The sequence below is a fragment of the Streptomyces sp. NPDC101160 genome (assembly GCF_044768205.1).
Lineage (GTDB): Bacteria > Actinomycetota > Actinomycetes > Streptomycetales > Streptomycetaceae > Streptomyces.
This window is the reverse complement of record NZ_JBIWPJ010000006.1, coordinates 280091-507218: the sequence shown is the minus strand read 5'-3', so window position 1 is coordinate 507218 and position 227128 is coordinate 280091. Positions and strand designations below refer to the sequence as shown.

The following is a 227128-nucleotide window of genomic DNA, read 5'->3' as shown; positions in this document are numbered from 1 at the left end:
ACACCAGGCCCTGGCCGAACATCTCGGTCTGGTCGGCGAAGTCCATCTTGGCGAGCAGCGATCCGATCCAGAGGATCAACAGGGGGGAGGCGGTCAGGATGAAGAGCGCCGAGCTCATCGCGGCGAACTTGGCGAGGACGTAGTCCACGCGCTCGATCGGGCGGGCGAAGTACAGCGGCACGGTGCGGAAGCGCAGGTCGCGGGAGACGGACTGCGGGGCCTGGGCGGCCACGAAGATCGCGATCACCATATGGAGGAAGATCGCGTACTGCGTGTACTCCATCACCAGCTTCGGGGCCTTGGTGAAGACCGCGACGGCCACGACGACCAGGGCGGGCACGCACATCACGGCGAACAGCAGCATCGGCAGCACCTTGGACTTGGCGCTGCGGCCGAGCCCGTACGCGCCGCGCAGCGACTGCGAGAACAGCGCCCGGCGGGCGGCGGCGCGGCCGAGGCGCGGTCCGTCGTAACTGCGGTATCCGATGTTGTGGATACGGGTGTCCGCAGAGCTGGTCGCCGAGCCGTTCGCCGAGTTTTCGGTGGCGTGGGTGCTCATCGCGCCGGCACCTCCTCCTGCTGCTGGTCCTTGGCCTGGAAGACCTCGGCGATGTGGTGGCGGCGCTGCTCCATGCGGACCAGGCCGAGGCCGAGGCCGGCGACGGTGTCGCGGACGAGGTCGTAGGTCTCCTCGCCCGCGGCGTCGAGGAGCAGGATGTGCCCGGCGCCCGGCAGCCCGTCCTCCACGCCCGCGTGGAGCTGGACGCCGGCGGCGGTGAGGGCCGCGCGCAGCGCCTCCGTGCCGTCCGGGTGCTCGTCGGTGTCGGTGACCTCGACGGCGAGGGTGGTCGTGCTGCGGGTGAAGTCACGGGTGGAGCTGGAGCGGAGCAGCTTGCCGCCGTCGATGACGACGACGTGGTCGCAGGTGCGCTCCAGCTCGCCGAGCAGGTGCGAGGTGACCAGGACGGAGATGCCGAAGTCCGTCCATACGCGGCGGATCAGGCCGAGCATGTCGTCGCGGCCGACCGGGTCGAGGCCGTTCGTCGGCTCGTCGAGCAGCACCAGCTGCGGGTCGTGGACGAGGGCCTGGGCCAGCTTCACGCGCTGCTTCATGCCGGTCGAGTAGCCGCCCATGGGGCGGTAGCGCTCCTCGTACAGACCGACGTGGCGCAGGGTGTCGGCGGTCCGCTCGCGGGCGGCGGTCGGCGGCAGGCCGGACATGCGCGCCATGTGGACGACGAACTCGGTGGCCGAGACGTCGGGCGGCAGGCAGTCGTGCTCCGGCATGTAGCCGACGCGCTCGCGGATCCGGTCGCCGGCGGTGGCGACGTCGAGTCCGAGGACCTCGGCGCGGCCCTCCGTGGCCGGGGACAGACCGAGCAGGATCTTGATCATCGTGGACTTGCCGGCTCCGTTGGCACCCACCAGTCCGGTCACACCGGGCCCGATGTCCAGGGAGAGCCGGTCGAGAGCGGTCACCCGGGGGAACCGCTTGCTGAGGCTTTCGGTGGCGATCACAGTCACGTTTCGAAGGTAGTGGCGTGCGTCACGGCAGTCGTCAGCCCAACGGGTCGATTCCTCTCCGACTCCAGATGTACAAGCCCGTAGGGGAGCCGCGACGAAGGTCTCGTTTTCCACAGGCCCGTGCACACCCCTTGACGCAGCCGCCAGGCATTGTCACATTCATCGATGTCAAGTTACGGACGCGTAGGGCTACCGGACGCTCACGCGCGCTCACACACGGACGGGCGGGGTGGCATGGCATCGGCAGGTACGGCGGCGGGCGCGGCGGCGGGTACGGCGGCGACGCGGGAACTCACCGAGGAGCTGCGCGGCTTCAGAGAGGTGCAGCGGCTCTCGTACGCGTGTGCGGAGGCCGTCGCGGCCCAGCTCAAGCCGGGCGTGACGGAGCGCGAGGCGGCGCGGATGCAGCGCGAGTGGCTGTACGAGCGCGGGGTGCGGGACTGGTTCCACCGGCCCTTCGCCTGGTTCGGCGACCGCACGGCCTTCGTCGACTTCAAGATCCCGCTCCAGTTCTTCCCCACGAACCGGAGGCTGGAGGCCGGGATGCCGTTCATCCTGGACATGGCCCCGGTCCACAAGGGCTACACGGCGGACATCGGCTACTCCGGCTGCCTCGGCCTCAACCCCGTCCACGACAAGCTGCTCGCCGACCTCAAGGACCACCGCGAGCTGATCCTGCGCGAGGTGCGCGAGCGCCGCACGCTGCGGGAGATCTACGAGGACGTGGACCGGCTCATGGTCCGCCAGGGCTACGCGAACCGGCACCGGGCCTATCCCTTCGGCGTCATCGCCCACAAGATCGACCGGGTCAGGGAGCGCCGCTGGGCGCCCACCCTGTTCGGCTTCGGCACCCAGTCCCTCAAGGGCCTGGCGAGCGACGCCCTGCACGGCCACCGCGACGGCTGGTCGCCGCTGTGGTCCCCGTACAAGTTCTCCGACCACCCGCCCAGGCCGGGCCTGTGGGCGGTCGAGCCGCACCTCGGATTCCGGGGTACGGGCGCGAAGTTCGAGGAGATCCTGGTCGTCACCGACTCCAGAGACCCCGAGCAGAGCGCGTTCTGGCTGGACGACGACCTGCCGCACGTGCGGCGCTGGAACGAGGAAGGGACGGCGGCCTGATGGCGGGCATCGCGGGACTCACGGGGGCGCGGGAGCGCTGGGTCCGTACCGGCGGGATCGAGCTGTGCGTGGCCGAGCTGGGCGACGAGAGCCGGCCGACCGTGCTGCTCGTGCACGGCTATCCGGACTCCAAGGAGGTCTGGTCGGAGGTCGCGGTCCGGCTCGCCGAGCACTTCCACGTGGTGCTCTACGACGTACGCGGCCACGGCCGGTCGACGGCGCCGACACCGCTGCGCGGCGGGTTCACGCTGGAGAAGCTGACGGACGACTTCCTCGCGGTCGCGGACGCGGTCAGCCCGGACCGCCCGGTCCACCTGGTCGGCCACGACTGGGGCTCGGTGCAGTCCTGGGAGTTCGCGACCGTGCCGCGCACCGAGGGCCGGATCGCCTCCTTCACCTCGATGTCCGGGCCGTCGCTCGACCACTTCGGGCACTGGATCAAGAACCGGATGGCCAGGCCCACCCCGCGCCGGGTCGGCCAGCTCCTCGGCCAAGGCGCCAAGTCCTGGTACGTGTACCTGCTGCACACGCCGTCGCTGCCGGAGCTCGCGTGGCGCGGGCCGCTCGGGAAGCGCTGGCCGCGCATGCTGGAGCGGGTCGAGGGGATCCCGGCCGGCGACTACCCGACGCCGTCCCTGCCGACCGACGCGGCGCACGGCGCCTGGCTCTACCGGGACAACGTGCGGGCCCGGATGCTCCGCCCCCGCACCGACGCGTACGCGCACGTGCCGGTGCAGCTCATCACGCCGACCGGTGACGCCTTCCTCTCCGAGCGGCTCTACGACGACCTGGCCGCCTGGGTGCCGGACCTGACCCGGCGCACGCTGCCGGCCAAGCACTGGGTGCCGCGCACCAGGCCGGACCAACTGGCGGCGTGGATCCGCGAGTTCGTCGAAGCCAACGAGGACCCGGCGGCCAAGGCCCCGAAGACGGCGGCGAAGAGCGGGGTGCGCCCGGAGTACGCGGAGCGCTTCGGCGGCCAGCTGGTCCTGGTGACCGGCGCCGCAAGCGGCATCGGCAGGGCCACCGCCTTCGCCTTCGCCGAGGCCGGCGCCCGGGTGGTAGCCGTGGACCGGGACGCCGAGGGCGCGGCCCGTACGGCGGAGATGTCCCGGCTCATCGGGGCGCCCGCGGCCTGGGGCGAGACCGTCGACGTCGCCGACGAGCAGGCGATGGAGAAGCTGGCCGCGAAGGTGGCGAGCGAGTACGGCGTGGTCGACGTCCTGGTCAACAACGCGGGGATCGGCCTGACCGGCTCCTTCTTCGACACCACGAGCGAGGAGTGGAAGCGGGTCCTCGACGTCAATCTGTGGGGCGTGATCCACGGCTGCCGGGCCTTCGGCGCGCAGATGGCCGAGCGCGGCCAGGGCGGCCACATCGTCAACACGGCGTCGGCGGCGGCCTTCCAGCCCTCCCGCGCGCTGCCCGCGTACAGCACGTCGAAGGCGGCGGTGCTGATGCTCAGCGAGTGCCTGCGGGCCGAGCTCGCGGGGCAGGGCATCGGGGTCTCGGCGATCTGCCCGGGCATCGTGAACACGGGCATCACGTCGACCGCGCGGTTCGCGGGCGTCACGGACGAGGCCGAGGAGAAGCGCCGCCAGAAGAAGGCGTCGCGGCTCTACGGGCTGCGCAACTACCCGCCGGAGAAGGTCGCGGACGCGATCCTGCGCGCGGTGCTGCGCAACGAGGCCGTGGTTCCGGTGACCCCGGAGGCCCGCGGTGCCCACGCCCTGTCCCGGCTGGCGCCGGGCCTGCTGCGCGGCCTCGCGCGCTGGCAGCCGCCGGCGTAGGGGACGGCCGGGCGGGGCGTGGCGGGTCGTACGATCCCTCGACGGGTGAAGGGAGCGGTCGGTGGGAGCGGTTTTGTCGGAGCAGTCAGCACATCCGGGGTCCGGGTCGGGGTCGCATCCGGAGTACCGGATCGAGGACCTGGCCCATCGCAGCGGGGCCACCGTGCGGACGATCCGCGCCTACCAGGACCGCGGTCTGCTGCCCCGCCCGGAGCGCCGCGGCCGGTCGAACGTGTACGGGGACACGCATCTGGCCCGGCTGCGGCAGATCGCCGACCTGCTGGACCGCGGCTACACGCTGGCCTCCATCAAGGAGCTCCTGGAGGCCTGGGACGCCGGGCGGGGGCTCGGCGGGGTGCTGGGTCTCGTCGCCGAGGTCGACGGGCCGTGGACGGACGAGGAGGCCGACCGGATCTCGCGCGCCGAGCTCGACGCGCGGTTCGGCGGCCGGCCCGACGAGGACGCGGTCCGCGAGGCCATAGAGCTCGGTGTCCTGGAGCGCATCCCGGACCGGGAGACCGAGGAGTACCTCGTCCCGAGCCCCCAAGAGCTCGCGGTGGCCGCCGAGTTGCACGCGGCGGGCGTGCCGCTCGCCGCCATCACCGGCCATCTGAGGGAACTTCGCGGCCAGGTCGAGCACATCGCCGCCCGTTTCCTGGAGTTCACCAGCGAGCACGTCTTCGCCCGCTATCTGGAGCACCGGCCGCCGACGGACGCGGACGCGGAGGAGGCGACGGACCTGGTGCGCCGGCTCCGCCCGCTCGCCCAGCAGACCGTGGACGCCGAACTGGCCAGGGCGATGCGCCTGTTCGCCACCGCGCACCTCCAGTTCCACCTGTCCCCGGACGCGCCCCCGCCGAGCGGCCGGGAGCCCCGTACGGTCGCCCTGCCGCCGGAGACGATCCGGGCCGTACAGCGGCTCGTTGGCCAGGAGAACGTGTCGGCGTTCATCGCGGCGGCCGCCGAACGCGAGGTACAGACCAGGACATTGGATGCACTCGCCTCAAACAACCGAAAAGATAACCAAGTCGGTCAATCTCTCTGATTTTCCAGGCTTGTTGTCCACAGAAACGTCAACTTGCCTGTGGATAAATACAGTTGGCTGTGGATCAAACCTGGAGCTTCAATGAATTCATGAACGACGAGAAACGCACCGTGAAGGTGTCGAAGTACCTCTCGAAACACCTGCGCCACCAGCCCGAACGCATCGGGCTCGTGCTCGACGCGCACGGCTGGACCGAGATCGACGCGCTCCTGCGGGCCGCCGCCGCGCACGGCTTCCCGATCACCCGCGCCGAGCTCGACCACGTCGTCGCCGCCAACGACAAGAAGCGCTTCGCGATCGAGGGCACCCGGATCCGGGCCAGCCAGGGCCACACGGTCCCGGTCGACCTCGGTCTGCCGGCCGCCGAACCGCCCGCGTACCTCTACCACGGTACGGTCGCCGGCCGGCTGCCCGCCATCCGGGCCGAGGGCCTGCGCCCCATGAGCCGGCACCACGTCCACCTCTCGCCCGACCGCGAGACCGCCACCCGCGTCGGCGCCCGCCGCGGCCGCCCGGTGGTGCTGAGCATCGACGCCGGCGCGATGCACCGGGCCGGGCACGTGTTCCACGTCAGCGCCAACGGCGTCTGGCTCACCGACGCCGTACCGCCGGAGTTCATCCGCTTCCCCGGCTGAGGCCCGCACCGGCAGCAGTCGGGCATGATCGTCCCCATGGGAGCCCACCACCCGCACCTGCCCACGACCGAATCGGCCGTCGCCGCCATCCGCGAGGTGGCCCGGGAGTACAACCTGGAGATGCTGGTCACCGACGACATCGGCGCCGACCAGACCTCCCGCCGCACCTCCGCCGGCGCCTTCGCCGTCCTCGACCCGGACGGCACCCTCCCCCACGAGGCGTTCGTCGAGCTCGGCGGCACCCCGTCGGTCACCGTCCGCCTCTACCCCGAGGACGACGCGCAGATCACCGTCGAAGGCGTCGTCTTCGACGACGTCCCGCGCGACTCCGTACCCGCCTTCCTCCGCTCCGCCTTCGGCGGCCTCGCCCACGTCAAGGGCCGTTTCTTCCCGCCCGGCTGGTGGCTGGTCGTCCCGCTCCCCGGCGACGAGACCTACAAGGAGCCGGTCGCCCTCCGCATGCTCTCCCCCTGGCTCTCGGGCCGGGTCCGGAAGTAGCTTCCCGCGGGGGATGATGTCCGGCAGGGAGGTGGCCCGTGGAGTTGCGCCGGCTCACATACTTCTGCGCCGTCGCCGAGGAGGAGAACCTCGGGCGGGCGGCGCAGCGGCTCGGCCTGCGGTCCCCGTCGCTGAGCCAGCAGATCCGCGCGCTGGAAGCGGAGCTCGGCGCCCGCCTGTTCGTGCGCTCCCCTGCCGGGATGACCCTCACGGCCGCGGGCGCGGCCCTGCTGCCCGAGGCGCGGGCGACGCTGGCGGCGGCGGAACGCGGCAGGCGCGCGGTGGCGGCGGCGGCATCGGCCGCGCGGGCGTGGACGGTGGGAGTGCCGCCCGGGGTGCCGCCCGAACTGCCCCGACGGTTCCGCATCGCCGCCAGGGAGGCCGGTGTGGCGCTGACGTTCGCGGACGCGGGCTCCGCCGAGCAGCTCGCGCGGCTGCGCCGCCGGGAACTCGACTGCTGTGTGCTGACGCTCCCGGCCGACACGGACGGGCTCGAGTCGGTGGTGATCCACGACGAGCCACTGGGTGTGCTGCTGGCCCCCGGGCATCCGCTGGCCGCGCACGGCGCGATCGACTGGGCCGACCTGGAAGGGCAGGAACTGCTCTGGTTCCGCCGGGAGCTGGCCCCCGGCTACCACGATGCCGTCCTGGCCGCCTGCCACACCGCCGGATGGCGACCCGCCGTGCGCGCCGTGCCCCCGCGCCGGGCGCTGCTTCTGGCCGAGCTGGTCTCGGGCGAACCGGTGGTCGCGCTGCGGCCCCGACCCGCCGCGGAGGAGCCGGGCCTGACATGGCGCCCGCTGGCACCGGACCCGCCCCGACTGCGCCTGGCACTCGCCTGGTCGAGTGACCTGCCTCACTCCGGCCTGCGTGCGATCGCCCGCACGCTGGCCTGTTAGGCAGCGGCTCAGCCGCATGAGGCGCTGCCTCGTGGACGGCCCGCGGCGATCAGGCGTTACCTGCCGACATGTTCCTTCTGCTGCTGACCTACCGGGACGGGGTCCTGGACCGGCTCGACGCACTGCTGCCGGAGCACTACGAGTACGTCGACCGGAACATCGCCGACGGCGTCTTCCTCCTGACCGGACGCCGGGTGCCGAGGACCGGCGGCGTGATCCTGGCCCGCGCCGACAGCCGGGAGACCATCGAGAAGGTCATCGCCGAGGACCCCTTCCTCCGCACCGGCGCCGTCACCTACGAAGTGATCGAGTTCGAGCCGACGCGTACCGCGCTCCCCGGCCTGTGCGCCTCGGGACGCCGGTGACATCGCGCTGTCGTACGTGCCGTGCCGGGTGGTTCGGGGCCGGCTCCGCCCGGCGGCGCGGACGGAGCCGGTCTGCCGCTCAGGAGGAGAGGCGGTTCAGTGCCGCGGCGGCGATGCCTTCGACGGAGGCCGGGGCGCCGGCGGGCCGGCCGGAAAGCTCGACGACGGCGACCCTGGTGCCGCTGCGCAGTACCGCGACGCCGCCGCTGACGGCGCCGTCTCCGTTGTGGGCCGGGTACCAGCGGGCGGTGCCGCCGGCGGTGGTCAGGGTGTGGGCCGCGCCGTAGTACCAGTGGCCGGCGGGCTCGTTCTGGCAGTCCTGGACGAGCCCGACGAGCTGCTTCTCCCAGGTGGCGGCCGCGGCCTTGGTGGGGGCGCTCGCGGCCGACTCGGTCAGCAGGCCGTCGGTGGTGAAGGTCCAGGTCACGGACGCGTACCCGGTGGCCTTGCCCTTGGTCAGGTCGCGCATCGTCTCCTCGCCTGAGCACGCGGACAGCGCCTGGCGTCCGTTCAGCGCGACGGTCGCGCCGACCGGGTTCAGGCCCGGCCGGGAGAAGTCCTCGCTCTGGACGAGGTCGGCGGAGCCGAGTCCCGGCGCGACGGCCGCGACCGCGGCCGGGTGGGCGGCGGCGGTGCGGTGGGCGGCCCCGGCGGCGGTGGCCGACTGGGTGCCGACGACGGTGGCCGTGATCAGCGCGGCGGCGAAGCAGGCCGCGGCGGCGACCCGGTTGCGGCGAACGGACTTCTGCTGGACGGTCTTGTTCTGGTTCATCTGGTCCCCCTGCTGGTCGGGACGCCTGCTGCGTCCTCGTACAACCGGGGTGATGCCGCCGGCGGAGGGAAAGTTGGAGCCCTGACCGGCTGTTTCACAGCTGTGACAGAGCCGTCCTGACGACGCGGTCCATCGCGGCCGTCCCCAGGCAGGCGTCGACCTCCAGCACCCCGTAGTGGGTGCCGCTGCGCAGCACGGCGATGCCGCCGCAGGGCTCCTCGCCCTCGGGCGCTGTGCCGGTGGTGTTGCGGGATCCCTGGTAGACGCCCATCCAGCTCGCGGTGACGTCCGGGGCGAGCCGCACTGTCGTGGTCCTTCCGTAGACCCAGTGCCCTGGCGTCTCCTCCTGGCAGGGCACCTGCTCCAGCAGCAGGCGCTGGGCGAAGTTCTGCGCCAGGGAAGGGCTCCGGGCCTCGGCGGCGACCTCGCGGGCGACCTGGTCGGCGCCGTCCAGGGCCAGCGTGGGGTCGCTCGGGTCGGTGCGGGTGCTGGTCGTCAGTCCGCGGAAGTGGGCACCGGGCCCGCCCAGGGTCTCCTCGAGGGTCTTCTCCCCGGTGCAGGCCGCGTTGGCGTAATGCCCGTCGCCGTACCGGTCGGTGACGTGGATCTTCCCGACGCCGACGTCCGGGCCGAAGGCCGCGGGTGCCAGAAGGTTCGCCTTCGTCACCGGCCCGGTCGCACCGGTCGGCGAGGCGGAGCCGGAGGCCGAGGACGTGGGCGTCGGAGCGGACCCGCCGGGCGTCGGGAGGGCGGACGTGCCCCGGGATGGCCCGCCGACCGCGGCGCCCGGCCGCGCGGCCGGGCGCGCGTCGGCGCCGGGGGGCGGCGGCAGGACGAATCGGCCGGTCACCAGCCCGAGCGCGGCGGCTGTCAGCAGAGCGGCCACGGCGGACCGGTACCGGATGACGGCGCGACCGCCGCCCTGAGCGGGACCGCCGTTCACCGACCGGGGACCAGGCGCTCGCGCATGAAGCGGCGGGCCTGGTGGATCCGGTCCTTGACCGTGCCCAACGGGGCGTCCAGCTGCTCGGCCACCTGGACGTAGGTCAGGTCGCCCAGGTCGCGCAGCACGAAGGACTCCACCAGGGTGGGGTGCTGCCGCTCCAGCGCGGCCAGCGCCTCCATCAGGTCGAGCCGGGTCCCGGCGATGACGCTGGTGGTGCGCGGGTCGACGGACTCGGGGAGGTCGGCGTGGCTGTCCTCGGCGCGCCGGCGCATCGAGCGGTAGGTCGACCGGGCGGCGTTCGAGGCGATCACCGTCACCCAGCCCAGGAAGGAGCCGTGGCCGCCGTACTCGCCCAGGTGCTTGCTGATGGACAGGAGCGCGTCCTGCGCGGCCTCCTCCGCGTCGGCGTGATGGGGCAGGAAGCGCGAGCAGCGGCGCAGCACCATCGGCCGCAGTTTGGCCAGCAGGTACTCCATCGACCCCGGGTCCCCCGCCTGAGCAGCCGCCACGAGCCGCTCCAGCTCGCCTTCCCCGAACATCCGGATCCCCCCGTTTGGTCCCGCCCGGCATTCCGCCTCAGTCGAACGGAAGTTCCCCACTCCCTCCGACTCCGGCAGAATGCTGCCACATGCGCAAGCTCGGCCGTTACCTCCTCCTGGAGCGGCTCGGTGCCGGCTCCTTCGCGACGGTCTGGAAGGCCTACGATCCGGAGCTCGACACCGAGGTCGCGGTGAAAGTGCTGGCCGAGAACTGGGCCGCCAACGCCGACGTGCGCGAGCGGTTCCTGGCGGAGGCGAGGCTGCTGCGCCGGATCGCCAGCCCGCGGGTGGTCCGGGTGCACGACGTCGGGGTGCAGGAGGACCGGCCCTACTTCGTCATGGACCTCGTCCGCGGTGGCACCCTGGCGGACCGGGTCGGGCAGTGCGACCCGCAGGAGGCGCTGCGGCTGGCCGCGGAGGCGGGCTACGCGGTCCAGGTGCTGCACGAGGCGGGTGTGGTGCACCGCGACGTCAAGCCGTCCAACCTGCTGCTCGCCACCGGCCCCGCGTCCGCCGAGGTGCTGGTGGCGGATCTGGGCAGCGCGAAACAACTGGCCGACGCGTCCGGGCTGACGGTGACCACCGGCACGCCCGCGTACATGGCACCGGAGCAGGCCTTCCAGACCGGCGGGTTCGACGGGAGGGCCGACGTGTACGCGCTGGCCGTCGTGGCCTACGAGCTGCTGACCGGGCAGAAGCCGTTCGGCCCCGGCGGGCGCGCCACGGCTCTGATGACCGACCAGCCGTCCGCCTCGACGCTGCCGGCGCTCCCAGCCGGAGCGGAGCTCCCACCGAACGTCGCCCTGCTGCTACGGGCCGCGATGTCCGTCGAGCCGGCGGACCGACCGCCGACCGCCCGGGCCTTCGCGGACGCGCTGCTGGCTCCGGTGCCGCAGTCCCAGCCCGTGGCGGGCCCCGCGTGGCTGACCCGCGTCACGGTCTGTCTGGCGTCGGCCACGGTGTTCACGGCGACGACCCTGCTGAGCTGGCTGCAGCGTTGAACCGGACAGGGAGCCGGTCCGCACCGGCGGGGCACTGACAGCCGACGGCTGTCGTAGGGTCGATGACATGCGTCTGAGCACCGTGATCCTCCCCATCCACCGGTGGAGCGAGGGCCAGAAGACCTGGCGGCAGGCCGAGGACCTCGGTTTCCACGCCGCGTACACCTACGACCACCTGTCCTGGCGCAGCTTCCGCGACCGCCCCTGGTTCGGGGCGCTGCCCACGCTCACCGCCGCCGCGACGGTGACCGAGCGGATGCGCCTCGGGACGCTGGTGACCTCGCCGAACTTCCGGCACCCGGTCACCCTCGCCAAGGAACTGATCTCCCTCGACGACATCTCCGACGGCCGCGTCACCCTCGGCATCGGCGCCGGCGGCAACGGCTTCGACGCCACCGTGCTCGGCCAGGAGGCGTGGACGCCGCGCGAGCGCGCCGACCGCTTCGCCGAGTTCGTGCCGCTGCTCGACCGGCTGCTCACCGAGGACGCGGTGACCGAGCGCGGCACCTTCTACTCGGCCGACGAGGCCCGCAACGTCGGCGGCTGCGTCCAGCGGCCGCGGCTGCCGTTCGCGGTCGCCGCGACCGGCCCGCGCGGGCTGAGGCTCGCCGCCCGCCACGGGCAGGCGTGGGTGACCACCGGCGACCCGAAGCTGTACGAGACGGGGACGCCCGAGCAGTCGGTCGAGGCCGTCGCCGGGCAGCTCGACAAGCTCGGCAAGGCGTGCGCCGAGATCGGCCGCGACGCCGCCGAACTGGACAAGATCCTGCTCACCGGCTTCACCCCGGAGCAGAACACGGTCCTCGGCTCGCTCGACGCCTTCGTCGACTTCGCCGGGCGCCACCAGGAGCTGGGCTTCACCGAGCTGGTGATCCACTGGCCGATCCCCGACTCCGTCTTCGCCGCCGACCAGGCCGTCTTCGAGAAGATCGCCACGGAGGCCGTCGCCCAGCTCGGCTGAGCCGACCTGACACAAAGCGTGGCGAGGGGGCCACATACAGGCACTCAAATGTGCGCTCCCTCGCACGCCCGTGCACGTTGTACGGAACAATGACGAGGTGACCTCATCTGACACCGTCCGTCTGATCGCCACCGACCTCGACGGCACCCTGCTGCGGGACGACAAGTCCGTCTCGGAGCGCACGGTCGCCGCCCTCGCCGCCGCCGAGCGGGCCGGCATCGAGGTCTTCTTCGTCACGGGCCGCCCGGCCCGCTGGATGGACGTCGTCAGCGAGCACGTCCACGGCCACGGCCTGGCCATCTGCGCCAACGGCGCCGCGGTCGTCGACCTGCACGCGGGCGGCACGTTCCTGGAGGTCCGCCCGCTGGAGCGGCCGATCGCCCTGGACGTCGTCCGGGCGCTGCGCGAGGCCGCCCCCGGCACCACCTTCGCCGTCGAGCTCACCACCGGCATCCACTACGAGCCGGAGTACCCGCCGTTCTTCCTCGACCCCGGCGCCACCGTCGCCACCGCCGAGAAGCTCCTCTTCGAAGAGGCGCCGGGCGCCGCCGCCCCGGTCCTGAAGCTGCTCGCCCAGCACCCCGAGCTCGACCCGGACGTCTTCCTCGCCACCGCCCGCGCGGCCGCCGGCGACCTGGCCTCCTTCACCCGCTCCAGCCCCACCGCGCTCATCGAGATCAGCGGCCTCGGCGTCTCCAAGGCGTCCACCCTCGCCCGCTGCTGCGCCGCGCGCGACATCGCGCCCGAGCAGGTCGCGGCCTTCGGCGACATGCCCAACGACATCGAGATGCTCAGCTGGGCCGGCCGCTCGTACGCCATGGGCAACGCCCACCCGGACGTGATCGCCGCCGCCTCCGGCCGGACCGTCGGCAACAACGAGGACGGCGTCGCCGTCGTCATCGAGCAACTGGTCGCCGAGGCCACACGGACAGAGGCACAGGGCGCGCGCTAGAGAGTGGCCGCGCGGGCAGAAGCGCGGGGCACACGCTAGAGCGAGACCGCACCGGCAGAAGCGCACGGCACGCGCTGGGGCACGGCACGCATGGGCAGAAGCGCACGGCACGCACTGGGGCACGGCCCGCATGGGCGGAAGCGCACGGCACGCGTGAGGCACGGCCCGCACCGGCAGAAGCGCAGGGCGCGCGCTAGAGCGGGGCCTCCCACACCACCGTCGTACCGCCGCCGTCCTCGCCGATGCCCGGGCCGACCCGGCTCGCGCCGCCGAGCGACTCGGCGCGCCGGGCCAGGTTGCGCAGCCCGCTGCGGCGGCCGCCCTCCGGGATGCCGACGCCGTCGTCGGCGACCGACAGCCGCACGCCCCGGCTGCCGTCCGGCAGGGTGACGGTCGCGTCCACGACCACCTCGATCCGGCCGGCCCCGGCGTGCCGGAAGGCGTTCGACAGCGCCTCGCGCAGCGCCGCGACGAGGTTCTTGCCGGTGAGGTCGCCGACGGTCGTGTCGATCGCTCCGACGAAGCGGTGCGCGGGCTTGAAGCCGAGCGGCACCGCCGCCATGTTGATCTCCCGCAGTACGCGGGTGCGCAGCCCCGAGGGGGCCTCGGCCGGTCCCTGCTGGAGCGCGAAGATCGCCGTACGGATCTCCTGGATGGTCACGTCCAGCTCGTCCACGGCCTTGCCGACGCCCTCCTGCACGGCCGGCACGACCGACTTGCGCTGCGCGCTCTCCAGCATCATCCCGGTGGCGAACAGGCGCTGGATGACCAGGTCGTGCAGGTCCCGGGCGATCCGGTCGCGGTCCTCGAAGACGGCGAGCCGCTCCCGGTCCCGCTGCGCCTCCGCCATCATCAGCGCGAGCGCCGCCTGCGAGGCGAACTGGGTGGCCAGGGTCCGCTCGGCCTCCGTGAACTGCCGGGCCCCGCGGGCCCGCGGGGTGGCGAGCGCGCCGAGGACCCGGCCGCCGCTCTGCAGCGGCAGCAGCATCGCGGGACCGTACTGCTCGGACATCCGGTGCAGCATCCGCGGGTCCGTGGAGGCGTCGGCGAGGAACACCGCCTCGCCCGCCATCAGCTGCTGCACCACGGCGCTCTCGGGCCCGATCACCACGCCGAGCCACCTGGTCGGCCCGGGCGAGGAGACGGCGACGATCTCCAGACCGCCGTCCTCCGCGGGAAGCAGCACGATGCCGGCGGCCGAGTCGGCCAGCCTGCGGGCCTGTTCGGCGACGACGGTGAGCGCGTCGTCGGCGTCGCCGCCGGAGAGCAGGGCGGTGGTGACGGCGACGGAGCCGTCGATCCAGCGCTCGCGCTGCCGTGCGGCCTCGTACAGACGCGCGTTGCCGACGGCGATCCCGGCCTCGGTGGCGAGCACCCGGACCATGTGGACGTCGTAGTCGCTGAACTCCCCGCCGCCGTTCTTCCCGGCAAGGTAGAGGTTGCCGAAGATCTCGCCCTGGACCCGGATCGGTACGCCGAGGAAGGTCCGCATCGGCGGGTGCCCGGGCGGGAAGCCGGCCGCGCGCGGATCCGTCGCCAGATCGGCGAGCCGGATCGTCCCCGGCTCCCGGATCAGCGCGCCGAGCAGACCCGCGTGCCCGTCCGGGCGGCGCCCGATCCGGCGGGCGACGTCGTCGCCGACGCCGTACGTGACGAAGTCGGAGAGGCCCTCGCCCTCGTCGTCGACCACGCCGATGGCGGCGTAGCGGGCGTCGGCGAGTTCGGCGGCGGTCTCGCAGATCCGGTCGAGCGTGGAGTGCAGTTCGAGGCCGGTGCCGACCAACCGCATCGCCTCCAGGAGCTGCGGCACCCGGGCGGTGAGCTCGGTGGACAGGCCGTGCAGGCTGCGCGTGGCCCGGGTCGCGGCTTCGAGCGGGTCCGGGGCGTCCGGCACGGCGGCGGTCATGGGGACGAGCCTAGTAAGTCCCATTTGGCGAGGAAAGTCGGCTACGGGTGGCGGGCTGCGAGGCGGTCACGGGGCGGGGACCAGGTGGAGGTCGCTCGCCCGCTCCTGCTCCAGCATCCGCCGCAGCGGCCCGTCGACCGCCGCCAGCTCCGCGTACGTCCCGCGCTGCACGGTCCGGCCGCGGTCGAGCACGACGACCTCGTCGACGGCGTCGAGGCCGTGCAGCCGGTGCGTGATGAGGACGGTGGTGCGGCCCTCGGTGGCCCGCAGCAGGTCGTCGGTGAGCGCGTCGGCGGTGGCCAGGTCCAGGTGCTCGGCCGGCTCGTCGAGGACGAGGACCGGGAAGTCGGCGAGCAGCGCGCGGGCGAGCGCGAGGCGCTGCCGCTGACCGCCGGAGAGCCGCGAGCCGTGCTCGCCGACGAGCGTGTCGAGCCCGTCGGGCAGCCCGTCCACCCAGTCGAGGAGCCGGGCCCGGCGCAGCGCCTCGCGCAGCTCGGCGTCGTCCGCGCCGGTCCTGGCCAGGCGCAGGTTCTCGCGCAGGGTGCTGTCGAAGAGGTGGGCGTCCTGCGCGCAGAGGCCGACGAAGCGGCGTACGTCGTCGCCGTCCAGCTCCGCCCCGTCCGTGCCGCCGAGCCGGTACGTGCCCCGCTGCGCGTCCAGGAAGCGCAGCAGCACCTGCGCGAGCGTGGTCTTGCCGGAGCCGGACGCGCCGACGACGGCGACCCGGCGCCCGGCATCCAGGCGCAGCCCGAAGCCGTCGAGCGCGGGCCGCTCCTGCCCGGCGTACCGCGCCGAGAGCCCGGCCAGCTCCAGCGGGAACGGGCTCGCCGGGGGAGCGGCGGGCGCGACCGGCTCGGCCACGGGGACGGGCGCGTCGAGCACGTCGAGGACCCGCTCGGCGCTGCGGCGCACCCGCTGGCGGTACTGGACGGCGAGCGGGAGTCCGTTGACGGCCTCGAACGCGGCGAGCGGGGTGAGCACGACGACGGCGAGCGCGACGCCGTCGAGCCGCCCGTCCCGCACCGCCTGGACGCCGACGAGCGCGGCTCCGGCGACCGTGAGGCCGCAGACCAGGGCGGAGAGCCCGGCGCCGAGCGCGGTGGCGGCGGACTGCCGGGAGGCGATGGCCGTGAGCGTACGGTCGGCCGCCGCGGCCCGCTGGACGCGACCCTTCAGCGCGCCGGCCACGGTGAGTTCGGCGCAGCCGCGCAGCAGGTCGACGACGGCGGTGGTGAGCGTGCCGCGCGCGGGGGCGAGCTGCCGCTCGGCCCGCCGGGCGAGCGCGCCGCCGGCCAGCGGCACGGCGACCCCGGCGAGCAGCAGGCCCACGGCGAGCACGGCCCCGGCCTCGGGCAGCAGCCAGACCGTGAAGGCGACCGACCCGGCACCGACGACGAGCGCCGCGCCGACCGGGAGCAGCCAGCGCAGCCAGTAGTCCTGCAGCGCGTCGACGTCCTGGACCAGCCGGGCGAGGAGATCACCGCGCCGGGTGCGGCGCAGCCCGGCGGGCGCGATCCGTTCGAGCCGCCGGTAGACGGCGACCCGCAGGTCCGCGAGCATCCGCAGCACGGCGTCGTGCGCCACCAGCCGCTCCGCGTACCGGAACACGGCCCGCCCGATGCCGAAGGCGCGGGTCGCGGTGACCGCCACCATCAGATACAGCACGGGCGGCTGCTCGGACGCCCGGGAGATGAGCCACCCGGACACCCCCATGAGCCCGACGGCCGACCCGAGCGCCAGACTCCCGAGCAGCAACGCGAGCGCAAGCCGCCCCCTGACCTGCCCGGCCATGTCCCGAACCCGCCGAAGGGCACGGCGGGCGGGGGCGGTGCCGGTGGCCGGGCCGTCGCCCTGCGGGGCGCGCCGGCCGACGCCGTCGGCCTGGCGCGGCACGACCCCGGCGCCCCTGGCCTCGGCCGCCGCGGGCAGCGCCTCCGGTCCGCCGGAGGCGGACGGTCCCGGGAAGCCTCCGGCTTCCGCGTCCGACGGCCGGCCGCCGGCAAGGTCCGGCCCTGAATCGACGCCACCGAACCGGCCCACGGCCGACGACGTACCAGCGCTGGGCGCGCCCGCGTCAGCCGCCAGGGCGACGGCCGCCTCGGGCTCCGCCGGGGTCAGCCGCACCACTCGGTCCGCCACGGCGAGCAGCGCCGGGCGGTGGACCACGAGCAGGACCGTCCGGCCCACCGCGAGGCGGCGGACCGCGTCGACGACGGCTGCCTCCGTCTCGCCGTCGAGGGCGGCGGTCGGTTCGTCGAGGAGGAGGACCGGGCGGTCGGCGAGGAAGGCGCGGGCGAGCGCGAGGCGTTGGCGCTGGCCGGCGGAGAGGCCGGCGCCGTCCTCGCCGAGCAGGGTGGCGGCGCCGTCCGGGAGTTCGGCGACGAAGTCGGCGGCGCCCGCGTCGCGCAGCGCGGCGCGCACGGCCGCGTCGGTGGCGTCCGGGCGGGCCAGGCGCACGTTGTCGGCGACGGTGCCGGCGAAGAGGTAGGGGCGCTGGGGCACCCAGGCGATCCGGGAGCGCCACTGTTCGAGGTCGAGCGCGTCGAGGTCGGCGCCGCCGACCCTGACCGTGCCGCCGGCCTCCGGGGCGGTGAAGCCGAGCACCACGTCGAGCAGGGTCGACTTGCCGGCGCCGCTGGGCCCGACGAGGGCCACGGTCTCGCCGGGTTCGACGGTGAGCGAGGCCGCGTCGAGCGACGGCCGGGCGCGGCCGGCGTGCCGTACCGTCACCCGGTCGAGCTCGATCCGTACGGACGCGGGCGCCGCTCCCGTACCGCCGGCCGGGACCGGGTGTTCCAGGACCGCGAAGATCTCCTCGGCCGCGGCGAGCCCCTCCGCCGCCGCGTGGTACTGCGTCCCGACCTGCCGCAGCGGCAGATACGCCTCGGGCGCCAGGACCAGGATGACGAGTCCGCTGTAGAGGTCGAACTCGCCGTGGACCAGGCGCATGCCGATGGCGACCGCGACCAGCGCGACCGAGAGGGTCGAGAGCAGTTCCAGGGCGAAGGAGGAGAGGAAGGCGATCCGCAGCGTCCGCATGGTCGCCTGCCGGTAGTCGCCGGTGATCTTCCGGATGCTGTCGGCCTGTGCCTTCGCGCGGCCGAAGACCTTGAGCGTGGGAAGCCCGGCCACCACGTCGAGGAAGTGCCCCGAGAGCCGGGAGAGCAGCTGCCACTGCCGGTCCATCCGGGCCTGCGTGTACCAGCCGATGAGGATCATGAAGACCGGGATGAGCGGCAGTGTCACCACGATGATCGCGGCCGAGACCCAGTCCTCGGTGACGATCCGGGCGAGGACCGCGACCGGTACCACGACCGCGAGCCCCAGCTGGGGCAGATAGCGGGCGAAGTAGTCGTCGAGCGCGTCCACGCCCCGGGTCGCGAGCGCGGCCAGCGAGCCGGCCTTCTGCCCGCTGAGCCAGCCGGGCCCTAGCTGCGCGGCCTGCTGGAGCAGTCGGCCGCGCAGCTCGGACTTGACCGCCGCGCTCGCCCGGTGGGCGGCGAGTTCGGTGAGCCAGGAGACGAGCCCCCTCCCCGCCGCCACCGCGACGAGCAGCAGCAGCGGGGTGCCGAGACCGGAAACCGACAGGCCTCGCTGGAAGGCCCCCACCACGACCTCGGCGACGAGCATCGCCTGGGCGATGATCAGCAACGCCCCGACGAAGCCCAGGCCGACGACCGCCGCCAGGAAGAAACGGGTGGCCCTGGCGTACCGCAGCAGTCGCGGATCGATCGGTTTCACGTGAAACATCTCCCCACTCGTGGGTGCTGGCTAGTGGGCGTCGGCGAGGTGCTGCGTGCCGATCCGCTTGCGGAAGACCCAGTAGGTCCAGCCCTGGTAGAGCAGCACCAGCGGGGTCGCGATCGCCGCACACCAGGTCATGATCCTGAGCGTGTACGGCGTCGACGACGCGTTGGTCACCGTCAGGCTCCACGCCGGGTTGAGCGAGGACGGCATGACGTTCGGGAAGAGCGTCAGGAACAGCATCGCCACCGCCGCGACGATCGTGATGCCCGAGAGCGCGAACGACCAGCCCTCGCGCCCGGCCCGGATCGCCCCGATCGCGCCGACCAGCGCCACCACGGCGATCACCAACGCGACCAGGCTTCCGCCGTCGCCCTTGTCGAGCTGCGTCCAGACGAGGAAGGCGAGCGCGACCACGGCCGTGACCAGACCCAGCTTGAGCGCGAGCGCCCGGGCCCGGGTGCGGATGTCGCCGACCGTCTTGAGCGCCGCGAACACGGTGCCGTGGAAGGTGAAGAGGGTGAGCGTCACCAGGCCGCCGAGCAGGGCGTACGGGTTGAGCAGATCCCAGAAGCCGCCCACGTACTCCAGGTTCCGGTCGATCTTCACCCCGTGGACGATGTTGCCGAAGGCCACGCCCCACAGGAAGGCCGGAATGAGCGAGGCCCAGAAGATGGCCTGCTCCCAGTTGCGCTGCCACCTCTCCTCGGGCCGCTTCACGCGGTACTCGAAGGCGACACCGCGGACGATCAGACAGACCAGGATGATCAGCAGCGGCAGGTAGAAGCCGGAGAACAGCGTCGCGTACCACTCGGGGAAGGCGGCGAAGGTCGCGCCGCCCGCGGTGAGCAGCCACACCTCGTTGCCGTCCCAGACGGGACCGATGGTGTTGATGAGCACCCGCTTCTCGGCCCGGTCACGGGCGAGCAGCTTGGTGAGGACTCCGATCCCGAAGTCGAAGCCTTCGAGGAAGAAGTAGCCGATCCAGAGGACGGCGATGAGTACGAACCAGACGTCGTGGAGTTCCATGCCTCGATCTCCTGAGCCTCAGTACGAGAAGGCCATGGGCCGGTCGGCGTCGCGGTCCCCGCCGATCCGGGTGGGCGGGTTGAGGTCGTCCTCGGTGAGCTCGGGCGGGCCGGCCTTCGCGTACTTGGCGAGCAGCCTCACCTCGACCACGGCGAGCACGGCGTAGAGGACGGTGAAGACGATCATCGAGGTGATCACCTCGCCCTGGGAGACCCCGGGGGAGACGGCGTCACGGGTGCGCAGCACGCCGTAGACGACCCACGGCTGACGGCCCATCTCGGTGAAGATCCAGCCCCAGGAGTTGGCGATCAGCGGGAAGGCCATCGTCCACAGGGCGACGAGCCAGTACCACTTGCCGATCCTCGGGCTGAGCGCCTTGTTCTTGAAGAGGACGAGATGCGGTGCCTCGTCCTCGCCCACCCTCAGGGCGGGGGCCAGCATGAACTTCTTGCGGGTCAGCCAGAGGCCGAGCAGGCCGAGCGCGAAGGACGCCATGCCGAAGCCGATCATCCAGCGGAAGCCCCAGTACGCGACGGGGATGTTGGGCCGGTAGTCGCCGGGCCCGAACTTCTGCTGCTCGGCCTTGTTGACGTCGTTGATGCCCGGGACGTACGAGCTGAAGTCGTCGTTGGCGAGGAAGGACAGCAGACCCGGGATCTCTATGGCCACCGTGTTGTGGCCCTTCTCGACGTCGCCGTAGGCGAAGACCGAGAAGGGAGCGGGTGCCTCGCCGTCCCACAGCGCCTCGGCCGCGGCCATCTTCATCGGCTGCTGCTTGAACATGACCTTGCCGAGCAGGTCGCCGCTGACCGCGGTGAGCATGCCGGCGATCACGACGGTGACCAGACCGAGCCGCAGCGAGGTCTTCATCACCGGGATGTGCCGCTTGCGGGCGAGGTGGTAGGCGGCGATGCCGACCATGAAGGCGCCGCCGGTGAGGAAGGCCGCCGAGAGGGTGTGGAACACCTGGTTGAGGGTGGTGTTCTGGGTGAGCACCAGCCAGAAGTCGGTGAGCTCGGCCCGCCCGCGCGCCCCGTTGATCTTGTAGCCGACCGGGTGCTGCATCCAGGAGTTGGCCGCCAGGATGAAGTACGCCGACAGGACGGTGCCGATCGACACCATCCAGATGCAGGCCAGGTGGATCTTCTTCGGCAGCTTGTCCCAGCCGAAGATCCACAGGCCGATGAAGGTCGACTCGAAGAAGAACGCGATCAGCGCCTCGAAGGCGAGCGGGGCGCCGAAGATGTCACCGACGAAGCGCGAGTAGTCCGACCAGTTCATGCCGAACTGGAACTCCTGCACGATGCCGGTGACCACACCCATCGCGATGTTGATCAGGAAGAGCTTGCCCCAGAACTTCGTCGCCCTGAGGTACTTCTCGTTATCGGTGCGCACCCAGGCCGTCTGGAGACCGGCGGTGAGCGCCGCGAGCGAGATCGTCAGAGGGACGAAGAGGAAGTGGTAGACGGTGGTGATACCGAACTGCCAGCGCGCCAGTGTCTCTGGCGCCAACGCGAGGTCCATATGGTCCACGTCGCCTTCTCCTTACATCGCCGTGGTGCACAATCGGCAGTTTGCCCGCTTGATCCCACCCATTCCGGGAGGAACAGGGACACGCTTGTGAACGCGTTCACATTCACAAGCATTATGGCTCATACGAAATCCGTACCTTCGATTGGGGTCCCGTACCGAAGGTCGCCTCTTCCCAAGACCTTCAACATATTGTTGAATCCGGGCCATGAACCTTCGGATACGCATCTCCTGGCCGGCCGGACACACCACGGCCACCCTCGACGAAACCCCCACGAGCAAGGCGCTCGTGGGGGCTCTGCCGATCTCCGCCACCGCCCGGACCTGGGGCGAGGAGGTCTACTTCGACACTCCGGTCTCGGTCCCGCTCGAGTCCGACGCGCGCCAGGTCGTCGCGCCGGGCACGGTGGCGTTCTGGACGGAGGGCGACGCGCTCGCCCTCCCCTACGGCCCCACCCCGATCTCGACGGACGACAAGCCGCGGCTCGCCAGCCCGTGCAACCTCCTGGGCGCGCTGGACGGGGACCCCCGGATCCTGGCCACCGTGAGGTCCGGCGACCCGATCCGGGTGGAAGTCATCGACTGATCAGGCCCGGCGGAAGCCCTCCGCCGTCTTCAGGAACAGGTCGTTCGCCTCGCACTCACCGATCGTGACGCGCACGCCCTCGCCCGCGAACGGCCGCACCACCACTCCGTGCCGCTCGCACTCCGCCGCGAAGTCCATGGTCCGCTCGCCGAGCCGCAGCCAGACGAAGTTCGCCTGGGTGTCCGGCACCGTCCAGCCCTGGGCCACGAGCCCCGCATGGACCCGCTCGCGCTCGGCCACCAGCGAGCCGACCCGCCCGAGCAGCTCGTCCTCCGCCCGCAGCGAGGCCACCGCCGCGTCCTGCGCGAGCTGACTCACGCCGAACGGCACCGCCGTCTTGCGCAGCGCCGCCGCCACCGGCTCGTGGGCGACCGCGAAGCCCACCCGCAGGCCGGCGAGCCCGTACGCCTTCGAGAAGGTCCGCAGCACCGCCACGTTCGGCCGGTCGCGGTAGAGCTCGATGCCGTCCGGGATGTCGGTGTCGCGGACGAACTCCCGGTACGCCTCGTCGATGACGACCAGGACGTCGGAGGGCACCCGGTCCAGGAAGCGCTCCAGCTCGGCGCGGCGCACGGCGGTACCGGTGGGGTTGTTCGGGTTGCAGACGAAGATCAGCCGGGTCCGGTCGGTGATCGCCGCCGCCATCGCGTCGAGGTCGTGCACATCGCCCTCGGTCAGCGGCACCTGCACCGGGGTCGCGCCGCTGATCTGCGTGATGATCGGGTACGCCTCGAAGGAGCGCCAGGCGTACATCACCTCGTCGCCCGGGCCCGCGGTCGACTGGATCAGCGACTGGGCGACACCGACCGAGCCGGTGCCGGTGGCGATGTGCGAGACCGGGACGCCGAAGCGGTCGGCGAGCTCGGTCATCAGCCCCGTGCACGCCATGTCCGGGTAACGGTTGAAGTTGGCGGCCGCGGCGAGCGTGCTCTCCATCACGCCCGGCAGCGGCGGGTACGGGTTCTCGTTGGAGGAGAGCTTGAAGGCGACCGGTCCGCCCGCGGCGGCCGGCTTGCCCGGCTTGTAGGTGGGGATGCCGTCCAGCTCGGCGCGCAGCTTCGGGCCCGCCGTGCCCGCCGTGCCGACCCCGCTCGTCCCGCTGGTCTCGCTCACTGTGGGTCCTCCTCGACCGTACGTACCACCAATACTCCTCACCTTATGAGGATTCGGCTCTCCTGCGAATGGGCTGTGGACAACGGAGCGGCAACGAGGGGAGCGCGCGCCGGGGTGGCGCGCGCCGGTGGCGAGCGCCCTGGCGCGCATCCCCCGTAGAGGTGAGTTGAGACCTCTTCGAGACCTCCCACCCTCGCCAGGTGCATGGCGGCCAGGGACCACGGCTCTTCCGGAAACCCCCTGAATACCCTTGGTTTCCCAGGCCGTTGGTACTTTTTGATCTTGCAGAAACGTGCCTGTCAATGCCTGCATATGCGACCGGCTCGACCCACCCCCTTCGCCCTACTATCGGCTCGCCATGACAGCAGCAGGGAAGCACCAGGTGAGCCGGGCACAGACCCGGGGAAGCCGGCAGGGCCGGGCGGGCATCCGGGACGTGGCCGCCGCCGCCGGAGTCTCGATCACGACTGTCTCCGACGCGCTCAACGGCAAGGGCCGGCTCCCGGACGCCACCCGCCGTCACGTCCGCGAGGTCGCAGACAGGCTGGGCTACCGCCCGTCCGCGGCCGCCCGCACCCTCCGTACCGGCAAGTCGGGACTCATCGGCCTGACCGTGACGACGTACGGGGATGAACCTTTCACCTTCACCGAGTTCGCCTACTTCGCGGAGATGGCCAGAGCCGCCACCTCGGCCGCGCTCGCCCGCGGCTACGCCCTGGTCATCCTGCCCGCCACCTCCCGTCACGACGTCTGGTCGAACGTCGCCCTCGACGGCACCGTCGTCATCGACCCCTCCGACCACGACCCCGTCGTCACCGAGCTGGTCCGCCAGGGCCTGCCCGTCGTCTCCGACGGGCGCCCCGCCGGCACGCTCCCGGTGACCGCCTGGGTCGACAACGACCACGAGGCCGCCGTCCTCGACCTGCTCGACCACCTCGCCGCGGCGGGCGCCCGCCGGATCGGGCTGCTCACCGGGACGACGACCGACACGTACACCCGGCTGTCCACCACCGCGTACCTCAACTGGTGCGAGCGGGTCGGCCAGGATCCCGTCTACGAGGCATATCCGGCGCACGATCCGTGCGCGGGCGCCGTCGCGGCCGACCGGCTGCTCGCCCGCCCGGACCGCCCCGACGCCGTGTACGGGCTCTTCGACCCCAACGGCACCGACCTGCTCGCCGCGGCCCGCCGCTACGGGCTGCGGGTCCCGGACGACCTGCTGCTCGTGTGCTGCAGCGAGTCCACGATGTACGCCAACACCGAGCCGCCCATCACGACGCTCTCGCTCAAACCGCGCCGCATCGGCACGGCCGTCGTGCAACTGCTCATCGACGCCATCGAGGGCATCGAGACGGACGGACCGGTCGAGCAGGTGATACCGACCGAGCTGATCGTCCGCACCTCGTCGCAGCGCCGCTCGCCGCGGACAACGGTGAGCCCGCCACGGTCTCCCTCGAAGGACTGAACCGGGAGCGGGGGCGGAGGGGGCCGGAAACGGGTCGGGGGCGAGGTCGGGGGACGGGGGCGGGGAGGGCCGCGGAAAGCCGCGGCTCTTGTGGTCCGGCAGGCGCAAACCATTCGGCGCCCCGGGCCCGCCCCTGGTCCGGACCTTCCCAATTCGGGCGAAACACCCGGTGAACCCGGAGTGGACCCGGATTCACCACCCCTGGTGCGTCACACAGGCGGACCCTCATTCCTATGATGGATGGACGACACCGCGGACCACCACGACCAGGCCGGTCCGCGATGTGCAGGGCATCGCGACGGTGGTGGAGGGGTCGATGACACAGGGGGCCGGGCAGGAACCCGTGGTGCGCACAGCGACGTTGCGTGACTTCCGTGTACCTCCGTACGCCCGGGTGCCGGTCCAGGGCCATGCTTCCGAGCCGCTTTCCACCGACGCTCCGCCCTCCGCCACGCCCGCCGCCGGGCCCGCCGACGCCACGCTCCACCTGGCCCAGGCGCCCGAGGCGTACGAGCCCCGCGGGGCCTACGAGTCTTCGGAGCCGTACGAGGCTTCCGAGCCGTACGAGTCACCCGCCCCGTACGAGTCCCGCGACCCGTACGACTTCTTCGCCGCCGGTGCCGTCAGCGCCGGCCACCCGGGCCACCCCGGCAACGCCTTCCCCGACGACGAGCCGCCCGAGGGGTACACCCCGACCGAGCGCGACCTCCCGGTCATCAACCGCGGCGACACGGTCCAGGTCCACGTCGCCCCGGTGCCCCAGCCGGCCGCCGCGGCGCACCCCGACGGCCGCGGCCCCATGTACGTGGTGGGCGACGTGCACGGCTATCTCGACGAGCTGCTCGAAGCGCTGCGCGCCCAGGGCATCATCGACGAGAACGGCGGCTGGGCCGCCGGCAACACCCGGCTGTGGTTCCTCGGCGACTTCACCGACCGCGGCCCCGACGGCATCGGCGTCATCGACCTCGTGATGCGCCTGTCCGCCGAGGCGGCGGCCGCCGGCGGCTACTGCAAGGCCCTCATGGGCAACCACGAGCTGCTCCTCATCGGCGCCAAGCGCTTCGGCGACACGCCGGTCAGCTCCGGCGCCGGCACCGCCACCTTCCAGGCCGCCTGGCTGCTCAACGGCGGCCAGAAGCACGACATGGACCGCCTCCAGGACGTCCACATCCAGTGGATGTCCCGGCTCGACTCCATGGCGGAGGAGGACGGCCACCTGCTGCTGCACTCGGACACCACCGCGTACCTCGAGTACGGCGACACGATCGAGGACGTCAACGAGACGGTCAAGGAGACCCTCAACCGCAACGACGCCGACGAAGTCTGGGACCTCTTCCGGAAGTTCACCAAACGCTTCGCCTTCCGCGACGAGGAGGCCGGCCCGCCGGCCGTCCGCGAGATGCTCGGCACCTACGGCGGCAGCCGGATCGTGCACGGCCACAGCCCCATCCCGTACCTTCTCGGCCAGGTCGGCACGGAGGACGGCGAGGAGGGCGAGCGCCCGCTCGTCGAGGGTCCGCACGTCTACGCGGACGGGCTCGCCATCGCGATGGACGGCGGAGTGACCATGGCCGGAAAGCTGCTGGTCGTGCAACTCCCGCTGCCCGCCTGACGCATTAACCCTACGCATCCGGGGAAGGCGATTTCCCGAAACACCCTGTCACCGCGTGCCGTAACCGCAATACCATCGGCTCATCCGTAGCAGGCTCTCCTCCGTTTCCGCCCGAACCGCCGTTTCCCCACGGCCGGTTCCGGCCCCTACGGAGCATCGGGGGATGCACATGAACGTGGCTCCGCACCTGCTGACCGAGGACCGCGCCGAGTTCGAGCGGGTCCTCGACGACGCACTGCGCACCGCGCACGACCATCCGGATCTGGCCGGAATCGGCACCCGGCTGACCACCGCACAGCTGCGCTCGATGGCGCTGAACGCCACGACGCTGATCACGACCGCCGCCGCGGCCGAGTACGACCACTTCGTGAAGGTACGGGAGCAGGTCCGCGAGCAGACGCGCACGGCGAGCGGCACGGGTGCCACGGACGGCGCGGCCGACGAGGGCGGCGCGGGCGTCTTCGCCGTCGTCACCGTCCTCGGCCCGCTCCTCGCGGGCACCGCGGCCGTGATCTTCCTGCTGGTCGGCGCGGTCCTGAAGATGCTCGACCCGGCCCCCGCGTTCGCCGACACCCTGCTGACCGCCGGCCTTCTCTTCGGCGCCGTCGCCGCGGCCGGACTGCTCTGCGCGGCGGCCGGACTGCTGCTCACGGCCCTGCGCAACAGCGCCACCGAAGTCCCCGCCCAGGCCCCCGACGACGAGCTGACGCGCGCCAGGGACGCCTGGTGCCGGGCCCTGGCGGACCGGGGCATCCACCCTTTTCTCCGCGACGCCCTCGCCGCGTCGCCGCCCCTGCCGCGCCAGTCGCCCGCGCCGCCCACCGGCCGCATACCCAAGGTCGGCTACAGCGGCCCGGACTTCACCAGCCCGAACGAGGGCGGCGCCCCGGCCCCACGCCCGACCTACACGAGCCCGGACTTCTCCAGCCCCGACTTCACGAGCCCGGACTTCACGAGTCCCGACGCCACAAGTTCCAACTCCACGAGCTCAGGCTCCACGAGTTCAGGCCCCACGAGCTCCGACCTCGCAAGTCCTGACGCCGGCACGCCGGAGCACCGTCCGGAGTGACCGGCATGCCACCCACGCGCCATGGGTGGCATGCCGTCAGCCACGGGCGTCAGTCGGCCAGCGGCAGGTACACCCGGTTCCCGGACGCCGCGAACTCCGCCGACTTCTCGGCCATGCCCGCCTCGATCTCGTCCGCCTTCAGGTCACCGCCGTGCTCGCGCCTGATGTCCTGCGAGATCTTCATCGAGCAGAACTTCGGCCCGCACATCGAGCAGAAGTGCGCCGTCTTCGCGGGCTCCGCCGGCAGCGTCTCGTCGTGGAACTCGCGGGCCGTGTCGGGGTCGAGGGCCAGGTTGAACTGGTCCTCCCAGCGGAACTCGAACCGCGCGTCCGAGAGGGCGTCGTCCCACTCCTGCGCGCCCGGGTGCCCCTTGGCGAGGTCCGCCGCGTGCGCCGCGATCTTGTACGTGATGACACCGGTCTTCACGTCGTCGCGGTTGGGCAGGCCCAGGTGCTCCTTGGGCGTGACGTAGCAGAGCATCGCGGTGCCCCACCACGCGATCATCGCCGCGCCGATGCCCGAGGTGATGTGGTCGTACGCCGGGGCGACGTCCGTGGTCAGCGGGCCGAGCGTGTAGAACGGCGCCTCCTCGCAGATCTCCTGCTGGAGGTCGATGTTCTCCTTGATCTTGTGCATCGGGACGTGGCCCGGGCCCTCGATCATCGTCTGCACGTTGTGTCGCTTGGCGATCGTGTTGAGCTCACCCAGCGTGCGCAGCTCGGCGAACTGGGCGTCGTCGTTGGCGTCCGCGATCGAGCCGGGCCGCAGGCCGTCGCCGAGCGAGTACGTGACGTCGTACGCCGCGAGGATCTCGCAGAGCTCCTCGAAGTTGGTGTAGAGGAAGTTCTCCTTGTGGTGCGCGAGGCACCAGGCGGCCATGATCGAGCCGCCGCGCGAGACGATGCCGGTCTTGCGGCGCGCGGTGAGCGGCACGTACGGCAGCAGCACGCCGGCGTGCACCGTCATGTAGTCGACGCCCTGCTCGGCCTGCTCGATGACCGTGTCCTTGTAGATCTCCCAGGTCAGCTCCTCGGCCTTGCCGTCGACCTTCTCCAGGGCCTGGTAGAGGGGGACGGTGCCGATCGGCACGGGGGAGTTGCGCAGCACCCACTCGCGGGTGGTGTGGATGTTGCGGCCGGTGGACAGGTCCATGACCGTGTCGGCGCCCCAGCGGGTCGCCCAGGTCATCTTCTCCACCTCCTCCTCGATGGAGGAGGTCACGGCGGAGTTGCCGATGTTGGCGTTGACCTTCACCAGGAACCGCTTGCCGATGATCATCGGCTCGATCTCCGGGTGGTTGACGTTGGCCGGCAGCACCGCGCGCCCGGCCGCGATCTCCTCGCGGACGACCTCGGGGGAGACGTTCTCGCGGATCGCGACGTACTCCATCTCCGGCGTGATCTCGCCACGGCGGGCGTACGCGAGCTGGGTGACCGCCTGTCCGTCGCGGCCCCGGCGAGGCAGCCGCGGCCGGCCCGGGAAGACGGCGTCGAGGTTCTTCAGCCCGCCGCCGCGCGGCGAGGTGTGCTTGATGCCGTCGTCCTCGGGGCGGACGGGGCGGCCCGCGTACTCCTCGGTGTCGCCGCGCGCGATGATCCAGTTCTCGCGCAGCGGCGCGAGACCGCGCCGCACGTCGGTGTCGACGGCGGGGTCGGTGTACGGGCCGGACGTGTCGTACAGCGTCACGTCCTTGCCGTTGGTGAGGTGCACCTGGCGAACCGGCACCCGGATGTCGGGGCGGGAGCCCTCGACGTACCCCTTGTGCCAGCCCGGCGTGCGCTCCCCCTGGCCGCTCTGCGGGTCGTTCTGGTCGGAGGCAGACGTGCGTGCATCCTGAATGGTCATGAGACCGAATCTCCCTACGCCGGCATTACCCGGTAACAGGTTCGGCGGTCGGCGCAGCGAAACTTCAGCGCCCTCTCAGCCCGGTGCTCCGAGCTCCCGCGTGTGCAAAGGTGCCACCACGCTAGCGTCATTCCTGGCGTGCTGAACAGTGGGCCCCTTGACGTTGTTGCGATGATCGGGCGGTGACTTCGACGCACCAGACCCCCGAACCGCCTGGTCACGAGGGCCATGGCGGCCACGACCACCCCCACTCCCCCGGGCATTCCCACGGCCACGGCCACAGCCACGGGCCGGCCGCGCCCGTCTCGCGGCATCTGCGGAAGGTCATCGCCGCGGTCCTCATCCCGTTCGGCGCCGCCGTGCTCGTCGGGCTCGTGATGCTGTGGCCGGGCGGTACGCCGGCGCACCAGCGCACGGGCGTCGGCTTCGACCGGCAGACCGAGCAGGGCCGGGTGGTCTCCGTCGCGCACGTCGACTGCAAGGAGGTGCACGTCAGCTCCCCGGGTCAGTGCGAGAAGGCCACGGTCGAGGTCACCACGGGCCCGGACAGGGGCCGCACCTTCACCGAGGTCGTACAGCCCGACGCGCCGCGCCAACTCCACAAGGGACAGGGCGTGGTGGTCGCGTACGCCCCCGACGCGCCGCCCGAGCTGCAGTATTCGGTCACCGACATCAACCGGAAGCTGCCCGTCGCGCTGCTCGCCGGAATCTTCGCGCTCGCCGTCGTGGTCGTCGGCCGGATGCGCGGGGTGATGGCGCTGGTCGCGCTCGCCGCGAGCTTCCTGGTGCTGACCTTCTTCATCCTGCCGGCGATACTCCAGGGCTCGAATCCCCTGGTGGTCGCGGTCGTCGGGGCGAGCGCGATCATGCTGATCGCGCTCTACCTGTGCCACGGGCTCTCGGCGCGGACCTCGGTCGCGGTGCTCGGCACGCTGGTCTCGCTGCTGCTGACCGGTCTGCTCGGTTCGCTCTTCATCGGCTGGGGCTCGCTCAGCGGGAACACCGACGACAACACCGGTCTCATCCACAGCCTCTACCCGGACATCGACATGTCGGGACTGCTGCTCGCCGGCGTCATCATCGGCTCGCTCGGCGTGCTCGACGACGTGACGGTCACCCAGACCTCGGCCGTCTGGGAACTCCACCAGGCCGATTCGGGCATGGGACCGCGGGCGCTCTACCGGGCCGGCATCCGGATCGGCCGGGACCACATCGCCTCGGTGGTGAACACCCTGGTGCTCGCCTACGCCGGCGCGGCGCTGCCGCTGCTGCTGCTCTTCTCCATCGCGCAGAGCAGCGTGGGGACGGTGGCCAACAGCGAGCTGGTCGCCGAGGAGATCGTCCGCACGCTGGTCGGCTCGATCGGTCTGGTCGCGTCGGTGCCGGTCACCACCGGCCTCGCGGCCCTCGTGGTCGCGGCCGACCGCCCGGGTCCGGCGGGGCGGGTGGCACGCGGGGGAACGTCACGAGGGGTACGGGGCGGCCGGCGGCGCCGGGCGAAGTGACGGTACGGGGCGGGGCGAAGGAACCGTAGGGCGCCGGGCCGGGGGCGGGTCGGCGCGGGTCGGGCGTGGGGTGAGGCGCTCGGTCGGGACTCGGGGACCCGGCCGGGGCTCAGCCCGCGTTCTCCTCCGCGAGGATCCGGCCCAGTGCCGCCTCCAGGTGGTCCTCGAAGTCACCGAGCGTGCGTTCCTGACCGAGCGGTACGAGCTTGTCCGTACGGTCGAGGAAGGCGACGAGCGGCGGGGCGCTGGCCCGGAACAGGGCGCGGTCACCGCCGACCTGAAGCCGGATCATCACGTCGGACAGGCCCTCGGGTTCGGTCGGCGCGATGTGCACATCGCCGTCCCCGCTCGGCCTGTTGATCCCGTCGAGCAGCAGCTCGCGGCCGAACGCCCAGGTCACCGGCGCGTCTCCGGGGAGGTGGAAGGTCATCCGCACCGCGTACGGGTCGCGGGTCTCGTACCGCAGTTCCACCGGGATCCTGAAGGAGAGCTCCTCGGAGACGAGGAAGCTCATCAGGACCTCGGCCTGAACCGTCTCTCGCATCATGTACCCCGCAGTAAGTGGAAGTTTTGACGCAATCGTGCTGTAAGCCCTAGCAGATCACAAGGAGTGATTTTTCAGATACTGATAGAGAAGGCGAGCGAACTGAAGAGCCTTCCGATCTCGCAGCGTAGCCATTCGACTGCGGGCAGCAACCGTTCTTGCTGGTGAAGCGGGAGGGAAATCGCCATCGTGGCCGCCGTGGAGCCCGCCGTGATGGGAATGGCGGCACAGACCGTGCCGAGCGCATATTCCTGACGCTCCACCAGGGGCTCCATTCGCCCCAAACCTTCCAAACGGTCCAAAAAGGCACGCCGATTACGCACCGTATACGGGGTGATGGATTCCACCGGGTGGCGATCGAGGTGGTCTTGACGGCTCTTCGGATCGAGTTGGGAGAGCAGGCACTGCCCGATGGCGTGCGCGTGGCCGGTCTCCTTGAAGTTCGCCCACTCCTCGACCGCGGGGTTCGCGGGAGTGTCGGCGACGGAGACGAGCTCGATCTCGCCTTCGCGGTAGATCGCGAAGTAGACGGGGACGCCGATGACGTCCCGCCAGCGGGCGAGAGAGTCCTCGACCTTGGTGCGACGATTCTGCACAGCTCCGCCACCGACCAGACGGGCGACGGCGTCGCCGAGGACGAACACGCCCTTCTCGCGGCGCAGATAGCCCTCGTGCGTCAGGGTGCGGAGCAGGTGGTACGCGGTGGGAAGCGGGAGTCCCGCCTCGCGCGCGAGCTGTTTGGCGGGGGCCCCGTCCTCGTGGGAGCCCACGGCCTCGAGGAGTCTCAGCGCCCGCTGCACCGAGCCGATCAGAGTAGGAGCAGCGGGCTGCGAAGCAGTGGCCAAAGGTCACCCCCAGGCGTGTCGACGAGTGCGTCGCACCCGCCCGCGGGGGCCGCCCCCGCGCGCCCGCCGCGGCCTGGGACCGCGGAGGTTTCGCCTGTGGTTCCCGGGGCGGCAGAGGTCTGCCACTCTAATGGCAGGCCCCAGGGCCACATGGGTTTCTACCTGCGCGTTCCCCCGGCCGGGCTAACGCCCGGCGAGGCGTGCTACCAGTCCCCCCGCGAGGTGTTCGACGCCGTGAACTTCTTGACGACGTAGATGAGGCCGCCGACCAGCGCCACGAAGACCAGCACCTTGAAGAGCAGCCCGAACACGATGCTCAGCACCGTGGTGATCAGACCGCCGAAGACGGCCAGCGCGATGACGGGTATGGCGATCCACTTCACCCACCACGGCATCCCCGCGAGAATCTCCTTCACCGCCATTGCGCTTACCTCATCTCCGAAGAGCCCGGGCCCGTTGACCCGGTCGGCGCGCTCTGCGCCGGACACACTTCGATGCTAGGGGCGCACCCCGTGCGAGCGGGGGCCTCGCGGCCCCTGCTCTTCCCTGATCCGACCCCTAGGGGTCGGGGCGTTCAGGGAGCCGATCGGGTCGGGCGACCGGGGCGGGCGGCCGGTGTCATGCCTCCGGCGGCGAGAACACCACCAGGACCCGCAGGTCCTCGCTGATGTGATGGAACCTGTGCGTCACCCCCGCCGGCACGTAGACCACGCTGCCCCGCGCCACCGAGGTCGTCTCGTCCCCGACCGTGATCGAGGCCCGGCCGCTCACCACGAAGTACACCTCGTCCTGCCCGTGCGGCCCCTGCGGATCGGTCTGGCCCGCGTCGAGCGCGTACAGCCCGACCGACATGTTCCGCTCACGCAGGAACTGCAGATAGGCGCCTTCGTTGGCCGCCCGCTCCGCGTCCAGCTCGTCCAGCCGGAATGCCTTCATCCTTCGCCCGTCCTTAGTCCTTGGCTGTGGCCGGATCGTGCTGCCACGATCTGACACATGAAGAATTTCGTCCTCAAGACCCTCGCGAACGCGGGTGCCCTCGGGGTTGCCGTTTGGCTCCTCCAGGACATCACACTGACGGGTGACAGCACCGCGAAGAAGGCATGGACGCTGATCCTGGTCGCCCTGGTCTTCGGCCTGGTGAACTTCCTGGTGAAGCCGGTCGTGAAGCTCCTGACCTTTCCCCTCTTCGTCCTGACGCTCGGTCTGATCACCCTGGTCGTCAACGCCCTCATGCTGCTCCTGACGTCCTGGCTGGCCGACCAGCTCGACCTCAGCTTCCACGTCGAGGGCTTCTGGACCGCCGTGCTCGGCGGCCTGATCATCTCGGTCGTCTCCTGGGCGCTGAACGTCGTCCTCCCCGAATCCGACTGAGGCGGCCGTGACCTACCGCGTCTGTTTCGTCTGCACGGGCAACATCTGCCGCTCGCCGATGGCCGAGCACGTCTTCCGGGCCCGCGTGGCCGAGGCCGGTCTGGCCCACCTGGTGGAGGTGGACAGCGCGGGCACCGGAGGCTGGCACGAGGGCGACGGCGCCGACCCCCGCACGGTCGCCGTCCTGGACGAGAACGGCTACGGCTCCGCGCACACCGCCCGGCAGTTCCGAGCCTCCTGGTTCCCCGCGCTCGACCTGGTGATCGCCCTCGACGAGGGCCACGCGCGGGAGCTGCGGCGGCTCGCCCCGACACCCGAGGACGCCGCGAAGATACGGCTGCTGCGCTCCTACGACCCCGGAGCGGGAGCCGGTGCGGGGGCCGGAGCAGGGGCTGGTCTCGACGTGCCCGACCCGTACTACGGGGGCCGGGACGGCTTCGAGGAGTGCCTGGAGATGGTGGAGGCGGCGAGCGAGGGACTGCTCGCCGCCGTGTGCGAGCAAGTGAAGGAGCGCACGGCATGAGCAGCGCGGACGGCACGGCCGACGGCGGCATCGGCGACGGCACCCGGGCGGTACGGGCCGGCCTGCCCGAGCCGGTGAAGTACGAGCCCACCCTGCCGGGCCCGGTCTTCGCGGCCCACTTCCACCTGCCCGGCGAGCCCACCGGCCCGTACACCTACGGCCGCGACGAGAACCCCACCTGGACCCATCTGGAGCGCGCCGTCGGCGAGCTGGAGGCGCCGGGGGAGAGCGGCGTCGAGACGCTGGTCTTCGCGTCCGGCATGGCCGCGATCTCCGCCGTGCTGTTCTCTCAGCTCAAGGCCGGCGACGCCGTCGTCGTCCCGTCCGACGGCTACCAGGCCCTGCCGCTGGTTCACGAGCAGCTGCGCGCGTACGGCGTCGAGGTGCGCTCCGCGCCCACCGGCGGCGACGCCCAGCTGTCCGTCCTCGCCGGGGCGAAGCTGCTGTGGATCGAGACCCCGTCCAACCCGGGGCTCGACGTGTGCGACCTGCGCCGGATGGCGGCCGCCGCCCACGAGGCCGGCGCGCTCGTCGCCGTCGACAACACCCTGGCCACCCCGCTCGGCCAGCGCCCCCTCCAGCTGGGCGCCGACTTCTCGGTGGCCAGCGACACCAAGGGCATGACCGGGCACGGCGACGTCCTGCTCGGCCACGTCAGCTGCCGCGATCCGCGGCGGGCCGCCGAGGTCCGGCGCTGGCGCAAGATCGTCGGCGCCATCCCGGGCCCGATGGAGGCCTGGCTCGCGCACCGCTCGCTGGCCACACTCCAGCTGCGCCTCGACCGGCAGTGCGCCACCGCGCTCGCCCTCGCCGAGGCGCTCGCCGCGCATCCGGACGTCACCGGGCTGCGCTACCCGGGCCTGCCCGGGGACCCCTCGCACGAGGTGGCCGCCCGTCAGATGCGGCGCTTCGGCTCCGTCGTCTCCTTCGAGCTGCCCGACCGGGAGTGGGCCGAACGCTTCCTGGGCGCGCTGCGCCTGGTCGAGGAGGCGACCAGCTTCGGCGGGGTGCGGTCCACGGCCGAGCGGCGCGGCCGCTGGGGCGGGGACGCGGTGCCGGAGGGCTTCGTCCGCTTCTCGGTGGGCGCGGAGGACCCCGAGGACCTCATCGAGGACGTCCTGCGAGCCCTCGACGAGACCGCCAAGGACGCCGGACAGCGGCGGCCGGACAGCGGCCCCCGGACGGCGTGACAGGTGACAGGGGCGCTCCGAACCTCCCCCCTCGTGGCTCGGAGCGCCCCTGTTCCCCTTGCGGGTTCCTCTGCGGACAACCGCCCGAACAAGGCTAGTTGACTCTGCGTCAGTGTCCAATCACGGTAGCGACAGCGACCTATCGACTTATTTATAGTTGGACAGTTCAGTCGAACGGACGCAGGGCCGGGAGGGGGCGGACATGGATCTGACCCTGCTGCGCACCTTCGTCGCCGTGCACCGGGCCGGCTCCTTCACCCGCGCCGCGGCGCTCCTCGGCCTCTCCCAGCCGGCCGTCACCAGCCAGATCCGCACCCTTGAACGACAGCTCGGCCGCCCGCTCTTCCTCCGCCGGGCCCGCGGGGTCACCCCCACCACCATCGGCGACGAGCTCGCCCACCGCGCCGCCCCGCACCTGGACGCGCTGGTCGAGATCACCGAGACCGGCCTGGACGAGCAGAACGGCGTGCGCACCCTGCATGTCGCCGGGCCGCCCGAGTTCACCTCGGCACGGGTGCTGCCCGCGCTCACCCCGCTGGTCACCCAGGGCCTCGCCGTCCGGGTCTCACTGATCGGCAACGCTCCGGAGACCCTGGACGGGCTCGCCGCCGGCCACCACGACCTGGCCGTCGCCACCGCCCGCCCCCGCGGCGGGCTCCTGTCGGCCACCCCGCTCTGCGACGAGGAGCACGTCCTGGTCGCCGCCCCGCGCTGGGCCGCCCGGCTCTCCCCCGACGTGCTGCTCGGCGAGGGCGCGCTCGTCCTGGAGCAGCTGCCGGTGGTCGAGGTGCACGAGTCGCTGCCCTTCGTCTCCCGCTACTGGACGGCCGTCTTCGAGACCAAGCCGGCGGCCGCCGCGACCGTGATCGTCCCGGATCTGCGGGCCGTCCTGGAGTCCGCCGCCTCCGGTGCCGGTCTCGCCGTGCTGCCGCGCTATCTGTGCGAGCCGGAGCTGGCCCGGGGCCGTCTGGTGGCGCTGCTCGACCCGCCCGTGCCGCCGCTGCGCACCTACTTCGTCGTCGTCCGCACCGGCACCCTCGCCCTGCCGCACCTCGCGCGGGCCCATGAGCGGCTGCTCGCGGCCGCGGGGGAGTGGTGAGCGGCGGGACCGCCGCGTACTCCAGGACGGCATGCGTGTCAGGCCGGCATGCGTGTCAGGACAGCACGTGTTCCAGGACAGCACGTGTTTCAGGACAGCGAGGACGGGCCATTTTCCTTCCATGACCGAACGACCAGTGGTCAAGCGCACCGCACGCGCCATCCTGCTCGACGGGAACGACCTGATCCTCATCAAGCGCACCAAGCCGGGAGTCGATCCCTACTGGGTGACGCCCGGCGGCGGGGTCGAGCCCTCCGACTCGACGGTCGTCGAGGCCCTGCACCGCGAGGTCCACGAGGAACTCGGCGCCAAGATCACCGATGTGGTCCCCTGCTTCGTCGACACCGTCGAGCACATCGTCGACGGCGGCGTCTCCGGGGTGAAGGTGCAGCATTTCTTCGTCTGCCGCCTGGAGTCCATGGACCCCGCGCAGCGGCACGGCCCCGAGGTCGACGAGCCGACGGGCGAGTACGAGATCGTCCGGGTGCCGTTCACCCGGGTCGGCATCGCCGCCGTCCACCTCGTCCCGCTCTCGCTGCGCCACTACCTGGACGGCAACATCGAGGGCGTCCGCGCGATGCACGCGCCCGACCTGGGCTGACGGCACGTTTCTTCGGACGGTCTCGGCTCAGGCTCCGGTTCAGGCCGAGGTGACCAGCTCCCCCAGGTAGTCGTGGCGGATCCGGTCGGTGGGGATGCCGGCGCCCTTCAGGGCGTCGACCCCGCTGCGGATCATGCCGAGCGGCCCCGACAGATAGGCGTCGTACTCGGCCCAGGGCCCATAGCGGCACACGGCGTCCGGCAGGCGTCCCTGGTCCTCGGTGACCGGACGGACGGAGAGCCAGGGAAAGGTCTGCTGGAGCCGCAGCATCGTGTCGATGTCGTAGAGGTCGTGGCCGTTGCGGGCGCCGTAGAACACCTCGACGGGCCGCCGGTCGCCGTGCTCGGCGACGTCCTCGACCAGCGCCTTGATCGGCGCGATACCGGTCCCTCCGCCCAGACAGAGCAGCCCGTTGTCGGTCGAGTGGTCGACCGTCATCGAACCTGCGGGCGGGCCGAGCCGCAGCACGTCCCCGGGCCGGGCGCGATGGACGAGGGCGTTCGACACCCACCCCGCCGGCACGGCCTTCACATGGAGCGAGAGCAGCCCGTCCGGCCGGGGCGCCGAGGCGAAGGAGTAGTGCCGCCATATCCGCGGCCACCACGGGGTCTCCAGGGTCGTGTACTGCCCGGCGAGGAACGGGTACGGCTGGTCGGGCCGGAGGGTGACCACGGCGATGTCCGGGGTGCGCAGATCGTGGCTGACCACCTCGGCCTGCCACCAGGCCGGTGCCTCTGCCTCGTTCTCGGCGGCGGCGTCGATCATGATCTGCGAGATCGTCGTGTACGTACGGACCCAGGCCGCCTCGGTCTCGGCGTCCCAGACGCCCTCGGCGTACCGGGCGAGAGCCCCGATCAGCGCCTCGCCGACGGCCGGGTAGTGCTCCGGCCGGGTGCCGTACTTGCGGTGCCCGCGGCCCAGGTTCTGCAGGTACTCGGTCAGGACCCGGGTGTTGTCGAGGTGCTCGGCCGCCGTCAGCAGCGCCTTGAGCAGCCGGTCGCGCTGGGTGTCCATGGCCGGCGGGAACATCTCGCGCAGCCCTGGGCTGCCGATGAACAGCAGGGCGTAGAAGTACGAGGTCACCCGGTCGGCGACGGGGGCGATCTCGCTCAGGGTGCGCCGCACCAGGACGGCGTCGGGCGAGGGACCGCCCGCCGGGGCCGCGGCCGACGGCCCCGGAGGCTCAGCCTGTGCCGGTGGTCCGTCCGGCATCGGTGGTCGGTCCGGCACCGGTGGTCCGTCCGGTGCCGCTTCCGCCCCGGCCGGTGGTGCCGTTATTCGGGGCAGCGGCGCGTCCGTGGCCGCGGCCGGAGCTTCCTTCATGCCTTGCCTCCCCGCAGTCGGCCTCCGTGCTCGCAGGATGGCAGTTCTGAGGTCGCCCCGGACAGAAAGTGGGAATTCCGGTCAATCGGCGCCCGCGGAGGGCTAGGCTGCGCTGTTTCGGACCAGTGCGTAGGCCTCGCGCAGATCGGCTCCGCCGTAGCGGTGCGTCGCCAGGCCGGCCAGATGGTGGTCCGCGTTCACGGCCACGCTCTCCGGGACGATCGCGAAGAGCTCGGCGTCCGACATCGAGTCGCCGTACGCCACGCAGTCGGCGAGATCGAGCCCGAAGCGCCCGCAGAGCTCCCGGGCGATCCGCACCTTCGCCGAGGCGTTGAGGATGCCGGGCCGGTGGATCGGCTCGGTGAAGGGGACGGCCGGCCAGCGGGAGCCGTGGGCCGCGTCGAGTCCCCAGTCCAGGAGCCGTTCGACGAAGAAGTCGGGCGAGAGGGAGATGACCGCGCAGCGGCCGCCGCCGGCCCGGATCTCCGCCCACACCTCGCGGATGCCGGCCAGCCACGGTGCTCCCTCGAAGGCAGCCGTGACCTGCTCCGGGGTGAGTTCGGCCCACAGGGCATGGGCCTGTACGGCGAATTCGTCGGGGGTCATCCCGCGCACCAGGAAGTCCTGCTCCAGCCGCTCGATCTCCTCGCTCAACCCGAGCTGCCGGGAGATCTCCACCGCGGCCGCCGAGCCACGGATCAGCGTGCCGTCGAGATCGAAGAGATGCAGTCTGTGCCCGTCACGGGCGTGCGTCAGGTCAGCCACATGTGCCGAGGCTAGTACGAGCGAGGCGGCGGGAGGGGTGCGGCCACCCGGCGGCGGGGTGGCGCAGCCACGGGCTGGCGTTGTTTCACGTGAAACAACGCCAGGTCAACCCCGCTCCGCCGCGGTCCCTGTCAGGCCCGTAAAACCGGTGGACGCCTCCTCGGCACGTCGGCCAGCCTGGCCGTCATGCCGATCTCGCAGACCTCGCTCGACCAGCTCCCCATCCGGCGCCTCACCTCGGACGATCTCCTTGCCTGTGCCGATCTCTCCGAGGACCGGGGATGGGACCGGGAGGAGCACAAGTGGGGCCTGCTGCTCGCGGCGGGCACGGGTTACGGCGTCGACGACCCCGACGGCAAGGGACTGGTGACGGCCTGTGTCGTCACCTCGTACGGACCCGGGCTGGCCGCGATCGGCATGGTCCTGGTCGCCGAGCGGTACGCCCGCCGAGGCGTGGGCCGCCGGCTGATGCAGCACGTGCTCGGCGAGTACGACGGCACCCCGCTGACGCTGTACGCCACGCCCAACGGACAGCCGCTCTACGAGAAGCTGGGCTTCGCCGAGATCGGCACGTCGGAGCTGCTCAAGGGCCGCTTCAGCTTCGCCGAGCCGGCCTCCGAGGCCCCGGCCGGCACCTCGGTCCGGCCCGCGACCGCGGAGGACCTCCAGGCGATCCTGCGTCTCGACCGCGAGGTCTTCGGCGTCGACCGCACCCACCTCATCACCCGGCTGCCGGCCTTCGCCGACCAGTTGCGGGTCGCGGAGCGGGACGGCGAGCTCACCGGCTTCGCCGCCATCTGGCCGAACATGGACACCCATGTCGTCGGCCCGCTGATCGCCCGCGACCCGGCGACCGCCCAGCACCTGGTGACCTCCCTGGCCGACGCCACCGACCGCCCGCTGCGCACGGACGTCGACTCGGGACACACCGCCCTGCTCACCTGGCTCGAGGCGAACGGCGTGGGCCGGATCTTCACCACGGCCCTCATGGTCCGCTCGGTGCCCGGCCTGCCCGGCGACGGAAGCCGCCGCTTCGCCCCGCTGACCGTCGCGGCGGGGTGACGTGACGACCGGGCCTGGCCGCCCGGGGAAAATTAATTGCACACGCGGACTTTTGCGTCCCTTCGGCTACGCTGGTAGACACCGCTCCGGACCGAGGAGAGACCGAGGAAGCGAGGAGAGACCATGACCGCGACGGACCCCGCCCTGACGGCCCTCGCCCAGGGCTGGTGCGCCCTCTCGCTGCTGCACGGCAGGATCGAGTCGCACGTCGAGCGCGCCCTGGAGTCCCAGCACGGTCTGAGTGTCCGCGAGTACTCGCTGCTCGACGTGCTCAGCCGCCAGCACGACGGCCCCGGCGGCCATCTCCAGATGAAGCAGGTCGCCGACGCCGTGGTGCTCAGCCAGAGCGCGACCACACGGCTTGTCACCCGCCTGGAGGACCGCGGTCTGCTCACCCGGTATATCTGCGCCACCGACCGGCGCGGCATCTACACCGACGTCACCGAGGCCGGCCTGAAGCTGCTCGCCGAGGCCCGCCCCACGAACGACAAGGCGCTGCGCGAGGCCCTGGACGAGGCCGCCAGGAATCCCGAGCTCGCGCCGTTCGTCCGCGTCGTCGAGGACCTGGGCGTCCCGGCATGAGCGATCTGACGATCCGGCCCGCGGAGCGCGGCGACCTCCCCGCCGTCGTGGCGATGCTCGCCGACGACCCACTGGGCGCCCTGCGCGAGTCGCCCGACGACCTCACCCCGTACGCCGCCGCCTTCGACCGGCTCGACGGGGACCCTCATCAGCATGTCGTCGTGGCCGAACGCGCGGGGAAGGTCGTCGGCACGCTCCAGCTCACGATCATCCCCGGGCTCTCCCGGCGGGGCATGACCCGCTCGATCATCGAGGGCGTCCGCATCCACGCGGAGGAGCGCGGCAGCGGCCTCGGTACCCAGCTCATCGAGTGGGCGGTGGCGGAGTCCCGGCTGCAGGGCTGCGGCCTCGTGCAGCTGACCTCGGACGTCACCCGCACGGACGCCCACCGCTTCTACGAGCGGCTCGGCTTCGAGCCCTCGCACCTCGGCTTCAAGCTGAGCCTCTGACCAGGACGTCACGGGCGCGCTGTTTCACGTGAAACAGCGCGCTTCGCCGTCGTGCCGGCCGCGGGACCGTCAGAGACCGCGCCAGCCGCCCTCGTCCACACCGCCCGGCACGGCGTCCCCCTGCTCGTACGGCTCCCGGGTGAAGACGAAGGAGCCGAGGTCGAGATGGCTCACCGAGCCGTCCGGGCGCCGCACCACACGCAGCGTCTCGCCCTGGTAGTAGCCGTCGAGACCGACCCAGCCGCCCTCGGGCAGCGGCCGGAACTCGGCCCGCCGCCCGGCGCCCTTCAGCGGCTCCAGGCTCACTCCGCGCCCGGCGCCGACCCGCAACCCGTACGCGTAGGTCCCCCAGTACCAGGGCCCGGCGAGCGCGAGCAGCTCCGTGTCGACCTCGGCCTCGGGAAGGGGCCGCCACGGCTCCGGCAGCCGCGGCTCGGCCTCCGCCACGATCCGTACGAGATCGGCGGCCACGACGGACGGCAGAGGCCCGGAGGTGGCGTTCGCGAGGCACACCGCGGCCAGACCGTCCTCGACACTCACCCACAGCGTGGCGACGAAGCCCGGCAGCGAGCCCGTGTGGCCGACGAGCGTGCGGCCGTCCCTGCGCAGCAGCTGGAGCCCGAGGCCGTAACCCCCGTCCGGGTCACCGGCGGCCGGTGGCACCGACGGCACCCGCATCTCCTCGACGGACGCCCGGGAGAGCACCCGGTCGTCACCCTCGGCCAGGAACGCGGCGAACCGGCACAGGTCACCGACCGTCGACCACAACTGCCCGGCGGGCGCCATGATCCCCAGGTCCTCGGCCGGCTCCGGCATCATCACATCGGCCCACGGGTGCACCGCCCAGCCGCCTGCCGCCGGGGCGACCGGCTGAACGGTCGTCCGGCCGAGACCCAGCGGCTCCAGGATCCCGGTGCGCAGCGCCTCCTCCCACGGCACCCCGCGGACGGCCTCGACGAGCGAACCGAGCAGCGTGTAGCCGGGGTTGGAGTAGTGGAAGAGCCGCCCGGCCGGATGCACCGACGGCCGCTCCCCCAGCACGTCGGCCAGCTCCGGCCTGGTCGTCCCGGGCGTCCGCTCCCACCACGGCGCGGGCGTCTCGGCGGCGAGCCCGGAGCTGTGGCCGAGGAGTTGAGCGATCGTCACCTCGCCCACCCCGGTGCCCGGCAGGTGCTTCTCCAGCGGGTCTTCCAGACCGATCAGTCCTTCGTCCCGGAGCCGCATCACCAGAACCGCGGTGAACACCTTGGTGATCGAGCCGATCCGGAACTGCGTCCCGTCGTCGGGCGCGTGTCCGTCGACACAGCTGCGGGAGCCGAACCAGACCGTCCTGCCGTCCCGCACCACACCACCGACGAACGAGGGCGAGCGGCCCTCGGTCTGGGCGACGGCGATGCGGTGCAGCAGGGCACGTTCGGTGCTGGGCAGCGGGGCTTCGAAGGATGAGGTCATGCGACGATCATGCCGCGCGACCGCGCCGAACTCGATCAGGTTTGTGCCATGTCCACGAAGCGCGAGTAGTGGCCCTGGAAGGCCACGGTGATCGTCGCCGTCGGACCGTTACGGTGCTTGCCGACGATGATGTCGGCCTCGCCCGCGCGCGGGGACTCCTTCTCGTAGGCGTCCTCGCGGTGCAGCAGGATGACCATGTCGGCGTCCTGCTCGATCGAGCCGGACTCACGGAGGTCGGAGACCATCGGCTTCTTGTCGGTGCGCTGCTCGGGGCCTCGGTTCAGCTGGGAGAGCGCGATCACCGGGAGCTCCAGCTCCTTGGCGAGGAGCTTGAGGTTTCGCGACATCTCCGAGACCTCCTGCTGCCGGCTCTCGGCGCGCTTGGAGCCGCCGGCCTGCATCAGCTGGAGGTAGTCGATGATGACGAGCTTGATGCCGCTGCGCTGCTTGAGGCGGCGGCACTTGGCGCGGATCTCCATCATCGACAGGTTCGGCGAGTCGTCGATGTAGAGCGGGGCCTGCGAGACGTCCGGCATCCGGCGGGCGAGCCGGGTCCAGTCCTCGTCGGTCATGGTGCCGGAGCGCATGTGGTGCAGCGCCACCCGGGCCTCGGCCGAGAGCAGACGCATCGCGATCTCGTTGCGGCCCATTTCGAGGGAGAAGATGACGCTGGGCAGGTTGTGCTTGATGGAGGCGGCCCGGGCGAAGTCCAGCGCGAGCGTGGACTTACCCATGGCGGGACGGGCCGCGATGATGATCATCTGGCCGGGGTGCAGGCCGTTGGTGAGCGCGTCGAGGTCGGTGAAGCCGGTGGGCACACCGGTCATCTCGCCGCTGCGGGAGCCGATCGCCTCGATCTCGTCGAGCGCGCCCTCCATGATGTCGCCGAGCGGCAGGTAGTCCTCGGTGGTGCGCTGCTCGGTGACCTGGTAGATCTCCGCCTGGGCCCGGTTGACGATGTCGTCGACGTCGCCGTCGGCCGCGTATCCCATCTGCGTGATCTTCGTGCCGGCCTCCACGAGACGGCGCAGCACGGCCCGCTCGTGGACGATCTCCGCGTAGTACGAGGCGTTGGCGGCGGTCGGCACCGACTGGACGAGCGTGTGCAGATAGGAGGCGCCGCCGACCCGGGTGATCTCGCCGCGCTTGGTGAGCTCGGCGCCGACCGTGATGGGGTCGGCGGGCTCGCCCTTCGCGTAGAGGTCGAGGATCGCCGCGTAGACGGTCTCGTGGGCCGGCTTGTAGAAGTCGTGGCCCTTGATGATCTCGACGACGTCGGCGATGGCGTCCTTGGAGAGCAGCATGCCGCCGAGGACGGACTGCTCGGCGTCCAGGTCCTGCGGGGGAACACGCTCGAACGCGGACACGCCGCTGTCCCAGCCGCCCTCGCTGCCGCGCTCGTGCTGGTCCTCTCGGCCGCGGCCACGACCCCGGCCCTCGCCACCACCGCGGGTGCGCACGGGCAGCCGGTCACTCGGTCCGCTCTCGGCCCAGGGATCGTCCATGGGCTCGGGCATGCTCACCAAGCCACCTCCTCCCGTCCGCTCCGCGGACAACCGTTGCCACTCTCGCGCGTCGGGCGCCGGACCACGGTAGGCCCGCGGGCACCGTCAGCCAATCTGGTTATCCACAGGGCCTGTGGGTGAAGGCCCAGATGCTGTGGAGAACTCCGCGGAACCTGTGCACGGACCAGGGGACAGCTATGTGGACAAACTCATAACGCAGCTCACCCGACACCGCTGACCTGGTCTTTTTCCGTCCACGGGCTGTGGGGGAGAAAAACTTCCACACCCGGCTCAAGATCAGAACAAACGGCGCACACACGAAGGCGCTCTCGTAGGAAATGTAAGGACCTCCGAGCCATTGCATCTCTTACCTGTGGACGATTAGATTGAGCGCATGCATCAGGCTCCCGCGACCCTCAAGACCGCCCGGCGGCAACACGACCGCGAGATCCTCTCACTCGCCGTCCCGGCCTTCGGCGCACTCGTCGCCGAGCCTCTCTTCCTCATGGCCGACAGCGCCATCGTCGGCCACCTCGGCACCCCCCAGCTCGCCGGACTCGCCATCGCCTCGGCCCTGCTCTCCACCGCGGTGAGCGTGTTCATCTTCCTCGCCTACGCCACGACCGCGGCCGTCGCCCGCCGCGTCGGCGCGGGCGACCTCCAGGCCGCCATCCGCCAGGGCATCGACGGCATCTGGCTCGCCCTGATCCTCGGCGCCGCCGTGGTCGCCCTCACCCTGCCCACCGCGCCCTGGCTCGTCGACCTCTTCGGCGCCTCGGACACCGCCGCCCCCTACGCCGTCACCTATCTGCGGATCTCCATCCTCGGCATCCCCGCCATGCTCGTCGTGCTCGCCGCCACCGGCGTGCTGCGCGGCCTCCAGGACACCCGCACCCCGCTCTACGTCGCCATCGCCGGCTTCGCCGCAAACGCAGCCCTCAACCTCGGCCTCGTCTACGGCGCCGGACTCGGCATCGCGGGATCCGCCTGGGGTACGGTCATCGCCCAGCTCGGCATGTGCGCCGCCTATCTGTACGTGGTCGTCCGCGGCGCCAGAAAGCACGGCGCCTCCCTGCGCCCCGACGCCGCCGGCATCCGGGCCTGCGCCCAGGCCGGCGCTCCGCTCCTGGTCCGTACGCTCTCGCTGCGGGCCATCCTGATGATCGCCACCGCCGTCGCCGCCCGGCTCGGGGACGCCGATGTCGCCGCGCACCAGATCATCCTGTCCCTCTGGAGCCTGATGGCCTTCGCCCTCGACGCGATCGCCATCGCCGGACAGGCCATCATCGGGCGCTATCTCGGCGCCGACGACGCGGACGGCGCCCGCCAGGTCTGCCGCCGCATGGTCCAGTGGGGCGTGGTCTGCGGTATCGGCCTCGGCGTGCTGCTGATCCTCACCCGCCCGCTCTTCGTGCCGCTCTTCACCGACGACTCCGCGGTCCGCGACGTCCTGCTCCCGGCCCTGCTGGTCGTCGCGCTCTCCCAGCCGATCTCCGGCGTGGTCTTCGTACTGGACGGCGTCCTCATGGGCGCGGGCGACGGCCCCTATCTCGCCTGGGCCATGCTGCTCACCCTGGCCGTCTTCGCTCCGATCGCCCTGCTCGTGCCGAGTCTCGGCGGCGGGCTGACCGCGCTGTGGGGCGCGATGACCGTGATGATGACCGTCCGGATGGCGACGCTGTGGTGGCGCACCCGCTCGGGCCGCTGGCTGGTCACCGGCGCCACCCGCTGACCGCTCTGTGCTGTTTCACGTGAAACGACGGAGATGTTTCACGTGAAACAGCGGAAGGGCCGCACCCGAGGGGTGCGGCCCTTCTTGCTGCTGAGATCAGCGTTACGCGGCGACGACCTCGACGCCGAGCTTCGCGACAACCTCGGCGTGCAGACGCACGGACACCTGGTGCGAGCCCAGGGTCTTGATCGGCGAACCGAGCTCGACGCGACGCTTGTCGACGTCCGGGCCACCCGCGGTCTTGATCGCGGCGGCGACGTCGGCCTGGGTCACGGAACCGAAGAGACGGCCGGCCTCGCCGGAGCGAACGGCCAGACGGACCTTCGTGCCCTCGAGCTTGGCCTTGACCTCGTTGGCCTGCTCGATGGTCGCGATCTCGTGGATCTTGCGGGCGCGGCGGATCTGCGCCACGTCCTTCTCGCCACCCTTGGTCCAGCGGATCGCGAAACCGCGCGGGACCAGGTAGTTGCGAGCGTAGCCGTCCTTGACGTCAACGACGTCGCCGGCAGTGCCGAGGCCGGAGACCTCGTGGGTGAGGATGATCTTCATTTTTCGGTCACCCTTCCCTTAGCGCGCGGTGGACGTGTAGGGCAGCAGCGCCATCTCACGGCTGTTCTTGACGGCCGTGGCGACGTCACGCTGGTGCTGCGTGCAGTTGCCGGTCACGCGACGGGCACGGATCTTGCCGCGGTCGGAGATGAACTTCCGCAGCATGTTCGTGTCCTTGTAGTCGACGTACGCGACCTTGTCCTTGCAGAACGCGCAGACCTTCTTCTTAGGCTTGCGCACAGGCGGCTTCGCCATGGTGTTTCTCCTGTGTGATCAAGAAGTTTGGGTACGAGCTGCTTCCAGGGCGCAGGCCCTAGAAGGGAGGCTCGTCCGAGTAGCCGCCGCCGGAGTTGCCACCCCAGCCACCGCCGCCGCCCTGCTGGCCGCCGGACGGGGCGCTGGAGGCCCAGGGGTCGTCGGAGGGAGCTCCGCCGCCCTGCTGGCCGCCGCCGGAGTTGCCACCCCAGCCACCGCCGCCGCCACCCTGCTGACCGCCGCCGCCGTAGCCGCCCTGACCACCGCGACCGGTGGTACGGGTGACCTTGGCCGTGGCGTTACGCAGGCTGGGACCGACTTCCTCGACATCCAGCTCGTAGACCGTGCGCTTGACGCCCTCGCGGTCCTCGTAGGACCGCTGCTTCAGACGGCCCTGCACGACGACGCGCATGCCCTTCTGAAGGGACTCAGCGACGTTCTCCGCCGCCTGACGCCAGACCGAGCAGGTCAGGAACAGGCTCTCGCCGTCCTTCCACTCGTTGGTCTGACGGTCGAAGGTGCGGGGAGTGGACGCGATGCGGAACTTCGCGACCGCCGCACCGGACGGGGTGAAGCGCAGCTCGGGGTCTTCGACAAGGTTGCCGACGACCGTGATGACGGTCTCGCCTGCCATGGGTGAACCTCTCGGCGGGATTGCTTACGGCTGCTTACTGCTACTCGGACCCGAGAACCTTTGAGCGGAAGCTCAGTGGGTCTCGGGGCGGAGGACCTTGGTCCGGAGGACCGACTCGTTCAGGTTCATCTGGCGGTCGAGCTCCTTGACGACCGCAGGCTCGGCCTGCAGGTCGATGACCGAGTAGATGCCCTCGGGCTTCTTCTTGATCTCGTAGGCGAGACGACGACGGCCCCAGGTGTCGACCTTCTCGACCTTTCCGTTGCCCTCACGGACGACGGAGAGGAAGTTCTCGATCAGCGGGGAGACAGCGCGCTCCTCGAGATCGGGGTCGAGGATGACCATCACCTCGTAGTGACGCATGTGGAACCCACCTCCTTTGGACTCAGCGGCCACGGTCGTTCCGTGGCAGGAGGGTCGTGATGCGTAAGCAACGGTGCCGAAGACCGCGGGTCCTGGACGGACCTGGGCAGACACCGGTGCAGATCGTACAGAGTACCTGCACATCGCCCTGCGGTTGAAATCCGGTGGTGAGGGGACGCAATCTGTACACAACGGATGTCGGCGGCGTCACGGACGCCGCCGTCCGGCAGCCACGCCAGGAGGTGCCACATGGCCCAGGCAATGCGACCCGATCCCGGACACTCCCTGTTCGCCACCGACGGCAAGCCCCATCCGCTCCAGGACACCCTGATGGCCGTGACCCTGGCGCTCGGCGTTCTCTCCTTCGTCACGGGGTTCTTCGACAACCTGCACCTGCTGGCTTCGTGGACCGGACTGATCGGCATCCTCACCGGCGCCTACGGCCAGTTCATCTCCGCCACGACCCGCGAACGCTTCCTCCTGGTCATCGGACTGGGTGCCGCCGGGGTGGGCTTCTACCTCGGCATGGCCCACGGCGGCCTCTTCGGCGGAGTGATCAGCTAGACGTGGACATTCGGGGTGCTCCAAGGTCGCAGTAGGCTTCGGCGCGAGAGCCGGAGCCCCTGACCGATGGGGACACACCTGCCGAGGAGCGCCCCGACATGAGCCTGACCCTGAGGACCATCAGCCGAGAGCAGCATCTGGCGTTCATCCAGAGCCAGCCCGCGGCGAGCCACTGCCAGGTCCCGGCGTGGGCTGACGTGAAGACCGAGTGGCGCTCGGAGAACCTCGGCTGGTTCGACAAGTCCGGCGAACTCGTCGGCGCCGGCCTGGTGCTCTACCGTCAGCTGCCGAAGATCAAGCGCTACCTCGCCTATCTGCCCGAGGGCCCGGTCATCAACTGGTACGCGCCGAACCTGGAGGACTGGCTGCAGCCGATGCTGGCGCACCTCAAGAACCAGGGCGCGTTCTCCGTGAAGATGGGCCCGCCGGTCGTCATCCGCCGCTGGGACGCGGCCGCGATCAAGTCCGGCATCCAGGACCCGGACGTCAAGCGCCTGCGCGACGTCGAGGCCACCCACATCGAGCCGCGCGCCTTCGAGGTGGCCGACCGGCTGCGCAAGATGGGCTGGCAGCAGGGCGAGGACGGCGGCGCCGGCTTCGGTGACGTCCAGCCCCGCTACGTCTTCCAGGTGCCGCTCGCGGGCCGCTCGCTCGACGAGGTCCTCAAGGGCTTCAACCAGCTGTGGCGCCGCAACATCAAGAAGGCCGAGAAGGCCGGCGTCGAGGTTGTCCAGGGCGGCTACGAGGACCTCGCCGAGTGGCAGCGGCTGTACGAGATCACGGCCGTCCGCGACAAGTTCCGGCCGCGCCCGCTGTCGTACTTCCAGCGCATGTGGACCGTCCTCAACAACGAGGACCCCAACCGCATGCGGCTCTACTTCGCCCGCCACAACGGCGTGAACCTCTCCGCGGCCACCATGCTCGTCGTCGGCGGCCACGTCTGGTACTCGTACGGTGCCTCCGACAACATCGGCCGCGAGGTCCGGCCCTCGAACGCCATGCAGTGGCGGATGCTGCGCGACGCCTACGCGATGGGCGCCACCGTCTACGACCTGCGGGGCATCTCGGACTCGCTGGACGAGACCGACCACCTCTTCGGCCTGATCCAGTTCAAGGTCGGCACCGGCGGCGAGGCCGTGGAGTACGTGGGCGAATGGGACTTCCCGCTCAACAAGCTCCTGCACAAGGCCCTGGACATCTACATGTCGCGCCGCTGACGCACCCGTCGCCCGGCTGACGACGCGGCGAGGCTTGCGTAGTCTCGTCACCCAGCCTCGTACACACTTTTGACCCATCGCAGCCACCAGAAAGGTCCCGGGCCGGCCATGGCGCTCTCCCTCTACGTCGACACCGCTCGCTGGCGGGCGCACCAGAAGACCGTCATCGACCAGTTCCCGGGGCTCATCCCGGTCTGCAAGGGCAACGGCTACGGCTTCGGCCACGAGCGGCTCTCGGACGAGGCCGGCCGCTTCGGCGCCGACATGCTCGCGGTGGGCACCACGTACGAGGCCGCCAGGATCAAGGACTGGTTCAGCGGCGACCTGCTCGTCCTCACCCCGTTCCGGCGGGGCGAGGAGCCGGTGCCGCTGCCGGACCGGGTGATCCGCTCCGTGTCGTCCGTGGACGGCGTGCGCGCCCTGGTGGGCGCCCGGGTCGTCATCGAGTGCATGAGCTCGATGAAGCGGCACGGCGTCCACGAGGAGGAGCTGCCGCAGCTGCACGCGGCCATCGAGGACGTGCGCCTGGAGGGCTTCGCCCTGCACCTGCCGCTCGACCGCCCGGACGGCACGGACGCCGTCGAGGAGGTCATCGCCTGGATGGACCGGCTGCGGGCCGCCCGGCTGCCGCTGCACACCATGTTCGTCAGCCATCTGCGCGCCGAGGAGCAGGCCCGGCTGCAGCAGCAGTTCCCGCAGACCCGGTTCCGCGCCCGCATCGGCACCCGGCTGTGGCTGGGCGACCACGAGGCCACCGAGTACCGCGGCGCGGTCCTCGACGTCACCCGTGTCGCCAAGGGCGACCGCTTCGGCTACCGCCAGCAGAAGGCCGCCTCCGACGGCTGGCTCGTGGTGGTCGCCGGCGGCACCTCGCACGGTGTCGGCCTGGAGGCCCCGAAGGCGATGCACGGTGTGATGCCGCGTGCCAAGGGCGTGGCCCGCGCCGGTCTCGCCACCGTCAACCGCAACCTGTCGCCGTTCGTCTGGGCCGGCAAGCAGCGCTGGTTCGCCGAGCCGCCGCACATGCAGGTGTCCATCCTGTTCGTGCCGGCCGACGCCCAGGAGCCCCGGGTCGGCGACGAGCTGGTGGCCCACCTGCGGCACACCACCACCCAGTACGACCGGCTCGTCGAGCGCTGAGCCGGCCGGCACCTGACACGGCAGCGGCCCCCGGGGACATCCCGGGGGCCGCTGCTCGTTCCTGGGGTCACTCGCGGGGCAGGCCCCATTCCACGCGCGGCCCCTCTGCCAGCGGCGCCGCGTGCCGGGCCGGGTGCGCCGCCCTGCCGAGCACGAAGGCGTCCTCCGCGCCGTCCAGGACGCCGCCCGAGGGGTCGTCCGAGCCGTCCCGCCGCACCCCGTCCCGGTCGGGCACCAGGATGTCGCGGACGACGAGTGCGCACAGGTAGAGCGTGCCGAGCACGTGCAGGACGATCGCGAACTGGTAGCCGTCGGTCGGCAGGCCCTGCTTGTTGCCGCTGCTCGTGTACGCCAGGTAGAGCCAGATGGCGAGGAAGTACATGACCTCGCACCCCTGCCACACCAGGAAGTCCCGCCAGCGCGGCCTGGCCAGCACCGCCAGCGGGATGAGCCAGAGCACGTACTGCGGCGAGTAGACCTTGTTCGTGAGGACGAACGCGGCCACGATCAGGAAGGCGAGCTGGGCGAGCCGGGGCCGGCGGGGCGCGGTGAAGGCCAGATAGGCCAGCCCCAGGGCGGCAAGGATCATCAGGAACAGCGCCCAGTAGTTGGCCGTCCCAGGTCGGATCACGGCGCCCGTCGTCTGGCTGATGAACAGCCACACGGAGCCGAAGTCGACGTTCCGCTCCGTGCTGAAGACGTAGAACTGCTTCCAGCCCTCCGGAGCGAGCAGCATCACCGGCAGGTTCACCACCAGCCACGACCCGGCCCCGCCGAGCACCGCCGCGCCGAACGCCCGCCACTTCGCCGCCCGCCAGCACAGCAGGAAGACGGGCACGAGCAGCAGTATCGGGTAGAACTTGGCGGCCGTCGCGAGCCCGAGGAGGACACCGAAGCCGAGCGGGCGGCTCCGCGACCACAGCAGCAGCGCGGCGGCCGTGAGGGCGACGGCCAGCAGGTCCCAGTTGATCGTGGCGGTGAGCGCCAGGGCGGGCGCGAGCGCCACGAGGAGGCCGTCCCAGGGGCGCCTACGGTGCGTCCGGGCCACACAGACGGCCAGGACGGCCGTGCAGACCATCAGCAGGCCGGCGTTGACCAGCCAGTACGCCTGCTGCCGCTCGGTCAGGTCGGCGCCGCCGGGCGTCAGCCACGCCGCGACCTGCATGAACAGACCGGTCAGGACCGGGTACTCCAGGAACGGTATGTCGCCGCCGATCCGGTCGAAGTACGGGACCAGGCCGTCCGCGAAGCCGCGCCCGGAGAACAGGTGCGGGATGTCGGAGTAGCAGGCGTGGGTGTACTGGGAGGTGGAGCCCCGGAACCAGGCCCAGTTGTAGCAGGGCAGCTTCTGCACCATGCCGAGCGCGAACATCCCGAGGGCCACCAGGGCGACGACCCGGACCGGCGTGAGCTGCCCGGAGCCGAGCAGCGCCCGGCGTCCGATCGGCCCGCCGATCAGCTCGCTGCCCTTGGCCGCCACGTCGTCCGTGCGGGTGGGGCGGACCACTGCGTCCTGCGGAGGGCTCGTCTTCTGGAGGCTCGGCATGGGGGACATCCTGCCGTACGAGCCCGGGAAAACGCCGAGGGCCGCCGCGCCCGGTTCCGTACACGGGGTACGGAGCGGGTGCGGCGGCCCTCGAAGGCGCCGGTGCGGCGGAATGCCGTCAGGCGGTGGGCGGGATCAGCCGATGCCGCCCCAGGTGCCGCCGTTCGGTTTTCCGGTGCCGTTGGTGGGATCGACGGTGGCGGTTCCCGTCCCCGTCGGGGTCGGGCTGGTGGACCCGCCGGTGGTGCCACCGTTGGCGCCGCCGCCGTTGCCGTTTCCGCCGGTCGTGTCGCACGGCCAGTCCCAGACGCTGCAGGTCTTGCCGGGCTTCCCCGTCTTGGTCGGGTCCGCCGTCGGCGACTCGGTCGACGGGGTGGAGGACGGCGTCTGCGACGGGGTGTCGGTCGGCGTCGGGGTCGGGCTGACGGCGCCACCGCCGAAGACCGCCTCGCCGCCCAGGTCCTCGGGCGCCGGGAAGGTCGACGGCTCGGTGCCCTCGAGCACGGTGCTCATGTAGTCGCGCCAGATCCGCGACGGGAACGAATTACCGTGGATCTTCGGCTGGTTACCGGTGCCGTACATGGACTCGAACTTGCGGTCCTTGAGCGTCTCGTCGTCGGCGAAACGGTACATGTCGACGGCGGTCGACAGCTCGGGGGTGTAGCCCACGAACCAGGCCGAGTTGTTGCCGTCGGTCGTACCCGTCTTGCCGGCCGCCTCGCGGTCGGGGAGCCGCGCCGGCGTACCGGTGCCCTTCTTGACGACGTCCTTCAGCACGTCGGTGACGTTGCTGGCGACGGCGGTCGAGAAGGCCCGCTGGGGCTTGGCCTGGTGCTCGTAGATGACCTCGCCCCTCTGGAGCACCTTGGTGACGGAGTAGACGTCGTTGCGCTCGCCGTTGTTGGCGAAGGTGGAGTAGGCGCCGGCCATGCGGATCGCGCTCGGGGAGGAGATACCGAGGGAGAACGACGGCACGTCGGCCTTCACCAGCGAGGACTCCAGCAGACCCGCGTCGATGGCGGCCTGGCGGACCTTGTCGATGCCGACGTCCATGCCGAGCTGCACGTACGGCGAGTTCGCCGAGTGCTCCATCGCCTCACGCAGGCTGATGTTGCCGTAGCTCGAGTCGTCGTCGTTGGTCTGCTGCCACTCGTTGCCGTTCTCGTCCTGCCAGATCGAGCCGTCGTAGTTCTTGATCCTCAGCTTGTTCTTGCCGTTGTACCGGCTCTTGTCCGGGTCGACGATCCTGCGGCTGCTGGGGCCCTGCACCTTGCCGAGCCTGGGGTCACGCACACCGTCGCGCATCGCGGCGGCCAGCACGAAGGGCTTGAAGGTCGAGCCGACCTGGGCACCGGTCTGGTCGGCGTTGTTGGTGAAGTGCTTGGTGGCGTCCGTGCCGCCGTAGATCGCCACGATCGCGCCCGTCTTCACGTCCACCGACGCACCGCCGAACTGGACGTGGGTGTCGGTCTTCGGGCGCTTCTCCGGGTCGATGTACTCCTTGTTGATCTTCTTGACCGCTTCTTCGAGCGCCTTGACGTTCTTCTTCTTGAACGTGGTGTGGATCTCGAAGCCGCCCTTGGCGAGCTGCTGCGCCGTGATGCCCCGGTCGTTGTTGTTGAGGAAGTTCGCCTCGGCCGTGCGCACCAGGTAGCCGACCTGACCACCCAGCTGCGCGCCCTGCGTCCGCCCCTTCGTCTTGGGGAACTCGGTGTACTTGGCCCGGTCGGCGGCGCTGAGCTTCTGGTCCTTGACCATCTCGTCGAGGATCCACGACCAGCGCTTCTTGGCGCGGTCGGTGTTCGCCGCCGCCGTGGCCGCCGGGTCGATCTCGGGGTAGCCGGCCGGGTCGTAGTACGTGGCGCCCTTGAGCACGGAGGCGAGCAGGGCGCACTCGCTGGGGTTGAGCTTGCTGGCGTCCTTGCCGAAGTACGCGCGGGCCGCCGCCTGGAGACCGTAGGCGCCACGCCCGTAGTACGAGGTGTTGAGGTACCCCGCCATGATCTCGTGCTTGTCCTTCTCGTTGCCCACGCGCATCGAGATGAAGAGTTCCTTGACCTTGCGGGTCACCGTCTGCGACTGGTCGTCGAGGCGGTTGTTCTTCACGTACTGCTGGGTGATGGTGGAGCCGCCCTGGGTCTGGCCACCCTTGGCCATGTTCCACACGGCGCGGGCGATGCCCATCGGGTCGATGCCGGAGTCGGTCCAGAAGGTCTTGTTCTCGGCCGAGACCACCGCGTCCTGCATGGCCATCGGGATCTGGGCGTAGTCGATGATCTGGCGGTTGACCTCACCACCGCTCGCCGCCATCACCGAGCCGTCGGCCCAGTAGTAGACGTTGTTCTGCTGCTTGGCGCTGAGGGCCTCGTCGGGGATGCCCACCATGGCGTACGCGATCGTCGCCGCGCCCATCAGGCCGCCGAAGAACGTGAGGAACAGGCCCGTCACGAGCTTCCACGAGGGCATCCAGCGGCGCCAGCCGTACTTGCCGTACCGCGGATAGTCGATGAACCGCTTCTTGCCGGGACCGCGGCCACCGCCGCCGCCACGGCCGGGACCGGTACCGCGGCCGCCCCCGCCGCGCCGTCCGCCGCCCGCACCGCCCTCGGGCGCGCGCCTGCGCCCACCGCGCTGCGCCGCGCGCCGGGCTTCGGCACGTCCTCCGTAAGGGCGCTGTTCCTCTCCATAAGAAGAGGGCGCCCCGTAGGAGGCGGACGGTGACCCCGTGTCGGCATCATGGCCGGGAGCCGACCTGCGGCCCATTGGCTGCTGGGCGGCGCGCCGGGCCGCAGCGCGGCCGCCAGTCGGCGGCTGCTGCGGCATTTTGCGACGGTGCTCGCTCATCGAACGACTACTCCTCGGGCAGGCGCGTACGCCTGGAAGCGGCAGTTGAGTTCCGGTCCCCCCGAAATGCACACGGCGTGAGCTCGGACCAAAGTCGCGCCGTGCCGCAGCCGGTCACCGGGTTGACTGACGCCCTGCGGCGTCGCTCGGTTCCCGGTGGTCTGCATGCCGCACAGACTACGCACGGCCAAAACCTGCGTTGATGCCGACTTCATCCCAAATCCGGCAAGTCGATTACTGAGAATTGACGATGTGACGCCGGTCACCCGAGTCCCACTTGTCGCAACAGTGAGGCCGTTCTATCGTCGGGATGTATCGAGTCGATACATCAGTACGGCACATCGACTCGGCATAAGAGTTTTCACGAGGTCCGAGAGACGATCCGAGAGCGGAGGAGGCGGCGAATGAGCAGGCGCTCAGGAATCCTCGAGTTCGCCGTCCTCGGCCTGCTCCGCGAGGCCCCGATGCACGGGTACGAGCTGCGCAAGCGGCTCAACACCTCGCTGGGGATCTTCCGGGCGTTCAGCTACGGGACCCTCTACCCCTGCCTCAAGACGCTGGTCGCCAACGGCTGGTTGATCGAGGAGCCGGGCAGCGCCCCCGAGGAGGCCGTGGCGGCTTCACTCGCGGGACGCCGTGCCAAGATCGTCTACCGGTTGACGGCCGCCGGTAAGGAGCACTTCGAGGAGCTCCTCTCCCACACCGGCCCGGACGCCTGGGAGGACGAGCACTTCGCCGCCCGCTTCGCCTTCTTCGGCCAGACGGAGCGCGAGGTGCGGGTGCGGGTGCTGGAGGGCCGCCGCAGCCGGCTGGAGGAGCGTCTGGAGAAGATGCGCGCCTCCCTGAACCGGACGCGCGAGCGCCTCGACGACTACACGCTTGAGCTGCAGCGCCACGGAATGGAGTCCGTGGAGCGCGAAGTGCGCTGGCTGAACGAGCTCATCGAGAGCGAGCGGGCGGGCCGGGATCAGCGATCCCGTTCCGACGCCCCCGAGGGCACCGCTCAGCAGCAAGGAAATTCTGGAGAAACGGGCGGCCTGCCCCGGCACGGGGGCAGTACCCGGCCGGATCCGTCCGACGACACCGCCAAGTGAAACCCTGCTCACCGCAGGGCTTCCACGACACACAGGGAGCAACCGGAAATGGGTTCGGTTCGCGTAGCCATCGTCGGCGTGGGCAACTGCGCCGCCTCGCTGGTGCAGGGCGTCGAGTACTACAAGGACGCCGACCCGGCGACCAAGGTGCCCGGCCTGATGCACGTCCAGTTCGGCGACTACCACGTCCGTGACGTCGAGTTCGTGGCCGCGTTCGACGTGGACGCGAAGAAGGTTGGCCTCGACCTGTCGGACGCCATCGGCGCCAGCGAGAACAACACCATCAAGATCTGCGACGTCCCCAACAAGGGCGTCACGGTCCAGCGCGGTCACACCCTCGACGGTCTCGGCAAGTACTACCGCCAGACCATCGAGGAGTCCGCCGAGGCCCCGGTCGACGTCGTCCAGGTCCTCAAGGACAAGCAGGTCGACGTTCTCGTCTGCTACCTGCCCGTGGGCTCCGAGGACGCCGCGAAGTTCTACGCGCAGTGCGCCATCGACGCCAAGGTCGCCTTCGTCAACGCCCTCCCGGTCTTCATCGCCGGCACCAAGGAGTGGGCCGACAAGTTCACCGAGGCCGGTGTCCCGATCGTCGGTGACGACATCAAGTCCCAGGTGGGCGCCACCATCACGCACCGCGTGATGGCGAAGCTCTTCGAGGACCGCGGTGTCCGTCTCGAGCGCACCATGCAGCTGAACGTCGGCGGCAACATGGACTTCAAGAACATGCTCGAGCGCGAGCGCCTGGAGTCCAAGAAGATCTCCAAGACGCAGGCCGTCACCTCCCAGATCCCCGACCGGGACCTCGGCGACAAGAACGTCCACATCGGCCCCTCGGACTACGTGGCCTGGCTGGACGACCGCAAGTGGGCGTACGTGCGCCTCGAGGGCCGCGCCTTCGGTGACGTCCCGCTGAACCTGGAGTACAAGCTCGAGGTGTGGGACTCCCCGAACTCCGCGGGTGTCATCATCGACGCCCTGCGCGCCGCGAAGATCGCCAAGGACCGCGGCATCGGCGGCCCGATCCTCTCCGCGTCGAGCTACTTCATGAAGTCCCCGCCGGTCCAGTACTTCGACGACGAGGCCCTGGCCAACGTCGAGAAGTTCATCAAGGGCGAGGTCGAGCGCTGACCTGACGGTCCCGCAGACCGTTCGACGGCTCGATGACGAGGGTCCCCGTGGCACTGCCCGGGGGCCCTCGTCGTATGTGAGTCTTGCTGCCATGTCCGTCGTGCGTGATCTGCGCGTCCTGCTGCGCCTGCACAACTTCCGTCGCCTGCTCGCGGTGCGGCTGCTCTCCCAGTGCGCCGACGGCGTCTACCAGGTCGCCCTGGCCACCTATGTCGTCTTCTCCCCCGAGAAGGAGACGAGCCCCGCCGCCATCGCCTCCGCCATGGCCGTCCTGCTGCTCCCCTACTCCTTCGTCGGCCCCTTCGCCGGAGTCCTGCTGGACCGCTGGCAGCGGCGTCAGGTCTTCCTCTACGGCAACCTGCTGCGCACCGTCCTGGCCGCCGGGACCGCGGTGCTGATGCTGGCCTCGGCGCCCGACTGGCTCTTCTACGCCTCCGCCCTCTCCGTCACGGCCGTCAACCGCTTCGTCCTGGCCGGACTCTCCGCCGCGCTCCCGCGCGTGGTCGACGACGAGCGGCTGGTCGTCGCCAACTCTCTCTCCCCGACCGCCGGCACCCTCGCCGCGACCCTGGGCGGCGGACTGGCCTTCGCGATGCGGCTGGTCGCCGACGACTCCGACGCCGCCGTCGTCCTCCTGGGCGCCTTCCTCTATCTCTGCTCCGCCCTCACCTCGCTGCGGATGTCCCGCGAGCTCCTCGGACCGGACCCGGAGCTGGTCCAGCCCCGGCTCGCCAGCGCACTGTCCTCCACCGCGCGCGGACTGGTGCAGGGGCTGCGCCACCTCGCCGAGCGCCGCCCGGCCGCCCGCGCCCTCGCCGCGGTCACCCTCATGCGCTTCTGTTACGGCGCGCTGTTCGTCACCGTGCTCATGCTCAGCCGGTACGCCTGGAGCACCACCCAGGCGCAGGGTCTGGCCGTGCTCGGCTTGGCCGTCGCCGCCTCCGGCGCCGGCTTCTTCGCCGCTGCGGTGCTCTCGCCCGCGGCGGTCGGGAGGCTCGGCCCGTTCGGCTGGATCACACTCTGCGCGGCCGCGGCCGCCGTGCTGACCCCCGCCCTGGGACTGACCTTCGCCCGGACGCCGTTCCTCGTGGCGGCCTTCTTCCTCGGACTGATCACCCAGGGAGCGAAGATCGCCACGGACACGGTCGTCCAGATCTCCGTGGACGACGCCTATCGCGGCCGGGTCTTCTCCCTCTACGACGTGCTCTTCAACGTCGCCTTCGTCAGCGCGGCCGGGGTCGCGGCCCTGATGCTCCCGCCGGACGGGCGATCCCCCGCCATCGTCCTGCTTGTGTCCGCCCTCTACGCGCTCATCGCGCTGGCCCTACGGCGAGCGGGGCGACGTTTCACGTGAAACATCGCCCCGCTGGTGTCGCATGCCGGTCCCGGTCCGCCGTGTTTCACGTGAAACATCGACCGTGAAACGCCGGCGTCCGCATCAGGCGTCCTGGGTCGCCCACCACTCCTTGAGCGCGGCGACGGCGGCGTCGTGCTCCATCGGCCCGTTCTCCAGGCGCAGCTCGAGCAGGAACTTGTAGGCACGGCCGACACCCGGCCCAGGACGGATGCCCAGGATCTCCTGGATCTGGTTGCCGTCGAGGTCGGGACGGATCGAGTCCAGCTCCTCCTGCTCCTGGAGCTTGGCGATGCGCTCCTCCAGGCCGTCGTAGGCGCGGGAGAGCGCGGCGGCCTTGCGCTTGTTGCGGGTGGTGCAGTCGGAGCGGGTCAGCTTGTGGAGACGGGAGAGCAGCGGTCCCGCGTCGCGGACGTAGCGGCGGACGGCGGAGTCGGTCCACTCGCCCGTGCCGTAGCCGTGGAAGCGCAGATGCAGCTCCACCAGCCGCGAGACGTCCTTGATCATCTCGTTGGAGTACTTCAGCGCGGTCATGCGCTTCTTGGTCATCTTCGCGCCGACCACCTCGTGGTGGTGGAACGAGACCCGGCCGTCCCTCTCGAAGCGGCGGGTGCGCGGCTTGCCGATGTCGTGGAGCAGGGCGGCGAGACGCAGCACCAGGTCCGGGCCGTCCTCCTCCAGGTCGATCGCCTGCTCGAGGACGGTGAGCGAGTGCTCGTAGACGTCCTTGTGCCGGTGGTGCTCGTCGCTCTCCAGGCGCAGGGCCGGAAGCTCGGGGACGACGTGCGCGGCCAGGCCGGTGTCGACGAGGAGCCCGAGGCCCTTGCGGGGGTGCGCCGAGAGCAGGAGCTTGTTGAACTCCTCACGGATGCGCTCGGCGGAGACGATCTCCAGCCGGCCGGCCATCTCCGTCATGGCGGTGACGACCTCGGGAGCCACCTCGAAGTCCAGCTGCGCGGCGAAGCGCGCGGCCCGCATCATGCGCAGCGGGTCGTCGGAGAAGGACTCCTCGGGCGTGCCGGGGGTGCGCAGCACCCGCTCGGACAGGTCTTCCAGACCGCCGTGCGGGTCGATGAACTCCTTCTCCGGGAGCGCGACGGCCATGGCGTTGACGGTGAAGTCGCGCCGGACCAGATCCTCCTCGATGGAGTCGCCGTAGGACACCTCGGGCTTGCGCGAGGTGCGGTCGTACGCCTCCGAGCGGTACGTGGTGATCTCCACCAGGAAGTTCTGATCAGCGTCTCCGACGCGGGCCTGCTTCTGGCAGCCGACGGTGCCGAACGCGATCCCGACCTCCCAGACGGCGTCGGCCCAGGGGCGGACGATCTTCAGGACTTCCTCGGGGCGGGCATCGGTGGTGAAGTCCAGGTCGTTGCCGAGACGGCCGAGGAGGGCGTCCCGTACCGAGCCGCCGACCAGCGCGAGGCTGAACCCGGCCTCCTTGAAGCGGATGGCGAGGTCGTCGGCGACGGGGGACACGCGCAGCAGCTCGCTGACGGCGCGGCGCTGCACCTGGCTCAGCGCGGTGGGGGTCTCTTCATTGGCGTTCGGCACAACAGAAAAGGGTACGTGCCCCGGCTCACCGCCATGCCCTCGTTTTCGCGCGGGCATGCCGGGCCCCGGCCCGGGCCGTGCTTCCGTGCGCGCCTTCGCCTGGAGCAGTCCCCGGCACTTGGCCCCCGCGTGCATCGTTACCATGCCTGGACACAGCAACCGGGAACCACCGACACCACTGGCACCACTGACAACGACGAGGACGGGCGACGCGTGGCCGAGGCGGCAGCTATCCAGGGGACCACTCCCTCACCTGCCCGCCGCTGGCTACGGCGCATGGCCTCACTCGCCGTAGCGGCCCCGCTCCTCGCCGGGCTCCTCCAGGGCCTGCCCGCGCCCGCCGCACAGGCGGCCGAGAGCGCGGGCGGAAACAACGGCGTGGACGTGTCGGTCGACACACTGACGCCGAACGCCCCTGTGGAAGGCGACACACTCACCATCACGGGCACGGTCACCAACGAGACCAAGCAGTCCGTGACCAATGCCACGGTCGATCTGCGGGTCGGCCCGCGGATGACCAGCCGGAGCGAGATCGACGACGTCGCCGACCGGGACGGCGTCCGCTACGGCAGCGACCCCGCCCCGCTGGGCGGTCCCTACACGGTCAAGATCCCCCAGCTGGGTGCCGGGCTCAGCCGCGACTTCACGCTCTCGGTGCCGGTGTCCAAGCTGGGTCTCGACGACGCGGGCGTCTATCAGCTCGGCGTCTCGCTGTCGGGCCAGACCGCCGGCCAGCCCTACGAGCGGCTGCTCGGCATCGAGCGGACCTTCCTGCCGTACCAGCCCGACGAGGCCGAGAAGAAGACCAAGCTCACCTATCTCTGGCCGCTGATCTCCACGTCGCACGTCTCCGCCGAGACGGGCGCGAACCTCCAGCAGACGCCGGTCTTCGAGAACGACGACCTGGCCGCCGATCTCGCCCCCGGCGGCCGGCTCCACGAGATGGTCTCGCTCGGCAAGGACCTCCCGGTCACCTGGGTGATCGACCCGGACCTGCTCGCCGGCGTCACCGCGATGACCGAGCCGTACATGGTCAAGAGCGGCGCGACCGAGGTGCCGGGCCGGAACCAGGACGTCGCCGAGCGCTGGCTGGACGCCCTGGAGAAGGCCGTGCAGGGCCACAAGGTCGTCGCCCTGCCGTTCGCCGACCCCGACCTGGCCTCCCTCGCCCACCACGGCAAGGAGGTGCCGGGTTCGCTCAGCCACCTCCAGCAGGCGTCCGCGCTGACCTCGACCACGGTCGAGACGATCCTCCATGTGAAGCCGTCCACCGACTTCGCCTGGCCCGTCGACGGGGCCGTCGACGCCTCGATCATGGCCGTCGCCACCTCCGCGGGCGCGCACAACGTGATCGCCCGCAGCGACAGCTTCCGCGACGACCTCTCGTACACGCCGACCGCGGCCCGCCCGGTCGGCGGCGGCACCACCGCCGTGGTCAGCGACGCCGGCCTGTCGAAGGCGTTCCAGGGCGACCTCATCAGGGCCGACAACTCCACCCTGGCCGTCCAGTCCTTCCTCGCCCAGTCGCTGGCCACGACCCTGGAGCTGCCCGAGAAGCAGCGCAGCGTCGTGGTCGCCCCGCAGCGCATGCCCACGATCGCGCAGGCGCAGAGCATGGCGACGGCGCTGCAGGCGCTCGGCGCCAAGCGCTGGACGGAGCCGGAGGACCTGCCGGCCGCCGCCGCGGAGACGCCCGACCCGGACGCCTCGACGCGGATCCCGAGCAGCCGCTCGTACCCGAAGAAGCTGCGCGCCCAGGAGCTCGACACCAAGGCCTTCCTCAAGATGAAGGACACCCGGGACGAGCTGGACGACTTCCGGGTCATCCTGACCGCCCCGGACCGCGTGGTGCCGCCGTTCACCAACGCGATCAGCCGCGAGATGTCGACGTCCTGGCGCGGGGAGGCCCCCTCGGCCGCCCTCTACCGCGAGGAGGTCCTGCGCTATCTGCAGAGCCTCACCGAAGAGGTGCAGCTGATCAAGAAGTCGGACCTCACACTGTCCGGGCGGAGCGCCACCATCCCGGTGACCGTGCAGAACCGGCTGCTGCAGGGCGTCGACCATCTGGTGCTGCGGCTGCAGTCCGGCAACAAGAACCGCGTCAAGCTGGACGGCGAGGGCACCGCCGACCAGCCCGTGAAGATCAACGGCGGGCACAGCCAGTCGGTGAAGTTCAACGCCTCGGCCAACGCCAACGGTCCGGTCACGATGACGGCCCAGCTCTACACCGAGGACGGCACGCCCTACGGCGCTCCGATGACGTTCACCGTGAAGGTCTCCGAGATCACCCCGACGGTGATGCTCGTGCTCGCCGGCGGTGTGCTGCTGCTCGTCCTCGCCGGCATCCGGATGTACTCCCAGCGCAAGCGGGCAGCCGCCCGGAACGCCGAGGCCGAGGCCGCCGACGAGGCCGCCGACGACGCCGAAGCGGAGGCGGAGACCGGTTCCGCCGCTGCCGACACCGCCGGCGAGACCCGCGTCGGCAGCGCCGAAACGGAACCCGACGACGGCCCGGAGACGGCGCAGCCGAGTGACCCGACGCCGGACACCGGGCCCGAAAGCGGCGACCCGTCCGGCACGGGTGAGAAAGTGGACCGTTGAGCGATGTCGTGGCCGGTCGGCCGGGGACGATGAGGTGGGGTAACCATGAACGCGCCGTACGACGGTGACCGCGGCCAGGGCGCGGGCAACGCGCCGTCCGGTGGGACGCCCGCGACCCCGGCACCCGGCCACGGGCCGGTCCCGCCGCCGCAGCAGGCCGCCCCGGACCCGCGCGCGCCGCAGCAGCAGAACCCGTACGCCCCGGACGCCTACGGCCAGGATCCGTACGTCCAGGACGCCTTCGCCCACGACCCGTACCAGGCGCGTGACCTGTCCGCCCAGGACCCGGTGGGCGAGGCGCTCTACGACCGGGCCGCGCATCCGCCGCCCCCGCCGGGCACCTACGCGGAGCCGCAGCCGCTCTACCAGCAGCCGGCCGCGCCCGCGCACGCCCCGGACCCGCGCGTCTGGGCCCAGACCCCGGCGCCCGAGCCCGACGGCCCCTCGCGCCACCTGCCGTACGGCGACGACGCCCGCACGGTCCAGTTCACCGGCGTCGACGACCTGGTGACCGCGGCGGGGGAGGAGGAGCCGGAGCCCGACGCCTTCGCCCACCTCTACCGGGACCAGCAGGCGCCCGGCCAGGTGCCGCCGCCGGCCCCGGAGCCGAACCCCATGCCCGCGCCCGCCCCGAAGAAGGCCGGCCGCGCCTCCGGGCTGCTCAAGTCGAGCGCCGTGATGGCCGCCGGCACCCTGGTCTCCCGTCTCACCGGCTTCGTCCGCAGCCTGGTGATCACCGGCGCCCTCGGCGCCGCGCTGCTCGGTGACACGTACACCGTCGCCTACACGCTGCCGACGATGATCTACATCCTCACCATCGGCGGCGGCCTCAACTCGGTCTTCGTACCGCAGCTCGTCCGCTCGATGAAGAACGACGAGGACGGCGGCGAGGCGTACGCCAACCGGCTGCTGACCCTCGTCATGGTCGCGCTCGGCGTGATCGTCACCATCGCCGTGTTCGCGGCACCGGTGCTGATCCGGCTCATGTCGAGCACCATCGCCGACGACGCGGCCGCCAACAGCGTCGCCGTCACCTTCGCCCGCTACTGCCTGCCCACCATCTTCTTCATGGGTGTGCACGTGGTGATGGGTCAGATCCTCAACGCCCGCGGCAAGTTCGGCGCGATGATGTGGACCCCGGTCCTCAACAACATCGTCATGATCACCACGTTCGGCCTGTTCATCTGGGTCTACGGCACCTCCGCCGAGTCCCACATGGGCGTCCAGACGATCCCCGACGACGGTGTCCGGCTGCTCGGCATCGGCACCTTGCTCGGCCTCGTCGTGCAGGCCCTGGCGATGATCCCGTATCTCCGCGAGACCGGCTTCCGCTTCCGTCCCCGCTTCGACTGGAAGGGCCACGGCCTCGGCAAGACGGTCAAACTGGCCAAGTGGACCGTGCTGTTCGTGCTCGCCAACCAGGCCGGTGTCCTGGTCGTCACCCAGCTCGCCACCGCGGCCGGTGAGGAGTCCGGCAAGAACGGCGCCGGCTTCCTCGCCTACTCCAACGCCCAGCTGATCTGGGGCATGCCGCAGGCCATCATCACCGTCTCCGTCATGGCCGCCCTGCTGCCCCGCATCTCCCGCGCCGCCTCCGACGACGACCCGGGCGCCGTCCGCGACGACATCTCCCAGGGCCTGCGCAACTCGGCCGTGGCCATCGTCCCGATCGCCTTCGCCTTCCTGGCCCTCGGCGTCCCGATGTGCACCCTGCTCTACGCCTCCAGCGGCGTCGAGGCCGCCCAGGGCATGGGCTTCATCCTGATGGCCTTCGGCCTCGGTCTGATCCCGTTCTCCGTGCAGTACGTGGTGCTCCGCGGCTTCTACGCCTACGAGGACACCCGGACGCCCTTCTACAACACCGTCATCGTCGCCGCCGTCAACGCGGCCGCATCGGCCGTCTGTTACGTCGTGCTGCCGGCCCGCTGGGCGGTGGTCGGCATGGCCGCCTCCTACGGCCTGGCCTACATGGTCGGCGTCGGTGTCGCCTGGCGCCGGCTGAGCAAGCGCCTCGGCGGCGACCTGGACGGCGCCCATGTCATCCGCACCTACGCCCGGCTGTGCCTGGCCTCGCTGCCGGCCGCCGTCGCCGCCGGAGCCGTCGGCTTCGCCCTCCTGAAGGTGCTCGGCGAAGGGGCCCTGGGCTCGCTCGCCGCCCTCGTCGTCGGCAGCGCGGTCCTGCTCGGAGTCTTCTTCGTGGCGGCCAAGCGCATGCGGATCGCGGAGCTCAACTCCATGGTGGGCATGGTCCGCGGCCGTCTGGGACGCTGATCGAACGACAGGTGCGCGGGGTTCGCACAACCATCGTCTGCCGACGCGTGTCGTGCATAGCGCCGGACTGTGGGCACAATTGGCATGGCTGTTGGATGTGGCGCAACGGATGGGGAGGCAGGAACGACGGTGGCGGAACGTAGCACGGCTGCCGTCGACGTGGCCGACAACAGCGGTGACGACCCGCTGACCGCCAAGGCGGACACGGCCGCGACCGACGGGGTGGCGGAAGCGCAGAAGAAGGCGGGCACGTCCGCCGAGGCCACGAAGAGCAAGGCGGTCGAACGACAGAACGGCGAACAGTCCTCCATCACCGCACCCGAACTGCACAGCGGCCACAAGCTGGCGAGACGGTACCGGCTGGAGGAGTGCGTCACCCGACTGGACGGATTCAGCAGCTGGCGTGCCGTCGACGAGAAGCTGCGGCGCGCCGTCGGCGTGCACATCCTGCCCGCCGACCACTCCCGCGCCCGCTCCGTCCTCGCCGCCGCCCGCTCCGCCGCGCTGCTCGGCGACCCGCGGTTCGTACAGGTCCTCGACGCGGTCGAGGAGAACGACCTCGTCTACGTCGTGCACGAGTGGCTGCCCGACTCCACCGAGCTGACCGCGCTGCTCGCGGCCGGCCCCATGGAGCCGCACGACGCCTACCAGCTCGTCAGCCAGGTCTCCCAGGCCATGGCCGCGGCACACCGCGAGGGCCTCTCGCACCTCCGGCTCACGCCGAGCGCCGTGCTGCGCAGCTCCACCGGCCAGTACCGGATCCGCGGCCTCGCCGTGAACGCCGCCCTGCGCGGCATCAGCGCCGAGCGCCCGCAGCGCACGGACACCGAGGCGATCGGAGCCCTGCTCTACGCGGCGCTCACGCAGCGCTGGCCGTACGAGAACGACGCCTACGGGCTCTCCGGGCTGCCCAAGGGCGTCGGGCTGCTCTCCCCCGACCAGGTGCGGGCAGGCGTCCACCGGGGCCTCTCGGAGATCGCCATGCGCGCCCTGGCGAACGACGGGGCCACGGCCTCGCGCCAGGAGCCGCCCTGCACCACGCCGGACGAGCTGGCGAAGGCCGTCGCGGCGATGCCGCGCATCCGGCCGCCGGAGCCGGAGTTCCCGCTCCCGACGCCGCCCGAGTATCAGCGCACCACCTACCAGCAGGGCACCTACGGGCGCCCCCAGCCGCGCCCCGTGGTCACCCAGCCGGTCATGATCCCGCCGCCGCCGCTGCAGAGCCGTACCGGCAAGGTGCTCAAGTGGGCCGTCTCGGCCCTGCTGATCGCCGCCCTCGGCCTCGGCAGCTGGCAGATCGCGGACCGGCTCCTGGACCAGAACAAGTCGGCCGAGACGCCGCCGACCCAGCCGCAGCCGTCGGGCGACGACAACAAGGAGCCGACCGCCAACGGCAAGCCGGTCGCGATCGAGGACGCATGGGACTTCGACCCGCAGGGCAGCGACGGCGGCGAGAACCCCCGGGACATAAAGAACGCCTACGACGGTGATCCGAACACCTCGTGGACGACCAGCAGTTACAAGGGTTACTCGAAGTTCGGCAACCTGAAGGACGGGGTCGGGATCATCCTCGACCTCGGCAAGGTCCAGCAGGTCGCCAAGGTCGAGGTCGCCTTCCATGGCGCCACCTCGGTCGAACTGCGGACGACCCCCGAGAACTTCACCTCGCAGCCCAGCCGGCTCGACGACTTCCGCAAGCAGACCGCGGGCAACGGGACCACAGTGGCCCTCACCCCCGGCAAGCCGCTGAAGACGCGCTACGTTCTCGTCTGGCTGACCGATCTGCCGGCCGGCGGAGACGGCTATCGGGGTGAGATCTCGGAGATCAAGGTCACCAGCTGACGTCACCCCGGGGGAGGGGCTCACCGTTGGACGACGTCCCACGCGACGAACGGAGCGACCAGGATCTGCTGGCCGACCATGTGGCCGGCGATCCTGACGCCTTCGGTGAGCTCGTACGGCGCCACCGCGACCGGCTGTGGGCGGTGGCCCTGCGGACGCTGGGAGACCGCGAGGAGGCCGCTGACGCCGTCCAGGACGCCCTGGTGTCGGCCTTCCGGGCCGCCCATACCTTCCGGGGCCAGTCGGCCGTCACGACCTGGCTGCACCGCATCACGGTGAACGCCTGTCTCGACCGGGCCCGGAAGACTGCCTCCCGCCGGACCTCGCCCATGGACGACACCGCACGGTTCGAGCAGCTCCTCGAACCGCACGAGTCGGCCGAGGCCCCCGCCGAGCGGCAGGATCTGCACCGCCAGCTGCTCGCCGCGCTCGCCACGCTGCCGGCGGAACAGCAGGCGGCGCTCGTCCTCGTCGACATGCAGGGATACCCGGTGGCCGAAGCCGCTCGTATCCTCGATGTCCCCACCGGAACCGTGAAGAGCCGCTGTGCGCGCGGGCGGGCGAGGCTGCTGCCGATGCTCACTCATCTGCGCGGGGACACGGTGGGTAACGAAGGCCCCGACGGGGGAAGGAACCGGACGCCGGGGGCATCCGTCCCACCGGTGCCGGGACCGACGGATAGCGGACCGAGCAATGCAGCTGCTGTGAAGGGCGGAGGTGGGCGCGCGTGACTTCCACGGCCGACACGACTCAGCACCCGGACGTCGCGGAGATCTCCGATCTCACCGAGGGCCTGCTCTCCCCCGCCCGCAGCGCGGCCGTACGGCAGCATCTCGACGCCTGTCCCCTCTGCGCGGACGTACGGACCTCCCTGGAGGAGATCCGCGGGCTCCTGGGCACCCTGCCGGGGCCGCCCCGGATGCCCGCCGAGATCGCCGGACGGATCGATGCCGCCCTCGCCGCGGAAGCCCTGCTGAACGCGACCGCGCCGGAGGCCGACGCGCCTGTTTCACGTGAAACATCGCGCCCCCGCCCCGCGCCGTCCGTCCCGGCCGATCGCCCGGCGGACCGGCCCGCCGGGCGTCCCTCCGCCGCCACCGGCCCCGGCCGCCCGCGCCGCTCCCGGCGCCGGATCGCCGCCCTCGGCGCCGCTTTCGGCGCCGCGGCCCTGGGCCTGGGCCTGTTCTTCACCCAGTCGGGCGCACTCGGCGGCGCCACCGCGGCCGGCGACAAGAAGGCCGATGCCGCCGTCGCCGCGAGCGCCGCCCGGTTCGACGGCCGACCCGTCGAGTCCACCGTGCAGGACCTGCTGCGCCACAACAGCAGCTTCAAGGCGCCCCAGGACCGCAGTGGCGCTCCCGAGTCGCTCTCGGCCGAGAGCGGCGGTGACGGGCAGACGCGCACAGCGGGCCCCGCCCTCCCCGACTGCGTGAGGGCCGCTACCGGCCGCACCGACCCGGTCCTCGGCTTCCAGCAGGGCGACTACCAGGGGACGCCCGCCTATCTCGTCGTCCTCCCCGACCCCACGGACAGCGGCCGGGTGCAAGCGTTCGTCGTCGACGGCTCCTGCGCGGCCGGCGGCGGGAACGGCAAGTCCGAGGTGCTTCTGGACGAGTCCGTCCCGCGCTCCTGACCTCGGGCTCCGTCTCTGCACGTGCCGCGTGGCCGTCTCGGGAATGCTCGCCCCTTAGGATCCGTTGGGTGGGGTGAGAGTCACCCATCCGAGCCCGCCCCGTAGGCAGTAGGCAGTCTGCAGAGACGAGGAAGAAACCCGTGAGCGACGTCCGTAATGTGATCATCATCGGCTCCGGTCCCGCGGGTTACACCGCTGCGCTGTACACCGCACGCGCGTCGCTGAAGCCGCTCGTCTTCGAGGGTGCGGTCACCGCCGGTGGCGCCCTGATGAACACGACCGAGGTGGAGAACTTCCCCGGCTTCCGCGACGGCATCATGGGCCCGGACCTCATGGACAACATGCGCGCCCAGGCCGAGCGCTTCGGCGCCGAGCTCGTTCCGGACGACGTCGTCGCCGTGGACCTCACCGGTGACATCAAGACCGTCACGGACACCGCCGGCACCGTCCACCGTGCCAAGGCCGTCATCGTCACGACCGGCTCCCAGCACCGCAAGCTCGGCCTGCCGAACGAGGACGCCCTCTCCGGTCGCGGCGTCTCCTGGTGCGCCACCTGCGACGGCTTCTTCTTCAAGGACCAGGACATCGCCGTGGTCGGCGGCGGCGACACCGCGATGGAGGAGGCCACCTTCCTCTCGCGCTTCGCCAAGTCCGTGACGATCGTCCACCGCCGTGACACGCTGCGCGCCTCCAAGGCGATGCAGGAGCGTGCCTTCGCCGACCCGAAGATCAAGTTCGCCTGGGACAGCGAGGTCGCCGAGATCCACGGCGACCCGAAGCTCTCCGGTCTGACCCTGCGCAACACCAAGACGGGCGAGACGAGCGAGCTGCCGGTGACCGGTCTCTTCATCGCCGTCGGCCACGACCCGCGCACGGAGCTCTTCAAGGGCCAGCTGGAGCTGGACGAGGAGGGCTACCTGAAGGTCGACGCCCCGTCCACCCGCACCAACCTCACGGGTGTCTTCGGCGCCGGCGACGTCGTCGACCACACCTACCGCCAGGCGATCACCGCCGCCGGCACCGGCTGCTCCGCCGCCCTCGACGCGGAGCGCTTCCTGGCCGCCCTCTCCGACAGCGAGAAGCTGGCCGAGACCCCCGCGGTCTGACCCCTACGCCTTCCTCACCCACACCCCGCCAACCAAAGGAGGTCGCCGTGGCCGGCGCCACCGTCATCGTCACCGACGCTGATTTCGACGAGAAGGTCCTCAAGAGCTCGAAGCCCGTCCTCGTGGACTTCTGGGCCGAGTGGTGCGGCCCGTGCCGCCAGATCGCCCCGTCGCTGGAGGCCATCGCCTCCGAGCACGACGAGATCACCATCGTGAAGCTCAACATCGACGAGAACCCGGAGACGGCTGCCAAGTACGGCATCATGTCGATCCCGACGATGAACGTCTACCAGGGCGGCGAGGTCGTGAAGACCATCGTCGGCGCCAAGCCGAAGGCCGCGCTGGAGCGCGACCTGGCGGACTTCCTCGAGGCGAAGTAACGCTCTCGCTGTTTCACGTGAAACATCGGCGGCCCGCCCCCCTTCCGAGGGGGCGGGCCGCTGTCGTCCGTCCTGCCGGCTCTCGTCAGAGCGGCCGCAGCACCGGCTCCTTCTGCACGGCGCCGAGAAGCCGGTCCAGAGCCATCTCGACGTCCTCCTTCCAGGAGAGCGTCGTCCTCAACTCCAGCCGCAGCCGCGGATACCTCGGGTGCGGGCGCACCGTCTTGAAGCCCACGGCCAGCAGATGGTCGGCCGGAAGCACACAGGCGGGCTCCTTCCAGCGGGCGTCCCCGAACGCCTCGATCGCCTTGAAGCCACGCCGCAGCAGATCCTTCGCCACGGTCTGCACCATCACCCGCCCGAGCCCCTGCCCCTGGTAGCCCGGCATGATCCAGGACGTCATCAGCTGCACGGCGTCCGCGGCGACCGGGCTCGTGGGGAAGGCGGTGGAACGGGGCACATAGGCCGGAGGCGCGTAGAGCACGAAGCCGACGGGCACGTCGTCGACATAGACCACCCGGCCGCAGGACCCCCACTCCAGGAGCACCGCGGAGATCCAGGACTCCTTCTCCAGCTCCGGGCGGCCGGCCTTGACGGCGGCCTCCCCGCTCACCGGATCGAGCTCCCAGAACACGCAGGAGCGACATCGCTTGGGGAGGTCCGGAAGGTTGTCCAGCGTGAGCGGTACGAGCCGACGCCCCACGGCTGCTCCTCGCTTCTCTCGGCCTTCGCTGTACGCATATGCCTCAAAGAATCGTAACGACAACCCGCCGGATGGCCACCCGACTTACCCGTCCTGCTCGGCGCTGCCCTGCTCCATCACGCGCCCCTCACCCGGGGCCAGCGTCGAGAGGATCCGCTCCAGGTCCTCCATCGAGGCGAACTCGACGACGATCTTGCCCTTCTTCTGACCCAGGTCGACCTTCACCCGGGTCTCGAAGCGGTCGGAGAGCCGGCTCGCGAGATCACGCAGCGCCGGGGAGACCCGGGCACCCGCCCGCGGCCCCTTGGGCTTGACCGGCGAGGAGGGCTCCGAGCCCATCAGCGTCACGATCTCCTCCACCGCCCGCACCGAGAGTCCCTCGGCGACGATCCGGTAGGCGAGCTTGTCCTGGGCCTCCGGGTCCTCCACGGACAGCAGGGCACGGGCGTGCCCCGCAGAGAGGACGCCGGCGGCGACCCGGCGCTGCACCGGCGGGGAAAGCCTCAGCAGACGCAGCGTGTTGGAGACCTGAGGACGCGAACGCCCGATGCGGTCGGCCAGCTGGTCATGGGTGCAGTTGAAGTCCTTGAGGAGCTGGTCGTAGGCGGCGGCCTCCTCCAGCGGGTTCAGCTGGGCCCGGTGCAGGTTCTCCAGGAGGGCGTCGAGAAGCAGCTTCTCGTCCTCGGTGGCCCGCACGATCGCCGGGATCCGCTCCAGACCGGCCTCGCGGCAGGCCCGCCAGCGGCGCTCACCCATGATGAGCTCATAGCGCTCGGGACCGATCTGGCGGACGACGACGGGCTGGAGCAGACCGACCTCCTTGATGGAGGTGATCAGCTCGGCCAGGGCGTCCTCGTCGAAGACCTCGCGCGGCTGGCGCGGGTTCGGCGTGATGGAGTCCAGCGGCAGCTCGGCGAAGTGCGCCCCGGCAGGGGACTCCGGCTCGGGCTCGGCCACCGGCACCACGGAGTCCGGGGACTGCGGGCTCGCGGGAAGCGTGGCCAGCTTGGCCGCGGCCACACCCCGGTCCGAGCCGAGTGCCGGAATGGCTCCGGGGGAGCTGGTGACCGTGGCGGCGCCCACTCCGGCGGCCGGCACCTGTCGCTCCTGGGGAGCAGCCGGAATCAGCGCACCGAGCCCACGCCCCAATCCCCTACGTCGCTCGCTCACTGGATCCCCTCCGACATTCGCTGGTTGTTCTGGTGGCCCACATGCGGGTGTCCCCCATGGGCCTGACTGGCGTCATAGGCGATGTCGACGCCACGCAGCGCGATCTCGCGCGCCGCTTCGAGATACGACAGGGCACCACTGGAACCCGGGTCGTAGGTGAGCACGGTCTGCCCGTAGCTCGGGGCCTCCGAGATGCGGACGGACCTCGGGATGCTGGTCCGCAGCACCTCGTTGCCGAAGTGGGTGCGCACCTCGTCGGCGACCTGCGAGGCGAGCCTCGTGCGGCCGTCGTACATGGTGAGAAGGATCGTCGACACATGCAGCGTGGGGTTCAGGTGACCCCGCACCAGATCGACGTTCCGCAGCAGCTGGCCGAGACCCTCCAGCGCGTAGTACTCGCACTGGATGGGGATCAGCACCTCGGCTCCGGCCACCATGGCGTTGACCGTGAGCAGGCCGAGCGAGGGCGGGCAGTCGATGAGGATGTAGTCGAGCGGCTGCTCGTACGCCTGGATCGCCCGCTGCAGCCGGCTCTCGCGCGCCACCAGCGACACCAGCTCGATCTCCGCACCGGCGAGGTCGATGGTGGCGGGGGCGCAGAAGAGTCCTTCGACGTCCCGGACGGGCTGCACGACCTCGGAGAGCGGCTTGCTCTCCACGAGGACGTCGTAGATCGAGGGGACCTCGGCGTGATGGTCGATGCCGAGCGCGGTGGAGGCGTTGCCCTGCGGGTCGAGGTCGATGACCAGGACCCGGGCGCCGTGCAGCGCGAGAGAGGCGGCCAGATTGACGGTCGTGGTGGTCTTGCCCACGCCGCCCTTCTGGTTGGCGACCACCATCACACGGGTCTGGGCGGGCCGGGGAAGTCCTTCTCCAGCACGGCCCAGGGCCTCCACGGCCAGTTGGGCCGCACGGCCGATGGGGGTGTCGTCCATCGGAGGCGGTGTTTCACGTGAAACATCCGCCTCTACCGATTCGGTTCGGGGACCGGGGACCGGTTCGGTCATCGGTCCCGCGGTGTTGGCGTCGGACCGCAAGGACTCACTCTCCTCGGCTTCAGACTCGCGATGGACAGAGCCTGCCATGCCTTCGGGGTCCTGAACCAGCGAGGCCCGTGGTTCTGTGGATGAATCCACCTCTGTGGACAACCCCGTGACCCTCACGGGGGGTTTCGTCGGAGGTTTGCGGTCCCGGGGCGTGGCGGCCGCGCGGCCGCGGCTGATGATCCCCTGCAGCAGTGAGCGACGTTTCACGTGAAACACGATGCACGCGCCGCAGAGCCGGGACCGCCCGACACTCCGAAATCAGCCCATATCGCAGCAGCCGCTCGCATGGATCAGCGGTGCCGGCTCAGCGAGGTGCCGGCTCAGCGAGGTGCCGGGCTCGGCGAGGAGAGCAGCAGTACCGGATCAGCGGCTGCGGCGACGGGGCCGGCTGGTCCGGGCCGCCTTGGCCCGCTTGGCCGCGAAGCGCACACCGCCGGGGCTCTCGCCGACCTCGACCCGGACCACGGTGGTCAGCGGGTCCACGATCCCCTCGCCCGCGTGCAGCACGGACGCCTCCACCACACCGAGCTTGGAGAGCGCGGCGCGCGCACCGGCGATCTCCTCCTCGGCGGTGTCGCCCTTGAGGGCCAGCATCTCGCCGTAGGGACGGAGCAGCGGAACGCCCCAGCCGGCCAGTCGGTCGAGCGGTGCCACGGCCCGGGCGGTCACGACGTGAACGGGGCCGAGCTTGCCCAGCATCTCCTCGGCACGGCCGCGGACCACGGTCACATGGTCGAGGCCGAGCAGCTCGACGGCCTCCTGGAGGAAGGTCGTCCGGCGGAGCAGCGGCTCGAGCAGCGTGATCTTCAGGTCCCGGCGGACCAGGGCCAGCGGGATGCCCGGCAGGCCGGCACCGGAGCCGACGTCGCAGACCGTGACGCCCTCGGGGACGACCTCGGAGAGCACGGCGCAGTTCAGCAGGTGGCGCTCCCACAGACGGGGGACCTCACGCGGGCCGATGAGGCCGCGCTTGACCCCGGCGTCCGCCAGGAGTTCGGCGTACCGGACCGCCTCCGGGAAGTACTCGCCGAAGACTGTCCGCGCCTGCTCCGGCGCCTGGGGAAGCTCCGTTGCCTCCGTCACGGGGAACCGTCCTTCCGTACCGCGCGCGTACCGTCCGAGCGCACTGGGTGCTGACTATCAGGCTGACAAAACGCGGCCCCGTCTGCGAACAGACGGGGCCGACGTCAGATGGGGTTCAGGCAGGGAGCACGACGACGAAGCGCTGCGGCTCCTCGCCCTCGGACTCGCTGCGCAGACCGGCGGCGGCGACCGCGTCGTGCACGACCTTGCGCTCGAACGGCGTCATCGGGTCCAGCTTGACCGGCTCGCCGGTGGCCTTGACCTCGTCGGCGGCCTTGGCACCCAGCCGGGCGAGCTCCTCGCGCTTCTTGGCGCGGAAGCCCGCGATGTCCAGCATCAGACGGCTGCGGTCACCGGTCTCCCGGTGCACGGCGAGCCGGGTCAGCTCCTGAAGAGCCTCCAGCACCTCGCCGTCGCGGCCGACGAGCTTCTGCAGGTCGCGGCTGCTGGAGTCGCTGACGATCGAGACCGAGGCCCGGTCCGCCTCGACGTCCATGTCGATGTCGCCGTCGAGATCGGCGATGTCGAGCAGGCCCTCGAGGTAGTCGGCCGCGATCTCACCCTCCTGCTCCAGGCGGGTCAGGGTGTCGCCACCCTCGGCGGCGGAGGTGGTGCCTTCCGTCACGGATGGACTCCTTCTAGCTTCGTGGAGGCTTACTTCTTGGAGGAGGGGTGCTTGGGCCGCTGCTGGCCCTTGCGCTGGCCGGAGTTGGCGCGGCTCGGCCGGGCCGGCTTGTCGCCCGCGGCCTGGTTGCCGGGCTTGGCGCCCTTGGCCGACGACTGCGGCTTCTTCTCCAGCGAAGGAGCGGCCTGGTCGGTCTTCCCGTCCGAGCCCTGCGCGTCCTCGGCCTGTGCGTCCGAAGCCCGCTCGTCCGAGGACTTCGCCTCGGCCTGCTGGCCGCCGGCGGCCGCCTGGCGCTGGGCCTTGGTCTGGCGCTTGGGCTGCTGGCGCCGCGCGGCGGCACCGCCCTCGGCCTCGACCGAGACGCTGTCGCTCTTGATCACGGTGCCGTCGGTCTGGGCGGCGAAGCCGGCCTTGGCCAGGCCCGCGAAGAAGCGGCGCTCGTTGTCGTTGCGGTCGGCGCCCTTGGCGACGATCGCCTTGACGATGTTCTTCCGGCGCCGGCCGCGGACCTCACCGTGCTGCCCGATGCTCTTGAGCAGGCGCTGCAGGTAGGCGTCCTGGGCCTTGCTGCCCGGGGTCGGGTTCTGGTTGATCACGTACATCTGCTGGCCCATGGTCCACACGTTGGTGGTCAGCCAGTAGACGAGGACACCGACGGGGAAGTTGATGCCCATGCCCGCGAAGATCAGCGGGAAGATGTACATCAGCATCTTCTGCTGCTGCATGTACGGGGTCTTCACCGACAGGTCGACGTTCTTCATCATCAGCTGGCGCTGGGTGAAGAACTGCGAGGCCGACATCATCACGATCATGATCGCGGTGACGACGCGCACATCGGTCAGCGAGGCGCCGAGGGAAGCGACCTTGTCGGCGCTGTCCGTGAACTTCGCGGCCAGCGGCGCACCGAAGATGTGGGCCTTACGGGCGCTGGCCAGCAGGTCATCGTTGATGACGCCGATCGTCTGGCCGTTGGCGATGCTGGAGAGCACGCGGTACAGGGCGAAGAAGAACGGCGACTGCGCCAGGATGGGAAGGCACGAAGAGAGCGGGTTGGTGCCCGTCTCCTTGTACAGCTTCATCATCTCTTCGGACTGACGCTGCTTGTCGCTCTTGTAGCGCTCCTGGATCGCCTTCATCTTCGGCTGGAGCGCCTGCATGTTCCGCGTCGACTTGATCTGCTTCACGAAGAGCGGGATCAGGCAGATGCGGATCAGCACCACCAGGGACACGATGGACAGACCCCAGGCCCAGCCGGTGTCAGGGCCGAAGATCGCCCCGTACATACTGTGGAACTGGACGATCACCCAGGAGACGGGTGTGGTGATGAAGCTGAACAGACTGGCAATCGTGTCCACTAATCAGGCTCCTTGAGCATTGGGCGAGGTCTCTGCGGCAGGGCTCGTCTCGCCGGAGAACCCGCCCTTTTCGCCACGAAGGGCGGCGCGCAGCATCTCGTGCCAGCGCGGCCGCTTGCGCGGGGGAACATGGTCCACGCCGCCCGGCGACCACGGATTGCACCGCAGGATGCGCCAGGCGGTCAGGGCTGTGCCCTTGATCGCACCATGCCGGTCGATGGCCGTGAATCCGTAGCGGGAACACGACGGGTAGTACCGGCAGACGGGGCCCAGAAGCGGGCTGATCGTCCACTGGTACAGCTTGATGAGAGCCAGCAGCGGGTACTTCATCGCGTGCCCCCTCCCAGCAACCGCTGGAGAGCGGCATCCAGGTCTCGGGCCAGCTGTGCGTGGTCGGCGTCACCGGCTCCGGGCAACGCCCGTACGACCACCAGGCTACCGGGGGGCAGCTCGGTGATGCGGTCGCGCACGAGATGGCGGAGACGACGCTTGACCTGGTTGCGGACGACCGCGCCGCCAACGGCCTTGCTCACGACGAAACCCGCACGCGTCGGGGGAGCGCTCTCCCCAGGCGCGTGCGGGTCCGTTGCACCGCTGTTGCGTAGGTGGACGACGAGGAGCGGGCGTCCGGCCCGGCGTCCTCGGCGTACCGCGGTCGCGAAGTCCTCGCGCCGCCTCAGCCGATTCTCGGTAGGCAGCACGTCATGACCTGTTTAGACAGATCAGGCGGACAGGCTCGCGCGACCCTTGGCACGGCGGTTCGCCAGGATGGCGCGGCCGGCACGGGTGCGCATGCGCAGGCGGAAGCCGTGGGTCTTGGCGCGACGACGGTTGTTCGGCTGGAAGGTGCGCTTGCTCACTCGGGGACTCCAGAAATGAATCGTTGGTGGCGGGACATCGCCTGGCTGTCACCGTGCGCCCACGATTAGCTCGCATACGCTCGAGTGCACCGCTTCGCGATCACATAGAGTGATCTTCGCCCATCGGTAGGCAGGCGGCAGCAGCCATCGACAACTCGACCTGGTTACGGTACGCGCGGCTACGCCATCCGGTCAAACCGGCCCGTCGCCGGGGCCCCCTTGTGCACAGGCTGTGGACAACAACTTGAACCACGTCAGCCGCCCCGACTACCGTGGCTGAACTCCACAATCTTTTCCGATCTGTCCTTACCTGTCCTTACGGACTTCGACCGACCGTCCCCGAGAACCACACCATCGGTGGACCTGCGAGGAAGCGTGCCCCGTGGCTGACGTACCTGCCGATCTTGCCGCAGTGTGGCCGCGTGTACTCGAACAGCTCCTCGGCGAAGGCCAACAGGGCATCGAGTCCAAGGACAAGCAGTGGATCGAGCGCTGCCAGCCGCTCGCACTGGTGGCCGACACGGCGCTGCTCGCCGTGCCCAACGAGTACGGCAAGCAGGTCCTCGAAGGCCGTCTCGCCCCCCTGATCAGCGACGCGCTCAGCCGCGCCTGCGGCCGCCCGATCCGGATCGCGATCACCGTCGACGACTCCGTCGGCGAGCCGACGCCCCCCGCGCCGCCGGCCCAGCCCATGCGGCCGGCCCCGCAGCCGTACGGCAAGCGCGAGACATACGACACATACGAGAAGTACGACGACTACGGCCGGCCGATGCCGGAGGACGGGCTGCCGACGGCCCGCCCCGCCTACCCCGAGTACCAGCAGCAGCGCCCCGACCCGGGCGTCTGGCCGCGCGCCCAGGAGGACGTCACCTGGCAGCAGCAGCGGCTCGGCGGCTTCCAGGAGCGCGATCCGTACGCGACGCCCCGCCCGCAGCAGCCCCAGCCGACGCGGTACGACGAGCGCCCCGCGTACGAGCAGCCGCAGCGCCCCGAGCGGGGGGAGCTGCCGGACACGGAGGGCCCGGTCCCGGGCCGCGGGCCGCGTCCCGGCGTCCCCGGCGGCGGCGTGTCCGGGCCGTCCGGCTCCGGCTCGTCCGGCCAGGGCGGCGGCACCGGCGCGCCCGGTGAGCAGCACGCCCGGCTGAACCCCAAGTACCTCTTCGACACCTTCGTCATCGGTTCCTCGAACCGCTTCGCGCACGCGGCGGCGGTCGCCGTCGCGGAGGCGCCGGCGAAGGCGTACAACCCCCTCTTCATCTACGGCGAGTCCGGGCTCGGCAAGACCCATCTGCTGCACGCGATCGGGCACTACGCGCGGAGCCTCTACCCGGGCACCCGGGTGCGGTACGTGAGCTCGGAGGAGTTCACCAACGAGTTCATCAACTCGATCCGCGACGGCAAGGGCGACGCGTTCCGCAAGCGCTACCGGGATGTGGACATCCTGCTGGTCGACGACATCCAGTTCCTCGCGAGCAAGGAGTCGACGCAGGAGGAGTTCTTCCACACCTTCAACACGCTCCACAACGCCAACAAGCAGATCGTGCTGTCCTCGGACCGGCCGCCCAAGCAGCTGGTGACCCTGGAGGACCGGCTCCGCAACCGCTTCGAGTGGGGCCTGACCACGGACGTGCAGCCGCCGGAGCTGGAGACGCGCATCGCGATCCTCCGCAAGAAGGCGGTGCAGGAGCAGCTGAACGCGCCGCCGGAGGTGCTGGAGTTCATCGCGTCCCGGATCTCGCGGAACATCCGCGAGCTGGAGGGGGCGCTGATCCGGGTGACGGCGTTCGCGAGCCTCAACCGGCAGCCGGTGGACCTGGGGCTCACCGAGATCGTCCTCAAGGACCTGATCCCGGGCGGCGAGGACACGGCGCCGGAGATCACCGCCGGAGCGATCATGGCGGCGACGGCCGACTACTTCGGTCTGACGGTGGAGGACCTGTGCGGCTCGTCCCGCAGCCGGGTCCTGGTCACCGCCCGGCAGATCGCCATGTACCTGTGCCGCGAGCTCACGGACCTGTCGCTGCCGAAGATCGGCGCGCAGTTCGGCGGCCGCGACCACACCACGGTGATGCACGCGGACCGCAAGATCCGCGCGCTGATGGCGGAGCGGCGCTCCATCTACAACCAGGTCACCGAGCTGACCAACCGCATCAAGAACGGCTGACGACGGCCCCTCACAGGGCTCCGAAGGGCGCTCCGGACACCTCCCGGGGCGCCCTTCGGCGTTCCCGGAGGGCTCCCGCACAGGCGTCGGCGCGAGGCAGCTGTTCGATTACTCCGTTCCGGTGGCGGGTTCTCCACAGATTGGGGGATGATCTTCCGTCCACAGGGTGGGGACTTCCGAGTTATCCGGATTGCATCCACAGGCAGCCCTGGTGACAGGGCATCATCCCAGCTCAGAGCCTTGTGGAATTGTTGGCAACCGATCTCCACAGCCTGTGGACGAAAGATCCGTCCACAGGAGCCCCGCTCGGTTGTCCACCGGCAACCCACAGGGCGGTGGCGGTTGCCCACAGCTTCTCCACACCGCTGTCCACTGTTCGGCAACGAAACACCCGCGCTCACTGGGGCGAGTGAAAGCCGTCACACCAAGGGAGACGTTTGGGCTGTGGGGAACCTGGGGAAAGCTGGGGACAGCACTGGGGAGAACTCCCCATGCCCTGTGAATCGGGTGTGCAGAACTTTGCTGTGTCCACAGCGCACCCCGGTTGTCCACCGGTCCCATGCACAGGCGCAGTGGACAAAAAACGGGCCTTGACCTGCGCAGACGGCGTTATCCACGGTTTCCACAGGCCCTACTACTACTCCCACTCATAGTTAGCTCGGAATCCGCTTCGAAGTGGGGTGTGTGGACAACTCGAGCCCGGAGCCTCGGCGACCTCTTGTCGCGACTTGACCCCGAGCCGCACCGAGTGTCGGTGGCGTACGTCAGACTGGATCCCGCAGTCGACGAAGAGCCAGCAACAAGCAGGAGGCGGTTCCGGTGAAGATCCGGGTGGAGCGCGATGTACTCGCGGAGGCGGTGGCGTGGGTGGCCCGCAGCCTTCCGGCCCGTCCGCCGGCGCCCGTTCTCGCGGGCCTTCTGCTGAAGGCCGAGGACGGCGCGCTGAGCTTCTCCAGCTTCGACTACGAGGTCTCGGCCCGCGTCTCCGTCGAGGCGGAGGTCGAGGAGGACGGCACCGTCCTGGTCTCCGGCCGCCTGCTCGCCGACATCTGCCGCGCCCTCCCCAACCGTCCGGTGGAGATCTCCACGGACGGTGTACGGGCGACCGTGGTCTGCGGCTCCTCCCGCTTCACCCTCCACACCCTGCCTGTGGAGGAGTACCCGGCGCTGCCCGAGATGCCCACCGCGACCGGCACGGTCCCCGGTGAGGTCTTCGCCTCCGCCGCCGCGCAGGTGGCCATCGCCGCCGGCCGTGACGACACGCTGCCCGTCCTCACCGGTGTGCGCATCGAGATCGAGGGCGACACCGTCACCCTGGCCTCCACCGACCGCTACCGCTTCGCGGTCCGCGAGTTCCTGTGGAAGCCGGAGTCCCCGGACGCCTCCGCCGTGGCCCTGGTGCCCGCGAAGACCCTCCTGGACACCGCCAAGGCGCTGACCAGCGGTGACACGGTGACCCTGGCGCTCTCCGGCTCCGGCAAGGGCGAGGGCCTGATCGGTTTCGAGGGCGCGGGCCGCCGCACCACCACCCGCCTGCTCGAGGGCGACCTGCCGAAGTACCGGACGCTCTTCCCCACCGAGTTCAACTCGGTCGCGGTGATCGAGACCGCCCCCTTCGTCGAGGCCGTCAAGCGCGTCGCCCTGGTGGCCGAGCGCAACACCCCGGTCCGGCTCAGCTTCGAGCAGGGCGTGCTCATCCTGGAGGCCGGCTCCAGCGACGACGCACAGGCTGTGGAGCGCGTCGACGCGCAGCTCGACGGCGACGACATCTCGATCGCCTTCAACCCGACCTTCCTCCTGGACGGCCTGAGCGCGATCGACTCCCCGGTCGCCCAGCTCTCCTTCACGACCTCCACCAAGCCGGCCCTCCTGAGCGGCAAGCCGGCGGTCGACGCCGAGGCGGACGAGGCGTACAAGTACCTGATCATGCCGGTGCGCCTGAGCGGCTGACGCCGGGACACGGGCCGTCGACTGAGCGGCTGACCCCACAGGTGTGCACGCGGGTCCGGGCGTAGGCTCGGACCCGGGTAAACCGCACACGACGCTTAAGGAATCTCTGATGGAGCTCGGTCTCGTCGGTCTCGGCAAGATGGGCGGCAACATGCGCGAGCGCATTCGCCGCGGCGGCCACACCGTCATCGGATACGACCGCAACCCGGACCTCGCCGATGTCCACAGCCTGGAAGAGCTTGTGGGCAAGCTCAAGGGTCCGCGCGTCGTGTGGGTCATGGTCCCCGCCGGTGCGGCGACCCAGTCGACCATCGACGAGCTGGCCGAGCTGCTCTCCCCCGGCGACATCGTCGTGGACGGCGGCAACTCCCGCTGGACCGACGACGAGAAGCACGCCGAGGAGCTGGCCGCCAAGGGCATCGGGTTCGTCGACTGCGGCGTCTCCGGCGGCGTCTGGGGCCTGGAGAACGGCTACGCGCTGATGTACGGCGGCGACGCCGAGCACGTGGCCCGCGTCCAGCCGATCTTCGACGCGCTCAAGCCCGAGGGCGAGTTCGGCTCGGTCCACGCGGGCAAGGTCGGCGCCGGCCACTTCGCGAAGATGGTCCACAACGGCATCGAGTACGCGATGATGCAGGCGTACGCCGAGGGCTGGGAGCTCCTGGAGAAGGTCGACTCCGTCACCGACGTCCGCGAGGTCTTCCGCTCCTGGCAGGAGGGCACCGTCATCCGCTCGTGGCTGCTGGACCTCGCGGTCAACGCCCTCGACGAGGACGAGCACCTGGACAAGCTGCGCGGCTACGCGGAGGACTCCGGCGAGGGCCGGTGGACCGTCGAGGCCGCCATCGACAACGCCGTGCCGCTGCCGGCGATCACCGCGTCGCTCTTCGCGCGGTTCGCCTCGCGGCAGGACGACTCGCCGCAGATGAAGATGATCGCCGCGCTGCGCAACCAGTTCGGCGGCCACGCGGTCGAGACGAAGAAGTAATCCACAGGCTGTGCACCCCGCGGTGCACAGCAGCCGGGGGAAGGTCGGCGCCCACCATGCATGTCACGCATCTGTCGCTGGCCGACTTCCGCTCGTACGCCCGGGTCGAGGTCCCGCTCGACCCGGGCGTCACCGCTTTCGTGGGCGCGAACGGCCAGGGCAAGACCAATCTCGTCGAGGCCGTCGGCTATCTCGCCACCCTCGGCAGCCATCGCGTCGCCTCCGACGCCCCGCTGGTGCGGATGGGCGCGGAGCGGGCGGTCATCCGGGCCGCCGTCACCCAGGGCGAGCGCTCCCAGCTGGTCGAGCTGGAGCTCAACCCGGGCCGGGCCAACCGCGCCCGCATCAACCGGTCCTCGCAGGTCAGGCCGCGGGACGTGCTGGGCATCGTCCGGACCGTGCTGTTCGCGCCGGAGGACCTGGCGCTGATCAAGGGCGACCCCGGCGAGCGCCGGCGCTTCCTCGACGAGCTGATCACGGCGCGTGCGCCGCGCATGGCGGGCGTGCGCTCCGACTACGAGCGGGTGCTCAAGCAGCGCAACACGCTCCTCAAGTCCGCCGCCATGGCCCGGCGGCACGGCGGCCGCTCCATGGACATGTCCACGCTCGACGTCTGGGACCAGCACCTGGCCCGGGCCGGTGCCGAACTGCTCGCCCAGCGGCTCGACCTCATCGGCATGCTGCGGCCGCTGGCCGACAAGGCGTACGAGCAGCTGGCGCCGGGCGGCGGGCCGGTCCAGCTGGAGTACAAGCCGTCCGCGCCCGGCGACGGGCACACCCGCGAGGAGCTGTACGGGCAGCTGATGGCCGCGCTCGCCGACGTACGCAAGCACGAGATCGAGCGCGGCGTCACGCTCGTCGGACCGCACCGCGACGACCTGCTGCTCAAGCTCGGCGACCTGCCGGCCAAGGGGTACGCGAGCCACGGCGAGTCCTGGTCGTACGCGCTGGCGCTGCGGCTCGCCTCGTACGACCTGCTGCGCGCGGAGGGCAACGAGCCGGTGCTCGTGCTCGACGACGTCTTCGCGGAGCTGGACGCGCGGCGCCGGGAACGGCTCGCGGAGCTGGTGGCGCCGGGGGAGCAGGTGCTCGTCACGGCGGCGGTGGACGACGACGTGCCGGGGGTGCTGACGGGGACGCGGTACGCGGTCTCCGGCGGCGAGGTGGAGCGGCTGGTGCAGGGATGAGCGACGAGATTTCCCCACAGCCTGTGGACAAGCCCGCGGCCCCGGCGACCCCTGCGGTCCCCGAGCCCTCCGGCGTCGACCTCGCGCGGGTCGCGCTGCGCGCCGCCAAGGAGCAGGCGAAGGCCCGGGGTGCCGCCGCGGCGCAGAAGAAGCAGGCCCGGCGCGGCGGCGGCCTGCGCTCCGGCGCGCGCGCCGACGGGCGCGACCCGATGGCGCTCGGCGCCGCGATCAACCGCCTGATCACCGAGCGCGGCTGGGAGACGCCGGCGGCGGTGGGCGGGGTCATGGGGCGGTGGCCGCAGATCGTGGGCGAGGACCTCGCGAAGCACTGCGTACCGCTGAAGTACGACGAGGACCCGGAGGAGCGGGTGCTCACCGTGCAGTGCGACTCGACGGCGTGGGCGACGCAGCTGCGGTTGCTGGCGCCGAGGCTGGTGGCGCGGCTGAACGAGGACCTCGGGCACGGCACCGTGCGGATGATCAAGGTGCTCGGCCCCGGCGGCCCCCGCCGCGGGTACGGGCCCCTGCGCGCGCCCGGGTCCACGGGGCCCGGGGACACGTACGGCTGAGCAGGTCCGTCGGGGCGCGGGTCCAGGCGAAGGGCACGGCTGTGCCCACCCTCCCCCGGACTCCGTCCGGGGGCGCCCCCAGCCCCGGCGGAACGCATGCCCACAACGCGGAACCCCGCCCGCCCACTCGCCGTCACCGCTCGAAGCGCTAGGTGGCCGTCAGGGGCGTCTGGAGCCCCTCTCCGGATATGGGGAGTCGTCTCGGGCCCGGCTAGGGCGGCACATGAGCATTCAGGGACCGGCAAACCCCCATGACTGTCAGTGGTACCGGTAGACTGGGAGACAATCCCGCCACACTGCGGAACATGTCGAACGACGCAGCCGCTCCCGTACGTCCGGAGAACGGCCTGTGCTGTGCCAGAAAGGGCGCTTCGTGGCCGATTCCGGCAACCCCAACGAGAACAACCAGTACACCGCCAGCAACATCCAGGTCCTCGAGGGCCTGGATGCCGTGCGCAAGCGCCCTGGCATGTACATCGGCTCGACCGGTGAGCGCGGTCTGCACCACATGGTGCAGGAGGTCGTCGACAACTCGGTCGACGAAGCCCTGGCTGGGCACGCGGACACCATCGACGTGACGATCCTCGCCGACGGCGGCGTGCGCGTCGTCGACAACGGCCGTGGCATCCCCGTCGGCATCGTCGAGTCCGAGGGCCGGCCGGCGGTCGAGGTCGTGCTGACCGTGCTGCACGCCGGCGGCAAGTTCGGCGGCGGCGGTTACGCGGTCTCCGGCGGTCTGCACGGCGTCGGCGTCTCCGTCGTCAACGCCCTCTCCACCAAGGTCTCGGTGGAGATCAAGACCGACGGCCACCGCTGGACGCAGGACTACAAGATGGGCGTCCCGACCGCGCCCCTCGCGAAGCACGAGGAGACCGACGAGACCGGCACCTCGGTCACCTTCTGGGCCGACCCCGACATCTTCGAGACGACCGAGTACTCCTTCGAGACGCTCTCGCGCCGCTTCCAGGAGATGGCCTTCCTCAACAAGGGCCTGACGATCGCGCTCACCGACGAGCGCGAGTCCGCGAAGGCCACGGTCGGCGCCGACGACCCGGACGCGGAGGCGGCCGCCGAGCCCACGGCCCGGACGGTGAAGTACCACTACGAGGGCGGCATCGTCGACTTCGTGAAGTACCTCAACTCGCGCAAGGGCGAGCTGGTCCACCCGACCGTCATCGACGTCGAGGCCGAGGACAAGGAGCGCCTGCTCTCGGTCGAGATCGCGATGCAGTGGAACTCCTCGTACAGCGAGGGCGTGTACTCGTTCGCGAACACGATCCACACCCACGAGGGCGGTACGCACGAGGAGGGCTTCCGCGCCGCGCTGACGACGCTCGTCAACAAGTACGCGCGCGAGAAGAAGCTGCTCCGCGAGAAGGACGACAACCTCACGGGTGACGACATCCGCGAGGGTCTGACCGCGATCATCTCGGTCAAGATCGGCGAGCCGCAGTTCGAGGGCCAGACCAAGACCAAGCTCGGCAACACCGAGGCGAAGACCTTCGTCCAGAAGGTCGTCTTCGAGCACCTCACGGACTGGTTCGACCGGAACCCCAACGAGGCCGCGGACATCATCCGCAAGGGCATCACCGCCGCCACCGCGCGCGTGGCCGCCCGCAAGGCCCGTGACCTGACCCGCCGCAAGGGTCTCCTGGAGTCGGCGTCGCTGCCGGGCAAGCTCTCCGACTGCCAGTCGAACGACCCCACCAAGTGCGAGATCTTCATCGTCGAGGGTGACTCCGCCGGCGGCTCGGCCAAGTCCGGCCGCAACCCGATGTACCAGGCCATCCTGCCGATCCGCGGCAAGATCCTGAACGTCGAGAAGGCCCGGATCGACAAGATCCTGCAGAACACCGAGGTCCAGGCGCTGATCTCCGCCTTCGGCACCGGTGTGCACGAGGACTTCGACATCGAGAAGCTCCGCTATCACAAGATCATCCTGATGGCGGACGCCGACGTCGACGGCCAGCACATCAACACCCTGCTGCTGACCTTCCTCTTCCGCTTCATGCGCCCGCTGGTCGAGGCCGGTCACGTCTACCTCTCCCGCCCGCCGCTCTACAAGATCAAGTGGGGCCGGGACGACTTCGAGTACGCCTACTCGGACCGCGAGCGCGACGCGCTCGTCGAGCTGGGCAAGCAGAACGGCAAGCGGATCCGCGAGGACTCGATCCAGCGCTTCAAGGGTCTCGGCGAGATGAACGCCGAGGAGCTGCGCGTCACCACCATGGACATCGAGCACCGCGTGCTCGGCCAGGTCACCCTGGACGACGCCGCGCAGGCCGACGACCTGTTCTCGGTGCTGATGGGCGAGGACGTCGAGGCGCGGCGCTCGTTCATCCAGCGCAACGCCAAGGACGTTCGTTTCCTCGACATCTGAGTCGGTCTCAGCTGACCGTACGAAAGGACTGACGACCAGCAATGGCCGACGAAAACACTCCCGTGAACACCGAGACCGCGGAAGAGGAAGAGCCGCAGCTGCGGATCGAGCCGGTCGGGCTCGAGACCGAGATGCAGCGCTCGTACCTCGACTACGCGATGTCCGTCATCGTGTCCCGCGCGCTGCCCGACGTCCGCGACGGTCTCAAGCCGGTGCACCGCCGCGTCCTGTACGCGATGTACGACGGCGGCTACCGGCCCGAGAAGGGCTTCTACAAGTGCGCCCGCGTCGTCGGCGACGTGATGGGTAACTACCACCCGCACGGCGACACCTCGATCTACGACGCCCTCGTCCGCCTCGCCCAGCCCTGGGCCATGCGGATGCCGCTCGTCGACTCCAACGGCAACTTCGGCTCCCCGGGCAACGACCCGGCGGCCGCCATGCGCTACACCGAGTGCAAGATGGCGCCGCTGTCGATGGAGATGGTCCGCGACATCGACGAGGAGACCGTCGACTTCACGGACAACTACGACGGCCGCTCCCAGGAGCCGACCGTCCTGCCCTCCCGCTTCCCGAACCTGCTGATCAACGGCTCCGCCGGCATCGCGGTCGGCATGGCGACCAACATCCCGCCGCACAACCTGCGCGAGGTCGCCGCCGGCGCCCAGTGGTACCTGGAGAACCCCGAGGCCAGCCACGAGGAGCTGCTCGACGCGCTCATCGAGCGCATCAAGGGCCCCGACTTCCCCACCGGCGCGCTCGTCGTCGGCCGCAAGGGCATCGAGGAGGCGTACCGCACCGGCCGCGGCTCCATCACCATGCGCGCGGTCGTCGAGGTCGAGGAGATCCAGAACCGCCAGTGCCTGGTGGTCACCGAGCTGCCCTACCAGGTCAACCCGGACAACCTCGCGCAGAAGATCGCCGACCTGGTGAAGGACGGCAAGATCGGCGGCATCGCCGACGTCCGCGACGAGACCTCCTCGCGCACCGGCCAGCGCCTGGTCATCGTGCTCAAGCGGGACGCGGTCGCCAAGGTCGTCCTCAACAACCTCTACAAGCACACCGACCTGCAGACGAACTTCGGCGCCAACATGCTGGCGCTCGTCGACGGCGTGCCGCGCACCCTCTCGATCGACGCGTTCATCCGCCACTGGGTGACGCACCAGATCGAGGTCATCGTCCGCCGGACGAAGTTCCGGCTGCGCAAGGCCGAGGAGCGCGCCCACATCCTGCGCGGTCTGCTCAAGGCGCTCGACGCGATCGACGAGGTCATCGCGCTCATCCGGCGCAGCGACACGGTCGAGGTGGCCCGCGAGGGCCTCATGGGCCTCCTCCAGATCGACGAGATCCAGGCCAACGCCATCCTCGAGATGCAGCTGCGCCGGCTCGCCGCCCTGGAGCGCCAGAAGATCGTCGCCGAGCACGACGAGCTCCAGGCGAAGATCAACGAGTACAACGCGATCCTGGCCTCGCCCGAGAAGCAGCGCGCGATCGTCAGCGAGGAACTCGCCGCTCTCGTCGCCAAGTTCGGCGACGACCGCCGCTCCCAGCTGGTGCCCTTCGACGGTGACATGTCCATCGAGGACCTCATCGCCGAGGAGGACATCGTCGTCACCATCACGCGTGGCGGCTACGTCAAGCGGACGAAGACCGAGGACTACCGCTCGCAGAAGCGCGGCGGCAAGGGCGTGCGCGGCACGAAGCTGAAGCAGGACGACATCGTCGACCACTTCTTCGTCTCCACCACGCACCACTGGCTGCTGTTCTTCACCAACAAGGGCCGGGTCTACCGGGCCAAGGCGTACGAGCTGCCGGACGCCGGCCGGGATGCCCGCGGCCAGCACGTGGCCAACCTGCTGGCCTTCCAGCCGGACGAGCAGATCGCCCAGATCCTCGCGATCCGCGACTACGAGGCCGCGCCCTACCTGGTGCTCGCCACCAAGGCCGGTCTGGTGAAGAAGACCGCCCTGAAGGACTACGACTCGCCGCGCTCCGGCGGCGTCATCGCGATCAACCTGCGCGAGCGGGAGGACGGCAGCGACGACGAGCTGATCGGCGCCGAGCTGGTGTCCGCCGAGGACGACCTGCTGCTCGTCTCGAAGAAGGCGCAGTCGATCCGCTTCACCGCCACGGACGAGGCGCTGCGCCCGATGGGCCGGGCGACGTCCGGCGTCAAGGGGATGAGTTTCCGCGCGGACGACGAGCTTCTCTCGATGAATGTCGTCCGCCCGGGTACCTTCGTCTTCACCGCGACCGACGGTGGCTACGCCAAGCGCACCCCGGTCGACGAGTACCGCGTCCAGGGCCGCGGCGGCCTCGGCATCAAGGCCGCCAAGATCGTGGAGGACCGCGGTTCGCTCGTGGGCGCGCTGGTGGTCGAGGAGACGGACGAGATCCTCGCCATCACCCTGTCCGGCGGTGTGATTCGTACGCGAGTCAACGAAGTCAGGGAGACCGGCCGTGACACGATGGGCGTCCAGCTGATCAACCTGGGCAAGCGCGACGCCGTCGTCGGTATCGCTCGCAACGCCGAGGCCGGCAGCGAGGACGAGTACGTCGAGGGCGCCGCCGACGGCGTCGACGCTGCCGACGCTGTGGAAACGGCCGAGACGGCCGTGACGGCTGAGTCGGCCGAGGGCACGGAGCCCGCGGCCGGGGAGTGACGAGGAGCAGAGCGTGAGTGGAGCCACGGGCACCGGTCCGGTCGACGGACGGTCCACAGGATCGAGCGGTGCCCGTGGCTCCGCCACGGACTCCCAGGGGGTTTCGGTGACGGACACTCGGGGGCAGCGGCCCCCGTACGACACGTACAACGGGCCGCTGCCCGGTGAGCGCGGTGGGACGCAGCCCCAGGGCCCGTACCACCCGCCGCAGGCGTACGGCACCCCGGCGCAGGGCACGCCCACGGGCGGCTCCGCGGCCGGTCACACGGCGGGCGGGCAGAACGGCGCCGCCGCCGCGCGCAAGCCCCGCACCGGGGCGCGCACGACCCCGCGGACGCGCAAGGCGCGGCTGCGGGTGGCCAAGGCCGATCCGTGGTCGGTGATGAAGGTGAGCTTCCTGCTCTCCATCGCGCTCGGCGTCTGCACGGTGGTGGCCGCGGCCGTGCTGTGGATGGTCATGGACGCCATGGGCGTCTTCTCGACCGTCGGCGGCACGATCAGCGAGGCGACCGGCTCCAACGAGTCGAACGGCTTCGACCTGCAGTCCTTCCTGTCGCTGCCGCGCGTCCTGATCTTCACGTCGGTGATCGCGGTGATCGACGTCGTCCTGATGACCGCGCTGGCCACGCTGGGCGCGTTCATCTACAACCTCTCCGCCGGGTTCGTGGGCGGTGTCGAGCTCACGCTCGCCGAGGACGAGTGACCCGCGGGTGACCCGCGCATGACGCCCGGGGGGCCGGTCCAGGGATCGGATTTTGGGACTGGCCCCCACGTGCGCTAATCTTCAGGAGTCAGCGAGCGGGACACACACCGCGAAGCACGGCGGGGCTATAGCTCAGTTGGTTAGAGCGCATCCCTGATAAGGATGAGGCCACAGGTTCAAATCCTGTTAGCCCCACACAGAAGATCGGCCCGGACGGTTCACCCGTCCGGGCCGATTGCTTTGTTGATCACGACCCATGTGTAGAGTGGGCGTCAGAAGTCTCCTACGTCAATGAAAGACGAGGTCGCGCGGTGAAGAAGCTTCTCCTGGTCGCACTGGCCGCCATCGGCGGGCTCCTCGTGTACCGCCAGATCCAGGCGGATCGCGCCGAGCAGGATCTGTGGACGGAGGCGACCGACTCCGTGCCCGCAGGTTCGGGTGTGTGAGACGAAACCGTCTGGGCGAGGCCCCGGTCGCGAGAAGCGGCCGGGGCCTCGCCTTGTTCGCGCCAGCGAACGGAATACTTGCTTTTGCGAAGGCTGTGCCCGCGTCTATGCCTGGATGAGCGCCCAGATCCCCACCGCGAAGCACACCAGCGCGGTCACCAGCACCGGCACCGCCACCTTCGCGGGAGGACCGGAGCGGCGCACGGGGACCGTCGGCGCGGTGAGGGTGGCGTACGCGGTCACCGTCGGCGCGTACGACGGAGGCGGCGGTACGGGTACGGGCGAGGGCCCGGGTTCCGGTACGGGTGCGGGTGTGTGCTCCGTTACGGGCGCGGTCTCCGGTACGGGTGCGGGCGCCGGCTCCCGTACGGGCTCCGCGCCGGCAGCCTGTGGACCGGCAGCCTGTGGAGCCGCGGCCCGCGGGCGCGCGGCCAGGGGGCCGTCGGGGCCGAAGCCGGGTGGCAGCGGGCCGATCTGGTCGAAGATCTCGACCGGTTCCTCGCCGGCCGCCGGGCCGGGCAGCAGCTCGGCCGCCGCGTGCAGCGCCTTGCGCGCTCCCGTGGCCGTACGGAACCGGTTCCGCGGGTCCGGCTGGAGCAGGCCCGCCAGGACCTGCCAGAGGGGCTCAGGGACGCCCTGAGGGGCTCCTGGGGTCCCGTGGGCCTGGAAGAGCCGTACGAGGGCGTGGGAGTCCGGCTTGCGGCCCTCGAGCAGATAGAGCCCGACCAGGCCGACCGCGAACAGGTCGGCCGTGAAGTCGGGCTCGGAGCCCGTCAGTTGCTCGGGCGCGAAGTAGCCGGGCGTCCCCATCACGTGGTGGGTCTCGGTGAGCCGGGGCTCGCCCTTGCGCATGGAGATGCCGAAGTCGGAGAGCCGCAGGTGCGGCCGCCCGGTACCGGTGGCCTCCATGAGGATGTTGGCCGGCTTGATGTCCCGGTGCACGACCCCCTCCGCGTGCACCGCGGCCAGCCCGGCCAGCAACTGGTCGAGCAGCACGCACACCAGCCGGGGCGGCAGCGCGCCGTAGTCCCCGATGACGTGTGCCAGGGAGCCACCCGCCACCAGGTCCATGGTGAACAGGACCTTGTCGTCGTCCGCGGCCCAGCTGGCCGGGGCGAGGACGTGCGGGTGGTCGATCCTGAGCGCCTGCTCGCGGACGAAGCGCAGCAGGGTGTGGGCGTCGCTCTGCTGGAGCACCTTCGCCGCCACGTAGCGGCGGCGCCGGTGGTCCCAGGCCCGCCACACCGCGCCTATGCCGCCGCGGCCGACCGGATCGACCAGCTCGTACCGGCCCGCGAACACCTCACCCATCGTGCTGCGCCCGCCCCCCGCCCCCGTACTACGGCGTCAGTTCCGGTGTCAGTTCTGGTGCGACTCGTAGTGGGCGACCGCGTCCGCCGTGCGCCCGGCGCCGTACACCCGGAGGAACTCTGCCAGTTCGGGGTGGGCGGGCGCGAGGGAGTCGGCCGCTTCGAGGATGTCGCCGGCGGCGGCCACGGAGCGCAGCAGGGACTGGATCTCCCGGACCACGCGGCGCACGGTGGGCGCGCCGCTGGAGCCGGTGGTCGTGCTGTTGGCGGTGAGCACCGAGCCTCCCTGGGACTTCTTGATCTCGTCCATCCGGTCGGTGGCCTCGGCGGCACTGACGCTGCCGTCGGCGACCTGGCCGGCCAGCTCCTGCAGGGCCTGCACCCGCTGTACGACGGCGGGGTTGCCGATCTTGGCCCGCTGGCCGCTCATCAGCTGGGAGAGCATGGGCGCCGAGAGCCCGAGCACGGCCGCCAGCCTGGCCTGGTTCAGCCCGAGATCGTCGATCAGCCGGCGGAAGAGCGCCCCCAACGGCTCCCCGTACCAACTGCGCTGAAGCTCCCGGGCTCTGGCCGTGGCTTCCTGCTGCGCTGTATCCATTACCACTTCTCCCCATCCCTGGGTTCGCCACTGCGAACCCCGGTCAGCATCTTACGGAGCGTGGTCTTCTCGGGGGAGTCCCAATCCTTTTGCGGGATACGGGGGGTGACCCGGTACTCTGGTCTCGTTCCGGGGCCTTAGCTCAGTTGGTAGAGCGCTGTCTTTGCATGGCAGATGTCAGGGGTTCGACTCCCCTAGGCTCCACTCCGAGACGCCCTCTCTGACCTGCGGAAACGCGGTCGGAGGGGGCGTTTTTCGCGGTCAGGACCCGGCCGAGGTCGAGGACGCTGAGGCCGAACATCAGGACGCCCAGCGGGACGTGCAGCGCGGGCTTGTGGGCGATGCCGAGGACGACCTGGGCGGAGGCGAGGACCAGGAAGCCGGTGGAGTAGAGGACCGGGCGGGGCGAGCCGCCGCCCGGGCGCCAGGCGAGGACCGCGGCGAGGACGTAGAGCATGGTCGCGCCGTACATCACCCGGGCTCCGACGCCGTGCACCGTCTCCCCGTAGGAGGTGGAGAGCAGCAGTCCGGCGCTGGTGGCCTGGAGGAAGAGGGTCAGGGTCTGCAGGGCGATCGAGACCTTGAGGAAGGTCCCCGTCTTTCCGGTCATGTGGCGTCCTTTCGATGGTGGGTCCGGGATCGGCTCCGGTGGCGGCCCGGTGGCCGCTCGGTGGCCGCTCTGTGGTCAGCGGAGGGTCAGCGGGGTCCCGGAGGTGACCGCGGTGAGCTTCTCGGGGTTGCGGACGAAGTAGATGCCGGTGATGAGACCGTCCTCGACGCGCAGCGCCATGACGCCGTCGAATTCGCCGTCGAGGTGGACGGCGAGCGCGGGGCTGCCGTTGACGAAGGTGGGCTCGCAGGTGAACGTCCCGCCGAGCTTGCGCGAGCGGCCGAGGTAGAAGCGGACGAACTTCTCCGCGCCGACGACCGGGCGCAGCGCGGCCCGCTTGAGCCCGCCGCCGTCGGCGAGCAGGACGACGTCGGGGGCGAGCACGTCGAGGAGGCCCTGCGGGTCGCCGGTCTCGACCGCGCGGCGGAAGGACTCCATGGCCGCCCGGGCCTCGCGCACGGAGGCGGTCTTGCGGGGGCGGCGGGCGTCGACGTGCTGCCGGGCGCGGTGGGCGATCTGCCGGACGGTCGCCGGCGTCTTGCCGACGGCGGCCGCGATCTCCTCGTATCCGACGTCGAAGACCTCGCGCAGCACGAAGACGGCCCGCTCGGTCGGGGTGAGCGTCTCCAGGACCAGCATCATCGCCATGGACATGCTCTCGGCGAGCTCGACGTCCTCGGCCACGTCGGGCGCGGTGAGCAGCGGCTCCGGCAGCCACTGGCCGACGTACGCCTCCCGGCGGCGCTTGACCGCCCGCAGCCGGTTGAGCGCCTGCCGGGTGGTGATCCGGACCAGGTACGCGCGCGGGTCGCGCACCTGGTCGAGGTCGACCCCGGCCCAGCGCAGCCAGGTCTCCTGGAGCACGTCCTCGGCGTCGGCGGCGGAGCCGAGCATCTCGTACGCGACGGTGAAGAGCAGATTCCGGTGCGCGACGAAGGTCTCGGTCGCCTGGTCGGCGGCTTCGGCGGCGGCGGTCTGGTCGGCGGCTTCGGCGGCGGCGGTCTGGTCGGCGGCTTCGGCGGCGGCGGTCTGGTCGGCGGTTTCGGCGGCTTCGGCGGCTTCAGCGGCCGGGTCCGGGGCTTCGGCTGCCTGGTCGGGGGCTCCAGCGGCCTCGTGGGGTGCCTCGGAGGGATCCACGGCAAGGTCCTTTCCGTCAGGGGCGGTTGACCGGGTCAGACTGCCCGCTCGGCGGCAGGCTCCGCCATCTCGCCCCGGCCCCGCAGGAGTTCGCGCCGGTGCGGGCCCTTCGGCCAGTGGTGCGAGCCGGGCTTGCGGGCCTCGTTCACCAGGTGCTTGACGCTGAACTCGCAGGCGAGCTCCTTGAGTCTGGCACCGGGGCGGCCGCCGACGTAGAGCCGCTTCGCGGTGTCGTCCTTGTTCGCGAGCTGGAAGACCGCGGCCCGCCGCCCCAGGCTGATGCACATGGCCGCGTACGACAGGTCGACCGGCGTCGGCCGCTCGCCCGCGATGCGGTGCAGCACGGTGTCGGCGGCGTGCGCGCCGAGGCAGCCCGCCCCGTAGGCGCTCATCCGGAACGGCAGGTCGGAGGGGGCCGCCGCGTCGCCGGCGGCGACGATCCGCTCGTCGTCGACGCTGGTCAGCGTCTCGTCGGTGAGCAGCCGCCCGGCCCGGTCGGTGCGCAGGCCGCTGTTCGTCGCCAGGTCGGGGACGGCGAAGCCGGTCGTCCAGACGGTGACCGCGCTGCGCAGCTCGCGCCCGTCGGCGAGCGTGACGGCGTCGCGGGTCACGGCGGTCACCCTGGTGCCGGGGCCGTCGAGCACGGTCGTGCCGAGCGCGGCAAGCCGCCCCGCCGCCGAGGCCCGCGCCTTCGGGTGCAGATACGGGCCGAGCACCCCGCCGCACACCAGGGTGACGTGCCGGCCCTGCTCGCTGAGCTCGGCGGCCGTCTCGATGCCGGTCGGCCCGCCTCCGACGACGGTCACCGGGGCCTCGGCCGGCGTGGCGTCCAGGACCGCGCGCAGCTCCCGGGCCGTCTCCAGGGTGACCGGCTGGTGGGCGAACTCGGCGGCGCCGGGGACGCGCGGCTCGGCGCCGTGGCTGCCGACCCCGTAGACCAGGTAGTCGTAGCCGAGCGTCCCGCCGCTCCACAGGTTCACCCGGCGGGCGGCCGCGTCGATCCGGGTCACCTCGTCGACGACGAGCCGTACGCCGGCGGCGAGGACCTCGTCGTACGCGACGACCGCGTCGTGCGTCCCGCCCACCAGCTGGTGCAGCCGGAGCCGCGGGACGAAGACCGCGCGCGGGTTGACCAGCGTGACGCGCACGCCGGGCCGCTGGGTGAGGCGGTTGGCGGCCATGACGCCCGCGTAACCGCCGCCGATCACGACCACGTCGGTGGTGCCCTGCTCGATGTCGCTCATGGTCTCTCTCCTCCGTCTCCCGGTCCGTTTCCGGGGGGTCGGCCTCAAGACACCGGGGGACCTCCCGGCGTGACATGCTGTGACCCGGATCACTTCTGCGGGGGTGGGAGCACACTGGCAGGAGGGGGCAGCTTCGGAAGAGGGTGCTCGGATGGCCAGAACGCGATCAGGGTCGCGCTACGCCCCGGACCGGGGGCTCGCCACGCGCATGGCGACGACGATGTTCCTGATCGGACTGCTGTACGTGGTGTTCGTCGGTGTCCTGATGGTGCTGCTGCGCGGATCCTGGCCCGTCATCCTGCTGCTCGCGGGCGCCCTGTTCGTCGCGCAGTTCTGGTTCAGCGACAAGATCGCCGCCCTGGGCATGGGCGCGCGCGAGGTCACCCGGGAACAGGCCCCGGAGCTGCACGGCACCGTGGACCGCATCTGCGCCCTCGCCGACATGCCGAAACCCAAGGTGGCGATCGCCGACAGCGACGTGCCCAACGCCTTCGCGACCGGCCGCGGCGAGAAGACGGCGCTGGTCTGCGTCACGACCGGGCTGCTGCGCCGCCTGGAGCCGGAGGAGCTGGAGGGCGTCCTCGCCCATGAGATGTCCCATGTGGCGCACCGCGACGTCGCGGTGATGACCGTCGCCTCGTTCCTCGGCGTCCTCGCCGGGATGATGACCCGCGTCGCCCTCTACAGCGGCCTCGGCCGCAGCCGGGACAGCAACACGGCCGTCGCGGTGATCCTGATCCCGGTCGTCAGCGGCTTCGTGTACGTGATCAGCTTCCTGCTGACCCGGGTGCTCTCCCGCTACCGCGAGCTCGCCGCCGACCGGGCCGCCGCGCTGCTCACCGGCCGCCCGTCGGCACTCGCCTCCGCGCTCACCAAGGTGACCGGCCAGATGGCCCGGATCCCGACCGAGGACCTGCGCAAGGCGGAGCCGTACAACGCCTTCTGGTTCGCGCCCGCCTTCTCCTCGAAGGAGAGCCTGGGCCGGCTGCTCTCCAGCCACCCCACCCTGGAGCAGCGGCTCGACCAGCTGGCCCGGATCTCGGCCCAGCTGGGCGAGGGCTGAGGGCTGAGGGCGGGGACCAGGCCGATGGGACTCCTCGACAGCATCCTCGGACGGAGCAAGCCGGTACGGCCCGACCTCGACCGGCTGTTCGCGCTGCCGGCCGCCGCGCTCACCCTCCAGGCCGGCACCGGCTACGTGCCCACGGGCGCCGGGTCGGTCTGCTTCGCGGGGGTGGAGGGCGGCGCGTTCACACAGTTGAAGGAGGAGGTACGGGAGCTGCTCGACGTGGACAAGAGGGACGCGGGCTCCCGGGTGGCGTTCACGCAGGACGCGTACGGCTACACCTGGCTCGCCGCGCACCGCCCGGCCGACGACCTCGTGGCGCTGGTCAACGACCTCCACGCGGTCAACACGCTGCTCGAGGAGGCCGGGTTCGGCCCGCACCTGCTGTGCTCCCTGACCGCCTTCCGCGACACGGGGGCCGCACACGACCTGGCGCTCGTCTACCTCTACAAGCGCGGCACCTTCTACCCCTTCGCACCCCGCTCGGACGGCTCCGAGAACCGCGACAACACCCTGGAACTCCAGGTCAGGGCGCTGCTCGCGGGTGATCTGGCGATGGAGCCGGAGCTGGAGCGGTGGTTCCCGGTCTGGGGCGCGCCAGGGCTCGGCGGGACCTAGGGCCGGTCCGGCGGTCACTCGAAGTGGCCCATGGGATCAAGGGTCGAATGGACCAGAATTCCTGGGCCACTGGCCCATAAAGTCGTGTCCATGGCGAAAACTCAAGAGGCGACTCCGCGGGCGACTCCCCGGGCCACGCACCGGGTCCTGCTCCTGGCCCAGCTCAGCAACTCCGTCGGCGACGGAGCCTTCTACACGACCTCGGCGCTCTACTTCTCCAAGATCATCGGCCTCTCCGCCCCGCAGATCGGCGCCGGCCTCGCCGTCGCCTGGGGCGTCGGCTCACTCGCCGGGGTGCCGCTCGGCGCCCTCGCCGACCGGCGCGGACCGCGCGGCAGCGCCGTACTGCTCGCCCTGGCGACCTCGGCGGCCGTCGCCTCCTTCCTCGTCATCCGCTCCTTCCTGCCCTTCCTGCTCGCCGCCGTCGCCTACGCCACCGCGCAGAGCGGCCTCGCCGCCGCCCGCCAGGCCCTGCTCGCCGGGCTGGTCGAGCCCGGCGCCCGGGTCGCGATGCTGGCCCGGCTCCAGGCCACCCTCAACGCCGGACTCGCCGTCGGCGCCGCCCTCGGCGGCTTCGCCCTGAGCGCCGGGACCCGCTCCGCCTATCTCGCCGTCTTCGCCCTCGACGCGCTCGGCTTCCTGCTCTGCGCCGTGCTGCTGCGCGGCCTGCCGCCGCTCCAGGGCAGCCCCGAGGCCACCGGGCAGGGTGACGGGCCGCGGCTCGTGGTGCTGCGGGACCGCCCGTACGCCCTGCTCACCCTCCTCAACGCGGCCCTGCTGCTCCGGCTGCCGCTGCTCAGCCTCGCCCTGCCGCTGTGGATCGCGGAGCGCACGGCGGCGCCCGGCTGGACCGTCTCGGCCCTCTTCGTCCTCAACACGGGCGCCGTGATGCTCTTTCAGGTGCGCGCCGCCCGCTCGGTGACCGGGCTGCCGGAGGCCGTACGGGCGGTGCGGAGCTCCGGGTTCGTGATGCTCGCCTCGTGCGCGGTGTTCGCGGTGACGGCGGCCGCCGGCCTCGGCACCTGGCCGGTGGTGGGGGTGCTCGTCCTGGGCGCGGTCCTCCAGGTCGTCGCCGAGATGCGCCACTCGGCGGGCTCGTGGCAGATCGGCTTCGGACTCGCACCGGCCGACCGGATGGGCCAGTACCAGGGCTTCTACGGCACGGGCGTGCCGGTCGCCAGGACGCTGGGCCCGCTGCTCGTCACCACGCTGCTCATCGGGCAGGGCGCGGCGGGCTGGCTGGTCCTGGGCGGGATCTTCCTGGTGGCGGCGCTCGCCACGGGCCCCGCGGTGCGGTGGGCGGAGCGCAGCGCAAGCCGTACTGCGCCGGACGAGTGGTGTTCATCGGAAGAACTGCACGACGACGGCGTCGCTCCGGGCATTCCGGTCGCGCTTCCCCATCATGAGGAATGTACGAAAAGCGCGCAATCCGAAATGAACCATCCGAGAACGCCCGGAACACCCGGAACTACTGGGGCTCTCGGAACGCCCACACCGGAACCCGAAAGAAAGTGAGGGGTCATGGCCGCCGCCAAGCAGTTCTGGACCGCCCTCGTCTCCGTCCTCTTCGCCCTTCTCGCCTCCCTCGGCCTCGCCACTCCCGCCACCGCCGCTGCCCAGCCCGCGCTCGCCCAGGGCGAGGAGCCGGCGCTCGCCGGTGCCGCCGCGACCGCCGCCGCGCGCCCCGCCGTCTCCGTACCCGCACAGCGGTCCCATGACTGGCACCAGGCCCAGGGCCGCGCCCTGCCGCCCACGATGAAGCAGCGCATCCGCGCCGAGGCGCACGGTTCCTCTCCCGCCGTCCGCCACCTGCCCGCCGACGCCGCGGCCGAAGGCGTCGACCTGACCGGCCTGGCGCTGGCCGCCACGGCCGGTTCGACAGCCGGCTCCTCGGCCGGTTCTTCGGCTGGTTCGACGGCTGGTTCGACGGCTGGTTCTTCGGCCGGCGCGACCGCCCGGTCGGCCGCCGGCTCCGCGGCCGCGTAGGGCGTGGCGGAAGCCTCCGCCACGCCCTGCGGCCCATCGGCCTCACGCGGCCTTCCGGCCTCACGCGGCCCATCGGCCTCACGCGGCCTTCCGGCCCTTCGGTTCAGCGACAGTGACGTCGGCTCAGCGCCGGCCCTCGTCGCGGTCCCCGGCCCCTTCCGTATCGGCTTTCGCCTCGGCCTCCTTGGCCTCCACCTCGGGATCGAGGGACGCGTCGTCGTCGACCGACGACGGTGAACTCTCCTCGTCCACCTCGGTGGGTGCGGGCGGCTCGACCAGCCAGTCGGGGTTGGCCTGCTTGTCCCACCACTTCCAGGCGGCGAACGCGCCGCCGACCAGCACGCCGAGGATCAGCAGACCCTTGGCGACGCGTCCGGCCCTCGCCCGGCGCTCATGCTTCCTGATGATCTTCTGAACGTCCTTCGGTGTCACCTGACCGCGCAGCGCGGCCCAGGCGGCGGCCGAACGCGACCCGGCCTCCTCGTAGAGCTCCTCGAGGACGGGACCGGTCGCGGCGACCGCGTGCTCGACACGCGGAACGGTGTAGTCGGTCGCCTGACGGGCGGCCTTGCGGGTCACGGCCGCGGCGCGTTGCGCGGCTTCGTCGACCCGCGGCGGCACGTGTGGCGCGACATACGCGCCGTATTGCAGTCGTGCCTGCTTACGGGCCTGCGACGCGGCCTTCGAGACCTTCGGCGCGAGGTAGCAGCGCGCCTCGTGTGCGTACTGAACGGCCTGGTCCCTGGCCGTGCCGGCGTACGGCGCCACCACTTCCGCGGCGTGCAGGACGCTCTCCTTCGCCGAACCTGTCGCGGCGCGCACGCTCTCCATGCGGGTCACGGGATTCCTCCTCCTCGGTGGCGATGTCGGTTTTTCACCTTTCCATCCTTTTCGGAATCATGCCTGCCCGGCCGTTCCCCGGCATGCGGGGCGGGCATCCGGGGCATGCGGCCATGCGAGGATGCGCACGAACGTGTAGTGCCCGCAGTGGTGGAGGAAGGCAGAACGTGGCCGAGCAGCTGTACGCGACCCTGAAGACCAACAAGGGGGACATCGAGATTCGGCTGCTGCCGTTCCACGCTCCCAAGACGGTCCGGAACTTCGTCGAACTCGCCCGCGGCGAGCGCGAGTGGATCCACCCGGCGACCGGCGAGAAGTCCACGGCCCCGCTCTACGACGGCACGGTCTTCCACCGGGTGATCAAGGGCTTCATGATCCAGGGCGGCGACCCGCTGGGGAACGGCACGGGCGGCCCGGGCTACGAGTTCGCCGACGAGTTCCACCCCGAGCTCCTCTTCGACAAGCCGTACCTGCTCGCGATGGCCAACGCCGGCCCGGGCACCAACGGCTCGCAGTTCTTCATCACGGTCGCCCCGACGAACTGGCTCACCCGGAAGCACACGATCTTCGGTGAGGTCGTCGGCAAGGACAGCAAGGCGGTCGTGGACGCCATCGCCGCGACCGAGACCAACCCGCGGACGGATCGTCCGGTGGACGACGTCGTCATCGAGACCGTCGTCGTCGAGAGCCGCTGACGCCCCCCACGCCTCTCCGGCCTTCCGGGCACTTTCCGGGTGCCTTCCGGGAACCTTCGCGCCCCGCCCGTCCGTAAGGAGGGCGGGGCGACGTGCTGACCGCGCCCGCCGCCCGCAGACCCGTCCGTCCTCGGAGGACCTCGATGCACTGCTCCAACCATCCGGACCGCGAGACCGGCATCCGCTGCACCCGCTGCGAGAGGCCGATCTGCCCGGAGTGCATGGTTCCGGCCTCCGTCGGCTTCCAGTGCCCGGAGTGCGTCAGGAACGGCTCCGGTACGGGCCACGCGCCGCACGCCAACCAGCCGCGGACCATCGCGGGCGGCCGGGTGGCGACGGACAGGCGGCTCGTCACCAAGATCATCATCGCGGTCAACCTGGCGCTGTTCATCGCGGTGCAGGTGGCCGGCAGCCGCTTCGTGGACGAGCTGGTCATGATCGGCTACGCCTACAACCCGGCGCTCGGCGAGGTCGTCGGCGTCGCGGACGGCGAGTGGTACCGGCTGATCACCTCGGCCTTCCTGCACCAGGAGATCCCGCACTTCGTCTTCAACATGCTGGGTCTGTGGGTGATCGGCGGGATCGTCGAGCCGGAGCTCGGCCGGATCCGCTACGCCGCCGTGTGCCTGATCTCCGGGCTCTCCGGCTCCGCCCTGGTCTATCTGCTCGACGCCCCGAACCAGGCGTCGCTCGGCGCCTCCGGGATCGTCTTCGGACTGATCGGCTCCTGGGTGGTGCTCGCCCGGCGCCGGCGCTACGACATGCGGCCGGTCTTCCTCTTCGTGGCGATCTCGCTCGTCTTCACCTTCGCCCGGCCCGGGGTCTCCTGGGAGGCGCACATCGGCGGCCTGGTGGCGGGTGCGCTGGTGACGTACGGGCTGGTGCACGCGCCGCGGGCCAGGCGGGACCTCGTGCAGTACGGCGTCTGCGCGCTGATGCTGCTGATCGACCTGGGGATCGTGCTCGGCCGGACCGCCGCGCTCACCTGAGCGGGGAGGGTTGTGGACGAGCTTCCGGGAAAGCTTTCCCCAGAGTTATCCACAGTGCGTGCCGATGGGATCACCCTGGTCTGGACATGACCAAGCCCTCCGCCTCTGACCAGGGATTATCGGTCAGAAGCGGAGGGCGAAGTGTGTGTACGAACACGTTCGATCGGCGGTCTCGTGGTCGTACCGGCGTCAACCTGGTGCGAGTTATCCACAGATCTTCGTAAGTTATCCAGTGCTGTGCACAACGCTGTGGATAACTCAGGGCAGAGCTTTGAACGTCACTTCCACTGCGTGGAGACGCCGAACCCGGCCGCGATGAAACCGAAGCCCACCACGATGTTCCAGTTGTTGATGGCCTTGAGCGGCAGAGTGCCGTCGGTGACGTAGAAGACCACGATCCACACCAGCCCGATGGCGAACATCGCCAGCATCACCGGCGCCACCCAGCTGCGGTTCGTCAGCTTGATGGACGCGGCCTGCTTCGTCGCGGGCGGCGGCGTGTAGTCGGCCTTCTTGCGGATCCGTGACTTCGGCACGAGGGACTCTCCTGTCGATGCGCTGCGTGACCGCGCAGGGAACTGTGGCTGGCGCCGGGACGGGACGGGGGCGGGACGTGACGAAGCGGACCGCCGAGTCCCCCCGGGCGTCCGTTAGCGTAGTGGTTCCGCGGCACCGAAGGGGATCAGGGTACGTTGAGCAATTCCGCCGACTCTCCCGAACGGCCGGGCCGAAGCCTCAGGTGGCGCCCGGTCCGGGTGCTGACCGCTGCCGTCTTCGCCCTCGCCGGACTGATCTTCGTGACCAGCTTCCTCGCCGCGAAGGGCACCAACCTCCGCACCGACGCCTCGCTGCTCCGGCTCTCCGACCTGATCGAGGAGCGCAGCCACAAGAACGCCGTGCTCGACGAGAACGCCGCCGGCCTGCGCCACCAGGTCGACACCCTCGCCGCCCGCGACGACGGCTCCACCAAGGCCCAGGACGCGCGCCTGCGCGCCCTGGAGAACGCCGCCGGCACCACCGAGACCTCCGGCCCCGGCCTCAGCGTCACCCTCAACGACGCCCCGCCGAACGCCCAGGCCGCCCCGGGCTACCCCGAGCCGCAGGCCAACGACCTGGTCATCCACCAGCAGGACCTCCAGGCAGTCGTCAACGCCCTGTGGCTGGGCGGCGCCAAGGGCATCAAGGTCATGGACCAGCGGCTCATCTCCACCAGCGCCGTGCGCTGCGTCGGCAACACCCTGATCCTCCAGGGCCGCGTCTACTCGCCGCCCTACAAGATCACCGCTGTCGGTGACCGCGACAAGCTGAACAAGGCCCTCGCCGACTCCCCCGCGATCCAGAACTACCGGCTCTACGTGAAGGCGTACGGGCTCGGCTGGAAAGTCGACGAGCACAAGGCGGTGACTCTTCCCGGCTACTCCGGCACAGTGGACCTCCACTACGCGAAGCCGGTGAGCTGACCGGTGGGCTGACCGGGGGGAGCCGATCCGGTGACGGTGCGACTGGTCGTACGGACCCTCAGCGAGCTGTGCATCACCGCCGGAGCCCTGATCGTCCTCTTCGTCGCGTACGTCACGTACTGGACCGGCGTCCAGGCCGACGCCGCCGTCGCCGGACAGCTCGACACCCTCCAGCAGGAATGGGTGGCCCGCCCCGTCGACCCCGCGCCGGCCCCGCCCCAGGAGGGCCGGGCCCGGGAGGCCGCGCCCGAGCCGTACACCGCCGGCAAGGGCATCGCCGTCATGTACGTGCCCCGGCTCGGCGCGGACTGGGAGTGGCCCGTCCTGGAGGGCACCGGAACGGGCATCCTGAAGAAGGGCCTCGGCCACTACGCCGGCACCGCCCGCCTCGGCGCCACCGGAAACTTCTCCGTCGCCGGCCACCGCCGCACCTACGGCGACCCCTTCAAGGACTTCCCCCGGCTGCGCCCCGGCGACGCCGTCGTCCTCAACGACGGGACGACCTGGTACACGTACCGCATCGACCGCGCGCCCTACCGGACCGTCCCCACCGACACCGGCGTCATCGACCCCGTACCGCGCAAGTCGCCCTTCCGGAGCCCGGGCCGCTATCTCACCCTCACCACCTGCGACCCGGAGTGGGGCAGTAGCCACCGGCTGATCGTCTGGGGCCACCTGGACGCCACCCGGCCCGTCACGGCCGGTCGTCCACAGGGTTTGGACAGCTGACCCCTGACCGCCGCTCCGACCCGTACTCTGGTCCCCGTAACGAACGGAAGGGGCTGCGGACGTCATGTACGGATGGATCTGGCGGCATCTGCCGGGCAACGCCTGGGTGCGGGCGCTGATCTCGGTCGTGCTGGTCCTCGCGGTCGTCTACGTCCTCTTCCAGTATGTGTTCCCCTGGGCGGAGCCGCTGCTTCCGTTCAACGATGTGACGGTGGACGGCCAGTGAGCGCGCGAATTCTCGTCGTCGACAACTACGACAGCTTCGTCTTCAACCTCGTTCAGTACCTCTACCAGCTCGGTGCCGAGTGCGAAGTGCTCCGCAACGACGAGGTGGAGCTCTCGCACGCGCAGGACGGCTTCGACGGCGTGCTGCTGTCGCCCGGCCCCGGCGCGCCCGAGCAGGCCGGCGTGTGCGTCGACATGGTGCGCCACTGCGCCGCGACCGGGGTGCCGGTCTTCGGCGTGTGCCTCGGCATGCAGTCGATGGCCGTCGCGTACGGCGGGGTCGTCGACCGCGCCCCCGAGCTGCTGCACGGCAAGACCTCCCCGGTCACGCACGAGGGCAAGGGCGTCTTCGCGGGCCTCCCGTCGCCGTTCACCGCGACCCGCTACCACTCGCTGGCCGCCGAGCCCGCCGCGCTGCCGGCCGAGCTGGAGGTCACGGCGCGCACCGAGGACGGCATCATCATGGGGCTGCGCCACCGTGAACTGCCGGTCGAGGGCGTGCAGTTCCACCCCGAGTCGGTGCTCACCGAGCACGGCCACCTGATGCTCGCCAACTGGCTGGTGGAGTGCGGCGACAAGGGAGCGGTCGCGCGGTCCGCGGGGCTCGCCCCGGTGGTGGGCAAGGCCGTCGCGTGACGGCCGGGTCGCCGTGGTTCCGGGCGACGCCGCCCGGACCGGAAGGCGAGCCCGGCCCCGTACCGCCGCCACAGCCGCCGTACGAGGCGGAGACGGCCGTCTACGGGGCGATACCGGCCCCCGGCGACTACGGGGCCACTGAGCCGCCCCGGGCGCCCCAGGAGGCCTACCAGGCCCCGTACGAGGCCACGGCCTACGCGACCCCGACGTACGAGGCGTCGCACGAGCCCTCGGCGTACCAGGCGCCCTCGTACGAGACGCCGCCTTACGAGGCGCAGCACCAGACGTCCCCGTACCGGACACCGTCGTACGAGACGTCGTACGGGACCTCTTCGTACGAGCCCGTCGCCGACGAGGAGCCTCCCGCGCCGGCCACCGAGCCGCTCCCCGATCCGCTGCCCGGGCCCGGGCGGGCCGAGCGCCGCCGCGCCGCCCGGCGCAAGGGCCGCGGCGCACCCGAGCCTGCCCCCGCCGCCGCGGCCGTCGCGGACGGGCAGCCCGCCCGGCCGCTCTCCCGGGTGGAGGCCCGGCGCGCCGCCCGCGCCGCCAAGGAGTCCTTCGGCGTCGTCCTCAGCCGGGGCGTCGGCGAGCTCTTCATCACCTTCGGCGTCGTCATGCTCCTGTTCGTCACCTACCAGTTGTGGTGGACGAACGTCCGCGCCGGACTGGAGACCGACGAGGCGAAGAGGCAGATCGAGAACTCCTTCGACCAGGGCGGCGAGCAGGCGGGGGCCTTCGAACCCGGCAAGGGCTTCGCCATCATGTACATCCCCAAGCTGGACGTCGTCGTCCCCATCGCCGAGGGCATCGGCAAGACGGAGGTCCTCGACAAGGGCATGGTCGGCCACTACGGCGAGGGCAGGCTGAAGACCGCCATGCCCGCCGACAAGCAGGGCAACTTCGCCGTCGCCGGCCACCGCAACACCCATGGCGAGCCGTTCCGTTACATCAACCGGCTCCAGCCGGGCGACCCGATCGTCGTCGAGACCCGCGACGCCTACTACACGTACGAGATGACGAGCACGCTGCCGCAGACCTCGCCGTCGAACGTCACGGTCATCGAGCCCGTGCCGAAGCAGTCCGGCTTCAAGGGACCCGGCCGCTACATCACCCTCACCACCTGCACGCCCGAGTTCACGAGCACCTACCGCTTGATCGTGTGGGGCAAGATGGTCGAGGAACGCCCGCGCAGCAAGGGGAAACCGGCCGCGCTCACAGGCTGACCCCTCACACTCAGGCTCAGGCTCAGGTCATTCAGGACGGGACGACGCAGTGGCACGTGCGCGCAACCGGATCGCCGGGATCATCAGCGTCTTCGGTGAACTCCTCATCACCGCCGGCCTGGTGCTCGGCCTCTTCGTCGTCTACTCCCTGTGGTGGACCAACGTCGTCGCCGACCGCGCCGCCGACAAGGAAGGCGACCAGGTCCGCGACCACTGGGCCGCCTCCGGCCCCGGCGCGCTCGACACCAAGGACGGCATCGGCTTCCTGCACGTGCCCGCCATGGGCGCCGGCGAGGTCCTCGTCAAGAAGGGCACCGGCACCGACGTCCTCAACGGTGGTGTCGCCGGCTACTACACCGACCCGGTCAAGGCCGCCCTCCCGCAGGACAAGCAGGGCAACTTCACGCTCGCCGCGCACCGCGACGGCCACGGCGCGAAGTTCCACAACATACACAAGCTGAGGACCGGCGACCCGATCGTCTTCGAGTCCAAGGACACCTGGTACGTCTACAAGGTCTACAAGATCCTCCCGGAGACCACGAAGTACAACGTGGACGTCCTCAAGGCCGTCCCGGAGGAGTCCGGCAAGCACAAGCCGGGCCGCTACATCACCCTGACGACCTGCACCCCGATGTACACCTCCGACTACCGCTACATCGTCTGGGGCGAACTGGTCCGCACCCAGAAGGTCGACGCGGCGCGCACGCCGCCGGCCGAGCTGCGGTAACCACCGCGCGGCACGAAGTAAGCCCCGGCATCCATGGATGCCGGGGCTTACTTCACGAACGGGGGTGCGTCAGCCGGAGCGGGCTCCTACTGGCCGAACCAGCCTCCGCCGCCCTTCTCCGTCTTCACGTTGACCGCCTGGTTCGGCTGGCCCTGCGTGCCGGGCTGCGGGTCCTGCTCCTTGACCTTGGCGTCGCCGCCGTTGGGGCCGTCGACGCTGCCGAGCTGGTAGCCGAACGCGGCGAGCGTGGCGCGGGCCTGGTCCAGGGTCATGCCGGTGATCGGCGGGACCGGCTGCCCGGTCGGCTGCTGCGGGCCCTTGGAGACCTTCAGCGTGATCTGGACGTCCTTCGGCTGGGCCGTGTTGCCCTTGGGGGTCTGGTCGATGACCGTGCCCTGGGGCTGGTCCGAGTCGACGTCCTGCCGGGCGATGTTGCTGAAGCCGAGCGTCTGGAGCTGCTGGACGGCCACGTCGTAGCTGCGGCTGGTGACGTCCGGCAGGTTCGACTTCTGCTTCTTCGCCACGGTGATCGTGACCTTGGAGTTCTTCTCCGCCTGCGAGCCGCCCTCCGGGCTCTGGCGCAGCACCGTGCCCGGGTCCTTGTCGGACTCCTCCTCCTCGACGGCGACCTGGAAGCCCTTGCCGCGCAGGGTGTCCTCGGCGCGCGACTGGGACTGCTCGACGACGTCCGGGACCTCGATCTGCGGCGCGCCCTCCGAGACCACGACGGAGATCGTGTCACCGACGTTCATCTTCGCGTCCGCCGCGTACACGGGGTTCTGGCTGCAGATCGCGCCCTTGGGCTGGTCGCAGCGCTCGCTGCCGCTCTGCTCGACCTTGACCTGCGAGTTCGTTGCGAGGCCCTGGGCCTCCTTGAACGACTTGCCGACGAGCAGCGGTACGGGCACCTGGTCCGCGTTGTCGTTGGTGGAGGTCAGCGAACGGCCGATGAGGATCGCGCCGACGAGCACCAGGAGGCCGGCGACGGCCAGCAGTATGGTCGAGGTGTTCGACTTCTTCTGGCGGTTCTGGCGGCGGCCGCCCGCGCGGTCGTCGTAGCCGTAGCCGCCGTTGTCGGGGTTCATGGGCGGCAGCATCGTGGTCTGCGCGCCCGCCGGCTCCGCCGGGCGCAGCGCCGTCGTCGGCTGGTCGTCCGGGTAGCCGCCGTAACCGCCGCCGTAGCCGACCGCGCCCATCGCGGCGGTCGCCGCGACCGGCTGGCCGTCCAGGCACGCCTCGATGTCCGCGCGCATCTCGTCGGCGGACTGGTAGCGGTAGTCGGGGTCCTTGACCAGCGCCTTCAGGACGATGGCGTCCATCTCGGGCGTGATCTCGGGGTCGTAGACGCTCGGCGGCTGCGGCTCCTCGCGCACGTGCTGGTACGCGACGGCGACCGGCGAGTCGCCGACGAACGGCGGCCGCACGGTCAGCAGCTCGTAGAGCAGACAGCCGGTGGAGTAGAGGTCGGAGCGGGCGTCGACCTGCTCGCCCTTGGCCTGCTCCGGGGAGAGGTACTGGGCCGTGCCGATCACCGCGGCCGTCTGCGTCATGGTCATGCCCGCGTCGCCCATGGCGCGCGCGATGCCGAAGTCCATGACCTTGACCTGGCCGGTGCGGGTCAGCATGACGTTCGCCGGCTTGATGTCGCGGTGCACGATCCCGGCGCGGTGCGAGTACTCGAGCGCCTGGAGGATGCCGACGGTCATCTCCAGCGTGCGCTCGGGCAGCAGCTTGCGCCCGGAGTGCAGCAGCTCGCGCAGCGTGGACCCGTCGACGTACTCCATCACGATGTACGGAATGGAGACGCCGCCCGCTCCGGCGGCGCCGTCGTACACCATGTCTTCGCCGGTGTCGTAGACCGCGACGATCGCGGGGTGGTTCAGGGAGGCGGCCGACTGGGCCTCACGGCGGAACCGGGCCTGGAAGGACGGGTCACGGGCGAGGTCGGCCCGCAGCGTCTTCACGGCGACGGTGCGGCCGAGCCGGGTGTCGTGCGCGAGGTAGACCTCGGCCATGCCACCACGGCCGAGCACCGAGCCCAGCTCGTACCGGCCGCCGAGGCGACGCGGCTCTTCCATAGCTACTCCAGCCCTCTCCGTCTGTCCCGACCGCACCCGTGTGTGGTCCGGCGGTGTGCTGTTCGCGCATACGCTACCGGCCGCGAGGAGACGCTTCGCCCGCCGACCGCCACCTGATACCCGACCGGTACACGGACCCGAGCGGCCCGGAACCGCTCCGGAACGCTCCCTTCCCAGGTCGCGGGCCGGGCTCCGGCCGCGGGCGTGGTATCGGTCACGGTTCCGTCCGTTTCCGTCCGGTCTGCCCGGTTCTGTCGGATTTCGACTCGGACTTCGGCCGGGCTCAGCTCCGGCTCTTGAGCACCGCCTTCATCACGGCCTTGGCGATCGGCGCCGCCAGGCCGCCACCGCTGATGTCCTCGCGGTCGATACCGGCCGAGTCCTCGACGATCACGGCCACCGCGACCGGCGAACCCTGGTCGGTCCTCGCGTACGAGATGAACCACGCGTACGGGCGCTTCGAGTTCTTCTCGCCGTGCTGCGCCGTACCCGTCTTGCCGCCGACCTTCACGCCGCCGCCGAGGGCCGCGTTCTGACCGGTGCCGTTCTCGACGACGTTCTCCATCATCGCCTGGAGCTGCTGCGCGGTCTTCTGCGAGATCGGGCGGCTGAGCTCCTCCGGCTCCGTCTTCTTGATGACGTCGAGGTTCGGCGCCCGCAGCTCGTCGATCATGTACGGCTTCATCAGCTTGCCGTCGTTGGCGATCGCGGCCGTCACCATCGCCATCTGCAGCGGCGTCGTCGCGGTGTTGAACTGACCGATCGAGGAGAGCGCGTTGCCACCGCGGTCGGCGTTCTTGTCGTAGACCGAGGCGACGGCGCGGACCGGCACGAACTGCTCGGAGTTGAAGCCGAACTTCTGCGCCATCTCGAGCATCTTGTCGCGGCCGACGTCGTCACCGAGCTTCGCGAACACCGAGTTGCAGGAGATCCGCAGCGCCTCGTTGAGGCTGGCGTTGGCGCAGCCGGAGGCGTGGTTCTTCATCGGCATCGTCGAGAGCGGGATCTTCCAGCCCTCGGGGGTGTCCGTCGGCGCGTTGATGTCGGTGATCTTGCCGCTCTCCAGCGCCGCCGCGGCCGTGACGACCTTGAAGACGGAGCCGGGCGGGTAGATCTCGCGCAGCGCGCGGTTCAGCTTCGGCTTTTCCTTGTCCTTCTCCAGGGCGTTCCACGCCTCGGAGTCCTTGTTGTGGTAGCCGGCGAAGGAACCCGGGTCGTACGACGGGGTGGAGGCGAGCGCCAGGATCTTGCCTGTCGACGGCTCGATCGCCACGACGGCGCCCGTCTTCGAACCGAGCCCCTTGAACGCGGCCTTCTGCGCCTCCCCGCTCAGGGTGGTGACGACGTCGCCGCCCTTCTTCTTCTCGCCCGTGAACATGGCGAGCGTGCGGTCGAAGAACAGCCGGTCGTCGTTGCCGGTGAGGATCCCGTCCTCGATCTTCTCGATCTGGCTGGCGTCGAACGCCTGCGAGGCGTAACCCGTCACCGGCGCCCACATGGGGCCGTCGACGTACGTCCGCTTGAACGCGTAGAAGTCGTCACCGGAGTCGACCGAGCCGGTGATCGGCTTGCCGTCGACGATGATGTTGCCCCGCGCGTTGGAGTAGCGCTCGATCGTCACCCGCTTGTTCTTCGGGTTGGCGTTCAACTCTTCGGCGCGGGCGAACTGCAGCCAGTTGTCCCGCAGCAGCAGGGCGAGGACCAGCAGGCCGCAGAAGATCGCGACCCGGCGCAGCGGCTTGTTCACGGACGGACCACCTGCGTCATCTCGGCGTCGGGGTTCGGGGCGGGGGAGGGCGCGGGACGGCGCGCGGTGTCGCTGATGCGGATCAGGATGCCGATCAGTGCCCAGTTGGCGATCACGGACGAACCACCGTAGGCGAGGAACGGCATCGTCATACCGGTCAGCGGGATCAGGCCCATCACACCGCCGGCCACGACGAAGATCTGCAGCGCGAACGCGCCGGACAGACCCATCGCCAGGAGCTTTCCGAACGGGTCGCGGGCGGCGAGGGCGGTGCGCACACCGCGCTCGATGATCAGCCCGTAGAAGAGCAGGAAGACCATGACACCGGTGAGACCGAGCTCCTCGCCGACGGTGGCGAAGATGAAGTCGGAGTTCGCGGCGAAGCCGACCAGGTCGGAGTTGCCCTGGCCGAGGCCGGTGCCGAGGATGCCGCCGGAGCCGAACGACATCAGCACCTGCGTCATCTGGTCACAGGCGGCGGCCATGTTCGATCCCTCGGGCGCCGTCTTCAGACACTCGAACGGGTCGAGCCACGCGGCCACACGGGACTGCACGTGGCTCGCCGTGGAACCGACGACGACCGCGCCCGCGGTCGACATCAGCAGACCCATCACGACCCAGCTGGTCCGCTCCGTCGCCACGTACAGCATGATCACGAACATGCCGAAGAACAGCAGCGACGTGCCGAGGTCGTTCTCGAAGACCAGGATGAGCAGGCTGATCGCCCAGATCGTCAGGATCGGGCCCAGGTCACGGCCGCGCGGCAGGTAGAGCCCCATGAACCGGCGGCTGGCGAGGGCCAGCGCGTCTCTCTTCACCATCAGATAGCCGGAGAAGAACACGGCCAGGACCAGCTTGGCGAACTCACCGGGCTGGATGGAGAAGCCGGCGACATTGATCCAGATCTTGGCACCGAAGACGTCCGCGCCGAGGCCGGGCACGAGCGGCAGGAGCAGCAGGACGAGCGCGGCGGCCATGGAGATGTACGTGTAGCGCTGCAGCACCCGGTGGTCCTTCAGCAGCAGCAGTACGCCCACGAACATCGCGATGCCGATCGCCGAGTACATCATCTGGTTCGGCGCGTCGGGGCTGAAGGTCTTGTACCGGGCGATGATCCGCGGCGACTGGTCGAGCCGCCAGATCAGCACCAGGCCCAGCCCGTTGAGCAGCGTCGCCAGCGGCAGCAGCAGCGGGTCCGCGTACGGCGCCCACTTGCGCACCACGAGATGCGCGACGCCCGCGAGCAGGGTCAGGCCGGCCCCGTACCCGAGCATGCCCGGCGGCACCTTGCCGTCGATCGCCAGACCGACGTTGAGGTACGCGAACACCGGGATGGCGACGGCGAACGCGAGCAGCGCCAGCTCGGTGTTGCGACGGCTCGGCGCCTCGATGGCGCCGATGGTGGTCGTGTTGGTGACAACGCTCATGGTGGTGAAAGGCCCCCTACGGGTCTGCTTACTGCTTGCCGCAGTTCGAGGCCAGCTTCTGCTCCTCCGCGGACAGGGTCGGTCCGGGCGACGGCGCGGCCGTGGTCGGCTTCTTGTTCGGCGCCGCGGCGCCGTCGGTCGGCGGCGGGTTGCTCGCCTTGTCCGCGGCCTCCGCGGCCGCCTTGTGACGCTGCTCGGTCTTCTTGCACGCCGACGCCTGCAGCCCCAGCTCGGCGATCTTCGTCTGCGCCTTGTCGAGGCTGCCGCCCGCGATGGTGTCCTCGACCTGCTTGCGCTGGTACGCCGGCAGGTACTTGAGTTCGATCTCGGGGTGGTCGGTCTCGACCTCCGAGAGCTTCACCCACGCCAGGTCCTGGCTGATGCCCCGGTACAGCGCCACGTGCTCGTCCTTCGAGCCCACGTAGTACTGCGTCTGCGTCCAGCGGTAGCCGCCGTAACAGCCGCCGCCGACGACGGCGAGGGCCAGCACCAGGAAGAAGGAGCGCTTCAGCCACTTCCGGCCCGCCGAACGCGGCTTCACGAAGTCGTCGTCCGTGTACGCGTCGAAGGAGCCCCGCGGCGGCATCCCGCCGTACCCGTAGCCGTGGTCCTCGCCGCTGCCGGGCGGGCCGAAGCTGCCGGCCGGCGGCTGCTGGTGCGGCGCCGGCCGGCCGAGGCCGGAGGCCCGGCCCGCGGGCGTGTGCATGGCGCCGCCGTCATGCAGCTGCGGCTGGTTCTCGGCGACCGCGCCCACGATCACCGGGGTGTCGCTGATGTGACCGGCGAGGGTGTCACCGCCGTCGACGTCGAGGACGTCGGCGATGATCACCGTGATGTTGTCCGGGCCGCCGCCGCGCAGCGCGAGCTGGATCAGCTCCTGCACGGTCTCCTGCGGGCCCTGGTAGCTGGCGAGGGTCTCCTCGAGCGTCTGGTGCGAGACGACCCCCGACAGGCCGTCGGAGCAGACCAGATAGCGGTCGCCCGCCCGCACCTCGCGGATGGAGAGGTCCGGCTCGACGTAGTCGCCGCTGCCGAGCGCCCGCATCAGCAGCGAACGCTGCGGATGGGTGGTCGCCTCCTCCTCGGTGATCCGGCCCTCGTCGACGAGCCGCTGCACCCAGGTGTGGTCCTGCGTGATCTGCGTCAGCACACCGTCGCGCAGCAGATAGGCGCGGGAGTCGCCCACGTGGACCAGGCCGAGGCGCTGGCCCGTCCACAGCAGGGCGGTGAGCGTGGTGCCCATGCCCTCCAGCTGCGGGTCCTCCTCGACCATCATCCGCAGCTGGTCGTTGGCGCGCTGCACCGCCGTACCCAGCGACGTGAGGATGTCGGAGCCGGGGACGTCGTCGTCGAGCGTCACCAGCGTGGAGATCACCTCCGACGAGGCGACCTCGCCGGCGGCCTGGCCGCCCATGCCGTCGGCGATCGCGAGCAGCCGGGGACCGGCGTAGCCGGAGTCCTCGTTGCCCTCGCGGATCATGCCCTTGTGCGAGCCCGCGGCGAAACGCAGTGAAAGGCTCATGCCCACCTGCCCTGTCGGCGCCGCCTGGGGGTGCCGCCGGTCTCGAGCCACACTGCCCACCCTCCGGTCGCTCCGGTCGGGAGCCCGTACCCGCCCTGGCCCGCTGCCCGGGCTGCCGCGCGGTCCTCGGGGCGGCCCGTCGTGGGGACCGTCCCGGCGCGCCTGCTCCGCTCGCTCATTGTCGTACTACTTCCGCAGCTCGATGACGGTCTTGCCGATGCGGATCGGCGCGCCCAGCGGAATCGGGGTGGCGGTGGTGAGGCGGGTCCGGTCGAGATACGTGCCGTTGGTCGACCCGAGGTCCTCGACGATCCACTGACCGTCCCGGTCCGGGAAGATCCTGGCGTGCCGGCTGGAGGCGTAGTCGTCGTCCAGCACGATCGTCGAGTCGTGGGCCCGGCCCAGCGTGATGGTCTGGCCCTGCAGGGCGACCGTCGTGCCGGTGAGGGTGCCCTCGGAGACGACGAGCTTGGTCGGCGCGCCGCGGCGCTGCCGCCCGCCGGCCGCGCTCGGCTGGCCGCCGCGCTGCTGCGGGGGCGCGGCCTGCTGCCGCCCGCCCTGCTGAGGGCGCGCCTCGGCACGGCGGGAACCCCGCTGGGTGACCCGCGTGCCGAACAGGTCGCTACGAATGACCTGGACGGCCACGATGACGAACAGCCACAGAACGGCCAGGAAACCCAGCCGCATGACCGTCAGGGTCAGCTCTGACATTGCCCCCGCTTCACCCTTCGGCTTGCCGGTAAACGATGGTGGTGCTGCCCACGACGATCCGCGAGCCGTCGCGGAGCGTAGCGCGGGTGGTGTGCTGCCCGTCCACCACGATGCCGTTGGTGGACCCGAGATCCGCGATCGTCGAGGGCGTGCCGGTCCGGATCTCGCAGTGCCGGCGCGAGACGCCGGGATCGTCGATCCTCACGTCCGCGTCGGTGCTGCGGCCGAGGACCAGGGTCGGGCGGGAAATCTGGTGACGCGTGCCGTTGATCTCGATCCAGCGGCGCACCTGGCCCCCGCCGCCCGCGGTGGGCGCCGGCGGACGGTGCGCGGGCATGGCCGGAGCGCCGGGCGGCGGTGCCGCGGGCATCGGCGGAGCGCCGGCCGGAGGATAGCCGTAGCCGCCGCGGGCCGGCTGCTGCGGATGGCCCTGGCCGGGGTGCTGGCCGGGGTGCTGGGGCTGGCCGGTGGGCGGCTGCGGCTGTGACGAACTCGACGCGAGCGTGCGGCTGCGCACCCGGTACAGACCGGTGTCGAGGTCGTCGGCCTTCTCCAGATGGACCTTGATCGGGCCCATGAAGGTGTACCGCTGCTGCTTGGCGTAGTCCCTGACCAGGCCGGCGAGCTCGTCGCCGAGCTGCCCCGAGTAGGGGCTGAGGCGCTCGTAGTCCGGCGCGCTCAGCTCCACGATGAAGTCGTTGGGGACGACGGTCCGCTCGCGGTTCCAGATCGTCGCGTTGTTGTCGCACTCGCGCTGGAGCGCGCCGGCGATCTCGACGGGCTGGACCTCGGACTTGAAGACCTTGGCGAAGGTGCCGTTGACGAGACCTTCGAGTCGCTGCTCGAACCGCTTCAGGACTCCCATGGGGCACCTCCTCCGTCGTTGTCGTCCTGGTACTGCTTACTGATCGTATCCACGCGTCGGGAAATCGGCTGGTTCCCCTTCTCTGCCCTGTGGACGAGTGTCACCTCTCACAGACCTTCCGCCAGGCTTTCCCCACGGATCGTAGAGGCGGCCTGTGGACAGTGTCCCGCACCGGGCGTTGGAGAAGGAGGGTCTGATGCGTCACCTCTCTCACCCTCTTCTCCCATCTCCCCCCCGTCTCCCCCCGTTCTCCCGTCCCATCCCCTTCTCCTGCCCTCCCCTGCCCTCTCCCTGCCTCTGTCCTTGGTCGGTCGGGGCGGGACCGAAACAACGGATGTGAATCCACGGCCTGCGACGTGCTAATCTTCAGATGTCGCCAGGCGAACGAACCGAAAGGGGAGGGAGCCGGGAGACCACCCAATGCGCGGGTGGCGGAATAGGCAGACGCGCTGGATTCAGGTTCCAGTGCCCGAAAGGGCGTGGGGGTTCAACTCCCCCCTCGCGCACCAGACGGAAGCCCCGTAGGTCCAAGACCTACGGGGCTTCCGCGTTGTTGTCGTCCCGCGTGTTCTCGTGCGCGCGCAGTTCGTCGACCTTCGTCGGTGCGGGGAACGACGAAAGAGGAACGCGGAGGGGCCGGGCCGGTGCCTATCGTTCGGGCGTGGAAGCTCGTACGAAGATCCGCGATGTCGTGAACATCCGGGCCGTCAGGTCGTGGCCGGCGGCCGCGTGGCACTGGTTCGTGGTGCCCGGGCACTGGTCGCGCCGCAGGACAGCGGGCGAGCTGGTGCTCGCGGTCGTCATGGCGCTGCTGGCCGCCGGCACGCAGGAACTGCTCGGCGGGGAGGGCTGGAAGACCGCCGTGGTCGCGGTGGCCTCCGCCGTGCTCTCGCTGGTGCGGCGCCGGCTGCCCGCGAGTGTGCTGGTCGTCACGTCGCTCCTCGCACCGTTCATACCGGGCTTCCTGGCGCTGCTGATCCTCATCGGCTGGTCGGCCGGCCGCTACATCGCGGGCGCCGGGCGGGCGCTCGCCGCCTTCTCCACCGCGTACGCGCTGAACGTCGTGGGCACGCTGCTCGAGGCGTGGGACCAGCACCGGATGCTGACGGTGTCGTTCGTCTCGACGCTGTACTTCCTCGGTACGACGCTGGCGCCCGGCCTCGCCCACCGCTACTGGACCCAGCGGCGGACCCTGCTGCACGCGCTGCAGGAGCGCAACGTGCAGCTGCTGCGCGAGCGGGCCATGCTCGTCGGGCAGGCCAGGATGCGGGAACGGCAGCGCATCGCCCAGGACATGCACGACAGCCTCGGCCACCAACTGGCCCTGATCTCCGTGCACACCGGCGCCCTGGAGGTCGACCCGGACCTGACCGACCGTCAGCGACAGGCGGTCGCGGTGCTGCGCAACGCCTCGGTGGACGCCATGCACGAGCTGCGGGAGGTCGTCGGCATCCTGCGCGACGGCGTGGAGGCCCCCGACGACGGCCAGGGCGGCCCGGTCCTGCCGCCCGGCGACGAGACGGGCAAGGCGGCGCGCGGCACCGCCGGCATCGAGGGGCTCGTGACGGCCGCCCGGAACGCCGGGACCACGATCGGCCTGACCCGGCACGGCGAGGCCCGGACGCTCGCGCCGGCCGTCGACCACGCCGCGTACCGGATCGTGCAGGAGGGCCTGACGAACGCGTACAAGTACGCGCCGGGGGCCGCGATCGCCGTCGAGGTGCGCTACGAGCCGGACGCGTTCATCGTCGAGGTCTTCAACGAGGACCCGGCCGAGGAGCCCGTCGGGGTCGTCAGCGGCGGCCAGGGCCTCACCGGACTGCACGAGCGGGCCCGGCTGGTCGGCGGCATGATCCACGCCGGCCCCGCCGACGGCGGCGGCTTCCGGGTCGCCGGCGTGCTGCCGTACGGGGCGGTGGAGGCCGCGCCGTACATGGACCCGTTCGCCGTCCCGGACGACTACAACCCGTACGCGGCGCCCTCCGACAACCCGTACGCGGCTCCTTCCGTCGCGCCTTTCGTCGATGCGGCCGACGACTTCCGGCAGCAGAGGAAGGGGCCCCCGCGCGGCCATCGTGGTCCGGTCGCAGTCGGACCGTCCGACTGGACGGTGAGCGAGCGGGAGCTGGCGATGGCGATGAAGGCAGGCAGGGGTCGGAGCACGGGCGCCGGGATCGCGATCGGCTGCGGGATAGCGGTCGCCGCGGTGGTGCTGCTGATCGTGGCGGCCGGCTTCGGCCTGTTCTTCGGGGTGAAGAACGCGATGAGCGACGGAATGATCGACCAGGGGCAGTACGACGCGGTCACCATCGGCCAGAGCGAGAAGGACGTCCGCGACAGTCTTCCTTCGGGGGACACCATCGCCACCACCGGCCTGCACGGAAAGGGCCCCAAGGAGCCCGAGGGATCCAAGTGCCTGGTGCTGATGAGCGCCGAGATAGGTGACGACCCGGAGGGGGAGCCGGTTTTCCGGTTCTGCTTCAAGGACGGCAAGCTGATCGAGAAGAAGTCGTACGACGTGGTGCGCTAGCGCGGACCGGCGCCGGGGAGCGAGCGGCACTGGCCGACGCCGTGGCCGGCTGCGGGGCGCGGCCGGGCGTACCGGTAGCCGGTGGGGAGTGGCTGTGACTGGGGCAGGGGCGGGGCAGCGGATCAGGGTCGTGATCGCCGATGACGAACCGCTGATCAGGGCGGGGATCCGGATGATCCTCACCTCGGACCAGGAGATCGAGGTCGTCGCGGAGGCCGTGAACGGCCGCGAGGCGGTCGACCTGTCGCGCGCGCACGCGGCGGACGTGCTGCTGCTCGACATCCAGATGCCCGTCCTCGACGGCCTGTCCGCCCTGCCGGAGCTGCGCCGTGCGGCGCCCGCGACCCGGGTGATCGTGCTGACCACCTTCGGCGAGCGGGAGAACGTGCTGCGGGCCCTGGAGCACGGCGGCGCCGGGTTCCTGCTCAAGGACACGGCCCCGGCCGAGCTGATCCGGGCGGTGCGGGCCGCCGCGGCGGGCGACGCCTATCTGTCGCCGGCCGCCACCCGGCATGTCGTCGAGCGGCTCGCCTCGGGCCGCGAGGCGGCCCGCGCCGAGGAGGCGCGCGGCCGGCTGACGGCCCTCAGCGAGCGCGAGCGCGAGGTGCTGGCGCTGCTCGGGGAGGGTCTCTCCAACGCCGACGCGGGACGGCGGCTCCATATGAGCGAGGCGACCGTGAAGACGTATGTGAGCCGGATCCTGGCCAAGCTGGGCTGCGAGAACCGGGTGCAGGCGGCGCTGCTCGCGCGGGACGCGGGGCTGTAGCCACCCCGGGGACGGGCTGAGTGGCCTGAGCTGCCCTGGGGGCTGGGGGCCGCCGAAGTGGCCGGAGCTGCCCTGGGAGTGCGCCTTCCGCGGGTTGGCCGGTCAGGCCTTGGTGTCGGGGGTGGGGAGTCCGGCGTCGCCCGCCGCGTTGTAGCGGAGCAGGTAGCCGGCGAAGGCGGCGAGGTCCTCGGCCGACCAGTCCTTGAGGCGTTCCTCGTACGCGGCGAGCCGGCTGGCCTGCGTGGAGGCGAGGACCTGGGTGCCCGCCTCGGTGGGGTGCAGCACCTGGACCCGGTGGTCGTCCGGGTCGGGCCGCCGCTCCACCAGGCCGAGCTTCTCCAGGGTCGCGATCTGCCGGCTGACCGTCGACTTGTCCAGAAGGTAGTGGGCCGCGAGGTCGGTGGCCCGGCAGCCCTTCTGGTCGTCGATATGGGCCAGGAGCGTGTACGAGACCAGCGGCAGCTCCGGGTGGAGCCGGGCCGCTGCGGCCCGGGCCCGGCGGGCGAAGGCCGTCAGTTCCCGCTGGATGGTGTCGAGGGAGGTCTCCCGCGCGCCGCCGCTCATGGTGACTCCTTGGTGCTGCCGTGGGGGGTGCTGTGGGGTGCTGTGCGGGCTGTGAGGACGGGCGCATTCGCGACGCCCACCCTGTCGGTTGTATAGTACAACGGTTTATTAGTTGTAAAAGCCAACCATGGAGGTTCAGGTGTCCGCAGGACCCACCACCAAGGGAGCATTGCGCCACGTCCTCGGGCATCTGCTCACCCCGCTGCTGATGTGCGTCGGCATGGGTCTCGCCTACCTCGGTGCCTTCCGCGCCCCCGAACCCCACGACCTGCGCGTCGACATCGTCGGCTCCGGCCCCCGGGCCCAGGTCCTCGCCCAGACGCTCCAGGACAAGGGCGCCGGCGCCCTCGACGTCCGTACGGTCCCCGACCGCGCCGCCGCCACCGCCGCCTTGCGCGACCAGTCCAGCTTCGGCGCGTACATCCCGGGTGCGGGTGCGGGTGCGGGTGCGGGTGCGGGCACGGGTGCGGGTGCGGGTGGGGGCGCTCGTTCGCCTGAGTTGCTGGTCGCCTCCGCCGCCTCCGACACCAGCGCCATGGCCGTCGAGAAGGTTTTCACCAAGGTCGCCGCCGCCCAGGGCGAGCCCGTCAAGGTCACCGACGTCGCCCCGGTCTCCTCCGGTGACCCCACCGGCCAGGGCGTCTTCTTCCTCCTCGTCGCCCTGAGCATCGGCTCCTACGCCTCCGTGGCCGTCATCGGCGGCGCCGGAGCCGTCCTGCCCATGCGCGTCCGGGCCCTCCTCGCTGCCGGCATGTCCCTCGTCGTCAGCCTCGTCGGCGCTGTCTTCGCCGGGCCCCTCTTCCACCTCGTCGACCACGGCCTCGGCGGTGTCTGGGCGCTGTCCTGGCTGTACTGCGCGGGCATCCTGTTCCTCGGCGTCGGACTGCACACGTTCCTGAAGCGGTGGACCACCCTCGGCGTGATGGTGCTGTTCGTGATGCTCAACTTCACCAGCTCCGGCGGCATCTACCGGCCCGAACTCCAGCCCGGCTTCTTCGGCTCGCTGCACGCGTTCTGGAACGGCGCCGGATTCGTGGAGGGCGTCCGCGGCCACGTCTACTTCGACGGCCACGCGCTGGGCGGCAACGTCCTCGTGCTCGCGCTGTGGTTCCTCGCCGGTCTGGTCCTCGTCGCCGTCGCCGGACTCACCGAGAGCCGCCGCCGGGCCGCTGCCGTGCCCGCGCCCCGCACCGAGACCACAGTCGCTGCTTCCGCTTCTGCCTCGGCCTCTGCTGCCGCCGAGGCCGAGGAGGAGATGGAGGAAGCGGTCGGCGTCTGAGCGCTGCGAACCCTCCGCCGAAGTTGTCCACAGGCCGTTGTCCACAGGGGGAGACGGCCTGATGGCCCCGGCTGTACCGTCATGCCCAGTCGACCGAGTTGATGTTGGTCAACGGGCCGGCACAGGCACGATCGCGAACAGCGGGGGAGGGCGTCCGATGGACGAGACCACGACAGCGGTACCGGAACAGCGCGGGCACGAGCACACCGTGGAGAGTGCCGGCGCCATCACCGTCGGCGCCGCCATCACGAGCGGCGGCGACAGCGGCACGGCCGGCCCGGCCCGTATCCCGCACGTCCCCGGCTTCGCCCGGCGCACCGCCGGCGCCACCGCGGCCGACGGCACCGCAGCCACCGCCCGGCAGCGCGGCAAGGAGCTCCGGCACCGCGTCCCCCGCTCCGCACACGCCCACCTCGCCGCCGTCCCCGGCAGGCCCGACGCCGTGGGCGCCGTCGAGGAGTCCAGCCGGGGCCGCGTACCCGAACTCGCGCCCATCAGGGTCGGCCGCATGGCGGCCAGTCCCTTCGCCTTCCTCCGCGGCTCCGCCGGACTCATGGCCCACGACCTCACCGGCGCCCCCGTCACCGGCATCCCCGCCCAACTGTGCGGAGACGCCCACGCCGCCAACTTCGGCCTCTACGGAGACGCCCGAGGACGACTCGTCATCGACCTCAACGACTTCGACGAGACCGTCGTCGGCCCCTGGGAATGGGACCTCAAACGGCTCGCCACCTCCCTCGTCCTCGCCGGACGCGAGGCCGGAGCCGACGAGGAGACCTGCCGCGCCGCCGCCTTCGACACCGTCGGCGCCTACCGCCGCACCATGCGGCTCCTCGCCAAGCTCCCCGCCCTCGACGCCTGGAACGCCATCGCCGACGAGGAACTCGTCTCCCACACCGACGCCCGCGATCTCATAGGCACCCTCGAACGCGTCGAGGCCAAGGCCCGCAACAACACCAGCGCACGGTTCGCCGCCCGCTCCACCGAAGCCGTCGCCGACACCGACGGCGGCGGCAGACGCTTCGTCGACGCGCCCCCGGTGCTGCGCCGGGTCGGCGACGCCGAGGCCGCAGCCGTCGCCGCCGCCCTCGGCCCCTACCTCGACACCGTCTCCGAGGACCGGCGGCCCCTGCTCGCCCGGTACGCCATCCACGACGTGGCCTTCCGCGTCGTCGGCACCGGCAGCGTCGGCACCCGCTCCTATGTGGTGCTGCTCCTCGACCACCGCGGCGAACCACTGGTCCTCCAGGTCAAGGAGGCCCGGCCCTCCGCACTCCTGCCCCACCTGCCGGCCGTCGGCTTCACCACGCCCGACACCGGACACGAAGGCCGGCGCGTGGTGCTCGGACAGAAGCGGATGCAGGTCGTCAGCGACATCCTGCTGGGCTGGACCACGGTCGAGGGCAGACCGTTCCAGGTGCGGCAGTTCCGCAACCGCAAGGGCAGCGTCGACCCCGCCGCCCTCACCGCCGACCAGTTCGACGACTACGGCCGCATGACCGGCGCCCTGCTCGCCCGCGCCCACGCCCACAGCGCGGACCCACGCCTGATAGCCGGCTACTGCGGCAAGAACGAGGAACTCGACGACGCCGTCGCCACCTTCGCCATCACCTACGCGGACCGCACCACCGCGGACCATGCCGACCTTCTGTCGGCCATCCGCGCGGGCCGCATAGCGGCGGAGACGGGCGTCTGAGTCGGCGGCGCCCGGCTCCAGAAGCAGATCCAGATCCGGAGCCAGAGCCAGAGCCAGAGCCAGATCCGGAGCCGGAGCCAGAGCAAGACCAAGATCGGGGGGAGGGGGAGGGGGAGGGGGGAGGGAGGGGGGAGGCCCCCCGGGAGGACCGTACGCTGGGTGGGACCAGCCGGAACGAGGACGTGGACGGGCGTGGACGTGAGCGTGGACCAGGGCGTGGGTGGCGAGTCCCAGGACCGGCCCGAGGGCGAGCCGGGTGCGAGTGACGTGCCCCTGGGCGACCCGATTGCGGGCGACCCGGTCGCGGGTGAGCTGCCCGACGGTGGGCAGGTCGGTGGCGAGCGGCCCGAGGCACGGTTGGATCAGGCCGTCCGGGTCGCGGAGCAGGCGCTGATCGAGTTCGAGATCGCGGTGGAGACGTTCCGGGTCGAGGTGGAGAACTTCTCCCGGCTGCATCACCAGAGGCTGGGTCCGATGTACGCGCGGCTCGACGAGCTGGACGCGCAGATCGCGGAGGCGAAGGCGGCGCGGACCGGGGATCCGGAGGATGTGCGGCGGGCGCGGGAGGCGCGGGCGGCGGTCCTGCCGATGCCCGGGGTCGAGGATCTGTTCGACGACTGGATCGACTCCGAGGGGCTTTCGGCGGAGGCGGCGGCGATGCTGACCGAGCGGCCGGTGCAGCCGCCGAAGCGGGTGCGGCCGTCGGACGAGGCGCGGAAGCTGTACCGGGATCTGGCGCGGCAGGCGCATCCGGATCTGGCGCGGGAAGAGGACGAGCGCAAGCGGCGCGAGGAGTTCATCACGCGGGTGAACGCGGCCTACGCCCGTGGCGACGAGGCGCTGCTGCGTGAGCTGGCGGCGGAGTGGGCGGCGGGGCCGGTGCCGGAGGTGCGGCTCAGCGAGGGCGAGGAACTGTACGCGCAGCTCGAGTGGCTGGCGCAGCGCAAGGAGATGCTGTCGCTGGTCGCGCGGGAGCTGGAGGAGAGCGCGATCGGCGCGATGCTGCGGCTGGCGCCGGACGACCCGGACCGGCTCCTGGAGGAGATCGCGGAGCAGCTGCGTACGCAGGTCGCCGAGCGTGAGGCGGAGCTCGCGGCGCTCCTTCGGTGAGGGCCGTGCGGCCGGCGGCGTGCGGTCCTCGGTGTGCAGTAGGTTCGATGGTGGTGCGCCCGGGTGTGGCGCGGAGTTTGCAGAGAGAAGGCCAGGTCCATGAATTTCGCCCCGCTGCCGTCGGTCGATGTGGCTTCCGTACCGGCCGATGCTCTGGTTCTTGACGTCCGTGAGGACGACGAGTGGGCGGCCGGTCATGTCGAGGGTGCGTTGCACGTGCCGATGAGCGACTTCGTGGCGCGGTTCGGTGAGGTGACCGAGGCCGTGGCCGATGGGCGCCGGGCGTTCGTGATGTGCCGGGTGGGCGGCCGGTCGGCGCAGGTCACGCAGTACCTGGTGCAGCAGGGCATCGACGCGGTGAACGTGGACGGCGGCATGCTGGCCTGGGACGGTGCGGGGCGCCCGATGGTGACGGACAGCGGCAACCCCGCCTTCGTGCTGTAGTTCCCGGCGCCCGGTACCCCGGGGGACGGGGGCCACGGCTCCGTCTGTTTCAGGCGAGGGGATGGGTGGCGAGCAGGTCGCCGAGTTCCTCTTCGTGCTGGGCGGCGGGGCCGAGGGACAGTTCGAGGTGTTTGGCCCAGGCGTGGTAGCGGTGCAGGGCGTAGTCGGTGTCGGCGCCGAAGCCGCCGTGGAGGTGCTGGGCGGTCTGCACGACGCGGCGGACGCCTTCGGCGGCCCAGATCTTGGCGACGGCGATGTCCGCGGCCGCGGGTAGTGCGGCGCCGGCTCCGGTGCTGATGCGCCAGGCGGCCTGCCAGAGGGTGACCTCCATGGCGCGCAGGTCGATGTAGCGGTCGGCGGTCTGGACGGCGACGGCCTGGAAGGTGGCCACGGGGTGGCCGAACTGTTCCCGTTTGCCGGTGTACTGGCTGGTCAGGTGCAGGACCTGTTCGCCGAGTCCGAGGGCGAGGGCGCAGGTGCCGGTGGCGAGGAGGCCGTGCAGCTGTTCCCAGGCGCCCTCGGTGTCGATGACGTCGGTGGTGTCGAGGTGGACGTCGTCGAGGTGGAGTGCGGCGAGGAGTTCGCCGTGGGTGCCGTACTGGTCGGTCAGGGTGAGGCCGTCGTGGTCGCGGGGCAGCAGGGCGAGGACGGTGTGGCCGTCGGGGGTGCGTGCCGGTACGGCGATGTGGTCGGCGTGGTGGGCCCAGGGGACGTTGCCGGTGTGGCCGTCGAGGGTCCAGCCGGTGGTGTCGTGGTGGGCGGTGACGGCGAGCGGGGCGGGGTCGTGTCCGGTGCGGCCGTGGGCGGCGGCGGTGAGCACGAGTTCGCCGCGGGCGACCCGGGGCAGCAGGGCGGCCGCGGTGTCGGGGGCGTATCGCTGGAGGGTGAGCGCGACCGCGCTGGTTTCGAGGAGCGGGACCCGGGCGAGGACGCGGGCGGATTCGCGCAGTACGAGGCAGAGCGCGACGGGGTCGAGTCCGGAGCCGCCGTGGGCGGGGTCGAGGACGAGGCCGAGGAGGTCGGCGCCGGCGAGGCGGGCCCAGAGGGCGCGGTCGTGGTCGTCGGCGACCGCGCCGGGGGTGAGGGCGGGGCTCGGTACGGCGTCGGGGGTGACGTCGGCGAAGACGGCCTTGGCCGCCTCGACGGCGGCTTGCTGTTCTTCGGTGAAGGTGAAGTCCACGGTCCTGTCCCTTCCGGCCCTGCCCTGACGGGATCTGACGGATCGTCAAGATAGAACAGGTTCTACCGGAAGGGAATGGGCGGGCAGCGGCCGGCAGGGTTCTTCAGCGGAGTCCGTCGGCCGTCTCCGTCAGCCGGGTCTGTCTGCCGGGTCCGTCAGCGGTCGAAGTCGAGCTCGACCTCCGGTGTGGCGGGGTGGGACTGGCAGGCGAGGACATAGCCGGCGTCGGTCTCCTCGGGCTCCAGGGCGAAGTTGCGGTCCATCCGGACCTCGCCGGAGACGACGAAGGCGCGGCAGGTGCCGCAGACGCCGCCCTTGCAGGCGTACGGGGCGTCCGCCCGGGCGCGCAGCACCGTCTCCAGGAGCGTCTCGCCCTGCTGGACCGGCCAGTTGCCGGAGCGCCCGTGCAGGGTGGCGGTCAGCGTGGCGTCCGCGGGGGCGTCGGCCGCGGCGACCGGGGCGGGCGCGGAGCCGTCGTCGACGTGGAAGATCTCCTGGTGGATGCGGGCGCGGTCGACGCCCAGGCCGCGCAGTGCCTGCTCGGCGCTCTGCACGAGGCCGAACGGCCCGCACAGGAACCAGCCGTCGATGTCGCCGACCGGCAGCAGCGCGGGCAGCAGGCCGGTGAGCCGCTCGCGGTCGAGCCGGCCGGAGGGCAGGCCGGACTGCTGCTCCTCGCGGGAGAGCACGGTGACCAGCTGGAAGCGGTCGGGGTAGCGGTCCTTCAGGTCGGCGACCTCGTCGAGGAACATCGTGGAGGACGCGGTGCGGTCGCTGCGGACGAGGCAGAAACGGGCCTCGGGTTCACGGGCGAGCAGGGTGGCGGCCATGGACAGGACCGGGGTGATGCCGCTGCCGCCGACCACGGCCGCGAAGTGTCCGGGGCGCGGGGGCAGCACGAAGCGGCCCATCGGCTCCATGACCTCGACGGTGTCGCCGACGGCGAGCTCCTTGAGGGCGTATGTGGAGAACTCGCCGCCGTCGACGAGGCGGATGCCGACGCGCAGGACGGGCGGCTCGCCCTCGGTGACGGCCGGGGCGCAGATCGAGTACGTGCGGCGGATCTCCTCGCCGTTCTGCCCGGTGCGGCGCAGGGCGAGGTGCTGGCCGGGAGTGTGGCGGTAGGACTCGCGCAGCTCGGGCGGGACCGCGAAGGTGACGGCCACGGAGTCGTCGGTGAGCGGCTCGACCTCGCTCACCCGGAGCGGATGGAACCCGGCCCGTCCGGAGCTTGAGGACGCCATCTACAACTCCTTGAAGTGGTCGAACGGTTCGCGGCAGGACGCGCAGCGGCGCAGTGCCTTGCACGCGGTGGAGGAGAAGCGGCTGAGGAGTTCGGTGTCGGTGGAGCCGCAGTGGGGGCAGCGGATGGCCAGGGTGAGCGGCACCGGTCCGTCGGCGGGGCCCTGTGGGCGGGGCGGCGCGATGCCGAACTCCTCCAGTTTGCGGCGGCCTTCCTCGCTGATGTCGTCCGTGGACCAGGCGGGGCTGAGGACGATGACGACGGAGACCTCGGCCACCCCGTGCTCGCGCAGGGCGTGCTCGATGTCGGAGGACATCGCCTCGATGGCCGGGCAGCCGGTGTAGGTGGGGGTGAGCTCGACCTCGACGCGGCCGGGGGCGTGCACGTGGACGCCGCGGAGCACGCCGAGTTCGGCGAGGGTGAGGACCGGCAGCTCGGGGTCGGGGACGGCCCCGGCGATGCGGGCCAGTTCCCGCTCCAGGGCGGTCGGAGCGGCCGGGGCGCTGGGGGCCGTGGTCACCATGACGCCCCCGGGTGGCTGCGGTGCAGGTGCTGCATCTCGGCGAGCAGTCGGCCGAAGGACTCGGTATGCAGGCCCTGGCGGCCGGCGCCCGCGCTCCAGGCGCCGGTGCGCGGGCCGGCGGGCACGGTGAGCGTGGCCCGCTCGAGGACGGCGGTGACGGAGTCGAGCCAGGCCCGCTCCATGGCCGCGGCGTCGATGTCGAGGCCGTCGAGGGGCTGGAACAGCTCGCCCGTGTACCGCCACAGGGCGTCGCAGGCGTGCTGCATCCGCTGGTGGCTCTCGTCGGTGCCGTCGCCGAGGCGCAGGGTCCAGTGCTCGGCGTGGTCCTGGTGGTACGCGACTTCCTTGACGGCCTTGGCGGCGAGCCCGGCGAGCGGACCGTCGCCCGCGGCCAGCTGCCCGTAGAGGAGCCGCTGGTAGGTGGAGAAGTACAGCTGGCGGGCGATGGTGTGCGCGAAGTCGCCGCCCGGCTGCTCGACGAGCTGGCAGTTGCGGAAGGCGCGCTCCTCGCGGAGGTACGCCAGTTCGTCCTCGTCGCCGACGAGGGAGAGCAGCACCCGGGCCTGGCCGAGCAGGTCGAGCGCGATGTTGGCGAGCGCGACCTCTTCTTCGAGGACGGGCGCGTTGCCCGCCCACTCCCCCAGGCGCTGGGCGAGGATCAGGGCGTCGTCGCCGAGGGCGAGGGCCGCCGCCGGGACGGCGGTGGTCGCCGTGGCGGTGGCGGTAGCAGTGGGCTGGGTGCCGGTCACAGGTGCTTCACCCCGTCCGGGATCTCGTAGAAGGTGGGGTGGCGGTACGGCTTGTCCGCGGCCGGCTCGAAGAACGGGTCCTTCTCGTCGGGCGAGGAGGCGGTGATCGCACTGGACGGGACGACCCAGATCGACACGCCCTCGTTGCGACGGGTGTAGAGGTCGCGGGCGTTGCGCAGGGCCATCTCGGCGTCCGGGGCGTGGAGGCTGCCGGCGTGGGTGTGGGACAGGCCGCGGCGCGAGCGCACGAAGACCTCCCACAGCGGCCATCCTTCGGTGGTCATGCCCGTGCCTCCCCGGTTCCGTTCGCGTGCGTGTGCTGGTCGTGCTTCGCGGCGTAGGCCGCGGCGGCGTCCCTGACCCAGGCGCCGTCCTCGTGGGCCTGGCGGCGCTTGGCGAGCCGCTGTTCGTTGCAGGGCCCGTTGCCCTTGAGGACGTTCCAGAACTCGTCCCAGTCGATCGGGCCGAAGTCGTAGTGCCCGCGCTCCTCGTTCCACTTCAGGTCGGGGTCGGGGAGGGTGAGGCCGAGGGTCTCGGCCTGCGGGGCGGCGATGTCGACGAAACGCTGGCGCAGCTCGTCGTTGGAGTGGCGCTTGATCTTCCAGGCCATGGCCTGGGCGGAGTGGGTCGACTCGTCGTCCGGCGGGCCGAACATCATCAGCGACGGCCACCACCAGCGGTTCACCGCGTCCTGGGCCATCGCGTGCTGGGCCTCGGTGCCGCGGGAGAGGGCGAGCAGCGCCTCGTACCCCTGGCGCTGGTGGAAGGACTCCTCCTTGCAGACGCGGACCATCGCGCGGGCGTACGGCCCGTAGGAGCAGCGGCACAGCGGGACCTGGTTGGTGATGGCCGCGCCGTCCACGAGCCAGCCGATGGCGCCGACGTCGGCCCAGGTCAGCGTCGGGTAGTTGAAGATCGACGAGTACTTCTGGCGGCCGGAGTGGAGCTTGTCGAGCAGCTCGTCACGGCTGGCGCCCAGCGTCTCGGCGGCGCTGTACAGATACAGCCCGTGCCCGGCCTCGTCCTGGACCTTGGCCATGAGGATCGCCTTGCGCCGCAGGCTGGGCGCGCGGGTGATCCAGTTGGCCTCCGGCTGCATGCCGATGATCTCGGAGTGGGCGTGCTGGGCGATCTGGCGGATCAGACCGGTCCGGTAGGCGTCCGGCATCCAGTCGCGCGGCTCGATGCGCTCGTCGGCGGCGACGGCGGCATCGAAGACCGCCTCCAGGGCGGCCTGGGTCGCGGCCTGGATCGCCGTCGCCCCCTCTGTCGCTGTCGTCTCTGCCGTACCTGCGGTCATCGGAACCCCCTACCGACCGATCGTTCGGTTGAATGACTTCAATGGTCGTTCGGGGGCCCGTATGGTGTCAACCTCTGTGGATAACTCCTTAGGCCGACCGGGAGCGGGGCGCGATGGACTCGTACGACGACAGGGCCGCGGAGGCGCCCGAGCCGGACGATTCACCCGAACGGGTGGCCGAGCACCCCGCCGAGCGTGTCGCCGAGCGCCTGCCCGAGAAGGCGACCGCGCCCCGGGCCGGTATCGCCGCGCTCTCGATGCCGTATCAGGTGGTCGCGGCCGTCGCCCTCGCCGTCCTCGGCGTCTTCGCCTGCGTCCACCTCGCGATGGTGTTCCTGCACGTCGCGCCGTCGAACACGCTGACCAAGCAGCACGGCGAGGCCGTCGACGACTGGATCTACCCCGAGTTCGAGCAGAACTGGAAGCTCTTCGCGCCCAACCCGCTCCAGCAGAACATCTCCGTCGAGGTCCGTGCCCAGATCGCCGGCGCGGACGGCAGCCGCCGGACCACCGGGTGGATCGACCTCACCGCCCAGGACGCCGGGAAGATCCGCGGCAGCGTCGTCCCCAGCCACACCGTGCAGAACGAGCTGCGCCGGGCCTGGGACTTCTACGTCGGCTCGCACACCGACGACGACCGGCCCAACGGGGTGCGCGGCGAACTCTCCGGGAGCTACCTGCGCCGGATCGTGCTCTCCCGCCTCGACGAGCGCGAGCTCGGCGGCCGGGTGCTGAAGATCCAGCTGCGCTCCGCCACCCGGTCCGTGCCGGCGCCCCCGTGGAGCACCGAGAAGACCGACACCCGGCCCTCGTACCGGAGCTACGCCTGGTGGCGGATCACCGACGCCGACCGGCCCGCGGGAGCGACCGGGAAGACCACCGACACCGAGGCGGCCGCCCGATGACGACCCAGAGCCCCTCCGCCGCGTCTGCCGCTCCGTCCGCCGTCGCCCCGTCCCGCCCGTCCGCCGGCCGTCCGCCCTTCGACCGCCGGCTCGCCGCCGCCGTGCAGAAGGTCACCGCGCACGCCCTCGGCCCGTACCAGACGGCGATCGTCCGGATCGGCTTCTCCCTCACCTGGCTGCTGTTCCTGCTGCGCGAATGGCCGCACCGCCTGGAGCTGTACGGGCCCGACAGCCCCTGGTCCTGGGGGATGGGGCGGCGGCTGATCGCCGACAACCGCTCCTTCAGCGTGCTGATGTGGTCCGACGGGCGGCTCTGGTTCGAGATCGTCTACGCGCTCGCCGTGCTCTCCGCCGTGCTGCTGCTGGTCGGCTGGCGCACCCGGGCCGTCTCCGTGGTCTTCATGGCAGGCGTGCTGTCCCTGCAGAACCGCGCCATCTTCATGGGCGACGGCGGCGACAACGTCGTCCACATCATGTCGCTCTACCTCGTCCTCACCCGCTGCGCTCAGGTGTGGTCGCTCGACGCCCGCCGGGCCGCCCGGGGCAAGGGGGAAGACCGTTTCGTCGGGCCGCTCCTGTGGACCGTGCTCGGGGGCTTCCTGCTCGCCGCGACCTGGTTCTCCGACATCACCGGCGAGTGGTGGCTGCTGGTGCTGCTGTGGGTGCTGTGGCTGGGGCACGGGCTGTGGTGGCTGGTGTGCCGGTACGCGCCCGACGAGCCGCGCACGCTCCTCGACGTCGTCGCCAACCTCGCCCACAACACCACCCTCGTCGTGATCATGACCGAGGTCTGTCTGATCTACGCGACGGCCGGCTGGTACAAGGTCCAGGGCTCGCGCTGGCAGGACGGCACCGCGCTCTACTACCCGCTGCACCTCGACTACTTCTCGCCCTGGCCCGCCCTCTCCGGCCTGCTCGGCGACAGCGGCACGATGGTGCTGCTGCTGACCTACGGCACGGTGATCGTGCAGGTCGCGTTCCCCTTCACGCTCTTCAACCGCAAGGTCAAGAACGTGCTGCTCGCGGCGATGATGCTGGAGCACGCCGGTATCGCGGTGCTGCTCGGACTGCCGTTCTTCTCGCTCGCGATGATCGCCGCGGACGCGGTGTTCCTGCCGACCGGCTTCCTGGTGTGGGCGGGGGCGCGGGTCGTGCGGGGCCGGGACCGGGTGCTCGGGCGGGCCGCCGACGTCGCGCCCGTGCCCGAGCAGAGCCGTACGGAGGACGGTCCCCGTACCCTCGTCGGGTGAGCACCACCGAAGAACAGCCCATCCAGTACGACGAGGGGTACGGCCCCGAGGTCGGCGTCGGGCCGCACCCGCGGCCGTGGCCCGAAGGCGTCGAAGGCGAGCGCTACGACCCCGAGCTGCTCGCCGGCGGCGACCGGCGCAACGTCGTCGACCGCTACCGCTACTGGACGCGCGAGGCGATCGTCGCGGACCTCGACACCCGCCGCCACGACTTCCATGTGGCGGTGGAGAACTGGGGCCACGACTTCAACATCGGCTCCGTGGTGCGCACCGCCAACGCGTTCCTCGCCAAGGAGGTGCACATCGTGGGGCGGCGGCGCTGGAACCGGCGCGGGGCCATGGTCACCGACCGCTACCAGCATGTGCGCCACCACCCCGACACCGCCCAGCTGACCGCCTGGGCGGCCGCCGAGGGGCTGCCGATCATCGGCATCGACAACCTGCCGGGCGCGGTGCCGCTGGAGCGGACGGTGCTGCCGCGGCGGTGCGTGCTGCTGTTCGGGCAGGAGGGGCCGGGGCTGACGCAGGAGGCGTGGGAGGCCTCGGAGATGGTGTGCTCGATCGCCCAGTTCGGTTCGACGCGGTCGATCAACGCGGGAGCGGCGGCGGCGATCGCGATGCACGCGTGGGTGCAGAGGTACGCGGAGATCGACTGAGATCGACCGCACGGCCCCGTTGTACGCAGGCCCCCGTCGTACGGGGGGCTCGGTGTCGTGCGTCGGGGCCCCGCCCCTCCTCGGGGCCCCGACGGTTCGGGCGGGTCAGGCCTGGCGGCGTACCTCCACGACGCGGAAGCGGTTCGAGACGAAGGCGCCGTCGCACAGGGCCGCGTTCGCGGCCGGGTTGCCGCCGGAGCCGTGGAAGTCGGAGAAGGCGGCGGTCTGGTTGACGTAGACACCGCCGGTGAGGTTGAGGGAGAGCTGGGCGGACTCGTCCAGGCAGACCTCTTCGACGGCGCGCTCGACGTCCGGCGAGGTGGTGTAGGCGCCGACGGTCATGGCGCCCTTCTCGCGGACGGTGCGGCGCAGGAGCTCCAGGGCGTCGGCGGTGGAGTCGACCGAGACGGCGAAGGAGACGGGGCCGAAGCACTCGGAGAAGTAGGCGGCCTCCGAGTCGGGCTTGGAGCCGTCGAGCTTCACGATGACCGGCGTACGGACGACCGCGTCCGGGAACTCCGGGTTGACGATCTCGCGGGAGGCGAGGGCCACCTCGCCGAGGCCGGCGGCCGCTTCCAGGCGGGCCTTGACGTCGGGGTTGACGAGGGCGCCGAGGAGCGCGTTGGCGCGGGCGTCGTCACCGAGGAGGCCGCCGACCGAGGCGGCGAGGTCGGCGACGACCTCGTCGTAGGACTTGGGGCCCTGGTCGGTGGTGATGCCGTCGCGGGGGATCAGCAGGTTCTGCGGGGTGGTGCACATCTGGCCGCTGTACAGGGACAGCGAGAAGGCCAGGTTGGAGAGCATGCCCTTGTAGTCGTCGGTGGAGTCGACGACGACCGTGTTGACGCCGGCCTTCTCCGTGTAGACCTGCGCCTGGCGGGCGTTGGTCTCCAGCCAGTCGCCGAAGGCGGTCGAGCCGGTGTAGTCGATGATCCGGATCTCGGGGCGGACGGCCAGCGTCTTGGCGATGCCCTCGCCGGGACGCTCGGCGGCCAGCGCCACCAGGTTGGGGTCGAAGCCGGACTCGGCGAGGACCTCGCGGGCGACGCGGACGGTGAGGGCCAGCGGCAGCACCGCGCGCGGGTGCGGCTTGACCAGCACCGCGTTGCCGGTGGCGAGGGAGGCGAACAGGCCCGGGTAGCCGTTCCAGGTCGGGAAGGTGTTGCAGCCGATGACGAGGCCGATGCCGCGGCCGACGGCCGTGAACTCCTTGGTGAGCTCCAGCGGGTCGCGCTTGCCCTGGGGCTTGGACCAGGCGGCGCGGCCGGCCGGGGTGCGGGTCTGCTCCTCGTACGCGTACGCCACGGCCTCCAGGCCGCGGTCCTGGGCGTGCGGGCCGCCGGCCTGGAACGCCATCATGAACGCCTGGCCGCTGGTGTGCATGACGGCGTGGGCGAACTCGTGGGTGCGGGCGGAGATCCGGGCGAGGATCTCCAGGGACACCATCGCGCGGGTCTCGGGCCCGGCGTCGCGCCAGGCGGCGAGGCCGGCGCGCATCGCCGGGAGCAGCACGTCGAGGTCGGCGTGCGGGTACTCCACGCCGAGCTCCGGGCCGTACGGCGAGGTCTCGCCGGGGACCCAGCCGTCGATGCCGGGCTGGTCGAGCTCGAAGCGCCTGCCCAGCAGCTCCTGGTAGGCGGCGAGGCCGGCGGCGGCGTCCAGCGAGCCGTTCTCCCCGTACGCCTTCGGGTGCTCCGGGTACGGGGACCAGTAGGCACGGGTGCGGATCGTGGCGAGCGCCTGATCGAGTGTGGACCGGTGCTTCTCGGCCAGAACGTCGGTGGTCAGCTGAGCGGTGGCCATGGATGGACCAACTCCTCGTCGAGCTGGGCAGGGAGACGCGTACGGAGTTAGAGTAACCGAACGATCGGTCGGGACAAGGGGGTCCGGCGATCCTGTGGAAAACCCATCGGGGAGGATCACTCCTATGAGCGCCAGCACGACCGTCCAGGGGCAGGGGAACGGCGACACGGTGTCGGCTGCCGACGGAGCCCGTCCCACCGAGCCGGCCGCCGGGTCCGCCACTCAGCCGGTCGCCGGGCCCGGCATCGAGCCGAGCGGCGTCGTCGCCGTCGTCGGCACCGGAACCATGGGGCAGGGGATCGCCCAGGTCGCCCTGGTCGCCGGTCATCCCGTCCGCCTCTACGACAGCGCCCCCGGCCGGGCAGCGGAGGCCGTGAAGGCCGTCGCGGGCCGCCTGGACCGGCTGGTCGAGAAGGGCCGGCTCGACGCGGCGGAGCGCGAGGCGGCGCTCGGCCGGCTGCACGCCGCCGACGAGCTCGCCGGCCTCGCGGACACCGCCCTGGTCATCGAGGCGATCGTCGAGCGACTCGAGGTCAAGCAGCAGCTCTTCGCCGACCTCGAGCAGGTCGTCGGCGCGGACACCGTGCTGGCCACCAACACCTCCTCCCTCTCCGTCACCGCCATCGCGGGAGGGCTCCGGCTGCCCGGCCGGTTCGTCGGCCTGCACTTCTTCAACCCGGCGCCGCTGCTGCCGCTCGTCGAGGTCGTCAGCGGCTTCGCCACCGCCCCGGCCACCGCCACGCGCGCGTACGAGACGATGAAGCGGTGGGGCAAGACGCCGGTGCGCTGCGCCGACACCCCCGGCTTCATCGTCAACCGGGTCGCTCGCCCCTTCTACGCGGAGGCGCTGCGGATCTTCGAGGAGGGCGCCGCCGACCCCGCCACCATCGACGCGGCCCTGCGCGAGTGCGGCGGCTTCAGGATGGGCCCCTTCGAGCTGACCGACCTCATCGGGCAGGACGTCAACGAGGCCGTGACCCGCTCGGTCTGGGAGTCCTTCTTCCAGGACCCGAAGTTCACCCCCTCGCTCGCCCAGCGGCGGCTCGTCGAGTCCGGCCGCCTCGGCCGCAAGACGGGGCACGGCTGGTTCCCGTACGCGGAGGGCGCCGAGCGCTCCGAGCCGCACACCGCGCCGCCGGCCGAGGCCCCCGCGCGGATCACCGTGCGGGGCGACCTCGGGCCGGCCGAGCCGCTGGTCGGCCTCTTCGAGCGGGCCGGGATCGCGGTGCGCCGCAAGCGCGGCGCCGGAATCATCGAGCTGCCCGGTGGCGCCGAGCTCGCCCTCGCGGACGGCGAGACCGCCTTCGAGTACCACCAGGACGAGATCGTCCACTTCGACCTGGCCCTCGACTACGAGAAGGCGAGCAGGATCGTTCTGTCGGCCCGGCGCGGCATCGACCCCGACGTCCTCGCCGAGGCCGTCGGCCTGTTCCAGGCGCTCGGCAAGCAGGTGTCGGTCATCGGTGACGTACCGGGCATGATCGTCGCCCGTACGGTCGCGATGCTGGCGGACGTCGCCGCCGACGCCGTCGACCGGGGCGTGGCCTCCGCCGAGGACGTGGACACGGCGATGCGGCTCGGGGTCAACTACCCCGTGGGCCCGCTGGAGTGGGCTGCGCGGATCGGGCACGCGCGCGTGCGGGACCTGCTCGGCGAGCTGCACGAGCGCTACCCCACCGGCCGTTACGCGCCCTCGCTCGCGCTCGCGCGCCGGGCGTCCGAGGAAGAAGCCGCAGAGGCGGAGGAGAGCCGATGACCACCGCGCGACGCGACACGTACACCCCCGAGACGCTGCTCACGGTCGCCGTGCAGGTCTTCAACGAGCGCGGCTACGACGGCACGTCCATGGAGCACCTGTCCAAGGCGGCGGGGATCTCCAAGTCGTCGATCTACCACCACGTCGCCGGCAAGGAGGAGCTCCTGCACCGGGCCGTCAGCCGGGCGCTCGACGGGCTCTTCACGGTCCTCGACGAGCCGGCGGCGGGCCGTGGCCGGGCGATCGAGCGGGTCGAGTACGTGACCCGGCGCACGGTCGAGGTGCTGATCGAGGAGCTTCCGTACGTGACCCTGCTGCTGCGGGTGCGGGGCAACACCAAGACGGAGCGGTGGGCGATGGAGCGGCGCCGCGAGTTCGACCACCGGGTGGCCGAGCTCCTGAAGTCGGCCGTCGTCGACGGCGACCTGCGGGCCGACCTGGACATACGGCTCGCGACCCGGCTGCTCTTCGGCATGATCAACTCGCTGGTGGAGTGGTACCGGCCGCAGTACGCCTCCCAGGCGGAGCGGGAGCAGCTGGTGGACACGCTCGTCCACATCGCCTTCGACGGGCTGCGGACGGCGAGCTGACCCGTCTGTCCGCGCCGTGGCGCCCTCGCGCCGAGCCCGCCCGGTCGCCCGGGCGGGCTTTCGTCTTCCCGAGTCGGCCCCTCGGCCCCTCGGCCCCTGAGTTCCGCAGTCCTTCGGTCCCTCAGTACCTCAGTCCCTCAGTTCCGTGCACGGGTCCAGGTCCGTCTCCTCGAAGACCAGCAGGGTGTGGGTCGACAGGACCTCGGGGATCGACTGGAGCCGGGTGAGCACCAGCTCGCGCAGGGTGCGGTTGTCCGGGGTGTGGACGAGCAGCAGGACGTCGAAGTCGCCGCTGACCAGGGCGATGTGGGCGGCGCCCGGCAGGGCCCGGAGCTGTTCGCGGACGGTCCGCCAGGTGTTCTGGACGATCTTGAGAGTGATGTAGGCGGAGGCGCCGTGCCCCGCCCGCTCGTGGTTGACGCGGGCGCCGAAGCCGCGGATCACGCCGTCCTCGATGAGCCGGTTGATCCGCGCGTACGCGTTGGCGCGCGAGACGTGGACCCGTTCGGCGACCGAGCGGACCGAGGCGCGACCGTCGGCCTGGAGCAGCCGCAGGATGTCCCGGTCGATCGCGTCCAGCGGGCGGGCGGGCCCGCCCGGGGGGACCATGGCGGGAGGGCCGGAAGTCGTCCCCTGGTACGTCTGTGGCCCGCCGCCCGGGGCGGCCGGGAGGGCGGCGCCGGGGAGCGCGTTCAGGCGCTCGTCGTCCGGGCGCCCCTCGATGTCGGCCATTTGTTCTTCCGCCATAGCCCCCCGCCTCTCTATCGTGGACGACTTGCACCCATCCCAGGCTGTGGAAAACCGTTTGTCCACAGGCTGAAGGCGCCTGTAGCCAAAATGCCTCCACGACCGAACAATCGGTAGGTGAGGCGCGCCACATTCGCGCCACCCGCCTTCGGGTCTTATGCCCGCTCCCACGAGGAGGTGGACTCGTTGCAACAGCGCAGTTCGACAGTCCAAGCGCCCCCCGGTGCCCCCCGCGCCTACCGGCCCACCCCGCCCCCGGCCTGGCAGCCGCGTGTCGACCCCACCCCGCTGCTGCCGGACGCGGAACCGCTGCGCGTGCTCGGCACGGACGCGGTGGCCGACGCCGATCCCGCGCTGCTGCGCCGTCTCTACGCGGAGCTGGTCCGTGGCCGCCGGTACAACGCGCAGGCCACGGCCCTGACCAAGCAGGGCCGGCTCGCGGTCTACCCGTCCACGACCGGCCAGGAAGCCTGCGAGGTCGCCGCCGCGCTGGCCCTGGAGGAGCGGGACTGGCTCTTCCCCTCGTACCGCGACACGCTCGCCGCCGTCGCCCGCGGGCTCGACCCCGTGCAGGCCCTGACGCTGCTGCGCGGCGACTGGCACACCGGCTACGACCCGCGCGAGCACCGCATAGCCCCGCTGTCCACGCCGCTCGCGACCCAGCTCCCGCACGCCGTGGGCCTGGCCCACGCCGCCCGGCTGAAGGGCGACGACGTCGTGGCGCTCGCCATGGTCGGCGACGGAGGCACCAGCGAGGGCGACTTCCACGAGGCGCTGAACTTCGCCGCGGTCTGGCAGGCCCCGGTGGTCTTCCTCGTGCAGAACAACGGCTTCGCGATCTCCGTGCCGCTCGCCAAGCAGACCGCCGCGCCCTCCCTCGCCCACAAGGCCGTCGGGTACGGGATGCCGGGCCGGCTCGTCGACGGCAACGACGCGGTCGCCGTCCACCAGGTCCTCACCGAGGCCGTCGCCCGCGCCCGGCGCGGCGGCGGGCCCACGCTCGTCGAGGCCGTCACGTACCGGATCGACGCCCACACCAACGCCGACGACGCCACCCGCTACCGCGGCGACGCCGAGGTCGAGGCGTGGAAGGCGCACGACCCGGTCCTGATCCTGGAGCGGGAGCTGACCGAGCGCGGCCTGCTCGACGAGGACGGCCGGCGCGCCGCCGCCGAGGAGGCCGAGGAGATGGCGGCACGGCTGCGCGAGCGGATGAACGCGGACCCCGTGCTCGACCCGATGGACCTGTTCGCCCACGTGTACGCCGAGAAGACCGCGCAGCTGCGCGAGCAGGCGGAGCAGCTGCGGGCAGAGCTCGACGCCGAGAGCGAGGCGGGATGACCACCCAGGCGACAGCGCGGCGGGCCGCGAAGGCGGCCAAGCCGGCGACCATGGCGCAGGCCCTCCAGCGGGCCATGCGCGACGCCATGGCCGAGGACCCGACCGTCCATGTGATGGGCGAGGACGTCGGCACGCTCGGCGGCGTCTTCCGCGTCACCGACGGCCTCGCGAAGGAGTTCGGAGAGGACCGCTGCACCGACACGCCGCTGGCCGAGGCGGGCATCCTCGGCACGGCCGTCGGCATGGCGATGTACGGGCTCCGGCCGGTCGTCGAGATGCAGTTCGACGCCTTCGCCTACCCGGCGTTCGAGCAGCTCATCAGCCATGTCTCGCGGATGCGCAACCGCACCCGCGGCGCGATGCCGATGCCGCTCGTGGTCCGGGTGCCGTACGGCGGCGGGATCGGCGGCGTCGAGCACCACAGCGACTCCTCCGAGATCTACTACATGGCCACCCCGGGCCTCCACGTCGTCGCCCCGGCGACCGTGGAGGACGCGTACGGGCTGCTGCGGGCCGCCATCGCCTCCGACGACCCGGTGGTCTTCCTGGAGCCCAAGCGGCTCTACTGGTCGAAGTCCGACTGGTCGCCCGAGGCGCCGGCCGCAGTCGAGCCGATAGGCAAGGCCGTCGTGCGCCGCCCCGGCACCAGCGCGACCCTCATCACCTACGGCCCGTCCCTGCCGGTGTGCCTGGAGGCCGCCGAGGCGGCCACGGCCGAGGGCTGGGACCTGGAGGTCGTCGACCTGCGCTCGCTCGTGCCCTTCGACGAGGAGACCGTCTGCGCGTCCGTGAAGCGCACCGGCCGGGCCGTCGTCGTGCACGAGTCGACCGGCTTCGCCGGGCCCGGCGCCGAGATCGCGGCCCGGGTCACCGAGCGCTGCTTCCACCACCTGGAGGCACCGGTGCTGCGGGTCGCCGGATTCGACATCCCGTATCCGCCGCCGATGCTCGAGCGTCACCACCTGCCGGGCGTGGACCGGATCCTCGACGCGGTCGCGCGGCTCCAGTGGGAGGCGGCGAGCTGATGGCCCAGGTGCTCGAATTCAAGCTGCCCGACCTCGGCGAGGGGCTCACCGAGGCCGAGATCGTGCGTTGGCTCGTCGACGTCGGCGACGTCGTCACCATCGACCAGCCGGTCGTCGAGGTCGAGACGGCCAAGGCGATGGTGGAGGTGCCCTGCCCGTACGGCGGTGTGGTCACCGCCCGCTTCGGCGAGGAGGGGACCGAACTCCCCGTCGGCGCCCCGCTCCTGACGGTGGCCGTCGGCGGCTCCCCGGAGCGGACCGGCGCGCCCGGGCCGGCCGCGGCCGAGGCCCCGCAGGCCCCGAAGGCACCGAAGGCGTCGGACGCCGAGTCCTCCGAGTACTCGGGCAACGTCCTCGTCGGCTACGGCACCAGCGGGCCCGCCGCCCGGCGCCGCCGGGTCCGCCGCGAGCCGCCCGTGGCCGCCGCGCCCGCGCCGGCTCCCGCTGCCGCTCCGGTCATCCCGGCTCCGGCGCAGGTCGTCGCGCCGCAGGGGCCCGTCGCCGTCATCTCGCCACTGGTGCGCAAGCTCGCCCGGGACCGGGGGCTCGACCTGCGCGAGGTGCGTGGCTCGGGGCCCGACGGGCTCATCCTGCGCGTCGACGTGGAGACCGCGCTCGCCGTACGGGACCGGGCCGCCGCGGCCCCGGCCGCCGCTTCGGCACCGGCGCCCGTCGCCGTGGCCTCCGCCGGGGAGCGCGTACCGCTGCGCGGAGTGCGCGGCGCGGTCGCCGACAAGCTGTCCCGGAGCCGTACGGAGATACCCGACGCGACCTGCTGGGTGGACGCCGACGCGACCGAACTCATGGCCGCGCGGGCGGCGATGAACGCGGCGGGCGGGCCGAAGATCTCCGTCCTCGCGCTGCTCGCCCGGATCTGCACGCACGCCCTGTCCCGTTTCCCGGAGCTCAACTCGACGGTCGACACGGTCGCGCGGGAGATCGTCCGGCTGCCGTCCGTGCACCTCGGGTTCGCGGCCCAGACCGAGCGCGGTCTGGTCGTCCCCGTGGTCAAGGACGCGGGCGGCCGCACGGCCGAGTCGCTGACCGCCGAGTTCGCCCGGCTGACCGAGGCCGCGCGGGCCGGGTCCCTCACTCCGGCGGACCTGACCGGCGGCACGTTCACGCTGAACAACTACGGGGTGTTCGGGGTCGACGGCTCCACGCCGATCATCAACCATCCCGAGGCGGCCATGCTGGGCGTCGGCCGGATCGTGCCCAAGCCGTGGGTGCACCAGGGTGAGCTGGCGGTCCGTCAGGTGGTGCAGCTGTCGCTCACCTTCGACCACCGGGTCTGCGACGGCGGGACGGCCGGCGGCTTCCTGCGCTATGTCGCGGACTGCGTCGAGAACCCCGCGGTGCTGCTGCGCACGCTCTGACGGCACGACCGCGGGACTGCACGACCGCGGGACTCCGGGACTGCATGCGGGATCGCAGGACCGCGCGGACTCCGCCGGGGCGGAAGCCGGCAGGGCAAGGGGCCCGGCCGGTTCCCGGCGGCCTCGTCCGGGGCCCAACCTCACGCCGGGCCCCGGACCGTTCGGCCCAGGGTCGTCTCCTTCCGTGAGACGACCCGGCCGCGGCCGGGCGATCCCGGACCATACTGCTGGGATGACGACCGCTTACGACGCCATCGTGCTCGCGGGAGGGTCGGCCCGGCGGCTCGGCGGGGCCGACAAGCCCGGCGTACGGGTCGGGGGCCGGCCCCTGCTCGACCGGGTCCTCGCCGGCTGCCGCGACGCCCGTCGCACCGTGGTCGTCGCCGCGCCCCGGGCCACCGCCCGCCCCGTCGAGTGGACCCGCGAGGACCCACCCGGCGGCGGCCCCGTCGCCGCGCTCGACGCGGGCCTGCGCCACCTCGCGGGCGACGCGCCCACGAGGGTCACCGACGCGCCTGCGGGGGACCGTGGGGCTCCCGTTTCCGGCGGCACGTCCGCCGCGCGTGATTCCGGTGCCCCCGCCCCCGTCACCGGCCCGGCCGCCTCCGCGCCCCTCGTCCTTCTCCTCTCCGCCGACCTGCCGTTCTTCGCGCCCGGCACCGCCCGGCGGCTCGTGGCCGCGCTCGACGCGGCGCCCGGGGCCGAGGCGGCGGTCACCGTCGACGCGGACGGGCGGGAGCAGCCGCTCGTCGCCGTGTACCGGGCGGGGGCGCTGCGGCGCGTGCTCGCGGGGCTCGCGGCCGAGCGCGGCACGCTCACCGGGCTGCCGTTGCGCCTGGTCAGGGGCGCCCTGACGGTGGTCCGCGTGGCGGCGGCCGACTCGGAAGACTTCCTGGGGGCGTCCTTCGACTGCGACACCTGGGAGGACATCGCAGCGGCCCGTGCGCGGATCAGGGAGCATGGGCACGTGCTGAACGAATGGATCACCGCGGTCAAGGACGAGCTGGGCATCGACCTGGACGTCGACACGAACGTGCTGCTGGACCTGGCGCGGGACGCGGCGCACGGCGTCGCGCGGCCCGCCGCCCCGCTGACCACCTTCCTGGTCGGGTACGCGGCGGCGCAGGCGGCCGGCGGCAAGGGCGGCCCGGAGGCCGTGGCGGAGGCCGCGCGCAAGGCGGCCGTGCTCGCCCAGCGGTGGGCCGCCGAGCAGGACGAGGCCGGATGACCATGACCGAGCGCGCGCCCGACGGCGCCCAGAGGCCCGCCGCACAGCCGTCCGACGCCCAGACGCCCGACGACGACGTGATCGACGAGGCCATCGCGCTCGTCGACGGACACCGGCCTCCGGTCCCCCAGGCCCCTGCTGCTTCCACCGCTTCCCAGGCCCCCGCGGCCCACAACGAGCATCACCGCGCCACTCCCTGGCCCGACGCCCGCGCGCTCGCCGCGCGGGCCGGGGAGCGGGCGGCGGCGGGCCGAACCCCCGAGGCGGTGCCGCTGGCCGGGGCGCTCGGGCGGGTGCTTGCCGGGCCGCTGGAGGCGCTCACCGATCTGCCGTCGTTCAACACCTCCGCCATGGACGGCTGGGCGGTTGCCGGGCCCGGCCCCTGGCGCATCGACCCCGAGGGCGCGGTCCTCGCCGGGCACGCCCCCGCCCGGACCCTCGCGGACGGCGACGCCGTACGGATCGCGACCGGCGGCCGGGTGCCGGCCGGGACCACCGCCGTGGTTCGCAGCGAGCATTCCCGCACCGAAAGCACCAGCGGCGTCGCCGACAGCACCGACAGCACCGACAGCGCTCACGGCACAGGCCACGCCCACACCACCCACACCACCCCAGGTCGGCTCCACGCCCTTCGTGAGGTCGTCCCCGGGCAGGACATTCGGCCGCGCGGCCAGGAGTGCCGCGCCGGGGACCGGCTGTTGCCCGCCGGGAGCACGGTGACGCCCGCCGTGCTCGGGCTCGCCGCCGCGGCCGGCTATGACGAGTTGTCCGTGCATCCGCGACCGCGCGTCGAGGTTCTCGTGCTCGGTGACGAGTTGCTGGCTTCGGGGCTCCCTCACGAGGGCCTGATCCGGGACGCGCTCGGTCCGCTGCTCGCCCCGTGGCTGAGGGCGCTCGGCGTCCAGGTGGTCGGGACCCGACGGATCGGCGACGACGCGGAGGCGCTGTACGGGGCGGTCACCGGCTCCGCCGCCGACGTGGTCGTCACCACCGGTGGCACCGCGGCCGGGCCGGTCGACCACGTCCACCCGGTGCTCGCGAAGGCCGGCGCGACCCTGCTCGTCGACGGCGTGAAAGTACGCCCCGGCCACCCGATGCTCCTGGCCCGGCTCGCGGACGGCCGCCACCTCGTCGGGCTGCCCGGCAACCCGCTCGCGGCCGTCTCCGGACTTCTCACGCTCGCCGAGCCCCTGCTGCGCGCGCTGGCCGGGCGGCCGGCCGGCGCCCCGTACCGGGCGGTCGTACGCGACGAGGTGCACGGCCATCCGTACGACACGCGGCTCGTGCCCGTCCAGGTGCGCGGCGCCGAGGCCGTACCGCTGCACTACAACGGGCCCGCGATGCTCCGGAGCATCGCCGCCGCCCACGGCATGGCCGTGATCCCGCCCGGCGGGGCCCGGGCCGGACAGTCGCTCGACGTCCTCGACCTGCCCTGGCGGGCCACGGCTGGCGCCCCGGACGGAGCGTGTTTCACGTGAAACTTCCCAGCCGTGACGTGATGGCCCGGCAGGCCGACGAGCGGGTCGCGGGCGCCCGGCTCAGGCTGCCCCGGCGGGTGGTCGAGAAGCCCCTGCAGCAGGTCGCCAAACGCCTGCTGATGGCGCTCGGCGTGCTGATCGCGACCGTTCTCATCGTCTATCTCGACCGGTCCGGCTACCACGACAACGCCGACGACACGGTCGACTTCCTCGACAGCGTCTACTACGCGACCGTCACGCTCTCCACCACGGGCTACGGCGACATCGTCCCGTACAGCGACTCGGCGCGGCTCGCGAACATCCTGCTGGTCACGCCGCTGCGCGTGCTGTTTCTGATCATCCTGGTCGGAACCACCCTCGAGGTCCTCACCGAACGGACCCGGGAGGAGTTCCGGCGGAAACGCTGGAGGGCCACCTTGCGCGACCACACCGTCATCGTCGGCTTCGGCACCAAGGGGCGCTCGGCGATCCAGACGCTGTGCGCGACCGGACTGCGCAAGGACCAGATCGTCATCGTCGACCCGGCGACCAAGGTCATCGAGGCGGCCAACGCCGACGGGTTCGTCGGCGTCGTCGGCGACGCCACCCGCAGCGACGTGCTGCTGCGCGCCGAGGTGCAGAGGGCCCGTCAGATCGTCATCGCCACCCAGCGCGACGACACCGCGGTCCTGGTCACGCTGACGGCCCGCCAGCTCAACAGGGGCGCGAAGATCGTGGCCGCGGTCCGCGAGGAGGAGAACGCGCCGCTGCTGCGCCAGTCCGGCGCCGACGCCGTGATCACCAGCGCCAGCGCCGCCGGCCGGCTGCTCGGCCTCTCCGTCCTCAGCCCCAGCGCGGGCACCGTGATGGAGGACCTCATCCAGCAGGGCTCCGGGCTCGACCTCGTGGAACGGCCGGTGACCAAGGCCGAGGCGGGCAAGAGCGTGCGCGAGACGAAGGATCTGGTGGTCAGCGTGTTGCGCGGCCACCGGCTGCTCGGCTACGACGACCCCGCCGCGAGCCCGCTCCAGCTCACCGACCGGGTCATCACCATCGTGCGCGCCGCCCCGCTCGCGCCGCTGACCACCCCCGACGAGGACTGAACCCACCGGAGGCAGCTCCGGGAGTAGCCTCGCCGGCATGCATGCGATCACGATTCCGGAACCCGGCGGGCCCGAGGCGCTGGTCTGGGCCGAGGTGCCCGACCCCGTCCCCGCCGAGGGCGAGGTCCTCGTCGAGGTGGTGGCGAGCGCCGTCAACCGCGCCGATCTGCTCCAGCGCCAGGGCTTCTACGACCCGCCGCCGGGCAGCTCCCGCTACCCGGGGCTCGAGTGCTCCGGCCGGATCGTCGCGCTCGGCCCCGGCGTCTCGGACTGGTCCGTCGGCGACGAGGTGTGCGCGCTGCTCGTCGGCGGCGGTTACGCGGAGAAGGTGGCCGTGCCGGTCGGGCAGTTGCTGCCCCGGCCGCAGGGCGTGGACCTGGTGACGGCCGCCGCGTTGCCCGAGGTGGCCTGCACGGTCTGGTCGAACGTCTTCATGCTGGCGCATCTGCGGCCCGGCGAGACGCTCCTCGTGCACGGCGGCGCGAGCGGCATCGGCACGATGGCGATCCAGCTGGCCAAGGCTGTCGGGGCCCGGGTCGCGGTCACCGCCGGCAGCGCCGACAAGCTGGCCCGCTGCGCCGAGCTCGGCGCGGACATCCTCATCGACTACCGCGAGCAGGACTTCGTCGAGGAGCTCCACAAGGCCACGGACGGGGCCGGGGCTGACGTCATCCTGGACATCGTCGGTGCCAAGTACCTGGACCGGAACATCAAGGCCCTCGCCGTCAACGGCCGGCTCGTCGTCATCGGTCTCCAGGGCGGCGTCAAGGGCGAGTTGAACCTGGGCGCCCTGATGGCCAAGCGCGCCGCCGTCCTGGCCACGACCCTGCGCGCCCGGCCGCTGGACGAGAAGGCGGCGGTGGTCGCCGCCGTCCGCGAGCACGTCTGGCCGCTGGTCGAGGCGGGCACGGTCACCGCGGTCGTCGACCGCACGGTGCCGCTGGCGGACGCCGCCGAGGGCCACCGGGCCGTCGAGGCGAGCAGCCACGTCGGCAAGGTGCTGCTCCTGGCGCCGAGCGCATAGACGCCCGCACCGCGCAGGCCGCGAAAGGCCGCGCCGAACGCGCGCCGAACGTGCAGGTCGCGCCGTACGCGTAGGCCGCATACGACGGGGCCCGGGCCGCGGAATTCACCGCTGCCCGGGCCCCGACTCGTACGGGCCGGCTACAGATACGGGCCGGAGCCGACCGCACGGCCGTGGTGCGGGCCGTGGTCGTCGTCATCGTCGTGCGGCGCGCCCGGCGGAAGTGCCCGGCGCATCTGCTCCAACTGGGCGCGGGCCGCCATCTGCTGGGCGAACAGCGCCGTCTGGATGCCGTGGAACAGCCCTTCGAGCCAGCCGACCAACTGGGCCTGCGCGATGCGCAGTTCCGACTCGGAGGGGATGGCCTCGTCGGTGAACGGCAGGGAGAGCCGCTCCAGTTCCTCGACCAGTTCCGGGGCGAGCCCGTCCTCCAGCTCCTTCACCGAGCTGGCGTGGATGTCCTTGAGACGGACGCGGCTGGCCTCGTCGAGAGGTGCCGCCCTGACCTCCTCCAGCAGCTGCTTGATCATGCTGCCGATGCGCATGACCTTCGCGGGCTGCTCCACCATTTCCGTCACCGGGACCTCGCGGGGTTCGTCGTCGTCACCCTGGGTGCCGCCGAGCGGCATCCCGTCCTGGCCCACTACGAGGACCTTGGGGCTGCTCTCCTGCGACCTGTCATTCCTCGGCATATCCATGCCGCCATTCTCTCGCACACATGCCTCATCACACGGTGTGCCCCTGGAGGAGGGTGATCCACCCTCCTCCAGGGGCAGGACATGTGTCTCAGTGCGCGGCGCGGCGGGCCAGCGCCCCGCGGGAGCGGGTCACCAGGGCCGCGAGCAGCGCGGCGCCGAGCGGCACGAACACCAGGAGCGCGGCGAGCGTCGCCCAGGGCACGACGATCGGCACGTACGGCGGGCCGTCCGTCACGCCGCCCCAGCCGTTGTCGAGGCTCTCCTGGTAGTACGCCAGCTGCTGGCGCTCGTCCGTGAGCCGCAGGCCCATCGCGGGCAGCACACCGGCGACCGAGCCGAGCAGCACGCCCATGGCCGCGACCACCCCGCACTGGAAGCCGCTGAGGATGCGCCGCACCCGGGGCGGGGCGCCGACCGCGGCGAGCGTCTTCAGGTCGGCCTCGGCGTCGGCCTGGGCGAGGCCGGTGGCGATGCCGGCGGCGCCGATGGTGACCAGGCCCGCGAAGATGGTCAGCGCGATGAGGACGATGCTGTTCTTGCTGACGTAGCCCTGCTCCAGGGTGAGGTCGATCTTGCCGCCGAGCTTGGCGAGCTCGGCGTCGAGCTTCTGCTGCTGCTCGGTGCTCGGCATCCGGTCGGTGGTGAAGAGCGCGCCGAGCGGGACGGTGCTGATTCCCGCGGCCTTGGCGGCGGCGGGGCTGAGCACGCCCTGCAGGCCGTAGGCGTTCGGCGAGCCGGGCACCTGATAGGCGGTGAAGGTCTTCAGCACGCCGGGCGTGGGCTTGTTCTGCTCCGCGGCGCGCTGGGCGGCCTCGTTGTCGGTGACCAGCTTGACGCCGACCTTGCCGGTCTTGTCGACCTGCCTCCGGTCGAAGCTGAGGTACTTGCCGTCGGCGAGGGCCCGGACGGCGCCGGGGTCCGTGATGCCGAGGACCTTGAGCAGCTCGGCGTCGGCGACCAGCAGATTGCCCTCGGTGGGGGCGGACCCGCCGCCGTCGCCCGTGGCGCAGCGCCAGTCCTTGGCGAGTGCGCGCCGCTGTTCCTTGGTGAACCTCGACGCCGGGTCCTCGTCGGAGTCGTCCGTCCGGGTCCACAGCGGGCACTGGTTGGCGTCCGGGACGACGACCTCGTAGGTGCCGCAGCCGGGGCTGGCGTCCCAGGTCGAGCAGCCGGTCCGGCCGACGGTGATCCTGGAGACGTCGGCGCGGACGTCGACGGGGAAGGTGCGCTGCACGGCCTCCCGGGCCGCCGGGACGTCCCGCCCGCCGTCCTCGCCGGTGAACACGGAGACCGCTCCGTAGGGCAGCTTCGGTTGGTATCCGGCCTCGTCCTGGGCGTCTCTGCTCGCCGCGTACGTGGAGACGGCGACCGTGCCCGCGACGGCGGCCAGGACCGCGGCGACGGCGGGCGCCGTGCGGCCCCGGTTGCGCACGGCGTCGCGCAGCGCGAGCCGCGGTGACAGCGGCAGCCAGCGTCCGGCGCGGCCGAAGAGGCCCACCAGGGCCGGGGTCATGGCGACGACGCCCAGCTCGGCGAGGGCGGAGCCGCCCGCGACGATGATGAACTGGTCGGTGACGACCGAGCCGTACAGGGCGATCGCGGCACCGAGCAGCAGTGCGACCAGGCCGACCAGCGGCAGCACCCGGCTGGCCCGGCGCACCCCGCGGCGGCCGGTGAGCGAGGCGAGCACGGTCTGCCGGGAGGCGGTGATCGCCGGGACGATCGCGGAGAGCAGGCCGGTGAGGACGGCCAGCGCGGCGATCCCGAGGATCTCGAGCGGCCGGACGGTGAAGCCGCCGAACCGCTGCCCCATGTACTCCTCGAGATAGGGCCGGAGGGCGAAGGTCAGGAGCACGGCGAGGACCGTGCCGACGACGGCCGCGGCGACGCCGATGACGAGACCGCCGCTCAGCACGATGGCCCGGATGTGGCTGCGGGCACCGCCGTTGGCGCCGACGAGGCCCAGCTGGCGGCGGGAACGGCGGGCGCCGACGGCGAAGGCGGGCCCGGCGAGCAGACAGATCTCCAGCATCGCGAGACCGACCACGGTGCCCACGGCGGCGAGCTCGGCGGCCTTGGCGGCCGTGCTCGCCTGGAACTGTCCCCAGCCCTCGTGCTGGTAGAGCGGCACCTCGGAGTCCGGCGGCGGGTTCAGCACCACGGCGCGCGAAACGACCTGCACGCCCTTGGCGTTGATCTGCTTGACCATGTTCCACGTGAAACCACCGGACGCGGAGGCGTCGGACGCCCCGGCCCGCTTCACCAGGTACGTGGTGGAGTAACCGGGCGCCGGCAGACCGGACTTCTCGACGGCCGCGCCGTACGGCTTCAGGAAGGCGCCCGGCAGCGCGTTGACCTGCTCCTGCTTGAGCTCGCTGGGCAGCTCGTACACACCGGTGATCGTGTAGAGGCGGTCGAAACCGCGGGCGGAGAGCGTGGAGCCGATCTTCAGGCCGCTGGACTCAAGGAAGCGCGTGGTCACGGCGACCTCGTCGGCCCTCTCCGGGAAACGGCCCTCGCGCAGCCACATGATGCCCCGGGCGACCGGGTCGGCGGCCTTCAGCTCGCGCACGTCGGTGTTCAGCAGCCCGTACGCGGTGGTCAGTTTGGCGGTGCCGGAGCTGTCGGTGAGGACCGTGGCACCGGCCGGGATGAGCTTGTGGACGTCGGTCGGGCCGTCGGGCCAGGGCTTGTTGCCGTTCGAGAAGTCCTCGACGGTGGTGCTCTGGTTGCCCTGCGGGTCCTGCATGATCGGCGCGCCGTCGACGTGGGCGTCGCTGAAGCGGGCGTCGGCGGCGCCGATGTCGCGCTCCAGGCTCTGTACCGGGGTGAGTTCGGAGCTGCGGAAGGTCAGCTCGAAGGCGCTCACACCCAGGATCGGCAGCGCGATCATCGCGAGGACGAGGAAGCTGCGGCCCTTGGAGCGCCAGGCGTCGCGGCGGGCGATCCGGATCGCGGCCCGCCAGGAGTGGAACCAGGTCGTCACCGCTGCCCCGCCCGGCCGCTCAGGAGCGAGTCGGCCTCGCTGCGTACGGTCTGGTCGACGACGGCGCCGTCCCGCAGGAACACCACGCGGTCGGCCCAGGCGGCGAACCGCGGCTCGTGGGTGACGAGGATGCCGGCGGCACCGGCGTCGCAGCGGGAGCGCAGCAGGGCGAGCACGGACTCGCCGGTCTCGGAGTCGAGGGCGCCGGTGGGCTCGTCGGCGAGGACGAGCCGGCGGTCGCCGACCAGGGCGCGGGCGATGGCCACGCGCTGCTGCTGGCCGCCGGACATCTCGTCGGGGAAGCGGTCGGCGAGGTGGCCGAGCTCCATCTCCGACAGCGCGGCGAGCGCCTCGGCGCGGGCCTTGCGGGCGGAGACACCGTCGAGTTCGCGGGGCAGGGCCACGTTCTCCGCGGCGGTGAGCGCCGGTATGAGGTTGTAGTCCTGGAAGACGTAGCCGATGCTGCGGCGGCGCAGCGCGGCGAGCTCCTTGCGGCCGGCGGTGGTGATGTCGGTGCCCTCGACGAGCACCTGGCCCGAGGTGGGGGTGTCCAGGCCGCCGGCGATGGTCAGCAGGGTGGACTTGCCGGAGCCGGACGGGCCCATGACGGCGACGAGTTCACCCGGGTAGACGTCGAGGTCGATGCCGCGCAGGGCGTGCACCTCGGTGGCGCCGGAGCCGTGCACACGGGTCAGGTTGTGCAGACGCAGCACGGGCTGTGGCTGTTGCTGTACGGACATGGAGATCCCCCTCGGGGTACGCCTCGGACGGCCGCGTGGCGGGCGGCCGTTGGCGGAGCCGGGCGTACGGTCTGGGTCTGGTCTGGGACGAGGTACTGGTCTGGGACGAAGTGCTGCTGTGGGGCGAAGTGCTGCTCTGCGAAAGGACGTACGGGGTTCCGGTGGCTCAGCGCCGGTAGGCGGAGCCGGTGCGCGGCCGGGCCGGCGCCGCCGGTGGTGACGGTGTCGTCTCCGGGTTCGCGGCCGCGGCGGCCGAGAGCCGGATCAGCCGGGACTCGCAGTGGTCGAGCCAGCGCGCCTCCGCCTCCGTCTGGAAGATCAGCTGCTCCAGGACGAGCAGCCAGGCGACGTCGTCGCGGGCCCTGGCCCCGTTCTTCTCGACGGCGCTGATGGCCTGCGCCTTGAGCCGGGTGTAGTCCTGCATGGCCTGCACGGTGTGCCGGCGCTGGGACTGGATGACGTCGCGGATGTCGACCCCGGGCGCCCCGACGGCCATGGCGAGCTTGATGGACAGCTCGTCACGGGCCGGACTGGTCCGGTCCACGGGCCGTTCGAACCAGGTGCGCAGCTCGGCGCGGCCGTCGTCGGTGATCGCGTAGAGCGCGTGCCCGGCCTCGTCCTCGCCGTCCTGCACGACCATTCCGTCCCGTTCGAGACGGCTGAGGGTCGTGTAGACCTGGCCCACGTTCAGCGGCCACGTGGAGCCGGTACGGGACTCGAACTCCGTACGGAGCTGGGAGCCGTAGCGCGGGCCGTGTTCGAGGAGGGCGAGGAGCCCGTGGCGGATCGACATACTCAGTATGTATACCGAGTATGTCGACGCTGCCAAGCGACCTGAGGCGGACGTGCGGGGTCCGACTCAAGGGGGACCCGGGCCGGACGAGGCCCGCGCCGAAGGGCTCAGCGGCGCCGCATCCGCAGCCCGAGGAAGCCGATCCCGAGCCCCACGAGAGCGAGCCCGATCCCCAGCGTGAGCACGGGAAACCGCCGGTCGGAGAGGGAGGTCGCGGCCTCGGTGCCGATCCGCGGCGCGGCCTCCGGCTCGCCGGCGGGCGTGTTCCGCCCGGCGGGGACGTCCGTCTCGGGGACCACGCCGACCCCTTCGTCGGGCTCGGCCGCGGGATCCTCCTCTGTTGCCGTTTTGGTACGAGCGGGGGACGCCGGATCCGTCGGCGTGGGCGACTCGGGCGCGGCGGCGGGCCGCCCGGGGCGCGCCCGGCCCTCCCCCGCCGGGCGCCCCGCGAGCGACGCGGGGTCGCTGGGCGCGGGCGGCTCGGAGGGCTCGGAGGGCTCGGAGGGTTCAGAGGGTTCAGAGGGCTCGTTCGATTCCGCCGATTCCGCGGGCCCGGACGGCTCCGACGGCCCGGGCGACCCCGAGGGGACGGCGGAACCGCTCGGGGCGGGCGCGGGGGAGACGGTCGCGGAGGGCCTGGCAGAGGGCCTGGAGGAGGGCGTCGCGGAGCCGCCGCCGGCCGAGGGCGGCCGCGGGGTGCGCGTGGCAGCCGGGGCCGTTGCCGGCGTGCTCGCCGTTGCCGACGTGGCCGCCGTACTCGCCGTGGTCGACGCGGCCGACGTGCTCGACGTGCTCGCCGTGCTCGCCGTGTTCGCCGTGTTCGCGGGCGCGGCCTCGGCCCCGTACGCGACGGGGGCCGTGAGCGGGACCGCGACGGGGAGCGCGACCGGCGCCGCACATGCCGTGAAACAGCAGGCGAGGGCAGGTGCGAGTACCCGCGTCCTCGTCGCGCGGAGTCCTGGAGCCACCGGGTGACCCCCTCCCGTGCCGAGCCCGTACCGAGCCGTCGAGCCGTTCGACTCAGCGTCACACGACGGGACGGACCCGGCACCCGGAGTCGTCCGCTAGGGGACCCGGGGGACCGGACCGGGGCCGGAGCGGGTCGGACAGAGGGTCAGGACCAGGGCCGGACAGAGGGCCGGGCAGAGGGTCGGGGCGGGGCCGGACAGAGGGCCGGGCCCCGGCCGGACCGGCTACTGCGCCGGGTTGCCCGTCGACACCTCGAAGGTGAACTCGGCGTCGTCCTTGGAGATCTCCGTGCCCTGGCGCGGGTACTGCGTGATGACCGTTCCCTGGCCGTAGGTGTTCTCGTCGACCGACGACTCGGCCTTGACCTTCCAGCCCGCGGCCTGGATGCAGTCCTTCACCGACTGGATGTTCTTGTAGGTGAAGTCCGGGACGTCGAACTTGTTCGGGTCCGAGTCCGACTCGCTCGGCTCCGTGCACTTCTTGGAGTCGATGGTCTTGGTGAGGTCGGGCCCCTTGTGGCCGGGCGCGCTGCTCGCGCTCTGGCTCGGGCCGTCGTTGCCGCCGGCGTTGTTGTCCGAGTCCTTGTTCATGATCGAGACGCCCACGATCACGCCCACGACCACCAGCAGCCCGATCGCACCGATGACGATCTTGTTCATGCCGCTCTGCCCGCCACCGCCGCCGCCACCGCCGCCGGTCGGCGCGGGCTGCTGCACGGTGTACGGCCCGGGGACGGGCGTGGGCGCCGGTGCCTGCATCTGGAAGGCCGGGGGCGGGGTCTGGTAGGCCGGGGCGGGGGCCTGCTGCGGGTAGCCGTACGAGGGCGCGGGCGCCGGGGTCGGCGCGCCGTACGGGTTCGGCTGCGGGACCGGCTGGTACGGGGTCTGCACGCCGTGCGTGGCCGGCGGCGGGGTCTGGCCGACCGGCGGGAAGACCGCGGAGCCGACGCCGGAGCCGCTCTGCACCGGGCCGCCCGCGACGATCACCGGCGCGCCGGTCTGTCCGGCGGAGAGCACCCGCAGGCACTCGTCGCGCATGGCGGCGGCGCTCGGGAAGCGCTCGTTCGGGTTCTTCTTCAGCGCGCGGGCGACGAGGGCGTCCATCGCCGGGGTCACCGAGCGGTTGACCGACGAGGGCGCGACCGGCTCCTCCTGGACGTGCGCGTAGGCGATGGCCAGCGGCGAGTCGGCGTCGAACGGCAGCCGGCCCGTCAGCAGCTGGAAGAGCATGATGCCGACGGAGTACAGGTCGGAGCGGGCGTCGACGCCGCGGCCCAGGGCCTGCTCGGGGGAGAGGTACTGGGGGGTGCCGACGACCATGCCGGTCTGGGTCATGGAGGTGACCCCGGACTGCATGGCGCGGGCGATGCCGAAGTCCATGACCTTGACCACGCCGCGCTTGGTCATCATCACGTTGCCCGGCTTGATGTCCCGGTGGACCAGGCCCATCTCGTGGCTGGTCTCCAGGGCTGCCAGCACGTCGGCCGTCACCTTCAGCGCCTTGTCGGCCGGCATCGCCCCGTACTGCTGCACGTCGGCGGCGAGCACCGAGCCGAGCGGCTGGCCCTCCACGTACTCCATGACGATGTACGGCATGACGGCGCCGTCGAGGGTGTCCTCGCCGGTGTCGAAGACCGAGACGATGTTGGTGTGCGACAACTTCGCAACAGCCTGCGCCTCGCGCCGGAACCGTTCGCGGAAGGACTGTTCGCGGCCGAGCTCGGTGTGAAGGGTCTTGATGGCGACCTGGCGGTCGAGGGCGCTGTCGTAGGCCAGGTACACCGACGCCATGCCGCCCTCGCCGAGCAGGTCACGCAGCTGGTAGCGGCCACCCGCGACCGAACCGCCCGCATAGCGGCCCTGTGCGCCGTCCTGGCTCATCTGTTGCTTCCCCCTACGCGCGCGCGGCGGCGCTGATCGGAATTTCTCGGCCAAGTCTGCCCGAGGGCAGTGACACGTCAAGCCGCGCACCGGTTCGGTACCCGTTCCGTGACCCTTCGTACAGCCGGGCTGCCGGAAGCGTGACGGGAACACCACGGGATTTGCACAGGTGTACGTGTGTGGAGTGGGATGGCCGGTCAAGCGCGGACCGTGATGTCGTACGGAGCCTGTAGCGTGACGACTGGACACGGCACGAGAGACGACGGCGAGGACTGATGGCACCCGAATCCGGAGCAGGTGGCGGTGTGCCGGACGCGTCGGCCGAGTCCTGGGGCTTCGGCGGCGTCGTCGGAGACGGCCGCTACCGGCTGACCCACCGTCTGGGCCGCGGCGGCATGGCCGAGGTGTTCGCAGCCGAGGACGTACGGCTCGGGCGCACGGTCGCCGTGAAGCTGCTGCGCCCCGATCTCGCCGAGGACCCGGTCTCCAAGGCCCGCTTCACGCGCGAGGCGCAGTCGGTCGCCGGCCTCAACCACCATGCGATCGTGGCCGTGTACGACTCGGGCGAGGACGTCGTCGGCGACAAGTCCGTGCCGTACATCGTGATGGAGCTGGTCGAGGGCCGCACCATCCGCGACCTGCTGATCAGCGCCGAGGCGCCCGGTCCCGAGCAGGCCCTGATCATCGTCTCCGGCGTCCTGGAGGCGCTCGCCTACTCCCACCAGCACGGCATCGTGCACCGGGACATCAAGCCGGCGAACGTGATCATCACCGACACCGGCGCGGTCAAGGTCATGGACTTCGGCATCGCCCGCGCGCTGCACGGCGCGTCGACGACGATGACGCAGACCGGCATGGTCATGGGCACGCCGCAGTACCTCTCCCCCGAACAGGCGCTCGGCAAGGCCGTCGACCACCGCTCCGACCTGTACGCGACGGGCTGTCTGCTCTACGAACTGCTCGCGCTGCGCCCGCCGTTCACCGGCGAGACTCCGCTGTCGGTGGTGTACCAGCACGTCCAGGACGCGCCGATCCCGCCGTCCGAGGTGGCGCAGGCGGCACCGCCGGAGCTGGACGGCCTGGTCATGCGCTCGCTCGCGAAGGACCCGGACGACCGCTTCCAGAGCGCCGAGGAGATGCGCGGCCTGATCCAGTACGGGCTGCAGATGCTCCAGGACCAGGGCGGGCACACCGGCCGCTGGAACACCGGCCCGGTCGAGCTGTACGACGGCGGGCACACCCCGCCCGGCGGCCACTCCCCGGTCGGCGCGACGGCCGTGATGGGCATGGGCCACGGCATGGGCCACCCCATGAACCACGACACCGCGCAGGGCCCGATCCTGCCGCCGCTGAACCCGGACGACGGCGCGGCCGGCGGCTATGGAGGCTACGACAGCGGCTCCGGTGGCTACGGCGGCCCCGGCGGCTACGGGCCGGACGGCGGCGCGTACGGGGCGCAGGGCGGCAAGGGCGGCCGCGGCAAGGTCGTGCTGTTCCTGGCGCTCGCGCTGATCGCGATGGTCGCGGGTGTCGTGTACGCGATCGACGCGGCCGGCAAGAAGGACGACGGCGGCAACACCAAGCAGCCGGCGGTCACCGACTCGCCGTCCACGAAGAGCGAGTCGCCGGAGCCGTCCGACGAGCCGTCGAACGACACCGGGACGCCGGACGACTCGTCGTCGGGCGGCGGCAACGACCAGGACTGGACGCCGCCGACCAGGCCGACGCACGACCCGACGACCGCGCCGACGCCCACGGACGAGCCGTCGACGGACCCGACGGACACGACCGACGGCGGCACGGGCACGAGCGACGGCGGCACCTCCACGGGCACCAGCGACGGCGGGACCACGACCGGCACCTCCGACGGCGGTACGTCGACCGGCACCAGCGACGGCGGCACCTCGACGGGCACGTCCGACGGCGGTACGTCGACGGGCACCTCGGCGGGGACGACCTCCGGCACCGGCACCTCGTCGGGCACGACCAGCGGCACCGTCGCGGGCACCACCCGCTGACCGCTCACCCCGCGAACGCGTCGCGCACCGCCTCGTACTCGCGGGTCCACCACACCACCAGGGCCGACACCGCCGGGAACAGCGGGTCGGCCCTGCGGTCGTGCAGCTGGTAGCGCCAGCGCAGCGTCCAGAAGTCGTTGAGCCGCTCCCACCACACCCGGTCGACCGCCGCGGCCAGCTCGGCGCGGTCCGCGCCCGCCGCCCGCCGGTAGGCCCGCGCGTACGCCCGCACCTTGTCGAGGGCCAGCTCGCCCGACGGCCGTACGAAGAAGATCGCGGCGGCCCGGACGGCCTCCTCGGCGCGCGGGCGGACGCCCAGCCGGTCCCAGTCGACGATCGCGGCGGGCTCGGCGCCCCGGTAGAGCAGGTTGAAGGGGTGGAAGTCGCCGTGCACCCAGCCGGTCGCGGCGGCGGGCGGCGGACGGCGGTGGGCGTGGGCGGCGAGCAGCAACCGGCGCTCGCGCAGCCGGTGCTCGGCCAGCTCGTCGAAGCAGTCGCGGTGCCGGCGGGCCCGGACGAGGCGCAGCAGCTCGTCGATGAGCCGGAAGGTGTCCTCGGGGCGGGCGCTCTCGTGGCCGCCGTCGGCGTCCGGCGTGGGCGAGCGGGCCGGCGGCTCCATGACCCGGTCCAGGCTGGTGTGGACGTGCCCGAGGAGGGTGCCGAGGCGGCGCGAGCCGGCGGTGGACAGCTGGGCGCCGTCGCGGTGCCGGCCGTCGATCCAGGGGTGCAGGGCGTAGCAGTGGCCCCCGATGACGGCGACGGTGCGGCCGGTGGCGTCGGGCAGCGGCGGGGCGACGGGCAGGCCGAGGGCGTGCAGCCGCTGGGTGGCCCGGTGCTGGCGGACGATGGTGTCCCGGTCGGCGGTGCGGGCATCCAGGTGCTGCTTGAGGAAGTAGCGGCCGCGGGTGGTGGCGAGCCGGTACCCCCGGTTCAGTAAGCCCTGGGCGACGGGTTCGCAGGACAGTGGTTCGCCCGCGTCCGTGTAGCGGCGCAGCAGCGGGCCGACGGGCGGATGCGGGGGCGCGGAGGGGCGGGACGCGGAGGACCGGGGTGCAGATGAGCGCAACACTCCGCAGATGTTAGATCACGCTGCGTGGTGGATTTCCTCGGTGCGCTCACCGGCCGGATCGGTGCGCTCACCGGCCGAACAGTCGAGCGAGTGCACGGTGGCGAACCGGGGCTCGACGCGCAGGAAGACCGGGTCGAAGGGCTCTCCGTCCACAGTGCGCGGGGCCGGCCCGAAGGCGGCCAGCTGCTCCGCGGTCGGCTCGACGATCTCGGCGGTACCGGTGAACTGCACGGACCACAGCTCCGCCGCGCCGGAGTTCAGGTTGTCCGCCTCGTACACGACGACGCTGCCGTGGCAGGCCCGGTGGTAGCCGGGGCCCCGGTGGAGCCGGATCAGGACGCCGCCGCCGTCCACGACGTGCCGGGCGGGGGCCACGAACGGCATCGCCCGCATGCTCGTGGCGACCCGCCCGTACGGCACACGGGTCAGCAGCTCGATGGCACGGAGCTCGTCGGTGGGCATGGGTACCACTCTCCGCCCGCCGCGCCCGGGCGGAAAGGGGCCCCCGCCCCGGTCCGGAGGGGACGTAGGTCCCGAACGGGTCAGCGCGTCAGTGGTGGCTGCGCTCGGCCTGCATCCGCGCCACGTACGCGGCGGCCTGCGAGCGCCGCTCCATGCCCAGCTTCGACAGCAGGCTGGAGACGTAGTTCTTGATGGTCTTCTCCGCGAGGTGGAGCCGCTCGCCGATGGCCCGGTTGGTCAGGCCCTCGCCGATCAGATCGAGGATCCTGCGCTCCTGCTCGGTGAGATGGGCGAGCCGGTCGTCGCCCTTCCCGCCGTTGCCGTCGCGCAGCCGCTCCAGAACCCGCGCGGTGGCCACCGGGTCGAGCAGCGACTTGCCGTCGGCGACATCGCGGACGGCATTCAGGAGTTCGTTACCGCGAATGGCCTTCAGGACATAACCCGAGGCCCCGGCCATGATCGCGTCGAAAAGGGCCTCGTCGTCCGCGTACGAGGTGAGCATCAGGCACTTGATCGAATCGTCCGCGGAACGGATCTCACGGCACACCTCGACGCCGCTGCCGTCCGGCAGGCGCACGTCGAGCACGGCCACATCGGGGCGGACCGCGGGAATCCGGACGAGCGCGTCCGCGGCGGTACCGGCCTCGCCGACGACCTCGATGTCGGGCTCCACGGAGAGCAGCTCATGGACGCCGCGCCGTACGACTTCGTGGTCGTCCAGCAGAAATACCGTGATTTTTCCTTCTTCGCGCACCGGGCCAGTCTCACATATTGGCTCTTCCCGCGCCCGGGGTGGCCGAGATAACCTCCCGGGTGTTCCGACGACGGCGTCGGGCCCGTTGTCCACGCCCTGACCAGCGGAGAGTTCCCCTTTTCTCGATTTACTTGGAAATCCAAGCAAAATCGCAGGTCAAGTGGGGTTTCGCGGAAATGTCGCGGGGTGGGTAACGTGCCTATGACGGCGCTCACCGGGACACCTGTCACGCCCGACCCGGCCGCGTCGCACCCACCCCGTGCGATGGCACGGACAAGGCGGAGCCGCACTGGCTTCCCCGGTAACCCCGGGAGCCGGACCGACGGAGGAGCACGCACGTGACCGTGGAAAGCACTGCCGCGCGCAAGACGACGCGCAGCAGCGGCACCAAGCGCACCGCAAGCAGCGCCACCAAGAAGACGAGTGCCAAGCCGGCCGCCAAGGCCCAGTCCCCGCAGCAGCCCCAGGAGCCGGAGCTCATCCAGCTGCTGACGCCCGAGGGCGAGCGGATCCACCACCCCGAGTACGACATCGACCTGACGGCCGAGGAGCTGCGCGGTCTCTACCGCGACATGGTCCTCAGCCGCCGCTTCGACGCCGAGGCAACCTCCCTGCAGCGGCAGGGCGAGCTGGGCCTGTGGGCCTCGCTGCTCGGCCAGGAGGCCGCCCAGATCGGCTCCGCCCGCGCCCTGCGGGACGACGACTACGTCTTCCCCACCTACCGCGAGCACGGTGTCGCCTGGTGCCGCGGGGTCGACCCCACCAACCTGCTCGGCATGTTCCGCGGCGTGAACAACGGTGGCTGGGACCCCAACAGCAACAACTTCCACCTGTACACGATCGTGCTCGGCTCGCAGACGCTGCACGCCACCGGCTACGCCATGGGCGTCGCCAAGGACGGCGCGGACTCCGCCGTGATCGCGTACTTCGGTGACGGCGCCTCCAGCCAGGGCGACGTCAACGAGTCGTTCGTCTTCTCCGCGGTCTACAACGCCCCGGTCGTGTTCTTCTGCCAGAACAACCAGTGGGCCATCTCCGAGCCCATCGAGAAGCAGAGCCGCGTCCCGCTCTACCAGCGCGCCCGCGGCTTCGGCTTCCCCGGCGTCCGGGTCGACGGCAACGACGTCCTGGCCTGCCTGGCGGTCACCCGCGCCGCCCTGGAGCGTGCCCGCCGCGGCGAGGGCCCGACCCTCATCGAGGCGTTCACCTACCGCATGGCGGCCCACACCACCTCCGACGACCCGACGCGCTACCGCCGCGACGCGGAGCGCGAGGAGTGGGAGGCCAAGGACCCGATCGCGCGCCTCAAGGCCTACATGGAGAACGAGGGCCACGCGGACGCGGCCTTCTTCGAGGAGCTGGAGACGGAGAGCGAGACGCTCGGCAAGCGCGTCCGCGAGGCCGTCCGCGCCATGCCCGTCCCGGAGCACACGGCGATCTTCGACAACGTGTACGCGGACGGGCACGCGCTCGTCGACGAGGAGCGCGCGGAGTTCGTCGCGTACCAGGCGTCCTTCGAGGGCGGAGAGGCCGAGTAACCATGGCTGTTCAGAAGCTTCCCCTCGCGAAGGCGCTCAACGAGTCGCTCCGCAAGGCCCTGGAGACCGACCCCAAGGTCGTCGTCATGGGCCTCGACGTCGGCAAGCTCGGCGGTGTCTTCCGGATCACCGACGGCCTGCAGAAGGACTTCGGCGAGGACCGGGTCATCGACACCCCGCTCGCCGAGTCCGGCATCGTCGGCACCGCGATCGGCCTCGCGCTGCGCGGCTACCGGCCGGTCGTGGAGATCCAGTTCGACGGCTTCGTCTTCCCGGCGTACGACCAGATCGTCACCCAGCTGGCGAAGATGCGGGCCCGGTCGCTCGGCACCGTGAAGATGCCGGTCGTCATCCGCATCCCGTACGGCGGTGGCATCGGCGCCGTCGAGCACCACTCCGAGTCCCCCGAGTCGCTCTTCGCGCACGTCGCGGGCCTCAAGGTCGTCACCCCGGCGAACTCCTCGGACGCCTACTGGATGCTCCAGCAGGCGATCCAGAGCGACGACCCGGTCATCTTCTTCGAGCCCAAGCGCCGCTACTGGGACAAGGGCGACGTCGACACCGAGGCCATCCCGGGCGAGCTGCACAAGGCCCGGGTCGCCCGCGAGGGCACGGACCTGACGCTCGCCGCGTACGGCCCGATGGTGAAGACCTGCCTGGAGGCCGCCGCCGCGGCCGCCGAGGAGGGCAAGTCGGTCGAGGTCCTGGACCTGCGCTCGATCTCGCCGCTGGACTTCGACACGATCCAGGCGTCGGTCGAGAAGACCCGCCGCATGGTCATCGTCCACGAGGCCCCGGTCTTCTTCGGCTCCGGCGCGGAGATCGCTGCCCGCATCACCGAACGCTGCTTCTACCACCTGGAGGCCCCCGTCCTGCGGGTCGGCGGCTACCACGCGCCGTATCCGCCGGCGCGCCTGGAGGAGGAGTACCTGCCGGGCCTGGACCGCGTGCTCGACGCCGTCGACCGCTCGCTGGCGTTCTGAGGAGAGCACGATGACGATCCGCGAATTCAAGATGCCCGACGTGGGCGAGGGCCTGACCGAGGCCGAGATCCTCAAGTGGTACGTCCAGCCGGGTGAGACGGTCACCGACGGCCAGGTCGTGATCGAGGTCGAGACGGCGAAGGCCGCTGTCGAACTCCCGATCCCGTTCGACGGCACCGTGCACGAGCTGCGCTTCCCCGAGGGCACGACGGTCGCCGTCGGCGAGGTCATCATCACGGTGAACGTGGGCGGCGGCGCCGAGCCCGAGGCGCCGGCGGCGCCGGCCGTGGCCGCGGCGCCCGCGCAGGCGCCCGTGCCGGAGCCGGCCGCCGAGGAGCCGGCGGCCGAGGGCCGTCAGCCGGTCCTGGTCGGCTACGGCGTGTCCGCGTCGTCCACCAAGCGCCGCGCGCGCAAGACGACGACGGCGGCCCCCGCGGCCCCGGCGGTCGTGGTCCCCGAGCAGCTGAACGGCCACGGCCCCGCCGTCGCCGACCGCCCGCTGGCCAAGCCGCCGGTGCGCAAGCTCGCCAAGGACCTCGGCGTCGACCTGGCGACGGTCACCCCGACCGGCCCGGACGGCATCGTCACCCGCGAGGACGTGCACCGCGCGGCGGCCCCGGCGCCGGCCGCTCCGGTGACCGAGGCTCCGGCTCCGGCGGCTCCGGCGGCCCCCGCCGCCCCGGTCCAGGCCCCCGCCCCCGTCGCGACCGCGGTCTCGACGGACGGCCGGGAGACCCGTATCCCCATCAAGGGCGTACGGAAGGCCACGGCCGCGGCGATGGTCGGCTCGGCCTTCACCGCCCCGCACGTCACCGAGTTCATCACCTTCGACATCACGCGCACGATGAAGCTGGTCGAAGAGCTCAAGTCCGACAAGGACATGGCGGGCCTGCGGGTCAACCCGCTCCTCCTCATCGCCAAGGCCGTCCTGGTCGCCGTCAGGCGCAACCCGGACATCAACGCGGCCTGGGACGAGGCGAACCAGGAGATCGTGCTCAAGCACTACGTCAACCTGGGCATCGCCGCGGCCACCCCGCGCGGTCTGATCGTGCCGAACATCAAGGACGCGCACGCCCAGACGCTGCCGGAGCTGTCGAAGTCCCTGAGCGAGCTGGTCGCCACCGCCCGCGAGGGCAAGACCACCCCGGCGGCCATGCAGGGCGGCACCGTCACCATCACCAACGTCGGCGTCTTCGGCGTCGACACCGGTACGCCCATCCTCAACCCGGGCGAGTCCGCGATCCTCGCGGTCGGCGCGATCAAGCTCCAGCCCTGGGTCCACAAGGGCAAGGTGAAGCCCCGCCAGGTCACCACCCTGGCCCTCTCCTTCGACCACCGCCTGGTCGACGGCGAGCTCGGCTCCAAGTTCCTGGCGGACGTCGCCGCGATCCTGGAGAACCCGAAGCGGCTCATCACCTGGGCGTGATGCGGAGGCCAGGCGCCTGAATCGCGCCGTTTCACGTGAAACACCCGGCTGTGGGGATGACATCACCCCCGGCCGGGTGTTCTCTTTGCCCTCGACGCCACGAGAGAGAGGGGGGGATCGTGACGGAGTTCCTGGGGCCTCTGGAGCTGGTCGGAGACCGATGGGTGATCGGTGATCCCAAGCGCCAGGGAGGCATGTGCCTGGTCCTGACGGAGCAGGGACTGGAGCATCACGCGAACGGCGTGGCCGAGCCGCTCGAGGTCGTGCCCTGGTCCAGGGTCATGGAGTTGGGCATCCGCACGACCTACCGGGCCTGGATGGCCACGCGCGGCGGGAGTGTGCTCACCTTCGTCAGCCAGTCGAACGCCATCGACATGGGCCGCGACGCCTGTTCCGTGCACGCCCTCGTGCGGCATCCGTACGACGACTGGGTCGCGCGCTACAGCCACCACCAGCGTGCCTACACGGGCGCGCACGTCTACCTGGTGGAGCAGCTCATCGGGGCCGTCTCCCAGGCGAAACAGCTGCACCGGCTGGGCGATCCGCGCTGGCTCGGCGCGGTCGTCGAGCAGGTGGCGCCCCTGCCGCACCGGCGGTCCTCGGTGCGGGCGATACGGGAGATCATCGAGGCCACCCGCGTCTGACACCCGCAGCCCCTTCCACATCGTGGACGGGGCTGTCTGTTGCACCCCTCTTGTATCTATGCTGTGCGCATGCCGTCAGCTCCAGCCGGTCCCGCCCCCCTGCCCACCAAGCAGCCCCCCGCCGCCGACCGCGTCTACATGCACGTCAAGCAGGCCGTACTCGACCGGCGCTACGAGGGAGGCACCCTCCTCACCGAGGGTGAACTCGCCCAGGCTGTCGGGGTGTCCAGGACTCCCGTCCGTGAGGCGCTGCTGAAGCTGGAGATGGAAGGGCTGCTCAAGCTCTACCCGAAGAAGGGCGCCCTTGTCCTCGCCGTGTCCGCGCAGGAGATCGCCGATGTCGTCGAGACACGGCTGCTCGTCGAGGAGTTCGCGGTCCGCCGGGCCGTGCCCGCGCCCGCCTCCCTGATCGCCCGCCTCGAAGAGCTGCTGGAGGAGCAGAAGCGGCACGCTGAGTCCGGGGACCTCGCCGAGGTCGCCGTCACCGACCGCTGCTTCCACGCCGAGATCGTCCGGCACGCCGGAAACCAGATCCTCGCCCGCCTCTACGACCAGCTCCGCGACCGGCAACTGCGCATGGGCGTCGCCGTGATGCAGTCCCAGCCCGACCGCGTCGCCAAGAACATCGCCGAGCACGCCGAGATCCTCGACCGCATCAAGGCCGGCGACGTCGAGGGCGCCGCGCACTGCGTGCGGCAGCACCTCAACTGGGTGAAGGTCCTGGTCCGGGGAGAGGTCCGATGAGCCGGGCCGGCCTGCCGGGCGAGCCGCCCGGCGGAAGGCGCGCCGCGCTCGTCTGGGGCGTCGGCGTCGCCGTCTACTTCGTCGCCGTCATCTTCCGTACGTCCCTGGGCGTGGCCGGGCTCGACGCCGCCGACCGGTTCGGCGTCAACGCGTCCGCCCTGTCGACGTTCTCCATACTCCAGCTGCTCGTGTACGCGGGCATGCAGATACCCGTCGGCCTCATGGTCGACCGCCTCGGCACCAAGAAGGTGCTGACCATCGGCGTCGTGCTCTTCACCCTCGGCCAGCTCGGCTTCGCGCTCTCCCCCACGTACGCCATGGCGCTGGGCTCCCGCGCGCTCCTCGGCTGCGGTGACGCGATGACCTTCATCAGCGTGCTGCGGCTCGGCTCCCGCTGGTTCCCGGCCCGCCGCGGCCCGCTGATCGCCCAGGTCGCCGCCCTGTTCGGGATGGCCGGCAACCTCGTCTCCACGATCTTCCTGTCCCGCGCCCTGCACGGCCTCGGCTGGACCACCACCTTCGTCAGCAGCGCGGCCGCGGGCGTGCTTGTCCTCGTCCTGCTCGTGCTGTTCCTCAAGGACCATCCCGAGGGGTACGAGCCCGCGCCTGCCGCGCACGCCGGAACCGCGTTCGTCCGCCGCCAGATCGCCGAGTCCTGGCGCGAGCCCGGCACCCGGCTCGGCATGTGGGTGCACTTCACCACGCAGTTCCCCGCGATGGTGTTCCTGCTGCTCTGGGGCCTGCCGTTCCTCGTCCAGGACCAGGGTCTGTCGCGCGGCACCGCGGGCGAGCTGCTCACGCTCGTCGTGCTCTCCAACATGGCCGTCGGGCTCGCGTACGGGCAGATCATCGCCCGCCACCACGCCGCCCGCGCCCCGCTCGCGCTCGGCACCGTCGCCGCCACCGCCCTGCTGTGGGCCGCCACCCTCGCGTACCCCGGCGACCACGCCCCGATGTGGCTGCTGATCACCCTGTGCGCGGTGCTCGGCGCCTGCGGCCCCGCGTCGATGATCGGCTTCGACTTCGCCCGGCCCGCCAACCCGCCCGAGCGCCAGGGCACCGCCTCCGGCATCGTCAACATGGGCGGCTTCGTCGCCTCCATGACGACCCTGCTCGCCGTCGGTGTGCTGCTCGACGCGACCGGCGACGACTACCGGATCGCGTTCTCCTCCGTCTTCGTGCTCCAGGCGATCGGCATCACGCAGATCCTCCGCCTCAAGTCCGCCAGCGCCCGCCGCGAGCGGGAGCGCCTGGTCGCGAGCCGGGTCGAGGCCGTCCACGTACCCGCCTGAGAGACCTAGTTCGGGGTCACCGCGAAGTTCGCCAGGATCGCCTGCGCCAGCGCCTCGTCGCCCTCGGTCTTGATCCGGTCGGCCACCTCGGCCGGCCGGACCCGGCCGCAGGCGAGGCGGACGTACGTCTCCCAGTCCGTCGCCAGCGTGACCGCCGGGCCGAGCGAGGGCGCGCCGTCGATCGAGCCGCGGCCCTCCGCGTTCACCCGGACGGTCCGCAGGAACTCCACCGGGCCGGTGATGTCGAAGACCACCGCCGAACCGGCCGGCGCGCCCGCGTCGTCGGCGACGACCTTCGGCAGCGCCTCGAGGAGCACGTCACGGGTGACGTACGCGCCGGGGGAGTCGAGGTTGCCGGGGGCGCCGAGCGAGGCGCGCAGGTCCTGCTCGTGCACCCAGCAGTCGAAGGCCCGCATCCGGTAGGCCAGTTCCAGCGTCTGCTCGGCGCCGAGCGGCGCGCGCATCAGGGTGCCGGGGTCGCGGCTCTCGTTGCGCAGCTGACGGGCCCGGCGGATCAGCACGTAGTCGAACTCGGCCGTCATCTCCGGCGCGGTGTGGTGCCGCCGCACGTCGACCTGCATCTCCATGTAGCGGGCGAAGTCCGAGCGCACGTGGTAGAGATCGCGGGGCAGCGAGTGGATCGGGCGCGGGTCGCCGAGCATCTCGGTCTCCATGCCGATGACATGGGAGACGATGTCGCGGACCGACCAGCCCGGGCACGGCGTGGCGCGGTTCCACTCACCCTCGACGAGCGGCTGCACCAGCTCGAATATCGCTTCCACGGAGTGGGTCCAGGCGTCGGCGTAGTTCTGGAGGCTGGGATGGAGCGTCACGGGACCCCTCGGCGGTTCTGCGGTGCGGCGCGGTCTTCAAGCGGCGGGCGGGCTGGAACTGTTTCTGGCTGGCGGGCTGAAAACATGACTGCTTGGGAGGCTCGGACGCTAAGTTACGCTGCCCGAAGGCACCCCGGCAGTGCTTTCGTGTGACGATCGTAGGCCGGTGTTGACGGCTCCCGAGCCAGGACGGTGGTAGTGTGCGCGCCTCGCTGATCCAGATTGCGGTAGACCCGGACGAACCGGTCGAGAGCAGGCGGGCGCGCGTGGCGCGCCTGGTCCGGGAGGAGCGGGGCCGCGCCGAGCTCGTCGTGCTGCCCGAGCTGTGGCCCATGGGTGCCTTCGCGTACGAGGAGTTCGCGGCGGAGGCCGAGCCGCTGAAGGGCCCGACGTACGAGGCGATGGCGGCGGCCGCGCGGGACGCCGAGGTCTGGCTGCACGCGGGCTCCGTCGTGGAGGCGGCTTCCGGCGGGGCCTCCGGGGCCGCCCTCTACAACACCTCCCTCGTCTTCTCCCCCGACGGCGAACTCGCCGCCTCCTACCGGAAGATCCACCGCTTCGGCTTCGACAAGGGCGAGGCCGTGCTGATGGCGGCCGGCGAGGACCTCGTCACCGTCGACCTGCCGCAGCTCACCGTCGGCGTCGCCACCTGCTACGACCTGCGCTTCCCCGAGCTCTTCCGCGGCCTGGTCGACGCCGGCGCGCAGGCGTTCGTCGTCCCGGCCGGCTGGCCCGCACGCCGGCTCGCCCACTGGACGCTGCTCGCCCGGGCCCGCGCCGTCGAGAACCAGGCGTATGTCCTCGCCTGCGGCACCGCCGGCACGCACGCCGGCGTCGAGCAGGCCGGGCACTCGATCGTCGTCGACCCGTGGGGCGAGGTCCTGGCGGAGGCCGGCCCGGACGAGGAGATCCTGCGGGTCGAGCTCGACCCGGCGAAGGTGACGGCGACACGCGAACAGTTCCCGGCCCTGAAGGACCGGGTGCTGTAGCCGCGGAAGGTCACGCGGCGACGGGGCGCTGAGCGGGACCGGGCCTGACCACGTGCGGTCACGTGGCGACGGCGCGCAGAGCGGCGCGTGGAGCCGGCGCCGCGCCTGACGGCGTACGGTCACACCGCGACGCCGACGGGAGCGGCCCCGGCCGCTGCCGGCACTCCGGCCGCCCCAGGCACTCCGGCCGCTCCCGGCGCCCCGGTCGCTCCCGGCACCCCGGCCGCCCCAGGCACCCCGGCCGCTTCAGACACCCCCGCCGCCCCAGGCGCCTCGGGCACCCCGGCCGCCCTTGGCACCCCCACCCCCGCCTCCCCTGCCTCGCCAGGCGCGTACTCCGCCCAGGCCGCCGCCAGTCTCCGTACCGCCTCCGTCAGTGTGTCGGGCGGCAGCAGGAAGTGCAGTCGCAGCATGCGGTTGCTGCCGCCCAGGGCGTCCATGGCCGAGCCGGGCAGCACGGCGACGCCGTGGCGCAGCGCTACCTGCGCGAAGGAGACGCCGTCGCCGTGGGGCAGGCCGACCCACAGGGTCTGCCCGCCGGCCGCCGGTGGGCAGGACCAGGAGGGCAGCCGGCGCGCGAGCTCGGCGCGCAGGCGGTCGTGACCGGCCCGCAGCTGCCGTCGACGGTCGTCGAGCAAGTCGGTGAAGCCGTCCAGGAGCCGGGCCGCGACGAGCTGTGAGGGGACGTCGCTCCCCAGGTCGTGCAGGGCCTTGAGCCGGGCCAGGCGCGCGATCAGCGCGGCCGGGCCGCGCACCCAGCCGATCCGCAGGCCGCCCCAGACCGCCTTGCTGAGCGAACCGACGGCGATGACCTCCGTACCGTACGAGGACAACGGCGGTGCCCCGGCGGCCCCGTGCGTGCCGAAGTCCAGCTCGCCGAGCACCTCGTCGTCGACCAGCGGCACCCCGTACGCCTCCGCCGCCTCCACCAGGCGCCGCCCGAGCAGCGGCGGCAGGACCGTGCCGGTCGGGTTGTGGAAGCGCGGGACGACATAGGCCAGGGCGGGCCGGTGACGTTCCATCACCCGGATCGCCTCCGCCACGTCGAGGCCGTCCGGGCCCACCGCCACCGGGTACGGCACGGCCGCCGCCTCCCGGAACAGGTCCAGCGCGCCCGGGTAGGTCGGCGCCTCCACGAGGACGCCGTCGCCGGGCGCGAGGAGCAGCCGGGTGAGCAGGGCGACGGCCTGCTGGGCGCCGGTGGTGACCAGGAGCCGGTCGGGCTCGGTGGGCACGCCCCGTTCGGCGTAGCGGCGCGCGATCGCCCGGCGCAGGGCGGGCAGGCCGGCCGGGTGGTAGCCGAGGTCGTCACCGGGAAGGACGAGACCGGCGTACGCCTCGGCGACGGCGGGCGGCGGTGCCGGCGGGGCGGCGCAGCTCAACAGGATGACGCCGTCGACGGGTTCGAGGAGGTTGAGGAACATCGGGTTCGACGTCTCCGCGACCCGAGGCACGCCGGGCGATGCCAGCACGGCCGGCGCGACCCGCGTACCGCTGCCCTGACGCCGTACCAGACGCCCCTCCTGCCGCAGCGTCTCGTACGCCGTCACCACCGTCGTCCGCCCCACCGCGAGCGCCGCGGCGAGCCGCCGGTCCGGCGGCAGCGGGGCGCCGGGCGCCAGCAGCCCCTCGTCGATCAACTGGCGTATCCGCGCGGCGAGAAGCAGATAGAGCGGGCCGCGCCCGGCCGACCAGCGGCCGAGCCAGGCGACCAGTTCCTTCAGGGACGGTGTCATTGGATCCATCGGCGGACCAATCTGCCGGGATTGGTCCTGTGGCGGCAAGCCCCCCGTCCACAGACTGAACGCCATGAGCGCCGACTTCCTCCCGGACACCCGCCTTCCCGAATCGTCCCGCCCCGAGACCCTGGCCGTGCACGCCCCGCAGCCGGAGATCCGCGGCAGCAGGCCGCTCGGCGTGCCCATCCACCAGGGCCACGTCTTCGCCTTCGAGAGCGCCGACACCCTCGCCGCCGCCTTCGAGTCGCCCGACGCCTTCCTCTACAGCCGCATGGGCAACCCGACCGTCCGCGCCCTGGAGACCGCCGTCGCCCGCCTGGAGGGCGGCGCCGACGCCCTCTCGTACGCCTCCGGCATGGGCGCCATCAACGGCGTGCTGCTCGCGCTGCTCTCCACCGGTGGCCATGTCGTCGCCCAGCGCTGCCTGTACGGCGGCACCTACGCCCTCCTCACCGACCTCGCCGCGCGCTGGGGCGTCGAGGTCACGTACGTCTCCGGCACCGACGCCGACGAGGTGCGCGCCGCGATCCGCCCCGAGACGAGGCTGCTCTACCTGGAGACCATCGCCAACCCCACCACCCGCGTCTCCGACCTGCCCGCCCTGATCGCCGCCGCGCACGAGGCCGGAGTGCCGTCCTGCGTCGACAACACCTTCGCCTCGCCGCTGCTGTGCCGGCCGATCGAGTACGGGGCCGATGTCGTCGTGCACTCGGCGACCAAGTACCTCGCGGGCCACGCCGACGTCCTCGGCGGCATCGCCGTCTTCAAGGACCGCGAGCTGCACCGCACGGTCCGGCACCACGCGGTCGAACAGGGCGCGATCACCGACCCGTTCGCCGCCTGGCTGACCCTGCGCGGCCTGCAGACCCTGCCGCTGCGCATCGAGCGGCAGAGCGCGAGCGCCGCCGAGCTCGCGGCCCGGCTCGCCGCCCACCCGGCGGTGGCCGAGGTCCGGCACCCCTCCCTGGCCGGGCACCCGGACCACGCGGTCGCGGCGCGGCTCCTCCCGCGGGGCGGCGGCGGGGTCGTCTCGCTCGACCTCGCGGGCGGGCGCGAGGCCGGCAAGGCGTTCGTGGAGGCCGTCCGGTTGGCCTCGCTCAGCGTCTCCCTCGGCGACGTGAAGACGCTGGTCATGCACCCGGCCTCGACCTCCCACCGGCAGCTCGACGAGCAGGCGCTCGCGGCGGCGGGCATCGGGCCGGGCACGGTCCGGCTCTCGGTGGGCATCGAGCACGTCGAGGACCTGTGGACGGACCTGGAACAGGCCCTCGCCAAGGCCCTTTGAGCCCGGGCCTCGGGCCCTCCCGGGCCTCGGGCTCTCCCGGGCCTCGGGCCTTCCCGGGTCTCGGGCCTTCCCGGGTCTCGGGCTCTCCCGGGTCTCGGGCTCTCCCGGGTCTCGGGCTCTCCCGGGTCTCGGGCTCTCCCGGGCCCCGGCTCCCGCACTCCCGGGCTCCGGGCCCCGGTTCCCGGCCTCCCGAGTGGACCTAGTCCTCCCTCTCCCTCTCGGCCATCCGGATCACGCACACCGCGACCGCGATGAGCAGCGACGGATCGGCGTCCTCGCGGACCACGTTCACGGCGTAGGTCTCGCGGACGTGGAACCACTGGCGGGAGATGTGGGCCAGGAGTTCGCCGTCGTACTCGACGATGAACTCCCGGTCCAGGATCCGGCCGCTGACGTCGAGTCCGGTGCCGTCGACGAGCGTGACCCGGAAGTGGTTGCGCAGCAGCGACAGGCGCTTGCGGCGGACGGTGGCGAGCGGGCGGTCGTCGCGCTCGATCGTCATCGCGTCGCGCAGGCTGAACATCTTCTGCCGCAGCGTGACCAGGACCTGCCCGTCGGGGTCCTTGAGTTCGAGCGTGTCGCGCAGCCGCAGCGCCTTGCCGTCGACGAGGAAGGCGTGGCGGCCCTGCTCGTCCTCGATCCAGTAGTCGTCGCCGATGGCGAGGATCTTGTCCCGTACCAGGTATTTCATGACGGAATGCCTTCCCGCTCAGGCGGGGAAATAGCGGGTGAACGCGTCCGGGGCCACGCCGAGCGAGGTGCCGAAGGGCGCGTCGAGCTGGCTGATGAGCACGACGGTGAAGGCGATGAAGCCGGACAGGCCCATGACCAGGATGATGTGGGTGGCGCTGCGGTTGATGCCGAAGAGGAACATGAAGGACACGGTCAGCACGCCACCGATGACCAGACCGGCCCACAGGACCTCGGAGAGGCGCTCCTGGGCCGCCGCCTCCCGGCCGCGCCGGGCGTCGTCCACGTAGCCGATCTGGGCCAGCATCTCCTGGGCGGCGATCTGCTGGCCGGTGGTGGCGGTGCCGGAGCCGTGCAGCTGCCCGGCCGCGCGCAGCCGGTCGAGCATCGCCCAGCCCTCCGGCCCCAGGGGCTCGCGCTCGGCCATCCGGGGCCATTCGACGTCCACGACATAGGCGGCGTACGAGCGGGCCGCGTCCCGTACCGGCTGCTGCTGGGCGGCCGGCAGGGAGTCGGCGAGCAGATACGTCTGGTGCAGGGCGCTCGCCTCGGCCCGGACCTCGTCGTCGGCGGTCGTGTGGTTGTCCCAGACGGAGACGAGGCACAGGCCGAGCACGAGGGCGTAGAAGACCGACACCATCATCGAGATGTACTCGGCCACGTCCTCGCGTGGCTCCTCGCCCGGCCGCATCGGGAACAGCCGGGTCTTGGCGTAGACGGCGAGCGAGGCGAGGAAGGCGACGCCGAAGACGACGACGAGGGTTTCGAGCAGGGCCATCGGGTCTCCCAGGACGTCTCTCAGGAGCGGCGCGACCCGAGCAGGGCGGCGGCTGCGGCGGCGGGGACGAGCAGGAGCAGCAGGATCACGGTCAGGCCGAGGTGCGGCAGTTCACGGGCCCGGCGGTGCAGCCGCGGCAGGATTCCCTCCTCGCCGGCGGCGACGGGCGGCCGGGTGGCGGGCGGCCGTGGCACGGGTGCGGTGACCGCGGGCGGTTGCCGGACGGCGGCGCCGGGCGGCAAGGCGGCCCCGGGCGGCCGAACGGCCCCCGGGGGAGCGGCTCCGGGCGGCACCGCTCCTCCCGGTGCCGCTCCTCCCGGTGCCGCTCCCCCGGAGGCCGCCTCACCCGGAGCCGCTCCCGCTCCCGCTGCTCCCGCTCCCGCTGCTCCCGCTCCCGCTGCTCCCGCTCCCGCTGCTCCCGCTCCCGCTGCTCCCGCTCCCGCTGCTCCTGCTCCCGCTCCCGCCGCTTCCGCTCCCGCTCCCCCCGCTTCCGGGGGTACGGCTCCGAGCGGCGCGGCCAGCGCCTCGGCGGCAGCGGCGGCGGCAGCCTCACCGAGGGCTTCGGCGGCAGCGGCAGCGGCGGCTGCGGCAGCCGCCGCTGCCGGGGACACGGCTCCGGGGGCGGCGGGCGCCGCGAGCGTTCCGGGTGCTCCCGGGGCGGCGCCGGGGGCGGTGCCCGACGTGGCTCCGGGCGCGGTGCCCGTCGCGGGCGGCCGGGCCCGCACCGACGGCGGAGCCGACGGCGAACCGGGGGGCGCCCCGGGCGTCGTACCCGCTCGCGTCGGGGCCGGCGTCGGCGTCGTGGACATAGGTGGCGTCGAGGTCGGAGTCGGGGGCGGCGGCGCGGGGATCCGGAAGGCGGCGGTGGCGCGGGCGGTGAGCGGCGGGGCGGGGACGCGTCCGCCGTGCTCGTTCACGGTCGTGACCCGGTCGCTGCCCGAGACGAGCCCGGCGCTGCGGTAGGTGCCCGGGGGCCGCCGCACGGTCGCCGCGCACCCGGCCGAGACACCGGGCGCGAGCTCCGCCGTGCAGGGGACGGGGCCGAGGAGCGGGTCGGTGAGCCGGAGCCCGTACACCGGCCGGTTGCCGCGGTTGGTGACGGTGTACGTCACGACCGCCTGGCCGCCGGCGACCCGTACGGCCTCCGTCAGGCCGAGGGCGCCGGCCACCCCGTCGTACCCGGAACGCGCGGTGGCGGTGACCCGCCGCCCGAGCGAGGGGATGTCGCCGTCGGCCCGGGCGGTCGTGACCCGGTTCCCGGGCAGGGCGCGGAAGCGGGCCGTGCAGACCATCGAGCGGAGCGCGTTCAGGGTGCGCCGGGGGCAGCTCACCCGCGTGCCGGGTACGCCGGGATCGCCGACGCCGACCCCGTACAGATCGGCCTCGCCCCGGTTGACCAGCCGGTACCGCTTCACCACGGGCGCGCCGGCCCGCACGTCCACGCCGGCCGTCCCGGGCAGGGTGTCGACGGTGACGGTCATGGCGAGGGCGTTCTCCCCGGCGCCGCCCGCGCGTGCGTCCTGCGGCACGGCCGCGAGGAGCAGCGTCAGCAGTGCCAGCAGCGTCAGCAGTGCCGGTGGTGCCGGCGGCGCGTGCCGTGCCCGCAGGAGCCGTATGACCCGCATGACCCCTCCCGGCCGAATAGTCGGATGATCGTTCCGCTACGCCATGCTGGCCACGCGGCCCCCGCCCCCGCCCGTCAAGACACGCCGCACCCACTCCACCCGGACCCCGCATTCACCCGTCCGGCGATCCGTGCGGCCCAGTCGAGCCAAGAACTACGTCTCTCTGGTCACCCGCGTCGTACGGGCGTGATCCTGCGTTCACAGGCGGATGGCAAGCTTGAAACATGAACGATGCTGCCTCGGCGCCAACCCCCGCGCCCGCGCCCCGCCGTGCCCGTGTCCGTGCCCCCGAGCTGATCGGCAAGGGCGGCTGGCTCAACACCGGCGGAGACGATCTGACCCTCGCCGACCTGCGGGGCAAGATCGTCGTGCTCGACTTCTGGACCTTCTGCTGCATCAACTGTCTGCACGTCCTCGACGAGCTGCGCGAGCTGGAGGAGAAGCACCGCGACACGCTCGTGATCGTCGGCGTGCACTCGCCGAAGTTCGTGCACGAGGCCGAGCACCAGGCCGTCGTCGACGCCGTCGAGCGCTACGAGGTGCACCACCCGGTGCTCGACGACCCGGAGCTCGCGACCTGGAAGCAGTACGCGGTACGGGCCTGGCCGACGCTCGTCGTCATCGACCCCGAGGGCTATGTCGTCGCCCAGCACGCGGGCGAGGGCCACGCCAACGCGCTGCGCACGCTCGTCGAGGAGCTGGAGGCGGAGCACGAGGCGAAGGGCACGCTGCGGCGCGGCGACGGGCCGTACGTGGCGCCGGAGCCGGTCGCGACCGATCTGCGCTTCCCCGGCAAGGCGGTCCTGCTGCCGTCCGGGAACCTGCTCGTCTCCGACACCACCCGGCACCAGCTGGTCGAGCTGGCCGAGGACGGCGAGACCGTCGTCCGGCGCATCGGTGACAACGGTGAGTTCCGCGAGCCGCAGGGCCTCGCGCTGCTGCCCGACGGGAAGGTCGTGGTCGCCGACACGGTCAACCACGCCCTGAAGGTCTTCGACCCGGAGAGCGGGTCGGTCGAGCGCGTCGCCGGCACGGGCCGCCAGTGGTGGCAGGGCTCCCCGACCTCCGGGCCCGCCCTCGACGTCGACCTCTCCTCGCCGTGGGACGTGGCCTGGTGGCAGGGCAAGGTGTGGATCGCGATGGCCGGTGTGCACCAGATCTGGACGTACGACCCGGAGACGGGGACCGTCGAGGTCGCGGCCGGCACCACCAACGAGGGCCTGGTCGACGGCCCGGCCGCCGAGGCCTGGTTCGCGCAGCCGTCCGGGCTCGCCGCGACCGCCGACCGGCTGTGGATCGCCGACTCCGAGACCAGCGCGCTGCGGTACATCGCCACGGACGGGGCCGGACACACGGTCCACACGGCCGTCGGCACCGGGCTCTTCGACTTCGGGCACCGCGACGGCGCCGCCGAGCAGGCGCTGTTCCAGCACCCGCTCGGCGTGACCGCGCTGCCCGACGGCTCGGTCGCCGTCTCCGACACGTACAACCACGCCCTGCGCCGCTTCGACCCGGCGACCGGCGAGGTCACCACGCTCGCCACGGACCTGCGCGAGCCCAGCGACGCGGTCGTCGTCGGCGAGGACGTCGTGGTCGTGGAGTCGGCCCGGCACCGGCTGACCCGGCTGCGGCTGCCCGAGGAGGCCGTCCAGGTCGAGTCGGTCGCCCACCGCACGCAGCGCGAGGCCACCGAGGTCGCCCCCGGCAGCCTCCGCCTCGACGTCGTTTTCCAGGCTCCCAAGGGCCAGAAGCTCGACGACCGCTACGGCCCCTCGACCCGCCTCCTCGTCTCCTCCACGCCGCCCGAGCTGCTGCTCGCCGGCGAGGGCAAGGGCACGGACCTCTTCCGCGACCTGGAGCTGAACCCGGCCCTCACCGAGGGCGTCCTGCACGTCTCGGCGATGGCCGCGTCCTGCGACGACGACCCGGAGAACGAGTACCCGGCCTGCCACGTCCACCAGCAGGACTGGGGTGTCCCGGTGCGGATCACGGACGCGGGCGCGGCCCGGCTGCCGCTGATCCTCGCGGGCCTGGACGAGCTGGGCTGACCGGCCCCGGCCGAGGCCGGAGGGGCCGCTCGGGCGGCCCCTCCGGCAGACGTCACCTGACGTCGACGAAGATCCTGGGGCTCTTCGCCCACAGGTGCCTGGGGTCGGCGTGGACGTGGCTGGCGAAGATCCACCCGTCCCCGCGCTCCTTGAAGTTCGCCTTGAACGTGCCGTCGGCCGCCGTCTTCACCTGGCCGAGCAGGTACGACTCCGTGGGCCTGGCCTTCGGCGTGAAGTAGATCGTCACGGGCTGCCCGGCGTAGGGCCGCCAGTTCGGCACGGCGTGCTGGAGCCTGCCGGAGACGGCGATCGTGCCGCCCTTCCGTACCGTCGCCGGGACCTTGAACGGCGAGATCGAGGTCGCGATGCGGCTCGCCCGCACGACCGGGCCCATCGCACCCCGGACGGTGGCCGAACCGGCGTAGACCGCGCGGTAGTAGCCGCTCGCGGGGGCCGGGAGGGTCCCCCGGAAGTAGGTGTCGCCGCTGGTGAGCCTGACGGTGCCGAGCTTCTTCCAGCCGTCCCTGCCGTTGGGCGACACCTGGATGTCGAGCGTGTTGACGGGCCGCGGGGCGCCCGCGACGTTCAGGAAGCCCGACACGGTCAGCTGGGAATCGAGGCCGAGTTCGGCCTCGAACATCCGGATGTCGCTCACCGCGGTGGTGCGGAAGGTGAGCGGGGCGGTGGGCCGGTTGGCGAACCAGTCGCCGTAGCTCACGCCGAGCACGCGCTTGTCGGCCGCGAACGGGATCTTCGTCGTGAACCGGAAGCGGCCGTCCTTGTCGGTGACACCGCTGCCCTGATGCGTCCCCGCCGCGTCCACGATCTCCACGTCGGCGTACAGCGCGGGCTTCCACGTGCCCCCGCCGTTGTCGTATTCGACCGTGCCCGTGACCGTGACCTCGGTGTCGTACACGCCGGCGAAGTCGGACCTGTCGAGCGTGACGCGGGCCGGCAGTCCCCGGGGCGCCACCCGGACGGGTTCGGTGCGCAGGCCGCCGCTGAAGGCCTGGACGGTCGCGGGCCTTGGGTCCGCGATGTACCAGTGGGAGAACCTGCCGTCCGCGTCCGTCCGCAGATCCTCGCGGTACGAGCCGTTGTCCACGCTGACGAACCCGCCGGAGACCGGCGTGCGCGCGTGCGTGACCGGCTGCCACTCCATGAGCCGGCCGCGCGCCGTGACCTTCATGTCGTCGATCGTCGGGCGCGGCCGGTCGACGCCGAACCCGTCGAAGTAGCGCTTGGTGGTGTAGTCGTACGTACCGGCGTTCTTCAGTGTCGTCTCGTCGCCGTCCGCCTCCGTGAGGTGGAGGTCGATGGCGTACCTGCCCGCGGTGGCGAGCCGGACCTCGCCGGCGGTGATCCAGTCGCCGGACCTGCGGTCTCCCGAGGCGAGCGCGAAGTCGTGGACCGTGGCGAGGGCCGTGTCGTCGCCGGGCGGGTGCAGCACGGCGGAGACGTCGGTGATGTCGCTGTCCGTCGTGAGGTCGTCGACGAAGAGACGGCCGAACTGCGTGTCGTGCCCGGACACGGCGTGCAGGGCCGGCCCTGCCGCCGCGAGCGCGGTGCCCGGCATCGCGAGCACCCCGAGAACCACGGACGTGGACAGGGCGATGGAGAAAACGCGCTGCGTGCGCTTCATGTGTGCGTCCCCCCGGACGTGTTCCAGGGGCGCGCCGACGTGCGAGAGAAGCTGGTCGAAGAGACGCGCCCCGCACCTCGATCGTACGTGAGGCCGGGGCGAGTCGATCAAGGGTTTGTCCGGAGCCGGTCAGCCCTCCAGGAAGGCCACGAGCGCGTTCGCCAGGTGGTACGGGTCCTCCGCGCCGCACAGCTCACGGGCGCTGTGCATCGACAGGCAGGCGACGCCGATGTCGACGGTCGAGATGCCGTGGCGGGCGGCGGTGATGGGGCCGATCGTCGTGCCGCACGGCATGTCGTTGTTGGAGACGAACGACTGCCACGGCACGCCCGCCTTCTCGCACGCGGCGGCGAACACCGCGCGGCCGCTGCCGTCGGTGGCGTAGCGCTGGTTGACGTTGACCTTGAGGATGGGGCCGCCGTTGGGGCGCGGGTGGTGCGTCGGGTCGTGGCGCTCGCCGTAGTTGGGGTGCACGGCGTGGCCGACGTCGGAGGAGAGGCAGACGGAGCCGGCGAGGGCGCGCGCCTTGTCCTCGAAGCTGCCGCCGCGCGCGTACACCGAGCGCTCCAGGACGTTGCCGAGCAGCGGGCCCTGGGCGCCGGTGTCGGCCTCGGAGCCGTTCTCCTCGTGGTCGAAGGCGGCGAAGACCGGGATGTACGGCAGGTCGTCGCCGTGCGCGGCGACGGCGGCGAGCGCGGCGGCGCAGGCGTGCACGGAGATCAGGTTGTCCATCCGCGGCCCGGCGAGCAGCTCGCGGTCGCGGCCCAGGTAGGCGGGCGCCTCCAGGGCGTGCACCATGAGGTCCCAGCCGGCCACGTCCTCCGCGTCGACGCCCGCCTCCCCGGCGACGAAGTCGACCAGGTCGCCCTCGTGGACGTCGCCCAGGCCCCAGATCGGCTGCATGTGGCGCTGGCGCTCCAGCTTCATGCCCTCGTTGACCTGCCGGTCCAGGTGGATGGCGAGCTGCGGCACGCGCAGCAGCGGCCGGTCCACGTTCACGAGCCGGTGGCTGCCGTCCCGCAGCGTCAGCCGGCCGGCGAGGCCCAGGTCCCGGTCGAGCCAGCTGTTGAGCAGCGGCCCGCCGTAGATCTCGACGGCCACCTGCCGCCAGCCCTCCCGCCCGAAGTCCGGCTGCGGCTTGACCCGCAGGTTCGGCGAGTCGGTGTGCGCGCCGACGATCCGGAACGGAGTGTGCGCGGCGGCGCCCTCGGGCACGTACCAGGCGATGATCGCCCCGCCGCGGATCACGTACTTCCCGCCGGCCGTCCCCTCCCAGGCGTCGGTCTCCTCGACCTTGCGGAAACCCGCCTTCTCCAGCCGCTCGGCCGTGTTGGCCACCACGTGGTACGGCGACGGCGAGGCCGCGAGGAAGGACATGAGGTCATCGGTGTGGCCGCGGTCGAAGCGGGCAGGTGCGCTACTCATGACGTTCACCTTACGGGGGTCTCGACATGTGGACCCGGCCCGGATCAAGGGCGCCTGGGCGGCCCTCGACGAACGCAAAGGCGAGTGAGCCGAAGGGGCGCGCCGGGGGAACGATCCCGAGCGCGCGGAGGCCTGCGAGGAACGAGCTGGTCGAGCACGGTCGGGGTCGTGAGCCCGGCTCAAGCGCCCCGGAGGCGAACCGAGCCACGGGAAAAGGGGAACGGCCCGCTCCCCTCCCCGGGAGCGAGCCGTTCCTGTGTGCGGACTCAGGCGCGTGCCTGTGCGTTAGAACGCGGCCTCGTCCAGGTCCATGATCTCGTTGGTGACGCCCTCGGCGATCAGGCGCTCGGTGGAGACGCCCGGCAGGATGTTCGCGGCGAAGAACTTCGCGGCGGCGATCTTGCCCTGGTAGAAGGCGACGTCCTTGCCCGTGGCGCCGGCGGCGAGCTTCTCGGCGGCGACGGCGGCACCGCGCAGCAGCAGGTAGCCGACGACGACGTCACCGGCGGCCAGCAGCAGGCGGGTGGAGTTGAGGCCGACCTTGTAGATGTTCTTGACGTCCTCGCCGGTGGCGGTGAGGTCGGTGATCATCGTGCCGACGATGGCCTCGAGGTCGACGGCAGCCTTGGCGAGGGAGTCGCGGGCGCCGGCGAGCTCGTCGCCGCCGGTGCCGACGGCGAGGAACTTCTTGATCTCCTCGGCGAGGGCGTTCAGGGACGCGCCCTGGTCGCGGACGATCTTCCGGAAGAAGAAGTCCTGGCCCTGGATCGCGGTGGTGCCCTCGTACAGGGTGTCGATCTTCGAGTCGCGGATGTACTGCTCGATCGGGTACTCCTGCAGGAAGCCGGAGCCGCCGAAGGTCTGCAGCGACTGGGCGAGCTGCTCGTAGCCCTTCTCGGAGCCGTAGCCCTTGACGATCGGGAGCAGGAGGTCGTTGAGGCCGTGGAGCGCCTTGGCGTCCTCGCCGGCGGCTTCCTTCTCCTGGATGGCGTCCTGCACGGAGGCCGTGTAGAGGACGAGGGAGCGCATGCCCTCGGCGTACGCCTTCTGCGTCATGAGCGAGCGGCGCACGTCGGGGTGGTGGGTGATGGTGACCTTGGGCGCGTTCTTGTCCATGAAGTTGGCCAGGTCGGTGCCCTGGACGCGCTCCTTGGCGTACTCCAGGGCGTTGAGGTAGCCCGTGGAGAGGGTGGAGATCGCCTTCGTGCCGACCATCATGCGGGCGAACTCGATGATGAGGAACATCTGGCGGATGCCGTCGTGCTTGTCGCCGATGAGCCAGCCCTTGGCGGGGTGCTTGTCGCCGAAGGTCATCTCGCACGTGTTGGACGCCTTGAGGCCCATCTTGTGCTCGACGTTGGTGGCGTAGACGCCGTTGCGGGCGCCGAGCTCGCCGGTCTCCCAGTCGAACTCGTACTTCGGGACGAGGAAGAGGGAGAGGCCCTTGGTGCCGGGGCCGGCACCCTCGGGGCGGGCGAGGACGTAGTGGAGGATGTTCTCCTCCATGTCGTGCTCACCGGACGTGATGAAGCGCTTGACGCCCTCGATGTGCCAGGAGCCGTCCTCCTGCTGGATGGCCTTGGTGCGGCCGGCGCCGACGTCGGAGCCCGCGTCGGGCTCGGTGAGCACCATGGTGGAGCCCCAGCGGCGGTCGACGGCGATCTTGGCGATCTTCTTCTGCGCCTCGTTGCCCTCGTTGAAGAGGATGCCGGCGAAGGCCGGGCCGGAGGAGTACATCCAGATGGCCGGGTTGGAGCCGAGCAGCAGCTCCGCGTAGGCCCAGATCAGGGAGCGCGGGGAGACGGTGCCGCCGATCTCCTCGGGGATGCCGAGACGCCAGTACTCGGACTCCATGAAGGCGTTGTACGAGTTCTTGAAGGAGGCCGGGACCGGGGCGGTGTTGGTCTCCGGGTCGAAGACCGGCGGGTTGCGGTCGGCGTCGGCGAAGGACTCCGCGAGCTCGTTCTCGGCGAGGCGGCGGATCTCGTCGAGGATGCTCTTGGCGGTGTCGACGTCCATCTCCTCGAACGGACCGGTGCCGTACACCTTGTCGCGGCCGAGGACCTCGAAGAGGTTGAACTCGATGTCGCGGAGATTCGACTTGTAGTGCCCCATGGCGACGGCTCCGTAAAGGCTCGGGGAGGGAAGGTCCTCGTACACGTACTACCCGTGAGTAGCTCACGCTCTCTACGATGATGCTACCCACCGGTAATAACGGCAACCCCTTTCCGGACATCTGTGACGGGGGCCGCACCTGGCCGGCGCCGCTCGATAGGCTTGCTGTCATGTACGGCTACGACCAGAACCCGGGTGCCCAGCAGTACGCGCCGCCTCAGCAGCAGTACGCGCCGCAGGGCGGGATGCAGGGGGGTGGGATGCAGGGCGGGATGCAGGGTGGCTACGCCCAGCAGCCCCCGCTCTACCCGGAGCCGTCGCCGCCGTCGCTCGCGGACGCGGTGCGGGCCTTCACGACCGGGCAGATGGCGGCCGAGGACTTCCAGCAGATCTTCGCCACCTCCAAGGTCTACTGCCCGCGCGGCGACAATCCGGGCTTCCTGGCGCTGCACAACACCCAGCAGCCGGTGATCCCGATGTTCACGTCGCTCAAGGAGCTGCGGCGGTACGCGGGCAAGGAGTCGAAGTACTTCGTGATCACGGGCGCGGAGGTGATCGACCTGCTGCCGACCGGCTACGGCTTCGTGCTCGACATGGAGGGCGACCACCGGATGGTCTTCGACGCGAAGGCCGTGGAGCAGATGGTCGACTTCGCGATGCGGCGGATGTACGGCTGACGGAAGCTGGAAGTGCACGGGGACGCCCGGGAGGAATTCCTCCCGGGCGTTCTGCGTTCTGGGTAGCAGAAAGTTCAGGATTCAACTAACCTGGACGTACAACGTTCAATCAAGATCGAGATGAACGTACGAGGAGGCCCCGCCATGCCCGCCGTGACTGTCGAGAACCCGCTGACCCTGCCCCGTGTCGCCGCGTCCGCCGACGCCGCCGCCCGCCCGGTGCTCGCCGTCACCACGGCCCCCCAGGGCTTCGAGGGCGAGGGCTTCCCGGTGCGCCGCGCGTTCGCCGGCATCAACTACCAGTACCTCGACCCGTTCATCATGATGGACCAGATGGGCGAGGTGGAGTACGCCCCGGGCGAGCCCAAGGGCACCCCGTGGCACCCCCACCGCGGCTTCGAGACCGTCACCTACATCATCGACGGGATCTTCGACCACCAGGACTCCAACGGCGGTGGCGGCACCATCACCAACGGCGACACCCAGTGGATGACCGCCGGCTCCGGCCTGCTCCACATCGAGGCCCCGCCGGAGCAGCTCGTCGTCAGCGGCGGCCTCTTCCACGGCCTCCAGCTCTGGGTGAACCTGCCCGCGTCCGACAAGATGATGGCCCCCCGCTACCAGGACATCCGCGGCGGCCAGGTCCAGCTGCTCACCTCCCCCGACGGCGGCGCGCTGCTCCGCGTCATCGCGGGCGAGCTCGACGGCCACCAGGGCCCCGGCATCACCCACACCCCGATCACGATGATCCACGCCACCCTCCGCCCCGGCGCCGAGATCAACCTGCCGTGGCGCGAGGACTTCAACGGCCTCGCGTACGTGCTGGCCGGCCGCGGCACCGTCGGCGCCGAGCGACGGCCCGTCCACATGGGCCAGACCGCCGTCTTCGGCAAGGGAGGCGCGCTCACCGTGCGGGCCGACGAGAAGCAGGACGGCAACACCCCCGACCTGGAGGTCGTGCTCCTGGGCGGGCAGCCGATCCGTGAGCCGATGGCGCACTACGGCCCGTTCGTCATGAACACCCAGGCCGAACTCCGCCAGGCCTTCGAGGACTTCCAGGCGGGCCGGCTCGGCACGATCCCGGCCGTGCACGGCATGGGCGAGTAGGGGCGAGCAGGCCCGGCAGGGCTCGTACGGGACTCCGGTACGGGGACGAGGGCGCGGCCCCCGTCCCCGTACCGCTGCTTCCGTCCCGTAGCCCTGCCTCTGACCCCGCACCGCGCCTGACGCCTCGTCACCCGTACGGCCCGGCAGCGCGCGACGGCACGCCGGGCGCCGTGGTCCGGTGGGTGCATGCCCGCCGAACGCCCAGCCGCCGAGCGCCCGCTGCTTCCCGAAGCCGCCCGCCGCACCGCCGCCTGGTGCGTCGTCATGCTGCTCGTCGCCGGGGTCGCGGCCGTCTTCATCTGGCTGTGCGTGGTCTTCAAGACGGCCGTCACGCCCGCCCTGCTCGCCCTCCTCGGCACCGCGCTGCTCGGCCCGCTCTACCGCCGGCTGCTGCGGATGAAGGTGCGGAAGTCGCTGGCCGCGGGGCTGACCGTGCTCGCCGTGCTCGTGGTCGTCGGCGGCGCCACGTACATCGTCGTCGCCGCGATCGTCGACACCGGCGCCCAGATCGTCGACTCGCTGCGGCAGGCCGCGTCCGACATCGCCCGGCACTTCGGCGCGGCCGGCACCTCGCTCGACGACCTCGCCAAGAACGCCAAGCGGCTCCTGGAGAGGTTCGGCGGGACGGCCGCCTCCGGGGTGATCTCCGGGCTCAGCGTGGTCGGCCAGATGCTCGGCACCGCCGTCCTCGCCCTCCTCCTCGTCTTCTTCTTCCTGCGCGACTCCGACCGGGCGGCCGGCGTGCTGCGCTCGCTCGCGCCCCGCTCCACCGGCGACATGGTGGAGGCCATGGGGCGGCGCGCCTTCGAGGCGGTCGAGGGCTTCATGCGCGGCACGACCTTCGTCGCGCTCGTCGACGCCGTCCTCATCGGCGTCGGGCTGCTCGTCCTGGACGTGCCGGGCGCGATCGGCCTCGCCGCGCTCGTCTTCATCACCGCCTACATCCCGTACCTCGGCGCCTTCCTCTCCGGCGCCGTCGCCGTGCTCGTCGCGCTCGCCGACCGCGGCTTCGTCATCGCGCTGTGGGTGCTCGGCGTGGTCCTCGCCGTCCAGGTCATCGAGGGCAACGTGCTCCAGCCGGTCGTGCAGTCCCGGACCGTGCAGATGCACCCGGCCGTGGTCATGCTGGCGATCACCGCCGGGGCGTCCGTCGCCGGGGTGCTCGGCATGCTGCTCGCCGTACCGCTGACCGCCGCGTTCTTCGGGGTCGTCGGGGAGCTGCGCACGCGGTACGGGGGGCCGGGGGACGCGTCCTAGCGGGCTTGTGGCGGTCTTGTGGCGGGCTTCCGGCGGGCTTGTGGCGGGCTTCCAGCGGCTTCCAGACGGCTTCCGGCAGGCTTCAGGTGGCCGCCGCCGGGGTGCTGCCGGGCTCGAACGCCCTCAGCATCTGTTCCAGGGCGGCCTGGTCCGGGCCCACGAACGGGTCCGCGTCCGGCGCCATGGTGATCGTCTCGATCAGGCGGGTGGTCATCCGGACCGCCGGCGGAAGGTGTGTGCACAGCACGATCTCCGGGCTCATCTCCCGCAGCGGCTCGATCCACGCCCGGAACTTCGCCCGGTCGACGACCTGCACCCACGGGCTGTCCACCGTCGCCCACAGCAGCTGCGCGGCGCGCAGCTCCTCCGGCTTCAGGTCGTTGGCATGCCCGCTCTCGGCGAGTTCGGCCGTGGGCATGGCGCCGCCGAAGCAGTCCGAGCTGAAGCAGATGCGGGTCTTCTCGTCGTAGAAGCCCACGGTCGCCGGGTTGTCGAAGAGCGGCGGCCGGAAGCCCCGCAGGCGGCGGTCGCCGACGTCGAGGGACTGGCCGGGATTGAGGAAGTACACGCGGTCCATGGGCAGCGGGCGCTCGGTGGTCATGATCCCGGCGCCGATGAAGGTGGTCACGACCCGCGCCCGCGGGGCCGCCACCAGCAGGTCGAAGATCCCGCCGGTGTGGTCGCGATCGGGGTGGGTGAGCCAGATCCAGCGCACGTCGGCCGGGTCGATGATCGTGCCGAGCGTCGCCACGAAGTCGCGGTCGGCGACGGACAGGCCGGTGTCGACGACGACCGGTTCGCGGGAGGTGAGGACGTAGGCGTTGACGGGGATGTGGCCGATCCCCGGGACTTCCAGGCTGTCGCCGATGACGGTGGTGTCGCTGCCGACCTTGTGCGTGTCCATGGCGAGCTCCGTGGTCCCCCCGGCGGCCGTACGACACCAGTCTCCGCCGCCCGCCCGGACGCCGCGCGTCGTATGCGCGGGGCGCGGGCGCGGCAGCCGGTGGGGCTCGGCGGCCGGCCGGGCGGGCGGGCGTTGGCGGGTTGCGGCGCGGCGGCTGCGGGTTGGGTGCGGCGCGGCGGCTGCGGGCCGGTGCGGTGGCGGTGCGTGCCGGGCGCCGGCTGGGCGCGGCGGGGACGGTGTGGGCATGGTGCGGGCTGGGCTGCGGCGCGGCGGGGGCCGACCAGGGGCCGGCCGGGCCCGGCATCCCGTCGGGGTCAGCAGTTCTTCCCCGGCTCCGGTTCGTGCAGCTCGAACCAGATCGCCTTGCCCTCGCCGCGCGGGTCCACGCCCCACGAGTCCGCGAGCATCTCCATGAGCAGCAGCCCGCGCCCGTTGGACGCCATCTCGCCCGGGTGCCGCTTGTGCGGCAGTTCGTCGCTCGCGTCGGCGACCTCGACGCGCAGCCGGCGGGCGTCCGGGGCGTCCGGGAGGCAGACGACCTCGGCGACGAGCAGGGCGTCGCCGTCCGTGTGGACGAGGACGTTGGTGACCATCTCGGAGACCATCAGGACCGCCGAGTCGACCTGGTCGGGATCCGACCAGTCGTGGAGCAGCTGGCGGACGTTCCCGCGGGCGGTGGCGATGCGATGCGGGTCGGCCTGGGCGATGGTCATCATCGCGCGGCGCGGGGCCTCCCGTACCCCGGTGCCGGGCTGGCGGGAGAGCAGCAGGACGGCGATGTCGTCCTCGCGGCGGTCGGCGAGCGGGCCGGTGGTGTGGTGCGAGCCGGGCCCGTGGACGGCCTCGACGAGCCGGTCGGCGAGGGCCTCCAGGTCGTCGCCCCGGTGGTCCTCCAGGAGCTTGCGGATCCGGTCCCAGCCGCTGTCGAGGTCGTGGCCGCCGGTCTCCAGGAGCCCGTCGGTGCAGATCATCAGGGTCTCGCCGGGGGCCAGGGTGAGCCGGGTGGTGGGGTAGTCGGTGTCGGGGTCGATGCCGAGGGGCAGGCCGCCGGCGGTGTGCCGGAGGAGAACCGTTCCGTCGGTCATCCGCACCGTCGGGTCCGGGTGGCCGGCCCGGGCGATGTCGACGGTGCCGCTCTCCAGGTCGACCTCCAGGTAGAGGCAGGTCGCGAAGCGCGGTCCGCCGCCCGGCCGCTCGTCGTCGCCGCCCGCGCCGCCCGCGCCGCCCCCTTCGTCCACGCCGTCGTTGATCCCGTACAGGAAGCGGGAGGCGCGGGACAGTACGGCATCGGGGCGGTGCCCCTCGGAGGCGTACGCCCGCAGCGCGATCCGCAGCTGGCCCATGAGCCCGGCCGCCCGGACGTCGTGGCCCTGCACGTCGCCGATGACCAGGGCGATCCGGCCGCCGCCGGGCCCGTCGGGCAGCCGGATCATGTCGTACCAGTCGCCGCCGACCTGCAGCCCGCCGCCGGTGGGCACGTACCGCGCGGCCACCTGGATGCCGGGGATGCCCGGCCCGAGGACCGGCATCATCGTGCGCTGGAGGCCCAGCGACAGCTCCCGCTCGGACTCGGCGACCCCGGCGCGGGCGAGGGCCTGGGCGAGCATCCGGGCGACCGTGGTGAGGACGGAGCGCTCGTCGGGTGTGAAGGCCACCGGGTGCTTGAAGGCGGCCATCCACGCGCCCATCGTCCGCCCGGCGACGACCAGCGGCACGAAGGCCCAGGAGCGGCGGTTGAAGCGCTGGGCGAGCGGCCAGGTCATGGGGAAGCGGCGGGCGTACTCCTCCGGCGTCGGCAGATAGATCGCCCGTCCCGTCCGCACCACCTCGGCCGCCGGGTAGTCGGTGTCGAGCGTCATCGACGTGAACGGCCCCTCGTCGCCGTCGCCGTGCCCGTGGTGGCCGATCACCGTCAGCCGGTCGCCCGACATCCCGAAGACCGCGAGCCCGTCCGGCGAGAAACCGGGCATGGAGAGCGAGGCCGCCACCCGCAGCACCTCGGCCGTCGACCGCGCCTCGGCGAGCGCCCGGCCCGCGTCGAGCAGGAAGGCCTCGCGGGAGCGGCGCCAGTCGCCGGTGATGGGGGTGTGCGGGCCGGCGGTGCCGGGCTGCGGCTCGGCGACCTCCTGGAGGGTGCCGATCAGCTCGTAGTCGGGTCCCTCGACCAGCGGCTTGGACCTGCTCCGTACGGTACGGATCACCCGCCCGTGCTCGTCCATGATCCGCAGCCGGGCCTCGGCCAGGGTCCCCTCGGCGAGGGCGAGGGCCACGACCCCGTCGATCTCGTTCCAGTCGACCGGATGGAAGCGCGACCGCACCGCCGCCTCGCTGAGCCGCACGGGCTCGGCGGGCAGCCCGAGCAGCCGGGCCGCCTCGGCGTCGAGCGTGACGGTCCGGGAGGCGTTGTCCCAGCGCCACAGGCCGGTCGCGATGGCCGCCAGGACGTCCTCGGTGCGCATTGCCCCACTTTATGAATATCGGACAGCGCGCCGCCACAGGTCGCGAACTCTTGACACCGAGAGTATTCGAATCGCGATCTTGGGTGGCCCGGTACCCTGGGTGGGCTTGATATATCAAGCGATACTCCACCGATCCCGAAGACTGGATGAACGACGATGCATCGGTACAGGTCCCACACCTGCGGCGAGCTCCGCGCCTCTGACGTCGGCACCGACGTCCGGCTGAGCGGCTGGCTGCACAATCGGCGCGACCTGGGCGGCATCCTCTTCATCGATCTGCGCGACCACTACGGCATCACCCAGCTGGTCGCCCGCCCCGGCACCGCCGCGGCCGAGGTCCTCGACAAGCTGACCAAGGAGACCGTCGTCCGCGTCGACGGCAAGGTCGTCTCCCGCGGCGCCGAGAACGTCAACCCGGACCTGGCCACCGGCGAGATCGAGATCGAGGCCGCCGAGGTCGAGGTGCTCGGCGCGGCGCAGCAGATCCCGTTCACCATCAACACCGACGACGGCGTGAACGAGGAGCGGCGGCTCGAGTACCGCTTCCTCGACCTGCGCCGCGAGCGCATGCACCGGAACATCATGCTGCGCTCCGCCGTCATCGCCTCCATCCGCTCCAAGATGGTGGCGCTCGGCTTCAACGAGATGGCGACCCCGATCCTCACCGCGACCTCCCCCGAGGGCGCCCGTGACTTCGTCGTCCCGTCCCGCCTGAACCCCGGCAAGTTCTACGCGCTGCCGCAGGCCCCGCAGCAGTTCAAGCAGCTGCTGATGATCTCGGGCTTCGACCGCTACTTCCAGATCGCGCCCTGCTTCCGCGACGAGGACGCCCGCGCCGACCGCTCGCCGGGCGAGTTCTACCAGCTCGACGTCGAGATGAGCTTCGTCGAGCAGGAGGACGTCTTCCAGCCCATCGAGAAGCTGATGACCGAGCTCTTCGAGGAGTTCGGCGGCGGGCGTCCGGTGAGCTCCCCCTTCCCGCGGATCCCGTTCCGCGAGTCGATGCTGAAGTACGGCAACGACAAGCCCGACCTGCGCACCTCCCTCGAACTCGTCGACATCACCGACGTCTTCGAGAAGTCGGAGTTCAAGGCGTTCGCCGGCAAGCACGTCCGCGCGCTCGCCGTCCCGAACACCGGTGACCAGCCGCGCAAGTTCTTCGACGGCCTCGGCGACTTCGCCGTCTCCCTCGGCGCCAAGGGCCTGGCCTGGGTGCGCGTCGGCGAGGGCGGCGCCCTCACCGGCCCCATCGCCAAGTTCCTCACCGAGGAGAACGTCAAGGTCCTCACCGAGCGCCTCGGCCTGGCCGAGGGCCACGCCGTGTTCTTCGGCGCCGGCGAGTTCGACGAGGTCTCCAAGATCATGGGCCCGGTCCGGGTCGAGGCCGCCAAGCGCGCCGGCCAGTTCGAGGAGAACGTCTTCCGCTTCGCGTGGATCGTCGACTTCCCGATGTACGAGAAGGACGAGGAGACCGGCAAGATCGACTTCTCGCACAACCCCTTCTCGATGCCGCAGGGCGGCCTCGAGGCCCTGGAGACCCAGGACCCGCTGGACATCCTCGGCTGGCAGTACGACATCGTCTGCAACGGCATCGAGCTGTCCTCCGGCGCCATCCGGAACCACGAGCCCGACATCATGTTCAAGGCGTTCGAGATCGCCGGCTACCCGCGCGAGGTCGTCGAGACCGAGTTCGCCGGCATGCTCCGCGCTTTCCAGTTCGGCGCCCCCCCGCACGGCGGCATCGCCCCGGGCGTCGACCGCATCGTCATGCTCCTCGCGGACGAGCCCAACATCCGCGAGACGATCGCCTTCCCGCTCAACGGCAACGCCCAGGACCTGATGATGGGCGCCCCGACCGAGCTCGACGAGTCCCGCCTGCGCGAGCTCCACATCGCCCTGCGCAAGCCGGCCGAGGCGAAGGTCGTCGAGGGCGGCCGCCCGGTCGCGGACGCGGTGCACCCGGACGCGGCGCGCGGCTGACGCGTTGTGAAGTGAGCTGAACGGGCAGGGGCCCGGGACCGTCTCGCACGGTCCCGGGCCCCTCGCGTGTGTGCGCGGGGGTTTCGCCCTTCCGGCAGCTACTCGTTCCGGATGACCTCTATGGCCGAGGCGGCGGTGAGAGAACGAATGAGCCAGTGCGGCAGTCGTGGCAGGGGCCGCCCGGTTCGGCGGCGCGGAAGGCCCTGTCGCAGTCGTCGCAGTTCTGCAGCGGATGGCGCACGGGCGGGGGCGCCGCCGGGGCGTGGAAGGGCGGTGCGGGCGGGAGACGGTCGGCGAGGCGGTGGGCCAGGAGGGCGGCCGGGCGGTGCAGGGGCTCGCGCGGGAGATCGGCGATGAGGGCGTGGTGGACGGCCTCGGAGGAGACGTCCCGTTCCAGCCAGGACACGACGCCGGGGACGAGGTGTTCGGTGTCGGCGGCGGAGAGCAGCAGCCGGCGGTCTTCGAGGCGGAGGCATCCGAGCACGGCGTGCGCGGTCTGCAACAGGTCGAGCCTCGGCCAAGCGGGCTGCGGCACGGCGGGCAGGGCGCGGCGCCGCGGCTCCTTCGGTTGGTGCTGGCGGGGCCTAGGCTTGGGCGGCGGTTCGCCGCGCGTGTCGTTGCTGCTCCGGCCCGGCTGGTTGCAGGAGACCGTACGCGTGATCATCCGCCCGCTCGCGGTACGCTCCCGGGTCCGCCGCAGATACCCGTGCGCCTCCAACTCCCGCAGCGCGGAGGCGATTTTGGTGGTCCCCTCGGGGAAGCGCGCGGCGAGGCTCTTGATGTCGACGGCGGCACCGGTCGGCAGCGACTGGATGTGCGTGGCCAGCCCGATCGCGACGAGCGAGAGCTCGGCGTGCTGGGCGAGATGGTTGCCGACGACGGTGAAGCGGCTGGAGTGCCGGGTGTTGTCGTGGACCACACCTCCACCGGAGGGGTGGTTTTTCCGCGCGCGACGGGACGGGGCGTGCGGGCGCACGCTAGTGTTCTGGCTATCCATCGGGAAGGGCTTTCTTCCTCGTTGGTCAGGCCCTCGCACTGGGAACGCAACTCCCGGCGAGGGCCGACGTATGTCTGGGGCATGTGCTGCCTGTGTGCGCTGAGCGTAGATCAACCAACCCGTCCTCCCGCCAGCTCTGTTGGCATATTTCACCCGAGGGAGTGATCGACCCGCAGCGGGCGGGAAAGGGTGGGTTTGGTGGGGTCATTTCACCTGTCGTCCTTGGTAGTTGGGACCACCCGGACCACCGAAACCCAAGCGGTTGGGCTTCGGTGCGAAGGGTGATTGTCCGGAGTCTGTCCACTGTTGTCCGGACTGCCGTGGCCGTGTCGGCGGGTAGAGGGTTCGCGGTGCACAGGACGACGGAGGGGTACGGCATGGCGGTGGACGAGCCCGGCTGGGAAGTGGACCCGGACGACGAGTGGGGCCTGGCGGTCATCGCCACTGTGGGGCGGCAGTTGAAGCTGCGGCGCGAGGCGGTGGGAATGCGCGCGGCCGAGTTCGGGGCTGCCGTCGGCTACGGCGAGGACATGGTCTACAAGCTGGAGGGCGGGAGGCGGATCCCGCGTCCGGAGTTCCTGGACAAGGCGGACGAGGTCCTGAGCGCGGACGGTCTGCTGAAGGCCATGAAGGAGGACGTGGCGAGGGTCCGCTACCCCAAGAAGGTGCGGGACCTGGCGAAACTCGAAGCCAAGACGGTGGAGATGCACCTCTACGACCCGCTCAACATCCACGGCCTGCTTCAGACGCCCGAATACGCGCACGGGCTGCTCGTCATGCGCCGCCCGGCGTACACGACGGACGAGGTCGAGCGGTACATGGCGGCGCGCGTGGCGCGCAAGGCGATCTTCGAACGGGATCCGGCTCCCGAGCTGAGCTTCGTGTTGGAGGAGTGGACACTCCGTCGCCCGCTCGGAGGCCGGGCGATACTGCGCCGACAGTTGGAACACCTCGTGGAGATCGGCAAGATGAAGAACGTCGAGCTTCATGTGATGCCCACGGACCGCGAAGAGCACGCGGGCCTGGCGGGCGGCATCGAGGTGCTGAAGTTCGCGGACGGTTCCGCCGTCGGGCGCTCGCCGGCGGTCGCCAACGGCCGACCCGTGACCGATCCGCGCCAGCTCCGTATCCTGGAACTGCGCTATGGGATCGTCCGGGCACAGGCTCTGACGCCCCTTGAGTCCAAGGTCTTCATCGAGCAACTGCTAGGAGAAACATGATCCACAACCGCTCGACCGAGGACGTCGCTGACCTGGTGTGGTTCAAGAGCAGCTACAGCAGCAGCAGCGAGGGCGACTCCTGCGTCGAGATCGCCACCACCCCCACCGCGATCCACATCCGCGACTCCAAGAACCTCCCCGGCCCCCACCTCGCCGTGACCCCGGCCGCGTGGGCGGGCTTCGTTACATACGCCGGGGGCTCCTGCTGAGCTGGCAGCCGCCCAGCCGCGGCTCACGCCGGACGGGGTGACGCAGGGCCGCGTCACCTCGACCGCCACGCTCGAATCCGAGGTCGCGGGCGTCCAGCGCCTCATCGGCTGGTCGGGCTCCCTCGACGACGCGATCGTAGAGCAGCGGGCGGTATCCCACCGTCGTTGGCATCGTCTACCGAAGATGCTGGACGACGATCCAGTAGTCGTATTCCTCCTCCGTCACGGCGCATACCACCTTTCCGTCCCGCGACATTGCCAGGAAATCCAATCCTTCGCCAGGCCTCGCGAGTCTTGGTGCGAGCTGTGCGCCGGGCGACCACTTCACCACAGCCCAGCCGAGTGACGATGCTCCGCTTTCAGAGATGCTCAGTAGAAATGAGCCATCACTCTCGAACAGTCCATTGAGATCAGCGAGGTTGTGCCACTGCTGGTCTACCTCCTGGAGGGGATCCGGATCACTCAGAGAGATGGTGGCCGTAGGCTGCACCTCCCAATTCGCAACGCTGCGCAGTGCCTCGCTGACGGACGGTACGTCGGCGGGGGCTGGGTCATTCGAGACTGCCAGACCGGTCGTGGCGATGCGACTCAGCCAGGCTTCCCTTGCCGAGTTAATCACGTGCGTGGGTTTCATTGTTCGTAGAAAAGATGGTGATCACCCTCTGGCTTGTTGATCTTTGCATATCGTTCCATATCCCTGTAATTGGCGTTATCCCAGCCGAAGTTTACGAAGGTGCGTTCAGGGTCACCCTTTGGCTTACCCGCATGGAAGTGAGGCCCAGCCGGGTCGTCTGTGTGCTCGACCACGACACGGGATCCCTGAGGTGTCTCGTATTGGCGGAAGGTACCCCAGTGAGACCTCTCCGATGAATACACATACCCAGGACTGTGCTTCCTCGTGATGTCTGGTCCGACCTCCCATTCGGCCCAGAACTCTGCCTCGCCGGGCTTGATGGCTGCCAGCTCATAAGCGGCCTGCCTGGCTTCCTCGCGACCTCCGAACGGGTTGGAGCGTTCGCCCTTGGGCGGGCAGGCGCTCAGCCCCAGCGGGTCGCTCCACGTGTGCGGGTTGTGGACGTACGTCGCCGGGTTCGGGGCCGGGGCGAGGCCCAGCGGGTCCTGGGAGAGGTAGCGGCCGGGTTCGGGGTCGTAGTAGCGGAAGTAGTTGTAATGGAGGCCGGACTCGGGGTCGAAGTACTGGCCGGGGAAGCGGAGGGGGGTGTAGGCGGTGGCGGTGCGGGTCCAGGTGGTGGTGCCCCAGAGGGTGGTGCGGGCGTGCCAGGCGAGGGTGCCGGACTCGTCGACGAGTTCCGTCGGGGTGCCGATCAGGTCCGTGACGACGGCGAAGAAGCGGGTCTCGTCGGTGTCGCGGCGGTGTTCCGTCTGGGCCAGGGGGTGCAGGCCCGCGTGGTCCCAGGTCAGGGTGAGGGTTTCGGTGGACTGCTCGCAGAGGGTGGTGCCGTCCCAGGTGAAGTGGACGGTCTCCGTGGGGGAGTGCTTGGCGATGCGGCGGCCGAGCGGGTCGTAGACGTAGCGCCACACCGTGCCGTCGGGCGTGGTGACGGAGGTCAGGCGGTCTTCCGCGTCCCACGTGTAGCGCCAGGTGTCGGGCTTGCGGGAGAGGCGGGTCTTGCGGCGGAGGGTCACGCGGCCCTGCGCGTCGTGTTCGTAGCGGACGGCGCCCGCTTGGGCGATGCGCATGCCGGTGTACGCGCGCGGGCCCGCCGCTTCGGTGCCGGGGCCGGGCCAGGACGCGTCGGTCTGGTTGCCGGCCTCGTCGTAGGCGTACCGCTCGGTCCACCGGTCGGCCGACACCTGCGTCACACGGCCCGCCGCGTCGAGGTCGAAGCGGCGCAGGCCGGCGAGGCGGTCGTCGATGCCGACGAGGCCGCCGTCGGCGCGGTAGTGATACGACCGGTGCTGGAGGCGGCCGGCCCGGCCCCTCACCTCGTGCGACGTCAGCCTCCCCACCTCGTCGAACGAGGAGGTGAACGTGGCGAAGTTCCCCGCCGTACGCGTCGTCTCCCGGCCCACCGCGTCCCGGCCGAAGGTCAGCGTGCGTCCGGACGTCGTCAGCTCCGACCGCCTGCCCGCCGCGTCGTACGACCACGAGCTCACCGCCCCGCCCGGCGTCCTCCGGCCCGTCCGCCGCCCCAGCTCGTCGTAAGTGAACGAGATCGTGCGGCCGTTGGACGTCTCGGAGATGAGATGTCCGTGCCTGTTCCGCAGCCGCGACAGCGTGACGTCCGGGCTCACGGCCAGCGCCAGCTCGTCGAAGATGTCGTACTCGTACGTCGTGACCGCGCCGTCCGCGTCCTTGCGGATCACCTGGCCGAGTGCGTTCCGGTCGAACCGTACGGATTCCCCAGCGCCGTTCGTACGGGCGGCGAGCCTGCCCGCCGCGTCGTACGCGTATGTCAGCGTCCGCCCGTCGAAGTCCGTCTCCGCGACCGTGCGGCCCGCCGTGTCGTAGACGTAACTCCACGTCAACCCCTGCGGGTTGGTGACCTCGGTCAGCTGGAGTGCGCCGTCGTGGGCGAAGGCGTAACGCGTGCCGTCCGGGTTGGTGCGGGACGTGAGGACGTCGAAGTCGCCGTAGGTGAAGGCGGTGGTGCCGCCGACGGCGTCCGTGTGGGTGAGGCAGTTGCCCTCGCCGTCGTACGTCCAGGATTCCACGGACCCGTCCGGCGCGATCCGGCGCGCGAGCCGGCCCTCCGGGGTCCACTCCAGGCGGCTCTCCGCGCCCACCGCGTCCGTGATCCGGACCGTACGGCCGAAGGCGTCGCGCTCGTACGTCGTCGTCGCACCCAGCGGGTCCGTGACCGAGACCGGCAGGCCCGTCGCGTCCGTACGGAACCGGGTCACGGCGCCCAGCGGGTCCGTCACGGCCACCAGCCGGCCCCGGTCGTCGTACGTGAACTCGGTCCGCGCGCCCGAAGGGTCCGTCACCGAGGTGCGGTTGCCGCGTTCGTCGTACGTCTGGCGGATCCTGGTCCCGTCCGCGCGGGTGACCTTCAAGGGCAGGCCGAGACCGTCGTACTCCGCGGAGAGGGTCCGGCCGTCGGGGCGGGTGACGGAGGCGAGCCGTCCCTCCTCGTCGTACGCGAAGCGGGTGGTGTGCCCGAGCGGGTCCGTACGGGACAGGGTCCGGCCCCGGCTGTCGTGCGTGAACCGGGTGATGTCCCCGTCCGGGCCGGTCTCCGCCGTGATCCGGGCCCGCTCGTCCACCTCGAAGCGGGTCGTGCGGCCGAGTGCATCCGTATACGTGGATTCGCCGACGCCGGACTCGCCGATGTTCCACGTGAAACGTCCGGCCATGACGCCGTCGCGGCCCGACTGCCAGACGCAGCGGTCGCGCTCGTCGTACGCGTAGTCGTAGCGGAAGCCGTTGGTGTCGGTCCACGACGTCATCCGGCCGTGCTCGTCGCAGCCGAACCGCGTCGCCAGGCCGGTGGAGTCGGCCACGGATGCCAGATGGCCGCGCTCGTCGTAGCCGTAGCGGCGTATCTCCTGGTCGCCCAGGTGCAGGGCCGTCACACGAGATCCGTCGGTGGTCACACGCAGCCGGTAGCCTCCGTGGTGGACGACCTCCGTGGGCGCACCCTCCACGTCGTACCCGAAGCTGATCCAGTTGCCGTTGCGGTCGTCGATCTGGACCAGCGTCGCTTCGTCCCCCGCGCCGACAACGGCGAAATGGCGGACTTCCCCCGTCTCCGGGGCCGTGACGGTGTACGTGTCACCCGACGCGTCCCGGTCAAGGGCCCAGCGGCGCGTACCGTGCGTCGGCAGCACCGGCACGCCAGGCGCCGGATGCGGGAAGGCGAGGATGCTGCCGTCCTCGCAGAGCAGGACCACGCCCTCCGCGTCGATCTCCAGGCGCTGGTCGAGCGTGCTCGCCCAGGTCGGGCCGAACCAGCGCCCCGTGCGGCGGGAGGATTCGAAGTGCCGGGTGAACAGCAGCGGCAGAGCACCCGGGAGGGCGAGGTCCGTCTGGGGCAGGACCACCCGGCCGGTGGCCATGTCGACCGGGTCGCCTTCGCACTTCAGATCCTTGCGCGGCTGACCGGCGGCTTCCGGGCTCTCCGCGTGCGCGCCCCGGACCGATCCCTTGCCGCCCGGCGCGGCCTCTTCCAGCTTCTCCAACTGCTTCAGTCGCGTCAGCGACTTCAGCCCGCCCAGGCCCTTCGTCCCGATCAGCTCCGGCAGCAACCGGCCGCCGAACTCGCTCGGATCCGCCTTCGCCGTCTCCCACGCGTTCTTCAGCGCCCGGTCCGGGTGCGCGGCCGTCGACGCGATCCCGGCCAGCGTCATGCTGACGCTCTCGTAGTAGGCGGCCGGGTGCGTGATGTTGTACGAGTCCAGAGGGTTGACCGACCGGACGAAGTTGGTCAGGCCGACGATGCCCTTCACCGCGCCGCCCGTGACGTGCAGCAGCTCTGTGCCCTGGCCCACCGCGTAGTCCATGGCGTCGATGCGGAGCCGGTCGGCGGCCGACGGCTCGGCCGGGGCGTGGGCGAGAGCGGCGGAGATCGCGCGCTGCGCCCGTTCGGCGGCCTCGTCCCGCTGGCGGCGGGCGTCGGCGAGGATCTCGCGGGCGCGGGCGCGCTGGGCCTCGCCGGGGTCGGTGAACTCGGCGGGCTTCGGCAGCGGGTTCTCGCCGGTGCGGGCCGCGTTGTAGGCGTCGACCTTCTTGTTGTACGCGTCGACGGCCGCCTTGGAGGTGGCCTCGCCCTGCTTGTGCAGCTCGATCGCCTCGCGCGCCCTGCCCTGCGCCCAGGTCACCGTGTGCGTGTACGTCTCCAGGGCGCCGGCCGCGGCGCCGAAGGCGTCCGCCGCGCGCAGCCAGTCCGGCGGCAGCGCCCGGAACTTCTCCTGGAAGGCCCGCGCGGCCTCGCCCTTCCAGCGGTCCGTCGCCTCCAGGCCCTTCAGGCCGTTGCCGACGCTGTCGAAGGCGGACTGGAAGTCGCGGAGGTTGGTCACCGCGGCCGTGATGTCGCCGGTCTTGCCGTGGACGAGCTCGTCCGGCTCGTCGGTCTGGCCGAGCTGTGCCTCGCCGACCTCCGCGCCGAGCCAGGATGCCGCCCCGTCACCCCAGTCCTCGACCTTGTCCGCCCAGCCGTCGGCGCCCACCCGCTCCAGGCCCCAGCCGACCGCGTCGGTCGCCTTGTCGACGCCCTCGCCGACCTTCCGCCTGCCCCAGTCGACGCCGTCGCCGACGACCTCGGCGCCCTTGTCGAACAGCCCTCCCCAGTCCGGCACGGCTCAGCGATCCCCCCAGTTCGGCTCCTGCGCCCGCCGGACCGCTTCCTCCGTGGGCTCCAGCTGCTCACGCATCCGCGCGTCCACCCGCTCGCGCGCCCCCGGGTCCATCAGCCCCGCGTTCCGCGCGGAGTCCAGCACCCCGTCCCCGACGTCGTACGTGGTGTCGCGCCAGGTCTGCTCGACCCGGCCCTGGGCGTCGCGGAACGACTCCGGGCTCCAGTCGGCCCCGTCGTACGGCGACTGGTCGCGTATCTCGGCCCAGCTCTTCTCCTTGACCTCGTCCTCGGAGAGGTGCGGGTTGCCGTTGACCGCGTTCGTGACGATCTTGAACGTGCCCTTGACGTACTCCTCCTGCTCGGCGAACGCCCCGGCGGTCAGCCCGAGCGACGCTGCGAACACGTTCGCCTTCTGCATGAGGTCCCGCACGCCCCAGCCCCACCGGTCGCAGAACGTCTCGAACTGCTCGGCAAGGCCCTGGTGGCCCAGCTGTACGCCGGTCAGCGCGAGCCGCTCGAAACCGCGGCCGGTGATCGCCTGCTGCCCGATCGACAGGTCCTTCAGCTCGCCGTGGGCCTTGTCGATGCCCTGGGCGATCAGCTTCAGCGCCTCGCCGGACGCCTTCATATCCGGATCCGTCATCGGGTGACCGCCGTCTCCGGCACGACACCCTCGACCGGCGGGAACAGCATCCCGTCCTCGCTCCCCGCGTCCAGTGCCACGCCGGCCGGGACGCCCGCCTCCGCCAGCCTCGGCACGAGGACATCGAGCAGCCGGGCACCCAGGATCGTCCGGTACTCCCACGCGCGGGCCGCGTCCTGCTGTGCGTACGCGAAGCGTGCCAGCGCCGGCTCGTCCGAGAACGCGCAGATCCAGCGCACCCCGCCCTGCTCGGCCGTCCACGGGCTCCCGTACGGATCGACGGGGACGAGCACCGCCGTGCGCCGGAATTCACCCAGCAGCGCCGCGAACTCGCGGCGCGGGTCCGCCCCGGTCTCCGCCCTCTGCATGCGCGTCCCCCCCGCTCGCCCATGGAGTGGCGATGCTCGCAGGGGCGAGTTTCCGGATGCAACGGAGAAACGCTTCTTCTGTCAGGTTGGTCCGGATATGGCGAAGGCCGCCGTCCCCTCGGGGACGGCGGCCTTCGTGGTGTACGGAAGCGCGGAGCGTCAGTCCTTCTTCGGGTCCTCCAGGCGCGGGAAGAGGACCGCGCCCTTCGTCACCGTGGCGCCCGCCGGGAGGAGGCCCCAGGTGGCGGCGTCCTGGACCGGCTGGGCGGCGAGGGCGCCCAGGGACGGCTCGGCGCCGAGGGAGTCCCAGAGCTTCTGGGAGGTCTCGGGCATGATCGGGTTGAGCAGGACGGCGACGGCGCGGAGGGACTCCGCGGCCGTGTAGAGGATCGTCGCCAGGCGGGCGCGGCCCTCCTCCGACTCGTCCTTCGCGACCTTCCAGGGCTCCTGCTCGGTGATGTAGCCGTTGACCTGCTTCACGAAGTCGAAGATCGCCAGGATGCCGCCCTGGAAGTCCAGCTCCTCGCCGATCTTCTCGTCCGCGACGGCCACGGCCTTCGCCAGGCCCTCCTGGACCGCCTTCTCCGCGTCGCCGTCGGCCGTCGAGGCCGGCAGCTCGCCGCCGAAGTACTTGCCGACCATCGCCGCCACGCGCGAGGCGAGGTTGCCGTAGTCGTTGGCCAGCTCGGAGGTGTAGCGGGCGGAGAAGTCCTCCCACGAGAACGAGCCGTCCTGGCCGAACGCGATCGCGCGCAGGAAGTACCAGCGGTACGCGTCCACGCCGAAGTGCGAGGTCAGGTCCTGCGGCTTGATGCCGGTCAGGTTCGACTTCGACATCTTCTCGCCGCCGACCATCAGCCAGCCGTTGGCCGCCACCCGGCCCGGGACCGGCAGGCCCTGCGCCATCAGCATCGCCGGCCAGATCACCGCGTGGAAACGCAGGATGTCCTTGCCGATGAGGTGGACGTTCGCCGGGAAGGTCTCGTCGAACTTCTCCGGGTTCTCGTTGTAGCCGACCGCCGTCGCGTAGTTCAGGAGCGCGTCGATCCACACGTAGATCACGTGCTTGTCGTCCCACGGCACCGGGACGCCCCAGTCGAAGGTCGAGCGGGAGATCGACAGGTCCTCAAGGCCCTGCTTGACGAAGTTCACGACCTCGTTGCGGGCCGACTCCGGCTGGATGAAGCCCGGGTTCGCCTCGTAGAACTCGAGCAGCTTCGGGCCGTACGCGGACAGCTTGAAGAAGTAGTTCTCCTCCTTGAGGATCTCCACCGGCTTCTTGTGGACGGCGCACAGCTTCGTGCCGTCCTCCGCCTCGATGAGGTCGCCGGGGAGCTTGTACTCCTCGCAGCCCACGCAGTACGGGCCCTCGTAGCCGCCCTTGTAGATCTCGTCCTTGTCGTACAGGTCCTGCACGAACTCCTGGACGCGGTCGGTGTGACGCTTCTGCGTGGTGCGGATGAAGTCGTCGTTCGCGATGTTCAGGTGCTCCCAGAGGGGCTTCCACGCCTCCTCGACGAGCTTGTCGCACCACTCCTGGGGCGTGACGTTGTTCGCCTCCGCGGTGCGCATGATCTTCTGACCGTGCTCGTCCGTGCCGGTGAGGTACCACACCTTCTCACCGCGCTGGCGGTGCCAGCGGGTGAGCACGTCGCCTGCGACGGTCGTGTAGGCGTGGCCCAGGTGAGGAGCGTCGTTGACGTAGTAGATGGGGGTCGTGACGTAGAACGCCTTCGAGCCCTGCTTCTCGGATCCAGTGGCCGCCATGGTGCGAATTTTAACGGCCGGGGCGAGTCCCTCTCACACGGTTAAAACCCGGGCGGGGCCGAGGGACGCTCCCCTCGGCCCCGCCCCGGGTCCGGATGATCAATGCTGCTCAGGGTGATCAGCCCGAGCAGCATGAGCAGGCTGGTCAGAGAGACCAGTCGGCGAGCACGGCGCCGTAGAACGCGGCGTGCGGGGTCTCGACCGGCGTCGGGCCGGCGAAGTGCACAGCCGTACGGGGGGTGGCGAGCTTACGGAGGTAGTCGAACGCCTTCGTCTCCTCCTCGCCCCACACCGTGAACCGCCAGTGCGTCGCGTACGGCCGGTCCGCCGCGTCCGTCAGCGCCTGCGTCGCGGGCGTCTTCGCGTCCGGCGCGCCGTCCGTCTGGAACACGACGAGCGCCGGGCGGCCCGGGTCCTCGCTCTTCTCGTGGAGGGCGAGGACCTCCTCGATCGCGCGGTCGTAGTTGGTGCGGCCCATCCGGGGCAGCGTCGCGTTGATCTCCTCGATGCGGGTGGGGGTGAGGTCCGCGGGGCGGAGGACGACGGTGCCGTCGATCTCCGTCGAGAAGAACACGGTGGTGACGGCGGCGTCCTCGTCGAGGTGCGCGGCGAGTGCCACGGTCTGCTCGGCCAGGCGCTGGACCGACCCGTCCTTGAAGTACGACCGCATCGACCCGGACCGGTCCACCACGAGATAGACGGCGGCACGCGCCCCGCTCAGCCCCTGCTTCTTGAGAACCGCGCCGGCCGCCTTGTAGGCGTCGACGAGATGGGGCGCGGCGGCCTTGACGCGCGCGAGGGAGAGCGCGGGGGCGGGGGCGGGGGCCTCGGTGGGGGTGGTGGGGGCGTCCGCGGGCGTTTCGGCGGGCGCCTCGGTGGGCGTTTCGGCGGCGACGGCGGGGGCGGGGGTGTCCGCAGGGGTCTCGGTTTCCGGCTGCGCCGCGGCGACGGGCTCGGCGTCCGGCTGCGCGGGAGCCTCGGCGGGGGTGGCGGCCGGTTCGTCGGCTGCCGCGACGAGGGCTTCCGCCTGCGGCTGCGGCTCCGTGGGCTCCTCGGACGCAGCGGCGTCCGCGGTGGTCTCGTCGCTCGGTGCGGCCTCGGGCTCGGCCTCCGGCTCCACCGTGGCCTCGGCCGCGGCCGGCGTCTCGTCATCGGACTCGGCGGGGTCCTCGGCCTGCACGGCTGCCTCGGCAGCTGCCTCCGTGTCGTCCGCCGTCGGCTCGGCAACGGGAGCCTCCGCGTCAGCGGCGACGGCCGGATCGGCGGCAGCCTCGGCGACGGCTTCCGTCTCCACCACGTCCGCAGTCGCCTCCGCGTCCGACTCGACGACCGTCGGCTCCGCGCTCGCCTCGGCGTCGGCCTCGTCCGTGGCCTCAGCTCGGGCCTCGGCCGTCGGCTCTGCCTCCGCCTCGACAGCCGCGTCCGGCTCGGCGACGTCCGCAGTCGGCCGCGTACCCGCCTGCTCCGGCTCCGGCTCCGTGTCGGTTTCGGCCACCGGCGCCTCTGCCCCGGCCTCGGCCGCGACGGTCGCCTCGGCTTCCTCCGGCTCCGCCTCGGCTTCCTCCGGCTCCGCCTCGGCTTCCTTCGGCTCCGCCTTGGCGTCGGACGCCGTCTCAGCCGCAGCCTCAGCCTCAGCTTCAGTGGTGACGGTCGCTTCCGCCTCAGCCGTGACCGCCGGCTCCGTCGCCTCGGCCACCTCCGCCTCAGCCGACTCCGATTCCGACTCCGCCCGCCGGGCCTGCGGGATCTGCGGGTTGTCGAACGCCGCCGCCACCAGGTCCTCGGCCGCGCGCTCGGCCGCCGACCGGGCCGGCAGCACCGGCTCCGCTGCCGCGGCCGCGGTCCCAGTCGCAGCCGCCACCTCCACGGGCTCCGCCTCCGGCGTCGCCGGCGCGGTGCCCTGGGCCGGGACCGAGGCGGTTGCGGTCGGGGGTTCGAGGGTGGTCGCGGTCGTCGTGCGGTCGCGGCCGAAAACCTTGCGCAGCAAGCTCCGGATACCCATGGGCGAACCCCTTCACATGAGTTGGGTTGGGTTGGGTGCGGTATGTGTCCTTCATCCCTGGCCAGGGCGGACACGTAAGGTTAGCGGCCGCCCTCTCCGGCCCCTACGACCCGGGCGGCCCCTGTCGCCCAGTGTTCATCAGCCCGCCCCCGGGCCAACTCCCTGGCCGGTTCCGGGCCCCACCCCGAGGCCCTCCCGGAAGCGGACGAACTGCTCGGCCGGCTCCCCCGTGTACACCCACGGCACCCACGCCGCCCGGGCCCCGAGCAGGCCGAGCAGTTCCCGGGCGATCTCCACCTGGCCCGCGTAACAGGCCGCGTGGGCCAGGTAGTTGAGTTCGGCCACCTCCTCCGGGGCGACCGGCGCACCGGGGCCCCGGCCGCCGATCCAGCGGGCGTGGGTCCTGCGCAGCTCGGTGACCGCCAGCTCGTGCTTCCAGTGCTGGTCGAAGCCGCGGACGGGACCGCGGCCGAGGGCGCCGTCGGCGATGTAGCGGTACTCCTCGACGCGGGCGATCTGGACGAGGACAGGGAGCGGGGAGCCGGGCGGGGCGACGCCGGCGGCGTCGCGGGCGAAGTCGTACATGGCGCCGTGGGTGCCGTGCCAGCGGGCCGACCAGTAGCGCAGCACCTGGGCGTGACCCTCGAGGTTGTACGGGTCGCGGCGGCGCAGTTCGTCGAACCAGCGGCGCAGTTCGCGGCGCGGCACCCCGCCCTCGTACAGCCGGGCGACGGAGAGCAGCGACACCCAGGGCATGGGGTCGGACGGCGCGGCCTCGGCGGCCGCGAGGCAGATGTCGACGGCGGCGTCGATACGGCCGCGGTCGACGGTGGCGCCGCGGCCCGCGGCGATGGCCGTGTCGAAGACGCGGACGACCTCGGTGGCGGCGCGCAGCACGGCGGCGTCCGGGTTGCCCGCCTCGGCGGCCCGCCAGGTCTCGACGGTGGCGCTGCCGGCCGCGGCATGGGCGAGCAGCCGGAGCCGGTGGGTGCGGCGCGCCCAGTCGTCGCCGGTGGCGGCCAGCAGGTCGCGCACGCCTTGCCAGCGCCCGATGACCATGTCGTGCCGGGCCTCGGTGAGCGCCCGGTCGCCGAAGTCCGGGTCGAAGTCCGGTACGAACCCCCGGCCCTGCCGGGCCGAGCGGCGGCGCAGAGCGGCCACCCCGGTACCCCCTCTCGAACGAAGACCGACAGACGGACAGACAGACGGACGGACAGAGCAACAGACCGACCGACAGGCCGACCGACGGGCCGACGGACAGACCGATCGACCGAGCGTCAGAAGTCGGTGGCGAGTGACTCGTCCGCGCGGCGGGCGCGCGGCGAGTGCGGAGACGTGAACGCCTCGGCGGCGGCGAGCGCGGCGGCCGCGTCGAGCCGGGCCGGACGGTAGAAGGCGCTGCCCTTCCGCCGGTACACGAGCAGCGGTACGACTCCGGCGACCAGCCCGCCCAGTCCGATGACGAGCGCGCTCACGGAGAGTTCGCTCAGCGACTCGACGAACGCCCACATCATGAACGCGGAGCCGAGCAGCGGCCAGAGCCCGCCCAGGACGAAGTCCTTCACGGACGCGAGCAGCAGCTTCTTGTACGCGAGGACGGCGGCGATGCCGGCGAGCGCGTAGTAGAACGCGATCTGGAGGCCGATCGCCTTCACCGCGTCGCCGAGCACCTCCTGCACCGAGTCGGCGGCGGCCGAGGCGGCGAAGAGGACGAGCGCGGCGGCGCCGACGGTGATCACGGCGACCCACGGCGTGTTCCAGCGGCGGTGCACGAGGCCCAGCGCGGACGGCAGGGTGCGGTCGCGGCCCATCGCGAAGAGCGTGCGGGTGACCTGGATGAGGGTGGTCTCCAGGGTGGCGACGGTCGACAGGAGCACGGCGAGGATCAGCATCTTGCCGCCGACGCCGGGCCAGATCTCCTCGCCGAGGAGGGCGAGCACGTTCGCGCCGCCCTTCTCGATCTGCTCGGAGGTCAGCAGCACGTTGACGGCGACGGTGAACGCCACGAAGAGGAACAGGACCGTGCCGACGCCGACCAGCGCGGAGAGCCCCGCCGTGCGGCGGCTGTCGCGCGTCTCTTCGCTGAGGTTGCTGGTGACGTCCCAGCCCCAGTAGTAGAAGGCGGCGATCAGCGCACCGGACGCGAAGCCGGAGGCGCCGCCGAAGTGGCCGAGGCCGAACCACGACCAGTCGAAGGCGGTGGCGTGCCCGTGGTGGGCCAGCGCGCCGAGGATGAAGACGATCAGGATCGCCGTCTCGACGCCGGAGAGCACCAGCTGCGCCCGTACGGTCAGCCGCGCGCCGCCGAGGACGACGAGCAGCATCATCAGGAACCAGCCGGCGCCGACGGCGGTCGAGAGCGCCGTGTTGTCGGCGTGCCGCGGCGCGAGGAGGGAGAGCGTGAGGGTGCCGGCCGGCAGCGAGCCCGCGACCATGAAGACGGTCGCGGCGAACACCAGCGCCCAGCCGGACAGGAAGCCGAGGCACGGGTGGAGGGTGCGGCCCACCCAGGAGTACGCGGCGCCCGCGTTGACGTCGATCCGGCCGAGGCGCGCGTACGCGAGGACGATCCCGAGCATCGGTATCGCGCAGTAGAGCAGCGAGGCGGGTCCGGCGAGGCCGACCGCGCCGAAGAGCACGGCGGTCGTCGCGGCGAGCGAGTACGCGGGGGCGCTGCCGGCCACGGCCATCGTGATGGTGTCGAACGTGCCGAGGGCGTTGGGCTGGAGACCTCTTCCTGGGCCTCTTCCGGTGCCTCTGCCGGTTCCTCTGCTGGGGCCTTTGCCGGCGCCTCTGCCGGTGCTTTTGCCGGTGCCTTTGCCGGACGGTGTGCGCATGCGGTGAGTCCTCGGGGCGCGTGTGGGGGGAGGGGGGACGCAGGGCGAAGCGACCGTGCCACGGGGGTGTTTGGGGGAAGCTCGTGGCTGGAAAGGGTCGTGGATCACGGTGAATTCGAGCGCATCGTAGTCGTACCTGTGGGTTTCGGTAACGGCAGTGGGAGGGTTCGGTTCCGCAACCGCCGGTAACCGCTTCCGTACGCCCCTTTGGTCGCGTTTATTTACCGGGCGGACCTATTCACGCGCGCCCGGGGTCGCGATGGCGCGTGCCGCCCGTACCTCCTGGCGCAGCGGTTCGAGCGCCCCGTCCTCGTCTCCGCCGAGGTCCGCCCGTACCTCCTCCAGGACGTCGCTGGACCGCAGTCCGTCCGCCAGCTCCCGCAACTGCCGTTCCACGGCGGCGACCTCGGCCGGGTCGGGCGCGGGCGCGCCGTGGTCGACCCGGATCCGGGCGGCGGTCGTCGCGTCCACGATCCGCTCCACGGCGATGGCCAGCGGCCACCAGGCGGCGGCCAGGTCACCGGCCGGCGGCGGCTCGGTCAGCGCGCGCTGGAACTCCGAGCGCACGGCCGACATGTCCCGGTACAGCTTGCGGCGGGCCCGGTGCCGGGCCGCCGTGTCGCCCCTGTCCACCTCCACGAACGCCAGGTGCACGTACGAGGCCGTGTCCGCGACCGCGTCGGCGAGCCGGTCGGCGACCCGGGTGTGCCAGGACTCCGGCCACAGCAGATAGCCGGCGACGAGCGCGATGCCGCAGCCGATGAGCGAGTCGTAGAGGCGGGGCAGGACGAGGTGGAAGCCCTGGCGGTTGAGGAGGTCGGACAGGAGCAGGATGACCGGGGTGATGGCCGCCGTCTGGAAGGCGTACCCCTTCGCCGAGAACGCCGGGATCAGCGCCGCGAGCACCATCATCACGGGCACGTCCCACCAGCCGCGGGGCACCGCCGCGAGCACCGGCGCGGCGATCAGCAGCCCGCCGGCCGTGCCGAGCGCGCGCAGCACCGCCCGCGAGAACACCGAGCCGAAGTCGGGCTTCATGACGAACGTGACGGTGAGCGCGACCCAGTACGAGCGGGGTACGGCGATCAGCGAGACGAGCGCCTGCGCGAGCCCGATGCACAGGGCGAGCCGCAGGCCGTAGCGCCACGACGCCCCGGACAGCAGCACCCCGCGCGCGGCGCGCCGCACCCGTACCCGCAGGGCGGCGGGGCGGCCGAGCCGGTCGTCCACGTTGTGCGGGCGCGACTCGGCCTGGTGCACGACGGTGGCGGCGTGCCGTACGGCGGCGTCCACGGCCTTCTCGGTGGGGCGGCGGGCCTCGGGCAGGTCCAGGGGCGGCGCGTGCTTGCGCGGTGTCGCGGCCTCGACGGCGTCGGCCAGCGCCCGTACCGCCGCCGGGATCGCGGGCGCCAGCGGGCGGTGGAAGCGGCGGGCCGCGAAGTGGGCGGCGGGCGCGGCCTCCAGGATCGGGATGACGGCGTTGAGCTGGGAGAGCAGCCGTACGAGGGTGGGCGCGCGGCCGTGCTGACGGGCGCGGCGGGCGAGCACGAGGTCGTACGACTGGTTCAGCGAGGCCGTCACCGCCTGCCGCTTCTCGTCGTACGCCTCGCTGCCGGCCGCCTCCAGGAGCTCGGCGATCGCCCGGTACGTGCCGGCCACCGCCGCCCGCTCCGGCTGCCCGCCGCGGAACGGCCAGCCGAGGAGCGTCAGCACGAGGACGACGACACCGCCGAGGACGAGCAGCAGCGGGGCCTTCCACCAGGGCTCGGGGAGGGGCAGGCCGGCGCCGACGACCGCGTTGAGGAGCAGGAGCAGGCCGGACACGGAGGCGACCGCGCCGATCGACGAGATCATCCCGGACACGAGGGCGACGAGCGTGAGCGCGGCGACGGCGGCCCAGCCCTCGCCGTACACGAGGGTGCCGAGGGTGACGCCGAGCGCGCCGAACAGCTGCGGTACGGCGATGTTGAAGACCCGCATGCGGTAGGCGTCGGCCGTGTCGCCGATGACGCCGGAGAGGGCGCCCATCGACACGAGCGCGCCGTAGGCGGTGTGCCCGGTGGCCATCCCGACGGCGAGCGGCGCGGCGAGCGCGACGGCGGCGCGGAGGACGGCGGCCCACGGCACGGGGGTGGGCTGCGGGCGGAGGCCGGCGGTGAGCCAGGCGGGTGGCGCGAGCCGTGCGGTCGTCGCGTTCCGTGCGGTCCGTGCGGTCCGGGCGGTTTTCCCCATGTGCCCAACTTACGAGCCCGGCCGTGCGGGATCAGCTGCGGTAGCCCTCCACCTCGCTCGGCGGGCGGACGGCCGCCGTGTCCGGGTCCTCGCCGAACTCGGCCTTGGCGCGGCGCTGGCGCAGCAGGTCCCAGCACTGGTCGAGCTGGACCTCCAGCTCGGCGAGGCGGGACCGCTCCTCGTCGAGGAGGCCGCCCGTGCGCTGCCGCAGGGCGCGCTCCTCCTCGACGAGGGCGCCGATGTTCTGGAGGATCTCGTCGTTGTCCATGCTCTCCAGCGTGGCCGATGGGCGCCCGGCGCGCAGTTCGGGGAATCCGTACGGCTCAGACGGCTCGGGCGGCTCGGGCGGCTCGGCCGGACCGGACGGCTCGGACGGCGCGAACGGTTCCGACGGCTCAGTGCCGGACGGCCTGGACGATCTCCGCCTTGGTGGCGCCGGACAGCGAGCGATTGCTCCGCGCCGTACCGGTCTTGACCGCCTTGGCGCCGACGTCGTTGATGTTCATGACGACCGCGTCGAGCAGATTTCCGTCCTTGTCGCGGAAGTTGACCCAGATCGTGTAGTCGACGGTCGAGTCCTTCGGGTTGGTCGCGGTGACGGTGGCGACGGTCCGGTCGCCGTCCGTGGACGTCGGCCCGGCCTTGACGTCGCCCTTCGCGTCGACGCCGTTCTTGATCTGGTTCATCTGCTCCTGCGCGGCGGCGGTGGCGGAGGCAACGATGTTCCCCGCCTTCTCCTTCGTCTCCTCGCAACCGGTGAGGGCGAGGAGGCCGAGGACGGCGAGCAGCGCTGCCGCGACCGCCGTGGCCGCTGTGGCCGCTGTGGGTGCGCGCCTCATACGCCGCCACCTCGCGTCTTCGCCGTCTTCCCGTCCACGGCCTTCCCGTACGACTCGTCCGCCGCCAGCGCCCAGATGACGAAGACGGACACGGCCATCGAGAAGAGCGCCCACCACGGCTCGTACGGCAGGAAGAGGAACTGGGCCACGATGTTCAGCGCGGCGAGCGCCATGCCCGCGACCCGGCCCCATTCGGCGCTGTTGAGGATCCCGATGCCGGCGATGGCGACGACGACGCCGAGGCAGAGGTGGATCACGCCCCAGGACGTGAGGCTGAACTTGTAGACGTAGTCGCCCAGGCGGGCGTAGACGTCGTTCGAGGCGATGCCCGCGATGCCCTGGAGGATGTCCACGACGCCGGTGACCAGCATCAGGACGCCGGCGAAGAGGGAACTCCCGGCGGCCCACGAGGAATGGTGCGATGCGGTGTTCTGGCTCATGGGCTCATCGTGGGAGCGATGTGTCCGGTCGCGGACCTTCTGGTGGTCCGTACGGGTGAGGCCCCGCCCTCCCGGCTGATCCACTTGCGGGGCGTGCGGCCCGGGTGTGCCCTGGAGGGTGCAGGACGCCCGGCGCCGGGCGCGCAGCCGGGCGCGGGGCGCAGGCGCGGGAAAGGAGTCTCCGCCATGGCCGCACACGCAGCGGTACGTCCCGCCCGGAGGCAGCCTCGAAGGCAGCAGCTGAGGACGCACGGCTGGGGTCTGCCCGTCCTCCTCGGCCTCGCGTACGGGTTCTACGCCCCCACCAACGCCCGGCGCGGCGGCGAGCCGAGCTGGGGCCAGTTCTGGCTCGGTCTCATCAGCGGCGTCGTCCTCGCGGTCGCCGTCTACGCGCTCCGCCGCTACGGCCGCATGTTGCGGCGCGAACTCCGTGCGGCAGCCTGGGGAGCCCTCGCGGGCTGCGCGATCGGCTTCCTCTTCAGCCTCTCCGACCACAGCGTCTTCTCGTCGTCGATGCTCGGCCTGATCGTGGCCGCCGGCACCACTCTCGCCGCCTACTACCTCTTCTACACGCACGAGGACGCGAGAGGCCGCCCGGCGCCCTACTGAGCGCCCCCGCCCTTGCCCCTGCCCCTGCCCGTGGCGGGGGCGGTCCGCCGCCGGTAGTACGCGACGGCCACCGCCGCGAGCAGCGGCGGCCAGGCCGCGAGCAGCAGATAGCAGCCGTAGAACAGCGCCGACTGGCCCGCGGTCATCGCCGTCACGTCGCCGAGCGCCGCGTACTCGGCGTACGCCGACCAGCCGCCCAGCGCGCACAGCCCCACCGCTCCGGCGAGCGCGGCGCCGGCGGCGGCCCGCGGGTTCACCCGCCGCCCGAGGAACACCTCGCCCCAGTTCCGTACGAGCCCGAGCGTGAGGAACGCGAGCAGCTCCGAGACGACCGTCAGGCCGACCATGTACGCGACCAGTCCGGGCCCCGGATCGGCGAACCGCGACCCGCTCTTGACGACCGGAAGCCCGAACGCCAGCGCGAGCCGCCACAGACCGGCGGGCAGCACGACGAACGGCACGGCATGGGCGGTGAGGGCGGCCCAACGAGGCACGGCGGGCAGGGCGTTCAGCTTTATCGGCATGCCGCAAGCCTCCCGCGCACCCGCCCCCGCGACGTCGCCCCAGCGGCCCGACCCGCTCCGCCGCGCGGCGGAGACGGCGTGGTCCCCCGGCCGTCCCTCAGGCGTTCCGGGGCGTGGTCTGCTGCACTGCCCACCGGTTGCCGTCCGGGTCCGCGAAGTACACGAACGACCCCCACGGCTGGTCGTCGATCGGGGTCACCTCGATGCCCCGCGCGGTCAGCTCGGCGTGCGCCTCCTCGATGTCGGCGACGACGACCTGCATGTTGTCCAGCGAGCCCGGGACCATCTCCGTGATGCCCCTGCCGAACGCGATCGAACAGGCCGAACCGGGCGGCGTCATCTGCACGAAGCGGATCGCGTCGCTGACCGTCACGTCGTGATCGGCGCGGAACCCGACCCGCTCGTAGAACGCCTTGGCCCGGTCCACATCACTGACCGGCACCCCGATCAGCTCCAGTCTGATGTCCATGCGGGCATCATCCGACGGGCGGCCCCGAGCCGCCCGTCGACCTTCGTGCCGACTAGTCCAGGCGCAGGTCCGCAAGCCCCGCCAGCTGCTGTTCGAACGGCACGACCTCGTCCTCGGCCGCCTCGTGGGCCGGCCGGGCTGCCACCAGGGTGGCGAATTCGACGCCCGCGCGGGTGATGCGGGCCGGGAGGCCCTCGGTGTAGTCGTCGCCGGTCGAGCCCCAGTCCTCCGAGGCCGCGTAGACGGCGGTGGGGGAGACGGCGGCGCGGAGGTAGGCGAAGAGGGGGCGCAGGGCGTGGTCGAGGACGAGGGAGTGGCGGGCGGTGCCGCCGGTGGCGCCGAGGAGGACCGGGACGCCGGTGAGCGCGGCCGGGTCGATCAGGTCGAAGAAGGACTTGAACAGACCGCTGTAGGAGGCGGTGAAGACCGGGGTGACCGCGATCAGTCCGTCCGCGCCGGTCACCGTGTCGATCGCCTCCTGGAGCTTGCCCGAGGGGAAGCCGGTGACGAGGTTCTTCGCGATGTCGACGGCCAGGTCGCGCAGTTCGACGACCTCGACGTCGACGGCGTACTCCTGCTCGGCCAGCCGGTAGCGGGTGGCCTGGAGGAGCCGGTCGGCGAGCAGCCGGGTGGAGGAGGGGCTGCTGAGTCCGGCCGACACGGCGACCAGCTTGAGCGTGCGCATGGCGTCAGACCTCCTGGTTCTTCAGTACGGCGGGGTGGAGCGGGGCGGTCGCCGGGACGTCCGCCGGGCGCAGGTTCTCGAACTCCTTGCGGAGCACCGGGACGACCTCCTCGCCGAGGATGTCGAGCTGTTCCAGGACCGTCTTGAGCGGCAGGCCCGCGTGGTCGATCAGGAAGAGCTGGCGCTGGTAGTCGCCGACGTACTCCCGGAAGGACAGGGTGCGTTCGATGACCTCCTGCGGCGAGCCGACGGTCAGCGGCGTCTCGCGGCTGAACTCCTCGAGCGACGGACCGTGGCCGTACACCGGCGCGTTGTCGAAGTACGGGCGGAACTCCCGTACCGCGTCCTGCGAGTTCTTCCGCATGAAGACCTGGCCGCCGAGGCCGACGATCGCCTGCTCGGGGGTGCCGTGGCCGTAGTGCGCGTACCGCTGGCGGTAGAGGCGGATCATCTTCTCGGTGTGCTGCTTGGGCCAGAAGATGTGGTTGGCGAAGAAGCCGTCGCCGTAGTAGGCCGCCTGCTCGGCGATCTCCGGGGAGCGGATGGAGCCGTGCCAGACGAACGGCGGCACGCCGTCGAGCGGGCGCGGGGTGGCCGTGAAGCCCTGGAGCGCGGACCGGAACCGGCCCTCCCAGTCGACCACGTCCTCCCTCCACAGCCTGTGGAGGAGCGCGTAGTTCTCGATGGCGAGCGGGATGCCCTGGCGGATGTCCTGGCCGAACCACGGGTAGACCGGGCCGGTGTTGCCGCGGCCCGTCATCAGGTCGACGCGGCCGTCGGCGAGGTGCTGGAGGGTCGCGTAGTCCTCGGCGATCTTCACCGGGTCGTTGGTGGTGATCAGGGTCGTGGACGTGGACAGGATCAGGTTCTCGGTGCGTGCGGCGATGTGCCCGAGGAGGGTGGTCGGGGAGGACGGCACGAACGGCGGGTTGTGGTGCTCGCCGGTCGCGAAGACGTCCAGGCCGACCTCCTCGGCCTTGAGCGCGATGGCGACGGTGTTCTTGATCCGCTCGTGCTCGGTGGGGGTACGGCCGGTCGTGGGGTCGGCCGTCACGTCGCCGACGGTGAAGATCCCGAACTGCATCGTGCTCACCTCTCGCCTTTCGATGTTGGTTGAATATTAAACCATCCGGCTCAACGGCGCACCCCGCCCCCCTATTCCCGGGCCGTACCCTGAGGGACATGACCGACAAGACCGACGACCTCGAGCGCTGGAAGGAGCGGGGCGTGATGCTCCGCGTCTTCGTGTACGTCTTCGTGACGCACGCCCTCGCCGGGTTCATCTGGCTGCTCTTCTACGTCGGCGAGCACGCCCCGAAGTAGCCGCCCGGAGGCCGGTTCCAGGGCTCACGTAGAGTCGCCGACGTGAACGCTGCGATATCGGTGCCCGCAGTGCCCGCGGTGTCGGTCGTCGGAATCGGCGCGGACGGCTGGGACGGGCTCCCCGAGGCATCCCGCCGCACCCTGCGCGCCGCCGAGGTGCTGATCGGCGGCCCCCGCCAGCTCGACCTGCTGCCCGCCGCCGACTGCCCCGGCACCCGCGTCACCTGGCCGAGCCCGCTGCGCCCCGCCGTGCCCGGCCTGCTCGCCGCCCACGAGGGCCGCCGGGTGGCCGTGCTCGCGAGCGGCGACCCCATGTTCTACGGCATCGGCCGCACCCTCGCCGAGCTCGTCGGCCCCGACCGGCTGCACGTCCAGCCGCACCCGTCCTCCGTCTCGTACGCCTGCGCCCGGCTCGGCTGGCCGCTGGACGCCACCGAGACGGTCTCGCTCGTCGCCCGCCCCCTCGACACCGTCGCCGCGGCCCTGCACGACGGCCGTCGGCTGCTGCTGCTCAGCGAGGGCGCCGGCACCCCGGCGCGGGTCGCCGCGCTGCTGCGGGAGCGGGGCTGGGGCGGTACGCGGATCCGGGTCCTGGAACAGCTCGGCGGCGGCCAGGCCGAGCGGATCCTCGACGGCACGGCCGACGGCTGGGCGCACCAGGACGAGGACGTGGACCCCCTCAACGTCATCGCCCTCGACTGCGTACGCGACCCCGGCACGCTGCGGCTCGGCACGACGCCCGGCCTGCCGGACGAGGCGTACGAGCACGACGGGCAGCTCACCAAGCGGTACGTGCGCGCCGCCACGCTCGCCGCGCTCGCGCCCGCCCCGGGCGAACTGCTCTGGGACGTCGGCGGCGGCTCCGGCTCCATCGGCATCGAGTGGATGCGGGCGCACCGCGGCTGCCGCGCGATCGCGGTGGAGAAGTCGGCGGAGCGGGCGGAGCGGATCACCCGTAACGCGGCCGCCCTCGGCGTACCGGGCCTGAAGGTCGTGACGGGCCCCGCGCCCGCCGCGCTCGCGGGGCTCCCGGCCCCCGACGCCGTCTTCGTCGGCGGCGGCCTGACCGCCCCCGGCCTGCTCGACGCCTGCTGGGACGCGCTCCCGGCGGGCGGCCGGCTCGTCGCCAACACCGTGACGCTCGAGTCCGAGGCGCTGCTCGCCGACCGTTACCGGCGGCACGGCGGCGAGCTGGTCCGGCTCGCGGTCGCCAGCGCCGTGCCGGTGGGCGGCTTCACCGGCTGGCGCCAGGCGATGCCCGTCACCCAGTGGTCCGTAACGAAGGGTTGAACCAAGAGATGACCGTCTACTTCATCGGCGCGGGCCCCGGCGCGGCCGACCTGATCACCGTGCGCGGCGCGCGGACCCTCGCCAAGTGCGGGGTCTGCCTCTACGCGGGCTCGCTCGTGCCGCGCGAGCTGCTCGCCGAGTGCCCGCCGGACGCGAAGCTCGTCGACACCGCGAGGATGGACCTCGACCAGATCGTCGCCGAGATCGCCGCCGCCCACGAGGCCGGCCAGGACGTCGCCCGGCTGCACTCCGGCGACCCGTCCGTCTTCAGCGCCATGGCCGAGCAGATGCGGCGGCTCGACGCGGCCGGCATCCCGTACGAGGTCGTGCCCGGCGTCCCGGCCTTCGCGGCCGCCGCGGCCGCGCTCAAGCGGGAACTGACCGTGCCGACCGTCGGCCAGACCGTCATCCTCACCCGCATCGCCCAGCAGGCCACCCCCATGCCCGACGGCGAGGACCTGGCGACGCTGGGCAGGAGCGGCGCGCTGCTCGTCCTGCACCTGGGCGCGCGGTACGTCGACCGCATCGTCTCCGAACTGGTCCCGCACTACGGCACGGACTGCCCGGCGGCGGTCGTCGCGATGGCCAGCCGCCCGGACGAGCTGGTGCTGCGCGGCACCCTGGAGGACATCGCGGAGCAGGTGAAGGCGGCCGGCATCACCAAGACCGCGGTCATCATCGTGGGCCGCACGCTCGCGGCCGCCGAGTTCCGCGACAGCCACCTGTACGACCCGGCCCGGGACCGCCACGTCTGCTGAGACGGATCCCGGGCCGCTGAGTACTGCGTCAGGCGTTGGGCCGCTTGCCGTGGTTGGCCTTCTTCTTCTTGCGGGCCCGCTTCTTGTTGCCGCGCTTCGCCATGGGACTCCCTCTCGGTAGGGGACGCTGCCGTGGCCAGCCTAGGTTCGGGACCGGGGGCCCGCACGTCGGCCGTCGTCGACTGTCAGTGCGGTGCGCTCCAATGTCCGAGTGACCGTTTACGACGTGGCCCGGGCGCTGCCGGGCATCGAGGAACTGCGCGACCATTGCCGGGGGCTCGCGATGCTGGACGCGGTGCTGAGCCCCGAGTGGGACGGCCGGTACTACTCGTTCGGCAAGGACACCGCCTCCATGCGGGACGGCCAGGGAGACGAGTACCGGATCGTGTTCTCCCCGGCGGGCGCGTACGTGGAGGGCTTCGCCCACGAGGCGCCGATGAGCCCGTGGGCCAACCTGGACCAGCCGGAGGTGTGGCCGGGCGTCCTCGACGAGGTGCCGGACGATTTCCGCCCGTACATCTCCATGGCCGAGGACGGCTATGCACCGGACGTCACCGCCTGCCTCTGGCGCGAGCCCGCCGATCCCGCCTGGCGCGTGGGCACCATCGACTTCCCCACCTGGGGCGACGGCACCCCGGACGGCGCCGACGAGCTCTTCGGACTGCTCGTCGACCGCTCGGCGGAGGCGTACGCCGAATGGGCCGCCGACTACTACGGGACGGACCTCGACGTCGAGGCGGTCCGCCACGTCCTCGCCCTGCGACCGCTGACGCCGGAGGTCGTCGCGGCGCTGAATCCGGAGGTGGAGCTCGCCGACCTGGCAGAGGACATCGCGGGGATCCGCTACCCGACCCAGCGGGAGCTGAGGGAGCTGGTCGACTGGCTGGAGGAGGAGTACTGCCCGACTACGGCCGCCGAAAAGGCCGCGGCGCGCGCCGAGCTCGCGGAGCTCGACGCCGAGCACGAACGTCGCCGGGCGCTCAGGCGGGAGTGATGCCCCACTCCGGCGCGATCACCGACATCACCGTCGCGTCCACCCGCTCCCCCTCCCACAGCAGCGCGCCCCGCAGCACGCCCTCCGCCCGGAAGCCCGCCTTCTCGTAGGCGCGGCGGGCGCGCGGGTTGAACGCGTACACCTCTAGCCACACCCGGTACAGGCCGAGACCCTCGAAGGCGTGGCCGACGATCAGCCGGGTGGCCTCCGTGCCGAGGCCGCGGCCGAGGGTGTCCGGCGACAGGCAGATCCGGAAGCCGCAGCTCTCGTTCGGCGCGTCCCACTCGTTCAGCACCGCCTCGCCGACGACCCGGCCGGTCGCCCGCTCCACCACGGCCAGGTCGAGCCGGTTGGGCTGGGCGCCCCGGGTCGCGTACCACTGCCGCAGCGCGGCCTCGCCGAACTCGGCGTGGGAGCCGGTGAGCCGGCCGATCTCGGGGTCGTTCAGTATCGGGAGGAGCGCGGGGACGTCGTCCTCGGTGACCGGGCGGAGGGTGACGAGTTCGCCGCGCAGGGTGGGCTTGAACGAGAAGTCGGTCGAGTCAGTCGTCATCCGGGCATTGTGCGCGCGCCCGGGGCCGGAGTCGCCCGGTTTACGGTCTTCCCGGTGTGCGGCATGGCCGGTTCACGGTCTCCCGGGTTCGCGGTCTTCGCGGTTCGCGGCATTGCCGTTGTGCAGCCTTGCCGGTTCACGGTCTCCCCGGGCCCGCCACCGCCGACCGCCCCACGACCACGCCCGCCCGGTCGATGCAGACCACGTCCACCGCGACCGGTGCGCCGCGCAGGACCGCCAGGGCCTCGTCGCGGGCGCGGGCGGCGACGAGGTCGCCCAGGGGCACGGCGGCGGCCTCGGCGAGGCGGAGGGCGGCCAGGCCGGTGTTGGCGCCGGCGATGTCGGCGGCGAGGGTGTCGGAGGCGCCGCCCGCGCGGGCCAGGTCGGCGAGGAAGCCCTTGTCGACCTGGGAGCGGGCGGAGTGGAGGTCGAGATGGCCGGCGGCGAGCTTGGAGAGCTTGGCGAAACCGCCGCAGAGGGTGAGCCGGTCGACGGGGTGGCGGCGGATGTACTTGAGGACGGCGCCCGCGAAGTCGCCCATGTCGAGCAGGGCGATCTCCGGCAGCTCGTACAGCTCGGTGACCGTGCGCTCCGAGGTGGAGCCGGTGCAGCCGGCGACGTGCGTGAGGCCGCCGGCCCGGGCCACGTCGACGCCGCGGCGGATCGAGTCGATCCAGGCGGAGCACGAGTAGGGGACGACGACGCCGGTGGTGCCGAGGATGGACAGGCCGCCGAGGATGCCGATGCGCGGGTTCCAGGTGGAACGGGCGATCTCGGCGCCGTCGTCGACGGAGACCGTGATCTCCACGTCTCCCGTCCCGCCGTGCGCGGCAGCGGCCTCGGCGACGTGCTCGCGCATCATCTGGCGCGGCACCGGGTTGATCGCGGGCTCGCCGACCTCCAGGGGCAGCCCGGGCAGGGTGACCGTGCCGACCCCGGGGCCCGCCCGGAACACCACGCCGGAGCCGGGCGGCAGGAGCCGTACGGTCGAGCGGACCAGCGCCCCGTGCGTGACGTCCGGGTCGTCGCCCGCGTCCTTCACCACGCCGGCCATGGCGGTGTCCGCCGTCAGGGACTCGACGGCCAGGGCGAAGGACGGCGTCTGGCCCTTCGGCAGCGTGATCGTCACCGGGTCCGGGAACTCCCCGGTGAGCAGCGCCGTGTACGCGGCGGTCGTCGCCGCCGTCGCGCAGGCGCCGGTCGTCCAGCCGGGGCGCAGACCGGTGTGCTTGAGTTGGGCCGCACGCCCGCCGGAACTCATGAACGGACCCCCAGGACTCCGATGCTTCCCCTGCACGTACTCATCCTCGGCGGGACGACCGAGGCCCGCGTCCTGGCCGGGCTGCTCGCCCCGTCGACGAAGGTGACCAGCTCGCTCGCGGGGCGGGTCGCCGCGCCGCGGCTGCCGGCCGGCGAGGTGCGGATCGGCGGGTTCGGCGGGCCGGCGGGGCTCGCCGCGTGGATACGGGAGCACGCCGTGGACGCGGTCATCGACGCCACCCATCCCTTCGCCGAGCGGATCAGTTTCAACGCGGCCGAGGCGGCCGCCACCGCCCATGTTCCCCTGCTCGCGCTGCGCCGTCCCGGCTGGGTCCCGGTGGAGGGGGACGACTGGCACGAGGCCGGGTCCCTGGAGGAGGCCGCGACCGCCCTTCACGGCCTCGGTGACCGGGTCTTCCTCACCACCGGCCGCATGGGCCTCGCCGCCTTCGCCGACTGCTCCCAGTGGTTCCTGGTCCGCTCGGTCGACGCCCCCGAGGCCCCGATGCCCGCCCGCACCGAAGTCCTCCTGGACCGCGGCCCCTTCACCCTCGCCGGCGAACGCGAACTCCTCGCCCGCCACCGCATCGACGTCCTCGTCACCAAGGACAGCGGCGCCACCGCCACCGCCCCCAAGCTCCAGGCCGCCCGCAAGGCCGGCATCCCGGTCGTACTCGTCCGCCGACCGCCGGTCCCGGCGGGTGTTCCCGTGGTGACCACTCCCGAGGAGGCCGCGGCCTGGGCGGTGACGGGCGGCCGCCGCTGACCGCGACACGGTCTGGATGCGGGCGCCGTCGGCACGTACCTACGATGGTTTCAGGGGCTCCACCGAGCGCGGGAGGCTGCCATGGAGGAGCGTTTCGTGTGGGTGACGACCCGGCGCATCAAGCCGGGCACCCTGAAGGAGTTCGAGAGGGCCTGGCGGCCCGAGCCGTATCCGCAGGCCCTTCGTCATGCGTACGCGTACTGGTCGGAGGACGGTGAGGAGATCACCGGGGTGTCGTTCTGGGACTCCGAGGAGGCGTGCAGGACCTGGCGGGACTCCGAGGCCGAGACCCGGCGGCGGGCGGCGATGGATCCGTACGTCGTCGAGGAGCGGGAGACCTTCTACCGGGGCCGCACGCTCCACGAGGTGCCCCCGCATCCGATCTGATCCCGGTCACGGCCGGACCTGAGGGAGAGAGAGTGCGTCCAGGCCCGGGCCGATGACGACCAGGGCCTGGAGAACTCCCGTTACCGGCCTTCCGGGTAGCGTCGCGGCGTCCACGCGATCGTCCGCCCGTCCGCGCGTTCCGTCACCCGGGTCTGCGACGAACCGATCAGGAGCAGCGTGCGCATGTCGACCTCGGACGGGTCCAGGGCCTTGAGCGTCACCACGCGGACGGACTGCTCCGGGCCGCCCACGTCACGCGCGACCACCACCGGGGTGTCCGGCGAGCGGACCTCCAGGAGGAGGTCGCGGGCCGCGGCGACCTGGTGGGTGCGGGACTTGGAGCCCGGGTTGTAGATCGCGAGGACGAGGTCGGCCTCGGCCGCGGCACGCACGCGGCCCGCGATGACGTCCCAGGGCTTGAGGCGGTCGGAGAGGGAGATCGTGGCGTAGTCGTGGCCGAGCGGTGCGCCCGCGGCGGCGGCCGCGGCGTTGGCGGCGGTGACGCCCGGGAGGACCCGTACCGGGATGTCGGCGTACGCCGGTTCGGCGGCGACCTCCAGGACGGCCGTCGCCATCGCGAAGACGCCCGGGTCGCCGCCCGAGACGACGGCGACGCGGCGCCCGCGCCTGGCCAGGTCGAGGGCGAACTCGGCGCGCTCCGACTCGACCTTGTTGTCGGAGCCGTGGCGGCGCTGGCTCGCCCGCAGGACCGGGACGCGGTCGAGGTAGGTGGTGTAGCCGACCAGGTCGTCGGCGTTGACGAGGGCGCCGCGCGACTCCGGGGTCAGCCAGGGCGCGCCGGCCGGGCCGGTGCCGACGACGACGACCTCGCCCTGCTCGCGTACGGGCGGCTGCGCGTCGATCCGGGACGGCAGCACGGCCACCGAGAAGTACGGGACCGACTCCGGGTCCACGTCCGTGAGGCGGCCGGTGCGCTCGCCCGCCATGAACGCCCGCTCCACATACCGCGCGTCCTCGATTCGCCCCGCCCGTTCGAGCGCGCGGCGCACGGCCGGGAAGGTGCGGCCGAGCTTCATCACGACCGCCGAGTCGGTGCCCGCGAGCCGGGCCGTCAGCTCGTCCTCCGGCAGCGTGCCGGGGATGATCGTCAGGACCTCCTCGGCCTCGCACAATGGCTCGCCGAGCCGCGCCGCGGCCGCGCTCACCGAGGTCACGCCGGGGATGACGGTGGTGTCGTAGCGGTCCGCGAGCCGCTTGTGCATGTGCTGGTACGAGCCGTAGAAGAGCGGGTCGCCCTCGGCGAGGACGGCGACCGTGCGGCCCGCGTCGAGGTGCGCGGCGAGCCGGGCCGCGGCCTCCTCGTAGAAGTCGTCGAGCGCGCCCCGGTAGCCGCCGGGGTGGTCCGTCGTCTCCACGGTGAGCGGGTACATCAGCCGCTCCTCGACGTGGTCCTCGCGGATGTGCTCGGCGGCGATGGAACGGGCGATGGAACGGCCGTGGCGGGCCGAGTGGTAGGCGACGACGTCCGCCTCGGCGATGGCCTTCACGGCCGCCACCGTCATCAGGTCCGGGTCGCCGGGGCCGAGCCCGACCCCGTACAGCTTGCCCTTCACGACGCTCATGCCTGGATCTCCGCTTCGTGCGCGAGCGCGTTCAGCGCCGCCGCCGTCATCGCGCTGCCGCCGCGCCGGCCCCGTACCACCAGGTACTCCAGGCCCAGTTCGTTCGCGGCGAGCGCGTCCTTGGACTCGGCGGCGCCTATGAAGCCGACCGGGATGCCGAGCACGGCCGCCGGCTTCCCGGCGCCCTTCGCGATCATCTCCAGGAGGTGGAACAGCGCGGTCGGCGCGTTGCCGATGGCCACGACCGAGCCCTCCAGGCGGTCCCGCCACAGCTCCATCGCCGCGGCCGAGCGGGTCGTGCCGAGCTCGGCGGCGAGCCCGGGCACGGCCGGGTCGGAGAGCGTGCACACCACGTCGTTGTCGGCGGGCAGCCGCTTGCGGGTCACGCCGCTCGCGACCATCTGCGCGTCGCACAGGATGGGCGCGCCCGCGCGCAGGGCGGCGCGGGCGGCGGTGACGACACCGGGCGAGTAGGCGACGTCCTGGACGAGGTCGGTCATGCCGCAGGCGTGGATCATCCGCACCGCGACCGTGGCGACGTCGGCGGGCAGCGCCGCGAGATCCGCCTCGGCGCGGATCGTGGCAAAGGAGCGGCGGTAGATCTCCGCGCCGTCCTTCTCGTACTCGAACATCCTCTTGCTCTCGCTCATCTCGTCGTGGTCGTGGTCGTGCGGGCTGTGTGTACCGCTTCGGTCAGGGAGGTACGGGGGGTGGGCACGCCGTCGACCAGGTACGTGTCGTCCCCGGTGGCGACGACGTCGATCCACGCGCCGTGCGGGTGGCCGCAGCGCCGCTCGCACCCGGCGAAGTGCACGGGCAGCGGGCCGGCGGGGGCGCGTTCGGCGTCGGCCCGCACGTCGGCGAGCGACTTGGCGCACCCGGGCCGCCCGGTGCAGGCGGTGACTCCGGCGACGGGGGCGTCGGGGGTCGTGACGAGGCCGGCGGCGGCGAGGGCGGAGAGGCGGACGGGGGGCTCTGCGGAGGCGGGGCCGGGGGCGGTGGCGTGGCGGGGCACCACGACCACCCCGCGCCACGGCGTCAGCCGCACCTCCGCCGCCGGCAGCAGCACCCGCAGCTGAGTGGCGGTCAGCCGGCCCAGCGGGGCGAGGACGTGTACGGCGCCGGCGACGCCGAGCGGGCCGGGCGCGGGCGGCGGTACGGGGCCGGGGGCGGGCTCGGTGACGGGCTCCGCCGTGATGCCCGCGGCCGCCAGGGCCGCCGCCCAGTCCGGCACGTGGACGCCGGGCAGCTCGCGCAGCCGCCAGGCGCCGTTCCCGGCGGCGTCGGCGGCGTCGAGGAAGGCGAGGGCGCAGACGAGCGCGGCCCGGGCCGCCGTCGAGGCGGCGCCGCCAGGGGCCGCGGCCGGAGACCCAGGGCCGGCCTGGCCCGCCGCGCCCGCCGCGCCTGCCGCGGCCTCACCGGCTGCGCCGCCAGGGGCCGCGGCCGGAGACCCAGGGCCGGCCTGGCCCGCCGCGACTGCCGCGGCCTCATCGACTGCGCCGCCCCCGGCCTCCGTCACCCGGAACGCCCGCGACCCCAGCCTCAGCAGGGCAGCTTCGCCCGCGCCCCCGCCCGCTCCTGCGATCAAGGTCACATCGCCGCCGAGCCCGGCCACATCGCCCCGCCCGTCGTCCAGGACGAACAGAAACCGTCCCGAAAGGGACGCCGCCCGCGGCTCCGCGCACAGCAGCGCGTCCAGCTCGCGCGCCCACAACTGCACGTCGGCGTGGCCGAGTCCGTCGAGGCCGGCGGCGGGCGAGGCGAGGATGTTGCGGACGCGTTCGTGGGTCGGGGAGGGGAGGAGGCCGGCCCGGTCGAGGAGGGCGGCGAGGCCGGCGCCGCAGCCGTCCGGGAGGCCGCGCAGTTCGAGGTTGCCGCGCGAGGTGATGGTGACGCTGCCGTCCCCCAGGGACTCGGCGGCGTCGGCCAGGACCACGACCTGATCCTCCGTCAGCCGCCCGGCGGGCAGCCGGAGTCGGGCCAGGAAGCCGTCGGCGGCGGCATGCAGGCGGAGCGCGCCCGGGCACGCGTCGCCACGGTCCCGTATGACGGGTTCGCCCCGTTCGGGCGCCGGGGGTGGGGTGGGCGGCATGGCGGCGAGCATACCCACGGGGAACCGCCCGGCCACCGAGTGTGATCCGGTCGACGGCCGTGGCGGATCCGGCCGGGCCGCGGTCCGATTCGGCCGCGGCCGCGGCGCGAACCGCCTGGCCCTCCGCCCCGCTCCGGCCGGCCTTCGGCGCGATCCGGCCGATTCCCCCGGCGCGATCCGGCCCACTTCCCCGATGTGATCCGGCCGACCCCGCCGTCCCCTCCGGGCCGCGGGCCGCACGATCTAGGATGCAGATCGGCATGGGGTCCCAGGGCCCCGGGGAGGAAGCCCGGTGAGAATCCGGCGCGGTCCCGCCACTGTGAGCCGGTCCCGAGCAGTCAGGGGCCGGTGAGTCAGGAACTCCTGCCGTCCACACGACCACCCGGGGCGCGGACAACCCCGAGGAAGGGCCTGAGCCTCGCCATGCTCCTGCTGCTGTCGCACTCCGACACCGACCTGCTCAGCGCCCGTGCGGCGAACGCCGTCCCCGCCGGGGACGGTGAGCCGGCGGTGGAGTGGCGTTACGCCAACCCCGCCCGCCTCCCGCTCGACGACCTCGCGGCGCTGCTCGACGGCGCCGAGCTCGTCGTCGTACGCCTGCTCGGCGGTGTGCGTTCCTGGGAGGAGGGCCTGGACGCGGTGCTCGCCGCCGGGAAGCCGGTGGTCGTGCTGAGCGGCGAACAGGCGCCGGACGCGCAGCTCATGGGCTCCTCCACGGTGCCGGTCGGCGTGGCCACCGAGGCCCACGCCTATCTCGCGCACGGCGGCCCGGCGAACCTCGGCCAGCTCGCCCGCTTCCTCTCCGACACGGTCCTGCTCACCGGCCACGGCTTCGAGCCGCCGGCCGCCGCCCCCACCTGGGGCCGGCTCGACCGCCCGGCCAAGGACGTCAGTGGCCCGACCGTCGCGGTGCTCTACTACCGCGCCCACCACATGAGCGGGAACACCGCCTTCGTCGGCGCCCTCTGCGACGCCATCGAGGACGCCGGGGCCAGGGCTCTCCCGTTGTACGTGGCGTCGCTGCGCGCCCCCGAGGCGGAGCTGCTCGACACGCTCCGGTCCGCCGACGCGATCGTCACCACCGTCCTCGCCGCCGGTGGCACCAAGCCGGCCGAGGCGCAGGCGGGCGGTGACGAGGAGGCGTGGGACGCGGGTGCGCTGGCCGCGCTCGACGTGCCGATCCTGCAGGCGCTGTGCCTGACCGGCTCGCGGGCCGCGTGGGAGGAGAACGACGAGGGCCTGTCGCCGCTGGACGCGGCCAGCCAGGTCGCCGTGCCGGAGTTCGACGGCCGGCTGATCACCGTCCCGTTCTCCTTCAAGGAGATCGACGAGGACGGCCTGCCGGCGTACGTGGCGGACGCCGAGCGCGCCGCCCGGGTCGCCGGTATCGCCGTCCGGCACGCCCGGCTGCGGCACATCCCGAACGCCGAGAAGAAGCTGGCGCTCGTCCTCTCCGCGTACCCGACGAAGCACTCCCGGATCGGCAACGCGGTCGGCCTGGACACCCCCGCCTCCGCCGTGGCCCTCCTGAAGCGGCTCATCGCCGAGGGTTACGACTTCGGGCCGGTCGAGGACATCCCGGGCCTGGTCTCCGGCGACGGCGACGAGCTGATCTACGCCCTCATCGAGGCCGGCGGCCACGACCAGGACTGGCTGACGGAGGAGCAGCTGGCCCGCAACCCGGTCCGCATCCCGGCCGCCGACTACAAGCGCTGGTACGACCGGCTGCCGGCCGAACTGCGCGAGCAGGTCGAGGAGCACTGGGGCCCGGCGCCCGGCGAGATGTTCCTGGACCGCTCGCGGAACCCGCAGGGCGACATCGTGCTCGCCGCCCTGCGCCGCGGGAACCTGCTCGTCCTCATCCAGCCGCCGCGCGGCTTCGGCGAGAACCCGATCGCGATCTACCACGACCCGGACCTGCCGCCCTCGCACCACTACCTGGCGGCCTACCGCTGGATCGCGGCCCGCGCGGAGGACGGCGGCTTCGGCGCCGACGCCATGGTGCACCTGGGCAAGCACGGCAACCTGGAGTGGCTGCCCGGCAAGAACGCCGGCCTGTCCGCCGCCTGCGGCCCGGACGCGGCCCTCGGCGACCTGCCGCTCGTCTACCCGTTCCTGGTCAACGACCCGGGCGAGGGCACCCAGGCCAAGCGCCGGGTGCACGCCACGCTCGTCGACCACCTCGTGCCGCCGATGGCGCGCGCCGACTCGTACGGCGACATCGCGCGCCTGGAGCAGCTGCTCGACGAGTACGCCCAGATCAGCAGCATGGACCCGGCGAAGCTGCCGGCCATCCGGGCGCAGATCTGGACGCTGATCCAGGCCGCCAGGCTCGACCACGACCTCGGCATGGCCGACCGGCCGGACGACGACGGCTTCGACGACTTCCTGCTGCACGTCGACGGCTGGCTGTGCGAGGTCAAGGACGCCCAGATCCGCGACGGTCTGCACGTCCTCGGCGGCGCGCCGGTGGGCGAGGCGCGGGTCAACCTGGTCCTGTCGATCCTCCGCGCGCGGCAGATCTGGGGCGGCACGCAGGCGCTGCCCGGTCTGCGCGAGGCCCTCGGCCTGGACGAGTCGGCCGCCACCCGGACCACGGCCGACGAGGCCGAGGCGAAGGCCCGCGAGCTGGTCGAGGCGATGGAGGCGGCGGAGTGGGACGTGGCCGCCGTCCCGGCGGTCGCCGGAACGTACGGCCCGGACGTCGAGGCCGTGCTGCGCTTCGCCTGCGAGCAGGTCGTGCCGCGCCTCGCCGCCACCACCGACGAACTCGCGCACGCCGTCCACGCCCTGAACGGCGGCTTCGTGCCGGCCGGTCCGTCCGGCTCGCCGCTGCGCGGCCTGGTCAACGTGCTGCCGACCGGCCGCAACTTCTACTCCGTCGACCCCAAGGCCGTGCCCTCCCGGCTCGCCTGGGAGACCGGCCAGGCGCTCGCCGACTCGCTCCTGGAGCGCTACCGCACCGACAACGGCGAGTGGCCGACCTCCGTGGGCCTGTCCCTGTGGGGTACGAGCGCGATGCGCACCGCCGGCGACGACGTCGCCGAGGCCCTCGCGCTGCTCGGCGTCCGCCCGGTGTGGGACGACGCCTCGCGCCGCGTGAAGGGCCTGGAGGCCATCCCGCTCGCCGAGCTGGGCCGCCCGCGCATCGACGTCACGCTGCGCATCTCCGGCTTCTTCCGCGACGCCTTCCCGCACGTCATCGGGCTTCTCGACGACGCCGTGCGGCTGGTCGCGGGCCTGGCGGACGAGTCCGCCGAGGACAACTTCGTCCGCGCCCACGCCCAGGCCGACCTGGCCGAGCACGGCGACGAACGCCGCGCCACCACTCGTATCTTCGGCTCCCGGCCCGGCACGTACGGCGCCGGTCTGCTCCAGCTGATCGACTCGCGCGACTGGCGCACGGACGCCGACCTGGCCGAGGTCTACACGGTGTGGGGCGGTTACGCGTACGGCCGCGGGCTCGAAGGGCGCCCGGCGCGCGCCGAGATGGAGACCGCGTACAAGCGGATCGCCGTCGCCGCGAAGAACACGGACACGCGCGAGCACGACATCGCCGACTCCGACGACTACTTCCAGTACCACGGCGGCATGGTCGCCACCGTGCGCGCCCTGCGCGGCACGGCCCCCGAGGCGTACATCGGCGACTCCACCCGGCCCGAGACCGTCCGCACCCGCACCCTCGTCGAGGAGACCTCCCGCGTCTTCCGCGCCCGCGTGGTCAACCCGCGCTGGATCGAGGCGATGCGCCGCCACGGCTACAAGGGCGCCTTCGAGCTGGCCGCGACGGTCGACTACCTCTTCGGCTACGACGCCACGACCGGCGTGGTCGCCGACTGGATGTACGACAAGCTGACGCAGGAGTACGTCCTCGACCCGGAGAACCAGGCCTTCCTCAAGGAGGCCAACCCGTGGGCGCTGCACGGCATCGCCGAGCGGCTCCTGGAGGCCGAGTCCCGCGGCATGTGGGAGAAGCCGGACGCCGAGACCCTCGCGGCGCTGCGTCAGGTCTTCCTGGAGACCGAGGGAGACCTCGAGGGCGCGGCGAATTCCGCGGACGGGGAGGACTGACCACATGACGGCGGTACGCAGAGCGGCGACGGCGGCCGTGGTGCTCGGCCTGGGCGTGGCCCTGGGGGCCTGCTCGGGCGGCACGGAGGGCGGCGGCGGTACGGCTCCGAAGCCGGGCGCCACGACGGCCCCGGCGACGCCGACGGCGGCGCCCTCGGACACGGCGTCCGCGACGCCGCCCACGGCCCCGTCCGTGACGCCCTCCGCCACCCAGGAGCCGGGGTCTCCGACGCCGTCCCAGGTCCGGATCAGCCCGAGTCGCGGCGGCTGGAAGGTGAAGACCTTCCCGCCGTTCACCCCGCCCACGCCCTGACCTCGCCGAGGCCGCGCAGGTCCTGCTGCGCGGCCCTCGCGCGGCTCTGCACAACTTCATACTTGTTCTAGTAGAGTGCGAACAACTAGAACCGAGGGGGGTTCCGTGAACCGTCTCCGTCCGCGCCCGCGCCCGCGTCTCCGCGTCCTCGCCGCCGCGCCGTTCGTCCTCGCACTCGCCGCCCAGCTGCTGCTGTCCGCCCTCTGGTACGACCGCCTGCCGGACCCGCTCGCCACCCACTTCTCCGGCGCCGACGGCCGCCCCGACGGCTTCACCGGCCGCGGCGCCTTCCTCGCCGTCACGACGGCCCTGATCCTGGCCCTCGGCGCCGGCTGGACCCTGTTCGCGCGGCGCCGGGTCCTGTGGGGCGCCTGGGCCACGGCCGGGTTCACCGGCGGGATCATGGTCCTGGCCCTGAAGAGCAACCTTGACGCGGCGCAGGCCGCGGAAGCCCGATTCCCGCTCGCCGCCGTCGCCCTCGCCGCCGGGCTCGCCGCCCTCGCCGCGCTCGCCGGACTCGGCCTCACCCGTCTCGTACCGCCCGAGCCCCTACCGCCCGCCGCCCCGGCCGACGGCGCACCGCGGATCGAGCTCGCCGCCGGCGAGGTCGCCGGCTGGTCCCGCGCCACCGGCTCCCGCCCGCTGACCGCGCTGTCCGTCGGCTTCCTCCTCGCCGGCGCCGCCGGGCTCGCCCTGGCCCCGGTCCTCGGCCCCTGGCCGTACCTCCTCATCGGCCTGGTGGGTCTGGTCGTCGGCCTGCCCGGGCTCGCCTTCTCCAGGGTCCGGGTGACCGTCGACCGGCACGGCCTCACCGTGAGCCCGACCGCGCTGCCCCGCCCCCGCATCCGGATCCCGCTCGACGAGGTCGCCGCGGCGGAGGCCGGCACGGTGGACCCCGTGGCCGACTTCGGCGGCTGGGGCCTGCGCGGTCGCCCCCACCGGTCCGCGCTCGTCCTGCGCGCGGGCGAGGCCCTCGTCGTACGGCGCCGGTCCGGCTTCGAGTTCGCGGTGACCGTCCCGGACGCCGGGACCGCGGCCGCTCTCCTCAACGCGCTGGCCAGGCGATCGGCCTGACCTGAGAGGATCTGACCGTGCTCTTCCGGGTCGACCCCGCCTCCGCCGTCCCGCTCGGCGACCAGATCGCCGCCTGCGTCCGCGGCGCCCTCGCCGACGGCACCGCCGCGCCCGGCGAACGTCTGCCCGCCGCCCGTGAACTCGCCGACTCCCTCGGCGTCAACGTCCACACCGTGCTGCGCGGTTACCAGCGGCTGCGCGAGGAGGGCCTGATCGAGCTGCGCCGCGGCCGGGGCGCCGTCATCCTGCCGGGCGCCGCGGCCCCCGGCCGCGCCCACCTCGCCGAAGCGCTCCGCGCCCTCGCCGCGGAGGCCCGGCAACTCGGCCTCAGCGACAAGGAGTTCCTGGACCTGGCCCGCACGAGCCTCGGCTGACGGGCGCGCCCAGGCGTTCGTTCCGGCGGCCGGGAGCCCGGGCCCGTACGAGCGCCCGGGCGTACGTCATGGCGCGGCCCGTACGAGAGCCCACGCGTGCGTCCCGGCTCGCGGCCCGTACGAGTCTCAGCCGATCTCAGCCGACGGGCGCGCCCAGGCGTACGTTCCAGCGTCCCGACCGCCCCGAGAGTTCGACCCGCTCCAGTGGCCGTACGTCGAGCCGCCAGAAGGCCGCCTCCGGCGCGCCGAGCGCGTGGGCGACGGCCGCGCGGATCACGTCCGGTTCGGCGACGGCCCATACGGTTCCCGGCTCCAGGGCGTCCATCCAGGCCGCGACGCGGGCGCGCACCTGCCGCAGCGACTCGCCGCCGTGCGGGGCGGCGGCCGGGTCCGACAGCCAGGCGGCCACCGACTCCGGTTCCTGCGCGGTGAGTTCGTCCAGGCGGCGGCCCCGCCACCGGCCCATCGCGCACCCTGCGAGCGCCGGCTCCGCCTCGTACGCCTCCGTACGGATGCCGAGCGCCTCGGCCGTCGCCCGGCACCGCCCGGACGGCGAACCCGTCACCCGTACCCCGTCCTTCGGCGTCAGCGGCCCCACCGTCACCGCCTCCACGGGCCCGGCGTCGTCGAACCGGGCCTCGCGCAGCGCCGCGTTCATGGCCGGGGCGATCAGCGCGAGCCGTACGGTCGTCGGTGCGGCCATGGGTGATTCATCCCTCATTTCACCAGCGCCGGAACCGGGCTCTCTTGGCGCGGAGTGTCCGGCGCGGTACGGTCAGTCGACATTTCCACAGAACGACGACGGCGAGACGGAAGTCCGGTGCAAGTCCGGCACGGTCGCGCCACTGTGAGCTGCCCCAAGCCGTGGGTGCGGTGAGTCAGACCCGACGACCGTCGTCGCGCACCACCGTATGGGACGCGAGTTCCCGAGGAGGTTCCACCATGGCCGAGGCCATCGCGTCGCCCGCCGTTCCCACCACCCCCGCCATCACCGCTCCGGTCTCGCTGCCGGTCCGCGCGGTGCTGCCGTGGGCGGCGTTCGCGGGCATCCTGATGCTCGTCGCGCTCTACTTCGTCGGTGCCGAGCAGGGCGCCCTGTCCGTGTTCGCGGGCAGCGACGTGCACGAGTGGGTGCACGACGGACGTCACCTGCTCGGCTTCCCCTGCCACTGAGTCAAGGGAACACCGGGCACATGTCATCACCCACCACACCCACGAGCGCGCCCTCCGGCTCGCTCGTGGGCAAGCTTCTGGTCCGCGGGCTGCTCGCGGGCATCATCGCCGGGCTGTTCGCCTTCTCCGTCGCGTACGTCGTGGGCGAGCCGTCCGTCAACGCCTCGATCGCCGTCGAGGAGGCCGCGGCCGCCAAGGCGGAGCACGCCGAGCACGCGGACCACTCCGCCCACTCCCACGACCACGGCGGGAACGGCGCGAACGGGGCGGCCACCCAGGCCGACTCCGAGGAGGAGATCGTCAGCCGGGACCTCCAGTCCACGGCCGGTCTCGCCACCGGCGTCCTCGTCTACGGCGTCGCGCTCGGCGGCATCGCGTCCCTCGCGTTCTGCTTCGTGATCGGCCGGCTCGGCCGCTTCAGCGCGAAGGCCACCGCGGCGCTCGTCGCGTCCGCGGCCTTCACGACGGTCTATCTGGTGCCGTTCCTGAAGTACCCGGCGACCCCGCCGGCCGTCGGCAACCCGGACACCATCGGGCAGCGCACCACGCTGTTCTTCCTGATGATCCTGCTGAGCGTGCTGCTCGGCGTCGCCGCGGTCATCGCCGGCCGCCGTCTCGCCCCGCGCCTCGGCAACTGGAACGCCACCGTCCTCGCGGGCGCGGGCTACGTCGCCGCGGTCGTGATCGCCTGCGTCTTCCTGCCCGGCAACGCGGACTCGGTGCAGGCCGAGTTCCCGGCGTCCGTGCTGTGGGAGTTCCGGATGGCGACCCTGGGCATCCAGCTGGCGCTGTGGGCGGTCTTCGGGCTCGCCTTCGGGTGGCTCGCCGAGCGGCTGCTCGCACCGAAGGAGGCTCCGGCGCAGGCCGCGACCGTGGCCGCCTGAGCATCGCGCATCAGCCCCGTACACCGGCAGGCGTACGGGGCTGACGCACGCCCGGGGTCGTGATGCGCGCTCACGGTCGTGACGCGCGCCCGCCGCGGTTCAGGCCTCGACTTCAGGGCTCGGCTTCAGGGCTCGGCTTCAGGGCTCGACTACGGGCCGCGACTTGAGGCCGCGCTACGCCAGCTCGCGCACCGGCGCGCCCGCCAGGAACGCCTCGATGTCCTCGACCGCCTGGCCGAAGTAGCGGCCGTAGTTGCCCTCCGTCACGTACCCGAGGTGCGGCAGCGCGAGCACGTTCGGCAGGGTGCGCAGCGGGTCGTCGGCGGGCAGCGGCTCCGTCTCGTACACGTCGAGACCCGCGCCCGCGATCCAGCCCTCGCGCAGCGCGCGGAGCAGGGCCGGGCCGTCGACGAGGCCCGCGCGGGAGGTGTTGACGAGGTACGCGCCCGGGCGCATCGTGCGCAGTTCGGGCTCCCCGACCAGGCCGCGGGTGCGGTCGGAGAGCACCAGGTGGAGCGAGACGAAGTCGGCGGCGCCGAGCAGTTCGCGCAGGTCGGCGGCGCGGCGTACGCCGTGTTCGGCGGCCCGCTCGTCGGTCAGGTTCGGGCTCCAGGCGACCACGTCCATGCCGAACGCGAGCCCGACGCGGGCCACCCGGCCCCCGATCTTGCCGAGCCCGACGAGGCCGAGCGTCCGGCCCGCCAGGTCGGTCCCGACCGTCGACTGCCAGGGCCCGCCCTCGCGGACGGCCCGGCTCTCGGTGTGCAGCTGCCGGGCCAGCCCCAGGATGAGCGCCCAGGTCAGCTCGGTGGGCGGCTCGGACGCGCTGGCGGTGCCGCACACGGTGATGCCCTGGGCGCGGGCGGCGGCCACGTCGATGGAGGCGTTGCGCATCCCGGAGGTGACGACCAGCCGGAGCTTGGGCAGCCGGGCGAGGAGTCCGGCGCCGAGCGGGGTGCGCTCGCGCATGACGACGAGGATCTCGCAGTCCTCGACGGCGGCGACGAGCGCGTCGGGGTCGGTGAGGTGCTCG

205 protein-coding genes, 3 tRNA genes, 2 pseudogenes and 3 riboswitches (2 of these 213 cut by a window edge) are annotated in these 227128 nt (G+C 71.9%); of the genes and pseudogenes, 109 read left to right on the top strand and 101 right to left on the bottom strand.

The window, feature by feature from the left end; translation table 11 throughout:
• Together ACIRSU_RS21740 and ACIRSU_RS21735 are read right to left on the bottom strand one after the other, a co-directional pair.
• Positions 1–559: the 5' portion of an ABC transporter permease gene (locus tag ACIRSU_RS21740; RefSeq protein WP_403794497.1), read on the bottom strand. The gene continues 371 nt to the left of window position 1, outside the view; only the first 559 of its 930 coding nucleotides appear in the window; it begins with the start codon at positions 557–559; its stop codon lies off the left edge, out of view.
• Positions 556–1518 carry an ABC transporter ATP-binding protein gene (locus ACIRSU_RS21735; protein ID WP_403794944.1) on the bottom strand — a complete coding sequence of 321 codons (963 nt, stop codon included), beginning with the start codon at positions 1516–1518 and terminating at the stop codon, positions 556–558. Before ACIRSU_RS21735 ends, ACIRSU_RS21740 begins: the two co-directional genes overlap by 4 nt.
• A 240-nt stretch (positions 1519–1758) precedes the next feature.
• Between ACIRSU_RS21735 and ACIRSU_RS21730 the strand changes: the two genes are divergently transcribed.
• From ACIRSU_RS21730 to ACIRSU_RS21700, 7 genes are all read left to right on the top strand, one after another.
• On the top strand, positions 1759–2643 hold the full coding sequence (locus ACIRSU_RS21730) for a M24 family metallopeptidase (RefSeq protein ID WP_403794494.1): 885 nt from the start codon (positions 1759–1761) through the stop codon (positions 2641–2643).
• The gene (locus tag ACIRSU_RS21725) at positions 2643–4433 is read left to right on the top strand and encodes an SDR family oxidoreductase (protein WP_403794491.1); all 1791 of its coding nucleotides are present in this window, start codon (positions 2643–2645) and stop codon (positions 4431–4433) included. Before ACIRSU_RS21730 ends, ACIRSU_RS21725 begins: the two co-directional genes overlap by 1 nt.
• Before the next feature lie 73 nt (positions 4434–4506).
• Positions 4507–5478 carry a MerR family transcriptional regulator gene (locus ACIRSU_RS21720; RefSeq protein WP_403794488.1) on the top strand — a complete coding sequence of 324 codons (972 nt, stop codon included), beginning with the start codon at positions 4507–4509 and terminating at the stop codon, positions 5476–5478.
• 89 nt (positions 5479–5567) lie between these two features.
• Positions 5568–6113 carry an RNA 2'-phosphotransferase gene (locus ACIRSU_RS21715; protein WP_403794485.1) on the top strand — a complete coding sequence of 182 codons (546 nt, stop codon included), beginning with the start codon at positions 5568–5570 and terminating at the stop codon, positions 6111–6113.
• 36 nt (positions 6114–6149) lie between these two features.
• Positions 6150–6611, top strand: a complete 462-nt coding sequence (locus tag ACIRSU_RS21710; RefSeq protein ID WP_403794482.1) for a hypothetical protein — start codon at positions 6150–6152, stop codon at positions 6609–6611.
• Positions 6612–6649: 38 nt separating this feature from the next.
• On the top strand, positions 6650–7510 hold the full coding sequence (locus ACIRSU_RS21705; protein WP_403794479.1) for a LysR family transcriptional regulator: 861 nt from the start codon (positions 6650–6652) through the stop codon (positions 7508–7510).
• A 68-nt stretch (positions 7511–7578) separates the two neighbouring features.
• Positions 7579–7875 (top strand): YciI family protein, encoded by a 297-nt coding sequence (locus ACIRSU_RS21700; RefSeq protein WP_403794477.1) that lies wholly within the window; start codon positions 7579–7581, stop codon positions 7873–7875.
• A gap of 79 nt (positions 7876–7954) precedes the next feature.
• On the opposite strand, the gene ACIRSU_RS21695 is transcribed toward ACIRSU_RS21700, so the two are convergent.
• The 3 genes from ACIRSU_RS21695 to ACIRSU_RS21685 all read right to left on the bottom strand — a co-directional run bounded on the left by ACIRSU_RS21695 (position 7955) and on the right by ACIRSU_RS21685 (position 10132).
• On the bottom strand, positions 7955–8647 hold the full coding sequence (locus ACIRSU_RS21695; protein ID WP_403794474.1) for a hypothetical protein: 693 nt from the start codon (positions 8645–8647) through the stop codon (positions 7955–7957).
• Positions 8648–8741: 94 nt separating this feature from the next.
• A complete protein-coding gene (locus ACIRSU_RS21690; protein ID WP_403794471.1) occupies positions 8742–9533 on the bottom strand; it encodes a hypothetical protein in 792 nt (263 codons plus the stop codon).
• Positions 9534–9586: 53 nt separating this feature from the next.
• Complete coding sequence (locus tag ACIRSU_RS21685; protein WP_403794468.1) at positions 9587–10132, bottom strand: RNA polymerase sigma factor; 546 nt, start codon at positions 10130–10132, stop codon at positions 9587–9589.
• 89 nt (positions 10133–10221) lie between these two features.
• Between ACIRSU_RS21685 and ACIRSU_RS21680 the strand changes: the two genes are divergently transcribed.
• The 3 genes from ACIRSU_RS21680 (at position 10222) to ACIRSU_RS21670 (ending at position 13046) form a co-directional block, all read left to right on the top strand.
• Complete coding sequence (locus tag ACIRSU_RS21680) at positions 10222–11133, top strand: serine/threonine-protein kinase (RefSeq protein ID WP_403794465.1); 912 nt, start codon at positions 10222–10224, stop codon at positions 11131–11133.
• 67 nt (positions 11134–11200) lie between these two features.
• Complete coding sequence (locus ACIRSU_RS21675; protein WP_403794462.1) at positions 11201–12094, top strand: LLM class flavin-dependent oxidoreductase; 894 nt, start codon at positions 11201–11203, stop codon at positions 12092–12094.
• A 97-nt stretch (positions 12095–12191) separates the two neighbouring features.
• Complete coding sequence (locus tag ACIRSU_RS21670) at positions 12192–13046, top strand: Cof-type HAD-IIB family hydrolase (RefSeq protein WP_403794459.1); 855 nt, start codon at positions 12192–12194, stop codon at positions 13044–13046.
• 193 nt (positions 13047–13239) lie between these two features.
• Here ACIRSU_RS21670 and ACIRSU_RS21665 read toward each other — a convergent pair whose 3' ends face one another.
• The 4 genes from ACIRSU_RS21665 to ACIRSU_RS21650 form a co-directional block, all read right to left on the bottom strand.
• The gene (locus tag ACIRSU_RS21665) at positions 13240–14952 is read right to left on the bottom strand and encodes a GAF domain-containing protein (protein ID WP_403794456.1); all 1713 of its coding nucleotides are present in this window, start codon (positions 14950–14952) and stop codon (positions 13240–13242) included.
• Positions 14953–15018: 66 nt separating this feature from the next.
• On the bottom strand, positions 15019–18702 hold the full coding sequence (gene cydD / locus ACIRSU_RS21660) for a thiol reductant ABC exporter subunit CydD (RefSeq protein ID WP_403794454.1): 3684 nt from the start codon (positions 18700–18702) through the stop codon (positions 15019–15021).
• A gap of 21 nt (positions 18703–18723) precedes the next feature.
• Positions 18724–19725: a cytochrome d ubiquinol oxidase subunit II gene (cydB, locus tag ACIRSU_RS21655; RefSeq protein WP_403794452.1), complete on the bottom strand. Its 1002-nt coding sequence runs from the start codon at positions 19723–19725 to the stop codon at positions 18724–18726.
• An 18-nt stretch (positions 19726–19743) separates the two neighbouring features.
• Positions 19744–21249, bottom strand: coding sequence for a cytochrome ubiquinol oxidase subunit I (locus ACIRSU_RS21650; protein ID WP_403794941.1), 1506 nt, complete (start codon positions 21247–21249; stop codon positions 19744–19746).
• A 214-nt stretch (positions 21250–21463) separates the two neighbouring features.
• Here ACIRSU_RS21650 and ACIRSU_RS21645 point away from each other — a divergent pair, with 214 nt between their 5' ends.
• The gene (locus ACIRSU_RS21645) at positions 21464–21841 is read left to right on the top strand and encodes a cyclophilin-like fold protein (protein ID WP_403794449.1); all 378 of its coding nucleotides are present in this window, start codon (positions 21464–21466) and stop codon (positions 21839–21841) included.
• On the opposite strand, the gene hisC is transcribed toward ACIRSU_RS21645, so the two are convergent.
• A complete protein-coding gene (gene hisC / locus ACIRSU_RS21640) occupies positions 21842–22954 on the bottom strand; it encodes a histidinol-phosphate transaminase (protein ID WP_403794446.1) in 1113 nt (370 codons plus the stop codon).
• A gap of 358 nt (positions 22955–23312) precedes the next feature.
• Between hisC and ACIRSU_RS21635 the strand changes: the two genes are divergently transcribed.
• The 3 genes from ACIRSU_RS21635 to ACIRSU_RS21625 all read left to right on the top strand — a co-directional run bounded on the left by ACIRSU_RS21635 (position 23313) and on the right by ACIRSU_RS21625 (position 27100).
• Complete coding sequence (locus tag ACIRSU_RS21635; RefSeq protein ID WP_389210687.1) at positions 23313–24419, top strand: LacI family DNA-binding transcriptional regulator; 1107 nt, start codon at positions 23313–23315, stop codon at positions 24417–24419.
• A gap of 316 nt (positions 24420–24735) precedes the next feature.
• The gene (locus ACIRSU_RS21630) at positions 24736–26031 is read left to right on the top strand and encodes a metallophosphoesterase (protein WP_403794443.1); all 1296 of its coding nucleotides are present in this window, start codon (positions 24736–24738) and stop codon (positions 26029–26031) included.
• Positions 26032–26194: 163 nt separating this feature from the next.
• Positions 26195–27100 carry a hypothetical protein gene (locus tag ACIRSU_RS21625; protein WP_403794440.1) on the top strand — a complete coding sequence of 302 codons (906 nt, stop codon included), beginning with the start codon at positions 26195–26197 and terminating at the stop codon, positions 27098–27100.
• Positions 27101–27149: 49 nt separating this feature from the next.
• On the opposite strand, the gene thiC is transcribed toward ACIRSU_RS21625, so the two are convergent.
• Positions 27150–28946 carry a phosphomethylpyrimidine synthase ThiC gene (gene thiC, locus ACIRSU_RS21620; RefSeq protein ID WP_403794438.1) on the bottom strand — a complete coding sequence of 599 codons (1797 nt, stop codon included), beginning with the start codon at positions 28944–28946 and terminating at the stop codon, positions 27150–27152.
• Positions 28941–29056: riboswitch (TPP riboswitch) on the bottom strand. Its footprint overlaps the gene before it by 6 nt.
• Before the next feature lie 72 nt (positions 29057–29128).
• Between thiC and ACIRSU_RS21615 the strand changes: the two genes are divergently transcribed.
• A complete protein-coding gene (locus ACIRSU_RS21615; RefSeq protein WP_403794436.1) occupies positions 29129–30451 on the top strand; it encodes a YibE/F family protein in 1323 nt (440 codons plus the stop codon).
• 109 nt (positions 30452–30560) lie between these two features.
• Here ACIRSU_RS21615 and ACIRSU_RS21610 read toward each other — a convergent pair whose 3' ends face one another.
• The 4 genes from ACIRSU_RS21610 to ACIRSU_RS21595 form a co-directional block, all read right to left on the bottom strand.
• Positions 30561–30995, bottom strand: coding sequence for an SsgA family sporulation/cell division regulator (locus tag ACIRSU_RS21610; RefSeq protein ID WP_403794939.1), 435 nt, complete (start codon positions 30993–30995; stop codon positions 30561–30563).
• 74 nt (positions 30996–31069) lie between these two features.
• Positions 31070–31840 (bottom strand): IclR family transcriptional regulator, encoded by a 771-nt coding sequence (locus ACIRSU_RS21605; protein ID WP_403794434.1) that lies wholly within the window; start codon positions 31838–31840, stop codon positions 31070–31072.
• A gap of 203 nt (positions 31841–32043) precedes the next feature.
• Positions 32044–32256: a DUF5326 family protein gene (locus ACIRSU_RS21600; RefSeq protein ID WP_403794936.1), complete on the bottom strand. Its 213-nt coding sequence runs from the start codon at positions 32254–32256 to the stop codon at positions 32044–32046.
• A 202-nt stretch (positions 32257–32458) separates the two neighbouring features.
• The gene (locus ACIRSU_RS21595; RefSeq protein ID WP_403794432.1) at positions 32459–32776 is read right to left on the bottom strand and encodes a cupin domain-containing protein; all 318 of its coding nucleotides are present in this window, start codon (positions 32774–32776) and stop codon (positions 32459–32461) included.
• A gap of 57 nt (positions 32777–32833) precedes the next feature.
• On the opposite strand from ACIRSU_RS21595, the gene ACIRSU_RS21590 reads away from it, so the two are divergent.
• The 5 genes from ACIRSU_RS21590 (at position 32834) to ACIRSU_RS21570 (ending at position 36624) form a co-directional block, all read left to right on the top strand.
• Complete coding sequence (locus ACIRSU_RS21590; protein ID WP_403794428.1) at positions 32834–33211, top strand: phage holin family protein; 378 nt, start codon at positions 32834–32836, stop codon at positions 33209–33211.
• 7 nt (positions 33212–33218) lie between these two features.
• The gene (locus ACIRSU_RS21585; protein WP_403794426.1) at positions 33219–33734 is read left to right on the top strand and encodes a low molecular weight protein-tyrosine-phosphatase; all 516 of its coding nucleotides are present in this window, start codon (positions 33219–33221) and stop codon (positions 33732–33734) included.
• Positions 33731–34924 (top strand): cystathionine gamma-lyase, encoded by a 1194-nt coding sequence (locus ACIRSU_RS21580; RefSeq protein ID WP_403794425.1) that lies wholly within the window; start codon positions 33731–33733, stop codon positions 34922–34924. Before ACIRSU_RS21585 ends, ACIRSU_RS21580 begins: the two co-directional genes overlap by 4 nt.
• Positions 34925–35126: 202 nt before the next feature.
• Positions 35127–36023, top strand: a complete 897-nt coding sequence (locus ACIRSU_RS21575; protein WP_403794422.1) for a LysR family transcriptional regulator — start codon at positions 35127–35129, stop codon at positions 36021–36023.
• Between the two features lie 121 nt (positions 36024–36144).
• On the top strand, positions 36145–36624 hold the full coding sequence (locus tag ACIRSU_RS21570) for an NUDIX domain-containing protein (RefSeq protein ID WP_403794420.1): 480 nt from the start codon (positions 36145–36147) through the stop codon (positions 36622–36624).
• A 39-nt stretch (positions 36625–36663) separates the two neighbouring features.
• Here ACIRSU_RS21570 and ACIRSU_RS21565 read toward each other — a convergent pair whose 3' ends face one another.
• Positions 36664–37947, bottom strand: a complete 1284-nt coding sequence (locus tag ACIRSU_RS21565; RefSeq protein ID WP_403794417.1) for a globin domain-containing protein — start codon at positions 37945–37947, stop codon at positions 36664–36666.
• Between the two features lie 102 nt (positions 37948–38049).
• Positions 38050–38712 carry an HAD family hydrolase gene (locus tag ACIRSU_RS21560; RefSeq protein WP_403794414.1) on the bottom strand — a complete coding sequence of 221 codons (663 nt, stop codon included), beginning with the start codon at positions 38710–38712 and terminating at the stop codon, positions 38050–38052.
• Positions 38713–38898: 186 nt separating this feature from the next.
• Here ACIRSU_RS21560 and ACIRSU_RS21555 point away from each other — a divergent pair, with 186 nt between their 5' ends.
• From ACIRSU_RS21555 to ACIRSU_RS21545, 3 genes are all read left to right on the top strand, one after another.
• Entirely contained in the window at positions 38899–39774 is an 876-nt protein-coding gene (locus tag ACIRSU_RS21555; protein WP_403794412.1) for a GNAT family N-acetyltransferase, read from the top strand.
• 123 nt (positions 39775–39897) lie between these two features.
• Entirely contained in the window at positions 39898–40356 is a 459-nt protein-coding gene (locus ACIRSU_RS21550; RefSeq protein ID WP_403794409.1) for a MarR family winged helix-turn-helix transcriptional regulator, read from the top strand.
• A complete protein-coding gene (locus ACIRSU_RS21545) occupies positions 40353–40805 on the top strand; it encodes a GNAT family N-acetyltransferase (protein ID WP_403794408.1) in 453 nt (150 codons plus the stop codon). Before ACIRSU_RS21550 ends, ACIRSU_RS21545 begins: the two co-directional genes overlap by 4 nt.
• A gap of 69 nt (positions 40806–40874) precedes the next feature.
• On the opposite strand, the gene ACIRSU_RS21540 is transcribed toward ACIRSU_RS21545, so the two are convergent.
• Both ACIRSU_RS21540 and dnaB read right to left on the bottom strand, forming a co-directional pair.
• Positions 40875–42257: a serine hydrolase domain-containing protein gene (locus tag ACIRSU_RS21540; RefSeq protein WP_403794405.1), complete on the bottom strand. Its 1383-nt coding sequence runs from the start codon at positions 42255–42257 to the stop codon at positions 40875–40877.
• A 35-nt stretch (positions 42258–42292) separates the two neighbouring features.
• Complete coding sequence (dnaB, locus tag ACIRSU_RS21535; RefSeq protein WP_403794402.1) at positions 42293–43780, bottom strand: replicative DNA helicase; 1488 nt, start codon at positions 43778–43780, stop codon at positions 42293–42295.
• Between the two features lie 376 nt (positions 43781–44156).
• Between dnaB and ACIRSU_RS21530 the strand changes: the two genes are divergently transcribed.
• A complete protein-coding gene (locus ACIRSU_RS21530; protein WP_403794399.1) occupies positions 44157–45494 on the top strand; it encodes an MATE family efflux transporter in 1338 nt (445 codons plus the stop codon).
• A gap of 102 nt (positions 45495–45596) precedes the next feature.
• Here the strand turns inward: ACIRSU_RS21530 and rplI are convergent, their stop codons facing one another.
• From rplI to rpsF, 4 genes are all read right to left on the bottom strand, one after another.
• Entirely contained in the window at positions 45597–46043 is a 447-nt protein-coding gene (rplI, locus tag ACIRSU_RS21525) for a 50S ribosomal protein L9 (RefSeq protein ID WP_403794397.1), read from the bottom strand.
• Positions 46044–46061: 18 nt separating this feature from the next.
• Complete coding sequence (rpsR, locus tag ACIRSU_RS21520; protein WP_128983236.1) at positions 46062–46298, bottom strand: 30S ribosomal protein S18; 237 nt, start codon at positions 46296–46298, stop codon at positions 46062–46064.
• Between the two features lie 58 nt (positions 46299–46356).
• Positions 46357–46932 carry a single-stranded DNA-binding protein gene (locus ACIRSU_RS21515; RefSeq protein ID WP_386866829.1) on the bottom strand — a complete coding sequence of 192 codons (576 nt, stop codon included), beginning with the start codon at positions 46930–46932 and terminating at the stop codon, positions 46357–46359.
• Between the two features lie 72 nt (positions 46933–47004).
• Positions 47005–47295: a 30S ribosomal protein S6 gene (gene rpsF, locus ACIRSU_RS21510; RefSeq protein ID WP_004950685.1), complete on the bottom strand. Its 291-nt coding sequence runs from the start codon at positions 47293–47295 to the stop codon at positions 47005–47007.
• 249 nt (positions 47296–47544) lie between these two features.
• Here rpsF and ACIRSU_RS21505 point away from each other — a divergent pair, with 249 nt between their 5' ends.
• The 3 genes from ACIRSU_RS21505 to ACIRSU_RS21495 all read left to right on the top strand — a co-directional run bounded on the left by ACIRSU_RS21505 (position 47545) and on the right by ACIRSU_RS21495 (position 50216).
• Positions 47545–47859 (top strand): hypothetical protein, encoded by a 315-nt coding sequence (locus ACIRSU_RS21505; RefSeq protein WP_403794394.1) that lies wholly within the window; start codon positions 47545–47547, stop codon positions 47857–47859.
• 98 nt (positions 47860–47957) lie between these two features.
• The gene (locus ACIRSU_RS21500; protein ID WP_403794391.1) at positions 47958–49076 is read left to right on the top strand and encodes a lipid II:glycine glycyltransferase FemX; all 1119 of its coding nucleotides are present in this window, start codon (positions 47958–47960) and stop codon (positions 49074–49076) included.
• Positions 49077–49184: 108 nt separating this feature from the next.
• The gene (locus ACIRSU_RS21495; RefSeq protein ID WP_403794388.1) at positions 49185–50216 is read left to right on the top strand and encodes an alanine racemase; all 1032 of its coding nucleotides are present in this window, start codon (positions 49185–49187) and stop codon (positions 50214–50216) included.
• A 67-nt stretch (positions 50217–50283) separates the two neighbouring features.
• On the opposite strand, the gene ACIRSU_RS21490 is transcribed toward ACIRSU_RS21495, so the two are convergent.
• A complete protein-coding gene (locus ACIRSU_RS21490; protein ID WP_403794385.1) occupies positions 50284–51762 on the bottom strand; it encodes a glycosyltransferase family 87 protein in 1479 nt (492 codons plus the stop codon).
• A 135-nt stretch (positions 51763–51897) separates the two neighbouring features.
• Entirely contained in the window at positions 51898–54606 is a 2709-nt protein-coding gene (locus ACIRSU_RS21485) for a transglycosylase domain-containing protein (RefSeq protein WP_403794382.1), read from the bottom strand.
• A 404-nt stretch (positions 54607–55010) separates the two neighbouring features.
• Between ACIRSU_RS21485 and ACIRSU_RS21480 the strand changes: the two genes are divergently transcribed.
• The 3 genes from ACIRSU_RS21480 to ACIRSU_RS21470 all read left to right on the top strand — a co-directional run bounded on the left by ACIRSU_RS21480 (position 55011) and on the right by ACIRSU_RS21470 (position 58185).
• Positions 55011–55700 (top strand): helix-turn-helix transcriptional regulator, encoded by a 690-nt coding sequence (locus ACIRSU_RS21480; protein WP_403794379.1) that lies wholly within the window; start codon positions 55011–55013, stop codon positions 55698–55700.
• A 48-nt stretch (positions 55701–55748) separates the two neighbouring features.
• The gene (locus ACIRSU_RS21475) at positions 55749–56831 is read left to right on the top strand and encodes an inositol-3-phosphate synthase (RefSeq protein ID WP_403794377.1); all 1083 of its coding nucleotides are present in this window, start codon (positions 55749–55751) and stop codon (positions 56829–56831) included.
• A 91-nt stretch (positions 56832–56922) separates the two neighbouring features.
• Entirely contained in the window at positions 56923–58185 is a 1263-nt protein-coding gene (locus ACIRSU_RS21470; protein ID WP_403794374.1) for an MFS transporter, read from the top strand.
• An 84-nt stretch (positions 58186–58269) separates the two neighbouring features.
• Here ACIRSU_RS21470 and ACIRSU_RS21465 read toward each other — a convergent pair whose 3' ends face one another.
• A complete protein-coding gene (locus tag ACIRSU_RS21465; protein WP_403794371.1) occupies positions 58270–59739 on the bottom strand; it encodes a CCA tRNA nucleotidyltransferase in 1470 nt (489 codons plus the stop codon).
• Positions 59740–59952: 213 nt separating this feature from the next.
• Here ACIRSU_RS21465 and ACIRSU_RS21460 point away from each other — a divergent pair, with 213 nt between their 5' ends.
• The 7 genes from ACIRSU_RS21460 (at position 59953) to trxA (ending at position 69572) form a co-directional block, all read left to right on the top strand.
• Positions 59953–62340, top strand: a complete 2388-nt coding sequence (locus ACIRSU_RS21460) for a DUF6049 family protein (RefSeq protein WP_403794368.1) — start codon at positions 59953–59955, stop codon at positions 62338–62340.
• A 45-nt stretch (positions 62341–62385) separates the two neighbouring features.
• Complete coding sequence (murJ, locus tag ACIRSU_RS21455) at positions 62386–64611, top strand: murein biosynthesis integral membrane protein MurJ (protein WP_403794366.1); 2226 nt, start codon at positions 62386–62388, stop codon at positions 64609–64611.
• Between the two features lie 129 nt (positions 64612–64740).
• Positions 64741–66453 carry a serine/threonine protein kinase gene (locus ACIRSU_RS21450; protein ID WP_403794363.1) on the top strand — a complete coding sequence of 571 codons (1713 nt, stop codon included), beginning with the start codon at positions 64741–64743 and terminating at the stop codon, positions 66451–66453.
• Positions 66454–66479: 26 nt separating this feature from the next.
• On the top strand, positions 66480–67184 hold the full coding sequence (sigM, locus tag ACIRSU_RS21445) for an RNA polymerase sigma factor SigM (protein WP_403794360.1): 705 nt from the start codon (positions 66480–66482) through the stop codon (positions 67182–67184).
• Entirely contained in the window at positions 67181–68086 is a 906-nt protein-coding gene (locus tag ACIRSU_RS21440; RefSeq protein WP_403794358.1) for a hypothetical protein, read from the top strand. Before sigM ends, ACIRSU_RS21440 begins: the two co-directional genes overlap by 4 nt.
• Positions 68087–68226: 140 nt before the next feature.
• The gene (trxB, locus tag ACIRSU_RS21435; protein WP_403794356.1) at positions 68227–69192 is read left to right on the top strand and encodes a thioredoxin-disulfide reductase; all 966 of its coding nucleotides are present in this window, start codon (positions 68227–68229) and stop codon (positions 69190–69192) included.
• Positions 69193–69239: 47 nt separating this feature from the next.
• On the top strand, positions 69240–69572 hold the full coding sequence (gene trxA, locus ACIRSU_RS21430; RefSeq protein WP_403794353.1) for a thioredoxin: 333 nt from the start codon (positions 69240–69242) through the stop codon (positions 69570–69572).
• An 85-nt stretch (positions 69573–69657) separates the two neighbouring features.
• On the opposite strand, the gene ACIRSU_RS21425 is transcribed toward trxA, so the two are convergent.
• From ACIRSU_RS21425 to rpmH, 9 genes are all read right to left on the bottom strand, one after another.
• A complete protein-coding gene (locus tag ACIRSU_RS21425; protein ID WP_403794351.1) occupies positions 69658–70275 on the bottom strand; it encodes a GNAT family N-acetyltransferase in 618 nt (205 codons plus the stop codon).
• 84 nt (positions 70276–70359) lie between these two features.
• Positions 70360–71445 (bottom strand): ParB/RepB/Spo0J family partition protein, encoded by a 1086-nt coding sequence (locus ACIRSU_RS21420; RefSeq protein WP_403794349.1) that lies wholly within the window; start codon positions 71443–71445, stop codon positions 70360–70362.
• On the bottom strand, positions 71442–72530 hold the full coding sequence (locus ACIRSU_RS21415; RefSeq protein WP_403794346.1) for a ParA family protein: 1089 nt from the start codon (positions 72528–72530) through the stop codon (positions 71442–71444). The genes ACIRSU_RS21420 and ACIRSU_RS21415 overlap by 4 nt, the downstream gene beginning before the upstream one ends.
• A gap of 324 nt (positions 72531–72854) precedes the next feature.
• The gene (rsmG, locus tag ACIRSU_RS21410; protein WP_403794343.1) at positions 72855–73574 is read right to left on the bottom strand and encodes a 16S rRNA (guanine(527)-N(7))-methyltransferase RsmG; all 720 of its coding nucleotides are present in this window, start codon (positions 73572–73574) and stop codon (positions 72855–72857) included.
• Positions 73575–73689: 115 nt separating this feature from the next.
• On the bottom strand, positions 73690–74199 hold the full coding sequence (locus ACIRSU_RS21405; RefSeq protein ID WP_403794341.1) for a protein jag: 510 nt from the start codon (positions 74197–74199) through the stop codon (positions 73690–73692).
• A 29-nt stretch (positions 74200–74228) separates the two neighbouring features.
• Positions 74229–75554: a membrane protein insertase YidC gene (gene yidC, locus ACIRSU_RS21400; protein ID WP_403794339.1), complete on the bottom strand. Its 1326-nt coding sequence runs from the start codon at positions 75552–75554 to the stop codon at positions 74229–74231.
• A gap of 3 nt (positions 75555–75557) precedes the next feature.
• Positions 75558–75884 (bottom strand): membrane protein insertion efficiency factor YidD, encoded by a 327-nt coding sequence (gene yidD / locus ACIRSU_RS21395; protein WP_403794336.1) that lies wholly within the window; start codon positions 75882–75884, stop codon positions 75558–75560.
• Positions 75881–76255, bottom strand: coding sequence for a ribonuclease P protein component (gene rnpA / locus ACIRSU_RS21390; RefSeq protein WP_403794333.1), 375 nt, complete (start codon positions 76253–76255; stop codon positions 75881–75883). The genes yidD and rnpA overlap by 4 nt, the downstream gene beginning before the upstream one ends.
• A gap of 21 nt (positions 76256–76276) precedes the next feature.
• Positions 76277–76414, bottom strand: coding sequence for a 50S ribosomal protein L34 (gene rpmH, locus ACIRSU_RS21385; RefSeq protein WP_015659252.1), 138 nt, complete (start codon positions 76412–76414; stop codon positions 76277–76279).
• A 382-nt stretch (positions 76415–76796) separates the two neighbouring features.
• On the opposite strand from rpmH, the gene dnaA reads away from it, so the two are divergent.
• From dnaA to ACIRSU_RS21335, 10 genes are all read left to right on the top strand, one after another.
• On the top strand, positions 76797–78578 hold the full coding sequence (dnaA, locus tag ACIRSU_RS21380) for a chromosomal replication initiator protein DnaA (RefSeq protein WP_403794330.1): 1782 nt from the start codon (positions 76797–76799) through the stop codon (positions 78576–78578).
• Positions 78579–79397: 819 nt separating this feature from the next.
• Positions 79398–80528, top strand: a complete 1131-nt coding sequence (gene dnaN / locus ACIRSU_RS21375) for a DNA polymerase III subunit beta (protein ID WP_318208253.1) — start codon at positions 79398–79400, stop codon at positions 80526–80528.
• Positions 80529–80637: 109 nt separating this feature from the next.
• Complete coding sequence (gene gnd, locus ACIRSU_RS21370) at positions 80638–81516, top strand: phosphogluconate dehydrogenase (NAD(+)-dependent, decarboxylating) (RefSeq protein WP_403794327.1); 879 nt, start codon at positions 80638–80640, stop codon at positions 81514–81516.
• Positions 81517–81572: 56 nt separating this feature from the next.
• Positions 81573–82703, top strand: coding sequence for a DNA replication/repair protein RecF (recF, locus tag ACIRSU_RS21365; RefSeq protein WP_403794324.1), 1131 nt, complete (start codon positions 81573–81575; stop codon positions 82701–82703).
• Positions 82700–83272, top strand: coding sequence for a DUF721 domain-containing protein (locus ACIRSU_RS21360; protein ID WP_403794322.1), 573 nt, complete (start codon positions 82700–82702; stop codon positions 83270–83272). The genes recF and ACIRSU_RS21360 overlap by 4 nt, the downstream gene beginning before the upstream one ends.
• Before the next feature lie 349 nt (positions 83273–83621).
• Positions 83622–85652, top strand: coding sequence for a DNA topoisomerase (ATP-hydrolyzing) subunit B (gyrB, locus tag ACIRSU_RS21355; RefSeq protein ID WP_403794319.1), 2031 nt, complete (start codon positions 83622–83624; stop codon positions 85650–85652).
• 41 nt (positions 85653–85693) lie between these two features.
• Positions 85694–88315 carry a DNA gyrase subunit A gene (gene gyrA / locus ACIRSU_RS21350; RefSeq protein ID WP_403794316.1) on the top strand — a complete coding sequence of 874 codons (2622 nt, stop codon included), beginning with the start codon at positions 85694–85696 and terminating at the stop codon, positions 88313–88315.
• Positions 88316–88421: 106 nt separating this feature from the next.
• Complete coding sequence (locus tag ACIRSU_RS21345) at positions 88422–89018, top strand: DUF3566 domain-containing protein (RefSeq protein ID WP_403794313.1); 597 nt, start codon at positions 88422–88424, stop codon at positions 89016–89018.
• 121 nt (positions 89019–89139) lie between these two features.
• Positions 89140–89213, top strand: a tRNA-Ile gene (locus tag ACIRSU_RS21340).
• A 116-nt stretch (positions 89214–89329) separates the two neighbouring features.
• Positions 89330–89464, top strand: coding sequence for a DLW-39 family protein (locus tag ACIRSU_RS21335; RefSeq protein WP_003958712.1), 135 nt, complete (start codon positions 89330–89332; stop codon positions 89462–89464).
• A 105-nt stretch (positions 89465–89569) separates the two neighbouring features.
• Here ACIRSU_RS21335 and ACIRSU_RS21330 read toward each other — a convergent pair whose 3' ends face one another.
• Together ACIRSU_RS21330 and ACIRSU_RS21325 are read right to left on the bottom strand one after the other, a co-directional pair.
• Positions 89570–90775 (bottom strand): serine/threonine-protein kinase, encoded by a 1206-nt coding sequence (locus tag ACIRSU_RS21330; RefSeq protein WP_403794310.1) that lies wholly within the window; start codon positions 90773–90775, stop codon positions 89570–89572.
• A gap of 48 nt (positions 90776–90823) precedes the next feature.
• Positions 90824–91372 (bottom strand): helix-turn-helix domain-containing protein, encoded by a 549-nt coding sequence (locus ACIRSU_RS21325; protein WP_403794307.1) that lies wholly within the window; start codon positions 91370–91372, stop codon positions 90824–90826.
• A gap of 131 nt (positions 91373–91503) precedes the next feature.
• Between ACIRSU_RS21325 and ACIRSU_RS21320 the strand changes: the two genes are divergently transcribed.
• A tRNA-Ala gene (locus ACIRSU_RS21320) sits at positions 91504–91576 on the top strand.
• A gap of 64 nt (positions 91577–91640) precedes the next feature.
• Here ACIRSU_RS21320 and ACIRSU_RS21315 read toward each other — a convergent pair.
• From ACIRSU_RS21315 to ACIRSU_RS21305, 3 genes and pseudogenes are all read right to left on the bottom strand, one after another.
• Positions 91641–91982, bottom strand: a pseudogene (locus ACIRSU_RS21315) (hypothetical protein); the annotation flags it as partial.
• A 75-nt stretch (positions 91983–92057) separates the two neighbouring features.
• Entirely contained in the window at positions 92058–92900 is an 843-nt protein-coding gene (locus ACIRSU_RS21310) for an RNA polymerase sigma-70 factor (protein ID WP_403794934.1), read from the bottom strand.
• A gap of 254 nt (positions 92901–93154) precedes the next feature.
• Complete coding sequence (locus ACIRSU_RS21305; protein ID WP_403794304.1) at positions 93155–94363, bottom strand: NAD(P)/FAD-dependent oxidoreductase; 1209 nt, start codon at positions 94361–94363, stop codon at positions 93155–93157.
• 151 nt (positions 94364–94514) lie between these two features.
• On the opposite strand from ACIRSU_RS21305, the gene htpX reads away from it, so the two are divergent.
• The 4 genes from htpX (at position 94515) to ACIRSU_RS21285 (ending at position 98033) form a co-directional block, all read left to right on the top strand.
• The gene (htpX, locus tag ACIRSU_RS21300; protein WP_403794301.1) at positions 94515–95426 is read left to right on the top strand and encodes a zinc metalloprotease HtpX; all 912 of its coding nucleotides are present in this window, start codon (positions 94515–94517) and stop codon (positions 95424–95426) included.
• Between the two features lie 24 nt (positions 95427–95450).
• On the top strand, positions 95451–96047 hold the full coding sequence (locus ACIRSU_RS21295; protein WP_403794298.1) for a hypothetical protein: 597 nt from the start codon (positions 95451–95453) through the stop codon (positions 96045–96047).
• 90 nt (positions 96048–96137) lie between these two features.
• The gene (locus ACIRSU_RS21290; protein ID WP_403794296.1) at positions 96138–97562 is read left to right on the top strand and encodes an MFS transporter; all 1425 of its coding nucleotides are present in this window, start codon (positions 96138–96140) and stop codon (positions 97560–97562) included.
• A 6-nt stretch (positions 97563–97568) separates the two neighbouring features.
• Positions 97569–98033 (top strand): DUF6344 domain-containing protein, encoded by a 465-nt coding sequence (locus ACIRSU_RS21285; RefSeq protein ID WP_403794293.1) that lies wholly within the window; start codon positions 97569–97571, stop codon positions 98031–98033.
• Positions 98034–98156: 123 nt separating this feature from the next.
• Here the strand turns inward: ACIRSU_RS21285 and ACIRSU_RS21280 are convergent, their stop codons facing one another.
• Positions 98157–98873, bottom strand: a complete 717-nt coding sequence (locus tag ACIRSU_RS21280) for a DUF5324 family protein (protein WP_403794290.1) — start codon at positions 98871–98873, stop codon at positions 98157–98159.
• A gap of 167 nt (positions 98874–99040) precedes the next feature.
• On the opposite strand from ACIRSU_RS21280, the gene ACIRSU_RS21275 reads away from it, so the two are divergent.
• Together ACIRSU_RS21275 and ACIRSU_RS21270 are read left to right on the top strand one after the other, a co-directional pair.
• Positions 99041–99568 (top strand): peptidylprolyl isomerase, encoded by a 528-nt coding sequence (locus ACIRSU_RS21275; RefSeq protein WP_403794288.1) that lies wholly within the window; start codon positions 99041–99043, stop codon positions 99566–99568.
• 143 nt (positions 99569–99711) lie between these two features.
• Positions 99712–100557: a rhomboid family intramembrane serine protease gene (locus tag ACIRSU_RS21270; protein WP_403794931.1), complete on the top strand. Its 846-nt coding sequence runs from the start codon at positions 99712–99714 to the stop codon at positions 100555–100557.
• Between the two features lie 278 nt (positions 100558–100835).
• Here the strand turns inward: ACIRSU_RS21270 and crgA are convergent, their stop codons facing one another.
• The gene (gene crgA / locus ACIRSU_RS21265) at positions 100836–101093 is read right to left on the bottom strand and encodes a cell division protein CrgA (RefSeq protein WP_403794285.1); all 258 of its coding nucleotides are present in this window, start codon (positions 101091–101093) and stop codon (positions 100836–100838) included.
• A 156-nt stretch (positions 101094–101249) separates the two neighbouring features.
• Between crgA and ACIRSU_RS21260 the strand changes: the two genes are divergently transcribed.
• The 6 genes from ACIRSU_RS21260 to ACIRSU_RS21235 all read left to right on the top strand — a co-directional run bounded on the left by ACIRSU_RS21260 (position 101250) and on the right by ACIRSU_RS21235 (position 105557).
• Positions 101250–102017, top strand: coding sequence for a DUF881 domain-containing protein (locus tag ACIRSU_RS21260; protein WP_403794283.1), 768 nt, complete (start codon positions 101250–101252; stop codon positions 102015–102017).
• A 30-nt stretch (positions 102018–102047) separates the two neighbouring features.
• Positions 102048–102746 (top strand): class E sortase, encoded by a 699-nt coding sequence (locus tag ACIRSU_RS21255; RefSeq protein ID WP_403794281.1) that lies wholly within the window; start codon positions 102048–102050, stop codon positions 102744–102746.
• A 64-nt stretch (positions 102747–102810) separates the two neighbouring features.
• Positions 102811–102972: a hypothetical protein gene (locus ACIRSU_RS21250; RefSeq protein ID WP_030685828.1), complete on the top strand. Its 162-nt coding sequence runs from the start codon at positions 102811–102813 to the stop codon at positions 102970–102972.
• Positions 102969–103607, top strand: a complete 639-nt coding sequence (locus tag ACIRSU_RS21245; RefSeq protein ID WP_403794278.1) for an aminodeoxychorismate/anthranilate synthase component II — start codon at positions 102969–102971, stop codon at positions 103605–103607. Before ACIRSU_RS21250 ends, ACIRSU_RS21245 begins: the two co-directional genes overlap by 4 nt.
• Positions 103604–104830 carry a class E sortase gene (locus tag ACIRSU_RS21240; RefSeq protein WP_403794275.1) on the top strand — a complete coding sequence of 409 codons (1227 nt, stop codon included), beginning with the start codon at positions 103604–103606 and terminating at the stop codon, positions 104828–104830. Before ACIRSU_RS21245 ends, ACIRSU_RS21240 begins: the two co-directional genes overlap by 4 nt.
• Before the next feature lie 49 nt (positions 104831–104879).
• The gene (locus ACIRSU_RS21235; RefSeq protein WP_403794273.1) at positions 104880–105557 is read left to right on the top strand and encodes a class E sortase; all 678 of its coding nucleotides are present in this window, start codon (positions 104880–104882) and stop codon (positions 105555–105557) included.
• A gap of 86 nt (positions 105558–105643) precedes the next feature.
• Here ACIRSU_RS21235 and pknB read toward each other — a convergent pair whose 3' ends face one another.
• From pknB to ACIRSU_RS21205, 6 genes are all read right to left on the bottom strand, one after another.
• A complete protein-coding gene (gene pknB / locus ACIRSU_RS21230) occupies positions 105644–107635 on the bottom strand; it encodes a Stk1 family PASTA domain-containing Ser/Thr kinase (protein WP_403794272.1) in 1992 nt (663 codons plus the stop codon).
• 283 nt (positions 107636–107918) lie between these two features.
• Positions 107919–109382 carry a penicillin-binding transpeptidase domain-containing protein gene (locus ACIRSU_RS21225; protein WP_403794269.1) on the bottom strand — a complete coding sequence of 488 codons (1464 nt, stop codon included), beginning with the start codon at positions 109380–109382 and terminating at the stop codon, positions 107919–107921.
• Positions 109379–110809, bottom strand: coding sequence for an FtsW/RodA/SpoVE family cell cycle protein (locus tag ACIRSU_RS21220; RefSeq protein ID WP_403794266.1), 1431 nt, complete (start codon positions 110807–110809; stop codon positions 109379–109381). The genes ACIRSU_RS21225 and ACIRSU_RS21220 overlap by 4 nt, the downstream gene beginning before the upstream one ends.
• Positions 110810–110837: 28 nt before the next feature.
• Complete coding sequence (locus ACIRSU_RS21215; RefSeq protein ID WP_403794263.1) at positions 110838–112331, bottom strand: Stp1/IreP family PP2C-type Ser/Thr phosphatase; 1494 nt, start codon at positions 112329–112331, stop codon at positions 110838–110840.
• 186 nt (positions 112332–112517) lie between these two features.
• Positions 112518–113042, bottom strand: coding sequence for an FHA domain-containing protein (locus ACIRSU_RS21210; protein WP_403794262.1), 525 nt, complete (start codon positions 113040–113042; stop codon positions 112518–112520).
• A gap of 10 nt (positions 113043–113052) precedes the next feature.
• Positions 113053–113907: an FhaA domain-containing protein gene (locus ACIRSU_RS21205; RefSeq protein WP_403794259.1), complete on the bottom strand. Its 855-nt coding sequence runs from the start codon at positions 113905–113907 to the stop codon at positions 113053–113055.
• A 422-nt stretch (positions 113908–114329) separates the two neighbouring features.
• Between ACIRSU_RS21205 and ACIRSU_RS21200 the strand changes: the two genes are divergently transcribed.
• From ACIRSU_RS21200 to ACIRSU_RS21190, 3 genes are all read left to right on the top strand, one after another.
• Positions 114330–114416: transfer RNA gene (locus tag ACIRSU_RS21200), tRNA-Leu, on the top strand.
• Positions 114417–114598: 182 nt separating this feature from the next.
• On the top strand, positions 114599–116437 hold the full coding sequence (locus ACIRSU_RS21195; protein WP_403794929.1) for a histidine kinase: 1839 nt from the start codon (positions 114599–114601) through the stop codon (positions 116435–116437).
• 130 nt (positions 116438–116567) lie between these two features.
• Entirely contained in the window at positions 116568–117203 is a 636-nt protein-coding gene (locus ACIRSU_RS21190) for a response regulator (RefSeq protein ID WP_403794257.1), read from the top strand.
• 102 nt (positions 117204–117305) lie between these two features.
• Here ACIRSU_RS21190 and ACIRSU_RS21185 read toward each other — a convergent pair whose 3' ends face one another.
• Entirely contained in the window at positions 117306–117767 is a 462-nt protein-coding gene (locus ACIRSU_RS21185) for a MarR family winged helix-turn-helix transcriptional regulator (protein ID WP_403794255.1), read from the bottom strand.
• 139 nt (positions 117768–117906) lie between these two features.
• On the opposite strand from ACIRSU_RS21185, the gene ACIRSU_RS21180 reads away from it, so the two are divergent.
• The 4 genes from ACIRSU_RS21180 (at position 117907) to ACIRSU_RS21165 (ending at position 122296) form a co-directional block, all read left to right on the top strand.
• Positions 117907–119046: a hypothetical protein gene (locus ACIRSU_RS21180; RefSeq protein ID WP_403794253.1), complete on the top strand. Its 1140-nt coding sequence runs from the start codon at positions 117907–117909 to the stop codon at positions 119044–119046.
• Positions 119047–119203: 157 nt separating this feature from the next.
• Positions 119204–120742 carry a DUF2252 domain-containing protein gene (locus ACIRSU_RS21175; RefSeq protein WP_403794251.1) on the top strand — a complete coding sequence of 513 codons (1539 nt, stop codon included), beginning with the start codon at positions 119204–119206 and terminating at the stop codon, positions 120740–120742.
• A 285-nt stretch (positions 120743–121027) separates the two neighbouring features.
• A complete protein-coding gene (locus ACIRSU_RS21170; protein ID WP_403794926.1) occupies positions 121028–121852 on the top strand; it encodes a hypothetical protein in 825 nt (274 codons plus the stop codon).
• 99 nt (positions 121853–121951) lie between these two features.
• Positions 121952–122296 carry a rhodanese-like domain-containing protein gene (locus ACIRSU_RS21165; protein WP_403794248.1) on the top strand — a complete coding sequence of 115 codons (345 nt, stop codon included), beginning with the start codon at positions 121952–121954 and terminating at the stop codon, positions 122294–122296.
• A gap of 49 nt (positions 122297–122345) precedes the next feature.
• Here ACIRSU_RS21165 and ACIRSU_RS21160 read toward each other — a convergent pair whose 3' ends face one another.
• The 6 genes from ACIRSU_RS21160 to paaA all read right to left on the bottom strand — a co-directional run bounded on the left by ACIRSU_RS21160 (position 122346) and on the right by paaA (position 127291).
• A complete protein-coding gene (locus ACIRSU_RS21160; protein ID WP_403794246.1) occupies positions 122346–123476 on the bottom strand; it encodes an acyl-CoA dehydrogenase family protein in 1131 nt (376 codons plus the stop codon).
• Between the two features lie 155 nt (positions 123477–123631).
• On the bottom strand, positions 123632–124720 hold the full coding sequence (locus ACIRSU_RS21155; protein ID WP_403794244.1) for a 2Fe-2S iron-sulfur cluster-binding protein: 1089 nt from the start codon (positions 124718–124720) through the stop codon (positions 123632–123634).
• Positions 124721–125242 (bottom strand): 1,2-phenylacetyl-CoA epoxidase subunit PaaD, encoded by a 522-nt coding sequence (gene paaD, locus ACIRSU_RS21150; RefSeq protein WP_403794241.1) that lies wholly within the window; start codon positions 125240–125242, stop codon positions 124721–124723.
• Positions 125236–125991 carry a 1,2-phenylacetyl-CoA epoxidase subunit PaaC gene (paaC, locus tag ACIRSU_RS21145; RefSeq protein ID WP_403794238.1) on the bottom strand — a complete coding sequence of 252 codons (756 nt, stop codon included), beginning with the start codon at positions 125989–125991 and terminating at the stop codon, positions 125236–125238. The genes paaD and paaC overlap by 7 nt, the downstream gene beginning before the upstream one ends.
• Positions 125988–126275 (bottom strand): 1,2-phenylacetyl-CoA epoxidase subunit PaaB, encoded by a 288-nt coding sequence (gene paaB / locus ACIRSU_RS21140; RefSeq protein ID WP_403794235.1) that lies wholly within the window; start codon positions 126273–126275, stop codon positions 125988–125990. The genes paaC and paaB overlap by 4 nt, the downstream gene beginning before the upstream one ends.
• Complete coding sequence (gene paaA / locus ACIRSU_RS21135; protein ID WP_403794233.1) at positions 126272–127291, bottom strand: 1,2-phenylacetyl-CoA epoxidase subunit PaaA; 1020 nt, start codon at positions 127289–127291, stop codon at positions 126272–126274. Before paaA ends, paaB begins: the two co-directional genes overlap by 4 nt.
• Positions 127292–127404: 113 nt before the next feature.
• Here paaA and ACIRSU_RS21130 point away from each other — a divergent pair, with 113 nt between their 5' ends.
• From ACIRSU_RS21130 to ACIRSU_RS21120, 3 genes are read left to right on the top strand one after another with little or no spacing between them, the layout of a single operon-like run.
• Complete coding sequence (locus tag ACIRSU_RS21130) at positions 127405–128196, top strand: DUF5819 family protein (RefSeq protein WP_403794230.1); 792 nt, start codon at positions 127405–127407, stop codon at positions 128194–128196.
• Positions 128193–129446: an HTTM domain-containing protein gene (locus tag ACIRSU_RS21125; RefSeq protein WP_403794227.1), complete on the top strand. Its 1254-nt coding sequence runs from the start codon at positions 128193–128195 to the stop codon at positions 129444–129446. The genes ACIRSU_RS21130 and ACIRSU_RS21125 overlap by 4 nt, the downstream gene beginning before the upstream one ends.
• Positions 129443–130102 carry a TrmH family RNA methyltransferase gene (locus ACIRSU_RS21120; RefSeq protein ID WP_403794224.1) on the top strand — a complete coding sequence of 220 codons (660 nt, stop codon included), beginning with the start codon at positions 129443–129445 and terminating at the stop codon, positions 130100–130102. Before ACIRSU_RS21125 ends, ACIRSU_RS21120 begins: the two co-directional genes overlap by 4 nt.
• Before the next feature lie 105 nt (positions 130103–130207).
• Here ACIRSU_RS21120 and paaN read toward each other — a convergent pair whose 3' ends face one another.
• Positions 130208–131905: a phenylacetic acid degradation protein PaaN gene (paaN, locus tag ACIRSU_RS21115; RefSeq protein WP_403794221.1), complete on the bottom strand. Its 1698-nt coding sequence runs from the start codon at positions 131903–131905 to the stop codon at positions 130208–130210.
• A gap of 124 nt (positions 131906–132029) precedes the next feature.
• Here paaN and ACIRSU_RS21110 point away from each other — a divergent pair, with 124 nt between their 5' ends.
• Both ACIRSU_RS21110 and ACIRSU_RS21105 read left to right on the top strand, forming a co-directional pair.
• Positions 132030–133661: a 3-hydroxyacyl-CoA dehydrogenase gene (locus ACIRSU_RS21110; RefSeq protein WP_403794218.1), complete on the top strand. Its 1632-nt coding sequence runs from the start codon at positions 132030–132032 to the stop codon at positions 133659–133661.
• Positions 133658–134251: a TetR/AcrR family transcriptional regulator gene (locus ACIRSU_RS21105; protein WP_403794215.1), complete on the top strand. Its 594-nt coding sequence runs from the start codon at positions 133658–133660 to the stop codon at positions 134249–134251. Before ACIRSU_RS21110 ends, ACIRSU_RS21105 begins: the two co-directional genes overlap by 4 nt.
• A gap of 129 nt (positions 134252–134380) precedes the next feature.
• Here ACIRSU_RS21105 and ACIRSU_RS21100 read toward each other — a convergent pair whose 3' ends face one another.
• Positions 134381–134998, bottom strand: coding sequence for an Lrp/AsnC family transcriptional regulator (locus ACIRSU_RS21100; RefSeq protein ID WP_403794212.1), 618 nt, complete (start codon positions 134996–134998; stop codon positions 134381–134383).
• A gap of 177 nt (positions 134999–135175) precedes the next feature.
• On the opposite strand from ACIRSU_RS21100, the gene pdhA (ACIRSU_RS21095) reads away from it, so the two are divergent.
• The 7 genes from pdhA (ACIRSU_RS21095) to ACIRSU_RS21065 all read left to right on the top strand — a co-directional run bounded on the left by pdhA (ACIRSU_RS21095) (position 135176) and on the right by ACIRSU_RS21065 (position 143552).
• Positions 135176–136339 (top strand): pyruvate dehydrogenase (acetyl-transferring) E1 component subunit alpha, encoded by a 1164-nt coding sequence (gene pdhA, locus ACIRSU_RS21095; RefSeq protein ID WP_403794209.1) that lies wholly within the window; start codon positions 135176–135178, stop codon positions 136337–136339.
• The gene (locus ACIRSU_RS21090) at positions 136336–137364 is read left to right on the top strand and encodes an alpha-ketoacid dehydrogenase subunit beta (RefSeq protein ID WP_403794207.1); all 1029 of its coding nucleotides are present in this window, start codon (positions 136336–136338) and stop codon (positions 137362–137364) included. Before pdhA (ACIRSU_RS21095) ends, ACIRSU_RS21090 begins: the two co-directional genes overlap by 4 nt.
• Positions 137364–138740, top strand: coding sequence for a dihydrolipoamide acetyltransferase family protein (locus ACIRSU_RS21085; protein WP_403794204.1), 1377 nt, complete (start codon positions 137364–137366; stop codon positions 138738–138740). Before ACIRSU_RS21090 ends, ACIRSU_RS21085 begins: the two co-directional genes overlap by 1 nt.
• Positions 138741–138972: 232 nt before the next feature.
• A complete protein-coding gene (locus ACIRSU_RS21080) occupies positions 138973–139968 on the top strand; it encodes a DUF6457 domain-containing protein (RefSeq protein WP_403794202.1) in 996 nt (331 codons plus the stop codon).
• 2 nt (positions 139969–139970) lie between these two features.
• The gene (locus ACIRSU_RS21075) at positions 139971–141446 is read left to right on the top strand and encodes a molybdopterin molybdotransferase MoeA (RefSeq protein WP_403794924.1); all 1476 of its coding nucleotides are present in this window, start codon (positions 139971–139973) and stop codon (positions 141444–141446) included.
• A 20-nt stretch (positions 141447–141466) separates the two neighbouring features.
• Entirely contained in the window at positions 141467–142528 is a 1062-nt protein-coding gene (locus tag ACIRSU_RS21070; RefSeq protein WP_403794921.1) for a potassium channel family protein, read from the top strand.
• A 37-nt stretch (positions 142529–142565) separates the two neighbouring features.
• Positions 142566–143552: an NAD(P)H-quinone oxidoreductase gene (locus ACIRSU_RS21065; protein ID WP_403794199.1), complete on the top strand. Its 987-nt coding sequence runs from the start codon at positions 142566–142568 to the stop codon at positions 143550–143552.
• Between the two features lie 140 nt (positions 143553–143692).
• On the opposite strand, the gene ACIRSU_RS21060 is transcribed toward ACIRSU_RS21065, so the two are convergent.
• The 5 genes from ACIRSU_RS21060 to ACIRSU_RS21040 all read right to left on the bottom strand — a co-directional run bounded on the left by ACIRSU_RS21060 (position 143693) and on the right by ACIRSU_RS21040 (position 149068).
• Entirely contained in the window at positions 143693–144250 is a 558-nt protein-coding gene (locus tag ACIRSU_RS21060) for a bacterial proteasome activator family protein (protein ID WP_403794198.1), read from the bottom strand.
• 88 nt (positions 144251–144338) lie between these two features.
• On the bottom strand, positions 144339–147236 hold the full coding sequence (locus ACIRSU_RS21055; RefSeq protein ID WP_403794196.1) for an ABC transporter permease: 2898 nt from the start codon (positions 147234–147236) through the stop codon (positions 144339–144341).
• Entirely contained in the window at positions 147233–147976 is a 744-nt protein-coding gene (locus tag ACIRSU_RS21050) for an ABC transporter ATP-binding protein (protein WP_403794193.1), read from the bottom strand. The genes ACIRSU_RS21055 and ACIRSU_RS21050 overlap by 4 nt, the downstream gene beginning before the upstream one ends.
• Positions 147977–148142: 166 nt before the next feature.
• Positions 148143–148769 (bottom strand): PadR family transcriptional regulator, encoded by a 627-nt coding sequence (locus ACIRSU_RS21045; protein WP_403794191.1) that lies wholly within the window; start codon positions 148767–148769, stop codon positions 148143–148145.
• A 107-nt stretch (positions 148770–148876) separates the two neighbouring features.
• Positions 148877–149068 carry a hypothetical protein gene (locus ACIRSU_RS21040; protein ID WP_403794188.1) on the bottom strand — a complete coding sequence of 64 codons (192 nt, stop codon included), beginning with the start codon at positions 149066–149068 and terminating at the stop codon, positions 148877–148879.
• Between the two features lie 82 nt (positions 149069–149150).
• Here ACIRSU_RS21040 and ACIRSU_RS21035 point away from each other — a divergent pair, with 82 nt between their 5' ends.
• Positions 149151–149744, top strand: coding sequence for a hypothetical protein (locus ACIRSU_RS21035; RefSeq protein WP_403794186.1), 594 nt, complete (start codon positions 149151–149153; stop codon positions 149742–149744).
• 218 nt (positions 149745–149962) lie between these two features.
• Here the strand turns inward: ACIRSU_RS21035 and ACIRSU_RS21030 are convergent, their stop codons facing one another.
• Positions 149963–151618 carry a protein kinase gene (locus tag ACIRSU_RS21030; RefSeq protein ID WP_403794183.1) on the bottom strand — a complete coding sequence of 552 codons (1656 nt, stop codon included), beginning with the start codon at positions 151616–151618 and terminating at the stop codon, positions 149963–149965.
• Positions 151619–151893: 275 nt separating this feature from the next.
• On the opposite strand from ACIRSU_RS21030, the gene ACIRSU_RS21025 reads away from it, so the two are divergent.
• The gene (locus ACIRSU_RS21025; RefSeq protein ID WP_403794180.1) at positions 151894–153636 is read left to right on the top strand and encodes a protein kinase; all 1743 of its coding nucleotides are present in this window, start codon (positions 151894–151896) and stop codon (positions 153634–153636) included.
• Positions 153637–153640: 4 nt separating this feature from the next.
• Here ACIRSU_RS21025 and ACIRSU_RS21020 read toward each other — a convergent pair whose 3' ends face one another.
• The 3 genes from ACIRSU_RS21020 to ACIRSU_RS21010 form a co-directional block, all read right to left on the bottom strand.
• The gene (locus ACIRSU_RS21020) at positions 153641–154705 is read right to left on the bottom strand and encodes a phosphotransferase (protein ID WP_403794177.1); all 1065 of its coding nucleotides are present in this window, start codon (positions 154703–154705) and stop codon (positions 153641–153643) included.
• Positions 154706–154720: 15 nt separating this feature from the next.
• Positions 154721–155167, bottom strand: coding sequence for a pyridoxamine 5'-phosphate oxidase family protein (locus tag ACIRSU_RS21015; protein ID WP_403794175.1), 447 nt, complete (start codon positions 155165–155167; stop codon positions 154721–154723).
• An 88-nt stretch (positions 155168–155255) separates the two neighbouring features.
• Complete coding sequence (locus ACIRSU_RS21010) at positions 155256–155921, bottom strand: response regulator (RefSeq protein ID WP_403794173.1); 666 nt, start codon at positions 155919–155921, stop codon at positions 155256–155258.
• 338 nt (positions 155922–156259) lie between these two features.
• On the opposite strand from ACIRSU_RS21010, the gene pdhA (ACIRSU_RS21005) reads away from it, so the two are divergent.
• The 6 genes from pdhA (ACIRSU_RS21005) to ACIRSU_RS20980 all read left to right on the top strand — a co-directional run bounded on the left by pdhA (ACIRSU_RS21005) (position 156260) and on the right by ACIRSU_RS20980 (position 162548).
• Positions 156260–157459: a pyruvate dehydrogenase (acetyl-transferring) E1 component subunit alpha gene (gene pdhA, locus ACIRSU_RS21005; protein WP_403794171.1), complete on the top strand. Its 1200-nt coding sequence runs from the start codon at positions 156260–156262 to the stop codon at positions 157457–157459.
• A gap of 2 nt (positions 157460–157461) precedes the next feature.
• Positions 157462–158442 carry an alpha-ketoacid dehydrogenase subunit beta gene (locus ACIRSU_RS21000; protein WP_403794169.1) on the top strand — a complete coding sequence of 327 codons (981 nt, stop codon included), beginning with the start codon at positions 157462–157464 and terminating at the stop codon, positions 158440–158442.
• A 10-nt stretch (positions 158443–158452) separates the two neighbouring features.
• On the top strand, positions 158453–159868 hold the full coding sequence (locus ACIRSU_RS20995; protein WP_403794167.1) for a dihydrolipoamide acetyltransferase family protein: 1416 nt from the start codon (positions 158453–158455) through the stop codon (positions 159866–159868).
• 119 nt (positions 159869–159987) lie between these two features.
• Positions 159988–160512, top strand: coding sequence for a hypothetical protein (locus ACIRSU_RS20990; RefSeq protein ID WP_403794165.1), 525 nt, complete (start codon positions 159988–159990; stop codon positions 160510–160512).
• 69 nt (positions 160513–160581) lie between these two features.
• Positions 160582–161256 (top strand): GntR family transcriptional regulator, encoded by a 675-nt coding sequence (locus ACIRSU_RS20985; RefSeq protein ID WP_403794163.1) that lies wholly within the window; start codon positions 160582–160584, stop codon positions 161254–161256.
• A complete protein-coding gene (locus ACIRSU_RS20980) occupies positions 161253–162548 on the top strand; it encodes a nitrate/nitrite transporter (protein WP_403794161.1) in 1296 nt (431 codons plus the stop codon). The genes ACIRSU_RS20985 and ACIRSU_RS20980 overlap by 4 nt, the downstream gene beginning before the upstream one ends.
• A 5-nt stretch (positions 162549–162553) precedes the next feature.
• Here the strand turns inward: ACIRSU_RS20980 and ACIRSU_RS20975 are convergent, their stop codons facing one another.
• Positions 162554–163381, bottom strand: a complete 828-nt coding sequence (locus ACIRSU_RS20975; protein WP_403794159.1) for a maleylpyruvate isomerase family mycothiol-dependent enzyme — start codon at positions 163379–163381, stop codon at positions 162554–162556.
• A 200-nt stretch (positions 163382–163581) separates the two neighbouring features.
• On the opposite strand from ACIRSU_RS20975, the gene ACIRSU_RS20970 reads away from it, so the two are divergent.
• Entirely contained in the window at positions 163582–164370 is a 789-nt protein-coding gene (locus tag ACIRSU_RS20970) for a nitrilase-related carbon-nitrogen hydrolase (protein WP_403794157.1), read from the top strand.
• Positions 164371–164489: 119 nt separating this feature from the next.
• Here the strand turns inward: ACIRSU_RS20970 and ACIRSU_RS20965 are convergent, their stop codons facing one another.
• Positions 164490–166115, bottom strand: a complete 1626-nt coding sequence (locus ACIRSU_RS20965) for a PLP-dependent aminotransferase family protein (protein ID WP_403794155.1) — start codon at positions 166113–166115, stop codon at positions 164490–164492.
• A gap of 64 nt (positions 166116–166179) precedes the next feature.
• On the opposite strand from ACIRSU_RS20965, the gene ACIRSU_RS20960 reads away from it, so the two are divergent.
• Positions 166180–167394, top strand: a complete 1215-nt coding sequence (locus ACIRSU_RS20960; protein WP_403794153.1) for a trans-sulfuration enzyme family protein — start codon at positions 166180–166182, stop codon at positions 167392–167394.
• A 199-nt stretch (positions 167395–167593) separates the two neighbouring features.
• Here the strand turns inward: ACIRSU_RS20960 and ACIRSU_RS20955 are convergent, their stop codons facing one another.
• From ACIRSU_RS20955 to ACIRSU_RS20945, 3 genes are read right to left on the bottom strand one after another with little or no spacing between them, the layout of a single operon-like run.
• Positions 167594–168085 (bottom strand): LURP-one-related/scramblase family protein, encoded by a 492-nt coding sequence (locus ACIRSU_RS20955; RefSeq protein WP_403794151.1) that lies wholly within the window; start codon positions 168083–168085, stop codon positions 167594–167596.
• Positions 168086–168103: 18 nt separating this feature from the next.
• Entirely contained in the window at positions 168104–168862 is a 759-nt protein-coding gene (locus tag ACIRSU_RS20950) for a hypothetical protein (protein WP_403794149.1), read from the bottom strand.
• 20 nt (positions 168863–168882) lie between these two features.
• Entirely contained in the window at positions 168883–170487 is a 1605-nt protein-coding gene (locus tag ACIRSU_RS20945; protein WP_403794147.1) for a hypothetical protein, read from the bottom strand.
• A gap of 224 nt (positions 170488–170711) precedes the next feature.
• Between ACIRSU_RS20945 and ACIRSU_RS20940 the strand changes: the two genes are divergently transcribed.
• Positions 170712–172535: an NHL domain-containing thioredoxin family protein gene (locus tag ACIRSU_RS20940; protein WP_403794145.1), complete on the top strand. Its 1824-nt coding sequence runs from the start codon at positions 170712–170714 to the stop codon at positions 172533–172535.
• 52 nt (positions 172536–172587) lie between these two features.
• On the opposite strand, the gene ACIRSU_RS20935 is transcribed toward ACIRSU_RS20940, so the two are convergent.
• From ACIRSU_RS20935 to ACIRSU_RS20925, 3 genes are all read right to left on the bottom strand, one after another.
• Positions 172588–174177, bottom strand: a complete 1590-nt coding sequence (locus tag ACIRSU_RS20935) for a hypothetical protein (RefSeq protein ID WP_403794143.1) — start codon at positions 174175–174177, stop codon at positions 172588–172590.
• A 129-nt stretch (positions 174178–174306) separates the two neighbouring features.
• On the bottom strand, positions 174307–175602 hold the full coding sequence (locus tag ACIRSU_RS20930; RefSeq protein WP_403794141.1) for a M18 family aminopeptidase: 1296 nt from the start codon (positions 175600–175602) through the stop codon (positions 174307–174309).
• A 285-nt stretch (positions 175603–175887) separates the two neighbouring features.
• Positions 175888–177717 (bottom strand): acyl-CoA dehydrogenase, encoded by a 1830-nt coding sequence (locus ACIRSU_RS20925; RefSeq protein ID WP_403794139.1) that lies wholly within the window; start codon positions 177715–177717, stop codon positions 175888–175890.
• Positions 177718–177887: 170 nt separating this feature from the next.
• Between ACIRSU_RS20925 and ACIRSU_RS20920 the strand changes: the two genes are divergently transcribed.
• The 3 genes from ACIRSU_RS20920 to ACIRSU_RS20910 all read left to right on the top strand — a co-directional run bounded on the left by ACIRSU_RS20920 (position 177888) and on the right by ACIRSU_RS20910 (position 180758).
• The gene (locus tag ACIRSU_RS20920; protein ID WP_403794137.1) at positions 177888–178394 is read left to right on the top strand and encodes an SseB family protein; all 507 of its coding nucleotides are present in this window, start codon (positions 177888–177890) and stop codon (positions 178392–178394) included.
• Positions 178395–178538: 144 nt separating this feature from the next.
• The gene (locus tag ACIRSU_RS20915; RefSeq protein WP_403794135.1) at positions 178539–179501 is read left to right on the top strand and encodes a pirin family protein; all 963 of its coding nucleotides are present in this window, start codon (positions 178539–178541) and stop codon (positions 179499–179501) included.
• Positions 179502–179687: 186 nt separating this feature from the next.
• Entirely contained in the window at positions 179688–180758 is a 1071-nt protein-coding gene (locus tag ACIRSU_RS20910; RefSeq protein ID WP_403794133.1) for an AI-2E family transporter, read from the top strand.
• A gap of 82 nt (positions 180759–180840) precedes the next feature.
• Here the strand turns inward: ACIRSU_RS20910 and ACIRSU_RS20905 are convergent, their stop codons facing one another.
• The gene (locus tag ACIRSU_RS20905) at positions 180841–181662 is read right to left on the bottom strand and encodes an MBL fold metallo-hydrolase (protein ID WP_403794131.1); all 822 of its coding nucleotides are present in this window, start codon (positions 181660–181662) and stop codon (positions 180841–180843) included.
• Positions 181663–181976: 314 nt separating this feature from the next.
• Positions 181977–184121, bottom strand: coding sequence for a SpoIIE family protein phosphatase (locus ACIRSU_RS20900; RefSeq protein ID WP_403794129.1), 2145 nt, complete (start codon positions 184119–184121; stop codon positions 181977–181979).
• Positions 184122–184277: 156 nt separating this feature from the next.
• Between ACIRSU_RS20900 and aspS the strand changes: the two genes are divergently transcribed.
• Positions 184278–186101 carry an aspartate--tRNA ligase gene (aspS, locus tag ACIRSU_RS20895; RefSeq protein ID WP_403794128.1) on the top strand — a complete coding sequence of 608 codons (1824 nt, stop codon included), beginning with the start codon at positions 184278–184280 and terminating at the stop codon, positions 186099–186101.
• A 118-nt stretch (positions 186102–186219) separates the two neighbouring features.
• Here aspS and ACIRSU_RS20890 read toward each other — a convergent pair whose 3' ends face one another.
• On the bottom strand, positions 186220–187098 hold the full coding sequence (locus ACIRSU_RS20890) for a helix-turn-helix domain-containing protein (protein WP_403794126.1): 879 nt from the start codon (positions 187096–187098) through the stop codon (positions 186220–186222).
• Between the two features lie 377 nt (positions 187099–187475).
• Here ACIRSU_RS20890 and ACIRSU_RS20885 point away from each other — a divergent pair, with 377 nt between their 5' ends.
• Both ACIRSU_RS20885 and ACIRSU_RS20880 read left to right on the top strand, forming a co-directional pair.
• A complete protein-coding gene (locus tag ACIRSU_RS20885; RefSeq protein ID WP_403794918.1) occupies positions 187476–188318 on the top strand; it encodes a helix-turn-helix domain-containing protein in 843 nt (280 codons plus the stop codon).
• Positions 188315–188527 carry a DUF397 domain-containing protein gene (locus ACIRSU_RS20880; protein ID WP_403794124.1) on the top strand — a complete coding sequence of 71 codons (213 nt, stop codon included), beginning with the start codon at positions 188315–188317 and terminating at the stop codon, positions 188525–188527. The genes ACIRSU_RS20885 and ACIRSU_RS20880 overlap by 4 nt, the downstream gene beginning before the upstream one ends.
• Positions 188528–188702: 175 nt before the next feature.
• Here the strand turns inward: ACIRSU_RS20880 and ACIRSU_RS20875 are convergent, their stop codons facing one another.
• The 12 genes and pseudogenes from ACIRSU_RS20875 to ACIRSU_RS20820 all read right to left on the bottom strand — a co-directional run bounded on the left by ACIRSU_RS20875 (position 188703) and on the right by ACIRSU_RS20820 (position 204913).
• Positions 188703–189161: a hypothetical protein gene (locus ACIRSU_RS20875; RefSeq protein WP_403794122.1), complete on the bottom strand. Its 459-nt coding sequence runs from the start codon at positions 189159–189161 to the stop codon at positions 188703–188705.
• Positions 189158–193786, bottom strand: coding sequence for a putative T7SS-secreted protein (locus ACIRSU_RS20870; RefSeq protein WP_403794121.1), 4629 nt, complete (start codon positions 193784–193786; stop codon positions 189158–189160). The genes ACIRSU_RS20875 and ACIRSU_RS20870 overlap by 4 nt, the downstream gene beginning before the upstream one ends.
• A 3-nt stretch (positions 193787–193789) precedes the next feature.
• A complete protein-coding gene (locus ACIRSU_RS20865) occupies positions 193790–194428 on the bottom strand; it encodes a hypothetical protein (protein WP_403794119.1) in 639 nt (212 codons plus the stop codon).
• Positions 194425–194796: an SseB family protein gene (locus tag ACIRSU_RS20860; protein ID WP_403794117.1), complete on the bottom strand. Its 372-nt coding sequence runs from the start codon at positions 194794–194796 to the stop codon at positions 194425–194427. The genes ACIRSU_RS20865 and ACIRSU_RS20860 overlap by 4 nt, the downstream gene beginning before the upstream one ends.
• A gap of 159 nt (positions 194797–194955) precedes the next feature.
• Positions 194956–196563 carry a methionine--tRNA ligase gene (gene metG / locus ACIRSU_RS20855; RefSeq protein WP_403794115.1) on the bottom strand — a complete coding sequence of 536 codons (1608 nt, stop codon included), beginning with the start codon at positions 196561–196563 and terminating at the stop codon, positions 194956–194958.
• Between the two features lie 145 nt (positions 196564–196708).
• Positions 196709–198565 carry a VWA domain-containing protein gene (locus ACIRSU_RS20850; RefSeq protein WP_403794114.1) on the bottom strand — a complete coding sequence of 619 codons (1857 nt, stop codon included), beginning with the start codon at positions 198563–198565 and terminating at the stop codon, positions 196709–196711.
• 138 nt (positions 198566–198703) lie between these two features.
• A complete protein-coding gene (locus ACIRSU_RS20845; protein WP_403794112.1) occupies positions 198704–199726 on the bottom strand; it encodes a hypothetical protein in 1023 nt (340 codons plus the stop codon).
• A gap of 116 nt (positions 199727–199842) precedes the next feature.
• Positions 199843–201303: pseudogene (locus ACIRSU_RS20840) on the bottom strand (APC family permease); the annotation flags it as partial.
• A 333-nt stretch (positions 201304–201636) separates the two neighbouring features.
• Entirely contained in the window at positions 201637–203634 is a 1998-nt protein-coding gene (locus ACIRSU_RS20835; protein ID WP_403794110.1) for an FUSC family protein, read from the bottom strand.
• 31 nt (positions 203635–203665) lie between these two features.
• Complete coding sequence (locus ACIRSU_RS20830; RefSeq protein ID WP_403794108.1) at positions 203666–203902, bottom strand: DUF2630 family protein; 237 nt, start codon at positions 203900–203902, stop codon at positions 203666–203668.
• Between the two features lie 127 nt (positions 203903–204029).
• Positions 204030–204473 carry a hypothetical protein gene (locus ACIRSU_RS20825; protein WP_403794107.1) on the bottom strand — a complete coding sequence of 148 codons (444 nt, stop codon included), beginning with the start codon at positions 204471–204473 and terminating at the stop codon, positions 204030–204032.
• On the bottom strand, positions 204470–204913 hold the full coding sequence (locus ACIRSU_RS20820; RefSeq protein WP_403794105.1) for a hypothetical protein: 444 nt from the start codon (positions 204911–204913) through the stop codon (positions 204470–204472). Before ACIRSU_RS20820 ends, ACIRSU_RS20825 begins: the two co-directional genes overlap by 4 nt.
• Before the next feature lie 186 nt (positions 204914–205099).
• On the opposite strand from ACIRSU_RS20820, the gene ACIRSU_RS20815 reads away from it, so the two are divergent.
• On the top strand, positions 205100–205522 hold the full coding sequence (locus tag ACIRSU_RS20815) for a hypothetical protein (RefSeq protein WP_403794103.1): 423 nt from the start codon (positions 205100–205102) through the stop codon (positions 205520–205522).
• Here the strand turns inward: ACIRSU_RS20815 and ACIRSU_RS20810 are convergent.
• The 4 genes from ACIRSU_RS20810 to ACIRSU_RS20795 form a co-directional block, all read right to left on the bottom strand.
• Positions 205516–206046, bottom strand: a complete 531-nt coding sequence (locus ACIRSU_RS20810) for a hypothetical protein (protein ID WP_403794102.1) — start codon at positions 206044–206046, stop codon at positions 205516–205518. The two genes, ACIRSU_RS20815 and ACIRSU_RS20810, sit on opposite strands and share 7 nt — an antisense overlap.
• Positions 206047–206143: 97 nt before the next feature.
• The gene (locus tag ACIRSU_RS20805; protein ID WP_403794100.1) at positions 206144–206515 is read right to left on the bottom strand and encodes a VOC family protein; all 372 of its coding nucleotides are present in this window, start codon (positions 206513–206515) and stop codon (positions 206144–206146) included.
• A gap of 52 nt (positions 206516–206567) precedes the next feature.
• Positions 206568–207200 carry an FMN reductase gene (locus ACIRSU_RS20800; protein ID WP_403794098.1) on the bottom strand — a complete coding sequence of 211 codons (633 nt, stop codon included), beginning with the start codon at positions 207198–207200 and terminating at the stop codon, positions 206568–206570.
• Between the two features lie 4 nt (positions 207201–207204).
• Positions 207205–208284 (bottom strand): LLM class flavin-dependent oxidoreductase, encoded by a 1080-nt coding sequence (locus ACIRSU_RS20795; protein ID WP_403794096.1) that lies wholly within the window; start codon positions 208282–208284, stop codon positions 207205–207207.
• Between the two features lie 98 nt (positions 208285–208382).
• Here ACIRSU_RS20795 and ACIRSU_RS20790 point away from each other — a divergent pair, with 98 nt between their 5' ends.
• Genes ACIRSU_RS20790 through cobM form a run of 3 tightly spaced genes read left to right on the top strand, consistent with a single transcriptional unit; the run spans position 208383 to position 210571 of the window.
• The gene (locus tag ACIRSU_RS20790) at positions 208383–208523 is read left to right on the top strand and encodes a DUF6126 family protein (RefSeq protein WP_403794095.1); all 141 of its coding nucleotides are present in this window, start codon (positions 208383–208385) and stop codon (positions 208521–208523) included.
• Between the two features lie 42 nt (positions 208524–208565).
• Positions 208566–209813, top strand: a complete 1248-nt coding sequence (cbiE, locus tag ACIRSU_RS20785) for a precorrin-6y C5,15-methyltransferase (decarboxylating) subunit CbiE (RefSeq protein ID WP_403794094.1) — start codon at positions 208566–208568, stop codon at positions 209811–209813.
• Positions 209814–209821: 8 nt separating this feature from the next.
• On the top strand, positions 209822–210571 hold the full coding sequence (gene cobM, locus ACIRSU_RS20780; RefSeq protein WP_403794093.1) for a precorrin-4 C(11)-methyltransferase: 750 nt from the start codon (positions 209822–209824) through the stop codon (positions 210569–210571).
• Between the two features lie 28 nt (positions 210572–210599).
• Here cobM and ACIRSU_RS20775 read toward each other — a convergent pair whose 3' ends face one another.
• Positions 210600–210674, bottom strand: a complete 75-nt coding sequence (locus ACIRSU_RS20775; RefSeq protein WP_099895366.1) for a 50S ribosomal protein bL37 — start codon at positions 210672–210674, stop codon at positions 210600–210602.
• A 108-nt stretch (positions 210675–210782) separates the two neighbouring features.
• On the opposite strand from ACIRSU_RS20775, the gene ACIRSU_RS20770 reads away from it, so the two are divergent.
• Complete coding sequence (locus ACIRSU_RS20770) at positions 210783–211565, top strand: hypothetical protein (protein WP_403794091.1); 783 nt, start codon at positions 210783–210785, stop codon at positions 211563–211565.
• Here ACIRSU_RS20770 and ACIRSU_RS20765 read toward each other — a convergent pair.
• Positions 211552–212118 (bottom strand): GNAT family N-acetyltransferase, encoded by a 567-nt coding sequence (locus ACIRSU_RS20765; protein ID WP_403794089.1) that lies wholly within the window; start codon positions 212116–212118, stop codon positions 211552–211554. The two genes, ACIRSU_RS20770 and ACIRSU_RS20765, sit on opposite strands and share 14 nt — an antisense overlap.
• 136 nt (positions 212119–212254) lie before the next feature.
• Entirely contained in the window at positions 212255–213379 is a 1125-nt protein-coding gene (locus tag ACIRSU_RS20760; protein WP_403794088.1) for a cobalt-precorrin-5B (C(1))-methyltransferase, read from the bottom strand.
• A gap of 30 nt (positions 213380–213409) precedes the next feature.
• On the opposite strand from ACIRSU_RS20760, the gene ACIRSU_RS20755 reads away from it, so the two are divergent.
• Positions 213410–214144: a cobalt-precorrin-6A reductase gene (locus ACIRSU_RS20755; protein ID WP_403794915.1), complete on the top strand. Its 735-nt coding sequence runs from the start codon at positions 213410–213412 to the stop codon at positions 214142–214144.
• Positions 214145–214225: 81 nt separating this feature from the next.
• A complete protein-coding gene (locus ACIRSU_RS20750) occupies positions 214226–214531 on the top strand; it encodes a hypothetical protein (RefSeq protein ID WP_403794086.1) in 306 nt (101 codons plus the stop codon).
• An 80-nt stretch (positions 214532–214611) separates the two neighbouring features.
• Here ACIRSU_RS20750 and ACIRSU_RS20745 read toward each other — a convergent pair whose 3' ends face one another.
• The 3 genes from ACIRSU_RS20745 to ACIRSU_RS20735 are packed head-to-tail and all read right to left on the bottom strand — an operon-like array spanning position 214612 to position 218218.
• Positions 214612–216114 (bottom strand): precorrin-2 C(20)-methyltransferase, encoded by a 1503-nt coding sequence (locus ACIRSU_RS20745; RefSeq protein WP_403794084.1) that lies wholly within the window; start codon positions 216112–216114, stop codon positions 214612–214614.
• A complete protein-coding gene (locus tag ACIRSU_RS20740; RefSeq protein WP_403794082.1) occupies positions 216111–216764 on the bottom strand; it encodes a precorrin-8X methylmutase in 654 nt (217 codons plus the stop codon). The genes ACIRSU_RS20745 and ACIRSU_RS20740 overlap by 4 nt, the downstream gene beginning before the upstream one ends.
• Complete coding sequence (locus ACIRSU_RS20735; protein WP_403794912.1) at positions 216761–218218, bottom strand: cobalamin biosynthesis protein CobG; 1458 nt, start codon at positions 218216–218218, stop codon at positions 216761–216763. The genes ACIRSU_RS20740 and ACIRSU_RS20735 overlap by 4 nt, the downstream gene beginning before the upstream one ends.
• Positions 218219–218447: 229 nt before the next feature.
• Positions 218448–218590: riboswitch (cobalamin riboswitch) on the top strand.
• A gap of 39 nt (positions 218591–218629) precedes the next feature.
• Between ACIRSU_RS20735 and cobN the strand changes: the two genes are divergently transcribed.
• The 4 genes from cobN (at position 218630) to ACIRSU_RS20715 (ending at position 224038) form a co-directional block, all read left to right on the top strand.
• Positions 218630–222277: a cobaltochelatase subunit CobN gene (cobN, locus tag ACIRSU_RS20730; RefSeq protein WP_403794080.1), complete on the top strand. Its 3648-nt coding sequence runs from the start codon at positions 218630–218632 to the stop codon at positions 222275–222277.
• Positions 222278–222281: 4 nt separating this feature from the next.
• Complete coding sequence (locus ACIRSU_RS20725) at positions 222282–222590, top strand: hypothetical protein (protein WP_403794078.1); 309 nt, start codon at positions 222282–222284, stop codon at positions 222588–222590.
• A 105-nt stretch (positions 222591–222695) separates the two neighbouring features.
• Positions 222696–223664: a DUF1648 domain-containing protein gene (locus tag ACIRSU_RS20720; protein ID WP_403794076.1), complete on the top strand. Its 969-nt coding sequence runs from the start codon at positions 222696–222698 to the stop codon at positions 223662–223664.
• 17 nt (positions 223665–223681) lie between these two features.
• Positions 223682–224038, top strand: coding sequence for a GntR family transcriptional regulator (locus ACIRSU_RS20715; RefSeq protein WP_403794074.1), 357 nt, complete (start codon positions 223682–223684; stop codon positions 224036–224038).
• Positions 224039–224174: 136 nt separating this feature from the next.
• Here the strand turns inward: ACIRSU_RS20715 and ACIRSU_RS20710 are convergent, their stop codons facing one another.
• Positions 224175–224741: a histidine phosphatase family protein gene (locus tag ACIRSU_RS20710; protein WP_403794073.1), complete on the bottom strand. Its 567-nt coding sequence runs from the start codon at positions 224739–224741 to the stop codon at positions 224175–224177.
• Between the two features lie 63 nt (positions 224742–224804).
• Positions 224805–224945: riboswitch (cobalamin riboswitch) on the top strand.
• 35 nt (positions 224946–224980) lie between these two features.
• Between ACIRSU_RS20710 and ACIRSU_RS20705 the strand changes: the two genes are divergently transcribed.
• Both ACIRSU_RS20705 and ACIRSU_RS20700 read left to right on the top strand, forming a co-directional pair.
• Positions 224981–225211: a CbtB-domain containing protein gene (locus ACIRSU_RS20705; RefSeq protein ID WP_403794071.1), complete on the top strand. Its 231-nt coding sequence runs from the start codon at positions 224981–224983 to the stop codon at positions 225209–225211.
• Positions 225212–225231: 20 nt separating this feature from the next.
• Complete coding sequence (locus tag ACIRSU_RS20700) at positions 225232–226095, top strand: CbtA family protein (protein ID WP_403794069.1); 864 nt, start codon at positions 225232–225234, stop codon at positions 226093–226095.
• Positions 226096–226269: 174 nt separating this feature from the next.
• On the opposite strand, the gene ACIRSU_RS20695 is transcribed toward ACIRSU_RS20700, so the two are convergent.
• Positions 226270–227128, bottom strand: the 3' portion of a protein-coding gene (locus tag ACIRSU_RS20695) for a D-2-hydroxyacid dehydrogenase family protein (RefSeq protein WP_403794067.1). 101 nt of this gene lie beyond the right edge of the window; the window shows 859 of its 960 coding nt (coding positions 102–960); its start codon lies beyond the right edge, outside the window; its stop codon occupies positions 226270–226272.

What these genes read in the sequence shown, in the direction of transcription:
- ACIRSU_RS20910 (WP_403794133.1), top strand. Translation starts at nt 179,688, where the DNA reads ATGCCCGCCGAACGCCCAGCCGCCGAGCGCCCGCTGCTTCCCGAAGCC.
- ACIRSU_RS20935 (WP_403794143.1), bottom strand. Translation starts at nt 174,177, where the DNA reads ATGAAGCGCACGCAGCGCGTTTTCTCCATCGCCCTGTCCACGTCCGTG.
- ACIRSU_RS20925 (WP_403794139.1), bottom strand. Translation starts at nt 177,717, where the DNA reads ATGGGGCACTACAAGTCGAATCTCCGCGACATCGAGTTCAACCTCTTC.
- ACIRSU_RS21175 (WP_403794251.1), top strand. Translation starts at nt 119,204, where the DNA reads ATGGACGAGACCACGACAGCGGTACCGGAACAGCGCGGGCACGAGCAC.
- ACIRSU_RS21215 (WP_403794263.1), bottom strand. Translation starts at nt 112,331, where the DNA reads ATGAGCCTTTCACTGCGTTTCGCCGCGGGCTCGCACAAGGGCATGATC.
- recF (WP_403794324.1), top strand. Translation starts at nt 81,573, where the DNA reads ATGCATGTCACGCATCTGTCGCTGGCCGACTTCCGCTCGTACGCCCGG.
- ACIRSU_RS20825 (WP_403794107.1), bottom strand. Translation starts at nt 204,473, where the DNA reads ATGAGGCGCGCACCCACAGCGGCCACAGCGGCCACGGCGGTCGCGGCA.
- rplI (WP_403794397.1), bottom strand. Translation starts at nt 46,043, where the DNA reads ATGAAGATCATCCTCACCCACGAGGTCTCCGGCCTCGGCACTGCCGGC.
- ACIRSU_RS20985 (WP_403794163.1), top strand. Translation starts at nt 160,582, where the DNA reads ATGCCGTCAGCTCCAGCCGGTCCCGCCCCCCTGCCCACCAAGCAGCCC.
- ACIRSU_RS21675 (WP_403794462.1), top strand. Translation starts at nt 11,201, where the DNA reads ATGCGTCTGAGCACCGTGATCCTCCCCATCCACCGGTGGAGCGAGGGC.
- ACIRSU_RS21305 (WP_403794304.1), bottom strand. Translation starts at nt 94,363, where the DNA reads ATGAGCGACATCGAGCAGGGCACCACCGACGTGGTCGTGATCGGCGGC.
- paaB (WP_403794235.1), bottom strand. Translation starts at nt 126,275, where the DNA reads ATGACCACCGAAGGATGGCCGCTGTGGGAGGTCTTCGTGCGCTCGCGC.
- ACIRSU_RS20710 (WP_403794073.1), bottom strand. Translation starts at nt 224,741, where the DNA reads ATGGCCGCACCGACGACCGTACGGCTCGCGCTGATCGCCCCGGCCATG.
- ACIRSU_RS20995 (WP_403794167.1), top strand. Translation starts at nt 158,453, where the DNA reads ATGACGATCCGCGAATTCAAGATGCCCGACGTGGGCGAGGGCCTGACC.
- ACIRSU_RS21610 (WP_403794939.1), bottom strand. Translation starts at nt 30,995, where the DNA reads ATGCGAGAGACGGTTCAGGCCGAGGTCCTGATGAGCTTCCTCGTCTCC.
- ACIRSU_RS20790 (WP_403794095.1), top strand. Translation starts at nt 208,383, where the DNA reads ATGACCGACAAGACCGACGACCTCGAGCGCTGGAAGGAGCGGGGCGTG.
- ACIRSU_RS21205 (WP_403794259.1), bottom strand. Translation starts at nt 113,907, where the DNA reads ATGGGAGTCCTGAAGCGGTTCGAGCAGCGACTCGAAGGTCTCGTCAAC.
- ACIRSU_RS20740 (WP_403794082.1), bottom strand. Translation starts at nt 216,764, where the DNA reads ATGAGCGAGAGCAAGAGGATGTTCGAGTACGAGAAGGACGGCGCGGAG.
- cydD (WP_403794454.1), bottom strand. Translation starts at nt 18,702, where the DNA reads ATGTTTCACGTGAAACCGATCGATCCGCGACTGCTGCGGTACGCCAGG.
- ACIRSU_RS21575 (WP_403794422.1), top strand. Translation starts at nt 35,127, where the DNA reads ATGGATCTGACCCTGCTGCGCACCTTCGTCGCCGTGCACCGGGCCGGC.
- ACIRSU_RS21080 (WP_403794202.1), top strand. Translation starts at nt 138,973, where the DNA reads ATGACGACCGCTTACGACGCCATCGTGCTCGCGGGAGGGTCGGCCCGG.
- ACIRSU_RS20880 (WP_403794124.1), top strand. Translation starts at nt 188,315, where the DNA reads ATGATCCACAACCGCTCGACCGAGGACGTCGCTGACCTGGTGTGGTTC.
- cobM (WP_403794093.1), top strand. Translation starts at nt 209,822, where the DNA reads ATGACCGTCTACTTCATCGGCGCGGGCCCCGGCGCGGCCGACCTGATC.
- ACIRSU_RS20835 (WP_403794110.1), bottom strand. Translation starts at nt 203,634, where the DNA reads ATGGGGAAAACCGCCCGGACCGCACGGACCGCACGGAACGCGACGACC.
- ACIRSU_RS20950 (WP_403794149.1), bottom strand. Translation starts at nt 168,862, where the DNA reads ATGGCCCTGCTCGAAACCCTCGTCGTCGTCTTCGGCGTCGCCTTCCTC.
- ACIRSU_RS21295 (WP_403794298.1), top strand. Translation starts at nt 95,451, where the DNA reads ATGGGACTCCTCGACAGCATCCTCGGACGGAGCAAGCCGGTACGGCCC.
- ACIRSU_RS21125 (WP_403794227.1), top strand. Translation starts at nt 128,193, where the DNA reads ATGACGACCCAGAGCCCCTCCGCCGCGTCTGCCGCTCCGTCCGCCGTC.
- ACIRSU_RS21070 (WP_403794921.1), top strand. Translation starts at nt 141,467, where the DNA reads ATGGCCCGGCAGGCCGACGAGCGGGTCGCGGGCGCCCGGCTCAGGCTG.
- ACIRSU_RS21480 (WP_403794379.1), top strand. Translation starts at nt 55,011, where the DNA reads ATGAGCAGGCGCTCAGGAATCCTCGAGTTCGCCGTCCTCGGCCTGCTC.
- ACIRSU_RS21715 (WP_403794485.1), top strand. Translation starts at nt 5,568, where the DNA reads ATGAACGACGAGAAACGCACCGTGAAGGTGTCGAAGTACCTCTCGAAA.
- htpX (WP_403794301.1), top strand. Translation starts at nt 94,515, where the DNA reads ATGGCCAGAACGCGATCAGGGTCGCGCTACGCCCCGGACCGGGGGCTC.
- ACIRSU_RS21110 (WP_403794218.1), top strand. Translation starts at nt 132,030, where the DNA reads ATGAGCGCCAGCACGACCGTCCAGGGGCAGGGGAACGGCGACACGGTG.
- ACIRSU_RS21545 (WP_403794408.1), top strand. Translation starts at nt 40,353, where the DNA reads ATGAGCGATCTGACGATCCGGCCCGCGGAGCGCGGCGACCTCCCCGCC.
- ACIRSU_RS20765 (WP_403794089.1), bottom strand. Translation starts at nt 212,118, where the DNA reads ATGACGACTGACTCGACCGACTTCTCGTTCAAGCCCACCCTGCGCGGC.
- ACIRSU_RS20920 (WP_403794137.1), top strand. Translation starts at nt 177,888, where the DNA reads ATGTACGGCTACGACCAGAACCCGGGTGCCCAGCAGTACGCGCCGCCT.
- ACIRSU_RS21000 (WP_403794169.1), top strand. Translation starts at nt 157,462, where the DNA reads ATGGCTGTTCAGAAGCTTCCCCTCGCGAAGGCGCTCAACGAGTCGCTC.
- cydB (WP_403794452.1), bottom strand. Translation starts at nt 19,725, where the DNA reads ATGGAACTCCACGACGTCTGGTTCGTACTCATCGCCGTCCTCTGGATC.
- ACIRSU_RS20750 (WP_403794086.1), top strand. Translation starts at nt 214,226, where the DNA reads ATGGAGGAGCGTTTCGTGTGGGTGACGACCCGGCGCATCAAGCCGGGC.
- ACIRSU_RS20700 (WP_403794069.1), top strand. Translation starts at nt 225,232, where the DNA reads ATGTCATCACCCACCACACCCACGAGCGCGCCCTCCGGCTCGCTCGTG.
- pknB (WP_403794272.1), bottom strand. Translation starts at nt 107,635, where the DNA reads ATGGAAGAGCCGCGTCGCCTCGGCGGCCGGTACGAGCTGGGCTCGGTG.
- ACIRSU_RS20810 (WP_403794102.1), bottom strand. Translation starts at nt 206,046, where the DNA reads ATGCCGATAAAGCTGAACGCCCTGCCCGCCGTGCCTCGTTGGGCCGCC.
- paaA (WP_403794233.1), bottom strand. Translation starts at nt 127,291, where the DNA reads ATGACCGCAGGTACGGCAGAGACGACAGCGACAGAGGGGGCGACGGCG.
- ACIRSU_RS21730 (WP_403794494.1), top strand. Translation starts at nt 1,759, where the DNA reads ATGGCATCGGCAGGTACGGCGGCGGGCGCGGCGGCGGGTACGGCGGCG.
- ACIRSU_RS21490 (WP_403794385.1), bottom strand. Translation starts at nt 51,762, where the DNA reads ATGCCGAGCCTCCAGAAGACGAGCCCTCCGCAGGACGCAGTGGTCCGC.
- paaD (WP_403794241.1), bottom strand. Translation starts at nt 125,242, where the DNA reads ATGGTGACCACGGCCCCCAGCGCCCCGGCCGCTCCGACCGCCCTGGAG.
- ACIRSU_RS21595 (WP_403794432.1), bottom strand. Translation starts at nt 32,776, where the DNA reads ATGAAGGCATTCCGGCTGGACGAGCTGGACGCGGAGCGGGCGGCCAAC.
- ACIRSU_RS21725 (WP_403794491.1), top strand. Translation starts at nt 2,643, where the DNA reads ATGGCGGGCATCGCGGGACTCACGGGGGCGCGGGAGCGCTGGGTCCGT.
- ACIRSU_RS21695 (WP_403794474.1), bottom strand. Translation starts at nt 8,647, where the DNA reads ATGAACCAGAACAAGACCGTCCAGCAGAAGTCCGTTCGCCGCAACCGG.
- ACIRSU_RS20760 (WP_403794088.1), bottom strand. Translation starts at nt 213,379, where the DNA reads ATGAGTTCCGGCGGGCGTGCGGCCCAACTCAAGCACACCGGTCTGCGC.
- gnd (WP_403794327.1), top strand. Translation starts at nt 80,638, where the DNA reads ATGGAGCTCGGTCTCGTCGGTCTCGGCAAGATGGGCGGCAACATGCGC.
- ACIRSU_RS21050 (WP_403794193.1), bottom strand. Translation starts at nt 147,976, where the DNA reads ATGTCCGTACAGCAACAGCCACAGCCCGTGCTGCGTCTGCACAACCTG.
- ACIRSU_RS21100 (WP_403794212.1), bottom strand. Translation starts at nt 134,998, where the DNA reads ATGGCGGAAGAACAAATGGCCGACATCGAGGGGCGCCCGGACGACGAG.
- murJ (WP_403794366.1), top strand. Translation starts at nt 62,386, where the DNA reads ATGAACGCGCCGTACGACGGTGACCGCGGCCAGGGCGCGGGCAACGCG.
- ACIRSU_RS20800 (WP_403794098.1), bottom strand. Translation starts at nt 207,200, where the DNA reads ATGCGCACGCTCAAGCTGGTCGCCGTGTCGGCCGGACTCAGCAGCCCC.
- ACIRSU_RS21220 (WP_403794266.1), bottom strand. Translation starts at nt 110,809, where the DNA reads ATGAGCGTTGTCACCAACACGACCACCATCGGCGCCATCGAGGCGCCG.
- ACIRSU_RS20805 (WP_403794100.1), bottom strand. Translation starts at nt 206,515, where the DNA reads ATGGACATCAGACTGGAGCTGATCGGGGTGCCGGTCAGTGATGTGGAC.
- ACIRSU_RS21075 (WP_403794924.1), top strand. Translation starts at nt 139,971, where the DNA reads ATGACCGAGCGCGCGCCCGACGGCGCCCAGAGGCCCGCCGCACAGCCG.
- ACIRSU_RS21505 (WP_403794394.1), top strand. Translation starts at nt 47,545, where the DNA reads ATGGCCCAGGCAATGCGACCCGATCCCGGACACTCCCTGTTCGCCACC.
- ACIRSU_RS21015 (WP_403794175.1), bottom strand. Translation starts at nt 155,167, where the DNA reads ATGCCCACCGACGAGCTCCGTGCCATCGAGCTGCTGACCCGTGTGCCG.
- metG (WP_403794115.1), bottom strand. Translation starts at nt 196,563, where the DNA reads ATGGCGGCCACTGGATCCGAGAAGCAGGGCTCGAAGGCGTTCTACGTC.
- ACIRSU_RS21665 (WP_403794456.1), bottom strand. Translation starts at nt 14,952, where the DNA reads ATGACCGCCGCCGTGCCGGACGCCCCGGACCCGCTCGAAGCCGCGACC.
- ACIRSU_RS21630 (WP_403794443.1), top strand. Translation starts at nt 24,736, where the DNA reads ATGACACAGGGGGCCGGGCAGGAACCCGTGGTGCGCACAGCGACGTTG.
- ACIRSU_RS21105 (WP_403794215.1), top strand. Translation starts at nt 133,658, where the DNA reads ATGACCACCGCGCGACGCGACACGTACACCCCCGAGACGCTGCTCACG.
- ACIRSU_RS21415 (WP_403794346.1), bottom strand. Translation starts at nt 72,530, where the DNA reads ATGGCAGGCTCTGTCCATCGCGAGTCTGAAGCCGAGGAGAGTGAGTCC.
- ACIRSU_RS21030 (WP_403794183.1), bottom strand. Translation starts at nt 151,618, where the DNA reads ATGAGCCAGGACGGCGCACAGGGCCGCTATGCGGGCGGTTCGGTCGCG.
- ACIRSU_RS20850 (WP_403794114.1), bottom strand. Translation starts at nt 198,565, where the DNA reads ATGGGTATCCGGAGCTTGCTGCGCAAGGTTTTCGGCCGCGACCGCACG.
- ACIRSU_RS21645 (WP_403794449.1), top strand. Translation starts at nt 21,464, where the DNA reads ATGAACCTTCGGATACGCATCTCCTGGCCGGCCGGACACACCACGGCC.
- ACIRSU_RS21285 (WP_403794293.1), top strand. Translation starts at nt 97,569, where the DNA reads ATGGCCGCCGCCAAGCAGTTCTGGACCGCCCTCGTCTCCGTCCTCTTC.
- ACIRSU_RS21210 (WP_403794262.1), bottom strand. Translation starts at nt 113,042, where the DNA reads ATGTCAGAGCTGACCCTGACGGTCATGCGGCTGGGTTTCCTGGCCGTT.
- ACIRSU_RS21045 (WP_403794191.1), bottom strand. Translation starts at nt 148,769, where the DNA reads ATGTCGATCCGCCACGGGCTCCTCGCCCTCCTCGAACACGGCCCGCGC.
- ACIRSU_RS20875 (WP_403794122.1), bottom strand. Translation starts at nt 189,161, where the DNA reads ATGAAACCCACGCACGTGATTAACTCGGCAAGGGAAGCCTGGCTGAGT.
- ACIRSU_RS21550 (WP_403794409.1), top strand. Translation starts at nt 39,898, where the DNA reads ATGACCGCGACGGACCCCGCCCTGACGGCCCTCGCCCAGGGCTGGTGC.
- ACIRSU_RS21155 (WP_403794244.1), bottom strand. Translation starts at nt 124,720, where the DNA reads ATGGCGTCCTCAAGCTCCGGACGGGCCGGGTTCCATCCGCTCCGGGTG.
- ACIRSU_RS20945 (WP_403794147.1), bottom strand. Translation starts at nt 170,487, where the DNA reads ATGCGGGTCATACGGCTCCTGCGGGCACGGCACGCGCCGCCGGCACCA.
- ACIRSU_RS20815 (WP_403794103.1), top strand. Translation starts at nt 205,100, where the DNA reads ATGGCCGCACACGCAGCGGTACGTCCCGCCCGGAGGCAGCCTCGAAGG.
- ACIRSU_RS21090 (WP_403794207.1), top strand. Translation starts at nt 136,336, where the DNA reads ATGACCACCCAGGCGACAGCGCGGCGGGCCGCGAAGGCGGCCAAGCCG.
- ACIRSU_RS21065 (WP_403794199.1), top strand. Translation starts at nt 142,566, where the DNA reads ATGCATGCGATCACGATTCCGGAACCCGGCGGGCCCGAGGCGCTGGTC.
- ACIRSU_RS20960 (WP_403794153.1), top strand. Translation starts at nt 166,180, where the DNA reads ATGAGCGCCGACTTCCTCCCGGACACCCGCCTTCCCGAATCGTCCCGC.
- ACIRSU_RS20705 (WP_403794071.1), top strand. Translation starts at nt 224,981, where the DNA reads ATGGCCGAGGCCATCGCGTCGCCCGCCGTTCCCACCACCCCCGCCATC.
- ACIRSU_RS21515 (WP_386866829.1), bottom strand. Translation starts at nt 46,932, where the DNA reads ATGGCAGGCGAGACCGTCATCACGGTCGTCGGCAACCTTGTCGAAGAC.
- ACIRSU_RS21475 (WP_403794377.1), top strand. Translation starts at nt 55,749, where the DNA reads ATGGGTTCGGTTCGCGTAGCCATCGTCGGCGTGGGCAACTGCGCCGCC.
- ACIRSU_RS20725 (WP_403794078.1), top strand. Translation starts at nt 222,282, where the DNA reads ATGACGGCGGTACGCAGAGCGGCGACGGCGGCCGTGGTGCTCGGCCTG.
- ACIRSU_RS20965 (WP_403794155.1), bottom strand. Translation starts at nt 166,115, where the DNA reads ATGGATCCAATGACACCGTCCCTGAAGGAACTGGTCGCCTGGCTCGGC.
- ACIRSU_RS21685 (WP_403794468.1), bottom strand. Translation starts at nt 10,132, where the DNA reads ATGTTCGGGGAAGGCGAGCTGGAGCGGCTCGTGGCGGCTGCTCAGGCG.
- rpsF (WP_004950685.1), bottom strand. Translation starts at nt 47,295, where the DNA reads ATGCGTCACTACGAGGTGATGGTCATCCTCGACCCCGATCTCGAGGAG.
- ACIRSU_RS21325 (WP_403794307.1), bottom strand. Translation starts at nt 91,372, where the DNA reads ATGGATACAGCGCAGCAGGAAGCCACGGCCAGAGCCCGGGAGCTTCAG.
- ACIRSU_RS21495 (WP_403794388.1), top strand. Translation starts at nt 49,185, where the DNA reads ATGGCGCTCTCCCTCTACGTCGACACCGCTCGCTGGCGGGCGCACCAG.
- ACIRSU_RS21290 (WP_403794296.1), top strand. Translation starts at nt 96,138, where the DNA reads ATGGCGAAAACTCAAGAGGCGACTCCGCGGGCGACTCCCCGGGCCACG.
- ACIRSU_RS20830 (WP_403794108.1), bottom strand. Translation starts at nt 203,902, where the DNA reads ATGGACAACGACGAGATCCTCCAGAACATCGGCGCCCTCGTCGAGGAG.
- ACIRSU_RS20890 (WP_403794126.1), bottom strand. Translation starts at nt 187,098, where the DNA reads ATGGATAGCCAGAACACTAGCGTGCGCCCGCACGCCCCGTCCCGTCGC.
- ACIRSU_RS20735 (WP_403794912.1), bottom strand. Translation starts at nt 218,218, where the DNA reads ATGCTCGCCGCCATGCCGCCCACCCCACCCCCGGCGCCCGAACGGGGC.
- cobN (WP_403794080.1), top strand. Translation starts at nt 218,630, where the DNA reads ATGCTCCTGCTGCTGTCGCACTCCGACACCGACCTGCTCAGCGCCCGT.
- ACIRSU_RS21185 (WP_403794255.1), bottom strand. Translation starts at nt 117,767, where the DNA reads ATGAGCGGCGGCGCGCGGGAGACCTCCCTCGACACCATCCAGCGGGAA.
- ACIRSU_RS20820 (WP_403794105.1), bottom strand. Translation starts at nt 204,913, where the DNA reads ATGAGCCAGAACACCGCATCGCACCATTCCTCGTGGGCCGCCGGGAGT.
- ACIRSU_RS20940 (WP_403794145.1), top strand. Translation starts at nt 170,712, where the DNA reads ATGAACGATGCTGCCTCGGCGCCAACCCCCGCGCCCGCGCCCCGCCGT.
- ACIRSU_RS21590 (WP_403794428.1), top strand. Translation starts at nt 32,834, where the DNA reads ATGAAGAATTTCGTCCTCAAGACCCTCGCGAACGCGGGTGCCCTCGGG.
- ACIRSU_RS20865 (WP_403794119.1), bottom strand. Translation starts at nt 194,428, where the DNA reads ATGACGGATCCGGATATGAAGGCGTCCGGCGAGGCGCTGAAGCTGATC.
- ACIRSU_RS21625 (WP_403794440.1), top strand. Translation starts at nt 26,195, where the DNA reads ATGCACATGAACGTGGCTCCGCACCTGCTGACCGAGGACCGCGCCGAG.
- ACIRSU_RS20860 (WP_403794117.1), bottom strand. Translation starts at nt 194,796, where the DNA reads ATGCAGAGGGCGGAGACCGGGGCGGACCCGCGCCGCGAGTTCGCGGCG.
- ACIRSU_RS21700 (WP_403794477.1), top strand. Translation starts at nt 7,579, where the DNA reads ATGTTCCTTCTGCTGCTGACCTACCGGGACGGGGTCCTGGACCGGCTC.
- ACIRSU_RS20885 (WP_403794918.1), top strand. Translation starts at nt 187,476, where the DNA reads ATGGCGGTGGACGAGCCCGGCTGGGAAGTGGACCCGGACGACGAGTGG.
- ACIRSU_RS21710 (WP_403794482.1), top strand. Translation starts at nt 6,150, where the DNA reads ATGGGAGCCCACCACCCGCACCTGCCCACGACCGAATCGGCCGTCGCC.
- rpsR (WP_128983236.1), bottom strand. Translation starts at nt 46,298, where the DNA reads ATGGCGAAGCCGCCTGTGCGCAAGCCTAAGAAGAAGGTCTGCGCGTTC.
- ACIRSU_RS20930 (WP_403794141.1), bottom strand. Translation starts at nt 175,602, where the DNA reads ATGAGTAGCGCACCTGCCCGCTTCGACCGCGGCCACACCGATGACCTC.
- ACIRSU_RS21635 (WP_389210687.1), top strand. Translation starts at nt 23,313, where the DNA reads ATGACAGCAGCAGGGAAGCACCAGGTGAGCCGGGCACAGACCCGGGGA.
- ACIRSU_RS21130 (WP_403794230.1), top strand. Translation starts at nt 127,405, where the DNA reads ATGGACTCGTACGACGACAGGGCCGCGGAGGCGCCCGAGCCGGACGAT.
- ACIRSU_RS20795 (WP_403794096.1), bottom strand. Translation starts at nt 208,284, where the DNA reads ATGCAGTTCGGGATCTTCACCGTCGGCGACGTGACGGCCGACCCCACG.
- ACIRSU_RS21500 (WP_403794391.1), top strand. Translation starts at nt 47,958, where the DNA reads ATGAGCCTGACCCTGAGGACCATCAGCCGAGAGCAGCATCTGGCGTTC.
- ACIRSU_RS20915 (WP_403794135.1), top strand. Translation starts at nt 178,539, where the DNA reads ATGCCCGCCGTGACTGTCGAGAACCCGCTGACCCTGCCCCGTGTCGCC.
- ACIRSU_RS21085 (WP_403794204.1), top strand. Translation starts at nt 137,364, where the DNA reads ATGGCCCAGGTGCTCGAATTCAAGCTGCCCGACCTCGGCGAGGGGCTC.
- ACIRSU_RS21360 (WP_403794322.1), top strand. Translation starts at nt 82,700, where the DNA reads ATGAGCGACGAGATTTCCCCACAGCCTGTGGACAAGCCCGCGGCCCCG.
- ACIRSU_RS20900 (WP_403794129.1), bottom strand. Translation starts at nt 184,121, where the DNA reads ATGCGCACCGAGGACGTCCTGGCGGCCATCGCGACCGGCCTGTGGCGC.
- yidD (WP_403794336.1), bottom strand. Translation starts at nt 75,884, where the DNA reads ATGAAGTACCCGCTGCTGGCTCTCATCAAGCTGTACCAGTGGACGATC.
- thiC (WP_403794438.1), bottom strand. Translation starts at nt 28,946, where the DNA reads ATGACCATTCAGGATGCACGCACGTCTGCCTCCGACCAGAACGACCCG.
- gyrA (WP_403794316.1), top strand. Translation starts at nt 85,694, where the DNA reads ATGGCCGACGAAAACACTCCCGTGAACACCGAGACCGCGGAAGAGGAA.
- ACIRSU_RS21680 (WP_403794465.1), top strand. Translation starts at nt 10,222, where the DNA reads ATGCGCAAGCTCGGCCGTTACCTCCTCCTGGAGCGGCTCGGTGCCGGC.
- ACIRSU_RS21330 (WP_403794310.1), bottom strand. Translation starts at nt 90,775, where the DNA reads ATGGGTGAGGTGTTCGCGGGCCGGTACGAGCTGGTCGATCCGGTCGGC.
- ACIRSU_RS21250 (WP_030685828.1), top strand. Translation starts at nt 102,811, where the DNA reads ATGTACGGATGGATCTGGCGGCATCTGCCGGGCAACGCCTGGGTGCGG.
- ACIRSU_RS20955 (WP_403794151.1), bottom strand. Translation starts at nt 168,085, where the DNA reads ATGAAATACCTGGTACGGGACAAGATCCTCGCCATCGGCGACGACTAC.
- ACIRSU_RS21540 (WP_403794405.1), bottom strand. Translation starts at nt 42,257, where the DNA reads ATGACCTCATCCTTCGAAGCCCCGCTGCCCAGCACCGAACGTGCCCTG.
- ACIRSU_RS21270 (WP_403794931.1), top strand. Translation starts at nt 99,712, where the DNA reads ATGCACTGCTCCAACCATCCGGACCGCGAGACCGGCATCCGCTGCACC.
- ACIRSU_RS21570 (WP_403794420.1), top strand. Translation starts at nt 36,145, where the DNA reads ATGACCGAACGACCAGTGGTCAAGCGCACCGCACGCGCCATCCTGCTC.
- ACIRSU_RS21485 (WP_403794382.1), bottom strand. Translation starts at nt 54,606, where the DNA reads ATGAGCGAGCACCGTCGCAAAATGCCGCAGCAGCCGCCGACTGGCGGC.
- ACIRSU_RS21580 (WP_403794425.1), top strand. Translation starts at nt 33,731, where the DNA reads ATGAGCAGCGCGGACGGCACGGCCGACGGCGGCATCGGCGACGGCACC.
- ACIRSU_RS21470 (WP_403794374.1), top strand. Translation starts at nt 56,923, where the DNA reads ATGTCCGTCGTGCGTGATCTGCGCGTCCTGCTGCGCCTGCACAACTTC.
- ACIRSU_RS20745 (WP_403794084.1), bottom strand. Translation starts at nt 216,114, where the DNA reads ATGAGCGTCGTGAAGGGCAAGCTGTACGGGGTCGGGCTCGGCCCCGGC.
- ACIRSU_RS21565 (WP_403794417.1), bottom strand. Translation starts at nt 37,947, where the DNA reads ATGAAGGAAGCTCCGGCCGCGGCCACGGACGCGCCGCTGCCCCGAATA.
- ACIRSU_RS20905 (WP_403794131.1), bottom strand. Translation starts at nt 181,662, where the DNA reads ATGGACACGCACAAGGTCGGCAGCGACACCACCGTCATCGGCGACAGC.
- paaN (WP_403794221.1), bottom strand. Translation starts at nt 131,905, where the DNA reads ATGGCCACCGCTCAGCTGACCACCGACGTTCTGGCCGAGAAGCACCGG.
- ACIRSU_RS21650 (WP_403794941.1), bottom strand. Translation starts at nt 21,249, where the DNA reads ATGGACCTCGCGTTGGCGCCAGAGACACTGGCGCGCTGGCAGTTCGGT.
- ACIRSU_RS21555 (WP_403794412.1), top strand. Translation starts at nt 38,899, where the DNA reads ATGCCGATCTCGCAGACCTCGCTCGACCAGCTCCCCATCCGGCGCCTC.
- ACIRSU_RS20980 (WP_403794161.1), top strand. Translation starts at nt 161,253, where the DNA reads ATGAGCCGGGCCGGCCTGCCGGGCGAGCCGCCCGGCGGAAGGCGCGCC.
- ACIRSU_RS21165 (WP_403794248.1), top strand. Translation starts at nt 121,952, where the DNA reads ATGAATTTCGCCCCGCTGCCGTCGGTCGATGTGGCTTCCGTACCGGCC.
- aspS (WP_403794128.1), top strand. Translation starts at nt 184,278, where the DNA reads ATGCATCGGTACAGGTCCCACACCTGCGGCGAGCTCCGCGCCTCTGAC.
- ACIRSU_RS21025 (WP_403794180.1), top strand. Translation starts at nt 151,894, where the DNA reads ATGGCACCCGAATCCGGAGCAGGTGGCGGTGTGCCGGACGCGTCGGCC.
- ACIRSU_RS21530 (WP_403794399.1), top strand. Translation starts at nt 44,157, where the DNA reads ATGCATCAGGCTCCCGCGACCCTCAAGACCGCCCGGCGGCAACACGAC.
- ACIRSU_RS21060 (WP_403794198.1), bottom strand. Translation starts at nt 144,250, where the DNA reads ATGGATATGCCGAGGAATGACAGGTCGCAGGAGAGCAGCCCCAAGGTC.